General features: G+C 59.9%; 223 protein-coding genes, 4 tRNA genes and 2 pseudogenes (2 of these 229 only partly in view). 130 read left to right on the plus strand and 99 right to left on the minus strand.

Annotated elements, in window-relative coordinates; genetic code table 11:
• Positions 1–573 carry the 3' portion of an ABC transporter substrate-binding protein gene (locus AACZ26_RS03615; protein WP_339619206.1) on the plus strand. It extends 684 nt beyond the left edge of the window, so 573 of the gene's 1,257 nt are visible here — the last part of the coding sequence; its start codon lies off the left edge, out of view; it ends in the stop codon at positions 571–573.
• A gap of 171 nt (positions 574–744) precedes the next feature.
• Positions 745–2,022: an ABC transporter substrate-binding protein gene (locus AACZ26_RS03620; RefSeq protein ID WP_339619208.1), complete on the plus strand. Its 1,278-nt coding sequence runs from the start codon at positions 745–747 to the stop codon at positions 2,020–2,022.
• A 371-nt stretch (positions 2,023–2,393) separates the two neighbouring features.
• Here AACZ26_RS03620 and AACZ26_RS03625 read toward each other — a convergent pair whose 3' ends face one another.
• Genes AACZ26_RS03625 through AACZ26_RS03640 form a run of 4 tightly spaced genes read right to left on the minus strand, consistent with a single transcriptional unit; the run spans position 2,394 to position 6,362 of the window.
• Positions 2,394–3,131: an ABC transporter ATP-binding protein gene (locus AACZ26_RS03625; RefSeq protein WP_339619210.1), complete on the minus strand. Its 738-nt coding sequence runs from the start codon at positions 3,129–3,131 to the stop codon at positions 2,394–2,396.
• Complete coding sequence (locus AACZ26_RS03630) at positions 3,128–4,087, minus strand: ABC transporter ATP-binding protein (protein WP_339620623.1); 960 nt, start codon at positions 4,085–4,087, stop codon at positions 3,128–3,130. The genes AACZ26_RS03625 and AACZ26_RS03630 overlap by 4 nt, the downstream gene beginning before the upstream one ends.
• 4 nt (positions 4,088–4,091) lie before the next feature.
• Positions 4,092–5,072: a branched-chain amino acid ABC transporter permease gene (locus tag AACZ26_RS03635; protein WP_339619212.1), complete on the minus strand. Its 981-nt coding sequence runs from the start codon at positions 5,070–5,072 to the stop codon at positions 4,092–4,094.
• Between the two features lie 9 nt (positions 5,073–5,081).
• Entirely contained in the window at positions 5,082–6,362 is a 1,281-nt protein-coding gene (locus AACZ26_RS03640) for a branched-chain amino acid ABC transporter permease (RefSeq protein ID WP_339619214.1), read from the minus strand.
• 280 nt (positions 6,363–6,642) lie between these two features.
• Between AACZ26_RS03640 and guaB the strand changes: the two genes are divergently transcribed.
• Positions 6,643–8,145: an IMP dehydrogenase gene (gene guaB / locus AACZ26_RS03645; RefSeq protein ID WP_339619216.1), complete on the plus strand. Its 1,503-nt coding sequence runs from the start codon at positions 6,643–6,645 to the stop codon at positions 8,143–8,145.
• On the opposite strand, the gene AACZ26_RS03650 is transcribed toward guaB, so the two are convergent.
• From AACZ26_RS03650 to AACZ26_RS03660, 3 genes are read right to left on the minus strand one after another with little or no spacing between them, the layout of a single operon-like run.
• Positions 8,142–8,960, minus strand: coding sequence for an ABC transporter permease subunit (locus AACZ26_RS03650; protein ID WP_339619218.1), 819 nt, complete (start codon positions 8,958–8,960; stop codon positions 8,142–8,144). The two genes, guaB and AACZ26_RS03650, sit on opposite strands and share 4 nt — an antisense overlap.
• Complete coding sequence (locus tag AACZ26_RS03655) at positions 8,957–9,871, minus strand: ABC transporter ATP-binding protein (protein ID WP_339619219.1); 915 nt, start codon at positions 9,869–9,871, stop codon at positions 8,957–8,959. Before AACZ26_RS03655 ends, AACZ26_RS03650 begins: the two co-directional genes overlap by 4 nt.
• A 50-nt stretch (positions 9,872–9,921) precedes the next feature.
• Positions 9,922–10,578 carry a TetR family transcriptional regulator gene (locus AACZ26_RS03660; protein WP_339619220.1) on the minus strand — a complete coding sequence of 219 codons (657 nt, stop codon included), beginning with the start codon at positions 10,576–10,578 and terminating at the stop codon, positions 9,922–9,924.
• A gap of 81 nt (positions 10,579–10,659) precedes the next feature.
• On the opposite strand from AACZ26_RS03660, the gene AACZ26_RS03665 reads away from it, so the two are divergent.
• From AACZ26_RS03665 to guaA, 5 genes are read left to right on the plus strand one after another with little or no spacing between them, the layout of a single operon-like run.
• Positions 10,660–11,781 carry a GuaB3 family IMP dehydrogenase-related protein gene (locus AACZ26_RS03665; RefSeq protein ID WP_339619222.1) on the plus strand — a complete coding sequence of 374 codons (1,122 nt, stop codon included), beginning with the start codon at positions 10,660–10,662 and terminating at the stop codon, positions 11,779–11,781.
• Positions 11,782–11,834: 53 nt separating this feature from the next.
• Positions 11,835–13,562 (plus strand): glycerol-3-phosphate dehydrogenase/oxidase, encoded by a 1,728-nt coding sequence (locus AACZ26_RS03670; RefSeq protein ID WP_339619223.1) that lies wholly within the window; start codon positions 11,835–11,837, stop codon positions 13,560–13,562.
• Positions 13,559–14,389 carry an SURF1 family cytochrome oxidase biogenesis protein gene (locus AACZ26_RS03675; protein ID WP_339619224.1) on the plus strand — a complete coding sequence of 277 codons (831 nt, stop codon included), beginning with the start codon at positions 13,559–13,561 and terminating at the stop codon, positions 14,387–14,389. Before AACZ26_RS03670 ends, AACZ26_RS03675 begins: the two co-directional genes overlap by 4 nt.
• Positions 14,390–14,393: 4 nt before the next feature.
• The gene (locus AACZ26_RS03680) at positions 14,394–14,852 is read left to right on the plus strand and encodes a DUF3817 domain-containing protein (protein ID WP_339619225.1); all 459 of its coding nucleotides are present in this window, start codon (positions 14,394–14,396) and stop codon (positions 14,850–14,852) included.
• The gene (gene guaA / locus AACZ26_RS03685; RefSeq protein WP_339619227.1) at positions 14,849–16,444 is read left to right on the plus strand and encodes a glutamine-hydrolyzing GMP synthase; all 1,596 of its coding nucleotides are present in this window, start codon (positions 14,849–14,851) and stop codon (positions 16,442–16,444) included. Before AACZ26_RS03680 ends, guaA begins: the two co-directional genes overlap by 4 nt.
• A 143-nt stretch (positions 16,445–16,587) precedes the next feature.
• On the opposite strand, the gene AACZ26_RS03690 is transcribed toward guaA, so the two are convergent.
• The 3 genes from AACZ26_RS03690 to AACZ26_RS03700 all read right to left on the minus strand — a co-directional run bounded on the left by AACZ26_RS03690 (position 16,588) and on the right by AACZ26_RS03700 (position 18,290).
• A complete protein-coding gene (locus AACZ26_RS03690) occupies positions 16,588–17,391 on the minus strand; it encodes a Bax inhibitor-1/YccA family protein (protein ID WP_339619228.1) in 804 nt (267 codons plus the stop codon).
• Positions 17,392–17,470: 79 nt separating this feature from the next.
• A complete protein-coding gene (locus tag AACZ26_RS03695) occupies positions 17,471–17,980 on the minus strand; it encodes a hypothetical protein (protein WP_339619229.1) in 510 nt (169 codons plus the stop codon).
• Positions 17,970–18,290, minus strand: coding sequence for a DUF4190 domain-containing protein (locus AACZ26_RS03700; RefSeq protein WP_339619230.1), 321 nt, complete (start codon positions 18,288–18,290; stop codon positions 17,970–17,972). Before AACZ26_RS03700 ends, AACZ26_RS03695 begins: the two co-directional genes overlap by 11 nt.
• A 45-nt stretch (positions 18,291–18,335) precedes the next feature.
• Between AACZ26_RS03700 and AACZ26_RS03705 the strand changes: the two genes are divergently transcribed.
• From AACZ26_RS03705 to AACZ26_RS03715, 3 genes are read left to right on the plus strand one after another with little or no spacing between them, the layout of a single operon-like run.
• A complete protein-coding gene (locus tag AACZ26_RS03705; protein ID WP_339619231.1) occupies positions 18,336–19,337 on the plus strand; it encodes a glycerophosphodiester phosphodiesterase family protein in 1,002 nt (333 codons plus the stop codon).
• A gap of 12 nt (positions 19,338–19,349) precedes the next feature.
• Complete coding sequence (locus AACZ26_RS03710; protein WP_339619232.1) at positions 19,350–21,755, plus strand: UvrD-helicase domain-containing protein; 2,406 nt, start codon at positions 19,350–19,352, stop codon at positions 21,753–21,755.
• Between the two features lie 52 nt (positions 21,756–21,807).
• Positions 21,808–23,220 carry an RNB domain-containing ribonuclease gene (locus AACZ26_RS03715; RefSeq protein WP_339619233.1) on the plus strand — a complete coding sequence of 471 codons (1,413 nt, stop codon included), beginning with the start codon at positions 21,808–21,810 and terminating at the stop codon, positions 23,218–23,220.
• Between the two features lie 28 nt (positions 23,221–23,248).
• Here AACZ26_RS03715 and AACZ26_RS03720 read toward each other — a convergent pair whose 3' ends face one another.
• Positions 23,249–24,022, minus strand: a complete 774-nt coding sequence (locus AACZ26_RS03720) for an oxygenase MpaB family protein (protein WP_339619234.1) — start codon at positions 24,020–24,022, stop codon at positions 23,249–23,251.
• A gap of 189 nt (positions 24,023–24,211) precedes the next feature.
• Between AACZ26_RS03720 and sucC the strand changes: the two genes are divergently transcribed.
• Positions 24,212–25,381, plus strand: coding sequence for an ADP-forming succinate--CoA ligase subunit beta (sucC, locus tag AACZ26_RS03725; RefSeq protein WP_339619235.1), 1,170 nt, complete (start codon positions 24,212–24,214; stop codon positions 25,379–25,381).
• A gap of 10 nt (positions 25,382–25,391) precedes the next feature.
• Positions 25,392–26,279, plus strand: a complete 888-nt coding sequence (gene sucD, locus AACZ26_RS03730) for a succinate--CoA ligase subunit alpha (RefSeq protein ID WP_339619237.1) — start codon at positions 25,392–25,394, stop codon at positions 26,277–26,279.
• Between the two features lie 106 nt (positions 26,280–26,385).
• On the opposite strand, the gene AACZ26_RS03735 is transcribed toward sucD, so the two are convergent.
• Complete coding sequence (locus AACZ26_RS03735; RefSeq protein WP_339619239.1) at positions 26,386–26,640, minus strand: EamA family transporter; 255 nt, start codon at positions 26,638–26,640, stop codon at positions 26,386–26,388.
• 21 nt (positions 26,641–26,661) lie between these two features.
• On the minus strand, positions 26,662–26,964 hold the full coding sequence (locus tag AACZ26_RS03740) for a hypothetical protein (protein WP_339619241.1): 303 nt from the start codon (positions 26,962–26,964) through the stop codon (positions 26,662–26,664).
• Positions 26,965–27,459: 495 nt separating this feature from the next.
• On the opposite strand from AACZ26_RS03740, the gene AACZ26_RS03745 reads away from it, so the two are divergent.
• From AACZ26_RS03745 to AACZ26_RS03755, 3 genes are all read left to right on the plus strand, one after another.
• Positions 27,460–27,603: a hypothetical protein gene (locus AACZ26_RS03745; RefSeq protein ID WP_339619243.1), complete on the plus strand. Its 144-nt coding sequence runs from the start codon at positions 27,460–27,462 to the stop codon at positions 27,601–27,603.
• Between the two features lie 47 nt (positions 27,604–27,650).
• Positions 27,651–27,800, plus strand: coding sequence for a hypothetical protein (locus AACZ26_RS03750; protein ID WP_339619244.1), 150 nt, complete (start codon positions 27,651–27,653; stop codon positions 27,798–27,800).
• 73 nt (positions 27,801–27,873) lie between these two features.
• The gene (locus AACZ26_RS03755) at positions 27,874–28,422 is read left to right on the plus strand and encodes a hypothetical protein (RefSeq protein ID WP_339619246.1); all 549 of its coding nucleotides are present in this window, start codon (positions 27,874–27,876) and stop codon (positions 28,420–28,422) included.
• A gap of 2,018 nt (positions 28,423–30,440) precedes the next feature.
• On the opposite strand, the gene AACZ26_RS03760 is transcribed toward AACZ26_RS03755, so the two are convergent.
• Complete coding sequence (locus AACZ26_RS03760) at positions 30,441–30,572, minus strand: hypothetical protein (RefSeq protein WP_339619247.1); 132 nt, start codon at positions 30,570–30,572, stop codon at positions 30,441–30,443.
• A gap of 451 nt (positions 30,573–31,023) precedes the next feature.
• Between AACZ26_RS03760 and AACZ26_RS03765 the strand changes: the two are divergent.
• Positions 31,024–31,269, plus strand: a pseudogene (locus AACZ26_RS03765) (succinate--CoA ligase subunit alpha); the annotation flags it as partial.
• A 265-nt stretch (positions 31,270–31,534) separates the two neighbouring features.
• Here AACZ26_RS03765 and AACZ26_RS03770 read toward each other — a convergent pair.
• The 8 genes from AACZ26_RS03770 to AACZ26_RS03805 all read right to left on the minus strand — a co-directional run bounded on the left by AACZ26_RS03770 (position 31,535) and on the right by AACZ26_RS03805 (position 36,822).
• Positions 31,535–32,686: a CU044_5270 family protein gene (locus AACZ26_RS03770; protein ID WP_339619248.1), complete on the minus strand. Its 1,152-nt coding sequence runs from the start codon at positions 32,684–32,686 to the stop codon at positions 31,535–31,537.
• A complete protein-coding gene (locus tag AACZ26_RS03775) occupies positions 32,649–32,849 on the minus strand; it encodes a sigma factor-like helix-turn-helix DNA-binding protein (protein WP_339619249.1) in 201 nt (66 codons plus the stop codon). Before AACZ26_RS03775 ends, AACZ26_RS03770 begins: the two co-directional genes overlap by 38 nt.
• A gap of 9 nt (positions 32,850–32,858) precedes the next feature.
• The gene (locus tag AACZ26_RS03780) at positions 32,859–33,230 is read right to left on the minus strand and encodes a sigma factor (RefSeq protein WP_339619250.1); all 372 of its coding nucleotides are present in this window, start codon (positions 33,228–33,230) and stop codon (positions 32,859–32,861) included.
• 57 nt (positions 33,231–33,287) lie between these two features.
• A complete protein-coding gene (locus AACZ26_RS03785) occupies positions 33,288–34,169 on the minus strand; it encodes an EamA family transporter (protein WP_339619252.1) in 882 nt (293 codons plus the stop codon).
• Positions 34,166–34,885, minus strand: a complete 720-nt coding sequence (locus AACZ26_RS03790; protein WP_339619253.1) for a phenylalanine--tRNA ligase beta subunit-related protein — start codon at positions 34,883–34,885, stop codon at positions 34,166–34,168. Before AACZ26_RS03790 ends, AACZ26_RS03785 begins: the two co-directional genes overlap by 4 nt.
• Complete coding sequence (locus AACZ26_RS03795) at positions 34,878–35,483, minus strand: XRE family transcriptional regulator (protein WP_339619254.1); 606 nt, start codon at positions 35,481–35,483, stop codon at positions 34,878–34,880. The genes AACZ26_RS03790 and AACZ26_RS03795 overlap by 8 nt, the downstream gene beginning before the upstream one ends.
• A gap of 74 nt (positions 35,484–35,557) precedes the next feature.
• Entirely contained in the window at positions 35,558–36,232 is a 675-nt protein-coding gene (locus AACZ26_RS03800) for a DUF4166 domain-containing protein (RefSeq protein WP_339619255.1), read from the minus strand.
• Positions 36,229–36,822, minus strand: a complete 594-nt coding sequence (locus AACZ26_RS03805; RefSeq protein ID WP_339619257.1) for an SRPBCC family protein — start codon at positions 36,820–36,822, stop codon at positions 36,229–36,231. The genes AACZ26_RS03800 and AACZ26_RS03805 overlap by 4 nt, the downstream gene beginning before the upstream one ends.
• 293 nt (positions 36,823–37,115) lie before the next feature.
• On the opposite strand from AACZ26_RS03805, the gene AACZ26_RS03810 reads away from it, so the two are divergent.
• Positions 37,116–40,715, plus strand: coding sequence for a S8 family serine peptidase (locus tag AACZ26_RS03810; protein WP_339619258.1), 3,600 nt, complete (start codon positions 37,116–37,118; stop codon positions 40,713–40,715).
• 77 nt (positions 40,716–40,792) lie between these two features.
• Here the strand turns inward: AACZ26_RS03810 and AACZ26_RS03815 are convergent, their stop codons facing one another.
• Positions 40,793–41,566 carry an IclR family transcriptional regulator gene (locus AACZ26_RS03815; RefSeq protein ID WP_339619259.1) on the minus strand — a complete coding sequence of 258 codons (774 nt, stop codon included), beginning with the start codon at positions 41,564–41,566 and terminating at the stop codon, positions 40,793–40,795.
• Between the two features lie 186 nt (positions 41,567–41,752).
• On the opposite strand from AACZ26_RS03815, the gene dhaK reads away from it, so the two are divergent.
• The 9 genes from dhaK to AACZ26_RS03860 all read left to right on the plus strand — a co-directional run bounded on the left by dhaK (position 41,753) and on the right by AACZ26_RS03860 (position 52,740).
• Positions 41,753–42,751 (plus strand): dihydroxyacetone kinase subunit DhaK, encoded by a 999-nt coding sequence (dhaK, locus tag AACZ26_RS03820; RefSeq protein ID WP_339619260.1) that lies wholly within the window; start codon positions 41,753–41,755, stop codon positions 42,749–42,751.
• 5 nt (positions 42,752–42,756) lie between these two features.
• Positions 42,757–43,398, plus strand: a complete 642-nt coding sequence (gene dhaL, locus AACZ26_RS03825) for a dihydroxyacetone kinase subunit DhaL (RefSeq protein ID WP_339619261.1) — start codon at positions 42,757–42,759, stop codon at positions 43,396–43,398.
• 14 nt (positions 43,399–43,412) lie between these two features.
• Positions 43,413–44,147 carry a dihydroxyacetone kinase phosphoryl donor subunit DhaM gene (gene dhaM / locus AACZ26_RS03830; protein ID WP_339619262.1) on the plus strand — a complete coding sequence of 245 codons (735 nt, stop codon included), beginning with the start codon at positions 43,413–43,415 and terminating at the stop codon, positions 44,145–44,147.
• A gap of 102 nt (positions 44,148–44,249) precedes the next feature.
• On the plus strand, positions 44,250–45,464 hold the full coding sequence (locus AACZ26_RS03835) for a DUF6350 family protein (RefSeq protein ID WP_339619264.1): 1,215 nt from the start codon (positions 44,250–44,252) through the stop codon (positions 45,462–45,464).
• Between the two features lie 9 nt (positions 45,465–45,473).
• Entirely contained in the window at positions 45,474–46,058 is a 585-nt protein-coding gene (gene purN / locus AACZ26_RS03840; RefSeq protein WP_339619266.1) for a phosphoribosylglycinamide formyltransferase, read from the plus strand.
• Between the two features lie 4 nt (positions 46,059–46,062).
• A complete protein-coding gene (purH, locus tag AACZ26_RS03845; RefSeq protein ID WP_339619267.1) occupies positions 46,063–47,664 on the plus strand; it encodes a bifunctional phosphoribosylaminoimidazolecarboxamide formyltransferase/IMP cyclohydrolase in 1,602 nt (533 codons plus the stop codon).
• A 96-nt stretch (positions 47,665–47,760) separates the two neighbouring features.
• Positions 47,761–48,960, plus strand: coding sequence for a dimethylargininase (gene ddaH, locus AACZ26_RS03850; RefSeq protein ID WP_339619268.1), 1,200 nt, complete (start codon positions 47,761–47,763; stop codon positions 48,958–48,960).
• A gap of 271 nt (positions 48,961–49,231) precedes the next feature.
• Positions 49,232–50,938, plus strand: coding sequence for an ABC transporter ATP-binding protein (locus AACZ26_RS03855; protein WP_339620625.1), 1,707 nt, complete (start codon positions 49,232–49,234; stop codon positions 50,936–50,938).
• Positions 50,935–52,740, plus strand: a complete 1,806-nt coding sequence (locus AACZ26_RS03860; RefSeq protein WP_339619269.1) for an ABC transporter ATP-binding protein — start codon at positions 50,935–50,937, stop codon at positions 52,738–52,740. Before AACZ26_RS03855 ends, AACZ26_RS03860 begins: the two co-directional genes overlap by 4 nt.
• A 117-nt stretch (positions 52,741–52,857) precedes the next feature.
• Here the strand turns inward: AACZ26_RS03860 and glpK are convergent, their stop codons facing one another.
• From glpK to AACZ26_RS03880, 4 genes and pseudogenes are all read right to left on the minus strand, one after another.
• A complete protein-coding gene (gene glpK / locus AACZ26_RS03865) occupies positions 52,858–54,372 on the minus strand; it encodes a glycerol kinase GlpK (protein WP_339619271.1) in 1,515 nt (504 codons plus the stop codon).
• A gap of 71 nt (positions 54,373–54,443) precedes the next feature.
• Positions 54,444–55,204, minus strand: a pseudogene (locus AACZ26_RS03870) (MIP/aquaporin family protein).
• A gap of 296 nt (positions 55,205–55,500) precedes the next feature.
• The gene (locus AACZ26_RS03875; protein ID WP_339619273.1) at positions 55,501–55,815 is read right to left on the minus strand and encodes an MGMT family protein; all 315 of its coding nucleotides are present in this window, start codon (positions 55,813–55,815) and stop codon (positions 55,501–55,503) included.
• Positions 55,816–55,874: 59 nt separating this feature from the next.
• Complete coding sequence (locus AACZ26_RS03880; RefSeq protein ID WP_339619274.1) at positions 55,875–56,327, minus strand: GNAT family N-acetyltransferase; 453 nt, start codon at positions 56,325–56,327, stop codon at positions 55,875–55,877.
• Positions 56,328–56,432: 105 nt separating this feature from the next.
• On the opposite strand from AACZ26_RS03880, the gene AACZ26_RS03885 reads away from it, so the two are divergent.
• From AACZ26_RS03885 to AACZ26_RS03910, 6 genes are all read left to right on the plus strand, one after another.
• Entirely contained in the window at positions 56,433–57,647 is a 1,215-nt protein-coding gene (locus AACZ26_RS03885; RefSeq protein ID WP_339619275.1) for an NADP-dependent isocitrate dehydrogenase, read from the plus strand.
• A 222-nt stretch (positions 57,648–57,869) separates the two neighbouring features.
• Positions 57,870–58,721, plus strand: a complete 852-nt coding sequence (locus AACZ26_RS03890) for an NAD-dependent epimerase/dehydratase family protein (protein ID WP_339619276.1) — start codon at positions 57,870–57,872, stop codon at positions 58,719–58,721.
• Between the two features lie 51 nt (positions 58,722–58,772).
• Complete coding sequence (locus AACZ26_RS03895) at positions 58,773–60,125, plus strand: serine/threonine-protein kinase (RefSeq protein ID WP_339619279.1); 1,353 nt, start codon at positions 58,773–58,775, stop codon at positions 60,123–60,125.
• The gene (locus tag AACZ26_RS03900; RefSeq protein WP_339619280.1) at positions 60,122–60,553 is read left to right on the plus strand and encodes a hypothetical protein; all 432 of its coding nucleotides are present in this window, start codon (positions 60,122–60,124) and stop codon (positions 60,551–60,553) included. The genes AACZ26_RS03895 and AACZ26_RS03900 overlap by 4 nt, the downstream gene beginning before the upstream one ends.
• Before the next feature lie 120 nt (positions 60,554–60,673).
• Positions 60,674–61,168 carry a pyridoxamine 5'-phosphate oxidase family protein gene (locus AACZ26_RS03905; RefSeq protein ID WP_339619282.1) on the plus strand — a complete coding sequence of 165 codons (495 nt, stop codon included), beginning with the start codon at positions 60,674–60,676 and terminating at the stop codon, positions 61,166–61,168.
• A gap of 92 nt (positions 61,169–61,260) precedes the next feature.
• A complete protein-coding gene (locus tag AACZ26_RS03910) occupies positions 61,261–63,141 on the plus strand; it encodes a heavy metal translocating P-type ATPase (protein ID WP_339619284.1) in 1,881 nt (626 codons plus the stop codon).
• Here the strand turns inward: AACZ26_RS03910 and AACZ26_RS03915 are convergent.
• The 9 genes from AACZ26_RS03915 to AACZ26_RS03955 form a co-directional block, all read right to left on the minus strand.
• On the minus strand, positions 63,138–64,646 hold the full coding sequence (locus AACZ26_RS03915; protein ID WP_339619286.1) for an oxidoreductase: 1,509 nt from the start codon (positions 64,644–64,646) through the stop codon (positions 63,138–63,140). The genes AACZ26_RS03910 and AACZ26_RS03915 overlap by 4 nt on opposite strands.
• On the minus strand, positions 64,643–65,503 hold the full coding sequence (locus AACZ26_RS03920) for an FAD:protein FMN transferase (protein ID WP_339619288.1): 861 nt from the start codon (positions 65,501–65,503) through the stop codon (positions 64,643–64,645). The genes AACZ26_RS03915 and AACZ26_RS03920 overlap by 4 nt, the downstream gene beginning before the upstream one ends.
• Positions 65,487–65,933 (minus strand): FMN-binding protein, encoded by a 447-nt coding sequence (locus AACZ26_RS03925; protein WP_339619290.1) that lies wholly within the window; start codon positions 65,931–65,933, stop codon positions 65,487–65,489. Before AACZ26_RS03925 ends, AACZ26_RS03920 begins: the two co-directional genes overlap by 17 nt.
• A 92-nt stretch (positions 65,934–66,025) precedes the next feature.
• Entirely contained in the window at positions 66,026–66,445 is a 420-nt protein-coding gene (gene mnhG, locus AACZ26_RS03930; protein WP_339619292.1) for a monovalent cation/H(+) antiporter subunit G, read from the minus strand.
• Positions 66,442–66,708, minus strand: a complete 267-nt coding sequence (locus AACZ26_RS03935; protein ID WP_339619294.1) for a monovalent cation/H+ antiporter complex subunit F — start codon at positions 66,706–66,708, stop codon at positions 66,442–66,444. The genes mnhG and AACZ26_RS03935 overlap by 4 nt, the downstream gene beginning before the upstream one ends.
• Complete coding sequence (locus AACZ26_RS03940; protein WP_339619295.1) at positions 66,705–67,310, minus strand: Na+/H+ antiporter subunit E; 606 nt, start codon at positions 67,308–67,310, stop codon at positions 66,705–66,707. Before AACZ26_RS03940 ends, AACZ26_RS03935 begins: the two co-directional genes overlap by 4 nt.
• Positions 67,307–68,863, minus strand: coding sequence for a Na+/H+ antiporter subunit D (locus AACZ26_RS03945; RefSeq protein ID WP_339619296.1), 1,557 nt, complete (start codon positions 68,861–68,863; stop codon positions 67,307–67,309). Before AACZ26_RS03945 ends, AACZ26_RS03940 begins: the two co-directional genes overlap by 4 nt.
• Entirely contained in the window at positions 68,860–69,384 is a 525-nt protein-coding gene (locus AACZ26_RS03950) for a Na(+)/H(+) antiporter subunit C (RefSeq protein WP_339619297.1), read from the minus strand. The genes AACZ26_RS03945 and AACZ26_RS03950 overlap by 4 nt, the downstream gene beginning before the upstream one ends.
• Entirely contained in the window at positions 69,381–72,293 is a 2,913-nt protein-coding gene (locus AACZ26_RS03955) for a Na+/H+ antiporter subunit A (RefSeq protein WP_339619299.1), read from the minus strand. The genes AACZ26_RS03950 and AACZ26_RS03955 overlap by 4 nt, the downstream gene beginning before the upstream one ends.
• Before the next feature lie 148 nt (positions 72,294–72,441).
• Between AACZ26_RS03955 and AACZ26_RS03960 the strand changes: the two genes are divergently transcribed.
• The 7 genes from AACZ26_RS03960 to AACZ26_RS03990 all read left to right on the plus strand — a co-directional run bounded on the left by AACZ26_RS03960 (position 72,442) and on the right by AACZ26_RS03990 (position 79,300).
• Positions 72,442–73,575, plus strand: coding sequence for an ROK family transcriptional regulator (locus AACZ26_RS03960; protein ID WP_339619300.1), 1,134 nt, complete (start codon positions 72,442–72,444; stop codon positions 73,573–73,575).
• 67 nt (positions 73,576–73,642) lie between these two features.
• Positions 73,643–74,908: an extracellular solute-binding protein gene (locus tag AACZ26_RS03965; RefSeq protein ID WP_339619301.1), complete on the plus strand. Its 1,266-nt coding sequence runs from the start codon at positions 73,643–73,645 to the stop codon at positions 74,906–74,908.
• 150 nt (positions 74,909–75,058) lie between these two features.
• A complete protein-coding gene (locus AACZ26_RS03970) occupies positions 75,059–76,045 on the plus strand; it encodes a sugar ABC transporter permease (protein ID WP_339619302.1) in 987 nt (328 codons plus the stop codon).
• Positions 76,042–76,956, plus strand: coding sequence for a carbohydrate ABC transporter permease (locus AACZ26_RS03975; RefSeq protein WP_339619304.1), 915 nt, complete (start codon positions 76,042–76,044; stop codon positions 76,954–76,956). The genes AACZ26_RS03970 and AACZ26_RS03975 overlap by 4 nt, the downstream gene beginning before the upstream one ends.
• Entirely contained in the window at positions 76,953–77,903 is a 951-nt protein-coding gene (locus tag AACZ26_RS03980; RefSeq protein ID WP_339619305.1) for an ROK family protein, read from the plus strand. The genes AACZ26_RS03975 and AACZ26_RS03980 overlap by 4 nt, the downstream gene beginning before the upstream one ends.
• Positions 77,904–77,914: 11 nt before the next feature.
• On the plus strand, positions 77,915–78,688 hold the full coding sequence (locus AACZ26_RS03985) for a glucosamine-6-phosphate deaminase (RefSeq protein WP_339619306.1): 774 nt from the start codon (positions 77,915–77,917) through the stop codon (positions 78,686–78,688).
• 66 nt (positions 78,689–78,754) lie between these two features.
• A complete protein-coding gene (locus tag AACZ26_RS03990) occupies positions 78,755–79,300 on the plus strand; it encodes a DUF1697 domain-containing protein (protein ID WP_339619307.1) in 546 nt (181 codons plus the stop codon).
• On the opposite strand, the gene purU is transcribed toward AACZ26_RS03990, so the two are convergent.
• Positions 79,301–80,155 (minus strand): formyltetrahydrofolate deformylase, encoded by an 855-nt coding sequence (purU, locus tag AACZ26_RS03995; protein WP_339619308.1) that lies wholly within the window; start codon positions 80,153–80,155, stop codon positions 79,301–79,303. It lies immediately after the preceding gene.
• Between the two features lie 40 nt (positions 80,156–80,195).
• On the opposite strand from purU, the gene AACZ26_RS04000 reads away from it, so the two are divergent.
• On the plus strand, positions 80,196–81,449 hold the full coding sequence (locus tag AACZ26_RS04000) for an MFS transporter (RefSeq protein ID WP_339619309.1): 1,254 nt from the start codon (positions 80,196–80,198) through the stop codon (positions 81,447–81,449).
• On the opposite strand, the gene nagA is transcribed toward AACZ26_RS04000, so the two are convergent.
• Positions 81,385–82,557, minus strand: coding sequence for an N-acetylglucosamine-6-phosphate deacetylase (nagA, locus tag AACZ26_RS04005; RefSeq protein ID WP_339619310.1), 1,173 nt, complete (start codon positions 82,555–82,557; stop codon positions 81,385–81,387). The genes AACZ26_RS04000 and nagA overlap by 65 nt on opposite strands.
• A 10-nt stretch (positions 82,558–82,567) precedes the next feature.
• A complete protein-coding gene (locus tag AACZ26_RS04010) occupies positions 82,568–84,079 on the minus strand; it encodes a beta-N-acetylhexosaminidase (protein ID WP_339619311.1) in 1,512 nt (503 codons plus the stop codon).
• A 127-nt stretch (positions 84,080–84,206) separates the two neighbouring features.
• Between AACZ26_RS04010 and glyA the strand changes: the two genes are divergently transcribed.
• The 3 genes from glyA to AACZ26_RS04025 all read left to right on the plus strand — a co-directional run bounded on the left by glyA (position 84,207) and on the right by AACZ26_RS04025 (position 86,718).
• On the plus strand, positions 84,207–85,490 hold the full coding sequence (glyA, locus tag AACZ26_RS04015) for a serine hydroxymethyltransferase (protein WP_339619312.1): 1,284 nt from the start codon (positions 84,207–84,209) through the stop codon (positions 85,488–85,490).
• A 143-nt stretch (positions 85,491–85,633) separates the two neighbouring features.
• Positions 85,634–86,509 (plus strand): bifunctional methylenetetrahydrofolate dehydrogenase/methenyltetrahydrofolate cyclohydrolase, encoded by an 876-nt coding sequence (locus AACZ26_RS04020; protein ID WP_339619313.1) that lies wholly within the window; start codon positions 85,634–85,636, stop codon positions 86,507–86,509.
• Between the two features lie 2 nt (positions 86,510–86,511).
• Entirely contained in the window at positions 86,512–86,718 is a 207-nt protein-coding gene (locus AACZ26_RS04025; protein WP_339619314.1) for a hypothetical protein, read from the plus strand.
• Between the two features lie 42 nt (positions 86,719–86,760).
• Here the strand turns inward: AACZ26_RS04025 and AACZ26_RS04030 are convergent, their stop codons facing one another.
• On the minus strand, positions 86,761–87,777 hold the full coding sequence (locus AACZ26_RS04030) for a galactokinase family protein (RefSeq protein ID WP_339619315.1): 1,017 nt from the start codon (positions 87,775–87,777) through the stop codon (positions 86,761–86,763).
• Between the two features lie 44 nt (positions 87,778–87,821).
• On the opposite strand from AACZ26_RS04030, the gene AACZ26_RS04035 reads away from it, so the two are divergent.
• The 3 genes from AACZ26_RS04035 to AACZ26_RS04045 are packed head-to-tail and all read left to right on the plus strand — an operon-like array spanning position 87,822 to position 90,394.
• On the plus strand, positions 87,822–88,742 hold the full coding sequence (locus tag AACZ26_RS04035; protein WP_339619316.1) for an aldose 1-epimerase family protein: 921 nt from the start codon (positions 87,822–87,824) through the stop codon (positions 88,740–88,742).
• Positions 88,739–89,812, plus strand: a complete 1,074-nt coding sequence (locus tag AACZ26_RS04040) for a VIT1/CCC1 family protein (RefSeq protein ID WP_339619317.1) — start codon at positions 88,739–88,741, stop codon at positions 89,810–89,812. Before AACZ26_RS04035 ends, AACZ26_RS04040 begins: the two co-directional genes overlap by 4 nt.
• A gap of 15 nt (positions 89,813–89,827) precedes the next feature.
• Positions 89,828–90,394 (plus strand): cysteine hydrolase family protein, encoded by a 567-nt coding sequence (locus AACZ26_RS04045; protein WP_339619318.1) that lies wholly within the window; start codon positions 89,828–89,830, stop codon positions 90,392–90,394.
• Here the strand turns inward: AACZ26_RS04045 and AACZ26_RS04050 are convergent.
• On the minus strand, positions 90,391–90,591 hold the full coding sequence (locus AACZ26_RS04050; protein WP_339619319.1) for a PLDc N-terminal domain-containing protein: 201 nt from the start codon (positions 90,589–90,591) through the stop codon (positions 90,391–90,393). The two genes, AACZ26_RS04045 and AACZ26_RS04050, sit on opposite strands and share 4 nt — an antisense overlap.
• A 189-nt stretch (positions 90,592–90,780) precedes the next feature.
• On the opposite strand from AACZ26_RS04050, the gene AACZ26_RS04055 reads away from it, so the two are divergent.
• Positions 90,781–92,343 carry a stealth family protein gene (locus AACZ26_RS04055; protein WP_339620627.1) on the plus strand — a complete coding sequence of 521 codons (1,563 nt, stop codon included), beginning with the start codon at positions 90,781–90,783 and terminating at the stop codon, positions 92,341–92,343.
• A 9-nt stretch (positions 92,344–92,352) separates the two neighbouring features.
• On the opposite strand, the gene AACZ26_RS04060 is transcribed toward AACZ26_RS04055, so the two are convergent.
• Positions 92,353–93,270 (minus strand): phosphodiesterase, encoded by a 918-nt coding sequence (locus AACZ26_RS04060; protein WP_339619320.1) that lies wholly within the window; start codon positions 93,268–93,270, stop codon positions 92,353–92,355.
• A 152-nt stretch (positions 93,271–93,422) separates the two neighbouring features.
• Complete coding sequence (locus AACZ26_RS04065) at positions 93,423–94,277, minus strand: NAD(P)-dependent oxidoreductase (RefSeq protein WP_339619321.1); 855 nt, start codon at positions 94,275–94,277, stop codon at positions 93,423–93,425.
• Between the two features lie 132 nt (positions 94,278–94,409).
• Here AACZ26_RS04065 and AACZ26_RS04070 point away from each other — a divergent pair, with 132 nt between their 5' ends.
• Positions 94,410–94,751: a transcription initiation protein gene (locus AACZ26_RS04070; protein ID WP_339619322.1), complete on the plus strand. Its 342-nt coding sequence runs from the start codon at positions 94,410–94,412 to the stop codon at positions 94,749–94,751.
• A 29-nt stretch (positions 94,752–94,780) separates the two neighbouring features.
• Here AACZ26_RS04070 and AACZ26_RS04075 read toward each other — a convergent pair whose 3' ends face one another.
• Both AACZ26_RS04075 and AACZ26_RS04080 read right to left on the minus strand, forming a co-directional pair.
• The gene (locus AACZ26_RS04075; RefSeq protein ID WP_339619323.1) at positions 94,781–95,257 is read right to left on the minus strand and encodes a hypothetical protein; all 477 of its coding nucleotides are present in this window, start codon (positions 95,255–95,257) and stop codon (positions 94,781–94,783) included.
• A 75-nt stretch (positions 95,258–95,332) separates the two neighbouring features.
• Positions 95,333–95,405 (minus strand) — tRNA-Lys (locus AACZ26_RS04080).
• Positions 95,406–95,430: 25 nt separating this feature from the next.
• Here AACZ26_RS04080 and AACZ26_RS04085 point away from each other — a divergent pair.
• Positions 95,431–96,060, plus strand: coding sequence for a DNA-directed RNA polymerase subunit beta (locus AACZ26_RS04085; protein ID WP_339619325.1), 630 nt, complete (start codon positions 95,431–95,433; stop codon positions 96,058–96,060).
• A 54-nt stretch (positions 96,061–96,114) separates the two neighbouring features.
• Here the strand turns inward: AACZ26_RS04085 and AACZ26_RS04090 are convergent, their stop codons facing one another.
• From AACZ26_RS04090 to AACZ26_RS04105, 4 genes are read right to left on the minus strand one after another with little or no spacing between them, the layout of a single operon-like run.
• Complete coding sequence (locus AACZ26_RS04090) at positions 96,115–96,921, minus strand: ABC transporter permease (protein WP_339619327.1); 807 nt, start codon at positions 96,919–96,921, stop codon at positions 96,115–96,117.
• Complete coding sequence (locus AACZ26_RS04095; RefSeq protein ID WP_339619329.1) at positions 96,918–97,835, minus strand: ABC transporter permease; 918 nt, start codon at positions 97,833–97,835, stop codon at positions 96,918–96,920. The genes AACZ26_RS04090 and AACZ26_RS04095 overlap by 4 nt, the downstream gene beginning before the upstream one ends.
• 2 nt (positions 97,836–97,837) lie before the next feature.
• Positions 97,838–99,019, minus strand: coding sequence for an ABC transporter ATP-binding protein (locus AACZ26_RS04100; RefSeq protein WP_339619330.1), 1,182 nt, complete (start codon positions 99,017–99,019; stop codon positions 97,838–97,840).
• Positions 99,019–100,164, minus strand: a complete 1,146-nt coding sequence (locus AACZ26_RS04105; protein WP_339619332.1) for a spermidine/putrescine ABC transporter substrate-binding protein — start codon at positions 100,162–100,164, stop codon at positions 99,019–99,021. The genes AACZ26_RS04100 and AACZ26_RS04105 overlap by 1 nt, the downstream gene beginning before the upstream one ends.
• A gap of 653 nt (positions 100,165–100,817) precedes the next feature.
• Between AACZ26_RS04105 and AACZ26_RS04110 the strand changes: the two genes are divergently transcribed.
• Positions 100,818–101,414 (plus strand): sigma-70 family RNA polymerase sigma factor, encoded by a 597-nt coding sequence (locus AACZ26_RS04110; protein ID WP_339619334.1) that lies wholly within the window; start codon positions 100,818–100,820, stop codon positions 101,412–101,414.
• Complete coding sequence (locus AACZ26_RS04115; protein ID WP_339619336.1) at positions 101,411–102,313, plus strand: anti-sigma factor domain-containing protein; 903 nt, start codon at positions 101,411–101,413, stop codon at positions 102,311–102,313. Before AACZ26_RS04110 ends, AACZ26_RS04115 begins: the two co-directional genes overlap by 4 nt.
• Positions 102,314–102,408: 95 nt before the next feature.
• Here the strand turns inward: AACZ26_RS04115 and pstB are convergent, their stop codons facing one another.
• From pstB to AACZ26_RS04155, 8 genes are all read right to left on the minus strand, one after another.
• Entirely contained in the window at positions 102,409–103,188 is a 780-nt protein-coding gene (gene pstB, locus AACZ26_RS04120) for a phosphate ABC transporter ATP-binding protein PstB (RefSeq protein ID WP_339619337.1), read from the minus strand.
• A gap of 19 nt (positions 103,189–103,207) precedes the next feature.
• Positions 103,208–104,290: a phosphate ABC transporter permease PstA gene (pstA, locus tag AACZ26_RS04125; protein WP_339619338.1), complete on the minus strand. Its 1,083-nt coding sequence runs from the start codon at positions 104,288–104,290 to the stop codon at positions 103,208–103,210.
• Positions 104,290–105,234 (minus strand): phosphate ABC transporter permease subunit PstC, encoded by a 945-nt coding sequence (gene pstC / locus AACZ26_RS04130; protein WP_339619339.1) that lies wholly within the window; start codon positions 105,232–105,234, stop codon positions 104,290–104,292. The genes pstA and pstC overlap by 1 nt, the downstream gene beginning before the upstream one ends.
• A 143-nt stretch (positions 105,235–105,377) precedes the next feature.
• Positions 105,378–106,472, minus strand: a complete 1,095-nt coding sequence (locus tag AACZ26_RS04135; RefSeq protein WP_339619341.1) for a phosphate ABC transporter substrate-binding protein PstS — start codon at positions 106,470–106,472, stop codon at positions 105,378–105,380.
• 159 nt (positions 106,473–106,631) lie between these two features.
• Positions 106,632–107,711, minus strand: coding sequence for a phosphate ABC transporter substrate-binding protein PstS (locus AACZ26_RS04140; protein ID WP_339619343.1), 1,080 nt, complete (start codon positions 107,709–107,711; stop codon positions 106,632–106,634).
• Between the two features lie 103 nt (positions 107,712–107,814).
• A complete protein-coding gene (locus tag AACZ26_RS04145; protein WP_339619345.1) occupies positions 107,815–108,753 on the minus strand; it encodes an NUDIX domain-containing protein in 939 nt (312 codons plus the stop codon).
• Positions 108,750–110,930, minus strand: a complete 2,181-nt coding sequence (locus tag AACZ26_RS04150) for an RNA degradosome polyphosphate kinase (RefSeq protein WP_339619346.1) — start codon at positions 110,928–110,930, stop codon at positions 108,750–108,752. Before AACZ26_RS04150 ends, AACZ26_RS04145 begins: the two co-directional genes overlap by 4 nt.
• Positions 110,931–111,007: 77 nt before the next feature.
• Complete coding sequence (locus tag AACZ26_RS04155) at positions 111,008–111,760, minus strand: response regulator transcription factor (RefSeq protein WP_339619348.1); 753 nt, start codon at positions 111,758–111,760, stop codon at positions 111,008–111,010.
• A gap of 93 nt (positions 111,761–111,853) precedes the next feature.
• Between AACZ26_RS04155 and AACZ26_RS04160 the strand changes: the two genes are divergently transcribed.
• From AACZ26_RS04160 to AACZ26_RS04175, 4 genes are all read left to right on the plus strand, one after another.
• Positions 111,854–112,108 (plus strand): hypothetical protein, encoded by a 255-nt coding sequence (locus AACZ26_RS04160; protein WP_339619350.1) that lies wholly within the window; start codon positions 111,854–111,856, stop codon positions 112,106–112,108.
• Positions 112,109–112,264: 156 nt separating this feature from the next.
• Positions 112,265–112,861 carry an FABP family protein gene (locus AACZ26_RS04165; RefSeq protein ID WP_339619351.1) on the plus strand — a complete coding sequence of 199 codons (597 nt, stop codon included), beginning with the start codon at positions 112,265–112,267 and terminating at the stop codon, positions 112,859–112,861.
• Positions 112,851–113,924, plus strand: coding sequence for a folate-binding protein (locus tag AACZ26_RS04170; RefSeq protein ID WP_339619352.1), 1,074 nt, complete (start codon positions 112,851–112,853; stop codon positions 113,922–113,924). The genes AACZ26_RS04165 and AACZ26_RS04170 overlap by 11 nt, the downstream gene beginning before the upstream one ends.
• Positions 113,925–113,959: 35 nt before the next feature.
• Positions 113,960–114,703 (plus strand): phosphoglyceromutase, encoded by a 744-nt coding sequence (locus tag AACZ26_RS04175; RefSeq protein WP_339619353.1) that lies wholly within the window; start codon positions 113,960–113,962, stop codon positions 114,701–114,703.
• Positions 114,704–114,781: 78 nt separating this feature from the next.
• Here AACZ26_RS04175 and phoU read toward each other — a convergent pair whose 3' ends face one another.
• Positions 114,782–115,435: a phosphate signaling complex protein PhoU gene (gene phoU / locus AACZ26_RS04180; RefSeq protein ID WP_339619354.1), complete on the minus strand. Its 654-nt coding sequence runs from the start codon at positions 115,433–115,435 to the stop codon at positions 114,782–114,784.
• A gap of 167 nt (positions 115,436–115,602) precedes the next feature.
• Between phoU and AACZ26_RS04185 the strand changes: the two genes are divergently transcribed.
• Positions 115,603–116,757, plus strand: coding sequence for an ATP-binding protein (locus tag AACZ26_RS04185; protein WP_339619355.1), 1,155 nt, complete (start codon positions 115,603–115,605; stop codon positions 116,755–116,757).
• Positions 116,754–117,434, plus strand: a complete 681-nt coding sequence (locus tag AACZ26_RS04190) for a response regulator transcription factor (protein WP_339619356.1) — start codon at positions 116,754–116,756, stop codon at positions 117,432–117,434. The genes AACZ26_RS04185 and AACZ26_RS04190 overlap by 4 nt, the downstream gene beginning before the upstream one ends.
• Before the next feature lie 100 nt (positions 117,435–117,534).
• On the opposite strand, the gene AACZ26_RS04195 is transcribed toward AACZ26_RS04190, so the two are convergent.
• Positions 117,535–118,041: a hypothetical protein gene (locus AACZ26_RS04195; protein WP_339619357.1), complete on the minus strand. Its 507-nt coding sequence runs from the start codon at positions 118,039–118,041 to the stop codon at positions 117,535–117,537.
• 101 nt (positions 118,042–118,142) lie between these two features.
• On the opposite strand from AACZ26_RS04195, the gene AACZ26_RS04200 reads away from it, so the two are divergent.
• From AACZ26_RS04200 to AACZ26_RS04250, 11 genes are all read left to right on the plus strand, one after another.
• On the plus strand, positions 118,143–118,625 hold the full coding sequence (locus AACZ26_RS04200; RefSeq protein WP_100388339.1) for a CarD family transcriptional regulator: 483 nt from the start codon (positions 118,143–118,145) through the stop codon (positions 118,623–118,625).
• Positions 118,626–118,743: 118 nt separating this feature from the next.
• On the plus strand, positions 118,744–119,949 hold the full coding sequence (gene ispD, locus AACZ26_RS04205) for a 2-C-methyl-D-erythritol 4-phosphate cytidylyltransferase (RefSeq protein ID WP_339619362.1): 1,206 nt from the start codon (positions 118,744–118,746) through the stop codon (positions 119,947–119,949).
• A 344-nt stretch (positions 119,950–120,293) separates the two neighbouring features.
• Positions 120,294–121,001 carry a PTS glucitol/sorbitol transporter subunit IIC gene (locus tag AACZ26_RS04210; RefSeq protein WP_339619364.1) on the plus strand — a complete coding sequence of 236 codons (708 nt, stop codon included), beginning with the start codon at positions 120,294–120,296 and terminating at the stop codon, positions 120,999–121,001.
• A 2-nt stretch (positions 121,002–121,003) separates the two neighbouring features.
• A complete protein-coding gene (locus tag AACZ26_RS04215) occupies positions 121,004–122,059 on the plus strand; it encodes a PTS sorbitol transporter subunit IIB (RefSeq protein WP_339619367.1) in 1,056 nt (351 codons plus the stop codon).
• Positions 122,060–122,104: 45 nt separating this feature from the next.
• The gene (locus AACZ26_RS04220; RefSeq protein ID WP_339619368.1) at positions 122,105–122,479 is read left to right on the plus strand and encodes a PTS glucitol/sorbitol transporter subunit IIA; all 375 of its coding nucleotides are present in this window, start codon (positions 122,105–122,107) and stop codon (positions 122,477–122,479) included.
• Position 122,480: 1 nt separating this feature from the next.
• Positions 122,481–122,882 (plus strand): transcriptional regulator GutM, encoded by a 402-nt coding sequence (locus tag AACZ26_RS04225; RefSeq protein ID WP_339619370.1) that lies wholly within the window; start codon positions 122,481–122,483, stop codon positions 122,880–122,882.
• A gap of 127 nt (positions 122,883–123,009) precedes the next feature.
• Positions 123,010–124,335: an oxidoreductase gene (locus tag AACZ26_RS04230; RefSeq protein WP_339619372.1), complete on the plus strand. Its 1,326-nt coding sequence runs from the start codon at positions 123,010–123,012 to the stop codon at positions 124,333–124,335.
• Between the two features lie 14 nt (positions 124,336–124,349).
• Entirely contained in the window at positions 124,350–125,324 is a 975-nt protein-coding gene (locus AACZ26_RS04235; protein WP_339619374.1) for a thiamine pyrophosphate-dependent dehydrogenase E1 component subunit alpha, read from the plus strand.
• 5 nt (positions 125,325–125,329) lie between these two features.
• Positions 125,330–126,364, plus strand: a complete 1,035-nt coding sequence (locus tag AACZ26_RS04240) for an alpha-ketoacid dehydrogenase subunit beta (protein WP_339619376.1) — start codon at positions 125,330–125,332, stop codon at positions 126,362–126,364.
• Position 126,365: 1 nt separating this feature from the next.
• Positions 126,366–127,625 carry a dihydrolipoamide acetyltransferase family protein gene (locus tag AACZ26_RS04245; RefSeq protein WP_339619378.1) on the plus strand — a complete coding sequence of 420 codons (1,260 nt, stop codon included), beginning with the start codon at positions 126,366–126,368 and terminating at the stop codon, positions 127,623–127,625.
• A 78-nt stretch (positions 127,626–127,703) separates the two neighbouring features.
• Positions 127,704–127,961: an HPr family phosphocarrier protein gene (locus tag AACZ26_RS04250; RefSeq protein ID WP_339619379.1), complete on the plus strand. Its 258-nt coding sequence runs from the start codon at positions 127,704–127,706 to the stop codon at positions 127,959–127,961.
• A 227-nt stretch (positions 127,962–128,188) separates the two neighbouring features.
• On the opposite strand, the gene AACZ26_RS04255 is transcribed toward AACZ26_RS04250, so the two are convergent.
• Positions 128,189–129,628, minus strand: coding sequence for a PTS transporter subunit IIC (locus tag AACZ26_RS04255; protein ID WP_339619380.1), 1,440 nt, complete (start codon positions 129,626–129,628; stop codon positions 128,189–128,191).
• Positions 129,629–129,725: 97 nt separating this feature from the next.
• The gene (locus tag AACZ26_RS04260) at positions 129,726–130,007 is read right to left on the minus strand and encodes a PTS sugar transporter subunit IIB (protein ID WP_339619382.1); all 282 of its coding nucleotides are present in this window, start codon (positions 130,005–130,007) and stop codon (positions 129,726–129,728) included.
• A 123-nt stretch (positions 130,008–130,130) separates the two neighbouring features.
• Here AACZ26_RS04260 and AACZ26_RS04265 point away from each other — a divergent pair, with 123 nt between their 5' ends.
• A complete protein-coding gene (locus AACZ26_RS04265) occupies positions 130,131–130,622 on the plus strand; it encodes a PTS sugar transporter subunit IIA (protein ID WP_339619383.1) in 492 nt (163 codons plus the stop codon).
• Between the two features lie 40 nt (positions 130,623–130,662).
• On the opposite strand, the gene AACZ26_RS04270 is transcribed toward AACZ26_RS04265, so the two are convergent.
• Positions 130,663–131,592 carry a sugar-binding transcriptional regulator gene (locus tag AACZ26_RS04270; RefSeq protein WP_339619385.1) on the minus strand — a complete coding sequence of 310 codons (930 nt, stop codon included), beginning with the start codon at positions 131,590–131,592 and terminating at the stop codon, positions 130,663–130,665.
• Between the two features lie 201 nt (positions 131,593–131,793).
• Between AACZ26_RS04270 and cysS the strand changes: the two genes are divergently transcribed.
• Together cysS and rlmB are read left to right on the plus strand one after the other, a co-directional pair.
• Entirely contained in the window at positions 131,794–133,224 is a 1,431-nt protein-coding gene (gene cysS / locus AACZ26_RS04275) for a cysteine--tRNA ligase (protein WP_339619387.1), read from the plus strand.
• A 31-nt stretch (positions 133,225–133,255) separates the two neighbouring features.
• On the plus strand, positions 133,256–134,293 hold the full coding sequence (gene rlmB / locus AACZ26_RS04280; protein ID WP_339619389.1) for a 23S rRNA (guanosine(2251)-2'-O)-methyltransferase RlmB: 1,038 nt from the start codon (positions 133,256–133,258) through the stop codon (positions 134,291–134,293).
• Positions 134,294–134,380: 87 nt separating this feature from the next.
• Here rlmB and AACZ26_RS04285 read toward each other — a convergent pair whose 3' ends face one another.
• Complete coding sequence (locus tag AACZ26_RS04285; protein ID WP_339619391.1) at positions 134,381–135,562, minus strand: aminotransferase class I/II-fold pyridoxal phosphate-dependent enzyme; 1,182 nt, start codon at positions 135,560–135,562, stop codon at positions 134,381–134,383.
• 100 nt (positions 135,563–135,662) lie between these two features.
• On the opposite strand from AACZ26_RS04285, the gene AACZ26_RS04290 reads away from it, so the two are divergent.
• On the plus strand, positions 135,663–136,145 hold the full coding sequence (locus tag AACZ26_RS04290; RefSeq protein ID WP_339619394.1) for an Lrp/AsnC family transcriptional regulator: 483 nt from the start codon (positions 135,663–135,665) through the stop codon (positions 136,143–136,145).
• A gap of 4 nt (positions 136,146–136,149) precedes the next feature.
• Here the strand turns inward: AACZ26_RS04290 and AACZ26_RS04295 are convergent, their stop codons facing one another.
• Positions 136,150–137,460, minus strand: coding sequence for a DUF4032 domain-containing protein (locus AACZ26_RS04295; RefSeq protein ID WP_339619395.1), 1,311 nt, complete (start codon positions 137,458–137,460; stop codon positions 136,150–136,152).
• 81 nt (positions 137,461–137,541) lie between these two features.
• A complete protein-coding gene (gene ugpC / locus AACZ26_RS04300; protein WP_339619396.1) occupies positions 137,542–138,642 on the minus strand; it encodes a sn-glycerol-3-phosphate ABC transporter ATP-binding protein UgpC in 1,101 nt (366 codons plus the stop codon).
• Positions 138,643–138,832: 190 nt separating this feature from the next.
• On the opposite strand from ugpC, the gene AACZ26_RS04305 reads away from it, so the two are divergent.
• A complete protein-coding gene (locus tag AACZ26_RS04305) occupies positions 138,833–139,810 on the plus strand; it encodes a thioredoxin domain-containing protein (RefSeq protein ID WP_339619397.1) in 978 nt (325 codons plus the stop codon).
• A gap of 77 nt (positions 139,811–139,887) precedes the next feature.
• Here the strand turns inward: AACZ26_RS04305 and AACZ26_RS04310 are convergent, their stop codons facing one another.
• Positions 139,888–141,705: a cytochrome c biogenesis protein DipZ gene (locus AACZ26_RS04310; RefSeq protein ID WP_339619398.1), complete on the minus strand. Its 1,818-nt coding sequence runs from the start codon at positions 141,703–141,705 to the stop codon at positions 139,888–139,890.
• A gap of 279 nt (positions 141,706–141,984) precedes the next feature.
• Between AACZ26_RS04310 and AACZ26_RS04315 the strand changes: the two genes are divergently transcribed.
• The 9 genes from AACZ26_RS04315 to AACZ26_RS04355 all read left to right on the plus strand — a co-directional run bounded on the left by AACZ26_RS04315 (position 141,985) and on the right by AACZ26_RS04355 (position 150,943).
• Positions 141,985–142,632: a fasciclin domain-containing protein gene (locus tag AACZ26_RS04315; protein WP_339619400.1), complete on the plus strand. Its 648-nt coding sequence runs from the start codon at positions 141,985–141,987 to the stop codon at positions 142,630–142,632.
• Positions 142,633–142,791: 159 nt separating this feature from the next.
• Positions 142,792–143,211, plus strand: coding sequence for a DUF1761 domain-containing protein (locus tag AACZ26_RS04320; protein ID WP_339619401.1), 420 nt, complete (start codon positions 142,792–142,794; stop codon positions 143,209–143,211).
• 18 nt (positions 143,212–143,229) lie between these two features.
• Positions 143,230–143,568 (plus strand): YciI family protein, encoded by a 339-nt coding sequence (locus tag AACZ26_RS04325; protein WP_339619402.1) that lies wholly within the window; start codon positions 143,230–143,232, stop codon positions 143,566–143,568.
• A 55-nt stretch (positions 143,569–143,623) separates the two neighbouring features.
• Positions 143,624–144,856, plus strand: coding sequence for a DUF6596 domain-containing protein (locus AACZ26_RS04330; RefSeq protein ID WP_339619403.1), 1,233 nt, complete (start codon positions 143,624–143,626; stop codon positions 144,854–144,856).
• Positions 144,857–145,050: 194 nt separating this feature from the next.
• A complete protein-coding gene (locus AACZ26_RS04335) occupies positions 145,051–146,040 on the plus strand; it encodes a LacI family DNA-binding transcriptional regulator (protein ID WP_339619405.1) in 990 nt (329 codons plus the stop codon).
• Positions 146,037–147,389, plus strand: coding sequence for an ABC transporter substrate-binding protein (locus AACZ26_RS04340; RefSeq protein WP_339619406.1), 1,353 nt, complete (start codon positions 146,037–146,039; stop codon positions 147,387–147,389). Before AACZ26_RS04335 ends, AACZ26_RS04340 begins: the two co-directional genes overlap by 4 nt.
• A 67-nt stretch (positions 147,390–147,456) precedes the next feature.
• On the plus strand, positions 147,457–148,467 hold the full coding sequence (locus AACZ26_RS04345) for a sugar ABC transporter permease (protein WP_339619408.1): 1,011 nt from the start codon (positions 147,457–147,459) through the stop codon (positions 148,465–148,467).
• Positions 148,467–149,369 (plus strand): carbohydrate ABC transporter permease, encoded by a 903-nt coding sequence (locus AACZ26_RS04350; RefSeq protein ID WP_339619410.1) that lies wholly within the window; start codon positions 148,467–148,469, stop codon positions 149,367–149,369. The genes AACZ26_RS04345 and AACZ26_RS04350 overlap by 1 nt, the downstream gene beginning before the upstream one ends.
• The gene (locus AACZ26_RS04355; protein WP_339619412.1) at positions 149,366–150,943 is read left to right on the plus strand and encodes an alpha-amylase family glycosyl hydrolase; all 1,578 of its coding nucleotides are present in this window, start codon (positions 149,366–149,368) and stop codon (positions 150,941–150,943) included. Before AACZ26_RS04350 ends, AACZ26_RS04355 begins: the two co-directional genes overlap by 4 nt.
• A gap of 70 nt (positions 150,944–151,013) precedes the next feature.
• Here AACZ26_RS04355 and AACZ26_RS04360 read toward each other — a convergent pair whose 3' ends face one another.
• Positions 151,014–151,655, minus strand: coding sequence for a YdeI/OmpD-associated family protein (locus AACZ26_RS04360; RefSeq protein WP_339619414.1), 642 nt, complete (start codon positions 151,653–151,655; stop codon positions 151,014–151,016).
• 83 nt (positions 151,656–151,738) lie between these two features.
• On the opposite strand from AACZ26_RS04360, the gene AACZ26_RS04365 reads away from it, so the two are divergent.
• Positions 151,739–152,779: a zinc-binding dehydrogenase gene (locus AACZ26_RS04365; protein WP_339619417.1), complete on the plus strand. Its 1,041-nt coding sequence runs from the start codon at positions 151,739–151,741 to the stop codon at positions 152,777–152,779.
• A gap of 97 nt (positions 152,780–152,876) precedes the next feature.
• Here AACZ26_RS04365 and AACZ26_RS04370 read toward each other — a convergent pair.
• Positions 152,877–152,950 (minus strand) — tRNA-Thr (locus AACZ26_RS04370).
• 36 nt (positions 152,951–152,986) lie between these two features.
• Between AACZ26_RS04370 and AACZ26_RS04375 the strand changes: the two genes are divergently transcribed.
• Positions 152,987–153,958 carry a DMT family transporter gene (locus tag AACZ26_RS04375; protein WP_339619419.1) on the plus strand — a complete coding sequence of 324 codons (972 nt, stop codon included), beginning with the start codon at positions 152,987–152,989 and terminating at the stop codon, positions 153,956–153,958.
• Here AACZ26_RS04375 and msrB read toward each other — a convergent pair.
• Complete coding sequence (msrB, locus tag AACZ26_RS04380; RefSeq protein ID WP_339619420.1) at positions 153,955–154,353, minus strand: peptide-methionine (R)-S-oxide reductase MsrB; 399 nt, start codon at positions 154,351–154,353, stop codon at positions 153,955–153,957. The genes AACZ26_RS04375 and msrB overlap by 4 nt on opposite strands.
• A gap of 53 nt (positions 154,354–154,406) precedes the next feature.
• Here msrB and AACZ26_RS04385 point away from each other — a divergent pair, with 53 nt between their 5' ends.
• Positions 154,407–154,865, plus strand: coding sequence for a GNAT family N-acetyltransferase (locus AACZ26_RS04385; RefSeq protein WP_339619421.1), 459 nt, complete (start codon positions 154,407–154,409; stop codon positions 154,863–154,865).
• Positions 154,865–155,767 carry an HtaA domain-containing protein gene (locus AACZ26_RS04390; RefSeq protein WP_339619422.1) on the plus strand — a complete coding sequence of 301 codons (903 nt, stop codon included), beginning with the start codon at positions 154,865–154,867 and terminating at the stop codon, positions 155,765–155,767. The genes AACZ26_RS04385 and AACZ26_RS04390 overlap by 1 nt, the downstream gene beginning before the upstream one ends.
• A gap of 10 nt (positions 155,768–155,777) precedes the next feature.
• Here the strand turns inward: AACZ26_RS04390 and AACZ26_RS04395 are convergent, their stop codons facing one another.
• Positions 155,778–156,884, minus strand: coding sequence for an ABC transporter substrate-binding protein (locus AACZ26_RS04395; protein ID WP_339619423.1), 1,107 nt, complete (start codon positions 156,882–156,884; stop codon positions 155,778–155,780).
• 134 nt (positions 156,885–157,018) lie between these two features.
• Between AACZ26_RS04395 and AACZ26_RS04400 the strand changes: the two genes are divergently transcribed.
• The 3 genes from AACZ26_RS04400 (at position 157,019) to groL (ending at position 159,832) form a co-directional block, all read left to right on the plus strand.
• Complete coding sequence (locus AACZ26_RS04400) at positions 157,019–157,315, plus strand: DUF3263 domain-containing protein (protein WP_339619425.1); 297 nt, start codon at positions 157,019–157,021, stop codon at positions 157,313–157,315.
• Positions 157,316–157,318: 3 nt separating this feature from the next.
• Complete coding sequence (locus tag AACZ26_RS04405) at positions 157,319–157,915, plus strand: LytR C-terminal domain-containing protein (RefSeq protein ID WP_339619427.1); 597 nt, start codon at positions 157,319–157,321, stop codon at positions 157,913–157,915.
• Between the two features lie 288 nt (positions 157,916–158,203).
• Entirely contained in the window at positions 158,204–159,832 is a 1,629-nt protein-coding gene (gene groL, locus AACZ26_RS04410) for a chaperonin GroEL (protein WP_339619428.1), read from the plus strand.
• 129 nt (positions 159,833–159,961) lie between these two features.
• Here the strand turns inward: groL and AACZ26_RS04415 are convergent, their stop codons facing one another.
• The 9 genes from AACZ26_RS04415 to AACZ26_RS04455 all read right to left on the minus strand — a co-directional run bounded on the left by AACZ26_RS04415 (position 159,962) and on the right by AACZ26_RS04455 (position 168,838).
• The gene (locus AACZ26_RS04415; protein ID WP_339619429.1) at positions 159,962–160,252 is read right to left on the minus strand and encodes a WXG100 family type VII secretion target; all 291 of its coding nucleotides are present in this window, start codon (positions 160,250–160,252) and stop codon (positions 159,962–159,964) included.
• A gap of 39 nt (positions 160,253–160,291) precedes the next feature.
• Positions 160,292–162,013, minus strand: a complete 1,722-nt coding sequence (locus AACZ26_RS04420) for a HAMP domain-containing sensor histidine kinase (RefSeq protein WP_339619431.1) — start codon at positions 162,011–162,013, stop codon at positions 160,292–160,294.
• 93 nt (positions 162,014–162,106) lie between these two features.
• Positions 162,107–162,799, minus strand: a complete 693-nt coding sequence (locus AACZ26_RS04425) for a response regulator transcription factor (protein WP_100388384.1) — start codon at positions 162,797–162,799, stop codon at positions 162,107–162,109.
• 130 nt (positions 162,800–162,929) lie between these two features.
• Complete coding sequence (locus AACZ26_RS04430; RefSeq protein WP_339619433.1) at positions 162,930–163,640, minus strand: hypothetical protein; 711 nt, start codon at positions 163,638–163,640, stop codon at positions 162,930–162,932.
• The gene (locus AACZ26_RS04435; RefSeq protein WP_339619434.1) at positions 163,637–164,575 is read right to left on the minus strand and encodes an ABC transporter ATP-binding protein; all 939 of its coding nucleotides are present in this window, start codon (positions 164,573–164,575) and stop codon (positions 163,637–163,639) included. Before AACZ26_RS04435 ends, AACZ26_RS04430 begins: the two co-directional genes overlap by 4 nt.
• Complete coding sequence (locus AACZ26_RS04440; protein WP_339619436.1) at positions 164,572–164,931, minus strand: GntR family transcriptional regulator; 360 nt, start codon at positions 164,929–164,931, stop codon at positions 164,572–164,574. The genes AACZ26_RS04435 and AACZ26_RS04440 overlap by 4 nt, the downstream gene beginning before the upstream one ends.
• Positions 164,932–165,057: 126 nt before the next feature.
• Positions 165,058–166,704 carry a DNA repair helicase XPB gene (locus AACZ26_RS04445; RefSeq protein WP_339619438.1) on the minus strand — a complete coding sequence of 549 codons (1,647 nt, stop codon included), beginning with the start codon at positions 166,702–166,704 and terminating at the stop codon, positions 165,058–165,060.
• A gap of 24 nt (positions 166,705–166,728) precedes the next feature.
• The gene (locus AACZ26_RS04450) at positions 166,729–168,585 is read right to left on the minus strand and encodes a helicase-associated domain-containing protein (RefSeq protein WP_339619439.1); all 1,857 of its coding nucleotides are present in this window, start codon (positions 168,583–168,585) and stop codon (positions 166,729–166,731) included.
• Positions 168,572–168,838 (minus strand): hypothetical protein, encoded by a 267-nt coding sequence (locus tag AACZ26_RS04455; protein ID WP_339619440.1) that lies wholly within the window; start codon positions 168,836–168,838, stop codon positions 168,572–168,574. Before AACZ26_RS04455 ends, AACZ26_RS04450 begins: the two co-directional genes overlap by 14 nt.
• Before the next feature lie 64 nt (positions 168,839–168,902).
• Here AACZ26_RS04455 and AACZ26_RS04460 point away from each other — a divergent pair, with 64 nt between their 5' ends.
• Both AACZ26_RS04460 and AACZ26_RS04465 read left to right on the plus strand, forming a co-directional pair.
• Entirely contained in the window at positions 168,903–169,286 is a 384-nt protein-coding gene (locus AACZ26_RS04460; protein WP_339619441.1) for a cold shock domain-containing protein, read from the plus strand.
• On the plus strand, positions 169,279–169,947 hold the full coding sequence (locus AACZ26_RS04465) for a DUF3027 domain-containing protein (protein ID WP_339619442.1): 669 nt from the start codon (positions 169,279–169,281) through the stop codon (positions 169,945–169,947). Before AACZ26_RS04460 ends, AACZ26_RS04465 begins: the two co-directional genes overlap by 8 nt.
• Here the strand turns inward: AACZ26_RS04465 and AACZ26_RS04470 are convergent.
• A complete protein-coding gene (locus AACZ26_RS04470) occupies positions 169,944–170,189 on the minus strand; it encodes a DUF2530 domain-containing protein (protein ID WP_339619443.1) in 246 nt (81 codons plus the stop codon). The genes AACZ26_RS04465 and AACZ26_RS04470 overlap by 4 nt on opposite strands.
• 9 nt (positions 170,190–170,198) lie before the next feature.
• Complete coding sequence (gene serC, locus AACZ26_RS04475; protein ID WP_339619444.1) at positions 170,199–171,311, minus strand: phosphoserine transaminase; 1,113 nt, start codon at positions 171,309–171,311, stop codon at positions 170,199–170,201.
• A 40-nt stretch (positions 171,312–171,351) separates the two neighbouring features.
• On the opposite strand from serC, the gene AACZ26_RS04480 reads away from it, so the two are divergent.
• From AACZ26_RS04480 to AACZ26_RS04515, 8 genes are all read left to right on the plus strand, one after another.
• Positions 171,352–172,053 carry a metal-dependent transcriptional regulator gene (locus AACZ26_RS04480; RefSeq protein ID WP_339619445.1) on the plus strand — a complete coding sequence of 234 codons (702 nt, stop codon included), beginning with the start codon at positions 171,352–171,354 and terminating at the stop codon, positions 172,051–172,053.
• A 334-nt stretch (positions 172,054–172,387) separates the two neighbouring features.
• Positions 172,388–172,885, plus strand: coding sequence for an HNH endonuclease (locus AACZ26_RS04485; protein WP_339619446.1), 498 nt, complete (start codon positions 172,388–172,390; stop codon positions 172,883–172,885).
• A gap of 124 nt (positions 172,886–173,009) precedes the next feature.
• The gene (locus tag AACZ26_RS04490; RefSeq protein ID WP_339619447.1) at positions 173,010–174,002 is read left to right on the plus strand and encodes a CHAP domain-containing protein; all 993 of its coding nucleotides are present in this window, start codon (positions 173,010–173,012) and stop codon (positions 174,000–174,002) included.
• Positions 174,003–174,287: 285 nt separating this feature from the next.
• Positions 174,288–174,359 (plus strand) — tRNA-Arg (locus AACZ26_RS04495).
• Between the two features lie 352 nt (positions 174,360–174,711).
• Entirely contained in the window at positions 174,712–174,906 is a 195-nt protein-coding gene (locus AACZ26_RS04500) for a hypothetical protein (protein WP_339619448.1), read from the plus strand.
• Positions 174,907–175,130: 224 nt separating this feature from the next.
• The gene (locus AACZ26_RS04505; protein WP_339619450.1) at positions 175,131–176,522 is read left to right on the plus strand and encodes a hypothetical protein; all 1,392 of its coding nucleotides are present in this window, start codon (positions 175,131–175,133) and stop codon (positions 176,520–176,522) included.
• Between the two features lie 42 nt (positions 176,523–176,564).
• Complete coding sequence (locus AACZ26_RS04510; protein ID WP_339619452.1) at positions 176,565–177,386, plus strand: hypothetical protein; 822 nt, start codon at positions 176,565–176,567, stop codon at positions 177,384–177,386.
• Positions 177,383–178,069 carry a hypothetical protein gene (locus AACZ26_RS04515; RefSeq protein WP_339619454.1) on the plus strand — a complete coding sequence of 229 codons (687 nt, stop codon included), beginning with the start codon at positions 177,383–177,385 and terminating at the stop codon, positions 178,067–178,069. Before AACZ26_RS04510 ends, AACZ26_RS04515 begins: the two co-directional genes overlap by 4 nt.
• On the opposite strand, the gene AACZ26_RS04520 is transcribed toward AACZ26_RS04515, so the two are convergent.
• The 5 genes from AACZ26_RS04520 to AACZ26_RS04540 form a co-directional block, all read right to left on the minus strand.
• Complete coding sequence (locus AACZ26_RS04520; RefSeq protein ID WP_339619456.1) at positions 178,063–178,695, minus strand: hypothetical protein; 633 nt, start codon at positions 178,693–178,695, stop codon at positions 178,063–178,065. The genes AACZ26_RS04515 and AACZ26_RS04520 overlap by 7 nt on opposite strands.
• A gap of 72 nt (positions 178,696–178,767) precedes the next feature.
• A complete protein-coding gene (locus AACZ26_RS04525; protein ID WP_339619457.1) occupies positions 178,768–179,610 on the minus strand; it encodes a hypothetical protein in 843 nt (280 codons plus the stop codon).
• A 115-nt stretch (positions 179,611–179,725) separates the two neighbouring features.
• A complete protein-coding gene (locus AACZ26_RS04530; protein WP_339619458.1) occupies positions 179,726–180,424 on the minus strand; it encodes a CFI-box-CTERM domain-containing protein in 699 nt (232 codons plus the stop codon).
• A gap of 259 nt (positions 180,425–180,683) precedes the next feature.
• The gene (locus tag AACZ26_RS04535) at positions 180,684–181,373 is read right to left on the minus strand and encodes a hypothetical protein (protein ID WP_339619459.1); all 690 of its coding nucleotides are present in this window, start codon (positions 181,371–181,373) and stop codon (positions 180,684–180,686) included.
• Positions 181,366–181,977, minus strand: a complete 612-nt coding sequence (locus tag AACZ26_RS04540) for a hypothetical protein (RefSeq protein ID WP_339619461.1) — start codon at positions 181,975–181,977, stop codon at positions 181,366–181,368. The genes AACZ26_RS04535 and AACZ26_RS04540 overlap by 8 nt, the downstream gene beginning before the upstream one ends.
• Before the next feature lie 574 nt (positions 181,978–182,551).
• On the opposite strand from AACZ26_RS04540, the gene AACZ26_RS04545 reads away from it, so the two are divergent.
• From AACZ26_RS04545 to AACZ26_RS04590, 10 genes are all read left to right on the plus strand, one after another.
• The gene (locus AACZ26_RS04545) at positions 182,552–183,217 is read left to right on the plus strand and encodes a GntR family transcriptional regulator (RefSeq protein WP_339619462.1); all 666 of its coding nucleotides are present in this window, start codon (positions 182,552–182,554) and stop codon (positions 183,215–183,217) included.
• A gap of 72 nt (positions 183,218–183,289) precedes the next feature.
• The gene (locus AACZ26_RS04550; RefSeq protein WP_339619463.1) at positions 183,290–184,069 is read left to right on the plus strand and encodes an MBL fold metallo-hydrolase; all 780 of its coding nucleotides are present in this window, start codon (positions 183,290–183,292) and stop codon (positions 184,067–184,069) included.
• A 10-nt stretch (positions 184,070–184,079) separates the two neighbouring features.
• Entirely contained in the window at positions 184,080–184,865 is a 786-nt protein-coding gene (locus tag AACZ26_RS04555) for an NAD(P)-dependent oxidoreductase (RefSeq protein WP_339619465.1), read from the plus strand.
• Positions 184,862–185,854 (plus strand): phosphoglycerate dehydrogenase, encoded by a 993-nt coding sequence (locus tag AACZ26_RS04560; RefSeq protein WP_339619467.1) that lies wholly within the window; start codon positions 184,862–184,864, stop codon positions 185,852–185,854. Before AACZ26_RS04555 ends, AACZ26_RS04560 begins: the two co-directional genes overlap by 4 nt.
• Positions 185,851–186,657 (plus strand): TIM barrel protein, encoded by an 807-nt coding sequence (locus tag AACZ26_RS04565; RefSeq protein ID WP_339619468.1) that lies wholly within the window; start codon positions 185,851–185,853, stop codon positions 186,655–186,657. The genes AACZ26_RS04560 and AACZ26_RS04565 overlap by 4 nt, the downstream gene beginning before the upstream one ends.
• Positions 186,654–187,322, plus strand: coding sequence for a hypothetical protein (locus AACZ26_RS04570; RefSeq protein WP_339619470.1), 669 nt, complete (start codon positions 186,654–186,656; stop codon positions 187,320–187,322). Before AACZ26_RS04565 ends, AACZ26_RS04570 begins: the two co-directional genes overlap by 4 nt.
• Entirely contained in the window at positions 187,319–188,542 is a 1,224-nt protein-coding gene (otnK, locus tag AACZ26_RS04575; protein ID WP_339619472.1) for a 3-oxo-tetronate kinase, read from the plus strand. Before AACZ26_RS04570 ends, otnK begins: the two co-directional genes overlap by 4 nt.
• Positions 188,535–189,173: a class II aldolase/adducin family protein gene (locus AACZ26_RS04580; protein WP_339619474.1), complete on the plus strand. Its 639-nt coding sequence runs from the start codon at positions 188,535–188,537 to the stop codon at positions 189,171–189,173. The genes otnK and AACZ26_RS04580 overlap by 8 nt, the downstream gene beginning before the upstream one ends.
• The gene (locus AACZ26_RS04585) at positions 189,170–189,844 is read left to right on the plus strand and encodes a substrate-binding domain-containing protein (protein WP_339619476.1); all 675 of its coding nucleotides are present in this window, start codon (positions 189,170–189,172) and stop codon (positions 189,842–189,844) included. The genes AACZ26_RS04580 and AACZ26_RS04585 overlap by 4 nt, the downstream gene beginning before the upstream one ends.
• 50 nt (positions 189,845–189,894) lie before the next feature.
• A complete protein-coding gene (locus AACZ26_RS04590; RefSeq protein ID WP_339619478.1) occupies positions 189,895–190,887 on the plus strand; it encodes a nucleoside hydrolase in 993 nt (330 codons plus the stop codon).
• 60 nt (positions 190,888–190,947) lie between these two features.
• On the opposite strand, the gene AACZ26_RS04595 is transcribed toward AACZ26_RS04590, so the two are convergent.
• From AACZ26_RS04595 to AACZ26_RS04605, 3 genes are all read right to left on the minus strand, one after another.
• Positions 190,948–191,367: a hypothetical protein gene (locus AACZ26_RS04595; RefSeq protein ID WP_339619480.1), complete on the minus strand. Its 420-nt coding sequence runs from the start codon at positions 191,365–191,367 to the stop codon at positions 190,948–190,950.
• A gap of 114 nt (positions 191,368–191,481) precedes the next feature.
• Positions 191,482–192,438 (minus strand): nucleoside hydrolase, encoded by a 957-nt coding sequence (locus tag AACZ26_RS04600; protein WP_339619482.1) that lies wholly within the window; start codon positions 192,436–192,438, stop codon positions 191,482–191,484.
• Positions 192,439–192,527: 89 nt separating this feature from the next.
• Positions 192,528–193,844: an MFS transporter gene (locus AACZ26_RS04605; RefSeq protein ID WP_339619484.1), complete on the minus strand. Its 1,317-nt coding sequence runs from the start codon at positions 193,842–193,844 to the stop codon at positions 192,528–192,530.
• A 578-nt stretch (positions 193,845–194,422) separates the two neighbouring features.
• Between AACZ26_RS04605 and AACZ26_RS04610 the strand changes: the two genes are divergently transcribed.
• The 9 genes from AACZ26_RS04610 (at position 194,423) to AACZ26_RS04650 (ending at position 208,069) form a co-directional block, all read left to right on the plus strand.
• Positions 194,423–200,599 (plus strand): fibronectin type III domain-containing protein, encoded by a 6,177-nt coding sequence (locus tag AACZ26_RS04610; protein WP_339619486.1) that lies wholly within the window; start codon positions 194,423–194,425, stop codon positions 200,597–200,599.
• A 78-nt stretch (positions 200,600–200,677) separates the two neighbouring features.
• Positions 200,678–201,280 (plus strand): glycerol-3-phosphate responsive antiterminator, encoded by a 603-nt coding sequence (locus tag AACZ26_RS04615; protein ID WP_339619488.1) that lies wholly within the window; start codon positions 200,678–200,680, stop codon positions 201,278–201,280.
• 201 nt (positions 201,281–201,481) lie between these two features.
• Positions 201,482–202,264 carry a glycerophosphodiester phosphodiesterase family protein gene (locus AACZ26_RS04620; RefSeq protein ID WP_339619490.1) on the plus strand — a complete coding sequence of 261 codons (783 nt, stop codon included), beginning with the start codon at positions 201,482–201,484 and terminating at the stop codon, positions 202,262–202,264.
• The gene (locus tag AACZ26_RS04625; RefSeq protein ID WP_339619492.1) at positions 202,261–203,016 is read left to right on the plus strand and encodes a glycerophosphodiester phosphodiesterase family protein; all 756 of its coding nucleotides are present in this window, start codon (positions 202,261–202,263) and stop codon (positions 203,014–203,016) included. The genes AACZ26_RS04620 and AACZ26_RS04625 overlap by 4 nt, the downstream gene beginning before the upstream one ends.
• The gene (locus AACZ26_RS04630; RefSeq protein WP_339619494.1) at positions 203,013–203,780 is read left to right on the plus strand and encodes a glycerophosphodiester phosphodiesterase family protein; all 768 of its coding nucleotides are present in this window, start codon (positions 203,013–203,015) and stop codon (positions 203,778–203,780) included. Before AACZ26_RS04625 ends, AACZ26_RS04630 begins: the two co-directional genes overlap by 4 nt.
• Positions 203,777–204,859, plus strand: coding sequence for an ABC transporter ATP-binding protein (locus AACZ26_RS04635; protein ID WP_339619496.1), 1,083 nt, complete (start codon positions 203,777–203,779; stop codon positions 204,857–204,859). Before AACZ26_RS04630 ends, AACZ26_RS04635 begins: the two co-directional genes overlap by 4 nt.
• The gene (locus tag AACZ26_RS04640; protein WP_339619498.1) at positions 204,856–205,737 is read left to right on the plus strand and encodes a sugar ABC transporter permease; all 882 of its coding nucleotides are present in this window, start codon (positions 204,856–204,858) and stop codon (positions 205,735–205,737) included. The genes AACZ26_RS04635 and AACZ26_RS04640 overlap by 4 nt, the downstream gene beginning before the upstream one ends.
• Positions 205,738–205,850: 113 nt before the next feature.
• The gene (locus tag AACZ26_RS04645) at positions 205,851–206,672 is read left to right on the plus strand and encodes a carbohydrate ABC transporter permease (protein ID WP_339619500.1); all 822 of its coding nucleotides are present in this window, start codon (positions 205,851–205,853) and stop codon (positions 206,670–206,672) included.
• A 71-nt stretch (positions 206,673–206,743) separates the two neighbouring features.
• The gene (locus AACZ26_RS04650; RefSeq protein WP_339619502.1) at positions 206,744–208,069 is read left to right on the plus strand and encodes an ABC transporter substrate-binding protein; all 1,326 of its coding nucleotides are present in this window, start codon (positions 206,744–206,746) and stop codon (positions 208,067–208,069) included.
• 146 nt (positions 208,070–208,215) lie between these two features.
• On the opposite strand, the gene AACZ26_RS04655 is transcribed toward AACZ26_RS04650, so the two are convergent.
• Positions 208,216–208,518, minus strand: coding sequence for a hypothetical protein (locus AACZ26_RS04655; RefSeq protein WP_339619503.1), 303 nt, complete (start codon positions 208,516–208,518; stop codon positions 208,216–208,218).
• A gap of 133 nt (positions 208,519–208,651) precedes the next feature.
• Here AACZ26_RS04655 and AACZ26_RS04660 point away from each other — a divergent pair, with 133 nt between their 5' ends.
• On the plus strand, positions 208,652–209,548 hold the full coding sequence (locus tag AACZ26_RS04660; RefSeq protein ID WP_339619504.1) for an SDR family oxidoreductase: 897 nt from the start codon (positions 208,652–208,654) through the stop codon (positions 209,546–209,548).
• A 224-nt stretch (positions 209,549–209,772) separates the two neighbouring features.
• Positions 209,773–210,990, plus strand: a complete 1,218-nt coding sequence (locus AACZ26_RS04665; RefSeq protein WP_339619505.1) for an ammonium transporter — start codon at positions 209,773–209,775, stop codon at positions 210,988–210,990.
• A 139-nt stretch (positions 210,991–211,129) separates the two neighbouring features.
• Here AACZ26_RS04665 and pdxH read toward each other — a convergent pair whose 3' ends face one another.
• Both pdxH and nhaA read right to left on the minus strand, forming a co-directional pair.
• A complete protein-coding gene (pdxH, locus tag AACZ26_RS04670; protein ID WP_339619506.1) occupies positions 211,130–211,771 on the minus strand; it encodes a pyridoxamine 5'-phosphate oxidase in 642 nt (213 codons plus the stop codon).
• Positions 211,772–211,806: 35 nt separating this feature from the next.
• A complete protein-coding gene (nhaA, locus tag AACZ26_RS04675) occupies positions 211,807–213,111 on the minus strand; it encodes a Na+/H+ antiporter NhaA (RefSeq protein ID WP_339619507.1) in 1,305 nt (434 codons plus the stop codon).
• A 213-nt stretch (positions 213,112–213,324) separates the two neighbouring features.
• Between nhaA and AACZ26_RS04680 the strand changes: the two genes are divergently transcribed.
• Positions 213,325–213,606: an iron-sulfur cluster assembly accessory protein gene (locus AACZ26_RS04680; RefSeq protein ID WP_339619508.1), complete on the plus strand. Its 282-nt coding sequence runs from the start codon at positions 213,325–213,327 to the stop codon at positions 213,604–213,606.
• Between the two features lie 47 nt (positions 213,607–213,653).
• Here the strand turns inward: AACZ26_RS04680 and AACZ26_RS04685 are convergent, their stop codons facing one another.
• Entirely contained in the window at positions 213,654–214,952 is a 1,299-nt protein-coding gene (locus tag AACZ26_RS04685) for a hypothetical protein (RefSeq protein WP_339619509.1), read from the minus strand.
• A 262-nt stretch (positions 214,953–215,214) separates the two neighbouring features.
• Here AACZ26_RS04685 and AACZ26_RS04690 point away from each other — a divergent pair, with 262 nt between their 5' ends.
• Both AACZ26_RS04690 and AACZ26_RS04695 read left to right on the plus strand, forming a co-directional pair.
• Complete coding sequence (locus AACZ26_RS04690; RefSeq protein ID WP_339620629.1) at positions 215,215–218,865, plus strand: AAA family ATPase; 3,651 nt, start codon at positions 215,215–215,217, stop codon at positions 218,863–218,865.
• Entirely contained in the window at positions 218,865–219,053 is a 189-nt protein-coding gene (locus tag AACZ26_RS04695; RefSeq protein WP_339619510.1) for a hypothetical protein, read from the plus strand. The genes AACZ26_RS04690 and AACZ26_RS04695 overlap by 1 nt, the downstream gene beginning before the upstream one ends.
• A gap of 52 nt (positions 219,054–219,105) precedes the next feature.
• Here the strand turns inward: AACZ26_RS04695 and mscL are convergent, their stop codons facing one another.
• The 3 genes from mscL to AACZ26_RS04710 are packed head-to-tail and all read right to left on the minus strand — an operon-like array spanning position 219,106 to position 220,527.
• Positions 219,106–219,516: a large conductance mechanosensitive channel protein MscL gene (gene mscL / locus AACZ26_RS04700; protein WP_339619513.1), complete on the minus strand. Its 411-nt coding sequence runs from the start codon at positions 219,514–219,516 to the stop codon at positions 219,106–219,108.
• Positions 219,517–219,554: 38 nt separating this feature from the next.
• Positions 219,555–219,929 carry an FmdB family zinc ribbon protein gene (locus tag AACZ26_RS04705; RefSeq protein ID WP_339619516.1) on the minus strand — a complete coding sequence of 125 codons (375 nt, stop codon included), beginning with the start codon at positions 219,927–219,929 and terminating at the stop codon, positions 219,555–219,557.
• A 7-nt stretch (positions 219,930–219,936) separates the two neighbouring features.
• Positions 219,937–220,527, minus strand: coding sequence for a 5-formyltetrahydrofolate cyclo-ligase (locus AACZ26_RS04710; protein ID WP_339619518.1), 591 nt, complete (start codon positions 220,525–220,527; stop codon positions 219,937–219,939).
• 38 nt (positions 220,528–220,565) lie between these two features.
• Here AACZ26_RS04710 and galU point away from each other — a divergent pair, with 38 nt between their 5' ends.
• The 6 genes from galU to AACZ26_RS04740 all read left to right on the plus strand — a co-directional run bounded on the left by galU (position 220,566) and on the right by AACZ26_RS04740 (position 225,085).
• Positions 220,566–221,456, plus strand: coding sequence for a UTP--glucose-1-phosphate uridylyltransferase GalU (galU, locus tag AACZ26_RS04715; protein ID WP_339619520.1), 891 nt, complete (start codon positions 220,566–220,568; stop codon positions 221,454–221,456).
• A 3-nt stretch (positions 221,457–221,459) separates the two neighbouring features.
• Positions 221,460–222,119, plus strand: a complete 660-nt coding sequence (locus tag AACZ26_RS04720; protein WP_339619522.1) for a GNAT family protein — start codon at positions 221,460–221,462, stop codon at positions 222,117–222,119.
• A 123-nt stretch (positions 222,120–222,242) separates the two neighbouring features.
• Positions 222,243–223,184, plus strand: a complete 942-nt coding sequence (locus AACZ26_RS04725) for a hypothetical protein (protein ID WP_339619523.1) — start codon at positions 222,243–222,245, stop codon at positions 223,182–223,184.
• Between the two features lie 111 nt (positions 223,185–223,295).
• Positions 223,296–223,371 (plus strand) — tRNA-Ala (locus AACZ26_RS04730).
• 121 nt (positions 223,372–223,492) lie between these two features.
• Entirely contained in the window at positions 223,493–223,762 is a 270-nt protein-coding gene (locus AACZ26_RS04735) for a hypothetical protein (RefSeq protein WP_339619524.1), read from the plus strand.
• 945 nt (positions 223,763–224,707) lie between these two features.
• Entirely contained in the window at positions 224,708–225,085 is a 378-nt protein-coding gene (locus AACZ26_RS04740; protein WP_339619525.1) for a hypothetical protein, read from the plus strand.
• Between the two features lie 411 nt (positions 225,086–225,496).
• On the opposite strand, the gene AACZ26_RS04745 is transcribed toward AACZ26_RS04740, so the two are convergent.
• The 3 genes in view from AACZ26_RS04745 to AACZ26_RS04755 are tightly spaced (at most 17 nt apart) and all read right to left on the minus strand, a layout consistent with a single transcriptional unit that may run on beyond the window.
• Positions 225,497–226,303, minus strand: a complete 807-nt coding sequence (locus AACZ26_RS04745; RefSeq protein ID WP_339619527.1) for a hypothetical protein — start codon at positions 226,301–226,303, stop codon at positions 225,497–225,499.
• On the minus strand, positions 226,300–226,605 hold the full coding sequence (locus tag AACZ26_RS04750) for a hypothetical protein (protein WP_339619529.1): 306 nt from the start codon (positions 226,603–226,605) through the stop codon (positions 226,300–226,302). Before AACZ26_RS04750 ends, AACZ26_RS04745 begins: the two co-directional genes overlap by 4 nt.
• Positions 226,606–226,622: 17 nt before the next feature.
• Positions 226,623–226,698, minus strand: partial view of a replication-relaxation family protein gene (locus AACZ26_RS04755; protein ID WP_339619531.1) — the 3' end only. The gene runs 746 nt beyond the window's last position; the window shows 76 of its 822 coding nt (coding positions 747–822); its start codon lies beyond the right edge, outside the window; the stop codon is at positions 226,623–226,625.

Raw genomic sequence — 226,698 nt, forward strand, 5'->3', positions numbered from 1 at the left:
CTCGACGACAAGATCGCGGCAGCCATTGAAGCGAAGCCGGATGCGGTAGCCATCGTTGGTTCGAAGCAGGCGGAAAAGATCGCCAAGGCTTTCATCGCCGCAGGATACTCCGGCGACCAGTTGTTCTTCAGCGGACTTTCCTTGGGCGAGCGAGGTTCCGGATTCGCTGCAGGAAGTTTGACGGGGTCGATCGTGACGCATCCGGGACTGGACATCGCGACGATTTCAGATTTCACCGATCGACTGCTTGAGATCAATCCGAGCCTGAAAGATTTCAGCTACGCCGCTGAGAGCTATGACGCAGTCATCTTGGCCAGCCTCGCCGCTTTGGCTTCACAGAAGATCTCTGGAGAAGGCATCGCGAGCAAGTTGCAAGAGGTTTCTGGTGGTAGTGGAGATGGCGAAGTTGCCGTCAATTTTGCGGATGCCGCGAAGATCGTTCTCGACGGCGGCACCGTAGATTACGACGGTGTTTCGGGCCCAATAACCCTCAGTGACAATGGTGACCCACAGGGCGCCATCATCGGTATTTACCAGTACGGTAGCGACAACGTGTACACCCGGATTAAGTGAGAACGTTACGCGTTTCTCAATAGTCTACGAATGGTAACGATTACCAAGAGCGTTACAAGGCTGTAGTACAGACGTATTGTGCGGATGTGCCGGGTGGGCATAGCTTGACAGTGTGGCGACACGGTAGTGCCACATTTGATTCCTGAACACATTCGAAACGCAAGGAGCAACATGAGCGTATTCGCGAAGGCTACGGCCTCCCCATCGCGGTCCAAGCGGACCCTGTTGAGCGGTCTCGCAATCGTCGGTGCAAGCGCACTCGTACTGGCTGGCTGTGCAACTGACGGAGGGGAAACACCTTCCGGTAACGATGGTGGCGACCTGACGCTGAAACTCGGAACGGCTCTGCCCGTAACCGGTAACCTCGCATTCCTCGGCCCGCCCGAGATCGCTGGTACCGAGTACGCAGCATCGCTGATCAACGAAGCAGATGCCGGTATCACTGTCGACCTCATTCAGGGCGACTCCGGCGACACCGACAACAAGGCATACGAGACTGAAATTCCTCGCCTCCTCGGTGAAGACGTTTCCGCAATTCTTGGTGCAGCATCCTCTGGTGTTTCGCTTCAGTTCATTGACCAGGTTGTTGGCGCTGGAGTAATTCAGTTCTCGCCGGCAAACACCTCGGCCGCGTTCACGGACTACGACGACAAGGGACTGTACTTCCGTACCGCTCCTTCCGACGTTCTCCAGGGTGAGGTTCTTGGTAACTTGATCGCTGCCGATGGTCACGAGACCCTCGGAATGATTGTTCTCAATGACTCCTACGGAACAGGCCTTGCCAAGTTCACGCAGGAAGCATTCGAAGCAGCCGGTGGTGAGGTTGTTTCTCAGCCCACCTACAACACCGGTGACACCACGTTCGATGCTCAGATCTCCGAAGTTCTTGCTTCGGACCCTGACGCCATCGCGCTGATCACCTTCGAAGAAGTGTCGACCATGCTTCCGAGCATCGTCAGCAGCTTCCCCGCCGAAAACCTCTACTTCGTAGACGGTAACCTCGCGAACTTCGGTGACGAATTCGCTGCTGGCACCCTCACCGGTGCCAAGGGAACCCTCCCCGGTCTGAGCGTAGACACGATTGCTGACTTCACGACGGCACTCAATGACTTCTACGTTGGCACCGGACAGCCTGAACTCGGCGAGTTCAGCTACGCAGCAGAGTCCTACGACTCGGTAATCCTCCTTGCTCTCGCATCTCTCGCAGCCGGATCGACCGATCCTGCAGCGATCGCTGAGAAGCTTCAGGAAGTATCGGGTGGTTCGGGCAACGGCGAGAAGTGCACCTCCTTCGCTGACTGTGCTGAGATCATCAACGGTGGAGGCACCGCTGACTACGACGGCATCTCTGGTCCGATTACGTTCAATGAGCTCGGTGACCCCACCGAAGCGCAGATCGGAATCTACCAGTACGGCGAAGACAACACCTACAGCGCGTACAACGGCTAATAATTAGCCCAGTAGCGCTATGAGAAAGGCCCCAACCCTCTTCTAGGGTTGGGGCCTTTTTCGTGCGCCCAGAGCGGTGCTGAAACAATCTCAGGGTTATCTCCATCACACGACTGAACGTGAAACGGCATCAGGTAGCCCTGTGGGCTATTGAGTTGCGCCTGATGTCATCCATAGCTGTACCTGCGCATTACGACCGCTTAGAGGGGCGCTGAGGACCGCTGAGTGGCACCGCACCTCGTGGCACCGTGTCCGTGCGCGGGAGCGATGACGCCGACACACGTATCTGGGCCCGGAGTGACGCACGTGCGGGGACGCGAAAAGGCCCCATCCAGACGAATCCGGATGGGGCCTTGATCGATGCGGAGAAGCTAGGTTCCGAGGGTTCCGAGGTAAAGACCGATCACCTTGGGGTCGTTCAGCAGCTCACGGCCGGTGCCTTCGTAAGCATCGTGGCCCTGGTCGAGAACGTAACCGCGGTCACAGATCTGCAGGCAACGACGAGCGTTCTGTTCCACCATGATTGTGGTCACGCCCGCCTTGTTGATCTCCGATACGCGGATGAATGCCTCGTCTTGCTTGACCGGCGAGAGCCCAGCAGACGGCTCGTCGAGCAACAGAACGTGCGGATCCATCATGAGCGCACGAGACATCGCGACCATTTGACGCTCACCACCCGAAAGCGAACCCGCGCGCTGCTTGAGGCGCGATTTCAACTCGGAGAAGATGCCAGTGACGAACTCGAGGCGCTCGTCATAGATCTTCGGGTTCTGGTACAGGCCCATCTGAAGGTTCTCTTCAATGGTCAAGCTCGGAAACACGTTGTTGTTCTGCGGCACAAAACCAACACCGCGCGAAACGAGCTTGTTTGCTTTGAGCCCTGTGATGTCATCACCGTTGAGGGTGATCGAACCGCCGCGCACCTGCACCTGTCCGAAGATTGCCTTCAGCAGAGTCGACTTGCCGGCACCGTTTGGGCCGATAATTCCGATCAGCTCGCCGGGGTTGGCGACCAGGTTGCAGTCGTTGAGGATGTTTACGCCCGGGAGGTAGCCCGCAGTGAGGTCCTTGACGTGGACTACCGCGTTCTCGGTGGGGATAGCGTTCACTTGCCAGTCTCCTTGCGCTTAGCGATGTTCTCGTCGAGTTCTTTAACCTCGTTGGCGAGATCGATCGCGGCAGTGTTGAGGTCGCCTTCAATGCGGCCAGTGACCACACCAAGGTCGACATCCTGATGCGAACCGAGGTATGCATCGATGACCGCCTGGTCTTTCATAACCTGATCCGGTGGACCCTCAGCGACGACTCGACCTTCGGCCATCACGATTACCCAGTCGGCGATGTGACGCACCATGTGCATGTCGTGCTCGACAAAGAGCACAGTCATGCCCTCTTCTTTGAGATCGAGGATGTGGTCGAGCAGCGACTGGGTCAACGCAGGGTTGACTCCAGCCATCGGCTCATCCAGCATCACCAGCGTCGGCTGGCTCATGAGGGCGCGAGCCATTTCGAGCAACTTGCGCTGACCACCGGAGAGGCTGGCTGCAAAGTCGGATGACTTGGCGTCGAGCTTGAACTTCTTGAGCAGAACAATTGCTCGCTCTTCGATCTCGGCTTCTTGCTTGCGCCAGAGGCTCGGGATCATGCCGCGGAAGATGTTCTCCCCGATCTGATCCTTCGCGCCGAGTTTCATGTTCTCAAGCACCGTCAAAAGCCCGAGAGCCTTCGTGAGCTGGAACGTACGAACTTGGCCAAGTCGAGCAACCTTGTGCGCGCCCATGCCGGCGAGAGAGTGGCCGTCAAACGTCCACTTTCCTTCGTCAGGCTTATCGAAGCCGGTCAAGAGGTTGAACAGGGTCGTCTTACCAGCACCGTTGGGACCGATCAACGCAGTAATCGCATTGCGGGGGATCTCGACGTGATCAACGTTGACAGCCGTCAGGCCGCCGAAAGTGCGGCGGATGCCATCAGCGATGATGATCGGATCAACCTTGGCGACGCCAGGAACGATGTCCCCCTTGTGGAGCCCGGTTGTTTTTGCGCGTTCCACCGGCGCGGCCGGCATGTCGTTACTTGACAAAGGTCAGCTCCTTCTTGTTGCCGAGGATGCCCTGTGGTCGGTAGATCACGAGCAGCATCAGCGCCACACCCACAAGGATGAAACGCACCGTCTGCGACTGCGTCGTGGTCATGAACGGTAGGACGCCGATGTTGACCAGAGCAGGAAGCAGGTTGCTCAAGAGAGTTTGAACGCCCCAGAAGATCACGGAACCGATGATTGGTCCGAAGATCGTCGCGGCTCCACCGAGCAGTAGTGCGGTGTAGACGAAGAACGTCAGTGACGTTACGTAGACACCGGGGTTGACGGAGGCGGGAAGGGCGTAAATGATTCCGCCCATCGCACCGAAGACGCCACCGAGCATGAGCGACTGCAGCTTGTACGAGAACACGTTCTTGCCGAGAGCGCGCACTGCGTCTTCGTCTTCACGGATTCCCTTGATCACACGACCCCACGGGCTGCGCATGACAGCCCAGAGGATGAAGGCGGCAAGCGCGAGAATGGTGATTCCGAAGATTCGAACCCACCATCCGTTGGCGTTGTACTCCCACGGACCGAAGCCATAAGTGCCATCCGGAATGGGATTGAATGCGCGGAAGCTCGTGTGGTATCCGCTGAGTCCGTCGGCAGAACCGGTGTATTCGTCGAAGGTTGTCGTGAGGAACAACAGACGCACAACTTCAGCGGCCGCAATTGTGACGATCGCCAGATAGTCGCCGCGCAAGCGCAGCGTGGGAATACCGAGGATCAGCGCGAACACGAGCGAGCCGCCGATGCCGACGAGCATGCCACCCCACCACGGGAAACCGAAGGTGAGGATGGAAATCGCGTAACCGTAGGCACCGATCGCCATGAAGGCGGCCATACCCATGTTGAGCAAACCGGTGAAGCCGAAGTGCATGGCAAGACCGAGCGCTGCGAGGGCGTATCCGATCGTTGCCGGTGCAATCAGTGATGACCCGGTGTTGGAGAGAATTTGCAGAATATCCATGAGCGGCCCCTAACCTATTCTCTCTTTGCGACCCAGGATGCCCTGAGGTCTAAACAGCAGGATCACGATAAGCACGACGAGCGCACCCACATATTTGAGATCCGATGGGATGAAGAGGCTTGAGGTCTCGACGAGGATTCCGACGATGATCGAGCCGACTAGCGCACCGAATGCTGTTCCCAGTCCACCGAGGGTGACCGCGGCGAAGACGAGGAGCAGAATCTGTGCGCCCATATCCCAGCGGATGCCCGGACGGAAGTAAGCCCACAGCACGCCCGCGAGGCCAGCCATCGCGGCGGCAAGGATCCAGACGACGCGTACGACTTGGTCAACGTCAATACCGGATGCAGCAGCAAGAGACGGGTTGTCTGAAACTGCTCGTGTTGCTTTACCGACCTTTGTCTTGACCAACCACCACGCGAAGATGCAGATCACGACGATGCTGATGATCATGCTGATCATGTTGGTCTGGCTGAGAGATACCGATCCGAAAAGCGGAATGTCGGGGGAGTCAGAGCCGGGCAATTGCTCGGTTCCACCACCACGGAAGTACTGGAACGTGTAGCGCAGCGCGAGCGAAAGACCGATCGATACGATCATGAGCTGAACGACGCCGACGCCTTTCTTTCGCAGCGGTTTCCAAAGCCCGGCATCGAGAGACCACCCGAAGCCGGCGCTGAGGAGTACGGCAAGGGGTATCGCAATCCAAATGGGCCAACCGAGGTCGACCGACACTATGAGTGCCATCACCGCACCGAAGGTCACCATTTCTGCGTGAGCAAAGTTGGAGAGACCTGTGGTTCCGTAGACGAGGGAGATGCCGATGGCAGCAAGGCCGAGCATCAGCCCGAAGTTCACGCCGTTGACAATGCGCTCGACGAACTGGTCGAAGAAGCTCGTGACGTTGCGTTCACCACGACCGATAAAGAAGTTCATGACGGTCGAGCCACTCGGGCCGATCATCGCCTCTTTAACGTTCGGGGTGTCATCCTCGCCGGTTTCATCAATCACTGCGATGCCGTCGGGCAGTGTTGATTCGTCGAGGGTGACGCTGAATTCGTCTCCTTCGGGCACGCCGACTTTCCAGCGGCCCTCAGCATCCGTGGCTACTTCAACCTCATAGCCGCCACCAGAGACGGTGAGAAGTACACCCTCGAGAGGCTCGCTATTGAGCTTGACGTTGCCAATGATGCTGTTGTCGTATTCGTCGACGTTAACCTCGTCGGCCATGGCAGGCATGGCCATCAGAGAGAAGGCGGCAGAAAGAGCAACTATGAGTGCAACAAGCACTCCTCGTCTATTTTTCCGTCGCGTGCGGCGATAATCCGCTGTGTTCACAGGACCTCCAGGAAGGGACCCAGCCGGACTCAAGAATCCCGCGGGTTCTGATGTGTCGACGGCATTGACGACACCGGCCGATTGCGGTCCGACATACAAATGCTTGTCGGGTACAAAGCGGTGAAGCCATTATGCGGGGGAATGTTCTAGTGGGAAACCCGTTAATATTGATTGGCCGGAGATTTAACACAAGATCGCCGGTTTCACGCTCCCGCCGTAAGGAAGATTTAACATGGAACAGCCCGACCCCTTCGGCTTCGTCGGCCTCACTTATGACGACGTCATGCTGTTGCCCGGCCACACCGACGTAATTCCGAGCGATGCTGACACCAGTTCACGTCTTACCCGCAGAATCCGGGTATTTTCGCCCCTCATCTCGTCGGCGATGGACACTGTTACTGAGGCGCGAATGGCCATCGCGATGGCCCGCAACGGAGGTCTTGGGGTGCTTCACCGCAACCTCTCTATTGACGATCAAGCTGCCTATGTCGACAAGGTCAAGCGCAGTGAATCCGGCATGATTACCAATCCGGTAACAACTACGCAACAGGCGACTGTTGCCGAGGTTGATGCCCTGTGTGGCCAGTTCCGCGTCTCGGGTCTTCCCGTTATCGAAGAAGACGGAATACTCGTCGGAATCATCACCAACCGCGATATGCGATTCATCGAGCCAGACGAGATGGAATCCGTGCTCGTGCGTGACGTCATGACGCCGACGCCTCTTGTGACCGCCCCGGTGGGAATCGACCGCGATGGTGCTATCGCCATCTTGAACAAGCACAAGATCGAGAAGCTGCCTCTCGTTGACGAGGCTGGCAAGCTCAGCGGACTCATCACGGTCAAAGACTTTGAAAAGACTGATCAGTACCCCAACGCCACTAAAGATGAAGAAGGTCGACTGCGCGTGGGAGCGGCAATTGGGTTCTTCGGTGATGCGTGGGAGCGTGCGGAGCGTTTGCGCGATGCCGGTGTTGACCTCATCGTCGTCGACACAGCCAACGGCGAGTCCGCTGGTGTTATCGATATCGTCCGCCGTCTGAAGGCTGACTCGTCATTCGATGCGATTGACATCATTGGCGGCAACGTTGCCACTCGCGCAGGAGCCCAAGCCCTCATCGATGCCGGAGTGGATGCCGTCAAGGTCGGTGTCGGTCCTGGCTCGATTTGCACGACTCGTGTTGTAGCGGGTGTCGGAGTGCCCCAAGTTACTGCTGTCTATGAAGCGTCACTCGCGGCACGGGAGGCCGGCATCCCTGTCATCGCTGATGGTGGGCTGCAGTACTCCGGCGATATCGCTAAGGCCCTCGTTGCCGGTGCTGAAACCGTGATGCTGGGTTCGCTGCTTGCGGGAACAGACGAGAGCCCGGGTGATCTCATCTTCCTCAACGGAAAGCAGTTCAAGAGCTACCGCGGAATGGGTTCTCTTGGTGCAATGCAGACCCGCGGCAAGAAGACCTCGTATTCCCGCGACCGTTACTTTCAGGCCGATGTTCCCTCAGATGACCAGCTCATCCCCGAGGGTATTGAAGGGCAAGTGCCCTACCGTGGCCCTGTATCCACCGTCATGTACCAACTCCTTGGTGGCCTCCGTCAGTCGATGTTCTACACGGGAGCTCGCACGATTCAAGAGCTTCAGCAGAAGGGCAAGTTTGTGCGCATCACTGCTGCGGGCTTGAAAGAGTCGCACCCGCACGACATCCAGATGGTCGTCGAGGCGCCCAACTACCGCCGCTAGGCCGAGACGTCTCGGCGGTTGAAAACGAGGCCGCCGAGCACGAGCACGACCACGGATGCGCCAAAGATGACCGTGAGGGCGCCCCCATCAGCGCCCTCGCGCAAGGGCGAATTGCCGAACGCCCAGTGGTAGGTCGACACAGTGTGAAGCCACTCAACATCGGCGCTCTGGTTGCCGACCGAGTTCAGAACGTAGCCCAGCAGCGAGATTCCGGCTGCCGCGGCTGACGCGTACGATCGGCGACCGGTGATCGCTCCGACGGCGAGGCCGAAGCTGGCCGAGAGCACTGCCAAACTGAGCAGCGCCAAGCATCCACCGATTACATTGACCGTCTCAAGATCGATTCCCGACGAGTCATTGAGCGCAAGGATCAGCGTGGCGGACAGCGCGGCCAGCCAGACGAGCCGCAGGATCACGCCAAGGCTTCGTTCGATCATGACCTGCACGCGCGAGACGCCGTGCGCGAGGGTCAGTTCGAGTGAACCCGATTCTTCATCGCCCGCTATCGCCGCTGAACTCCAGAGCGTGGCGGTGATTGTGAAGAGGACGAAACCGATGAGGCCTAAGAACGTGGCTTGCACGTAACCCGCACCACTCGACAGGTCTTCGAACCCCAGGGTGCTGGCTAGGCCATCCGGGAGTGACTTGATTACCTCGTCGAAGCCCGCGTTATCGCCGGAGAACGATGAATACAGCGGCACGTAGAGCACGATTGCGCCAACAATTCCGATCGACCATCCGAGCAGTCCCCGCCACGAGTCCGCGAGATTTCGCCGCGTGAGTGGGAGGACGTTTCTACCCGTGCGTTTGCTCATTTGCGTGCCTCTTTCGAGTAGAGATCGATGACCGAGGATTCGAGGTCTTGCTCTTCGACGCGAAGGTCCACGACGTGGAAGGGCGCAATCGCCTTGACGAGGGCATCGATGTGTCCCTCGACGGTGCCCGTGACCTGAATCACATCCCCCTCAGTGATGGTGAGGTTGTCAAGCTGCGGCAGTGCAGCCAAGGCTGAGTGGATGCTCGCGGCCGAGGCATCCGTAAAGTCAACGACAACGCGGCGCACGGCACTCGCCCGCAAACTCGCGACATCGCCTACTTTCACAATCGCACCGTTACGGAGCACTGCGACCTGGTCGGCGGCACTCTGGATCTCGCTGAGCACGTGCGAACTGAGGAAGACTGTTTGGCCGTTGTGTTGGGCCTCGCGAACCATGCTGAGGAACTCTTGCTGCACGAGGGGGTCGAGTCCGCTCGTTGGCTCGTCAAGCACAAGAAGTTTCGGTTCGTGCATGAACGCTTGCACGAGTCCAAGTTTCTGCTTGTTGCCTTTGGAGAGTGTGCGGACGTGGCGGCTGAGGTCGAGCCCGAGGCGTTCAGCGAGTTCATGGATGCGGCCGGTGGCAACGGGACCGCTGATCTCGGCGTAGTGCTTGAGCAATGCTCGCCCCGTGACTCGGCCCTCGAGGAGCAGTTCTCCGGGGAGAAAGCCGATCTCGCGACGCAGTGCTGCACCGCCGCTGATCGGTGAGCGACCGAGCACGGTGGCCTCGCCCGAGGTGGGACGGATGATGTCGAGGAGGAGTCGCATGGTGGTCGTCTTGCCTGCACCGTTGGGGCCAATCATGCCGAAAACGCTGCCGGTTTCGACGGCAAGGTCCATGCTTTCGAGGGCGGTGTGGCGCCCGTAGCGCTTAGTGAGCGCGCGGGTTTCGATAGCGAGAGTCATGTGGGAGGCCGCAGCCTCGTCCTTTCGTGAAGTGAGTCATGGTGCAGTGATTAAGATCCGGTGGCGGTAGCGGTAGCGGTGGCGGTAGCAGCGGCTTGGCGCGTCGCGTCGAGCGCGGAAGTGTCCGTGTAGACACCGTGGGTATAGACCTCGACAGCGGCTTTGCCCATTCGGCTGAGGCTGTCGAGGCTGAGGTGCGCGCTGTTGAGGCTGCGCGCGATGTGGTTGTGAAGCGTGAGCATCGACAGGCTGTGAGTGACGAGCAGGACTGCTCGAGCGTGTTCGTCGTCGCTCGGATGCACGCTTCCGCTGGCTACTCCGTGCGCGAGCATGTCGAGGGAAAGGTCGACGAAGCGGTCGAAGAGATGAGCTCCCGCCTCCGAATCATCAGTGAAGAGGCGTCCTAGGTAGGTGAGCCAAGGTTCGTACGTCTCGAGGTCGGCGTACCACTCGTTGAGGGCTGCGCTCACGTCGCCGTCGCCGACTCCGGCCTTGCGGTGCGAGATTTCGGTGATGATGAAGTCATCGCACGCGGTCTTGAGCTCGCGCATGCTCCCGAAATGGTGGATAACGAGGCCGGCGCTGACGCCCGCGTGCGCTGCGACGGCCCGAGCGCTAGTTGATGCAAAGCCGGTGCGCCCGATGAGGAGTATTGCGGCGTCACGGATACGCGCTTTCGTGGTTGAGTCGTCTGCTCTTGAACGCATGTTTAATAAACTAAACGTACGTTCAATGATTGTCAACGGTGGACAGGTCGCACCCTACCGTCGGCGCGGTAGGCTGGAGTAGTGAATGATTTCGAGATTGGCCGTGCCAAACGCGCTCGCCGCGTGTACTCCTTTGATGACATCGCTATTGTGCCGTCGCGCCGTACGCGTGACCCTCGCGATGTCTCGGTGAGCTGGACAATTGACGCCTACACCTTCGACATTCCTGTGATTGCCGCTCCCATGGACTCCGTGGTGTCGCCAGCAACAGCAATTGCGATGGGCAAGCTCGGCGGTCTCGGAGTGCTCGACCTCGAGGGCCTCTGGACCCGCTACGAAAACCCCGAGCCTGTTCTCGAAGAGATTCGTAGTCTTCCCGCCGATCAGGCCACTGTTCGTATGCAACAGCTGTATGCGGAGCCGATCAAGCCAGAGCTCGTCGCGCAACGCCTCTCTGAAATTCGCGAAGCTGGAGTGCCCGTTGCCGGTGCTCTCAGCCCGCAGCGCACCAAAGAACTTCACCAGACCGTCGTGGATGCCGGAGTCGACTTGTTCGTCATCCGTGGCACGACCGTCAGCGCAGAGCACGTTTCTAAGACGAGCGAACCCCTCAACTTGAAAGAGTTCATCTATGAGCTCGATGTCCCCGTGATCGTCGGAGGCGCTGCAACCTACACGGCAGCACTCCACCTCATGCGCACGGGAGCAGCTGGAGTGCTCGTCGGCTTCGGGGGCGGCGCTGCAAGCACCACGCGCACGAGTCTCGGCATTCATGCTCCGATGGCTACAGCCGTTGCTGATGTTGCTGGCGCTCGTCGTGACTACATGGATGAGTCGGGCGGTCGTTACGTTCACGTCATCGCTGATGGCGGGCTCGGCACGAGTGGAGACATCGTCAAGGCGATTGCTGTGGGTGCGGATGCTGTCATGCTCGGCAGCACGCTTGCTCGCGCGACGGATGCTCCTGGTGGCGGCTACCACTGGGGTCAAGAAGCTCACCACTCTGAACTGCCGCGCGGCAATCGTGTTGAGGTGGGGCAGCTTGCACCTCTCGCCGAAATTCTGAATGGTCCTTCGACTCATCCCAATGGCCAGTCGAACCTCATCGGTGCGCTTCGCCGCTCGATGGCGACGACCGGCTACTCCGATCTCAAAGAATTCCAACGGGTCGACGTGGTCGTCGCGCCCTATAACACCCTGTAGGTACAACCGAGCGCTGCGCTCAGGCACAACGCCATACGCTGGAGGAGAAAACAATGGTCAAGCCCCGATCGATTGCCCCAAAAGCACCGCTGAGTGCCGAGCAGCGCGCAGCAGCTATTGCTGCCATGCGAGACACTGAGCTCGACGTTCTTGTGATCGGTGGCGGCATTGTCGGCACCGGTAGTGCTCTGGATGCCGCAACCCGCGGCCTGAACGTCGGCATGGTGGAAGCGCGTGACTGGGCTTCGGGCACCTCGAGTCGTTCATCGAAACTCGTGCACGGCGGCATCCGCTATCTTGAACAGCTCGACTTTCGCTTGGTGCGGGAAGCGCTCAAGGAGCGCGGTTTGCTCTTGCAGCGCCTTGCGCCGCATCTCGTAAAGCCGGTTCGATTCCTCTATCCGGTAACGAAACCGGTCTTCGAGCGCTTATATATCGGTGCGGGAATGTTGCTCTACGACCTTCTGAGCTACACGGGCGGTCGGCCTCCCGGTGTTCCTCATCACCGTCATCTCACTCGCGGCCAGATGCTTCGCGCAGCACCAAGTTTGCGCAGCGATGCATTCCGTGGCGGACTCACCTACTACGACGCCCAAGTCGACGACGCGCGCTATGTGTCGACCCTCGCACGCACGGCGAGTCACTATGGGGCTCACGTGGCAAACCGCGTTCGAGTCGAAGACTTCATCAAGGTGGGGGAGCGCGTCGTCGGTGTATTGGCCCACGATGTGGAGACGGGCGAGCGTTTCGAGATTCGTGCCAAGCAGGTTGTGAACGCGACTGGCGTGTGGACGGACGACACTCAAGCGATGGTCGGAGAGCGCGGCCAGTTCAAGGTGCGCGCGTCGAAGGGCGTGCATCTCGTTGTGCCGCGCGACCGTTTCCAGTCAAAGATCGGGCTACTTCTCCGCACGGAGAAGAGCGTTCTCTTTGTGATTCCGTGGGGTCGACACTGGCTCATCGGCACGACTGATACCGACTGGGATCTCGACAAGGCACATCCAGCAGCAACCGCCGCAGACATTGACTACTTGCTCGAACACGTCAATAAGGTGCTTGCCGTTCCGCTGACGCGGGCCGACGTCGAAGGCGTTTACGCAGGGCTACGGCCGCTGCTCGCCGGCGAATCAGACCAGACTTCCAAACTCAGCCGGGAACACATCGTGGCGCACAGCGTGCCTGGGCTCGTCGTCGTCGCCGGAGGCAAGTGGACGACCTACCGCATCATGGCCAAGGATGCCGTGGATGCCGCCGTCGATGCCCTCGATGGCAAGATTTCTGCGAGCATCACAGAAGATGTCGCGCTGCTCGGTGCTGAAGGGTACAAAGCGGCCTGGAATAAACGGTCTGTCCTTGCGCGCACCTACGGAGTGCACAAGACGCGCGTCGAACACTTGCTCAACCGCTACGGCGTGCTGGCGACCGAGGTGCTCGATCTCGTGCTCGCGACCCCGTCTCTCGCCGAAGCTCTGCCCGGTGCAGACGATTACATTGCGGCCGAGGTTGTGTATGCGGCGAGTGCCGAGGGTGCTCTCCACCTTGATGATGTGTTGGCTCGCCGTACTCGTATATCGATTGAGGCATGGGACCGCGGCGTCTCCGCTGCACCCGTCGCTGCTGAACTTATGGCGGGTGTTTTGGGCTGGGACGCAGCGCGAACCAGCACTGAAGTTGAACGCTACGTTCAGCGCGTTGATGCCGAGTTGGCAAGCCAGTTGGAACCAGACGATGAGTCAGCTGACAGGGTTCGCCTCGAAGCACCAGATATCGTTAGCCAGTGAGTACGAGCCATTCCCCCTTGACCGAGCCGGCGCACGCAACCGAGCCGGCGCACGCAACCGAGCCGGCCACGATGTGGCAGATTGCGCGTCGCCCCCGCTGGATTGGTGCGCTCATACTGTCACTCGCTATCGCCGCCAGTTTTGCGGCTTTGGGGCAGTGGCAGCTCAGTCGAAGCCTTGAGGGTGGCGAGATTACTGAACAACAGAGCGAGGCTCTTGTTCCGCTCGACTCACTGGCCACAGCGCAAGAACCGCTTTCCTACCTCACTACAGGGCGAGCAGTATCCGTCACGGCGCAACTTGTTGCCGGCGACTACGTGATCCTCTCCGGGCGCAACAACGACGCTCAGGGTATGGGGTACTGGGTCGTGGCACACGGGGTTGAGCCGAGCGGTGCAAGTGTGGCCATCGCACTTGGTTGGGCTGCGACTTCGGATGCCGCGGCATCCGCTATCGACCGCTTAGAAGCATCCCCTCCCGCGTCGTCCTTCACCGGGCGACTGTTGCCGACTGAGTCACCTCAACAGTCTGATTTTGAGGAGGGGGAGCGCACTGCTCTCGCGGTCTCGGAACTCGTTAATCTCTGGGCCGAGGTTCCGGCTGGCACCTATGGCGGCTACGTGGTCAGTTTCGAGGCGCCTGCTGATCTTGAGGCGATCGATTCTCCGCCGCCGTCGACCGAAGTCTCGATCAATCTGCTCAACGTGTTCTATGCGGTCGAATGGGTCGTGTTTGCTGGTTTCGCTGTCTTCCTCTGGTACCGCCTCGTGCGGGATGTGTGGGAAGAGGAACGGGAAGCTCCCACCCCTCACCCCGCCGTAGACTAGAACCATGGCTCTCGGTCCCCGGCTCTCAGATATTCCCAACATTCGTCGCACCCTGTCGTTCTACAAGGTGTCGTCGATCATCACAGGTACCTTCCTGCTCGTGCTGTGCCTCATGATGGTGTTTCGCTATGGATTCGGCGGCGACATCGAGCTCAATGGCCCCTCCGCTTTTTTGACGCTGACGCCCAAGGAACTCGTGCAGGGCATCAACGTCTCGACGATCATCCTGATCGTTCACGGTTGGCTCTACGTGTTTTACGTTGCTGCCGATTTCATCCTCTGGCGCTTGACGCGGTATTCGTTCCTGCGTTTCCTCTACATCGCTCTCGGCGGCGTTATCCCTCTTCTGTCGTTCTTCCTCGAACGTCAGGTACCTCGCCTCGTTGAGGCAAAGATCGCGAAACTCGAATCCGCTGCAGCTGCTCACGCGGCCGGCGCTGACTCCGCAAAGGCAACTGCATGACCGACACCACGGCACCGTCCGCAGACACGAACGCTCGTCCCGTTCTCGTCGTCGATTTTGGCGCGCAGTATGCGCAATTGATCGCACGCCGCGTTCGTGAAGCGAACGTGTACAGCGAGATTGTTCCTCACACCATCACCGCCGCAGAGATCGCGGCAAAGAACCCGGCTGGCATTGTGCTGAGTGGTGGGCCTTCGAGTGTCTACGAGCCCGGCTCACCCGACCTCGACCCGGGAATTCTTCAGTTGGGGGTTCCTGTTTTTGGTATTTGCTACGGCTTCCAAGTGATGGCGCGCCAGCTCGGCGGCACTGTCGCGAAGACGGGCCTGCGCGAATATGGCGCCACTGATATGACCGTTCAGGGTGGCGGCGGAAACCTCTTGGGCGATCAGCCATCGGAGCAAACGGTGTGGATGAGTCACGGCGATGCTGTGACGGAAGCTCCTGAAGGTTTTGCGGTGTTGGCGAGCAGCGAAGCGACTCCGGTTGCCGCCTTCTCGAGCGTAGAACGTGGGCTGTACGGAGTGCAGTGGCACCCCGAGGTCAAGCACTCGACGCACGGTCAAGGCCTGCTCGAGAATTTCTTGCATGATGCTGCGGGCATCCCCGCCGATTGGAACAGCGGCAATGTGATCGCTGAGCAGGTTGCACGCATCCGTGAGCAGGTCGGTTCGGCGAAGGTGATTTGCGGTCTCTCCGGTGGAGTCGATTCCGCCGTCGCCGCCGCGATCGTGCACGAAGCCGTTGGCGACCAGCTTGTCTGCATTTTTGTCGACCACGGGCTCTTGCGTCAGGATGAGCGTCGCCAGGTCGAAGAGGACTATGTCGCCTCCACCGGTGTTCGCCTCGTCACCGTCGACGCTGTTGACCAGTTCATGGATGCTCTCGCCGGGGTCACTGACCCCGAAACGAAGCGCAAAATCATCGGGCGCGAATTCATCCGAAGCTTTGAGAACGCAGCTGAAGCGCTCGTGCTTGAAGCACAGGGCGACGGCGAGAAGGTCAAGTTCCTCGTTCAGGGCACCCTGTACCCGGATGTCGTGGAGAGTGGCGGAGGAACAGGCACCGCCAACATCAAGAGCCACCACAACGTCGGTGGGCTCCCCGAAGACCTGCAGTTTGAGCTCGTGGAGCCGCTGCGCACCCTGTTCAAGGATGAAGTGCGCGCGATCGGTCGCGAGTTGGGACTGCCGGAGGTCATTGTTGGCCGCCAGCCATTCCCTGGACCCGGCCTCGGCATCCGCATTATCGGTGAAGTGACGCATGAACGTCTTGAGTTGCTGCGAAAGGCCGATGCGATCGCTCGCGCCGAGCTCACCGCTGCTGGCCTCGATGACACAATTTGGCAGTGCCCTGTTGTGCTCCTCGCTGACGTCCGCTCGGTGGGCGTGCAAGGCGATGGCCGCACCTACGGTCACCCGATCGTGCTGCGTCCGGTCTCATCCGAAGACGCAATGACCGCTGACTGGACACGCCTGCCGTACGACGTGCTCGCCAAGATTTCCAACCGCATCACCAACGAGGTGGATGGGGTGAACCGCGTGGTTCTCGACGTCACGTCGAAGCCGCCAGGAACGATTGAGTGGGAGTAAGACGCTGAAGGTGAAGGCCATTTCTGGCCTTCACGCGTCTTGAGCCGAGGCCGTCTCGGCCGAGGCCGCTAAGCGCTAACAACAAAGCCCCCGCCACCCGGCTGCTGCCGAGGTGACGGGGGCTTTGTCGATGCGCGGTGAAGTTAGTCGCGAAGAATCGCGAAGAAGCGCAGCAACTCGAGGTACAGCCAGATCACGGTGACCATGATGCCGAAAGCACCCTTCCAGCCGTAGGCACGAGGTGCGCCGTTGGCGGCGCCCTTCTGGATGAAGTCGAAGTCGAGCACGAGCGAGTATGCCGCCATGATGACGACAAGCACACCGAGCACGACACCGAAAGGAATTCCGAGGAACGGGATTTCAGCGCTGCGAAGACCGAACGCATCGTCGGTCGCACCGGTGAACATGAGAACCATGTTGACAAGCGAGAAGATGACGTAGCCGACCATCGCGATGAGGAAGACCTTGGTGGCTTTCTTGGAGGCGCGAATCTTGCCGCTGGCGAAGAGTGCCAGCGTGACACCAACCACGATGATCGTGGCGACAACGGCCTGAGTGACTACACCGCCAAAGGCAGTTTCGTAGTAGCGCGAGATACCGCCGACGAAGACTCCTTCGAAGGCGGAGTAGGCGAGGACGAGAGCGCCGGAGGGCTGCTTCTTGAAGATGTTGACGAGAGCCAGCACGAAGCCGACGAGCCCGGCGCCGATCCAGAGCAGGGGCATGTCGGCGATCCAGCCAATTGCTGCACCAACAAGAAGGAGGGCGAATGCTCCGACGGTTTTGGCAATGGTGTCTTCGACGGTCATGACGTCGCCGGAGTCGGGAGCCGACTCGCGGTTGTACATGTCGTTGAGCTGCTGGTTGGATACCTGGTTCGCTACGGCGATTCCGCCGCGCGAGCTAAACGCAGCATCGCGGGAGAAAGCGGGGTTATTGAGTGCCATGATTCCTCTGTTTGGTGTGGCGCCACACGTTAGTGACGCACCACAAAACTACCGGAATTTGCTGAGAAATGCCGGTTTTTCAGCGCCGCTTGGCTGCGCTCTGAGCGATCATTTGAGCGACCCAGGCGGCAGCGATCAGCACTACCGCTGAAATGGTGAGTGCCTGTGGCATAGAGGAATACTCCTGAAAGAACCGCGGCAGAATGATCCCGTTGGCGAGAGGAAGGGCCAGAGCCAGATACGAGACGAGTGGTCGATGTCGCACGATGAGCCAACAGAGCAGCGGAATCACGAGGGTCCACATCGACATGGGACCCGTGAGCATGATCCAGATTTGGCTGACGGCAGGCAGGGCCACGATCATCCGGCGCCACCCTCGGGCGGGCATGATCGACCAGCCCACGACAGTCGACGTTGTGCCGATGAGCAAGATGATGAGGGTGTAGTTGTTGGCGCCCTGCAGATGCATCGCGCCAGCAATGATGAGCACAAGCCCGGAGATATAGCGGTCGGCGTAGCGCCCCCACTTGAGCGGCAGGCGTCGAGTCGGCTCCCAGTCGCGGGCGAGCGAGAAGCGTCTAGTTGCCATTGGTGAGAAGTGAATACAACAGGATGCCCCACACAACCACCCAGATGTAGCCGAGAATTGTTGCGATACGGGCTAGTACCAGGCCGCGCTCGCCCGTCTCCTTGATCTGGCTTATCGCGATATGCCCAAAAATGAGAGCGGGAGCTCCACCGATGGCGGCGAGGATGAGCGCGAGAATCGCGATCGGATTTGTTCGGGGAGTAGCCAATGGTGCCGGGCGCACGTCATCGGCCGAGGTGGGCTCTCCGCAATAAATGCAGAACTTCCACTCCGGCTGCACTGAGGCAGCACACGACGAGCATTCGGGCATGCCCCAATATTAGTGCGGGCAGGTCAAGCGCATATTCTTGACTCAATGAGCATCATCACTCGCCCGCTTGTGATCGGGCACCGCGGGGCAAGCGGGTATCGTCCAGAGCACACTAGAGCTGCCTACGACCTTGCGTTCACGTTGGGGGCGGATGCTGTTGAACCCGACATTGTCGCAACGCGGGATGGCGTGCTGGTGTTGCGGCACGAGAACGAGATTTCGGGCACAACCAATGTTGCCGAGCATCCGGAATTTGCGGCTCGGCGCACCTCGAAGACGATTGACGGCGACGCGATCACAGGCTGGTTCACTGAAGACTTCACGTGGCAAGAACTGTCGACCTTGCGGGCGCGGGAGCGGCTGCCCGCAGTGCGGCAAGCGAGCACGACCCACAATGATGGATCACCGATTCTTCGATTGGTCGACCTGCTCGAGATCGTTGATCAGCATCCAGAAGCGACGCGTCGTCCCTTGAAAATTGTTGCCGAGATCAAACACGCGAGCTACTTCGCCTCGATCGGGCTGCCGCTCGACGAGCTCTTCGCGCGAGACGTGAGCGGGTGGGCGACAGCCGACAACCTGATTATCGAATCGTTTGAGCAGAGTGTGCTGCACAGCATCCGGGATCGTGGAATTCCGGGGCAACTGGTGTTCTTGCTCGAGTCGAGCGGGGCACCGTCTGATTTGATTGCGCGCTTCGGATCGAAAGCGCGCAGCTATGCCGACCACCTCACCGACGCTGGCCTTGCCACGCTCGCGGCTGAAGTCGATGGCATCAGCGTCGATAAGAAAATGCTCATGGTCAAAGATCTCGCGGGAAGCCTCACGGGCACGAACGATCTCGTTGCTCGGGCGCATGCCGCGGGGTTGCTCGTCTTCTGTTGGACTTTGCGTGCCGAGAACAGGTTCTTGCCGAAGAACCTCCGTTCAAGCAAACAACCTGAGCACTACGGCAACTGGATGTCGGAGTTTCGCACCATTATGGATTCCGGTCTCGACGGCGTCTTTGCCGACCAACCCGACCTCGCGGTCACCGCGCGCGGGTAGAGTCGAGGGGCAATGACGACAGCTCTTGACTCCACTGACCCTGGCCGCTCTGATGACGGCAATCCCGTTGGCGATCCCCTGCTCGATGGGCTCAATCCTCGTCAGCGTGAGGCCGTCGAATACCGCGGACCCTCGCTGCTTATTGTGGCCGGTGCAGGGTCTGGCAAAACCAGTGTGCTCACCCGCCGCATCGCTGGCCTGTTGCGCTCGCGCGAAGCGTGGCCGAGCCAGATTCTTGCGATCACCTTCACCAACAAAGCCGCCGCAGAAATGCGCGAGCGAGTGGGGGCGATTGTCGGTGACTCCGCCGAAGGGATGTGGATCTCTACTTTCCACTCCGCGTGTGTTCGTATTCTGCGGCGTGAAGCAGAAGCCTTCGGCTTCTCCAAGAACTTCACCATTTACGACTCGGCCGACAGCAAGGCGCTGCTCAAGCGCATTCTCAAAGAACTCGATGCCGACATGTTCGGTCTCACTGTCAGCAAAGCGGCGAACCGCATTTCGCAGCTCAAGAACGAGCTAACCGACGTCGACGGTTTCGCGCGGGATGCCAACATGAACGACCCGACGGAGAAGAAGTTCCTTGAGGTTTTCCGCCGCTACACGCGCGGACTCAGCGACGCGAACGCTTTCGATTTTGATGACCTTATTGGTCAGACGGTCTACTTGTTCCGGGCGTTCCCCCACATCGCCGCGACGTATCAGCGTCGTTTCAAGCACATCCTGGTTGACGAGTATCAGGACACCAACCACGCACAGTATTCACTCATTCGCGAGCTGACGAAGCCGCCGGCTCCTGAGCAGTTCGAGACCTCGCCCGGCGTGCTCGTGCAGGGCAACACCAACGAGCTCGATGCCGCCTCGCTGACCGTGGTTGGCGACAGCGACCAGTCGATTTATGCGTTCCGTGGGGCCGACATCCGCAATATTGTCGAGTTTGAGCGCGACTTTCCGCGGTCGACCGTGATCTTGCTTGAGCAGAACTACCGCTCGACTCAGACGATTCTGGATGCCGCCAACGCGGTGATCTCTCACAACTTCGATCGCAAAGATAAGAAGCTATTCACGACCGTGGGCGCTGGCGACAAGATCGTCGGCTTCACGGGCTATTCAGGTCATGACGAAGCGCAGTTCGTGGCCGATGAGATTCAGAAGCTGCACGACGAAGGCGTTGCCTACAAAGACATCGCCGTCTTCTATCGCACGAACTCGCAGACTCGCGCGCTTGAAGAGATCTTCATTCGCGCGGCCCTGCCGTACCGAGTGCTCGGCGGCACAAAGTTCTATGAGCGCGCCGAAATCAAGGATGCTTTCGGTTACTTGATTGCGGTCGCTAACCCGGCCGATCCGCTGGCTTTGCGTCGCATCATGAACACCCCGAAGCGCGGAATTGGTCCGGCCACGGAAGCAGCGTTGCAGGCGTGGGCGGATGACCGTGGCATGACCCTGCGCGATGCGATGCGCAACGCCTCCGAGCTCGGCCTTGGCCCCAAGGTGAGGAAAGCGATTGTGGGCTTGGCCGAGGTGCTCGATGAGGTGATGGCGAAGGTGGCGACGAGCAAGCCCGCCGACATTTTGACCGAGCTTCTTGAACGCTCCGGTTACCTTGCTGCGCTGCGTGCCTCTCAAGACCCTCAAGATGAGGCGCGCGCCGAGAACGTCGATGAGCTCGTTGCGGTCACCAAGGAGTTTGGCAAGAACAACCCCGAGGGCACTCTTCTTGACTTTCTCACCGAAGTTTCGTTGGTCGCAGCGGCCGACGATCTCGACGACTCCAGCGGAACAGTGTCGCTCATGACGCTGCACACCGCGAAGGGCCTCGAATATGACTCGGTGTTCCTCACCGGTGTCGAAGAAGATCTTCTGCCGCACCGCATGTCGGCCAACGAACCGGGTGGTCCAGCCGAGGAGCGTCGACTGTTCTACGTGGGCATCACGCGTGCCCGCAAACGACTCTTCCTCTCGCTCGCCATGACTCGCGCCCAGTTTGGTGAAGTGAACGTGGCGATGCCGAGCCGTTACTTGCAAGAAATTCCGACCGAACTCATCGAGTGGAAGCAATCGCCTGGCATGGCCAACTCGCGCGGCGGAACCCAATCTCGAGCGCTCAACGCGCGCCGCGACGGCAGCGGGAGTGGTGGCTCGTGGGCAGGCTCACTGCGGCAAGCGGCCTCCGGCGGTCTGCCTCCGGCACCACCGCGCGCGAAGACCGAGTGGGCCAACGCGGTCACCGCAACGGTGCGCGACAACGGCGACCTCACGCTCGCGGCGGGCGACCGCATCCGGCACACCGATTTTGGTGATGGCACCGTGAACCAAGTGACGGGCGCCGGTCCGAAGAGTATCGCTGACGTTCAGTTCGATACCGCGGGCCGCAAGCGCCTCCTCATCAAGATTGCTCCTATTGAGAAATTGTGATTCCGAAGGGTCACCGCACTCGGGAGCGCCGCATCACGGCGAACCCCGGCTCGTGGTGCCTCGCCTTCGCCCGCTCGATACTGACGACGAGCTAGCGAAAGCACTCGCGGCAGTGCGGGTCGATCTCGACCTGCCGACGGAGTTCAGCGCAGAGGTGGAGGAAGCGGCCGATGCTGCGGTGGCCGCGTTCGAGCCTCCTGAACTCGATCTCACGGGCATCCCTTTCGTCACAATTGATCCCGAGGACGCGACAGACCTCGACCAGGCGCTCTATCTCGAACGCACGGGAGAAACCCTTCGAGTGATGTACGCCATCGCCGAAGTTCCGGCTTTTGTACTCCCGGGGTCCGCGGTTGATGCTGAGGCTCGCAAGCGTGGTCAAACTCTCTACGGTCCCGATGGCCGCGTGCCGCTGCATCCGACGGTCATCAGTGAAGATGCCGCGTCGCTTCTCGCGGGCGCGACTCGACCCGCTTTTGTGTGGACCTTCGATCTGGATGCCGCGGGCGCGGTGATCGCGACAACTCTCGTTCGCGCTCAAGTGCGTAACCGTCGCCAGTACAACTACCTCGAAGTTCAAGAGCTGCTCGACAAGGGCTACGCGGACGAATCCCTCTCGCTGCTGCCTGAGTTCGGGCGCTTGCGCACCGAGCTCGAACGCCAGCGCGGCGGGGCTAGCCTCAATCGCCCCGACGAAGAAGTTTCCGTTGTCGACGGCCACTATGTAATTGAGCGTCGCGCGAACTTGCCCATCGAGGAATACAACGCGCACGTCTCGCTCATGACGGGCATGGAAGCCGCTCGCATCATGCTCGACGGCAAAGTCGGCATTCTGCGCACGATGCCGGCGCCCGACGAGGAGACGCTCGAGCAGTTCCGCCGTCAAGTGGCGAGCCTTGGATGCCCGTGGCCCGAGAACCAGAACTATGGCGAGTACTTGCGCACTCTCGACCACACCGACCCGCGCGCGCTCGCGGCAACTCACGCAGCAACGTCGTTGTTCCGAGGTGCTGGCTACACACCCTTTGACGGTGAGCTGCCCGAAGACACTATTCAAGCGGCTGTTGCAGCGCCCTACGCTCATGCAACAGCTCCGCTGCGTCGACTCGTCGACCGCTTCGTGCTCGTAGCGTGCGAAGCACTTGTTGCCGGTAGAGACGTGCCCAAGTGGGTGCGTGACGCTCTGCCGGAATTGCCGAAAATCATGGGCCGCACGAGTCAACTAGCGTCGCAATTCGAGCGCGCCTCGGTCGATGCCATTGAAGCGGCACTGTTGAGGCCGCGACTGGGTGACGAGTTCGAGGCCGCCGTGGTGTCGCAGCGCGGCGACGGTGGCGTCATCCAGATTGCCGAACCTGTCATTACGGCCCACGTTTCGGGAACTGTGTCGGCGGGAGACACCGTGCGCGTTCGGCTGATTTCCGCAAACATCGCGACAGGATCGATCGAATTCGAGCTCGTCTAGCGGTGGCGGCTGCTCGCGGCTTGCGGCTCTAGCTGCCGTCCGCCAGCGAGCGCCGGAACGCCGCCAGATATCGGCGCTGAGTCGCGAAACGCAGCCACCGAGGCAAGCGGGGGTAGATCGCGCGAGTGATCCGCATGATCCGATCGAAGCGTTTCTGGTGGTGGGGGAGGGCATACGCCTCGCGGAGTTCCGGGCGCAGAAGACCGGCCGTGAGAACTCGAACGAGCGGCATTACTGCGCGCAACCACGAGGGCCCGCCGGTCGGATGAAGCAACTGCTGGGCAACTCCTCGGCTCGCGTCCGTGACGCTCAACGAAGCCACGCTCTCGTTCCAGTAGGCCGCGAACGCCGCACGGTCGGACGGCCACAGCGCACGCGGAACGCCCAGCGCCGTCGCGATCACCGCATAGTCGCTGAGCAGAGCTTCGGCATCGACCTCGCGCAGCGGGCCAAAGACAAGTTCGCGCACCCGCATCGCTGTGTCGTAAAGCGTCGCAGCCACCCACAACTGCAGTTGCGGATCCCGGGCGTCATAACCTTCCGCGCGCACCGGACGATGAGCCGCGCCCACCCGCCGAGCAACCTCGGCAGCCTCAGCCGGTGTGCCATAAACGGTGACGTAGAGGTAGGTGAGGGTGCCGTTCAAACGATCCAAGGGGCGCCGCGCAAAGTCACTGTGCTCAGCGACCGCCTGACCCACTGCAGGGTGCGCGATTTGCAACAGAATGGCCGCGCCGCCGCCCGCTAACAGCGCAACGTCGGCAGAGACATCCGCAATTCTGAGGGGGTCGGATGCGGGCACGCACCCAGTTTAGGAGCGCTGAGCCACAAGATTTCCCGATCTTTCGCTCTCTACAGCCCGCTATCGGAAAACACTCAACGCTAGGCACGGTAAGGTTTTCTATTGGCGTGCGACTCATGGAGCCGACCAATTTGGCACCGATTCGCCGCCTTCCCCACTCACCATTACGCGCGGATTGGAATGAGCAGCGTGGATCTATATGAGTACCAGGCCAGAGACGTATTTGAGTCTTATGGCGTACCAGTACTTGCCGGCCTAATTGCCGACACCCCAGAAGAAGCCAAAGCAGCAGCCGAGAAAATCGGTGGAACCGTTGTCGTCAAGGCCCAGGTCAAGACCGGCGGTCGCGGCAAAGCGGGTGGTGTCAAGGTCGTTCACAACGCCGATGACGCATTCGCCGCAGCCGAGCAGATCCTTGGTCTCGACATCAACGGCCACACGGTCAAGCGAGTAATGATTGCTGCCGGTGCTCGCATCGCGCAGGAGTTCTACTTCTCCGTGTTGCTCGACCGAGCAAACCGCTCCTACCTTTCGCTGTGCAGCGTCGAGGGCGGCGTGGAGATCGAGGTTCTTGCTGTTGAGCGCCCCGAGGCTCTCGCCAAGATCGAGATCAACCCCATGCAGGGTATCGACCTCGCTAAGGCCACCGAGATCGCGAAGGCTGCCAACTTCCCGGCAGAGCTCGTCGACAAGGTTGCTCCCGTCTTCGTGAAGCTCTATGACGTCTACAAGGGCGAAGACGCAACGCTCGTTGAGGTCAACCCACTCGTGCTCACCGAACATGGCCAGATTCTGGCTCTCGATGGCAAGGTATCGCTCGACGAGAACGCCGAGTTCCGTCACCCCAAGCACGCAGAGCTCGAAGACGCTGCTGCCGCTGACCCGCTCGAGGCAAAGGCTAAGGCCAACGACCTCAACTACGTCAAGCTCGATGGTGAAGTTGGTGTCATCGGTAACGGTGCTGGCCTCGTCATGTCGACGCTGGATGTTGTTGCCTACGCTGGCGAAAACCACGGCAACGTGAAACCCGCCAACTTCCTCGACATTGGGGGTGGAGCATCCGCAGAGGTCATGGCCGCCGGACTCGACGTTATTCTCAACGACCCTCAGGTCAAGAGTGTGTTCGTGAATGTCTTCGGTGGAATCACCGCCTGCGACGCTGTTGCCAAGGGAATTGTGGGTGCGCTCGCCGAACTCGGCAGCGCCGCCAACAAGCCACTGGTTGTTCGTCTCGACGGCAACAAGGTCGAGGAGGGTCGCGCGATTCTCGCTGAAGCGAACCACCCCCTCGTGACGCTAGCCGCCACTATGGACGAGGGCGCCGATAAGGCTGCCGAACTCGCCAACGCCGCGAAGTAAGGAACCGAGCATGTCAATTTTCCTCAACAAGGATTCGAAGGTCATCGTTCAGGGCATCACCGGCGGTGAGGGCACCAAGCACACCGCTCTCATGCTCGCGGCGGGCACCCAGGTTGTTGGCGGCGTCAACGCCCGTAAGGCCGGCACCACGGTTCTTCACGGCGATGTCGAGCTGCCCGTGTTCGGCACCGTTGCTGAAGCAATGGAAAAGACGGGAGCGGATGTTTCGATCGCGTTTGTTCCTCCGGCTTTCACCAAGGATGCTGTCATCGAAGCAATCGACGCCGAAATGCCGTTGCTCGTCATCATCACCGAGGGTGTTCCCGTCGGTGACTCGGCCGAGTTCTGGGCGTACGCGCAGAATAAGGGCAACAAGACCCGCATCATCGGGCCGAACTGTCCAGGCATCATCACACCGGGTGAAGCACTCGTTGGCATCACGCCCGCGAACATTACCGGCAAGGGCCCGATCGGTCTCGTCTCCAAGTCGGGAACGCTCACGTACCAAATGATGTACGAACTGCGCGACCTCGGATTCTCGACCGCAATCGGTATCGGTGGCGACCCCATCATCGGCACGACACACATCGACGCTCTTGAAGCGTTCGAGGCGGACCCCGAGACTAAGGCGATCGTCATGATTGGTGAAATCGGTGGAGATGCTGAAGAGCGCGCCGCTGACTACATCAAGGCTCACGTCACGAAGCCCGTTGTGGGTTACGTTGCTGGCTTCACGGCTCCCGAGGGTAAGACCATGGGTCACGCTGGTGCGATCGTTTCTGGCTCTGCCGGAACCGCTCAGGCCAAGAAGGAAGCTCTTGAAGCTGCTGGTGTGAAGGTCGGCAAGACGCCGTCTGAAGCTGCCAAGCTCATGCGCGAAATTCTCGCAACTCTGTAGTCAGTACTTCTCGCTACTCCAAGCGCCGCTCGTCCTCGTGACGAGCGGCGCTTGTCGGTTAAGTGATCCAGAACTGATGCGATCGGGCTACCGCGAACCGCTCGCGCTAGGCGTGCGGCGCGGGATCGAGTTCGGGCGCGGGCGTGCGAGTGCCGCTGCGCTGGGCTCCGGCGCCCGCGAGCACCACGAGGCCGATGCCGATCCACTGCACGAATGAAGGAATCTGGTGTAGCACGATCAGGCCGACGAACACTCCGAAGGCCGGCTCGAGTGCCATGAGTGTTCCGAATGCAGTGTGGGTCATCCGGCGCAGCGCCATCATCTCGAGCCCGAAGGGCAGCACGGGGGAGAGCAGCGCCAAGCCGAGCGCAAGCGGCAGAATTCACAAGTCGAAGTCTGCCAAGACCTGAGGTGCTCCAACGAAGGTTGCCATGATCGAGGCGATGGGAATGGTCATCGACTGGGCCGGTAGAGCACTCACGTATCTATTTACTGCTGCTTTCGCCTCTCCTGTTGCAGCACGCCTCGCCACCTCGGCTGCTTGATCATCATTGAGCGCGCGGCTTCGACCTTTGTAAACGCCGTCTTTCTTGGGAAAGGAGATGCCCTCGTGCTGTCGTTTACGAATGAGTGCTCTTTCCAATTCCGTGAACGCACCCTTTGCGGAGAGCAGGACGGCGGCCATCGAGCTAACGGGTCGCGTGCTGGCCCAAAGTACTGACTTGGATGTAGCCAAACGTCTGAGTCACGGATCCTCGCGCCAATAATGTCAAGGCAACTCTAAGGCCCTGCTGATCGTGTGTCGAGAAAAGGGATTGAGGGCCTAAGATTGACATGTACTTGCTGGGCGAGCGGCGGCTCACCTTGACGCCTGTTTAGGGTGTACCTCAAATAGACGCCACAGCAAGTATCAATCGACGGCGTAGCGCCGCAGTTCCGCCGGTGAGCTGGCGCTCACATTTTTGCCAAAGCGCTCTGCGAGCGATTGTACGGTCGGCTTCACGAAACACAAACGGCATTCTGCCGTCAGCTCCTCCGAAGATTTTTGGCGCGCGGTCGCAAGCTCCCTTATTTCGCGCCAAAATTCTTCGCCCCGCAGCCCTACGGGTTGTGTTGCGCTTCTCCTCCCATCGGCACTAAGTGCCGTTTTGGCAAAAAATATATGGAAGAGAAGAAGAACATGGAAAACATCACAATCATTGCCCAGACTTGCCACGTTGAGCTAGACGGAACAGCCACACCAGGTCACACCATCGCGGCAGCAGATGAATACATCGTGCCGGTCGATCCAGCAGACGAAACCCAGTGCGACAGCTGCCAGTAAAGCCAGAACAAGTTTCGGATCCGGCAGTAGAGAGAGCACCAAGGGACATGCAAGACGACTTCGGCCCCGAGCCGATCAGTGCTGAGGAAGAAAACCTTGAGCTCGCGATCAACACGTTCGAGAAAGAGATCCACGCACACGGAGGTAACGTTCACGCCGCAGCAATCGAAGTATTCCGAATGGTGACCGGCACATGAGGTGGGGAGCAAGTGGCAACAGCGGGGGAGTGCCACTCTGGTACTTCTGGCTGTGATGACGCCAAGTGTCGCGATGGCATCATCTGAAGTCGACGACGGAGATTCAAAGGTGGTGGAGAGCGATCCGCTAAAAGCAGAGGTTAATCGAGAAAAGATGGAGTCAATCCTCCAAGAATTCGAGAAGACCGGGATTGTAGAGGGATCAGGGTCGCCGTCGGAGTGGAAAAACTTCAATGAGGATACTCCACCGGAAGTATTTGAGCTAGCCAACGCCCTCTGGAACGAGTACGGAAACACTAGAGGCTACGGTCCTGTTGAGTGGGTAAAGGAAACAAGAGAGGTGCTTGTCTGGTGGAATGGCTCGTTGCCAGAAGAGGCCATCCGGCTCTTGGCAGAGACTTCCCGGAAAGTTTCATTGCCAGTCCAAGTTCGGCCGATGGTCTACTCCGGAATGGACCTCAACGCAGCAGCACAAGAGATGGCTGAAAGCCTCGCTAAAACCTGGCCCGAGGTTACGTCCGTGACAGCGTTGCATGATGGGACCGGCATTGAAGTCGCTCTTGCAAGCGCTAATGGCGAAGCTCGCAACGTTACTCCACGCGAATCCACTAGCGACCGTTAGGGGCTAGTGCGTCTTTTCCCGTCAATTTTGTATCGACGGGTGAAGTCCAAACTACTAATAATCGAGTCAGTCAGGTGGCACCGTACGCAAGCGGCGGGCGGATCAAAAGAGGGGGCGGCGGTTGTACAAGCGGCTTTAGCGTTCAGATCGGCGAACCTGCCCCTGACGTAGTCAAATCTCAGGGAATGATGTTCGCCAACCATTGCGGTGCATATGGACCCGGAGCCTGGACCACCGTCAGTAACAATTTTTTCGGTAATAAGTCTTCCCAATATGTTGCGCGGTACAAGGACGTTGCGCTTATGGTGAACGACCCCGCTCAGTCGGGCGTCTCAGATAGCCTCCGTTTCTACTACCCGCAAATGTTCTTGGGGGCTTACAATTCCGGGACTCGCTGGATTGTCGTCGACGGTCAGGTCCCGGTTGTTGGAGGAGCCTGGTGCTTTTCCGGATCTTACAGTGGGACCTTCTGTTACAACACGATTACAGACATTAATGTTTACGTGAACTACGGGGGAGGTGCACCGTCTGGTATCGGACCTCTGGTTGAGACAGTGAACTCAGCGAACCTTATTCCTGTCGGCCAAGGAGACAGCGGCGGGCCAGCCTTCAATTTTCAGAGTCCTAATACCAACGGCGTGTATGCAACTGGGATCATATCCGGAATCCGGAATGGAAGCTATGCGTGTTCTGGTCTTCAATATGAAAACAGGCTGTGCTCGGGCACGGCATTAATTTCGCCTATTTACCCAGCGATGTCCGCTATAGATCGAGGAGTAAGACTGATGACAATCACGGACTATTAAAGCTCAAGGACAAATCGGAGTATCGAAGTCCGAGTTGTCGGGGGTGTAGCAATTGATCTCTCCGGCAGGTGTTCGAAAGCTGAAAAAGAGCAAAGCCGCGAGTGAGATAACGAGCGCTACTGTGAATAGCACGGCTATAACAGTTACGGTCTTCATCGCCCCCCCTAGTCGCTCCTAATCATACATCTTCGTAGCCTTCCTTTCTGAGGAAGGCTACGAAGGCATCTGAGCATCACGGCAGGCCATCAAAGGGTCTCAAATGATCTCATGCTGTCCGTCATTATGGTCCGGGTAGAAAGCCACATTCTCATGGAAGGTGAGAGAATTTTCGGTCGGATTCCTACTGCTCCTTCTAGGAGGCGTGCAGCGCCCAGGTTGCCGCTCTTATCCGGGTTGCGAAACCGCGACCGATAAACGACCCGGACTAGTCCAACGATGCGTTCTATCGCGAGCTTGGCGGAAGGTACTCGTAGATCGTTTGAAGACTTGTGCTGAACTCCCGAGCAAGTGGTGCTTTTGTTTCCCCTGCAGCCGCACGCCTCGCGACCTCCGTTGTCTGGTCATCGTTGAGAGTTCTGCTGCGGTCATTGTAAACGCCGACCTTCTTTGCCAGCACCCCGTTGCCTGTTTCATCATCAGATATTTGCTCAGGGAAACTGCAACAATGTTGAACCTGCCATCGCGTGTGCCGAGCCGCTAGTCCGCACGAATCAGCAAGAGGATGTCATTCTCGATGTAGCTCTAATAGGCGCAATAAGAAGCAAAGGCCAACGGCGTAAAGCCGCAGTACCTCAGCGGGGTGACGGCACGATCAGGCTGTAACCTGACCGACCCATAAACGATCGTTCCGGCCGATTTAAGCCGCAAGCGTGATGAGAATCACAGCATTAGCGACGCTGATGAGGATCGATAGCACCGCAGCCACCTCAGGGAGCGTGATGAACTGCCTCGTCCTTCCGTTCGTGGGCTCCTCATCATCGCGGAACTCTCTGACACCAACCAGAAACGATCATTTTTGACCACCAGCACACGAGTGGCCAAAACATGGTCGTATGGGGGGTAAAACTGCGGTTTACGCGATCGCTGCCGAAACCTTGTGTCTTCGACGTTTTTGATTGTCGCTCCGGAACGACTGTTATCGGAAGCGTGCGCGTCTTACCGCACGCTTAGGGTGTCGGGGCTCAAGATGCCACGTCGGCGCTGCTGACGCGTTCACATGTTCAGCCGCTCTTCGTCATCCGTGTCGGTGGCCCAACTCATTTTTTGCCACGCCACTGATCCGCGTCGGCGGATGGCTTTCGTGTGGTCGTAGTCGAAGTTACCCACGGCCGGTGCGCGTGACATCTCTAAAGTCTCACGTCGCTCACAGACCAATCCCCGTTTTGTTCCGGTCTGACTGTGTGCCCCTGTCACGTTTGCGGTTTTCAGCACGCTTGGAGACGCTGTGCTGGCGACAGCATCTCCTGCCCCGACGATGGCGATGTCGGAGCAGGAGAGAGAAGGACGTGCAGGATGCACGATGAAACATGCTCTCTACGAGAGGAGGAGTAACCGATACGGGTAACGATTAGGAGAGAAAGATAATGTAATGCACGCAGGCACTATTGAGTGTGAGGTATTCCTGACGCATGCGCGGAGGGATAGCCAGATGGAAGCGAGGGGTCGCTTCTCAGGGCGTCCGGCAAGCTCTTGACTACGCATTTGGCGGCACCTGCGACTCGCACATGACTGCCTCTGCAGGAGCCGAAGCGGCAGCCGGCTACACCGATGGTGTGATGGAACGCTTCGTGATGGAGGTGGAGACGCCGAAGAGCGTGCCGCTGACTACATCAAGGCTCACGTCACGAAGCCCGTTGTCGGCTACGTCGCAGGTTTCACTGCACCAGAGGGTAAGACCATGGGTCACGCTGGCGCGATCGTTTCCGGCTCAGCCGGAACTGCTCAGGCCAAGCAAGAAGCTCTCGAAGCAGCTGGGGTGAAGGTCGGCAAGACGCCGTCTGAAGCCGCGAAGCTCATGCGCGAAATTCTCGAAACTCTGTAGTTTTCAGACGCTGTAGCAAGTAATTCTTGTTACGCAGAAGCGCCGCCGTCCACTGGACGGCGGCGCTTCTTTCGTTAGCGGACGTGGGCGAGATGGCGCTGCCAGCAACTAGGCATCATTAGACGAGCATTCGCGTTGTTGAGTACCCGAGGGTATTGTCTGCTGCGGTTCGGCGATCATGATGCTCTGGCACGGTGGCAGCTGAATTGCGGCGGGATCGACCGTCATGAGCGCTGGGCCTCACCCGGATCGATACGCTGAGCCATTAGTTGCTGCCTGCCGTCGCGCAACCGAAACTTTCCGGTCGCGGATCAAACACGCAGGTCACACCATCTGGAGTGCCACCGGCAGGGGCAGCGTCAACGACTGCCGTTTCTACGCTTGACCAACTTAAGATGTCGCCCGCTACAACATCCGATTCTGGAATGTCGACTACCGCGACTTCCCGTTCGCCAATCAGCCTGCCCGAGGTGGGATCGATAATGATTTCCACACGCTTCGCATTGTTGGTCTCGACCCGGCCAATCGCTGTTCCCGTCGACCCGTCGAGCGTGGCTTCGTTATCGGTGATGGTGACACCAGGGATCATCGTGGCGGCGCGCAGCAGAGCAGCGCGGAGATCAGCCGGCGCCGTCCCTTGACGAAGGGTGTCGGCGATGAAGACTAGAGCTTCGCCGTCGGGCGACGGTCCAGCCCCCAGCGTCACTCGGTAGATGTAGTTGAGAAGCAGGTAGGGGTCTCGGGGCATGTCATCGAAGCTTCCCCAAGTGCTGTCCTTCGAGCTTCCATAAAATGCACCGTCAGGAGCACGCAACAGTTGCGAGAGCGTGTCCGCGGTGGTTGTGGGGTGACGCCGCTCCGCGAAGACCTCGCCACCGGGGGTTAGTACGTCGACGAGCTGGATCGGATTGCGCACCCACACCCAATCGTCAGTGCGGTCGGCAGGAACATAGAGCTGACTTGACTCGTTTATCCGGTACGTGATGATGGGCCCGTTGTTTTCTTGCCCGTCGGTGATGTGCACGTTTTGGCTGGAAACACGGAGGTATTGCCCCTCACTGAGCGGGGCATCCGAGAACGTGAGAGCTGCGGTTGCGGCGCGCTCCAGAATCGCAGCAGCAGCGGGGTCTGCTCCACCGCGCCAGCCTCCTAGCCCGAGCACGTTCGATGCCACAAGCACGCCGACCAGCGCGAATGCTGCCGCGACGCTGATGCCGGCGAATCCAAAGCGCCGCCGTGCAGCGGAGCTATTTGTGTGAGCAGCCGAGGTCGATATCACGGCTGCTTCTTGCGCAGGTGATTGCGCGTGTGTGGAGTGAAAAGCGCGCTCTAGTTTGTCGAGAGACGGCGCGAGTTGTTCAGCGCCGGGTTCTGCGACGTCATTGCGCAGAGTCCGAAGCAAAGTGAGTTTGTCCATGATGTACCTCCTCCGATAGCGGCTCGGTGCGCAAAATGCGGCGAGCTCGATTCATTCGTGAGCGCACAGTGCCGATCGGGATGTCGAGGCTCTGTGCGATTTGTTTATAGGTGAAATCGCCCCACGCGAAAAGCAGAAGACAATCGCGGTCGGCACTCGACATCCGTCGCAGTCACCGTGCCATTTTCTTCACTTCCCGCTGAGCATCGACGAACTCATCGACGCTGGGGCTGTTGTCGTATTCCGGTTCCGCGGCAGCTCGCTCAAGGCTCTTGAGCGTGCGAGCTTCGGCGATTCGGTGGCGGTGGATGAGATTCGTCGCGATCCCAAAAAGCCAGGGGCGCGCATCCTGACGACCGAGGTCGAAAGCCGTTCGGCGTTCGAACGCGATCAGGAACGTTTCGCTCGTGACATCATCCGCCAAGGACTCCCCAGCACGCCGGGCAACATAGCGATGGAGCGAAGCCGCGTACCGGTGAAATAGTTCACCGAAGGCGGCAGGGTCGCGCAAAGAGCGCTCGATCACGCCGCTGTCGTTGTTCATACTTAGTATTCTTCGCCCGTCTCATTTGGGTTCACGAATAATGATGCGCGGGGGTGATTAGGCATGCGGCGCAGGGTCGAGTTCGGGCGCGGGCGTGCGAGTGCCGCTGCGTTGAGCACCGGCTCCCGCGAGCACGACGAGCCCGATACCAATCCACTGCACGAATGACGGAATCTGGTGCAGCACGATGAGGCCGACGAGCACTCCGAAGGCTGGCTCGAGCGCCATGAGCGTTCCGAACGCCGTGTGGGTCATCCGGCGCAGCGCCAGCATCTCGAGTCCGAACGGTAATACGGGGGAGAGCAGAGCCAAGCCGAGCGCGATGGGCAGTACGCGCCAGTCGAAGTCGGGGATGACCTGAGGTGCTCCCACGAACGTCGCCATGAGGGCGGCGATCGGGATGGTCATCGACAGCGAGCTGATGCCCGTGAAGCGATCGCCGACGTGTTGCGTGAGCAATATGTAGGTGCCCCAGCCCACTCCGGCGAGCAGCGCGAAACCCACGCCAATGAGGTTCGTTTCACCCTCCCACGGTTCGGTGAGCAGGACAACGCCGACCAGCGCCAAGGCCGGCCAGGCAAGCATCCGAGCGCTACCGCTTCGAATGGCGGCGACCGCGAGTGGTCCCAAAAACTCGATAGCCACGGCGGTGCCGAGCGGGATGTGCTCCAATGCCGAAAGGAAGGCGACCGACATGACTGCCGTGGCGACACCCAGCCCGAGAATCGGCGCCACGTCTTTACGACGGATGCGACGCAACTGCGGGCGCGCGATCATCAAGAAGATGATGCCGCCGAATACCAGTCGCAGCCACGCGGTTCCCGCCGCGCCGACTTGCTCGATGAGGCCAACGGAAAAGGCTGAGCTCAGTTGGATCAGCATCATGGCGGCAACCGCCATCGACCACGCGGGAAGCGGTTCGCGCGTGCTCGTGGTCATTGTGCGGTCACTAAGCGCTGCGAGACAGAGACGGCGGGATTGATGGCGGAGAGCGCGGTAACAAGGGCGTCACCAGCAGCGCGCAGGGCGTCATCCGTCATCGGTTCGAGGGCATCGAAAATGAAGAAACCCGTGGTGGTGCCATCGCTGAGGGCCGTGCGGGGGCCTTGACGCCAGTTCCACCGGCGGCACGTCACTCCGGCATCGTCGCGCCACACGACCTCGCCAGCGCTGGGGTGGTCCACGATTGCTTCCCCGTTGGCGAAAGCTTCGAAGGGTTCGTCGCCGAGAGCACGAGCGAGTCGTGCCGGTCCCGCGTAGAGAGCGAGGTCTTCGCCGCCCACTGGCACTTGGTGCAGCACGGAGATGGCGTTGTAGATGTCGGTGAGCGGGTTCACGCGGGGGAGGCCTTCGGCGGCTCGGCGGGTGAGTGCTTCGAGGCTGTTGCGGGTGCGCTGCGGCTTAGCTCCGAATGCCCGGTAGGCCTCGCGCCAGACTGCAACGTGAGGCAGTTCCTCCACAGGCCGATCGGCGAGCAGACTACGGGCGTAAGCTTCAGCTGCGTGGATGAGATCATCGCTGGCCGTGTTGCTGGGCGCAGCATCGAGTCCCTCGATCACGAGAAGTAGCGCACGGTAGTCGGGGCGCAGCTCGAAAACGGCAGGGTCAACGGTGGCGGAGTTCAAGAAAGTCTCGTGAGCTTCAGCGTTAGACATGGGAGGTCTCCGTTCGGGTCGATGTGCCGACGCCTGGTTCCAGTACGGTCAAGACGAATCGTGTGGGCTCGTGGCTTTTGTTGTTGTAGGTGTGGTCTTCGTCGCCGGGGAATGCTAGCGAGTCTTTGGCGCCGAGCACGAAGGTCTCGGTCGCGACAGTCATCATGATTTCGCCTTCGAGCACGTGTAGCAGTTCTTGCGTGCCAGCGCTGTGTGCTTCGCTCGAATGTGAGTCGCCCGGCATTAAAGTCCACTCCCACAACTCGAGGGCTTCGGGGGTGTTGCTGGAGGCCATCAGGATGCCTCGACCGCCGTTCTCGCCCGTCCAGAGGGCAGCGCCAGCACCTGCGCGCGTAAGCTTCGCCTTCTTGGCTGTGGGAGGTTCCACCAAGGCGGGCAGGCTCACGCCGAGGGTTTCGCTCAGGCGGAGCAGGGTGCCCACACTGGGATTTGCCGTGCCTTGCTCGACATTGACGACCATGCGGCGGCTAACCCCTGCGTGTGAGGCAAGTTGATCGAGCGTCCACTTGCGTGATTGGCGCTCGTTCTTCACTCGTGCGCCAATCGTACGCGCAAGACTTTCGATAGGCTCATCCATTGGTGCAGTATAGTGCACTTTCAGTGCACTTTGGTGCCACAAAATTGCAAGAAGCGGCGCATGTCGCTTTTGCCCTACTCGCGAAGCTCGTGCCTAACGGGCTTGAGCCGCTGGGGCGCATCGACGGCGTCGGGAAACTCGCACGTGAAGCGGCCCGAATAACCGAAGAGAAACCCCCAGAAGCGGTTGCGAACTTCGAGGGCAATCACGAACTCTTTGGTCTCATCATCGAAGGATTCGGTGAGGTCAGCGCGGCCACTGAAGAGCATCGGGAAGCGGAACGCGAGTGGGCCCTCATAGAAGCGTTGGGCATCCGACCTTAACTGCAGTGAACCATCCTCGGTCACCGCAAGATCGAGATCGACGGCCAAGTGCTGATGCGTGCCCAAGTAGTCGACAATGCGATCGCCAGCGGTGTTGAGCAACATTGTCGCGTCGAAGCGGGTGGGTTTGCGGCGCACAGAGTATTCGCGCACAAACGTGACCGTCTCGCGACCGAAGGGGTCGCGGTAGGGAAAGTTCTCGATGCGAAAGGGAACGTTTTCGCCGATGTCTGGAGTGAGGATGTTGCGAAACCACCCGATCCACAGAAACGGCACCGTCCACCATGGGCCGCGTTGGATGCTCGACATTGTGCCCGTGCCCACGACCCCGTAGCCCGCCTCGATCCCGACGCCAAAGCGCTTCTGAAGCATCGGGTGCAGGCGATCGAAATCGTCGCCGAGAACGCTCGCAAAGATCGAGGTCACGGAGCCTCCAACGTAGACAGGGTGGCCGGGGCCTCATCCATCGCTCGGCCGTGGCGCGGGGTGCGGCGGCACCGGCGAGCTCGAGGTTGGCCTGGTTTCCAGAAAGCCAGTGGCGAGTGGGGTTCGATGTCGTTTTCGGCCCACAAGCGCAGGCTGTCGAAGCTCCACGCAGTCAGCCAGCCCACCACTGGGCGGATGACGAGACGGTCGAGAAGGTGTCCCCACGCCGGTTCGTAGTCGTAGCCGGTGATGAAGCGCGTGCCGCCGGGGATGGGCACGTAGCGCCAGTATCCACGGCCGTTGCCGAGCGGGGAAAGCCGGTCGCTCGTGGTGAACCTGAGCGCGGACGTGCGAGTGCCATCGGGTCTCGTGATCTCGCCTCGAGTGGTGCCCGTTCCCACGATCGTGTGGAACGGCATCCGGCGTTCGTATCGAAAGCGGTAACCGCCGCCCTCGAGAGCTCCGGCCGGGATGATGCGGCTGAAACGGAGATCCCACCGAGTGTGTGACTCGGTCTCTTGGGTGAGACGCCACACGGTGTCGAGGTCGGCAGTGATATCGATTTCGACGTAGATCGGCGAACGAGTCATGCTTTCCAGTATGGGGTGAGCGCGGCCCTTGTGGGGAGAGTGATTTGAGCGTTGCGCGCGCTCGCCGCAGTCGATAGTCGGCAGGAAATCTGGGCCCACTCGAGCGTCCCCCAAAGAGCGGACAAAACGTCACGTTAAGGTAACGATGGGCATTGGGGTACCCCCTGTAAAGGGGTAGACCGCGCATATAGTGGCTCTTGGTGAGTGCCCGACCACCAGCTTGGAGAACACGCCGAGATCAGCGTGTGCACGTCAATTAGGCAAGTCCCATTCACGGAAGAATAGGAACATTCGTGAGCATTCGAAGAGTCATATCGGTGGTGGCAACGTCAACACTCGTCGCCACTTCCCTGGTTACGGGCGCCGCACTCGGCGCCACAGCTGCACCAGCATCCATTGGTGGCGGCGGCCAAACTGAATTCACTCCGGGGCGCTACATCGTCACGATGGTGGATCAGGCTGCAGCAACCTACGACGGCGGAGTGCGCGGTTTCGACGCGACAACCCCACCAGACGGCGAACAATTGAACCCTCGCCGCCAAGTAGTGCAGGACTACACCGAGTATTTGGAAGAGAAGCAAGACGATGCTGCGGCATCCGTCGGCGCTGAAATTGAGTACTCCTATACGCTCGCGACTAATGGCTTCGCGGCCGACCTGACGGCAGCCCAAGCAGCAGAGCTCTCGGCGAACAAGCTGGTTGCCTCGATTGTTCCGGATGAGCTGAAGAAGATCACAGCAGCGCAGCGGTCAACAGAGTTCCTCGGCCTCGAAGGGGCAGACGGACTGTGGGCATCCATTGGCGGTGCTGAAACTGCGGGTGAAGGAATCGTTGTCGGTGTACTCGACACCGGATTCGCTCCCGAGAACCCCGCCTTCGCTGGTGACGCGCTCGGCGCAACGCCTGGCGCAGCGCCCTACCGCGATGGCGACTCTATTGTTTTCGAAAAGTCAGACGGTCAAACCTTTACCGGCGTGTGCACCGAAGGGGAGCAGTTCGCTGCCGACGACTGCACCACCAAGGTGATCGGTGCCCGTTACTTTGTCGACGGATTCGGTGCAGGCAACCTCGGTGACGCTAGCGTCGGAGAATTTGTCTCGCCTCGTGACGGTGACGGCCACGGGTCGCACACCGCGAGCACCGCAGCCGGAAACCTCGAAGTCGACGCCACTGTCGGAGGCAACGCCCTCGGCTACTTCTCCGGAGTTGCCCCCGCCGCTAAGATCGCTGCCTACAAGGTGTGCTGGAGTGGGCCAGACCCCGCCGTCACCACCGACGACGGCTGTGCATCCACTGACCTTCTGGCTGCAATCGACCAGGCTGTCGCTGACGGTGTCGACGTGATCAACTACTCGATCGGTGGAGGCGCTGCAACGAGCACCGTTTCGCCCACCGACCAGGCCTTCCTCGGTGCTGCTGCTGCCGGCGTTTTCGTCGCAGCCTCCGCCGGAAACGACGGCCCGGGAGCCACGACGCTCGACAACGCTGCACCGTGGATCACCACTGTTGCAGCCAGCACCATCCCGAACTACGAAGCCACAGTCACCCTCGGTGACGGCCAAGAATTCGCTGGTGCATCGATCACCGTTGACCTCGACCCTGCTGCCGAACCGCTGACCGGCGCACTCGTCAACGCTGCGGATGTCGCACTCGAGGGTGCTGTTGATCCCAACCTGTGCCTCGCCGACACTCTCGATCCTGCTCTTGTTGAGGGAAAGATCGTGGTGTGTGAGCGTGGAGTGATCGCTCGCGTCGACAAGTCGGCCGAAGTTGCACGTGCCGGTGGAATTGGTTCCGTTCTCGTGAACGTCACGCCGAGTTCGACCGACCTCGACACTCACGTGATTCCGACCATCCACTTGGATGCTCAGTACCGCGACGCGGTCGTTGCCTATGCAGCGACCGATGGTGCCACGGCAACCTTCACGCCGGGCAACGACACCGCGTACCAGCCACCGACGCCCCAAGTCGCCGGCTTCTCTTCGCGCGGACCTGTTGAAGCTGACGGTAGCGACATCATTAAGCCAGACGTATCGGCCCCCGGTGTAGGTATCCTCGCCGCCAGTGCTAATGCTGAAGGCGCTGCTCCGACGTTCGCGCTTCTCTCGGGCACTTCGATGTCGTCGCCGCACGTTGCTGGTCTTGCCGCGCTTTACCTCGGCGAGCGACCCAACGCGACCCCCGCCGAGATCAAGTCGGCATTCATGACAACCGCGTACGACACCGTAGACGCCGACGGAAACCCCGTCACTGATCCCTTCACGCAGGGTTCCGGTCACGTAGATCCGAGCAAGTTCTTCGAACCTGGACTGCTCTACCTGAACGGCATCGGCGACTGGCTGTCCTACATTGAGGGCGCTGGCTACGACGTGCTCGACCCCTCGGTCGAAGCGATCGATCCCAGCAATCTCAACCTGGCATCCATCGGTATCGGTTCATTGACGGCACCCGAGACGATCACTCGCACCGTGACCTCCACGCAGGCGGGCACGTTCGAGGCATCCATCTCGGTTCCCGGCATCGACGCCACGGTATCGCCTTCCACGCTGACCTTCGGCGCAGCAGGCGAAACTCAGAGCTACGAAGTGACGATTAGCCGAACGGATGCTCCGCTCGACGAGTTCACCACTGGAGCCCTTACGTGGACCAGTGGTGACACCGTTGTGCATAGCCCTGTGGCAGTGCGCCCCGTCACTATTGAGGCACCGGCCACAGCGAGTGGAACCGGAACGTACGGTGCCGTTGACGTTACGGTCACCCCCGGTGGAACCGGGGAGATCCCGCTGAGCTCGACCGGCCTCACCGCTGGCATCTTCTATGAAGACCCCACGGGAACCGAAACCGAGCACTCGGGATCTGGCGTTGCCGGAGATGAGTTCCAGTACGCAGCAACCGTGCCGGAGGGCACGACGTATGCGCGCTTCGACCTCGATTCGATTGATGACACTGCTGACCTCGACCTCATCGTGTATCTGCTCAATGCAGATGGCGCTCCGGTTGCTGGCTGGCAATCCGCCACGGGTGCTGCCGATGAACGAGTGAACCTTGTTGATCCAACACCGGGTAACTACCTCGTGATCGCTTCGGTCTACGCAGCCAACCCTGCCACCGCTTTCGACGTGCGAACCTTCGCCGTCGTTCCCGGTACCGGGGAGCCGCTGGGGCTGGATCCCGCGGTGCTGAACGGTGTGCAAGGTGAAGCAGTCAGCTACACCGCTTCGTGGGAGGGGCTCGCTCCCTTCACGAGCTACCTCGGTCTCGTCAGCTACGGCGACACCGGTGCAACCACCGCGATTGAGGTTGTGACGCAAGAAGATGTTCAGCCGGGAACCCCCGTGAACACCGTACTGCCGAGCATCTCGGGCAAACCACTAGTCGGCAAAAAGCTCACCGCCAACCCCGGCGAGTGGGATGTCGACGGGCTGAAGTTCAGCTACCAGTGGCAGGCCGACGGCACCGACATCGCTGGTGCAGACAAGCGCAAGTACACGGTCACTCCCGCTGACGAGGGCAAGGCGATTACCGTCGTCGTCACCGCCAGCAAGAAAGACCTGCCGAGCGCAAGCGCCACGTCAGAGGCTGTTGTCATCAATTACAGCTCAAGCGTGAAGCTGTCGCTTAGTAAGCACGTCGCCTTCTCGTGGAACACCGTCAACGCCACCATTCGTGTCGCTACCGGCGAGGATGCCGCAGCATCGGGCACGGTGAAGATAACGGTTGACGGCAAGAAGATCGACACCATCACGCTCGACGAATCAGACAACGGGAAGGTGACGGTAAAGCTGCCGAAACTCGATCGCGGTCTGCACCAAGTGCGCGCGCAGTTCACTCCTTCGAGTGACACTGTGACCGGTTCGACGAGCAGCAATGACTGGATCTGGATCATCTTCTAGGCGACACTCGCTGAGAATCTAACCCACGACATGAACGGCTGGTCGCCTCCCCACGGGCGGCCAGCCGTTCATGCTTGTTAGTCGTCGGCAGGTCGGCGCACTACGGGCGGCGGCCAAGAAATGCAGCCGAGCTCGCGCGAAATATTACGAGCAGTCTCCCTGAGCACATTCAGCACGTTGTCTTCTGGTGGCCACTCACTCGATGGCATCACGACGGAGACGGCAGCGATGACACTTCCATAGCGATCAGCAATGGGAGCAGCGAGCGACGATTCGCCGAGAACGGCCTCGTCTTCCTCCGTGGCGATGCCGCGCTCGGCTATCTGCGCAAACTGCAGAATGAGCTTCGAAGGATCGGTGATGGTGTCGCCGGTGAGGCTGCGGAGGGGGCTCTCAAAAAGCTGGTCTGCGGCATCCGCGTTGTAGGTCAGCAAAATCTTGCCGAGGGCGGAGGCGTGCACGGGAATCGCGAGGCCGGTTTCGGGCATTTGTTCGCTGCCGTCCGGCCGATTGTTGTGATGGATGACGATGACTTCATCGAACAGTTCGGCACCGAGGCGGGTGGCGAGCCCGGTTCGCCGCGCGAGTTCTTGAGTCCAGCGCATGGCCCGTGCGCGCACGTCGAGGGTGTCGAGGTAGACGTTGGACAGCTTCAGCAGCGCAGGGCCGAGCATGTAACGCTTGCCGTTGGGCTCTTTCGCAACCAGGCCGTGGGCCTGGAGCGACTTGACGATGCCATGAACGGTCGAGGGTGGCAGTTCAAGGAGGCCGGCAAGTTCAGTGATGCCGAGGTGGCGCGCGCCCTGCAGTGATGACAGCACTTGTGCTGCTCGATCTATGGATTGGATCAACGCCGTTCCTCGTCATTGGGGTGGTTTTCATCATGTCGGTACTGAGTGTTTACCTGCGCACCGTGCGCGCTTGACAAGATGTGATGAAGGTAGCATATTCGACATTACCGAATAGTGTTCGGAAAGTTTGCCCCGCAACACTCACCAACACCTCACTGAGGCACTCAAGGAAGAGAAGGCCACGACATGAAGAAACTGATCAACACCCCCGAGTCAGTACTCGCCGATGCGCTCGCCGGAATCGACGCAGCCCATCCTGAGCTCACGGTCGACCATGTTAATCGTGTGATTTACCGCGGTGAGCCCACTCGCGCTGGCAAGGTCGCGCTGATCTCCGGCGGAGGCTCCGGCCACGAACCACTCCACGGTGGATTCGTCGGCCTCGGGATGCTCGACGCTGCGTGCGCTGGCGAGATCTTCACGTCGCCCACCCCCGACCAGATGCAAGAGGCCACTAAGGTTGCCGATTCCGGGGCCGGGGTGCTGCACATTGTTAAGAACTACACCGGCGACGTCATGAACTTCGAGATGGCCGCTGAAATGGCGGAAGCTGAAACCGGAGTAAAAGTGGCCTCGATCGTCGTCAACGACGACGTTGCGGTTCAAGATTCGCTCTACACGGCAGGTCGCCGCGGAGTTGGCCTCACCGTATTGCTTGAAAAGATCGTGGGAGCCGCGGCTGAAGAAGGTCAAGACCTCGCCGCCGTTACCGCACTGGCGCACCGCGTCAATGACTCTGGGCGCTCCATGGGCATGGCCCTCACGAGTTGCACCGTTCCCGCGGCAGGAAAGCCGACCTTTGACCTGCCAGACGACATGATGGAAATCGGTGTGGGCATCCACGGCGAACCCGGTCGCCACCGCGAGAAGCTGGCGGATGCCGCTTCGATCGCGAAGCAATTGGTCGACCCGATCCTTGCCGACCTGGACTTTGCGGGCGCGCCGGCGATCGTCATGATGAACGGAATGGGCGGAACACCGCAGATCGAGCTGTACATCATGTACAACGAGGTCGCGAAGCTGCTGAAGGCTGCCGGCGTTGAGGTTGCGCGCAACCTCGTCGGTAACTACATCACGAGCCTCGACATGGCCGGCTGCTCGGTCACCATCCTCAAGGCTGATGAAGAAATGTTGAAACTATGGGATGCCCCGGTGAACACCGCAGGGCTCCGTTGGGGAGTCTAAGAACAATGGCCACAAGCACCATCACTCTCGACCAACTGATCGCGTGGCTCTCGCGGTTCCGCGATCTCGTGACCGAGAAGCAGAGCTACCTGACCGAGCTCGATTCGGCCATCGGCGATGCTGACCACGGATCGAACATGACCCGTGGCATGAGCGCCGTCATCGAGAAAATCGGTGCCGCGCCAGCGACTGCCGCCGACGAACTGCTCAAGTCAGTCGGAATGACTCTCGTGACGTCCGTCGGCGGTGCAAGTGGACCGCTATACGGCACCCTTTTCTTGCGGATGGGAGTCAATGCCGGCCCGGTAACCGAACTTGACGGAGCGGCTCTTGGAGCAGCACTGCGCGCTGGGCTTGAGGGCGTTGTGGCGCGAGGCAAGGCCGAAGCGGGTGACAAGACAATGTTTGACGCGATCTCCCCGGCGTTGGAGGCGTGGGACGCGGCCATCGCTGACGGCGCTGACCTCGCGGCTGCGGCATCCGCGGCTCTCGAAGCGGCTGAACAAGGGCGGGACGCCACCGAACCCCTCGTTGCCCGTAAGGGACGCGCAAGCTACTTAGGCGAGCGCAGCGCCGGACACCTCGACCCCGGCGCTACCTCGAGCGCGCTGCTGTTTCAAGCGCTCGCCGAGACCGTAGCGAGCTGAGCATGATTGGCATCGTGGTGGTAAGTCACAGTCCTGCGCTCGCGCGAGCGGCGGTGGATCTTGCTCTCGAAATGGTGGGGGAGACTCCGCCCCCGATTGCGATTGCCGCAGGTGCTGGCGACGGCATCATCGGTACGGATGCCGTGAAGGTTGCCGAGGCAATCGACGAGGTGGCCAGCGGTGAAGGCGTTCTCGTCTTCATGGATCTCGGGTCAGCCGTGCTGAGCGGCACGATGGCCACGGAATTCATGACGACGAGCGATGAAGTGCGGCTCACAGATGCTCCGTTCGTCGAAGGACTTATCGCGGCGATTGTGCTCGCTAATGCAGGCGCGTCGCTCGATGAAGTTGATCGCGAAGCGCGGGCCGCTCTTGGCCCGAAGCGAAGCCAACTCGCTGACGAAGGAGCAGCGTCGACTGCGGAATCCACGGTCGCTCCTGCCGAGTCTGCCGTTGCGGCTTCCGACGCTGTCACCGCTGAGGCGACTCTTGTGAATCCCGATGGTCTGCACTCTCGACCGGCCGCCGCGATCGTTCAAAGGCTCGCGAGTCTCGATGCGAAAGTGACGATTCGAGACATTACGACGGGTAAGGGCCCCGTGGGGGCGAACAGCCTGATCGGCATCATGTCGCTCGGGGCAAAGCAGAACGAGGTTGTCGCATATTCGGCGACCGGCGCTGCTGCGCAACAGGCGATTGACACCCTGCTGGAGATGACGCGCGACGGGTTCGGCGAACTCGCCAGCTAGCAACCCCAGAGTGCTGCCTGATGGATTCTCCACTGGGAGATCTCCGCTTTGCGGTAGGCCGCAGCACTCTTCAGGGGGCGGCGAGGTACTCTCAGCAACGACATGAATCGCCAGCTCACCCTCCTCTTCGCCGCCTTCGAGGCGCTCCTCGTTGTCGCTATTGGGATCGCAATTCCGCTGGTTCCGCTGACGCTGTTGTGGGGCATCCACTACGGTCTCGCAATCGATTGGACAGTGTTCTGGCGCGCTGCCGTTGACATCTGGTTGGTTGGTCACGGCACCGACATCACGGTGGTTCTTGACCCCGCTGTTGCCAGTTCGGTTGGATTGCCCGAAGCTAAAACTCCCGTCACAATCACGATGGCGCTGTTGGGCTTCGCCATGCTCACCCTCTTGTTGGGCATTCGTGCTGGTCGCCGCGTCGCTGAGACACCGCACGTGATCGTCGGCACCTTCGCTTCTCTCGTGACTTTCGGCCTGGCGTCGCTCGTGCTGACGCTGTCAACACTGCACCCGGTTGCGCGCCCCTCGCTCTGGCAGGGCAGCCTTCTGCCCACTCTAGTTTTTGCGCTCGGTCTCCTGATTGGCACTCAAATTGTGTCAGCGAGCAAACCGGTGTCTGGCGGTATTCGACGCTGGATTGCGGGATGGCCGGCTCACGTTCGCACAATCGTGTCGACTTCGCTGCGTGGCGGTGCTATCGCCGCTGCGGGATTGATCACCGTTGCGTCACTCGTGACGACCGCCGCAATCGTGACCTCGTTCGCCGACATCATCACTCTGTATGAGGGCCTGCACACCGAGGTGCTCGGGGGAGTTGCCGTCACTATCGGCCAACTCGCGCTTCTTCCCAACATTGTGGTGTGGGTCGCGTCGTGGTTGATTGGCCCTGGCTTTGCGATTGGCACAGGCTCTGCGGTCTCTCCGCTCGCGACGACGCTGGGGCCGATTCCGGCGATCCCGATTCTGGGCGCGCTCCCCGGAGGGGAGTTTGTGTTTGGGTTCGTTGGCCTGCTCGCCCCGATCGTCGTTGGGTTCTTGGTCGCGGCAGTGCTCGGACCACGAATTGCGGGCGAACTCCGCCGACGGGAGCTCGCTATTGTGGCGGTCGGCATCGGTGCCACAGCCGCAACAATTATTGGGCTTCTCGCCTGGACATCCGCGGGCTCTGCCGGCCCGGGACGCCTCATGGATGTCGGCCCGCAGCCGTGGATAGTCGCAGCGTGGGCCTGTGTGGAGTTTTCTCTCGCGGCGGGGCTCGGGCTACTCGCCTCGGCGCGTCCGGAGCGCGCGGAAGCTGGGTTCACTGACCGCTAGGCTGGCTGAGTGCTCACACTCGTTGTCTTGATTTCTGGGGGCGGGTCTAACCTCGCCGCCCTGCTCGAAGCGGCCGAGAGTCCTGACTTTCCGGCTCGCGTCATTGCTGTAGGCGCTGACCGCCTTGCCGATGGTTTTGATCATGCCGAGAATTACGGCATCCCCACCTTCTCCGTTGCGATGTCAAACTTCGAGAATCGTGACGAGTGGGGCGACGAACTGCTGGAGCAGATTCAGTTCTGGAACGCCGATCTCGTGGTGCTGAGCGGGTTCATGAAGCTCTTGCCGCCTCGTGTTGTTGAGGCTCTTTCGCCCAACATCATCAACACGCATCCCGCGTACCTTCCCGAGTTTCCGGGAGCGCATGCGGTTCGTGATGCTCTTGCCGCCGGGGCGACTCAGACCGGTGCCAGTGTTATCAAGGTCGACAACGGTGTCGATAGCGGCCCGATCATCGTGCAAGAGCGCGTTGCGATCGAGCCAGGGGATACCGAAGACCACCTGCACGCCCGCATCAAGCCGGTCGAGCGGCGCTTGCTCGTGCAGACGATCGAAGACATTGCCACCAATCGCATCAACCTAAAGGAACTCTGAATCCATGAGCGGCCCTAGCCACAACCCTGCCGATTTCCGCGAGCGTAACGTCGTTCCAATCCGCCGTGCGCTTATTTCGGTGAGCGACAAGTCACGCCTGCTCGATCTTGCTGGCTCGCTCGCTGATGCGGGTGTTGAGCTCGTTTCGACCGGTTCCACAGCGAAGACGATTGCTGAAGCGGGCTACGACGTCACCGAGGTGTCAAGCGTTACGGGGTTCCCGGAGTCGCTTGATGGCCGGGTCAAGACCCTGCATCCCGCAGTTCACGCGGGCATCCTCGCTGACTTGCGCCTCGAGTCGCACGAGGCTCAGCTTGCGGATCTCGGCATCAAAGCTTTCGACCTCGTTGTCGTGAACCTGTACCCGTTCGTTGAGACCGTCGCCTCAGGCGCAGCTCCCGCCGACATCGTGGAACAGATCGATATCGGTGGCCCCGCCATGGTGCGCGCCTCTGCCAAGAACCACGCCAACGTCGCAATCGTCACGAGCCCCGACAGCTATGACGAGATCATGGATGCGGCAGCAGGCGAGGGAACGACGTTCGCGCAGCGCTACGCTCTCGCCTCTCAGGCTTTCGCTCATACCGCCGCCTACGACACCGCAGTGTCGCACTGGTTCATGACCGGCGCATTTCTCGGCGAGACGGATGCCGCGGCATCCGCCCCGACGACTCCCGCTCACATTGACGTGGCTGCCGATCAGCTCGCGGTGCTTCGCTATGGCGAGAACGCGCACCAGGAGGCAGCCCTCTACGGTGTTGCTGCCCAGCCCGGAATCGCGCAGGCTACGCAGCTCGGTGGCAAAGAGATGTCCTACAACAACTATGTGGATGCCGACGCCGCATTGCGCGCCGCGTTCGACCACAACACTCCCGCCGTTGCGGTTATCAAACACGCTAACCCGTGCGGAATCGCCACTGCGGCGAGCATCGCCGAAGCTCACGTCTTGGCGCACGCGTGCGACCCAATCTCGGCCTACGGCGGAGTCATCGCAGCCAACGGAATCATCACGAAGGCCGCCGCAGAGTCGATCGCGCCGATCTTCACCGAGGTTGTTGTTGCTCCCGGCTTTGAGCCGGAAGCGCTGGAGATTTTGAAGGCTAAGAAGAACCTTCGCCTGTTGCAGCTGCCCGAAGGCTACGCCCGCGACAGCCGTGAGCTGCGCCAAATCTCAGGCGGAATGCTCGTGCAAGAGCTCGATGCGCATTTCTCTCCCGCCTCCGCATGGACGCTCGCTGCCGGGGACGCCGTGGATGCTGAGACGCTCGCTGACCTCGAGTTTGCGTGGCGAGCAGTGCGCGCTGTGAAGTCGAATGCGATCTTGCTGGCTAACGGCGGGGCGTCCGTTGGCGTTGGTATGGGGCAGGTCAACCGCGTTGACTCATGCCAGCTCGCGATTTCGCGGGCGGGTGACAGGGCCAAGGGTTCTGTTGCGGCGAGCGACGCGTTCTTCCCCTTTGCTGACGGGCTCCAGTTGTTGCTCGACGCGGGTGTTCGCGCGGTCGTTCAGCCCGGCGGTTCCATTCGCGATGAAGAAGTAATTGCGGCGGCGATTGAAGCTGGTGTCACGATGTACTTCACCGGAGAGCGTCACTTCTTCCACTAATAGCGGATGCTTCGCCCTCTGCTGTCGTCGTCCGCGGCGAACCGCTCGAATGTCTTCAAGGCGAATGCATAGAATCCGACAGATAGGTTTGGGCACATGATCAGTGTGAAACGGCGCTTCGGCGCAGCTTTTATTTCAGGACTTGCCGTCGCAGGCACCGTCTACCTCGCAACAGGTTTGGCGTTCTTCACGGCGAACGGTGCCGCGGCAGAGAATCTGCCGACGATCGCCGAGTACTTCTTGCCGATGGCCCTCGTGCTGTTCGTGCTGTACTCCTTGGCTGCCGCCCTGGAAATTAACCGTTTCTGGTACACCGCTGCGGTTACCGGCCTTGTCGTCGGTATTGCGTCTGCCTTCTTCGGTACGGCGCTCGGCATCATCGCGTCGGGAGCCGAATGGAACCCGGAGGCCATGGCATTCATTCTGGCCAGTCTCTTGGGAACGAACCTCATCTTTGTGGTCGCGACCATCGTCGCGGCGGTCACCGTTGGTCGTCGTGTCTGGGCTGCTCTGGCAGTGCCGACGACTCAGCCCACCCAGCTCACCGCTCTCGTGCGCGCGCCATCCTCACGCATGGCCGATGGCGAACTGACGCACCTCGACCGAGTGCCTGTCGACGCCGAACTCGCGGATGCCCAGTGGGAAGGGTATGTCGCAGCGCTCAAGGCCAACGGCTTCGAAACCATCGAGGTACCCGCCGCCGACGAGCTTGCCGACTCGGTCTTCATCGAAGACACCGTTGTGATGTTTGGCGACGTCGCTGTGCTCACGAGCCCGGGCGCCGAGAGCCGCCAGCCTGAGATTGATGCTGTTCGCTCGAGCGTCACTGAGCTGGGCATCGAACTGCACGAGATCACACAGCCAGGCACGCTCGATGGTGGCGACGTTCTCAAGGTGGGTTCAACGGTCTATGTCGGCCGCGGTGGTCGCACGAACGCTGAAGGTATCCGCCAACTCCGGGCTATCGTGACGCCGCTCGGCTACACACTGATCGCTGTGCCGATCGAGAAGGTGCTGCACCTCAAGAGCGGTGTAACGGCACTTCCCGACGGCACGATCATCGGTTACCCCGACCTCGTTGACAATGTTGATCTCTACGACCGATTCTTGGCCGTTCCAGAGGCCGAGGGCGCAGCTGTTGTCGTGCTTTCGGATGATGCTGTGCTCATGTCGTCCTCAGCCCCCCAGACTGCCGCACTCATCGAGAACCTCGGGTATCGCGTTGTCACGGTTGACGTGTCAGAGTTTGAGAAGATGGAGGGCTGCGTTACGTGCCTCTCCGTCCGCATTCGCTGAATTGAGACTCTGTCAAAAAATTTAGCGACAATGATTGCGGTTAGGCCGGGGCAGGCATATTCTAAAAGGCTGTCTGCTCCGCGTCGGTTCGACGAAATGCAGCGGTTCACTGTCGCACGGTAGCGACCAGCAATAATCTCGATCATCGCTTACGGTGATCCCTTTTCGTCAAGGAACCACGTTGTCTCACGAGTCTGCCCAGCCCACGCGTGTCAAAGCGGTCGGCACTTTTGCGGCCATCCGCCGTCTTTATCCCTACGCTAAGCCGGCGATGCCGCATATCTATTTGGGAATGGCCGCCGCGCTAGTGGCGGGAGTCGTGGCGCTGCTCATCCCGCAAGTGCTGCGTTCGCTGGTAGACGGCCCGCTCCAGTCAGGGGACTCGAGCAAGATTTGGCCGGCCTTCGGTATCGTTCTGGGTCTCGGCATTGTCGAAGCGATCATGATTGCGTTGCGTCGCTACTTCGTGCTCACGCCAGGAACACATGTCGAAGCGCGCATGCGCAATACGCTCTACATGACGCTGCAGCATTTGCCCGTGAGTTTCCACGATCGGTGGCCCAGTGGCCAATTGCTGTCGCGAGCCGTCAGCGATTTGAACCTCATCCGCCGCTGGTTGTCCTTCGGTTTGGTGCTGCTCGTCGTGAACGTGCTCACGATCATTGTCGGGCTCATCTTCCTCGTCAACATCTCGTGGGTGCTCGGGGTCATCTTCATCGTGACGTCGATTCCGCTGTGGATCTACGGCTACGTATTCGAAAAGAAGTACTCGATCGTCGCCCGCCGCAGCCAAGACCAGACCGGTGACCTCGCAACCGCCGTCGAGGAGTCGGTTCACGGCATCCGCGTGTTGAAGGCTTTCGGGCGCGGAAAGCACGCCCTCATCGGATTCTCGGCTCAGGCCGAAAGTTTGAGAGGCACCGAGATTGAAAAAGCTCGGGCTATCGCCGGTATCTGGTTGTGGCTGCTGCTCGTTCCCGACGTCATGTTCGCGCTTGGCCTCCTGGGAGGGGTATGGCTTGTCGTGGAAGGCAACATCTCCGCCGGTGACCTTGTCGCCTTCTTCGCGACCGCGACAGTACTGCGCTTCCCCGTGGAATCGATCGGCTTCTTGCTCTCGATGACGTTCGACGCGCGCACGGCAGCCGACCGCTTCTTTGAAGTGATGGATTCCGAGAACCCCATTACTGACCCCGAGAACCCCGAAACGATTACGGAGAGCAAGGGCCAGCTTGAGTTCACTAACGTGCACTACCGCTACCCGGATTCGCCCGCGAACGTTCCTGATCTCGTCAATGGCATCAACCTCAGCATCGAACCGGGCGAAACGATGGCCCTTGTGGGGCTCACGGGTTCAGGAAAATCGACGATCACGGCTCTCACGACGCGTCTCTACGATGTGACGGAAGGGTCGATCAGCATCGACGGAGTCGACATCCGCAACCTCACTCTCGTTGAGTTACGTCGTCATCTGGCCATGGCCTTTGAGGACGCCACGCTCTTTTCATCGAGCGTGCGCGAAAACGTACTCATGGGGCGGCCCGACTCAAACGAAGAAGAATTGCGTGAGGCGCTCAGCATCGCGCAGGCCGACTTCGTTTATGACCTGCCCGCGGGGCTCGACACCCTCGTGGGCGAAGAGGGTTTGAGCCTTTCTGGCGGCCAACGGCAGCGCTTGGCGCTCGCTCGCGCGGTCGCGGCGAAACCTGCCGTTCTCGTGCTCGACGATCCGCTCTCCGCGCTCGACGTTGACACAGAAGCCCTTGTCGAGGCGGCATTGCGCAAGGTGCTGAGTTCCACAACGGCGCTCATCGTCGCCCACCGGCCATCCACTGTGATGCTCGCCGACCGTGTCGCTCTTCTCGAAGATGGCAAGGTCACCGCGGTCGGAAAGCACTCCGATCTGCTGGCCAGCAGCAGCCACTATCGCTATGTCATATCCAGTCTTGAAGAGGAAGAACAGGAGGTCAGCTCATGAGCGTGATGGGAACCTCTGGCGAAGAGCGTAACGACTACACCAAAGAGGAAAGCCGCCAGATTCGCCAGCGTTCGCTGCGACTGCTTGGCTCGTTAATCGCTCCCTTACGTGGCCGCGTAATTCTTACGATGGTCGTCGTTGTCGTGAGCACGGCCGCGCAAGTTGCTGGCCCTGCGCTGATCGCGTTCGGTATTGACCGAGCCTTGCCTGCACTGATTGACGGCAATGCCTTGCCGCTCGGGCTCACGGTAGGCGCCTACCTTCTCACTGGTATTGCGGGTGCCACGATGATTGCCTGGTACACCGTGCTGAGCGCGCGCGTGAGCCAAGCGATTCTCTTTGACCTACGCAAGCGCGTCTTCTTGCACACCCAACGGCTGAGCCTCGAATTCCACGAGAGCTACACCTCGGGCCGCATCATCGCACGCCAAACGAGTGACCTCGATGCAATTCGCGAACTGCTCGACTCGGGCATCAACCAACTCGTTCAGGGCGCGCTCTACATGGGGTTCATCGCCATCGCGATGTTCTCCCTCGACTGGGTGAGCGGCGTCATTCTGTTCTGCGCTCTTGTGCCGCTGGCGTTCTTGACGCGCTGGTTCCAATTGCGCTCGCAACTCCACTTCCGCGAGACGCGCACGACTTCAGCCAAGCTGATCGTGCACTTTGTAGAAACCATGACCGGCATTCGAGCGGTGAAAGCATTCCGCAAAGAGGAGCGCAACAAGGAACAGTTCGGTGGGCTCGTTGAGAATTACCGGGATGCCAACGCCCGTGTCATCCAATTGTTCGGAATCTTTGACCCGGGTCTCGTTCTCATCGGCAACGTTGCTCTCGCCATGATTCTGCTAGTCGGCGGACTGCGGGTCTCGCAGGGTGATCTCGCGATCGGTGCGTTGTTGGGTGCGCTGCTGTACGCGCGTCAGTTCTTCGCTCCGGCGCAAGAGATGGCGATGTTCTACAACTCCTACCAGTCTGCAGCCGCAGCGCTCGAGAAGATCTCGGGAGTGCTCGAAGAGCGCCCGACAGTCGCTGACCCCACGACCCCGATTGACCTGCGTAAGGCCAAGGGAACGGTGTTGTTCGATGGAGTCGAGTTTGCCTACAACTCTGACAAGGTGATTCTGCCGAAGTTTGATCTCGAGTTGTCTGCTGGGCAGACCATCGCGATGGTGGGCACAACGGGCGCGGGAAAGTCGACGCTAGCGAAGCTCATTTCGCGCTTCTACGACCCCAGCCAGGGCGCTGTTTCGCTCGACGGCGTTGACCTGCGCAAGCTGCATCCGAAAGATCTTCGCCGCGCCATTGTGATGGTCACTCAAGAGGCGTACTTGTTCTCGGGCAACGTGGCAGACAACATCGCGCTCGGCAAACCCGACGCCACGCGAGATGAGATTATCGCCGCGGCAAAGGCAGTGGGGGCGCACGAATTCATCGAAGCCCTACCCAACGGCTACGACACCGATGTCAACAAGCGAGGTGGCCGGGTGAGTGCCGGGCAACGACAATTGCTGTCGTTCGCGCGAGCGTTTATTGCTGATCCTGTTGTGCTCATTCTGGATGAGGCGACAGCGTCGCTCGATATCCCGAGCGAGCGACTCGTGCAGGCTGGCCTTCAAACGCTGCTCGCCGATCGCACCGCCGTCATCATTGCGCACCGACTCTCGACGGTCGCGATCGCCGACCGTGTGCTCGTCATGGAGCATGGTCGCGTGATCGAAGATGGCACGCCGCAGGATCTCATTTCAGGCTCCGGAAAGTTCGCCCAACTGCACGCGGCGTGGCGCAACTCCCTCGTGTAGTCCGGCAGTTTTGTTCACGGCGTCGAAATCGATCGACCACCCGTGGGGTAAAACCACAAGAGGCCGGTGTCATGCGCTTTCGCGCACGGCACCGGCCTCTTGTGGAGGGTGGGAAGACTAGTCGACGTCTTCGTCTACCCAATCGAAGGTCTTCGTTACAGCCTTCTTCCAGCTACGGAGCAGTCGTTCGCGCTCGTCTTCGCCCATGCTGGGCTCCCAACGGCTGTCTTCCTGCCAGTTCTTGCGCAGGTCATCGAGGCCATCCCAGAAGCCGACTGCGAGGCCTGCAGCGTAGGCCGCGCCGAGTGCTGTCGTTTCGGCAACAACCGGGCGCACAACGGGTACGCCCAGAATGTCAGCTTGGAACTGCATGAGCAGGTTGTTGGCGATCATTCCACCATCGACCTTGAGCTCAGTGAGGGGGACGCCGGAGTCCGCGTTCACGGCATCGAGAACTTCGCGCGTCTGGAACGCGGTAGCTTCGAGCGCGGCGCGAGCAATGTGTCCCTTGTTGACAAAGCGAGTTAGTCCCACGAGGGCTCCACGAGCATCCGAGCGCCAGTAGGGAGCGAACAGTCCCGAGAACGCCGGCACGAAGTATGCCCCGCCGTTGTCGTCGACGGTCTTCGCGAGAGTTTCGACCTCGGCTGCATCCTTGATGATTCCCAAGTTGTCGCGCAACCACTGGATCAGCGAACCCGTTACAGCGATTGACCCTTCCAGTGCGTAGTGCGCGGGAGCGTCGCCCAGCTTGTAGCCGAGCGTCGTGAGTAACCCGTTCTTGGAGTGAATGATCTCGGTGTCGGTGTTGAAGATCAAGAAGTTACCGGTGCCGTAAGTGTTCTTAGCTTCTCCGGCATCGAACGCAGCCTGGCCGAATGTTGCAGCCTGCTGGTCTCCGAGGATTCCCGCGATGGGAACCTCACGAAGCAAGCTGTTCGATTCAGCCGTTCCATACACTTCAGAAGAACTCTTGATGGCGGGAAGCATGGAAGCAGGAACCCCGAAGACGTCGAGGATGTCCTGACGCCATTCCAGAGTTTCGAGGTCCATGAAGAGCGTGCGGCTGGCATTGGTGACGTCAGTAGCGTGCACTCCACCGTTGATTCCTCCGGTGAGGTTCCACAAGACCCAAGTGTCTGTGGTGCCGAACATCAACTCTCCAGCATCGGCCTTCTCACGAGCGCCCTCGACATTCTCGAGGATCCAAGCAATCTTGGTCCCTGAGAAGTAGGTGGCGAGGGGCAGACCGACGATGCTCTTGAAGCGCTCAACTCCACCGTCCTTGGCGATTCGATCAACGATCGATTGCGTGCGAGTGTCTTGCCACACGATGGCGTTGTAGATCGGCTTGCCGGTAGTGCGATCCCACACAACGGCAGTTTCGCGCTGGTTGGTGATTCCGACTGCGGCGATGTCGTGACGCGTAAGGTTCGCGGTGGAGAGCGCCTTACCGATGACCTCACGAGTGTTCGTCCAGATCTCTTGAGGATCGTGTTCTACCCAGCCGGCCTTCGGGAAGATCTGCTCATGCTCGAGCTGACCCATCGAGATGACCGAACCGGCCTTGTCGAAAATAATGGCGCGGGAACTCGTGGTTCCTTGGTCGATTGCCAAGATGTAGTTACTCATATGACTGTCTCCTTCTTCAGTTCATTAACGGGGGAGCAGACCCAATCGAGGGAGCCTGCGGTCTGCTTCAGCTAGCTGACGATGGGGAGCAGCGGGACCGAAAGCAGTCCGGCAAGAACACCACCGATGATGGGGCCGACGACGGGAACCCAGGAGTAGCTCCAGTCGCTCGAGCCCTTGCCCTTGATAGGAAGAAGGGCGTGAACGATTCTCGGGCCCAGGTCTCGAGCTGGGTTGATGGCGTAGCCGGTGGGACCACCGAGCGAAGCACCGATACCGATAACGAGAAGAGCTACCGGGAGAGCGCCGAGGGCAGCAAGTCCGCCGCCCGGGTCTTGGCGACCGAATCCGATAACGACGAATACCAGAACGAAAGTGCCGATGATCTCAGTTACAAGGTTCCAGCCGTAGCTGCGAATCGCGGGACCGGTGGAGAAGACAGCGAGCTTCGCGCCAGCATCCGGCTCATCGTCAAAGTGCTGCTTGTAGGCAAGCCACGTGAAGACGGCACCGATGATTGCACCGAGCAACTGGGCGGCGATGTACGTGAGCACCGAACCGACGGTCACAGCGACACCGAGACTGAATTCGGTCGCTCCGCTGGCCACAAGCCCGAGCGTGACGGCCGGGTTGATGTGCGCTCCAGAGTTGTACGCGACGATCACACCGGCAAAGACGGCGAGACCCCAACCGAAGTTGACCATGAGGAAGCCGCCGTTGAAGCCCTTGTTTTTAGCGAGGGCTACGTTGGCTACGACACCCGTACCCAAGAGGACCAGGAGGGCAGTATACCCACCAGCTCCGACAGAAATATTGCGCCTAGATTGTCCACATTGACCGTCCTTATCTCCAGTGATGTTGTCTGCGCGACTCTGTTTTACGGCAGTTTCCCAACGATTGAAAAGGTAGTCTCATTCGCTTGCTATTGACAGGGTTTTAGGCTGCACGTTGGTGCACTATTCCCGGGTTGTTCATGTTTTTGGCGTGTGAAACGCATGAAATCCCGCGCTCAAGGGGTCTCGGGGGCAGCAGGCAAACCCGCTCGTTTCGCGCCGCGTGCACGAACGTGCAGTGAACAATCACAACGGGTCAGGGGGCGCGGCGCTATCAGCGAAAGGCCTGTAGGCACTAAAGCGGGCGGTGCCGCGCTAGCCGCAGTTGGACGCGATAACTGCCGTCGGGCATCCATCTCAGTGGCGTGGATTCAGCCTCGTAGTGCACGAGCGCTCGATCCTCGTGAGCGAGGGGTGGATGCCCGCCCGAACGGATGACGCGCCACCACGGCACATCGGAACCGTAGCGGGCCATCACGGTGCCGACAGCGCGCGCTGCTCGCGATCCGATTGTGGCAGCCACCTCGCCGTAGGTCATCACGTGTCCGGGCGGAATCGAGTCGACGACTTCGAGCACGCGGCTCACGAAATCGTCGCTGGGGGCGGGCATGGCAAGCGCTGAATCTGTGGGGAATTGTTGTGGGGAGGAAATGAGTGCCCAGTCACGCTTTAGAGCGTGTACTCGCCGAGCTTCTCGCCGTACTGGGTTTCGCCCACAATTTTAAAGCCAACTTTGAGAAAGAACTGCTCGGGGCCGTCGTCGCCCTCTTCCCAGATTGCGGTGATGCGATCAAAGCCGCGACTGCGAGCTTCTTCGGCGAGAGCCTTTACCGCGAAGCGGCCAATTCCTTGACCCTGCTCATCGCCGGCAACGCTGACGCGCCAGATGCAGCTGCGGAATTCTTCTTGAGAAGCGTTGGGGTCAAAGTTGCCGCGAACAAAGCCAACGACCTTGTCGCCGTCGACGACAACGCGGGGCCACGAGGTCAACGGGTCGATGAAAGCGTCCGCGATTGCGTAGGAGGGTGGAGTGACGAATTGTTCCTGCCCGCGTCGCAGCGAGAGGTTGTTGGCAGCCACGATCGTGCTTGCCGATAATTCTTCAAGTCTTAGCTCACCCATGGATACAGGCTAACCCGCGGTAGACAGATGCGCCAAGGTATCTCGATGTCGAGATACTTAGGAAAAAGAGTAAGCTGGTAGAGGCCACAAACTAAGGAGCAAAGCTTGTCCAAGATCAAGGTAGAAGGCACCGTCGTCGAACTCGACGGCGACGAAATGACGCGCATTATTTGGCAGCGGATCAAGGACACCCTGATCCACCCCTACATCGACGTCAACCTCGAGTACTACGACCTCGGCATCGAAAGCCGTGACGCAACCGACGACCAGATCACCATTGATGCGGCTCACGCCATCCAAAAGCATGGTGTCGGCGTCAAGTGCGCAACCATCACCCCCGACGAAGCCCGCGTTGAAGAATTCGGCCTCAAGAAGATGTGGCGCAGTCCTAACGGCACCATCCGCAACATCCTTGGTGGCGTTATCTTCCGCGAGCCGATCATCATCTCGAACATCCCGCGACTGGTTCCCGGCTGGAACAAGCCGATCATCATCGGCCGTCACGCTTTCGGTGACCAGTACCGCGCTACCGACTTCCTCTTCAAGGGCAAGGGAAAGCTGACCGTAGAGTTCGCTCCCGAAGACGGCTCTGAGCCCATGAAGTTTGAGGTCTACGACGCCCCCAGCGACGGAATCGCTCAGGTCCAGTACAACCTCGATTCCTCCATCGTTGACTTCGCTCGCGCAAGCCTTAACTACGGTCTTTCGCGCAACTACCCCGTGTACCTCTCGACGAAGAACACGATCCTCAAGGCCTACGACGGTCGCTTCAAGGACATCTTCGAAGAGATCTTCCAGACCGAGTTCAAAGAGAAGTTCGACGCCGCAGGCCTCACCTACGAGCACCGCCTCATCGACGACATGGTCGCTTCGGCCATGAAGTGGGAGGGCGGCTACGTCTGGGCCTGCAAGAACTACGACGGCGACGTACAGTCCGACACTGTTGCTCAGGGCTTCGGCTCGCTCGGTCTCATGACTTCCGTTCTGGCAACGCCAGACGGAAAGGTTGTGGAGGCAGAGGCAGCTCACGGCACCGTGACTCGTCACTACCGCCAGCACCAGCAGGGCAAGCCCACCTCCACGAACCCGATCGCATCGATCTACGCGTGGACCCGTGGACTCGCTCACCGTGGTGTGCTCGACAACAACCAGGAACTCGTGGACTTCGCTTCGACTCTGGAAGATGTCGTCATCAAGTCGGTCGAGGCCGGTCACATGACCAAGGACCTCGCGTTGCTCGTCGGACCGGACCAGAAGTGGGAAACCACCGAAGAGTTCCTTGACACTCTCGACAAGAACCTCGCAACGCGCTTGGCGTAACCTGCCCGTCGCGCTAGCGCGACTCGCGTGAGTTGCTGCACCTCACTGAGATCAGCGTGTTCATGAAGAGCCCGGAAGCTTGAGCTTCCGGGCTCTTTCGTTTAACTCTAAGGAAAGGAAAAAACACAGGTCTCTCTGGTTACGCTTGACCTCAGCCGCGACTTCTCCGCCCGCTCGCTCAGGGCTGGAGAGCACCACTCGGTGCGGCGTAAGGAGACAGCAATGACCATTGTTCTAGCAGGATGCGGCGACCTGGGGACCGAGGCCGGGCTTCGATTTGCGGCGTTGGGGCATCCGGTCATGGGATTGCGACGTTCGGTTGAAAAACTGCCCCCGGAGATCACTGGGCAATCAGTTGACCTGTCCGTGCAGGTGCCGACGCTGCCCTCGGACACCAGCGTCGTCATGATTGCGGTGAGCCCGGATGAGCGAACGCCAGATGGCTATCGTGCCACCTATGTCGAGAGCGTGCGCAACATTGCTGACGCGATTCGAGCCGACTGTGCGGTCGCGCCGAGAGTGATCTATATCTCCTCCACCGCGGTCTATGGCATCGAGGATGGTTCTTGGGTCGATGAGTCGACGCCGGCGGACCCGGTCTCGGGCACAGCATCCGTCTTGCGCGAAGCCGAATTGCTGCTGGCCGAGAGCGTCGAGAACTCCACCATTCTGCGACTGGCGGGAATCTACGGCCCCGGTCGCACGCGGCAGATTGACCGCATTCGCGAGGGCAGGGAAGCGATGTCGCCAACGCCGCGGTTCACGAATCTGATTCATCGCGACGATGCCGCAGAAGCTATCGTGCACCTTGCCACCATGAGGACATCACCCGACAGCCTCTACGTCGGAGTGGACAATGAGCCAAGCGATCAACGCGAGATTATCGAATTTTTGGCTCGCAGCATCAGCCGCCCGGTGCCGCCGCTGAGCGCTGACGTAACGAGTGATGCCCGGGGGCACGGCAAGCGCTGCCGCAATGACCTTCTGAGAGCCACGGGCTTCTCGTTCACTTACCCGAGCTACCGCGAAGGTTATACGGCCGTGCTGGCGGGAGCGGGCGTTCGCCATAGCTAGCGTCCCAGAGAACTCGTCTAAACTCTCCCGAGCACAACTAAGGGGGTTCGCGTGCCAACAGTCAAACACTCTCACTCGTCCTCCCCGTCGGATGACGCACTCATCGACACTGTGATTGGCGGCCGTTATCGCATTACGGAGCTGATCGGTCGCGGCGGAATGGCTTCGGTTTATCGTGCCCTCGATGAATCTCTTCCCCGAGAAGTTGCGCTCAAGCTGATGCTGCCAGGAATGGCCGATCCGGATGAGTTCCGCAGACAGCGCAACGAGGTCGAGACTCTTGCGGCACTCAATCATCACGCCTTGGTGACCCTGTTCGACGCGGTAACGGAGCCGACTGAAGTCGCAGATCGCGTGTTTCTTGTCATGGAGTTCGTGGATGGTCCTAACCTGCGTGAAGTGATGACAGCGCCGTTGCCGGCGCAACTGGTCGCGCACCTCGGCGCTGACATTGCCGAAGCGCTCCACTACATGCACGCTCGGGGAATCGTGCACCGGGATGTCAAACCCGCCAATATCCTGCTGGCGAGTTCAGAACTTCCCGACCGCCAGTTTCATTCCAAGCTTGCAGACTTCGGGATCGCTCGACTTGTTGACGGCGCCAAAATGACGTCGACGGGAACCATCATCGGCAGCGCGAGTTACCTCAGCCCCGAGCAAGCGCGCGGTGGTGAAGCGTTGGGGCCATCCGATGTGTATTCGCTCGGTCTCGTTTTGCTCGAAGCGCTAACGGGCAAAGACGCCTTTCCGGGAACCGCAATCGAGACGATCGCTGCACGACTGAACACTTCGCCTCAGGTCTCGGATGCTCTCAGCCCGGAATGGCGAGACGTGCTGGTTAGCATGACGGCTCTGGATGCTGAGCGACGTCCGCTTCCGATGGACGTCGCGGTTGCACTGCGGGCGCTTGCCTACTCAATGGAGGGCGTGCACACGATCGAAGTGGTGCCGACCCGATCGCTCGTTCCGCCTCAAGGCGAAGCAGCTGAGGCAGCAGAGTTCGAAACCGTGGAGCTCGCAGCCACAGAGCTCGCTACTGCAGGGCTCGCAGCTACCAAGGCCTATACCCGCGTCGATACTCAAGCGACAGAGGCCTGGGCCGTGCCGGCAGCTTCGCCCGACTCAGGGGCTTCGCGATCAACCTCACCGGCAGCGACCTCGTCTACCACGGCGTCGTCTACCATGGCGTCGCCGAGACGAAAGCTCAGGCTCAAGCGCGACAGCGTCACGAAGCTCAGCGTCGTGGTGGCAATCGTTCTCGTGCTCACTGTGGGAACGGTCGCCTGGTCGACCATCCAGAATCAGTCGGCCGCCCAATCAGAGACTGAGTCCCCTGAATATCCGGCGGTGCCTGGCCCACTCGGAACACACCTCGAACAGCTTCAAGAGAGCGTGGAGCCATGAACCTCAAAACACTAGGACTTCCGAGGAGTATCGTCGCGGCCGGTGCGGCACTCGTGCTCGCGTTGTCGCTGAATGCTTGTGCGCCGAGCTCGTCTGAGTTCGACACTGATGCAGCATCGCTGTTGCAATCATCGGTGGCGGACGTGACTGATGCCGCAGCAGCGGGTGACCCGGCTGCTGCGTTGGTGGCGCTCGATGTGCTCCAAGAGCAATTGAATGAAAACACCTCGACCGGTGCCATAGGGGCTGAGCGGAGTGCTCGAATTCAAGCGTCTCTCGATCTTGTGCGCGCTGACCTTACGGCGGCACTGCCTGAACCGACACCGACTGCAGATCCGGCAAATGGCAACGACAAAGACGACAAGGGCGGCAACGAAGACAAAGGCAACAAAGGCAACAAAGACGACAAGGGCAACAAAAACGACTAGGTTTCGCTACCGCCCCGCGCTCTCATTCAACCTTCGGCTAGTACTCGGGTGGCGTAGAGACTCGCTGCCTACCGTCGAAGGGCAGCACAACTGCGCAACCGTCGACGAATTGGAGATACCATGTCATCTCAGACCCAAGCAACAGCAGACCAGCTCGACACCATCCGGTCCATCATGAAGAGCACTCGAATCGCGATGCTGACCACGGTCGAAGCTGGCGGCGCTCTGCACAGTCACCCGATGACAGTGCAGGAAGCGGACTTCAACGGAGACTGCTGGTTCCTTGCCTCCGAGAATGCGGATGCTGTGCAGCAGCTTGAAGCACACCCGCACGTCAATGTTTCTTATTCTGGCTCCTCGCAGTGGCTCTCACTCGCAGGTTCGGCTGAGGTCGTTCGCGATCAGGCCAAGAAGACGGAACTCTGGAACACGTTTACCGATGTGTGGTTCGAGGACGGCGAGACCGATCCTTCGGTTGTTCTCATCCACGTCACGGGAGAGTCGGCACAGTACTGGGAGAGCCCGGGCAAGGTCGCAACCCTCGTCGGGGTGCTCGCCGCAAAGGTTTCGGGGGATGAGCCGCAGACTGGCTCATCCGAGTCGGTCGCAGTCTAGAGGTCATCTGAGGAGGGCTGCCCTCAGCCCTCACTGCCAAGGGCAGGCTGTGCTCGCTAGCCGGATGCGGCGAATGGGAGTATAACGAGGGCATGCCAACTATTCGCGCGGCAGTGCGCCGCTACCCGCTCGTCGCGCTCACTGCCGTGGTTGGCGTGGTGGGACTCGCGCTTAATTGGACTCCAGCTGCCGGCATCGTTCCGTGGCTGCTTTCTCTCTACGCACTCGTGATTGCTGCTCGCGAGGCAGTTCTCATGGTCCGAAAGTTCCTGCGGGGGCAGTTTGGTCTCGACGTGCTTGCGGTCACGGCGATCGTCGCGACAGCCGTTGTCGGCGAGTATTGGGCGAGCCTCGTCATCGTGCTGATGCTCACGGGCGGGGAAGCGCTCGAAGACTTTGCGGCGGGGCGGGCCAAGCGAGAACTGAACGCGCTGCTGAACCGGGTGCCTCAGACAGCACACCAGGTGACCGAGTCAGGCGACATCATCGACATTCCTGCCACTGAGGTCGAGGTGGGCGACCGACTCGTCGTTCGCCCCTCGGAGATTGTGCCAGTGGATGCTGTGCTCGTGTCTGCCACCACTTCCGTCGATGAGTCATCGTTGACGGGCGAGAGCATGCCGGTCGAGAAGGCCGAAGGCGATCCGCTCTTGAGCGGATCGGTGAATGGGCCAGAAGCTGTCACGGTGCAGGCGAGCGCACGAGCATCCGACAGCCAGTATCAGCGAATCGTCGAACTCGTCACCGAAGCGACGCAAAGCAAAGCGCCGATCGTGCGTCTTGCCGATCGGTACGCCGTGCCCTTTACTCTCGTATCGATTGCCTTGGGTGCGATCGCGTGGTGGGTTTCGGGCGACCCCGTTCGATTCGCCGAAGTTCTCGTAGTGGCGACGCCGTGCCCGCTTCTGATCGCTGCCCCCGTTGCCTTCATGGCGGGGATGTCTAGTGCGTCGACCTATGGCGTCGTGGTCAAAAATGCCGGAACGCTTGAGGTTCTGTCCCGGGCAAAAACGGTTGTCTTTGACAAGACTGGCACCCTCACGAGCGGACATCCTGTTGTCGTAGAGGTACGTCCGACTGGCAGGCTAAGCGCCGACGAACTGCTCGCACTGGTAGCCGCGGCCGAGCAGTATTCTTCGCACGTGCTTGCGGCATCCCTTGTCGACGCCGCAAAGGAGCGGGGGCTCGCTCTAGCGGAGGTTGTGGATGCCCGTGAGGTCGCCACGCACGGAGTGCAGGCTCATATCGGGTCGAGGGTTGTGACCGTCGGAAAACCAGCGTTTGTTGCAGAGCACGCTCCGGGGCTCACGCGTCTGGAATTGCAAAGTGGTGAAGCGGCGGTCTATATCGGAATCGATCAGGAGTATGCCGGGGCGATCATTCTGCGCGATGCCGTGCGGCCGGAAGCGGCGCGTACTCTGACCGAACTGCGGGCGCTGGGCATCCAGAACACCTTGATGCTCACCGGCGATGTAGAGCAAACGGCGCGCAAGGTCGCCGACGAACTGCAGATCAGTGAACTGCATGCCGAGTGCTTGCCGCACGACAAAGTGCGCATCGTGCAGGCCACGACTCCTCGACCCGTCGTCATGGTGGGCGACGGCGTGAATGATGCTCCCGTGCTCGGCGCCGCCGATGTGGGAATCGCCATGGGAGCGAAAGGGTCGACTGCCGCGAGTGAGTCCGCCGACGTCGTGCTTCTCGTCGATGACCTCTACCGGGTCGTGTCGGCAATCAAAGTCAGCCAGCGCACGGTGCACATCGCGCTGCAGAGCATCTGGATCGGTATTGCCATCAGCATCGGCCTCATGCTGTTCGCCATGACAGGGGCGCTGCCGGCTGTGGTCGGAGCGGGGCTGCAAGAGGTTGTGGATCTGGTGACGATTCTCAACGCCTTGCGGGCGCTCGGACGTGGGCGTGAGATCCCTACCACCCGAACAGCGACGAGTAAGAGCGTGACGTCAGCTCGCTAATACCCCGAGAAGTAGTCGGTGTGGATGCGCTTGGCACCGTTCGTGCGGAGCGCTGACTTGAGGTCGTTAACGAGCGCCGGTGGCCCCGAGAGGTACACGCGACGATCGCGCAAGTCGGGGATGTGTTGAGAGAGTGCGTCGCCGCTCATTCGGCCCTCGCCACCGCGCACCCAGCCCTGAGGGAGGCTTGCAGCTGATTGCGGCCCAAACACGATTACGCGGGTATCGGTTTCGCTGATCGGTTCACTAAACGGCAGCGGTTCTGAGCTTGAGGTCGCGTACACAAGCACGATGTCTCGGCCCTCGGCTTCACGATGGGCGTGGGCAATGTGGCTTGCAAAGGGAGTGACACCGATGCCGCCAGCGACGAAAAGGAGAGGCTCGTCAGTGTTACGTGGCAACACAAAGTCACCCCAAATGCCGGTGGCGTTGACTTGAGAACCGCGCGGAAGCGATAAGAGAGCGGCTTTGAAACTGCTCGATTTTTCTGGCGCTGTAAAGGTCACAGAAATCATGCCGCCGGCATCGGGCGCTGACGAAATGGTGAAGTACCGACGGACGCCACGGAAATCTGCCTTGGCGTGCGGGATCGAGAGCTCGATGTACTGACCGGCACGGAACGAGATAGAGCGGTGCGGGGCGAAGGTGAGTTCCCACGTTCCCGGGACGAGCTCGACTTTCTCGACCAGTGACATCCGAATCGTGCGGCGCTGAGTGAACGCGAAGGCGATGAGGTTTCCTATGAGCAGCGCCAGGAGCGGGTCGCTGAAGACAGGGCCGATCGAGAACGGAATCGCAAAGAGTAGCGCGACGAGCACGGCGAGACTCAGGCGTTGCCAGCGCCGCGGCGGCAAGGTGAGCGGTTCGCTGAGCATGAAACCGACGAAGAAGATCATTTGCGATGAGGCGAACGTGAAGCTGAGCGCCTCGGCAAGATCGCCACCGTTAGCGAGGGTAAGAGCGATGCGGATGCTCGCAGCCACGACAACAAAAGTGAGCCCGAGGTCAAGGCGCTGGGTGCGGTACAGAACCAGAAAAGCGGCCACGACAATGATGGGCTGCAGCCAGGGCGTTCCGATCCACCAGGTGGGAAAACCGAGCGGAACGAAGATGAAAACGTAGGCCCCGATGGCGGCTGGATTGAAGATATGGCGCCCGCGGAATGCAAGCAGATACTTGGATGCCGCGGCGACGGTCGACGCGAGTGCGATGGCGAGCAGGCCATCCAATTGCATGCTCGGAGCCATGATGAAGAAGACGAGAAACCCGGTGATAACCGACGATTCGAGGTGCGCGCGCTGCCGAACGATTCGAGCGCCGAGCCAACTCGCGCCACAACTAAACGCGACAGCGACAGGCAGGCTCGCGAGCAACGCGAAGGGATCGGGTGAGATCAGATCGAAAAACGCAAGAGCTATCGAGGCCACCGCGAGAGCGGCGAGGCTGCCGAGCACAAGCTTGTACATGGCGATTGCGCCGAGGGATCTGTCAAGCCAGCGTTTCATAGGAATATTTCTCCGGTGAGATCCGGCGAGTACTCTACCCGGCCGGTTGAATGCATCCGTACCCACTCAAAATTGAACTCTACGGCGAGAGCGGCGGGCTCGGCAAAGAAAAGTGCTGTCGCGAGTCCGTCAGCTTCGAGAGCCGTAGGAGCTATCGCCCACGTCGCGATAATGCGCTCGGTGGGCAGACCGCTGCGCGCATCCAGAATGTGGTGGAGCCCCGCCCACGCCCGACGATTCGGGGCTGAAGCGCAAACAGCCTGGTTGCTGACGCTCACGACACCAATCGCTTTGCTCGTGTCGAGCGGATGCTCCAAAGCGACTCGCAATGTGTCGTTGCCTCGATGCAGAATATCTCCGCTCGCGTCCACGGTTGCGGCACTGACTCCGTGCTCGGCCAACACCTCGGCCACGAGATCGACGAGATAACCCTTGCCGGCGGCGCCGACGTCGAGCACGGCGGGCGTCAGGGTCGTGAGCTCGCTGCCGTTCCAGCTGATGGCTTCGTGCCACTCAGGCACGCGACTGCGTTTAGTGGCGGGCTGCAGTGAATAGGTGCGGTCGTAGCCGAGCTCTTCCAATGCTCGGCCCACGAGCGGGCTCATGCTGCCAGACGTGGCGTCGTAGAGGCGGCGGTAAAGCTCAAACAGTGGGGGAGCATCCGCCGGAAACGTGTAAGTGCCTGGCGTGCGGGAGATCTCGCTCACGAGCGAGTCGTCGCGAAACCGAGAATAGGTGCGGTCGAACAGTTCGATTCGGTGCGCGATGGCAGCTTCTACATCAGAGCCGAGGGGCTCTGCGGTGTCTATCTGCCACGGCGCACCGATGGCGTCAAACTGATTACTCGGCGAGAGCATCTGCTTTGATCGCGTCGACGGCCTTGTTGAAGCCGCCGCTCGTGAGTGATGATCCGGCTACTTTGTCGACGGAAAGCTCGTCGATGTTTTTGCCGACGACTTCTGAAGCGATTCCGCCGATGAACTCGCCTTGAAACTGTTTGGTGTTGGGGTTATCGCCGTGGCCAACAACCTCAACGTCAGTGACAACGTTGCTTTCGAGCGTGAGGGTGACATCCACTTGTTCGGCACCGTTGGGCGACGTGTAGTCGCCCGACTCGGTGTACGTGTCGTCGGTGTAGTCGGCACCGGTGACGGCATCGGGTGCGTTGACGTCGGCCGAGCCGCTGTCAGATCCGGTGCTCGGTGATGAACACGCGGATAGTGCACCCACGAGGGTGACACCAGCGAAGAGGGCTACGACGGTTTTGTTATCGGTGAGGCTGCGCATGGGGCTCCCAGAGATTGGCGAGTGTTCAGTATGCCCGAGCTAGCCTGATGAGTAGCTGGAATGGTGAAGGATGATGGGAGTCGGTCTCGCCGTTATTCGTTGCGGACGTCCCGTGCTTCTGCGCTTTCGTCGTTTCCGAGTAAGACTTCGGCGTCATCGAGCTCAGGCGCCTGACCGATCGCTTCCTCGAGTTCGTCGACGAGGAGGGAGTCGGCAGCAATGATTCCGCCGCGGTAGCCAGCACGACCAATCATGTGCGCTGAGACGGGAGCCGTGAGCATCTGGAATATGAGGAGAAAGACAAGCACAAGAATCGTCGAGAGCTTGCGATCCTGCAGAGCAATCGCGAGCAAGATGAACGCCAGCCCGAGAATTTGAGGCTTCGTGGTGGCGTGAAGTCGCGCGATTGCATCCGGGAACCGAAGGAGACCGACCCCCGCCGCGACGGAGAGGAAGGCACCGAGGAAGAGAAATACTCCGGTGAGGATGTCCACGATTGTGTCGAAGGTCATGAGTGCTTGTTTCGTGAGACGTAGCGTGCCACAACTACCGAGCCGAGGAACGCTGTGGTGGCCAAGACGAGCATCGCCGACAAGCTTCGCGTATGAGAGTTATAGACCATCTCGGCGCTCAGCGCGCAGATGATCGTGGTGAGCAACATGTCGGAGGCGATCATGCGGTCGAGAATCGAAGGACCGCGGATGACGCGGTACAGCGCCATTATCGCCGCAGCCGTCAGCATCACCCCGATGACGATGAATACCCATGCGGTCACGATGTGGCCTCCGTACTTTCGATGCGCGCGAGGTCTTCCTTCGAACCGATCGCGCGAACAATCCGGGATTCAATCACGAGCACTTTGCGGCGCATCGCTTCGATGTCGGCCGCTGTTGTCGTGTCGAAGCTGTGGAAATAGAGGATCGAGCGCTCGCGATCCACTTCTACGACGATGGATCCTGGCACGAGAGACATCGCGATTGCGTCAAGGGTCATGACGAAATCGGAGCGCGTTCGCAGCTGGATCCCGATGACCGAGGAGAGGGGGATCGGCCGAGGGCTCAGCGCTTGAAAGGCCACGGTAAACGATGCGACAGCGACGTCGACGGCAAAGTGCACCAAGAAGACGGCCAAGTACAAGACGTTGAGGCGGCCAGAGATGTCAGCAGGGGGCAGGTACAGAACGCGGGTGACGGCGATGGCAACAATGATGCCAGTGAGGATGCTCACCCAGGTGAGCTGGCCCCACAGCACCATCCACAGCACAACGAGCCCCACTAGGAGCGGCAGTTGCTGCCAAATTCGACCGCGTACCTCTGTGCGGGAGGCGGCGCTCGCAGTCTGCGAATCGCTAGTCACCGTGCTCGTGGAGTCGCTCATTCGAAACCTCCAGGGAAGACGGTCGTGACGTAGTAACCGGGGCCATCGATATTTTCGCCAGCGTTCGCGCTCAGGTCGAAGAGTGGGGTGGCGAAGACTGTCAGCCCGACGCTCACTGCGACCATCGCAACCGTGGAGGCCACCATGATCCGAGGCGTCGTGCGCACGGATTCGACCTCGGCGGAGGCGCCTTCTTCCGCGATCATCGGAAGCGGGTTCTCGTAGTTGGCGACCTCATCAGCATCGCGCCAGAAGATCATGCTCCACGCGCGGGCGAGGGCGTACAGCGTCAGGAGGGAGACGAGGGCACCGCAGCCTATAAGTACCCACGCGAGAACGGAACCATTATTTGCTCCCGCTTCGAACAGTGCCAACTTGCCGAGGAATCCGGAGAAGGGGGGAATGCCACCAAGGCTCAGCATCGGGATAAAGAACAGCACCGCGATCATAGGGCTTGTCTTCAGCATCCCACCTAGCTTGTTGATGCCGGTGGTTCCACCCTGTCGCTCGACGAGCCCGGTGGCGAGGAACAGCGTCGTCTGAACCGTAATGTGATGAACGATGTAGTAGGTTGCCGCTGCGAGTCCGGCGGCAGTATCGATTCCGATTCCAAAGAGCATGTAGCCGATGTGGCTCACGAGCGTGAATGACAAGAGCCGCTTGATGTCTGATTGGGCGACAGCACCCAAGATTCCGGCGACCATCGTGAGCCCCGCAACGATCAGAAGAACCGTATTGAGTTGCCCATCCGGGAAGATGATCATTTCGGTGCGGATGATCGCGTACACGCCGACTTTGGTGAGCAGTCCCGCAAATACAGCAGTAACCGGAGCCGGTGCCATCGGATAGGAATCGGGAAGCCAGAATGACAGCGGGAATACCGCCGCTTTGATGCCGAAAGCGATGAGCAACATCACGTGCAGAATTAGCTGGATGTCGGCGGGCAGTTCAGCAAGCCGCACGGTGAGCTGGGCAATGTTGACGGTGCCCGTCGCGCCGTAGATCATCGCGATTGCAGCGAGGAAGATGACCGAGGAGACCAAACTGACGACGATGTAGACGGTGCCCGCTCGGATACGCGGAGCCGTGCCTCCGACAGTGATCAGCACGTAACTGGCGACGAGCAGAATCTCGAAACTGACGTAGAGGTTGAAGAGGTCCCCCGCGACGAAAGCGTTGAACACTCCGGTCGCCAGAATGAGGTACGTCGGATAGTAAATCGACACGGGGGTTTCGCGGTCACCGTCGGCGAGCCCTTGACCGGCTGAGAACACAAGAACGGCGAGCAGCACAGCAGCCGACACGACGAGCATCAACGCCGAAAGCCGATCGACAACGAGCACAATTCCGAAGGGGGCCTGCCAGCCACCTATATTCACTGCGATCGCGCCGTTTGTGCCGACCGCGATTAAGAGCGCGACCCCGATCACAAGAACCGCGCTGAGCACGCTGACTGCGATGAAGGTTTGCACTCGTGGATGCTTGGCCTGAGTGAGTGCAGCGGCGGCGCCGAGGAGCGGTAAGAGAACGACGAGGGTTGTCAGCGCGCTCATGATCCGCCCTCCTTGTCGTTCCGCTGGGCGCGAGAGCGTTCGGCGGCTAGGCTCTCTTGTTCCTCGCGCTGCTCTTGTTCGGTGAGGTCGACCGCGGTGGAAATAGCGGCGGCCGCTCGAGTACCGAACTCTGTGTCGTCGCCGGGAACCACACGATCCATCGTTACCGAACTGCTGCGGCTGCCGAGAGCGACGTCTTCGGAATCGTCATAAACAACGTCGGCATTTGCGAGTCGCCACGAGCGGTAGATGAGGGCGAGCAAGAATGCCGATACTCCGAACGTGATGACGATGGCGGTAAGGATAAATGCCTGCGGTAATGGGTCGGCCGTGGCATCCTCTTCGCCATAAAACGCCGCGGCACCAGAGGGGCCAGAGACGATGAGGATGAGCAAGTTGGTGGCGTTTCCGAGAAGCAAGAAGCCCAACAAGACGCGCGTCATGCTGCGCTCAAGCAGCAAATAGACGCCAACCGAGTAGAGAATCACCATGATGATGACGAGCGTGAGGGAGGCGTTCATATGGTGCTTCCGCTCTCTAGGGATTCAGAGGACTCTTCGCGTTGACGGTCGATTTCAGCCCCGAGGCTGCGCAGCACATCCAGCACCATGCCTATGACGACGAGATACACACCAATGTCGAAAAGTGTGGAGGTGGAGAACTCAATGGGGCCAAGCATCGGGACCGTCGTCTCGAAGAATGTTGAGGTGAGAGCATCCGCCCCGAGGAGCAAAGGAACGGTTGCCGTTGCCGCCGCGAGCACGAGACCGACTCCAAGAATCTGGCCAGCGCCGAAGGGGGCGGCTGCGCCGAGTTCGTAGCGCCCACCGGCCAAGTAGCGGCCAGCGAGAGCGAGTCCGGCCACGAGTCCCGCAGCGAACCCGCCTCCGGGGAGGTTATGCCCGGCGAACAGTAAGTAGAGCGACAGCACGATGAGGGGGTGGAAGAGAAGGCGGATGACGACCTCGAGCAGAATTGAACGATTCTCGGGCGCAAGTTTGCGGCCAGCGAGTAGCCACGCGTTGCGGGTCGAGGGGTCTCGAACGCCCGGGACATACTCGGGGGAGACGATTTCGCGGGACGGCTTGAGGCGGGCGCGGATGTCTCCGCGAGCACGTTTTTCGGAGACCCGAGGGAGGTTGTCAGTGCGGCTCCGCAAAAATACCAAGCTGGCGACACCAGTCGCGGCCGCGACAATAACCGAGAGTTCACCGAGGGTGTCCCAACCGCGGATGTCGACGAGAACGACGTTGACAACATTTCTGCCGTGACCAATGTCATAGGCCAACTGGGGGAGTGCCTCAGAGATGGGAGCCGCAGTACGGGCGCCGAGCGCAACGATCGCAACAACGCCCATGAGCAAGCCGACCGCGATTCCCACCGCAGCGCGCAGCAACCGTCGTGAAGTGCCGTCTTCTTGCCCCAAGCGGGCGGGGAGTCTGCGCAGAACCAACACGAAAGCAATTAAGGTGACTGTTTCGACCAGCACTTGAGTAAGGGCGATATCGGGGGCACCGTGGAAAGCGAAGAGTGCCGCCATGCCGTAGCCCACTATTCCCACAAGCACCGCTGCCGGGAATCGTTTCTTCGCCGCAACCACTGCCAGCGCTGCGATGATCATGACGAGCCCAATCGCGAGCTGGCCGGCACTATCGAAGAGGGAAATGGAGTCGGGCCAGGTTCGGTTCAAGGCGAGCGTGGTGCCCACCGCGCCAACCATAACGAGCAGGATGACCGTGAGGTAGAACGGCAGTGAGCCGCGCTGAGTTGTTGCTGTCACGCGTAGGGCGAGGCGGTCGAGCATCCGAAGCGTTGATCGGTACAGCTGGTTGGAATCGACGAGCGATGGCACCCGTGACTGGGCAGCGAAAACCCTTGCGCGCGCCCAGAACAGTCCGAGACCACCCAGCAGAGTGAATGCCGAGATGAAGAACGCTGTATCGAAGCCATGCCAGAGTTTGAGCGAGTACTCGTAACCTTCGGATTCGAAGAGCGTGGAGTACCGAGCCAGAACTGTTCCGACGGCGCCGAAAAATGGTGCCAAGACGAGTCCGCTGACGGCGAGGATGCCGGGAGAGGAGAGGAACCACACGTTCTCGTGTAGCGGGCGCACGGTTTCAACGTCTCGCTTGCTGGCGAATGCTCCCCAGAGGAACCGCGCGGTATAGGCCACCGTGAGCGTTGACCCTACGGCGACACCGACGACGGCAATCCACCCCAGAGCTGAACCGGAGCTCGCGCTCTCCACGAAGCCCGCCAGTACGGCCTCCTTTGCCACGAATCCCGCGGTCAATGGAACGCCGGCCATCGAGGCAGCCGCGAGGAACGCGATAGTGGCGAGGAATGGCGCTTCTCGGCCAAGGCCGCTGAGTTTTGTGAGATCGCGAGTTCCGACCCGGTGATCGATGAGCCCGACGACGAGGAACAGGGCAGCTTTAAACAGCGCGTGGGCGAGAAGCAGAGCGACCCCCGCGAGGGCTGCCGTGCGAGTGCCGAAGCTGACAACCGTCAGTAGAAACCCGAGTTGGCTCACGGTGCCGTAGGCAAGCAAAAGTTTGAGGTCGACTTGCGTGAGCGCGCGCCATCCGCCCACCAGCATTGTGAGCACTCCGAGGCCGAGCAGTAGCGGTTGCCAGCCCGGGGTTTCAGCGAAGCCGGGCGCGAGACGGGCGATGAGGTAGATGCCGGCTTGCACCATTGCGGCGGCGTGCAGGTAGGCGCTGACCGGTGTGGGGGCTGCCATCGCCGCGGGAAGCCAGAACTGGAACGGGATGATCGCCGACTTGCTGAGGGCACCGACGAGGATCAGCATGATTGCGATCGTGACGGGGGTGCCTTCGGGGGCGAGTTCGATAAGTCGCGAGAGGCTCGCGGTCTCGGTCCGCTCGGCGAGCATGACGATTCCCACGAGCATGGCGAGGCCGCCGGCGGTGGTCACGATGAGGGCTTGCATCGCGGCAGCACGGCTCGCGAGTCGACCTGTGTTGTGCCCGATAAGCAAGAACGAGAAGACCGTGGTGGCCTCCCACAGGATGAAGAGCAGGTAGACGTTGTCGGCGATCACGAGGCCGTACATAGTGCCGGTGAAGGCGAGAAATACGGCGGCGAAGCGGCCAAGGCCCTCTTCTGAATCAGCGAAGTACTTGATGCAGTAGAGCATCACTAGGGTGCCCACTCCGGTGACGACGAGGCTCATAAGCCACGACAACGCATCCATTCGGAAGCTGAAGTCGAGTTGCAATTGGGAGATCCACGGAATGTTCTCCGCGGCAGGCGTGCCGGAAAGCACAGCGGGTGTTTGCAGCACCGTGTAGACGAATGCCGCCGCGGGAATAAGCGCCGTAATGAAGAACACGCGGGCGCCAATTCTGCGCGTGAGTGCAGGGATCACGAGCGAGAAGATCGCGAACGCACAGAGAAGAGCAATCACGGGGCTCTCCTCTGCGATCGGGGAACGGAACCTAGCGAAGACAGTCTATCTGACCGTTATCTGTGATCTTGGGGTGAGGATTGCGGTAACAATTTCGTCGCGAGGGTTGCAAATCTTTAGTTCGTAAAGTTTACTAACAATCATGACGATGGGGTTCACGAACGGAAAAGCACTTCGACCGACGGCGAAGGTGCTGCCTGAACACGCACGCAACCACAACCGTTCCCTCGTGCTGCAAACTCTCTACCGCCAAGGGGAACTAAGCCGAGCAGACATTGCTCGTGAAACCGGACTCACTCGCGTCACGATTTCAGATCTCGTCGCAGAACTGATCGTTGACGGACTCATCGTTGAAATCGGCCACCGCGAAGGCAGCCGCCCCGGCAAACCCGCGACAATGCTCGAACTCAATGCGGAAGCCTTCGACATCATCGGCATCGACCTCAGCGACTACAGCATGTTTCGTGGTGCCGTCATGGATCTCCACGGCGGCATTCGTCACCGCCACGACATCCCGCTGGCCGAAAGCACCGGGGCGGATGCCACGGCAAAGGTCATTTCGCTGATTGACGCTCTCGTGGCTACCGTCAGCCGCCCTGTGCTGGGTATCGGTGTTGGTTCACCCGGTGTTGTGGATCTTGCCGGAGTCGTCTTAAGCGCCCCCAACCTGGGCTGGACTGATCTTCCGCTCCAGAGCATGTTGGCCGAACGCTTTGACCACCCGGTCGTCGTAGCGAACGACGCCAATGTTGCTGCCCTCGCCGAGCACAGCTTCGGTGGTGCCGCGAGCGACATGATGCTCGTCAAGGTGGGGCACGGTGTTGGTGCGGGGCTTTTGCTCGGTGGCATTCCCCTCTTCGGCAGCACGTTCGCCGCGGGAGAGATCGGCCATGTTGTGGTCGGTACCGATGGCGGTATGGAGTGCGTCTGCGGCAAGATCGGTTGCTTGGAAACCTGGCTGGCAACACCGCGCTTAGACACCGCGCTCGCTGCGGCATCCGGTGATGATGCACGAAACACAGTTTTGGCAGAAGCAGGGCAACGCCTCGGCATCGCTCTCGCTCCCGTCGTTGGCGCGCTCAATCTCTCAGAGATTGTGCTGAGCGGGCCAACCTCCCTGCTTGAGGGTGCGCTTCACAGCGCCACCGTCGAGACACTCCGCAATCGAACGATGGCCAAGTTCCATGGCGATCTGACCGTGCGGATGACAGCGCTCGGAGAGGACATTGTCATGCGCGGCGCAGCCGTCATGGTTCTTTCCGCGCAACTCGGAGTCTCCTAGCGAAACTCCACGCACTACGAGGTGTCCAGCTATCCGCTGACACTATCGCCCTAGGAAAGGAAACACATTGAGGAAACTCAGCATCGCGGCGCTCGGCGTCGTGGCAGCGCTGGCTCTCGCGAGTTGTTCAGCGGGTGACAGCGACAGCGGTGAGGCAGCAACCGGTGATCTGCGCGTGTGGTTGGTGGGAACGGACACTCCCCAGGAGGCTCGCGACTACCTGATCGACACGTTTGAAGCAGAGAACCCCGGTTCGACCCTCACGATCGAGGAACAAGCGTGGGGCGGTCTCGTTGACCTTCTCACGACCAACCTCTCCGGTAGCGACAGCCCCGACATCGTCGAGGTCGGCAACACTCAGGCAGCAGCTTTCACGTCGGCGGGCGCATTCCTCGACTTGACTGATGACTACACCGCTCTCGGTGGAGACGACTTGCTTCCCGGTTTCGTTGAGGCTGGCTCGTACGATGGCAAGTTCTACGCGGCACCTCTCTATTCGGGTTCGCGACTTGTCTTCTACAAGAAGGATGCTCTGGCCGCAGCGGGACTGGAAGTTCCGACAACTCTCGACGAGTACATCAGCAACGGTGAGGCTCTTGCAGAGGCCAACCCGGGCGCATCCGGAATTTGGTGGCCTGGTCAAGACTGGTACAACGCTCTCCCCTTCATCTGGGAGAACGGTGGCGAGGTCGCGACATTTGAAGATGGCGCGTGGAAGGCTCAGTTCTCGAGTGCAGAATCAATCGCCGGTCTTGAGCAGGTTCAAGAGGTCATGACGAATGCTTCGCGTGCCCCGAAGGACGCGAACGAGACCAACCCTCAGGTCGGCTACTGCGAAGGAACCACCCTTCAGTTGTCAGCACCAAGCTGGGTGAAGTGGTCAATTTTGGCCCCGCTCGACGCTGAAACTCCCGGTTGCCCCGATGAAGAAGCCAACCTCGGCGTCTATGCCATGCCCGGTATGGATGGCGGAGCCGCCCAGGTCTTCGCCGGTGGATCGAACATTGCGGTCTCGGCTAACTCGGCTCACCCCGAGCTTGCTAAGAAGGCTCTCGCCATCATTCTGAGCGACGAGTTCCAGTCGATCTACGGTGCTAACGGTCTTGTTCCCGCCAAGCTCTCGCTCGCTGACACTCTAGGAACCGACGAGGTTGCCGTCGCAATTTCTGAGGCTGCCGGTGCCGCACGCTTGACCCCGGCTTCTCCCAAGTGGGCTGACGTTGAAGCATCCGGTGCACTCACCGACTTCTTCGTTCAGATTGCGCAGGGTGGAGACGTGAGCTCGCTCGCGAAGGATCTCGACGCGAAGATCGACAGCATTCTCAACGGCTAGCCAACGGCTAGCCAACGGTGCCGGAGACGGCACTGCTTCTAGAAACAGGGTGCTCGGCTCGGTCGCGCATGACCGGGTCGAGCACCCATTTCGTTGCCATCGCCCTAGGAAAAGGTTCGAGGCACAGTCCAATATTAACCGGGAGCCGTCATGTCACCGAACCCCACACTCGACGTTGCGCCAAGCGACGTTGATGGTGACCGCCTCATTGCACCTTCGCAACCAGGCAGTCAGCGCGCGGTAAAGAAACCGCGCGCACAATTTACGCCCTATTCTTTGCTGATTCCTGCGGTCGCCGTGCTGACCGCGGTCATTGGCTGGCCTCTCATCCAGCTTGTGATTATGTCGTTTCAGGAGTTTGGCCGCGCTCAAGTTTTTGGCGCGCCGGCACCATTCATCGGCTTCAGTAACTACATCGAAGTTCTCACTGATGAGTCGTTCTGGCTCGTCATGTTCCGCAGTTTCGCCTTCGCGGCGGTGTGCGTGGTCACCACGATGGTGCTTGGAACCCTTATTGCGCTGCTGATGACCGCGCTCGGCAAAGTCATGCGGCTTGTGCTCTCGGTGGGGCTGTTGCTGGCGTGGGCGATGCCCGCGCTGACCGCCACGATCGTGTGGGGGTGGATGTTCGACACCGGGTACGGCGTCGTCAACTTCGCTCTGACGCGGTGGTTCGGCCTTGACTACATCGGTCACTCGTGGCTTATTGAGCCGCTCAGTTTCTTCTTCGTTGCCGCACTCATTGTGATTTGGGGCGCTGTGCCCTTTGTCGCTTTCACGGTCTACGCGGGCTTGACTCAGGTTCCCGATGAAGTGATTGAAGCGTCGCAATTGGATGGCGCGGGGCCCGTGCAGCGCTTCAGGCTGATCATTTTCCCGTACCTGCGTTCCATCTTCCTGGTGGTTTTCATCCTGCAGGTCATTTGGGATCTCCGCGTTTTTACTCAGATTTTCGCGCTGCAGGGAATCGGCGGCATTAAGGATCAGACGTCGACGCTCGGCGTTTACATTTACCAAAACTCGCTGGGTACGGGGGAGTACGGAACGGGTGGCGCGATTGCTGTCATTACCGTGATCGTCATCACCGCTATTTCGTTCTACTACGTTCGCCAGAGCATCAAGGAGGAAGAGCTGTGACTTCGACTACAGCCACGCGCCCGACTAGCGCGGCCGCGACCCGCACACCGCTGCCGGCCAGACGCGGTTCTGTTTCTCGCCGCGTCAAGAAGATTGCATTGGCGGCCATCGCCCTCGTCGTGACGGTGTTCTCGATCTTTCCGGTGTACTGGATGGTGCAGACGTCGTTCCAGCCGAACAACGAGATTCTCGGCTCTGAGGTCAATTTTTGGCCGCAGAACTTCACGTTGCGCAACTACGAGACGGTGTTGTTCGACGCCACTCGTTCGCAGTTCATGCCGGCGCTGGGTAACTCAATTGTTGTCACGGTGTCGACGGTGATCATCGCTCTCGTGTTCGCGTTCTTGGCATCTCTCGCGGTAACCCGTTTTCGCTTCAAGTCGCGCAAGGGCTTCATTCTGACGATTCTGATTGTTCAGATGATTCCTGCCGAAGCGATGATCGTCTCCACCTACCGGGTGCTCGACAGTTGGTCGTTGTTGAACACGATCATGGGTCTCACGATTGTGTATGTCGCTACGGTGTTGCCGTTTACCATTTGGACTCTGCGGGGCTTTGTGAATGGCGTTCCGGTTGAGCTTGAGGAAGCCGCAATGATTGATGGCCTGTCGCGCTCGGGAGCGTTCTGGAAGATCACCCTGCCACTTCTCGCGCCAGGACTGGTAGCGACAGGTGTCTTCGGATTCATTCAGGCCTGGAACGAGTTCTTGCTCGCTCTTGTCGTGAACTCTCGCCCAGAAATGATGACTCTTCCCGTGTGGTTACGCACCTTCCAAATTGCGAACGGCACTACCAACTGGGCCGCGATCATGGCAGGGTCGACGCTCATGGCGATCCCCGTCATCATTTTCTTCCTGATCGTTCAGGGGCGCATGACGAGCGGTCTCGTCTCCGGGGCGGTGAAGGGGTGAGCCCTCGCTATACGGTCGGTGTCGATATCGGCGGTACCAAAACGGATGCCGTTGCGATCGATGAATTCGGCGAGATTGCGGCTCAGGTTCGCATTCGTTCGGGCATCGGGCCCGAGGCGCTGCTGGCATCCACTGTGGAGGCGCTCGATGCCTTGGCTGAGCGCAGCGGAGTCGCGACAGCGGACTTCGCGAGTATCGGCATCGGTATTCCGGGAACGGTTGTCGACGGTCGGGTGTCGCATGCTCTGAACCTTGCGATCGATGGACTCGATCTGGGGGCTGAGCTGAATGCTCGACTCGGCCGAAGCGTCAGCATCGACAACGATGTGAACGCTGCCGCGATGGGAGCGTTTCATCTTCTCGACAACGATCCCACTCATTCGATGGCGTTCCTTAACCTCGGCACGGGGCTGGCTGCCGGTCTCGTTCTTGGTGGCGCACTGTGGCGAGGAGCTCATGGCGCTGCCGGAGAAATCGGACACATCCCTCTTGATCCGGCCGGACTTGAGTGTCATTGCGGTCAACGCGGCTGCCTAGAAACGGTGGCGTCGGGTTCCGGTGTTGCGCGCATGTGGCCTACGTCAAGCGATCAGCCAACGACTGCACTGTTTGAGGCTGCGGCATCCGGCGATCCTGTGGCCGTTGAGGTGCGCACGCGTCTCGTCGAGAATGTCGCTGCCGCGGTGCGGTTGCTGGTGCTGACGATCGATGTTGACTCGGTCGTGTTGGGCGGCGGCGTGAGTACCCTGAGCGACCTGTTGAGCGATGTGCGAAAGGTTCTTGCCCAGTGGGAGAACTCGTCTGCGTTCTTGTCGTCGATCGGTTTGAGCGGCCGAGTGCACGGGGTTCCTGCGGGATTCCCAGCGGCGGCGGTTGGCGCTGCCATGGTGAGCACGAAGCCGACGTCGGTGAGCGGTGCGACCGACTTGAGCGACTCGAAACTGTAGGGGAGTGTTCCGTGGCTGAAGTGGTGATCGTTGATTCGAAAGAGGCTGCGGGGCAGGTGGCAGCTGACCTCATTGAGGCGCTCGTGCGCCAGACTCCGGATGCCGTCCTCGGTCTAGCAACCGGATCAACGCCCTTAACAACCTGGGCTGCGCTCGCGGCTCGCGCCCTCGATCTGAGCGCCGTTCGGGGGTTTGCTCTCGATGAGTATGTTGGATTGCCTGCTGGGCATCCCGAAAGCTACCGCTCAGTTATCACGCGCGAAGTCGTTGAACCGCTCGGGTTGACTCCCGAACTCGTGCAGGTGCCGGCGGAGAGCGGCCCGATTGAGACGGCTGGCGCTGATTACGAGCGGGCGATTGTGGCTGCCGGAGGGGTCGATCTGCAGATTTTGGGGATCGGTTCGACGGGGCATATTGCATTTAACGAGCCGGGGTCGTCCCTTGCATCCCTCACGCGGGTGAAGACGTTGACCCAGCAAACGCGGCTCGATAATGCTCGCTTCTTCGCTTCGGCTGAGGAGGTTCCGACCCACTGCATCACGCAGGGGCTTGGCACAATTCAGCGCGCACGCCACTTGGTGCTTCTCGCGTTCGGGGAGAAGAAAGCGGCGGCGCTCGCGGGAGCGGTGGAGGGTCCGGTGACGGCGAGCCTGCCGGGGTCGGCAATTCAGTTGCACTCGACCGTCACCGTGATTGTGGATGAGGCTGCGGCATCCGAGCTGAAGTTTGCCGACTACTACCGCTACTCCTGGGAGAATCGCCTCGACTGGGAGAGGTTGCACTAGTCACCGCTCTCAGCGGGTTCTGGCGTGCTCGCGAGATCTGTCGGTGCTCCGTGCCATCGTTAGTTCATGACGAACTTTGTGGCGTTGCTTCGTGGGATCAACGTGGGCGGCTCGAATGTGATCAGCATGGCGGCGCTGAAAGAGTGCTTCACCGAGGCCGGATTCGCTGACGTGCGCACCTATATTCAGAGCGGCAACGTCGTGTTCGCCTCAGACTCAACGAGCAGTGCCGAACTTGAAGTCGAAATTGAGCGGATGCTGCGCGAGCGCTTGGGCGCAGACATCCTCGCGGTCGTTCGTTCCCGCGACGAGTTCGCGGCGACTGTTGCCGCGGCCCCGAGCGATCACGGTTCAGCGGAGCTGCTGAGCGACGTGCTGTTTCTCAAGCGGCCCTTGACGGCGACCGAGGCGCTGATGCAACTGCCCGAACTCACTCCGCAAGTGGACTCTGTATCAGCAGGGCCCGACGCGCTCTACTTTTCGCGCACGGTCGTCGACTCGGCGAGATCGCGCGTCGACCGCCTGCGCGCTAATCGCCTCTCGAAGCGGATGACGGTGCGCAATTGGCGCACGACGCTCAGGCTGCGCGACCTGCTCGAGCAGGAACGCTGACTAGCGGAAGATGATCGTGCGCGCCCCATCGAGCAGCACGCGGTCTTCGGCGAACCACTTCACGGCTTGCGTGAGGGTGCGGCTTTCTTCGTCTTGACCGATCGAGACGAGTTCGCTTGAGGTGCTGGCGTGGTCGACGCGCACCACGTTTTGTTCAATGATGGGGCCCTCGTCGAGGTCGCTCGTCACGAAGTGGGCGGTAGCGCCGATGAGCTTCACGCCGCGAGCGTGAGCTTGCTTGTAGGGGTTCGCGCCCTTGAAGCCGGGCAAGAAGGAGTGGTGGATGTTGATGATCTTGCCGCTCAACTGTTCGCACAGTTCGGGCGAGAGAATCTGCATATAGCGGGCGAGCACGACGAGCTCAATATCGTGCTGTTCGACAACCTCGAGAATGCGGTCTTCGAAAGCCAACTTCTGGCCGGGTGTCGTGACAGCGTGGGACTCGAAGGGCACTTCATAGAACTCCGCGAGCGAGCCCAGATCGGGGTGGTTGCTCATGATGAGCGGCATCTCGATCGGCAGTTGGCCAGCACGCTGGCGGTAGAGGAGGTCGTTGACGCAGTGTCCGGCCTTGGAGGCCAACACGAGGGTGCGCAGCGGGCGCCCCACCACGTCGAGTTGCCATTCCATCGCGTACCGCTCAGTCACGGGGGCGAGGGCCTGCTCGAAATCGTGGCGCGCAGCATCCGATTCCACTTGAAGCCGCATGAAGAAACGGCCGGTGTCGCCGCTGGAGAACTGCTGCGATTCGGTGATGTTGCCGCCGGCCTCAACGATGGCGCCGCTGATGGCATGAACGATGCCGGGCTTGTCGTCACAAGTGAGCGTTACGATCCAATGCGTTGAGGTGGTCACTGAATTAGCGTACCGGTGCTGAGGGTAGGCTTAGTCAAATATGAGCACGCCACGCATTTCTTCGTCATCTTCTCCTCAGGCTTTTCCGTGGGCGGGTCTATTCACTCTCTCGGCGCTGATCTTCACGTCGGTGACGAGTGAATGGTTGCCCACCGGATTGCTGCCTGAGATCGCCGCCGAGCTTTCGGTGTCGGAGTCGCAGGTCGGCCTGCTCATCACGATCTTCGCGGCCACCGTTGTCATTTCGACGGCCCCGCTTGCGGCCCTCACTCGCAACCAGCCGCGCAAGAAGCTCGTCATTATTGTGCTGCTCGTGTTCGTGGTCGGTAACTTGCTCGCCGCTGTTGCGCCCAACTATGCAGTGCTGGTCGTCGCCCGCATTATCGGTGGACTTTCGCACGGACTATTCTGGGCTGTCGTCGGCGCCTACTCGGCCCACCTTGTTCCGCCGCATCAGGTCGGGCGAGCGGTCGCCGTGACGAGCGCCGGTGCAACAACCGCGTTCGTGCTCGGCGTTCCCGTCGGAACGGCACTCGGCCACGCTCTCGGCTGGAGACTCGCCTTCGTCGTGATTGCGATCATCATTCTTGCGCTCACAATTATGGTCGTGCGCATCCTGCCCGCCGTGAATCACCAGCAGCCCCTCGCCACCGGTGAGATCTCGATTCCGCTGCGCAAAGACCGCTCCGTTCCCGGCGTTATCTACGTCTGCATCCTCGTTGCGCTCGTGATGCTCGGGCACAACCTCTTCTATACCTACATCGCGCCCTACCTCATCGGACCCGCAGGAATAGATGCCGGCGCTGTTGCCGGAGTGCTGTTGATCTTCGGTGCCGCAGGGGCGCTCGGTCTTGCTCTCGCCGGTCTGCTTGTCGACCGCTTCCCGCGCAGCATCATCCCCGTGACCGTGGGACTCGTCGCGATCTGTGCAGCGCTGCTCGGCCTGTACCCCGACGTTCCCGCCGTCATGTTCACGGTCGTTGCCGTCTGGGGAATGGCCTTCGGTGGTGTTCCCGCCATGATGCAAACGCGACTCTTGCAATTGGCCTCGCCTCGCATGCGTGACGTGGGCTCCGCCTACCTCACCACGTCATTCAACATCGGCATCGGCGGTGGTGCGCTCTTCGGCGGCATCCTGCTCGACCAGTACGGCATCCTGGCGCTCCCGATGGTTGACGCCGCTATTCTCGCCGCCGCCCTCGTCTTTGCTGTCGTCGGTGGCGAATTGCTCAGGCGTCGGGATGGTCGTGCTGCGGCAGTTCGCGACCAGCAGCCCACACCGCCTGCACCCTAAAGTCGGCATCGAGAAGCACGGCGTCGGCGGCATATCCGGGAGCAAGCGAGCCCAGATCGCCAGCGCGCCCAATCGCGCGGGCAGGAATAGCGGTAGCCGCGGCGACAGCCTGGGGCACGCTCAATCCCACCTCGGTGACAGCGCGGCGCACCGCGGCATCCATCGTCAGCGTCGACCCGGCGATCGCCCCGTTGTCGCTCAAGCGGGCGACGCCGTCAGTGACGGTGACATCGAGCGAACCCAAGAGGTACTGCCCGTCATGGGCGCACGCGGCAGCCATCGCGTCAGTGACGAGCGCGACGCGGCCGGGAGCTGATGCGAACAGCATGGCAACGACATCCGGATGCACGTGCACGCCGTCATTGATGACCTCAAGAATCACAGACTCACGACTGATCGCCGCGGCGATGGGGCCTGGCTCGCGATGGTGGATGCCGTGCATAGCGTTGAAGGTGTGAGTGAGCAGTCGCGCCCCGGCGTCGATCGCCGCGAGAGTCTGGTCATAGTCGGCCGAGGTGTGGCCGATGGCCACCGTGACTCCTGCTGCGCTCAACTGCTCAATCGCGGCCAGTGCGCCATCGAGTTCGGGGGCAATCGTAATTTGTCGCAGCGTGCCGTTGGCCGCCGCCAGAAGGTCGTCGATTTCGGCGGTTGTGGGATTGCGGAGAACTGCGGGGCTGTGGGCGCCTTTGAACGACTGGTGAAGGAACGGCCCTTCGAGGTGGCTTCCGAGCACGAGCGGGTCGCTTGCTGCGAGTTCCGCGATCGTCGAGAGGCTGTCAACGAGACTGGCGTGATCGCCGCTCACGAGAGAGATCACTGAGCGAGTGGTACCGCTCGCGCGGTGAGCACTGAGCGCGGTGCGGATAGCGTCGGCGCCATTGTCGAACGCCGCGCCATTGCCACCGTGGCAATGAATGTCGACGAAACCCGGTGTCAGGTAATGGCCTGCGGCATCCGTCACCGTCGTTTCGGCTGTCGCGAAAGCTCGCCATTCATCGCCGGTTCCCGTCGCGCGGATCGTATCGTTCTGCCACGCCACCCACCCGTTACTCAGTACGGCATCGGCGGTGACGAGTTGGGCTGAATGGATGACGCGGTCGTTCACGGGTTCCTGCTCACTTGGGGTCCGCTGGGGCGGGCCAGTTCACGTCAGAGACGCGGTTGTAGTTGATGTGTGCGGCATCGAGTCGCGGCGACCAGTCTGCCAGACGCTGGGTGAACCCGGCCCAATCGTGTCCCTCGCGCGGCGACCACGCGATTTCGGCGGCGGCGACGATGCGCGGAAACGCCATGTAGTCGAGGTCGCGCAGGTTGTCGATCGTTTCGGTCCACACGGGGGCTTCGATGCCAAGAATGTGGTCGTCAGTCACGCCAACCACGATCGCTGCCGGATCCCAGTGGTAGGCATCGTGGAGCGTCGTTGGGCCATCAGCCCATTCAAGACCGAGAGCCTCCTCGGAGGCGTACTTCATGTCGAGGTAAATGGCGTCGGCAGGGGACATGATCATGCGCCCGCCCTGCTCGATGAACGAAGCGACGCGCTTGTCGGCATCGTCGCGTGGCGTGACAAAGCTCCAGTACTGACCGATCGTGCCCTCGGGAAGATCGCGGCTTCGACCCATCTCGTGCCAACCGATGAGGGTCTTGCCGTGGCTCGCGGCGATCCGAGTCGCGCGCCTAATGAACTCGAGATAGTCCTCGTCGCTCGTGGCGAGAGACTCGTCCCCGCCGAGATGAAGATAGGGGCCGGGCGTGAGTTCGCTGACTTCGCGAAACACGTCATCCAAGAGTTGATAGGTCACTTCTTTGTCGATGCTGAGCGAGCTGAAGCCGACTTCGATGCCCGTGTAGGGGGCGGGCGCAGCACCGTCGGCGTTCAATTCGGGGTACGCCGCCAACGCCGCGTTCGTGTGGCCAGGCACATCGATCTCGGGAACAACCGTGATGAAGCGGGATGCCGCATACTCCACAATCTCCGTGTAGTCGGCTTTGCTGTAGAAACCACCGCTACCGCCACCCACTGCCGTCGTCGCGCCCAGCGCCGTGAGATCGGGCCACGAGTCGATGTGTAGGCGCCAGCCCTGATCATCGGTGAGGTGGAGGTGCAGCACGTTGAGCTTGAGCAGCGCCATTCGGTCGAGGTAACGCTTCACGTCGGCGACGGCAAAGAAGTGGCGGGCGACGTCGAGCATGGCGCCGCGATACACGAAGCGGGGGTAGTCGCTGATCTCCGCGCCGGGTATGAGCCAAGGGCCAGCCTGCACTGTCGTGGCCTCGATTGCGGTGGGGAGGAGTTGGCGCAAAGACTGCACTGCCGTGAAGAGGTGAGCTGCGTCATCCGCTCGTAGTTCTACGCGGCTTTCGTCGACAGTGAGGAGGTAGCCGGGGCTGGGCAGGGCTGTCGTGCCGATCGTGAGGGCGATCGTGTTGGGGGTGCCGGCGTCTGCGTTATCGGACTCGTCGATCGAGAGAGCGAATCCGGTAGCGGGGCGAAGGGCTTTCGCGAGGTGGTCAGCCACGCTCAGCGCGGTTCCTGTGGCGTGGATGCGCGTGCTCTCGGTGAGCTCGAAGTGACCGTTCTGGGGGCTGTAGTGAACGGGGGCGGGCATCACGGGGTGGGTCGTCATTGAATTCCGATCGGCAATAGGTTTGTCAGGGTTCCTAACTAACTGCGGTCAATTCTCGCAGGTTCTCGCGAGGTTGACCAGCACCCGGTAGATTTAACCCATCCACCCCGTCGCAAGGAGCTCATCTGTGTCATCATTCCTTTCGCCTCTCTCAGAGGTAGATCCCGAGATCGCTGCCGTTCTTGGTCAAGAACTCGAACGCCAGCGCAACACTCTCGAGATGATCGCCAGCGAGAACTTCGTTCCGCGCGCTGTTCTTGAGGCGCAGGGGTCGGTTCTCACCAACAAGTACGCCGAAGGCTACCCGGGGCGCCGCTACTACGGCGGTTGCGAATTTGTGGATGTTGCCGAGAAGCTCGCGATCGAGCGCGCGAAGAGCCTCTTCGGTTCCGCGTACGCCAACGTTCAGCCTCATTCGGGTGCGTCGGCCAACGCTGCCGTGCTGTCGGCTATCGCTCAGCCCGGAGACCGCATCCTCGGTCTCTCCCTCGACCACGGTGGACACCTCACGCACGGAATGCGTTTGAACTTCTCGGGCAAGCTCTACGAAGCTCACGCCTACGGAGTCAACGAAGAGACCGGCCTTCTTGACATGGCGGATGTCCGTGCCAAGGCTCTTGAGGTCAAGCCGCACGTCATCATCGCAGGCTGGTCCGCCTACAGCCGCCAGCTCGATTTCGCTGAGTTCCGCGCGATTGCCGATGAGGTTGGAGCAGTTCTCTGGGTCGACATGGCGCACTTCGCCGGACTCGTTGCTGCCGGTCTGCACCCCTCGCCCGTTCCCTTTGCGGATGTCGTTTCCTCTACCGTTCACAAGACGATCGGTGGTCCTCGCTCGGGCTTCATCCTCACCAACAACGTTGACATCGCGAAGAAGATCAACTCCAACGTGTTCCCCGGTCAGCAGGGTGGACCCCTCATGCACGTGATCGCCGCCAAGGCGACCGCATTCATGCTTGCAGCATCCGACGACTTCAAAGACCGTCAAGAGCGCACCCTTCGCGGCGCGAAGCTTCTCGCTGAGCGTCTCGTTCAAGACGACATGACATCGCTGGGTGTCGACGTTCTCACCGGTGGCACCGACGTGCACCTCGTGCTCGTTGATCTGCGCAAGTCAGAAATCAACGGTCAAGAAGCCGAAGACTTGCTTCACGCCGTGGGCATTACCGTGAACCGCAACTCGGTTCCCGCCGACCCGCGCCCGCCAATGACGACCTCTGGATTGCGCATCGGTACGCCGGCACTCGCCACTCGTGGTTTCGGCGACGCCGAGTTCACTGAAGTTGCTGACATCATCGCCGAGGCCCTCAAGCCCAGTGCCGACACCGAAGCCCTCAGCGCTCGCGTTCGCGCGCTCGCCGACGCCTTCCCGCTCTACGAAGGTCTCGAAAGCCCCGGCAGCTGGGCCTAAACAGCTCGCAGCCTGGCTGTTACAGCCTGATCTCAAAGAGCCCGCCTCCCTCTGAACACGGAGGCGGGCTCTTTAGCGTTTAATAGACGTGGCAGTTGTGTAAGTGGCCGATCAGCGCATGGGCCCGATTCGAACGGAAAACGATGACCGCAGTAAAGCTCGATGGTGTTGCCACGGCCACCGCCGTAAAGAACGAACTGCGCGTGCGCGTGGATGCCCTCAAGGCCCGCGGCATCACTCCGGGGCTCGGCACCCTTCTCGTGGGGGACGACCCCGGATCCCGTTCCTATGTCGCAGGCAAGCACCGCGACTGTGCCGAAGTGGGCATTGAGTCGATCCGTGTCGATCTGCCGGCCACGGCATCCGCTGACGATGTTCGGGATGCGATTGTTGCGCTCAACGAGAACCCTGCCGTCACCGGTTACATCATTCAGCTGCCGCTGCCCGCCGGTCTCGATGAGAATGCGATGCTCGAGCTCATGGACCCCGCGAAGGATGCTGATGGTCTGCACCCCACCAACCTCGGTCGCCTCGTACTCGGCGTGGGCACGAAGCTCGATTCTCCGCTGCCGTGCACTCCGGCCGGGATTGTCGAAATGCTCGAACGTTACGACGTTCCCATTGCGGGCAAGCACGTTGTAGTTGTCGGTCGCGGCCTCACGGTCGGTCGCCCGATCGGTTTGCTCCTGACCAACAAGGGACTGGATGCCACGGTCACCCTCACGCATTCCCGCACGACTCAGCTCGAAACCCACGTTCGCCAGGCGGATATCGTGGTTGCCGCCGTGGGGTCCGCCGCTCTCATCCGCCCCGAGTGGATCAAGCCCGGCGCCGCTGTGCTCGACGTCGGAATCACGCGCGTTATCGATGAAGAAACCGGCAAGGGGCGTCTCGTCGGAGACGTCGACCCCGCTGTAGCCGAGATCGCCGGTTACCTCTCACCGATGCCCGGCGGTGTTGGCCCCATGACCCGCGCGATGCTCGTCAAGAACGTCGTAGACGCTGCCGAGCGGCTCTAGCGGTGACAGAAGACACCTCGGCCGCTGAGCCGAAGCCGGCCCCAGCGCAATCGACGACGGCCTCCAAGTTGCAGCAGGTTTCACGGCCGCAAGGAGTGCAGCGCACGCCACGCAAGCGGCGCTTCCCGTGGCCACGAATCTGGGTCTGGGCTGCCGTAGTTGTGGGTATTGCTTTCGCGGCTGCCCTCGTGCTCAAGCTCGCCGGCTAGCTGAACCCGCTCCGCCCGCCGCCGAGCAAAGACACGCTCCGCTTAGCGGTCGCGCAACGCTCCCATCGAGGGAGACACGGCCGTGACGGTCGGCTGCCCCCACGCGTGCTCGGCGAAGGCACCATCGAGGGCTACTCGCACGCGGGATGCCGTGTCGGTATCGACGAGAGCCACGGCGACTCCGCTGAAGGGGCGGCCGAGCATCCGTGCGCCTAAAGCACCAGCAGCCAAAGCTGTTTCGACGGCGAGATCGACCTCGGTGGTCGAGATGCCGTAGTCATCACGCAGGCTCGCGTGCGATGCATCGAGCAGGGCACCGAGCAGTCGCGGAGTTTCATCGCGAATAGCGAGAGCCGCATCACGCACCCGCTGATTCTCGGTGACGGTGTGCAGCGTGCGACGCACTTCGTCGTCAGCGATGGCAGTGTCGAGTGCGTCGGCGGTGGGCGCGTCGGTGTCAATGACAAGAAGTTCGAGCCCGGCAGTCTGCCAGTCGAGGGGGAGCGGCTCTGGTCGGGATTCGCCCTCAAGGCGCACGAGGGCGTGGTCGTCGAGCGCGAAGACGCTCGCGGCAACGTCGGGGTGCTCGTCGAGTTGTGCCGTGTGTCCTGAGAGGTTCCAGAGATCGCTCAGCGCCAACGCCAGAGCTGCCTCGAGTGCAGCCGATGACCCTAAGCCCGCGCCAACCGGCACGGTGGTGTCGATGAAGACATCAACGCCGCCAAGCGACGCCGCGTCATCCGATGCCGCCAACACTTCTCGCACAATCCCTAGAGCGATCCGGCTCCAGCCCTGCACCTCGGTGGAGGCCAACTCGTCGAGCTCAATTGTGACGAGCTCATCCACGAGAGCGCTCGCGATACGCACGGTGCGGTCGGAGCGAGCGGATGCGGCAAGCACCGTTCGACGGTTGATTGCTATCGCCAGTTCGGCATCCGACTCCGGGTTATCGGCGGTGCCCAGCAGCGTGAGTCGGCCGGGTGCCGACCAGACGCCGCTGGCGGGGTGACCGAACACGGCCTCGAAGTCGTAGAGAACGTCATCGCGAATATCTGACATGGGTGCTTTCTGTGTCGTGGTGTGAGCGCCGGTAAGCTGTTGCGGTGAGCGCGCCTACAGGAACCCAGTACATCATCACTCGCACCACTGATCAGGGCGAAGCGCGAGCGACCATCACTGAGCTTGCTGCATCACTGCGAGAGTTCAGCATCGGCGGTGTCGATCTAGTGGAGTCTTACGCTGAGTCGGCGATGCCTCCGTTCGCCGACGGAATCGTATTAGCGCCCTGGCCGAATCGTGTCGAAGACGGCACGTGGATGCTCGACGGAGAGCCGCAGCATCTCGACGTGACCGAGCGCGACCGCAACAATGCCATCCATGGCTTGCTGCGCAACACCGGCTACAGCCTCATCGAACACACGGCTAGCGCCGTCACCCTCGGCGCCACGATCTTTCCCCAGCACGGCTATCCCTTCCACGTGCACACCACGGTGCGCTACGAACTCGTCGAAGGCGGTTTGCGCGTCAGCCACACCGCCACGAACCTGTCGGATGCCGCAGCCCCCTACGCACTCGGAACCCACCCCTTCTTCAAGGTCGGTGACACTCCCGTTGCGCAGCTGACCCTCACGATGACTGCCGCCACTCGCTTCGAATCGAATGAGCGCCTCATCCCCACGGGCGAAGTTGCTGTTGCCGGCACCGAATTCGACCTGAGTGCTGGTCGCTCCGTGGGCGAGCTCGACTTCGACACTGCCTTCGGTGGTGTCGAGGTCATTGACGGTGTTGCTGCGCGACTCACCGCTCCCGATGGGCGAGAAGTTCGCGTCACCGTCGACGAGAACTTCACTTTCATACAGATCTTTACACCGCGCAATTTTCCGACTCTTGCCGGCATCGGCCAAGTCGTTGCAATCGAACCCATGACAGCCGCTCCCAACGCGTTCAACACTGGTCGCGGACTGCGCTGGATTGAACCCGGAGCCGAATTCTCGGCTGCGTGGGGAGTCGAATACTCCGAATGAACAGGACAGACATGACGCAAGCGCCGAAAGCCCGCGATGTTCGACGGTGGCGACGCTATCTTGCCGCTGAACGAGCCGAAGCGGCCGTGTACCGGGATCTGGCATCCCGTCGCACGGGCGAAGAGCGCGAGATTCTGCTGGAGCTTGCCACTGCCGAAAAACGGCATGAAGATCACTGGTTGACTCTTCTGGGGGATCAGGCTGGTCGCCCGCTTTCGACTGACCCGCGAACCCGGATGCTCGGCTTCTTAGCTCGTCGCTTCGGATCCGTTTTCGTTCTCGCGCTTGCCCAGCGTGCCGAGTCACGCTCGCCCTATCTGGATGACGCAGACGCGACTGACACGATGGCCGCCGACGAAGCGGTGCACGAGGAGGTTGTGCGCGCGCTCGCTACTCGCGGGCGTCAACGCCTCTCGGGAACGTTCCGCGCCGCAGTGTTCGGAGCGAACGATGGGCTCGTCTCCAACCTCGCGCTCGTACTCGGCATGAGCGCAGCGGGTCTTCCCAACGCCGTCGTTCTCCTCAGCGGTGTTGCCGGATTGCTCGCTGGCGCGCTGTCGATGGCGGCCGGCGAATACGTGTCTGTGCGTTCCCAGCTCGAACTTGAGCGAGCGGCTGCCCACGGCCCTGTCGCCACCGAATCGGTGCCCCACCTCGACGTCGACGAAAACGAACTCGCCCTGGTCTATCGCGCTCGCGGAATGAGTGCCCACGAAGCCGAACTGCACGCCGCTGAAGTGCTTGCTGGACGCAGAACAGAGGCTGCGACGGTGACTCCCGAACACAACCCCATCGGTTCGGCGATCGGCGCAGCCGCTTCCAGTTTCGGGTTCTTCGCTTCAGGCGCTGTGATTCCTGTACTGCCCTACTTGCTGGGCGCTCAGGGCCTCTCGGCCGTCGTGATCGCTGCAGTACTCGTGGGCCTTGCCTTGCTCGCCACCGGATCCGTTGTTGGTTTGCTGTCAGGCGCTTCGCCACTAAAGCGTGCGCTGCGCCAACTCGCAATCGGTTACGGCGCTGCTGCAGCCACCTACCTCTTAGGGCTACTATTCGGGGTAAGCGTCGCCTAACGCTCGGAGGTCGTTATGAGTTCAGCGCTTATCGTCATCGACGTGCAGCAGGGCTTTGATGACGCGCACTACTGGGGGCCGCGCAACAATCCGTCCTGCGAATCCAACATTGGCCTATTGATCGGTCATTGGCGTCGCGAAGGTTGGCCCATTGTCTATGTGCAGCACGATTCTCTCGACCCCACGTCGCCGTTGCATCTAGATTCGCCGGGCAATGCGTTTAAGAGCGTGATCTCGGGTACGCCAAACCTGCTCGTGAGAAAGACCGTCAACTCGGCTTTTCATGGCAGCCCCGATCTCGATAGCTGGCTTCGCGCATCCGATATTGATTCGATCGTCATCTGCGGAATCACCACCAATCACTGCTGCGAAACTACCGCGAGGGTCGGTAGCAACCTCGGCTACGCGGTGCAGTTTGTGCTGGATGCGACCCACACCTTCGACCGCATCGGCCCCTATTGGGACGAAGTTACGGCAGAAGAACTCTCGCGCATCACGGGAGTAAACCTCCACGACGAGTTCGCCCAAATCGTGAAGACTCGCGAACTCGTGGGTGGCGGTTTCGACGGAGTGGTGCTCTAGAGCAGAGCCGAGTTGCGCCCGATCGCGAACCAGATCAGCGAGCCGATAAACGGAGCAACCAGAATCACAATAAGCCAGAGCAACTTGGTGTTCGTGGGCATTGTTGAGTTGAACACTTGCATGAGGGCAACGACGATGAGAGTGAAATAGGCCGCAATCGCGACGATGCCGATGATCCACCACGGGAAATCAAACATGCCAAGCTCCTTACGTCGTGATTGCGCTTTCCACCCTAGCGAGAGTGACTCAGCAATCAAGCAGTTTGGTCGCCGCTGACTCGTGGGTCGTCTAAAACCTCAGTGGTTCGGGTTATCCTCAAAGGAGCTAACGGCACGCCGATTTTCGGTCGCTGGGCACCTCAGCCAAGCTTTAACGACGGGGCCCCCTTGATTGATCATGTTTCTTCTCCCGCAGTAGTCAACCGCGACGATGTCGTGCTGCATGATGGGCTGCTTGCTCTCACCAACAACACGCTGACGCCGCGCGAAGCCGTGCGGGAAGATTTGCTGTTCGTGCGCCGAGTGCTTGATGCCGCCGAGATCCCATTCCTCTTGGTGCGCGGTGAGGATGAGACTCCCGTGTTGGCGATCGACATGAAGAATCGTAAAGCGCTGCGACTGGCGCTCATTGCTGCGTGCCAGAACGAGCCCTTCTATGTGAAGCCCGCGCGCATCAAAGCCAATGGCACACGAGTTGCTTCTGACGAACGTGACACCCCCGTGTTGGTAGCGGATGGCGTGCTCACTCCAGTCATCAAGGCCAAAGCTTTTGTGATCTTCCGCCCGCGCGTCGAGCCGGCCGGTCGCTTGCGCTTCGATGAGCCCTTCGGTGTGCGCATCGAGCTCTGGGAGTACATGCGCAACGAGGTCGTCGCTCCTAACCCGAACGCGTTGATGCGTCGCTGGTTGCCGAGCAACGAAGCCATCAACGACACCGTCGAGTTGCACGGCGAAGACTGGCCAACTCTTCGCGGAATGTTTGACCGGCTTGCCCACGACATCCCCTTCGAGATCGACCTGGTGTTTTCGTGGGTCGACGGTGCTGAGGTGGAGTGGCAAAAGGCGCGTGCTGCGCGCATGGCGAACTTTGTGGTCGGTGAGGGCGACGACTCTGAGGCTCGTTTTCGACAGCTTGACGAGTTGAAGTACGCGTTGCGTTCGGTGCACCAGTACGCCCCCTGGATTCGCAACATATATATCGCCACAGACTCGCCTCGCCCCAAGTGGCTGGCGGAGCACCCGCGAGTCACCCTGATGCGCAGTGAAGACTTCTTTGAGCGTCACGACGACCTGCCCACACACAACTCTCACGCGGTCGAAAGCCAACTGCATAACATCCCCGGCATCAGTGAACACTTCCTGTATTCGAACGACGACATGTTCTTTGGTCGCCACGTCAGCCCGTCGATGTTCTTCTCGCCCGGCGGCATCTCCAAGTTCATTGAGGCACGAACACGCATCGGAATGGGCGAAAGCAGTGTGCAACGCTCCGGCTTCGAGAATGCCGCCCGCGTCAACCGCCGCCTGCTGCAGCAAAAGTTTGGCGCCACAATCACTCGCCACCTGGAGCATGCCGCAACTCCGCTGCGTGTCTCGGTGATGCGCGAACTTGAGGCAGAGTTTCCCGAAGACTTCGCCCGCACGAGTGCAAGCGCATTCCGGCAGGCAACCGACATTTCAGTCACCAATTCGCTGTACCACTACTTCGCTTTGCTGAGCGGAAAAGCGATCGTGCAGACAGAAGCCAAAGTTAAGTATGTCGACACGACATCCATTGAGGGGCTGCGCAAGATGCGCTCGCTACTGCGCAAGCGCTCGAGTGACTTCTTCTGCCTGAACGACGGCAGCTTTCCGGAGATCTCCGCAGAAGATCGAGCCGCTGCGGTGCGCTCATTCCTCGACGAGTACTACCCGATTCCGGCCCCGTGGGAGCTGCCTGAAGCGGAGTAGGGTGTCGCTTTAGGCCGAGACGGTGGCAGGCGCGACGTGCGCGTTGACTGCCGGTTCAATCGTGATGTTCGCTCTTTCGAGGATCGTAGCGGTTTCTTCGGCAGTCACGTACGAGAGGCTGCCGTAGTTGCCCAAGGGAACAACGGAATGCATGACGGTGTCGTCGTACACGTGCACGAGGTTGAAGGATTGTGCGCCATCACGGCCACGCGTGCCGCCTGCAGGCACATTGAGGTCTTGGGTGTAACACGTGGCTGAGGCGACCGACACAGGAATGCCCGCGAATGTGGCCGTCGTCGAGTAGTGCAAGTGGCCAGCAATGATGCTGCGGATGTCGCTACCGCGGATCACCGCAGCAAGCTCTCGTTGGGCACGCAATTCGACGGTGACGGCGAGATCCAACACTGTCGGAACGGGCGGGTGGTGCATCGCCAGAATGGTGCCATGAGGAGCTGGAGTGGCTAGCACGTTGTGCAGCCACAGCAGTTGGTCATCCGTTACTTGGCCGTAGTGGTGGCCGACAACCGTGGAATCGAGGGAGATGATGCGCAGCCCGTTGACGTCAATCACACGGTCAATCGGGTCGGTCGTGGCGACATCGTCGAGGAGGGAAGCTCTGAAGGTGGCGCGATCGTCATGGTTACCCATTACCCAAATGACTTGGGCCCCGAGGCGTTCAGCTGCAGGTTCAACGATGTCACGCAGGGCACGGTAGGCCTCCGCTTCGCCCTTGTCGGCAAGATCGCCCGTGAAGACAATTGCTTCAGGCCGCGAACCGGATGCTTCAAGTTCAGCGAACAGCTGCCGAAGCTTAGCTTCACTGTCGAGGATGTCGTACAGTCGCCCATCGCCCGCCAAAAAATGCGTGTCACTCAAATGCAACACGAAGTGGTCGGGTCGAGGGTATTGCGACACGTAGCCGGTCATAGATCTAGTCCAACACTTGAACATGGATGCGAGGTGAACATCCTGCGGCAAGTTGCTCTGCGGCACAAGTAGAACGGCGCGCCGCCCCGCGCGTTGTGGCCCGGTTGGGGGGTGGGGAGCCGTTGCGGGACACCGATTTCGCGCCCCTTGGGCTAGTCCCGCCAGCTGTGCTGCGGCACCCAGCCGAGCAGACGCTCGGCCTTGGCCGTTGAGGTCAGTGAGGTGTTGACGCCGAGCTCGCCGCGGATCTCGACGTCGGGGAATACTTCGGCGACGAGTTCTGCGTTGGGGCGGGTCATGACGGTATCGCCCGCGAAGATATTGAAAACGTCGTAACCGGGGCGCGAGGTTTCCAGTGCCAAACGGATGGCGTTGGCTCCGTCGCGGGCGTCAATGTAGCCCCACAGGTTCCAGGACCGCTGCCGGGCATCCGCATCGAAGCTGGGGAATTTCTCGTAGTCGTCAGGATTCATGACGTTGGAGAAGCGCAGCGCGGTGATGCTGAGTGACGGATCCCAGCGCACAAACTTTTGTGCCATCTGCTCTTCGAGGTGCTTGACCATCGAATAGGTCGACTCTGGACGAGTGTCGTACTCCTCATCGAGCGGAATGTAGGGCGGGGGAGTTTCGAACGGCAAACCGAGCACTGTCTCACTCGACGCATAGGCAATCGTTTTGATGCCGAGCCGTTTGCACGCCTGGAACACGTTGAACGTCGCGTTCATGTTGTTGTGGAAGGTGGCCGCATCAGACCACAGTCCGGGCGCGGGGATCGCGCCGAGGTGGGCAACGGCATCCACGCCGTCATGACGGTCGTTGATGCCAGCGAGAGCATCAATCACCTGGCCGTAGTCGGTCAGATCAACGTGGGTGAACTCGTTGCGATCGGAGCCAGCCATATCGAGCACCGTCACCGTGTGGCCAGCGGCGCGCAGACCCGCAACAGTCGCGCGACCAAGTTTGCCGTTGCCGCCAGTGACAGCGATGCGAAGGGGAATGGATGACATGGCGGGCTCCTTAGTGTGGCTCTGGCGCGAATTTTGACCTTAGCCAAAAGAAACTCTAGCTTCCCCTTTCGGGAGCGCCCCGAGCGGCGTACGCTCGGCTCACGCCATCAGGAAGACCATTCAAGGAGCGCAATGACGAAGTTTCTGATCTCTTTTCCCAGTGAGGCAATGATCGTCTCTGATGAAGACTTGCCTCAGGTGGCGAACGACGCGAGGGCAGTCATCAAAGAGGCACAAGATGCCGGTGTCTATGTTTTCGGAGGTGGTATTAACGAGGATGTCGCAGCGGTCAGCGTCTCTGGCGGTGGCGACGTGAGCGCTGAGCTTTACCCGCAGTCGAAAGACCTCAAGGGAGGATTCACGGTGCTCGAATTGGAAAGCCGGGACGACGCCGTCGTGTGGGCGGCGAAAATTGCGACCGCCTGCCGGTGCGCTCAAGAACTGCGCGAGTTTCAATACGACCCGATGTCGTGAGCGAGGTTGTTTCGATTCTTGGTTGAGATTTACACTCGCGGCGGGAACTCCGCGAGTTCCGACGCCCACGTTGTAACCGCGCGCTGAAGGTCACTCGGCGAGAGTGTGAGATCCATAAAGAATTCCATGTCGCTCGTCACGCTCGGAGGCTGTGACTCAAGCCAGAGGAATACCCGCAGCACGACGGCAGAGGGGTCGAAGCTCACGAGGCTGAACCCGAGGTTAGGCTCGACGAAGTCCTGCGTGGGCAGAAGTGCGTTGTGCCCGCTGAGCTCCATCGGCTCAATGAGTCCGTTCGCGGCGCGCGCAAGCCACGTGCCTAGGCTGCGGGCCTCCTCTACGAGCAAGCAGGGCTCGAGAAAATTCCAGTCCTCGGTTCCGCATCGCGCACGCCCGTCGATGAGCAGCCAGTTGGCGTCGTAAGGATCAACACGCACATCCTCGAACTGGTACGCCATCGGCTCGATGCTGAGATAGTTCGTGCCCTCGGCATCCCATAACTCCATGCTCAGGAGCCTAATCGCGACACACTCGTGAGAGTGCCGAAGAATCGCAAGCGACTTCGAAGGCGAAGAAAAATGTGGGCCCGCCGGGACTCGAACCCGGGACCCGCGGATTAAAAGTCCGATGCTCTACCAACTGAGCTACAGGCCCTACATGTTAAGCGTACCGTGATCTTATGGTCGAAAATTTCCATAAGCCCACGCAGTACTCGACAGATAAGTTTGACACATTTGAGGGCGGAGAAGATCCCGCTCAAATAATGCGCGCAGCCCACGATACAGCCCATGCGCTCCTTGAGGGTGCACGAAACTCGGATGACCCTGCCGTGCTCGACAGAATCATTGCCTACACCGATAAAAACGGTATCGATTCGCTCGCAGAGCTGTGGTCGCGATCGAGTGCTGGCAGCCTGCCTGGCGCACTCTGGCGCATCTATTTGCTGCGTGCCGTCATCCAGCAGGATGCGGTAGGCACGAGCCTTCTCTTTCAGCGCGGGATTGAAATTTTGCCCACGATTGATGCTGCCGTGACGGGCGCCATCAATCCGACGGGGCCTGAGGAGATCAAGGGCCTTGCCGATCAGATCTTGCGGGGGCTCTTTCGGGGTGACTTTGGTGTCGCTCTTGATCGGGCTGCATCGTTTAGTCGAATCCTTTCCTCCGGCGCAGGGAGTGTTGCCGATGACCAAGAGCTGCTCAATCCGGAGCGAGCGACTGAGCTCACGACCCGCGCTTCTCGCTATTCGCTCATCGGTGAAGATCTCACCCTCTGCGCGAAGCGTTTTCGCGCGGGCGCGCTCGACTGAACCGCTTTCGCGCTCAGTGCCGGGGAATCAGTCGCAGCCGAGTGCTCAGGCGCCCTACTGAACCTTCGCGAGTCGTTTGGCGCGAGCCACCGTCGACACCTGCACGGTGACGACAACGACAAGGGCCACGATGAACACGGCGGAGGCGAGCACATTTGCTTCAGCGGGAATGCCTCGCGCTGCCGAAACCCAGATGTATTTCGGGAACGTGTTGACAGAGCCGGAGTTGAAGTTAGTGATGATGAAGTCATCAAACGACAGCGCGAACGACAGCAGGGCGGCGGCGAGAATACCTGGCAACAGCAGGGGGAAGGTGATTCGCAAGAACACTTGGAATGCCGACCCGTACAGGTCGCGACCTGCCTCCTCTAGTGCGGGGTCCAAGCCCGCGACACGGGCTTTCACGGTTACGACGACAAAGCTGATGCAAAACATGGTGTGCGCGAGGATGATCGTCAGCATGTCTTTGGGAACGCCGATCGACAAAAACTGTGCGGCCAATCCTGCACCGAGAACGACCTCGGGGGTTGCCATCGGCAGAAAGAGCAGCAGGCTGGTCTGCGAACGGAACCTGAACTTGTAGCGCACGATCGCGATCGCGATCATGGTGCCCAGGGTTGTTGCGATGACCGTCGCGACTACGCCGATGAAGATGCTGTTTCCGAACGCTTCGCACACGGCACCACTTTGCACGTTGCACACGTTGAGCCACTTATCGAAGGTGAATCCGCGCCATGTGATGTTGGTTTTGAGGGAGTCGTTGAAGCTGTAGACAAAGGTGTAGCCGATAGGGATCATCAAGATCAGTAGCGCTAGTGCGCTATAGATGGGCAAGATCCAGTCGCTGAGTGAACGTTTCATAGAAGTTCTTCCGTTCCGGACTTCTTCACGTAAAAGCCAACCATCACGAGGATCACTGACATCAGGATGATCGAGAGTGCGGCACCTGCGGGAAAGTTCTGAAGCACCAAGAAGTTCGCCTCGATGACATTTCCAATCATCTGAGTGCTCGTTCCACCGAGGAACTCGCGGCTTGCGTTGATGTAGTCACCAGCGGCCGGGATGAATGTCAGTAGGGTTCCCGCGACAATACCGGGCATCGACAGCGGCACGGTCACTTTCCGGAAGACGTGGAACGGGCTCGCGTAGAGGTCGCTTCCTGCTTCGAGGTAGCGCACATCGAGCCGCTCAAGCGTCGTATACAGCGGCAGGGTCATAAAGGGGATGAAGTTATACGTCAGACCGAAGATCACCGAAAAGGCTGTGCCGGTGATGTGAGCGTCGGGGGCCAGAATCGATACTGCTTTGAGCGAGGTAACTAGAAATGATTCGTCGGAGAACAGTTGCTTCCAGGCGAGGGTGCGAAGGAGGAAGCTGATAAAGAACGGCGCGATAACGAGCACGAGCATGAGGCTCTGCAGTAGCGGCCAACGCCGTGCTTTCACACCGATGAAGTAGGCCAACGGGTAGCTGATGATCAGCGCAAAAAAGGTCGCAGCGAGGGCATAGCCGAATGACCGCATGATGTGCGGCCAATACGTAGAGATGACGTCTGTGTAGTTCTGCCAGCGAAACGCGTAGCTGAATTCACCAATGTCACCGAATTCGGCTGGCGTTTTGAACGACGTGATCAACAGGGAGATGAGAGGCGTCAAGAAGAACAGCACCAGATAGAGAATTCCAGGAAGCAGCAGGAGAAGCGCTACCCGGCTTGTCTTTCGAACCGACTCAGCTGGTGCGGGCGCCGTCGACGATGAGAACGCGGCGAAGGCCATTTCTACGCATCCTCGAGACGCCGTTGTGCGGCGATAGTGCGAGTGTCAAGGTCGGGAGAAAAGCGTGGTGCCTCTGCCGGGTCATCCTCAAGCCCAAATCCGTGGCTGGTGGCCCAGCTGAGCCACACTTCGTCCCCATCGCGCACGTGGGATTCAAGGGCAATGTTCTGGGCGAACACGATGAGCTGTCCGACACCGGGCACGTGCACCAAGTACTGGGTGCTCACCCCGCTGAATGAGACATCAACAACTCGACCGGGACCCATCACGCTCGTAGCGGCATCCCGTTTGGGCTTAGCAGTATGGAGAGTCAACTTCTCTGGTCGGATACCCACAGTTATGTTGCCGGTGGCGCGCTGGGCCCGGGCGCGAGGAACCGTGACTTTCTGGCCCGCGATGTCCACCGAGATTGCTGAACTGGTTGTGTTCACGACGGGGCCAGTGAAGAGGTTCGATTGGCCGAGAAAGTTGGCGACGAAGGCAGTCTTCGGCAATTCGTAGAGTTCTTGAGGGGCACCCATTTGCTCGATGCGGCCCTTGTTCATGACGGCGATTGTGTCGGCCATAGTCATGGCTTCTTCTTGATCGTGAGTCACATGCAAAAAGGTAAGACCGACATCTTCTTGGATTGATTTGAGTTCGAGCTGCATTTGGCGCCGCAGTTTGAGGTCGAGTGCCCCGAGCGGTTCATCGAGCAACAGCAGGGCGGGTCGGTTCACAATTGCTCGCGCTAGAGCCACGCGCTGCTGCTGCCCGCCGGAAAGCTGCTGGGGGCGACGGTTTGCGAGGTGGTCGAGCTCAACGAGACGAAGCACTTCGTGAGCCTTGTCGAGCGGGGCGGCCATCTTGCGGCGACGGAGACCGAAAGCGACGTTCTCTAACACCGTCATATGGGGGAACAGGGCGTAGCTCTGAAAAACGGTGTTGACCGGGCGCTGGAAGGACTTCTGATTGGTGACCTCTTTTCCGCCAATCAGAATCTGCCCAGAAGTCGGCGACTCGAGACCAGCGACCAATCTCAGCGTTGTTGTCTTGCCGCAGCCAGACGGACCAAGAAGTGCGAAAAATGACCCTGCCGGAATCGTCAGGTCGAGTTCTTCGATCGCGGTGAACCCGGGGAAACGTTTGTGAATCCCCACCAGTTCCAGATCTGCGCCGCTCTCGGCGAACGTCCCATCTGTCATTATGCAGAACCGAGCAAGACACTCTGGAACGCAGTGTTGAACGCTTGTTCTTCAGAGTTATCGAGTCCACGGAAAACGTACGACCGCGAGAGCATGTCGTCGTCGGGAAAGATAAGAGTATTGCTGGCTAATTCGGGGTCAATCGCCGCTGCCGCCTCTTTGGCGCCCGCAACCGGAGTGATGTAGTTGACGTAGGCGGCGACCTCGGCGGCGACGGCCGGGTCGTAGTAGTAGTTGATCAGTTCTTCAGCGTTCGACTTTGACGGGCTGCCGATGGGAACCATGAAATTGTCGTTCCAAATCGTTCCGCCGGCCTCAGGAACGATGAAGTCCCACTTGTCGCCGTTCTCGGCATTCAACTGAACGATGTCGCCAGACCACACAATCGCCGCGAGAGTATCGCCGTTCACGAGATCCTCTTTATAGGAGTTTCCCTTGATGTTGCGAATCTGGCCGTCGGAAACCTGCTTGGAGAATTCGTCGATCGCGGCATTGAACTCGTCCGCGCCCCACTTGCCAGAAATGTCGACGCCTTGATCGAGCATGATGAGACCCATAGTGTCGCGCATCTCAGACAGCACTCCTACGCGACCCTTAAGGTCGGGGTTCCACAAATCCTGTACCGAGGCGAGGCCGCTGGGCAACTGCTCTTTGTTCCAGGCGATCCCGGCGAAGCCACCCTGATACGGGATGCTCATCTGGCGGCCGGGATCGAAATCGACATCCTTGAGCGCGGGCAGAAGATTGGCGATGTTGGGAATATTGCCATGGTCGAGTTTCTGGATGTATCCGAAGCGGATGAGTCGTGCCACGATCCAGTCGGTGAGGCACACGAGGTCGGCGCCAATGTCTTGACCGAGCGAAAGCTGATCCTTGACCTTGGCATAGTACGTGTTGTTGTCGTCGACCGCTTCTGTGTATTCGACGCTGATCCCGGTTTCGGCTTCAAAAGCATCGATCGTCGGGTAGTTTCCTGCATCGTCGACATCGACGTAGAGCGCCCAGTTGTCCCAGCGAACCGACTTGTTGGTGCCGCTCTCATCGGCTGCGGGGGTCGGTGCCTCACCGCCGCCCGGGGAGCAGGCGGCGAGGGCAAGGCCTGTTGCGCCCGCGGCGGCACCCGTAAGCAAGGTACGCCGAGTCATCGCTGACCTTTGTGCCTGGCGAACAAGTTCGCGAATCATGGGGTCGGTGGGTAGCGGCTTCGACGTCATCGGACTCTCCTGGCAATTGCGAAATTCACGTAGATAGCCCCGCATCATTTTGGGGTGTTTGATGATTGCACAAATGCGCGGTGAAATCGTTAAAAGAGGGCGAAAAAGTCAGCGTTGCAATCAAATCTTCACGAAATCCGCACAGTTACGAAACACGAGCGCTCGCCGCGAGTGCGTGCTGAACGACGCATGGCGTGAAGCAATCCGAGAGACGGTCGCCTACTGTGAGCGGACACTCAGGTGGCTTTTTGCTACACTTTTCGATGCCGGGCCACAGTAACCCCGGGCTCCAATATTAGCCGCTTCGAGCGGCCCTGCGTCGTGAGGCGTTCTCTGTGGTCCGGCTTTTTAGCGCCCTTAAACGCTCAATCTGGAGCCGTTTCTGCTGCCGTTTCCTGTGCCGCTCGGGTCGGCCCGATCGCTTCCCTCCGTCACCAAACCATTGCGATGAGTGCACCGAACTACTCACCAGTGAAAGCAACTGACGAAATCCATTGTCAGCACCGCATCCACTGACTGATTATTCTCTGCTGAACCATTCGATTTGCGAGGAAGGGGCACAGGAACCTGCCATGCTTGACCTTATGTCTCGTGAAGCTGATGTCGGCGCAACGCCTGAAGAACCGGGCGTGCCTGCCACGAGCCCGCAAGACTTGCTTGAGCGTGTCGCCACTGGCGATCAGGCCGCATTTAGCGAACTGTACGACCAGTTAGCTCCCCGAGTCTTCGGACTCGTGAAGAGGCTCCTGCGTGACCATTCGCAGTCCGAAGAAGTGATGCAAGAGATCTTTTTAGAGATCTGGCAAACCGCAACCCGTTTCGATGCGAATAAGGGTGCAGCGGTGAGTTGGATTCTCACGATGGCACACCGCAGAACTGTTGACCGTGTGCGCGCATCACAGTCGTCCCGCGACCGTGACGTTCGCATCGGCATCCGTGATCACAACCCGGACTACGATCACGTTTCAGAAACCATAGAAGTCCGACTCGAACACGAAAGGGTAGAGAAGGCCATGTCCCGACTGACTGAACTCCAGCGCCAAGCTGTCTCCCTTGCGTATTACGGCGGCTATAGCCACAGTGAGGTGGCGACCATGCTTAAGGTTCCTGTCGGCACTGTCAAAACCCGACTACGTGATGGAATGATCCGCTTACGCGACGAAATGGGGGTGGCATCATGAACGACCGCAACGACGACCTCGCAGCACAGTCTGGCGCCTACGCTCTCAACGCGTTAAGCCCCGAAGAGCGCGAGGCTTTCGAGAAGCACTTGGCTGCTTCTGCAGAGACGCGCACCGAGACCACCGAACTCTCCGACACGGCAGTGGCACTCGGAATGGCGATTGATCCGGTCACTCCGCCTCCTGCCCTCAAGGCCAACCTCATGGCAATGATTGCGCAAACACCGCAGTTGCCGCGTGAAGCAGACGTTGCTGTGGCGGCTAAGGATGCTTCGAGCAGTGTGGATGCCGCATCCGCGCCGCTCTCAAACGTCACGCCGCTTGCTGCCTCGGTTGCGCCCGCTGCTGACGCCTCGGCTCAGCAGTCGAGCACCTCGTTGCCTGCCCCGGCGACTCCCGCGGAGACCAAGGCTCAAGCCCGCTGGTTCACGCGTCCGGCTACTGCTTTGGCGGCTGTCGCCGCGGCAGTGGCGCTCATCGTTGCCGGTGGCGTGGTTGCCGATTCCATCGGTCGTACGTCTATGGAGCAGTCGACGTTTGCCGCTCAGCAGGCTGACCAGCTTGCGGCGATCAATGCCGCCAGCGACTCGCAGCGTCTTGTCTCGACGGTCGCGGGGGGAGCCACGGCTACCTTCGTGTGGTCGGGAGAGCTTGCATCATCCGCTGTGATCGTCGATGGTCTTGAGGCTTTGCCTGCTGATCAGGTCTACGAGCTGTGGTACATCGATGAGTCGGGCGCTCGCCCGGCTGGGCTGATGAACGCTGCTGAGGATGGACCAACCTGGCGCGTGCTTGATGGCGAAATGGCTGCCGGCGATCTGGTGGGTGTCACGATTGAACCCAAGGGTGGCTCTGATGCACCGACCACTGATCCGATTGTGGTTTTCGAAAGCGCGTAACGCCGTCTGACGTATCCAATGAGAAAGCCCCCGGCCGATAAGGCGCGGGGGCTTTTTCGTGCCGCTGGATAGCGGCAGCGAGCTCGAGCGGTTCGCTATCCGAACTTGCCGGAGACGTAGTCTTCGGTTGCTTGAACGCTGGGGTTCGAGAAGATGGTGGTGGTGTCGTCGTATTCGATGAGCTTGCCCGGCGCGCCGGTGCCTGCGATGTTGAAGAACGCGGTGCGGTCGGAGACGCGCGAGGCCTGCTGCATGTTGTGGGTCACGATCACGATCGTGTACTCCTGCTTGAGTTCCTCGATGAGGTCTTCGATCGCGAGGGTGGAGATGGGGTCGAGGGCGGAGCATGGCTCATCCATCAGCACGACGTCTGGTTTTACGGCGATAGCGCGCGCGATGCAGAGTCGCTGTTGCTGGCCGCCGGAGAGGCCCGATCCGGGCTTGTCGAGGCGGTCCTTGACCTCTTTCCAGAGGTTGGCGCCGACGAGGGAGGCTTCAACGAGGTCATCCGCGTCGTTCTTGCTGATGCGGCTGTTGTTGAGCTTCACGCCGGCAAGAACGTTGTCACGGATCGACATTGTGGGGAACGGGTTGGGGCGCTGGAACACCATGCCCACTTGGCGGCGAACGTTCACGGGGTCAACGCCGGGGCCGTAGAGGTTGTTGCCGTCGATGAGTACTTCACCTTCGACGTAGGCGCCGGGGATGACCTCGTGCATGCGGTTAAGCGTGCGGAGGAAGGTCGACTTGCCGCAACCAGACGGGCCGATGAAGGCTGTTACCGTGCGGGGCTCAATCGTGAGCGATACACCCTCTACAGCGCGAAACTTGCTGTAGTAGACGTTGAGATCATTGACTTCAATGCGCTTAGACACGAATTAGGGTTTCCTTCGGTTATCGACCGGTCTTGGGGGCGAAGATTCTGGCGATGATGCGTGCCAGGAGGTTGAGGGCCATCACGATCAGGATGAGGGTGAGCGCTCCGGCCCACGCCCGATCGATATAGGCCTGAGCATCGGTGCCCTGAGAGATGTAGGAGCTGTACACAAACACGGGCAGGCTCTGCATGCGGTCGCTGAACAGCGAGTAGTTGAAGTTGTTGGTGAAGCCAGCAGCAACGAGCAGTGGCGCGGTTTCGCCGATGACGCGAGCGATGGAGAGCATTACACCGGTCGTGATTCCTGCGATGGATGTCGGCAGCACAATCTTCAGGATAGTCAGCCACTTGGGCACGCCGAGCGCAAACGCGGCCTCGCGTAGTTCGTTGGGCACGAGTCGCAGCATTTCTTCGCTTGAGCGAACAACCACGGGGATCATGAGCACCGACAGGGCGATGGCGCCGGCGATTCCGACGCGCACGCCGGGGCCGAAGAACAGCACGATGAGGGAGTAGGCGAAGAGGCCGGCGACGATCGAGGGGATGCCTGTCATGACATCCACGAAGAAGGTGATGGCTTGGGCGAGGCGGCCGCGACCGTATTCGACGAGGTAGATCGATGTCATGAGACCAATCGGCACCGAGATGATGGTGGCCGCGAGTGTCATTTGTAGCGTGCCGATGATGGCGTGGGCTGCACCGCCACCTTCACCGACGACGTTGCGCAGAGAGAGGGTGAAGAAGTCGATGTCGAAGCGAGCTGCACCGTTGATAACGACGGTGTAGAGGAGCGAGATTAGCGGCAGAAGGGCGACGATGAAGGCGAGCGTCACGAGGGTCGTCACGAGGCGATCTGTAGCGCGACGGTGGCCTTCAACGAGGCGTGAGACGGTCACGAGCACGACGCCGTAGAGAACGACTCCGAAGAGTATCGCGGCAACGATGTTGAAATCGCCCGCGGGTTGTCCTGCCTGAATAAACAGGAAGATGATGATGAAGGTGGCGAGGCTGCTGATCAGGATGAGCAGGGGAGCCCAGCGGGGCAGTTGCCCGGCGGCGTACGCGTTCTGGATAGGGCGCGCTGGTGTGGTGGTAGTCATCAGTTCGCTCCCGAGAATTCCTTGCGGCGGTTGACGATGTAGCGCGCGATCGTGTTGACGATCAACGTGATGGCGAAGAGGATGAGGCCGGTTGCAATCAGCACATTGACGTTGAGGCCATAGGCCTCCGGGAAGCTAAGGGCAATGTTGGCGGCGATCGTGGAGGGGTTTATGGAACTGATCACGTCGAACGTAATTACGTTGGAGGCAGAGAGCACCATGGCGACGGCCATAGTTTCGCCGAGTGCACGGCCGAGGCCGAGCATCGCACCGGAGACAATGCCGGCGCGGCCGAAGGGAAGCACAGCTGTCTTAATCATTTCCCAGCGGGTGGCTCCGAGAGCCAAGGCGGCCTCTTCGTGAAGCACTGGAGTCTGGAGGAAAACTTCGCGACAGATTGCGGTGATGATCGGAAGGATCATGACGGCCAGCACGATCGAAGCGGTGAGGATGGTGCGGCCGGTTCCCGAAGCAGGGCCTGCGAAGAGCGGGATCCATCCGAAGTTCTCAACGAGCCAGGCGTAGAAGGGCTGCACTCCGACGGCGAGAACGTTGCCACCCCAGAGGCCGAAAACGACCGAGGGAACCGCAGCGAGTAGGTCGATGATGTAGCCGAGTGTTGCGGCAAGTGGGCGCGGCGCATAGTGCGAGATGAAGAGCGCAATTCCAATGGCGATCGGTACGGCCATCAGGAGGGCCAAGCCAGCCGACCACAGTGTTCCAAATACGAGCGGGCCAACGTAGGCCCAGAAGTTTGTTCCTTCGAGGAGAGTGGTCTTCTCCGGATCTGCGGTGATTCCGGGAACACCCTGCAAGACGAGGAAGGCGGCAACGGCTGCGAGAATCGCGAGTATGAGGGCGCCGGCGGTGAGGGCTGTGCCTGAGAAGAGGCGGTCTCCTGGGCGCTGCTTCGCGCGGATACGGGGGGCCGCAGTCGAGGTCATGTGTCGAGTATCCCTTATCCCTGGCTTGGCTTGGTGCGTTGTGTCTGGATCATGCTGTTCTCTGGACTGTGTGTGTGCGGCCCAGAGGAAAGTCTGCCCGACCCCGCTGCTGGTAGCAACGGGGCCGAGGCAGACTCACGGTGTTACTTGATGGCGTCTACTGCAGCCTGAGCCTTCTCGTAGAACGAGGAGGAGATGGGGGCGGAGCCAGCAGCTTCTGCAGCCGTGCTCTGACCCTCGGGGCTGATGACGTAGGAGAGGTAGCCCTTGACCAAGTCAACGCCGTCGCTCGATACGTACTCGTTGCAGGCGATCAGGTAGCTGAGGAGAACGACCGGGTATACACCCGATTCAGCAGATGTGCGGTCGATGTTCACTGCGAAGTCCGTCTCGCCTCGGCCCTCGGCGAGAGGCGACGCATCAACGATTGCTGCGGCAGCTTCGGGGGAGTACGGAACGTACTCGTCGCCGACCTTGACGGCGACGGTTCCGAGGTCTCCGGCACGCGATGCGTCGGCGTAACCGATGGTTCCGGTTCCGTTGGTGACGGCGTCAACGAGACCCGAGGTCTGAGGAGCACCCTCGCCACCGAACTCGGTGGGCCAGGTTTCGATCGATCCGACGGTCCAGACCGAGGGCGCAGCAGCCGACAGGTAGTCGGTGAAGTTCGCGGTGGTTCCTGAGTCATCCGCGCGGTGAACAGCGGTGATGGCCAAGTCAGGAAGCTCTACGCCATCGTTTTGCGACGTGATCGCTTCATCGTTCCAGTTGGTGATCTGGCCGGAGAAAATGCCAGCGATTGCAGCAGCGTCGAGGTTGAGCGAGTCAATTCCGTCGAGGTTGAAGATGATCGCGATAGGGGAGATGTAGGCAGGGATCTCGAGGATGCCGGTGCCGGGAACGCAGGGAGCGAAGTTGTCTTCGGCAATTTCCTCGTCCTTGAATGCGCGGTCAGAGCCAGCGAACTGGCTTCCGCCACCGATGAACGTGTCGCGTCCACCACCGGAGCCGATGGGATCGTATTCGACTGAGACGTTCTCGTTTGCCATCTGGAATCCAGCAACCCAGGCCTCTTGGGCTGACTGCTGCGAGGAAGCGCCGGCGCCCACGAGGGTTCCGGTGAGGTCTGATGCGGTTCCTTCTTCGGTGCCGCTGTCTGTTCCAGCTGCACATGAGGAGAGGAGGATGGTGCCTGCGATAGCAATGGCACCGATGGTGCCAAGACGCTTGAAGTTCACAGTTTTCCCTTCGGGATGTTGATTACAGGTTTCAGGCCGGTGCGACCTAAACAGAAAACCTAGGCAGCGCAGGTAGCCAGCTTGACCCGGTTAGGTAAACGGCAGGTAAACGCCGAATCAACGCGAAAGAGTTCCGCCCCGGTTTCGCGGGGAAGTGAGCTATTTGATTGCTGCGACAGCAGCGCGAGCCTTCTCGTACAGAGAAGCCGAAATGGGGGCAGAACCGGCGGACGCGGCCGCAGCCTGTTGTCCTTCGGGGCTGATGACGTAGTCGAGGTAGCCGCGGAGAACATCCACTCGCTCGTTCGAGGCGTACTCGTTGCAGGCGATCAGATAGCTGATGAGAACAACCGGGTAAACGCCGCTGGCGGTGGACGCGCGGTCGATGTCAACGGCAAAGTCGGTCTCACCTCGTCCTTCACCAAAGGGCGAGACATCAATGATCGCGGCGGCGGCTTCTGGCGAGTAGGCGACGTATTCCTCGCCGACTTTGACCGCGACAGCTCCGAGCTCGCCGACGCGCGAGGCGTCAGCGTAGCCGATGGTTCCGGTTCCGTTGCTCACCGCATCCACGACCCCGGATGTTTGCGGCGCAGCTTCTCCGCCGAAGTCAAGAGGCCATTTCTCGATCGAGCCGACAGTCCACACCGAGGGGGCTGCTGCTGCCAGGTAGTCAGTGAAGTTGGCTGTCGTGCCCGAGTCGTCTGCGCGGTGCACGGCCGTGATAGTGAGGTTAGGAAGATCGGCCGTGGGGTTTTGGGCAACGATTGCCGCGTCATCCCACTGGTCAATTTCGCCGCTAAAAATGCCAGCGATGGTAGCGGCATCGAGATTGAGTGATTCGACGCCATCGAGGTTGAAAATGATCGCGATGGGCGAGATGTAGGCCGGGATTTCAAGGATTCCGGTATCGGGCACGCACGAGACGAAGTCGGCATCCGCAATCTCGTCGACCTTGAACGCGCGATCGGATGCTGCGAACATCGAGCCACCGCCGATGAAGGTGTCTCGTCCTCCACCGGAACCGATGGGGTCGAACTCGACCGTTGCAGCAACATTCGCCAGCTGGAACCCGCGAACCCACGCCTCTTGCGCCGCTTGCTGTGACGAGGCTCCAGCGCCGATGATGGTGCCGGAGGGACCCGAGACGTTACCGCCCGGAGCAGGAACGCATCCGGTGAGTGCGAGTGCGCTCGCCATCGCGATAGCGGTGACGGTGCCGAGACGGGTGAACTTCACAGGAATCCTTTCGAGAAACTGACGTGCACGTCATTCTCTCGTGAATTCAGCAAGATTTCATCGCCCGGTAACCGCGGCCAGCGTGAGCCGCGCACAATCGTCGTCAGGACTGGTGTGTTTCCACCGCTACAAGGCGCAGTTTTTTCGTGTCGCGCGCGAAATGCAGCACAGAAAAGTCGCCAGTGCTGAGCATGGCGGCGGCACGAAGATTGCTGTCCGGCGTCGTATGGGAGGCTTCGGCGAGAGCGCCCACGATCTGCGGAAGCACGGGGCCGTGACTGCACATCACCGTGGTTTGTTGCTTTTTCAGTCGTTTCGCGACGAGAGCGGTAACCGCATCGCCATTGCTTCGGTAGGCGTCTTGACTGAGGTCGTCTGTGGGTTTGATCTCAATCGCGGTGCGCTGCGACAGCGGTGTAATTGTTGCGACGCAACGCGCGGCGGTGCTACTCAGGATGCGGTCGGGAGCGAATGCGGCAATGCTGCCCGCGATCGTGGCGGCTTGATCTGCTCCGCGGTGCAGGAGCGGGCGAGTGGCATCCGGTCCGTCCCAGGTTTCTCCGGGCACTGCTTTGCCGTGACGCACTGCGATCATCGCGAAAGTGCGGGCGTTGCCTGCCTCATAGAGTGCGGCGAAGCGGTCGAGCACATCGACGTCGTGGGTGTAACTGACTTTCTTGCGGGCCTTAGAGAGCGACAGCCATTCCAGCGACGAGATTTCGCCGTTGGGGGTGAATTTGGCGAGTTCCAGAATGTGATCGTTCACTTCTGCCGACCAATAGTAGACATACTTGTCGCGCCCATTGCCGAGCGTGTAGTGCACGTTGCCAAGCGGAACGCCGAGGTCAACACTCAAGCCAGTCTCTTCGAAGATTTCGCGCACGGCAGTCTCTGGCAACAACTCACCGGGATCAAGCTTGCCCTTGGGCAGCGAAACGTCTTTGTGCACCGTGCGATGCACGAGCAGCACTCGTGGCTTGCCGTCGACGACGCGCCAGCACACAATCCCCGCGGCGAGGACTGGTGCGGTCGCAGCGGTCACCGGCGAGCTCCGCCTCGTTTGCGCTGTGTGATTCTCTTCATAAGAACATTCTGTAGGTCGTTGAGGGGTTCTCCGTCGTCCGAATGGCCGTGGCGCACCCAATTGCCCTCAGAATCCAGCCACCACGACGCAGTGCTGGCATCGACGGCGAGGTCGAAAATGTACTCAAGTTCCTCGATGTGTTCTGGTTCGACAATGCGCACGAGGGCCTCAACTCGGCGGTCAAGGTTGCGGTGCATCATGTCAGAACTGCCGATGAACACTTGCGGATCACCGTTGTTGTGGAATGAGAAAACCCGCGAGTGCTCGAGGTAACGGCCGAGAACCGAGCGCACACGAATGTTCTCGCTCAGCCCAGGCACTCCCGCCCGCAACGAGCAGATTCCGCGCACCACGATGTCGATGGGAACCCCGGCATTGTTGGCCCGGTAGAGAGCGTCAATGATCGCCTCATCCACCATCGAGTTCAATTTGATGCGGATGCCCGAGGGCAGGCCAGCGCGTGCATTCTTAGCTTCGGCCTCAATCTGCTTGACAAGCCCCTTGCGCAAATGGCGCGGAGCCACGAGCAATCGCTTGAACTTCTTCTCGATGGCATAGCCGGAGAGCTCGTTGAAGAGCCGGGTGAGGTCCTTGCCGACTTGGTCGTCGGCGGTGAGCAGCCCCAAGTCTTCATAAAGCCTGCTGGTTTTCGGGTTGTAGTTTCCCGTGCCGATGTGGGCGTAGTGGCGCAGCTTGCCCTCTTCTTGACGCACGACAAGGGCGAGCTTGCAGTGCGTCTTGAGCCCGACAAGGCCGTACACGACATGCACTCCCGCCTTTTCGAGTTTGCGAGCCCAGGAGATGTTCGCGGTCTCATCGAAACGGGCCTTGATTTCGACGAGAGCGAGTACAGCTTTTCCTGCTTCAGCCGCGTCAATGAGCGCCTCGACGATGGGGCTGTCACCGCTCGTGCGATACAGGGTTTGCTTGATGGCCAACACATCGGGGTCAGCGGCGGCTTGTTCGAGAAAAGCCTGCACGCTCGTGGAGAACGATTCGTAGGGGTGATGGAGCAGGATGTCTTTACGGGCGATTGCGCGGAAAATGTCCGCCCGCTCGTTGCCTTCCGTTGGCATAAGGCTTGGGCTCGTGATCGGCACATGGCGCGAGTACTTGAGGGCCGGGCGGTCGATTCGAGTGAGTTGGAACAGCCCGCTGAGGTTCAGCGGAGCCGGAAGGCGATACACCTCTTGCTCGGTGATCTTGAGTTCCCGCACGAGCAGGCCGAGGGTCACGTCATCCATGTCGTCGGTGATCTCAAGACGGATGGGCGGCCCAAAGCGTCGATTCAGAATCTGCTTCTCGAGCGACTTGATGAGGTTCTCTGACTCATCTTCGTCGACGTTCACGTCTTCGTTTCGCGTCACCCGGAACTCGTGGTGCGCCAGAATTTCCATGCCGGGAAAGAGGGCGTCGAGATGATTCGAAATGAGATCTTCGAGAGGGATGTAGCGCAATTGGTCACTGCCGTCATCCGGCAATTGCACAAACCGCGGCAAGACGCTCGGCACCTTGAGTCGCGCAAACTCTTCCTTGTGCGTCTTGGGGTTACGCACTCGAATCGAGAGGTTGAGTGAGAGCCCAGAAATGTAGGGGAACGGATGCGCGGGGTCGACCGCCAAGGGCATCAGCACGGGAAAAATCTGGGTCGAGAAGATTTCGTCTACGCGCTCGCGATCTTCAGGGCCAAGGTCAGACCACGACTCAATATGGATGCCTTCAGCATCGAGCGCTGGCTTGACGCTGTTACGGAACTCAGCGGCGTGACGCTCTTGCAGCGCGTGAGCTGCAGCGCTCAATTCTTCGAGTACTTCGGCGGGGGCCCGGCCCGTGTTCGTGGGCACGGCAAGGCCCGTGTCGATGCGGCGCTTGAGGCCGGCAACGCGCACCATGAAGAACTCATCGAGGTTGCTGGCAAAGATCGCCAAGAAGTTAGCGCGCTCCAGCAGGGGCAAGGACTCATCTTCAGCAAGCTCGAGCACTCGCTGGTTGAACGCGAGCCAGCTCAGTTCACGGTCGAGGTAGCGGTCATAAATCAGCGTGCCATCGTCAACGCTTGATGACTCGTCGATGTCGTATTCATCGAGTGAGTCGGTAGCGGAACTGGGGTCGGCTATCGCGCTGTCGTTGTCCATCTGATCATCCTGCCACTGAGTGATGAACAACTGATTAACTCCGCCCACGATTGGGCAAAAGTCGTGACGAGTGTGCCTTAGACCGCGATGCTGGCCGACAGCGATTCAACCTCGGCGTCGGCGCTCGCCGTAGTGCTGGCCGGGGTGGCTTGAGCGGGAGGAGTTTTCTCTGGCTCTTCAGCGATGTTGAAGCAGTAGCCGACGTTGCGAACCGTTCCGATGAGGGATTCGAGGTCGCCGAGTTTGGCACGCAAACGTCGCACGTGAACGTCCACTGTGCGGGTGCCGCCGAAGTAGTCGTAGCCCCACACTTCGCTCAAGAGCTGTTCACGAGTGAAGACGTGCCCAGGGTGCGACGCCAAGAAGCGAAGCAACTCAAATTCTTTGAAGGTGAGGTCGAGTGATCGATCGCGAGCTTTTGCGGAATAGCTTGCTTCGTCAATGACGATTCCGGATGCTCGAATCTTCGATGCCGAACTCTCTCCTTCTCGGCGCGCCATCGCCAAGCGGATGCGAGCATCAATTTCGGCTGGTCCCGCGCCAACAACGAGGAGATCATCGACGTGCCACTGGTGATTGACGGCCGCGAGGCCACCATCGGTGACAATCGCGAAGAGCGGAACCGAAATCCCGCCGGAATGGAGAACGCCGCACACCCCTTTGGCTGCTGCAAGATTTGTCGTCGCGTCGACCATGATGAGGTCAGTGGTGGGGGCGGCAACAAGAGTTGCGGGCGCGGCAACGACTACCTCCACCGTATGGCTGAGCAAACCCAGGGAGGGTAATGGTTCAGCGTCGGGCGCAGAGCTAAGCATCAAGATGTGTGCCATATGGCCTCCCCACTGCGTGAAAAGGATTCTACCGTGCGCCGCCGCGCTCTCGTGACGGCCCCGAGTTCGGCCGGTTCTCGGTACGATGAAGGCATGACTTGGCAAAAATGGAGCGTTGTGCCCGTGTGGCTGTTGAGTCTTGTTGGCGTACTGATCATTGCTTCTGTCGCCGAGCCAGAGTCGCGAGTCACGTGGTTGGCCATTGTTCTCGCGGCCTGCGTCATCCTGACGTTCATCGTTCAACTGCTTATTCATCGCAAAGATGGATTTGTCGCCCGAGCGACCGCCAGCATGGTCGGTGCCCTCGTTGTTGTGGCAGCAGCCACGGCCATTTTCGCTTTCATTTAGTGCTGCTGGGCTGCACAGGGATAGGATTAGTACATGCTTCTCGCACTTGAGCTCTTCTTCGTTGGCCTTCTCGGCCTCGCGACGCTGTCTATCGGCTACGTGTCGGTTGTTGTGGTCTACAACCTCTTTCGCGGCCAGCGCTAGCCGCACGCCCTCGTGATTGAGCTCGACGCCTCCGGGCCAGCCGAACTTGCGCCACTGTCGTGGCTCGTTGGCCTCTGGGAGGGTACGGGCATCGTCGACTACAAGATTGGCGACGGCACGCGCAGCGTCGAGTTTGGCCAGCGCATTAGCTTCACACACGACGGACTTCCGCACCTCAACTACAACTCGTACACGTGGTTGCTCGATGATGAGCGCACTCCGCACGTGACAGAGACCGGGTATTGGCGCCTTCGCCGCCCCGCCACGGATGGCGATCCGGGTCCAGGACTGCTTCCGGCACTTGGCGAGCGGCCATTTGGCTCCGCCGAAGAAGTCGAGAACCTTCGCACGCCCAACGGTGGCTTCGAGATTGAGGTTTCTCTCGTGCATCCGGGTGGCATTAACGAGTTCTATATTGGCGAAGTGGCGGGGCCGCGCATTGATCTCGCCACCGACGCCGTCATGCGCACGCAGAGCGCGAAAGAGTACACGGCGGCTACCCGCATGTACGGACTTGTGGATGCCCACCTGCTGTGGGCCTGGGATATCGCGGCCCTCGGTCAAGACTTGCGCACTCACGCTTCAGGGCGGCTCGCTCGTGTCGAGTAGTTCCTTCGCCGACCGTCCCGGTGCGATAGGCGATCCTCCCGAGCACTACGGAAACCCGTTCGGTGAACAGCGCTCTCTCTCTGAGGGACGCTCGATCGGCGAGCTCGCCGACAGCGCCGTCATCACGATCACGGGACCCGACCGCCTCACGTGGCTCGATTCCCTCACCACGCAGTCCCTCAAGGGTCTCGCCCCGGGAGACAGCGCCGAAACTCTCTTGCTCAACCCCAATGGTCGAGTCGAACATGCCATGCGTCTTATCGATGACGGCGAAACCCTGTGGCTGCTCATCGATGGGGCACAGCGCGAATCGCTCGTAGCATGGCTCAATCGCATGCGCTTCATGCTCCGCGTCGAGATTGTCGATCGCAGCGAAGATTTCATTACTGTCGGCAGCTTTGGGGACGCCCTCGAGGTTCCTGCCGCCAGGTCTCACGACGTCCCGCTCGTCTGGACCGACCCGTGGGCGACAGTTGTTCGCGGCGGTCACCAGTACTCCACGGCGGCGGCTCACCCCGCGGCTGACTGGAGCTATCGCGAAACCCTCGTCGCTACCGCTACCGATCTTTCGGCCTTCGACGCCGCCGGCTCGCTCGCCTTCGAGGCCCTCAGGATCGCCGCCTGGCGACCTCGATTCAGCTCCGAAGTCGATGACCGCACGATTCCCCACGAACTTGACTGGATGCGCTCCGCAGTGCACCTCAACAAGGGGTGCTACCGCGGGCAAGAGACTGTCGCGAAGGTGCATAACCTCGGGCATCCGCCTCGTCGCCTCGTCATGCTGCACCTTGACGGCTCGGAGGGGGCACTGCCCGAAGTGGGTGCCGAAGTTCGCCTCGGCGAGAAAACTGTCGGCTCTGTTACGGCATCAGCGCGTCACTTCGAGCTTGGACCTATTGCACTTGCCGTGATCAAACGGGGAGTGGATGCTGCGCAAACGTTGGCTGTCACCTCCGACGTTGGCGAGATCGCCGCAGCGCAAGAGGTCATTGTGCCCACTGACGCCGGGGCCGAAGCAAACGTGCCGCGACTGCCGCGTCTCGGAGCCGTTACTCGCGGCTAGCAGCGGCATCCAATCATTCTCGGTACTCTTGAGATATGACTCACACCCTGATTTTGTTGCGCCACGGCAACTCCGAATGGAACCAAAAGAATCTCTTCACCGGTTGGGTGGATGTCGGGCTCACCGAGCAAGGTCGCGGCGAGGCCGCACGTGCTGGCGAGCTGATCGCCGCCTTCGACAAGCAGCCTGACGTTCTTTACACGTCGCTGTTGAAGCGCGCGATTCACACGGCAAACATTGCCCTCGAGGTTGCTGACCTCGACTGGCTGCCCGTTAAGCGTTCGTGGCGACTCAACGAACGTCACTATGGCGCGCTGCAAGGCAAAGACAAAGCGCAGACTCTTGAAGAGTTTGGCGAAGAGAAGTTCATGACTTGGCGCCGCAGCTTCGATGTGCCGCCGCCCGAGCTCGCCGACGACGCTGAATACAGCCAGGCGCACGAGCGTCGCTATGTCGGTATCGACGGCGAGGTTCCTCGCACCGAAAGCCTCAAGATCGTCATCGATCGCATGCTTCCGTATTGGGAATCCGACATCACGAAGGATCTCGCGGCAGGCAAGACTGTGCTCGTTACCGCCCACGGCAACTCGCTGCGCGCGCTCGTCAAGCACCTCGATGGCATCTCAGATGACGACATCGCTAGCCTCAACATCCCCACGGGTATCCCACTCGTGTACGAGCTTGACGACAACTTCATGCCGATCAAGCCCGCCTACTACCTCGACCCAGAGGCTGCTGCGGCTGGTGCCGCGGCTGTAGCTTCGCAGGGCAAGAAGTAACCTCCGGCTTACACACGCATAACGCACAAAGCCCCGACGAGAGTGAATCTCGTCGGGGCTTTGTCACGCAGTGACGCTCTAGTCGTCGGCGGGTACCCAATCGCCCGTAGCAAGGTATTGAACCTTCTTGGCGATCGAGACCGCGTGGTCTGCGAAACGCTCGTGGTAGCGCGACGCCAGAGTGGCATCCACGGTGTCCACCGCAGCGCCCTTCCAGGTCTCGCCGAGCACCTTGTCGAACACGCTGAGGTGCAGCGCGTCGATCTTGTCATCGTCGTTGCGAATCTCTTCGGCAACGCGCACATCTTCATGCTTGAGCAGCTCAACCAGCTTCTTGGCGACCGCGACGTCGAGGGCTCCGAGCTCCGCGAAGGTTCCTCGCAGAGACTTGGGCACCACCTTGTCGGGGAAGCGGTAGCGAGCTAGCTGGGCGATGTGCTCAGCCATGTCGCCCATGCGCTCGAGCGATGCGCTGATGCGCAACGCACTCACGACAATTCTCAAGTCGCGGGCGACTGGTTGTTGACGAGCGAGGATGTTGATCGCAAGCTCGTCAAGTTCAGCCGCTGCAGCATCAATCTCATCGTCATCAGCGATCACCGTTTCGGCGAGCGAGACATCCGACTCATTAAATGCTTTTGTGGCGTTCTCTATTGAGACCGCCACCAAGCTGGCAATTTCGACGAGGCGGTCTTGCACCTCGCGCAGTTCTTGTTGAAATACTTCGCGCACGCTATCTACGTCCCTTCGATACGGGCATGACGAAGCCCGCACGGCTTAGGCCACCCTGCCCGCGTTAGGTTAACAACAGGTGTTGGCGGCCTGAACTTTATCTGAAGTGAGCACTCGTCGCGAACTCGCGGCAAGCGAACGCTTCAGATGTAACTAATCTAGTCGTTATGGACTCTGCGTGGCTCGTGCCTGCCGCCCTCGCTTTTGGCGTATTTCTCGGCGGTGGTATGTCCTTCATCATTTACGCAGCAGCCAAGCGCGGCCAACGAGCCGCTCACGTGGTCTCTTCAGCGGTTCCCGACGGCGTCGATCAGGTCATCGATGCGCTGGAATCCGCAGGTATCGTGCTCGATCCCTCGAACAACATCATGAAGGCTTCGACGGGTGCGTTGACCTACGGCCTCGTGTGGAATCACGCCCTCGTTCATCCCGAACTTGTCGAATTTGTCGACCAAGTGCGGCGAACTGGCGAACCCATTGCGCAAGAAGTGCATCTGTCGCGTGGCCCTTTTGGCGACGCCAACATTTATCTTTTTGTTCGCGTAGCTCGTCTCGGCACGCGCTATGTTTTGCTGTTGGCCGAAGATCGCACCGAGTCATACCGCCTTGACGAGGTGCGCAGAGACTTCGTCGCTAACATCAGCCATGAGCTCAAAACCCCGATTGGTGCGGTCGGCCTGCTCGCTGAAGCCCTCGTGAGTGCCTCAGATGAACCGGATCAGGTGAAGCGATTCGCTAAGCGCCTCACCAAGGAGTCTCACCGCCTCGCTCGCATCACCCAGGAGATCATCGAGCTCTCGCGATTGCAGTCGGCCGATGGGCTTGCTGAGGCTGCTCTCGTGGACATCGACAACGTCGTCTCGGTCGCTATTGACCAAAACCGCGCAGTCGCTGAGTTCAACAAGGTCACTCTCGCTAGTGGTGGGCTGACTGGGTTGGAAGTGTTTGGAGATGAGAAACTGCTCGTGCTTGCCCTCGATAACCTCATTTCCAACGCCGTGCAGTACTCACCCGAAAACACGAGAGTAGGTATCGGAGTGCGGTACCGTGACGGGGCCATCGAGGTCGCCGTCACCGACCAGGGTGTCGGGATTCCCGAAGACGAGCTTGACCGGGTTTTTGAGCGCTTCTATCGCAGTGACCCGGCGCGCAGCAGGCACACTGGCGGTAGCGGGCTTGGACTCAGTATCGCGAAGCATGTCGTCCAAAACCACGGTGGCGACATTCGCGTGTGGTCCCAGCTCGGCAGTGGCTCCACCTTCACGATTCGACTGCCCGAAATCGATCCCGATGTAACCAACGCAACAGGAGACAAACAATGACCCGCATTTTGATCGTCGAAGATGAGCCGTCGTTGAGCGAGCCGCTCGCATTCCTCCTAGAACGAGAAGGCTACGAAACGACGATCGCCGAAGACGGCCTCGCGGCTCTTACTGAATTCGACCGCAACGGTGCAGATCTCATCCTGCTCGACCTCATGCTCCCCGGCCTCTCGGGCACCGAAGTGTGCCGCGAGATCCGCACCCGTTCGAGCGTGCCCATCATCATGCTCACCGCGAAAGACAGCGAAGTGGACATCGTGGTCGGCCTCGAGCTTGGCGCGGATGACTATGTCACTAAGCCTTATTCCACGCGGGAGCTGTTGGCGCGCATCCGTGCTGTTACGCGTCGTCGCGCAGAAGATATCGATGAGACAGATTCTGTGTTGGAAGCCGGGGGAGTGCGCATGGATGTTGAGCGTCACACTGTCTCGGTAGATGGCGTCGATGTCACCATGCCGCTCAAAGAGTTTGAATTGCTCGAACTTTTGCTGCGCAACGGTGGCCGCGTGCTGACTCGAGGTCAGCTGATAGATCGCGTGTGGGGTGCTGACTACTTCGGCGATACTAAGACGCTCGACGTGCACATCAAACGCATCCGCTCGAAGATTGAGAAGACGCCATCGCAGCCGACTCTTCTCGTGACGGTGCGCGGGCTGGGCTATCGATTCGAAGATTAGAAGAGCGCTGGCGCACTTGGACTAGGTCGAAGTGCGTCGGATTCTGCTGGCCTCTCTACCTGAACGGGTAAGCGCGCCGAACTGGCGGAGAGCCTTAGTGCTACTGGAGCGCGCTAGCCGGCGCGAGATCTGAGTAGATGGGGTCGTCGCCCGAAATTACGGGAACGAGCAACTCCTCACCGCTCTGGTTGCCGAACTGAAAGTAGATCGGGAACAACTGGCCGGCACGGATGTCGGCATCGTCGATGACGATCATGTCGCCGTCAACCGTGGTGCCGTAGTGCTTGACCTCGTTGGACGAAACGGGCTTGGAGATGTCGATGCGCTCGCCGTCGGCCGACTCGTATTGCATACGAAGGCTGCCACTTGAAGAGCTTGTGTTGATGACCGTGACCATGAGGCTGACAGCGGATTGGTCGTCGTTGCTGATGGCAAGAACGTTGCGCACCTTGACGTCGCCAACTTCGGCACCGATGCCGTCGCTGGGGTCGTAGTGGTTCAGTGTCGCCGTTGGCGTGATGAACGAACAACCGGCGGTGCCCACGAGGAGGGCTCCGGCGATGAGGGCGGAGGCTGCGGCGCGCGCGGCGCGAGTGCGTACTGTCACACATCCATACTATAGATAGCCGCGCGGAGTGGTTTACTTAGGCAACCCTTACCATGTGTTTACTGTGATAAACTGGGTTTTCTTCGAGAGGACCACTATTCATGTTGTTTGAGGTCGGCGAGACAGTCGTTTATCCCCATCACGGTGCTGCAACCATCACCGAGGTGAAGAAGCGCACCATCAAGGGCGAAGAGAAAATCTATCTTAAGCTCAACGTAACCCAGGGCGATCTCACCATCGAAGTACCCGCTGAGAATGTTGATCTCGTGGGTGTCCGCGACGTTATCGGTCGTGAGGGGCTCGACGCAGTGTTCGAGGTGCTTCGTGCACCGTTCACCGAAGAGCCCACCAACTGGTCGCGTCGCTACAAGGCCAACCTGGAGAAGCTGGCTTCTGGCGATGTCATCAAGGTCTCTGAAGTCGTTCGCGATCTGTGGCGTCGTGACCAAGACCGCGGTCTTTCCGCTGGGGAGAAGCGCATGCTTGCGAAAGCGCGTCAGATTCTTATTTCTGAGCTAGCTCTAGCCGAGAAGACAGACGAAGACAAAGCGTCGCTGGTTCTCGACGAGGTTCTTGCGTCTTAACCGCACTATCTGCACGTTGCTGAATGAATTCACAGGAGTGAGTGGGTAGGCTGGTTCGCTACGTCTTTTTGGCGGAGGAGTATTTCCTCGCCCATCGATTTGGAGATACCCGCCTCACATGAGCCAACAGAATAATCCCCGCGTCGCCGTGATCCTTCTCGGCGCCGGAAACGGCACACGCCTCGGTCGCAACGAGCCAAAAGCTTTCGTGCACCTCGCTGGTCGCCCTACGCTAAGCCGTGCTCTCGAATCTGTCTTCGCGATGGCCGAGCCCACTCAGGTGATCATTACGGTCCCGATGTCCTACGGTCCCATTGCGAAGCAACTCGCGCGCTCTGTTCCTGGCGGTCGCGATCGAGAGCCCACGATCATCGTGGGCGGTTCCACGCGTCAAGAGTCGGTGGCCGAGGCTCTCAAGTTTCTGGAGCCGAGCATCGACGTTGTGCTGGTTCACGACGCTGCTCGCCCGCTTACTCCGAGCCTCGTGTTTGATTCAGTCGCATCCGAAGTTCGCACCTCCAATGCAGGTGTAGTTCCGGGACTTCCCGTAGCTGACACGATTAAGCGCACCGATGAAAACGGTCAGATCGTAGAGACGGTAGATCGCTCTGTGCTGATGGCGGTTCAAACTCCGCAGGGCTTCCCGCGGGAGCAGCTTGTTGCTGCGCACAAGGCTGCGAAAGAAGAGCACACCGACGATTCTGCTCTCGTTGCTGATGCTGGCTATCCCGTCTCAGTCATTGCTGGCGATCCGCTTGCCTTCAAGATTACGACCGCGTGGGAGTTGCGTCGCGCTGAGCAACTGTTCACCGAATCTGCGGCCACGAGCATCCGCGTGGGCACGGGCACAGATGTGCACGCCTATGACGAGACGAAGCAGTTGTGGCTCGCCGGTCTGCACTGGCCCAATGAGATCGGCCTTCGCGGCCACAGCGATGGCGATGTTGTCGCCCACGCGATCTGCGATGCAATCCTCTCCGCTGCCAAGCTCGGCGATCTGGGCAGTGTCTTCGGCACGAGCGACCCCAAGTTTGAAGATGCTCATGGTGATGTGTTCTTGCGAGAAACCGTCTACCTGGTGCGCGATGCGGGCTTCGAAGTGGGCAACGTGTCCGTGCAACTTATCGGCAACCACCCGATGGTGTCACGTCGTCGCGTGGAGGCTGAAGAGTTCTTGAGCGGAATCATCGGAGCCTCAGTAAGCATCGCTGGCACGACCTCCGATGCGCTCGGTTTCACGGGCCGCGGCGAAGGCATGGCAGCCATTGCTACCGCTCTAGTTCACGCCCGCACGGTAGCCGAAGCTTCCCACACGCGGGACTAGACCTTCTTCGGCGTGCAACGAGCTCGGGCTCGTTGTCTCGTCGTTGCGCCAGGAAGCTCCCCGTGGTCGCCTTCTCCCCGGGCGAGACTGCGCGAAATACGGCTGTTGTGGCCTCGCGCCGGCGGTACTCATAAGCCTCAACTGAACCTGAGTACTAATTTCTTTTGCTGCGGCCTTGGTTGAATCCTTGCTGTGCTGCTATACCTGTTATTACACGACTGTGAGTTCTATGCTCACAAATGTGCAAATGCAGTAACAGGGTCGATGGGGACACACACCTCACGTCTAAGCCACCGGCCCTGACAGGCGCCGACAACGAAGTTGCGGCTGGAGAAAGGTGTGAGATGCAATCTGTTCTGGACACGATAATTTGGGCGGCTGATTCGCCGCCGGTACCGGCCAGCGACAATCCGTTCATTCAGGCCCTTACGTGGGGTGCTACGCACTTCATCGGTCTCTTCAACGCATCGGGTGAAGCGCTCGTTGGCCTCGCAACCGGCATTCTGCCTACGCTGATCGTGCTGCTCACATTCATGTACGCGATTACCACCTGGGTGGGCGAAGCGCGCATGACCCGTGCGGTGCAGTGGTCAGCTCGCTGGGCTATCACGCGCTACACGCTTATGCCCATCATCGCGGTCATCGTCTTGACGAACCCGATGGCGTACTCCTTCGGCATCTATCTACCCGAACGACAGAAGCCGGCGTTCTACGACTCTGCAGTGTCGTTCGTGCACCCCGTAACCGCTTTCTTCCCGCACGCAAACGCTGGAGAGATCTTTGTATGGGCTGGTGTTTCGGCTGGCGTGCTCTCCATCGCCCCCGAAAAGTACCCGCTGCTCGCACTGCTTTACTTCGGAACCGGAATCGTCGTCATCTTCATTCGCGGCGTTGTCACTGAGTGGATCACCAAGTTGCTTATTCGTCGTCAGGGCCTCACCGCCATCTTCGACGAGTACGACCGCGAATTCGCCCGCGCAAGCGAGCGTTTCATCGAGGCAAAGTCGACCAAGAAAACCGGATCCTCGGTTGCCACTGAAGGGACGGTGTAATCGTGACTGAGAACACCTACAACAAAGTATTTGTCAAGCCAGGCAACGGTGGATGGGGCAAGGGCCTGCTGCTCGAGCCCAGCGAAACCAAGAACGTCGTTCTCTCCGTCACCGGTGGAGGAATCCACCCGGTAGCGGCACGAATTGCGGAGCTCACCGGAGCAGAAGCGGTCGACGGATTCACCAACAGCATTCCCGAAGAGCGCGTTGTCGCCGTCGTGATCAACTGTGGTGGAACTGCGCGCATCGGCGTCTACCCCAAGAAGCGCATGATGACCGTCGACGTCTTCCCGGGAGAACCGTCTGGTCCCCTCGCGAAGTACATCACCGACGACGTCTTCGTTTCCGCCGTCGGAACGGACAACGTTGAGCTTGCTGGAGGAGAGCATGCCTTCGCGAGTCATGCGGCAGAAGCATCCGCTGCATCCGAATCTGCAATCGGTAGTCCCGCTCCTTCTGGAGCTTTCGGCACGAGCAACGTTCAGCACTTCACCGCTGAGACGACTACCGGTGGCGGTTTCATCGGTTTCTTCTCGAACATTGCAACTCGCTTCGGTTCGGTAGTCGGAAACATCATCAACACGTTGCTGTCGTCTGGTCGCCAGACTGTCCAGCTCGTGCTGCAGACGATCCTGCCCTTCATGGCCTACGTGAGCCTCCTGATCGGTTTCGTCACCTACTCGGGACTGTCGGACCTCATTGCGCAAGCTGTGACGCCGCTGGCCTCGAACCCGATCGGGCTGATCCTGCTTGGCGTGATTACGGGACTGCCGTTCCTGTCGCCCATCCTCGGGCCGGGCGCGGCTATCGCACAGGTCGTCGGTGTACTTATGGGTACACAGATCGCCGCTGGCGCACTGCCGGTGCAGTATGCACTGCCGACGCTGTTTGCCATCAACGGTCAAGTTGGTTGTGACTTCGTGCCGGTGGGTCTTGCCCTCGGAGAGGCCAAGCCGGAGACGGTTGCAGTGGGCGTGCCCGCTGTACTCTTCTCTCGCCTGATCACGTCACCGCTGGCAGTCTTGATCGCGTGGGGCGCAAGCTTCGCACTGGTCTAACCAGCACATCCACCACACGTAACAGCAGAGAAAAGCGAGACAGCAATGACTACCTATTACCGCAGCCAGGTCACGTCCATCGGAACGGACGCCACCGAAATGTTCGACGGAGGAGTGGTGATCTTCTTCGGAGAACCCTGCCCTGCCGAACTGGCTGAGGTAAGCGTTGTTCATACTGTCGACCACCACCACCCGCAGCGTGATCCCCAGCCGGGCGACGTGCTGCGGGTGGGGGGCTCTGAAGTCACCATTACGGAGGTAGGCGAGATCGCAGCCAACAACCTCCGCACGCTTGGCCACTTCGTGGTCTACAGCGACCCAGAAGACAGCCAGAAGATTCTCCCCGGCGCTATTCACGCGAAGGGCACGCTCACTTTGCCTTCCGCCGGCGTCACCATTGAGCTCATCGAAGGTAGTTGACATGGATACCGGCTTCGCACTACTGCTGATCGCAGCGCTCGTTCTGAGCGTTGTGTTCAGCCTCCTCCAGCAGCGCACGTACTCGCGTGCCACCAAGCGCCTCGGAACAAGTTTCATCGGCGTAAAAGACCACTTCTTGGTCTCGGGCCGCGGCAAGCACTTTCTGCGCGGCGCGATTGTTCTCCTCGTTATTGACGCTTCAACGACACGCATTGTGGCTGCAGAGGCCATGGTTGGCAGCACTGTGCTCGCGCGCTTCAAGCCGCGCCCCGAGCTAATCGGTGACCTCGACACCGCCACGCTGCGAACGAAAGAAAAGATGATGACCGCGGCCGTGGACTATGCGACCAAGCAGTACTGGGTCACTTATAAGCGCAACGTCGCGGCGGCAGCCCGCAAGTAGCGGCATTGCTCGTTCGGGTGTTCCGGCATCCGACATTGCATCGTCGTACTCGGCGGGGCATACTTAATACACATACTTGATCAACAAGCGCACATAAGTGCATAAACGTGGTTTCAAAGGGGTAGTCATGGGTTACACAAACAAACTGCTCGCGCGTCAGCGTGAGGTCGGTCGTCCCGTTCGCATCGGACTGGTTGGCGCAGGCCAGATGGGCTCCGGCTTCATTGCCCAGATCGCTCGCCAGAAAGGCGTCGACATCACCGCCGTCGCAGACATCGCAATCGACCGTGCCGTCAGTGCCCTCACCAACGCCGGTATCACCGACGTCGACCAGTCAGCAGACCTCGAGGCGCTCGCTGCCACGATCGAAGCGGGCGGCCATGTTGTCGTCAACGACGCTCTAGCCCTCCCTAAGCTACCCATTGACATGGTCATCGAGTGCTCGGGAGTTCCCGAGATCGCAGCCAAGGTTGCTTTGGCCTCGCTTCTCGGCGGCAAAGACGTCGCCCTCATGACCGTGGAAGCCGATGTCACCGTCGGTTTGCTCTTGGCTCGCATCGCCGCCCAGACCGGCAACATCTACACCGTGTGCCGCGGCGACGAACCCGTTGAATGCCTCAAGCTCGTAGAGTACGTCGAAGACATCGGTCTCGACGTCGTACTGGCCGGTAAGGGCAAGAACAACCCCCTCAACGAAACTGCTACCCCCTCGAGCCTCGAAGCAGAAGCAAAGACCAAGGGAATGAACCCTCGGATGCTGTGCAGCTTCGTCGATGGAACCAAGACAATGATCGAAATGGCTGCCCTCGCTAACGCGGCAGACCTCGAACTCACCAAGCGTTCGATGCACGGACCGGCTGCTACCGTGCCGACTCTGCAAGACATTTTCAAGCCCATCGAAGACGGCGGAATCCTTGACCGCACCGGAGTGGTTGACTACGCCACCGGCCCAGTCGCTCCTGGAGTGTTCGTTGTTGCCAAAGCAACCGACCCCGTTGTGCACGAGGAACTCAGCTACCTCAAGCTCGGTGAAGGCCCCTACTTCGCGTTCTACCGTCCTTACCACCTGGCAAGCGTCGAAGCAGTGCTCTCGATCGGCGAAGTCATCATCGACCGCCAGCCTTCACTCGCTCCTATCGCTTGGAATGCGGATGTCTCCGCCATGGCCAAGCGCGACCTCAAAGTTGGCGAGAAAATCGACGGCATCGGTGGCGAGCACGTCTACGGCGATGCTGTTCCGGCAGCCGAAGCAAAAGCGGGGCGCGAATTGCCCATCGGTCTTGCATCAGCTGGCACGCTCATCCGCGATGTCGCCAAGGGCACCGCGGTGACCTACGACGACGTTCAACTCGACGAAACCAAAACCATCGTGATCCTGCGCAAACTTCAGGATGCACTTCTCGCCGACGGCCAGTTGCAGGTTCCTGCGCTCGCGTCGCTGCTCTCCGCTTAAGAAAGGCGATACCTATGAATACGCAGATCGTTGCGGACCGCGAACTCGCGGCATCCAGCCTCGCCACCATGTGGAAGATCCGCCGCTTTGAAGAAGCAGTGGAAGACCTGTACGGCCGTGGGCTCATGCACGGCACCATGCACCTCTCGATCGGCCAAGAGGCTGTACCGACCGGCGCTTGTCTCGCCCTCAACAAGGACGACTACATCACCTCGACGCACCGTGGCCACGGCCACTGCATCGCCAAGGGCGCCGACATGGAGCGCATGATGGCCGAGCTTCTCGCTAAGGAGACCGGCTACTGCCGCGGCCGTGGTGGCTCGATGCACATTGCGGATACCGCAACGGGAAACCTCGGCGCTAACGGCATCGTTGCCGGTGGCGTTCCTATCGCAACCGGTGCAGCGCTCTCGGCCAAGATGCGTGGCACCAAGCAAGTCGCTGTCAGTTTCCACGGTGACGGCGCAATGGGTGAAGGGGCCTGGCACGAAGGCGTTGTGCTTGCCGCAATGTGGCAACTCCCCGTCGTTTTCCTGTGCGAGAACAACCTCTATGGCATGTCGATGTCGTCGGAGAAGGCTTTCAACTTGGAACAGCTTTCCGACCGCGCAAAGGGCTACGGCATCCCCGGTGTCACCGTTGACGGTAACGATGTTCAAGCCGTCTATGACGCCACGAAGGAAGCGGTTGACCGCGCTCGTGCCGGCGGCGGACCCACTTTCATCGAAGCGAAGACGTACCGCTGGCGCGGACACTCGAAGTCAGACAAGAACCTGTACCGCACGCGCGACGAGATCGACGAATGGCGCGGCAAGGACCCGATTCCGCTGTTCGAAGCTCAAGCTCTTGCCGCCGGTGGCCTCACGCAGGCGGACATCGATGCCGTTCGCGACAACGTGCGCACCGAGCTGCGCAGCGCAGTTCAGCGTGCCAACGCCGCGCCGGACGCCACCGCTGACGACCTTCTTTCCGCCGTCTACGCAAGGTAACGACTATGACTATTGAGACGACCGCGGCTCAGACCGCAGCGCCCGCAACGGGCGAAACCGTGACCATGACCTACTCCGAAGCTATTCGGGATGCCCTGCGCATCGCGATGGCTAAGGATCCAGCAGTCTTCATCATGGGCGAAGACGTCGGAACCTACGGCGGCGCCTTCGGCGTCACCGGCGAGCTCATCAACGAGATCGGGCCCGACCGCGTTCGCGACACGACCATTAGCGAGCTCGGCATCATGGGTGCCGGGGTGGGTGCCGCGATGACCGGTATGCGCCCGATCGTAGAAATCCAGTTCTCGGACTTCACCGCTCAAGCAATGGACCAGATCGCCAACCAGGCAGCGAAGATTCACTTCATGCTTGGTGGAGCCGTCAACGTGCCCATGGTCATCCGCGCCCCCGGTGGTTCGGGAACGGGAGCTGCAGCACAGCACTCGCAGAGCCTCGAAGCCTGGTTCGTTCACATCCCCGGCCTCAAGGTCGTGATGCCAGCAACGGCGGATGATGCCAAGGGCCTGCTGCTCTCGGCGATCGACGACCCCAACCCGGTCATGGTCATCGAACACAAGCTGCTCTACAAGACTTCGGGCGAGGTTCGCACGGGAGACGTGCGCACGCCGCTGGGTGTTGCCGCGGTTCCTCGCGAGGGCAAGGATCTGACGATCATTGCTACCGGTGTTGAAGTGAGCCGTGCGCTCGAAGCCGCTGAAATTCTTGCTGCTGACGGCATCGAGGCAACCGTGGTTGACCCGCGCACCCTCAAGCCGCTCGACAGCGACACGATCTTGCGCACCGTCAAGGCAACCGGCCGCGTTCTGCTCGTGCAGGAAGCTGTGCGCACCCTCGGCTTCATGTCCGAAGTGTCCGCGATTATTTCTGAATCGGATGCTTTCGCCTACCTCCGTGCGCCGATCAAGCGTCTTGCTGGCCTCGACATCCCGATCCCGTACGCTCCGAAGCTTGAGCGCGCTTCGGTTCCTCAGGTAGAGGACATTGTCGCGGCGGCCACCGACCTCGTTCGGAAGTGGTGACATGTCTGAGCTGCCTCTGACAATGCCCAAGATGTCCATGACCATGGAAGAGGGCACCATGGTCGCGTGGCTCAAGCAGGTCGGCGACCCGGTGCGTTCCGGCGAGCCCATTTGCGAAGTCGCGACCGACAAGGTCGACATGGAAGTGGAGTCGCCCTTCGACGGTGTACTCGCTCGCATCATTGCTCAGCCCGACGAGGTTTATGCAGTCGGCGACACGATCGCGTTTATTACAACCGAGGCCGACGACCTGCTTGGTGGACTCTTCGACGAGCCCGCTGCTGAAGCTCCTACGGCTGCCCCGGCTGCTGCTGAAGAAGCACCCGTCGCTGCGCCCGCACCCATCGAGACCGGGTGGATCCCGGCTGTTCCTGCCGCCCGCGGTGCCGCAGCCGAGCACGGAGTCGATCTCGCCTCCGTCACTCCGACCGGTCCAGACAACACCGTGCGCCTTTCGGATGTCGAAGCTGCTGCAGCAGGCACCTCACGTGCGCCTGTCGCCCAGGCTCCTAGCGCTGCCCCAGCGGCCCCCGCGGCTGCCGCTCCGGCTGCTCCGGCTGCTGCACCCGTTCCAGCCGCTGCACCCGCTAAGACCGTTGACCCGGTTGAAGCTCGACGCCTCCGCACCCGCAAGCAAGTGGCCAAGGTAATGTCGGCATCCGCTCTCGTTCCGCAGTTCACCGCTTACGTTGACCTTGACCTGTCAGCTCTGGCTGCCGTGCGCAAAACTACGCTCGGCGGCGCAAGCTGGACCGCACTTTTTGTGCGGGCTCAAGCGATCGCTCTGGCAGAGAATGCTGCGCTCAATGGCACGTGGACTGATGAGGGAGTCGTTGCCAACGAACACATCGGAATCGCTCTTGCGATCGACTCGCCTTCGGGGCTCATCGCTCCGGTGCTGAAGAACTCGCACGAGGGAACGCTCGCCGAACTGGTCGCCGAGATCGCTATGGTCGTCGACGAGACGCGCAACGGCACACTGCCTCCGGCACGCCTCGGCGGCGGAACCAGCGTATTCTCGAATCTGGGCGGATTCGGCGTCGAATCGTTCAACGCACTGTTGACCCCACCGCAGTCGACGGCTTTGTCGTCGGGCGCCGTCAAACCACGCATGCGCGTGTTTGACGACGAAACCTTCGGTGTGCGGTTGAGCTGCACAATCGGCCTCACCGTCGATCACCGTGTAGCGGATGGTGCGGATGCCGCGCGCATGCTCGCGACCATCACGAACCTCGTCGCGACCCCGGAGCGTTTGCTCTAGAGTCGTTACCCGCTCGCGGGTTCTTCCCAGCTGCGCACATCACAGGCGCACTCCACCACGTCTCGAAACAGGTACACAATGTCAGAACGCACAGCAACAATCGTTTCTCCCTCGGGTCTTCACGCTCGCCCGGCCGCGCTCTTCACGCAGGCCGTCAGCAAGAGTGGTTTCAAGATCACCGTCGCGAAGGGGGACAAAGCGGTCAACGCCGCGAGCATCCTCGCCGTGATCTCGCTCGGCGTCTCTCAGGGTGAGACGGTCACGCTTTCATCAGACGACGAGGGTGCTGACAGCGTGCTTGATGAACTCGTCGAGCTGCTCGCGACAGTCGAATAGCAACTAACACAGAAGGCCCGCACCACATGGTGCGGGCCTTCTGTGCGTTAAGGCGTTGCCTCTTCCGGTCTTTTGGCGCTGTCTGCGGGGCTTGGACGCCTACTGGCGGGCTGAGAACAGCATCCGGCTCTACGGTTTGCCGGAGCGCTCATTGGTCGCGGCTAGACGCACAGAAGCCCCGTTCCTTCCTGGGGGAGCGGGGCTTCTGGCGGCGAAGCTAGAGCTGTTTAGGCCTTAGCTGCTTCTTCGTCGGACGCTTCTGCTGCGGCATCCGCTTCGACCTGGGCGCGGACGATGTCGCGCTTCTTCTCGAGGCGGCTCACCCAGAAGGCGAATCCGAGGGCGATGACGCCCAATACTGCAATGGTCCAGCCTCCGAGGTTAGCTACCCCGAAGAACAGGCCGGTGAGTGGGTTTGCTCCGTCAACGAGCGACGAGATGAGCTGTGAGCCCTGGTTGTCGCTGAAGCCGGATGCTTCGGCGATGGCGGTGAACTGCGGCGCCGTCGCGGTCGCGATGAAGAGGCCGATTCCGATGACGATAGCTCCACCGATAACCGAGCGCACGATGTTGCCGCGGAAGATCGGAACCATCATGGCCACGATGAACGGCAGCGTTGCGAGGTCGACGAGCGGGAGCACCTGGTTGCCGGCCGGAGCGAGCGCAATAGCAATCAGAACGGTGACGGGAACCAATACCAGTGACGTGGCGAGCACAGCGGGCTGGCCGACTGCAATTGCGGTGTCGAGACCGATGTAGAACTTGCGGCCGGGGAAGCGCTTCTGCACGAATTCGCGAGCGGAGTCGGAGACGGGGATGAGGCCTTCCATGAGGATCGACACCATGCGTGGCAGGAGCAGCAGCACGGCAGCGAGGCTGATGGCGAGCACGAGAATCGCGATCGAGTCTTCACGGGGGTTGTCGAAGCCGAAGCCAGCCAAGCCGATGATGATTCCGAGCACCAGACCGAGAATCATCGATTCACCGAAGACCCCGAAGCGTTTTTCAATTGTCTGCGGGTCAGCCTTCAAGTTGCGGAAGCCGGGGATGCGGTCGAACACCCAGTTGAAGGGGATCGCGAACAGGATGTACGGCGCGCTGGTTCCGTGGGGGAACGAGATATCGGGGAAGTTGAAGTACTTCTGGATCATTGGCGCAGAGAGATCGGCAAGGGCGAGAACGATCACCATGTGCACGGCGGCCGCGGCGATTCCGATCCAGAAGTTGTCCGTCACCGCTCCCACGAGCGCTCCCACGAGGGCAAAGTGCCAGAAGTTCCACAGGTCGATGTTGAACGTGCGGGTGAGGCCCGACCACAACAGCAACATGTTGACCAGGATGCCGACAGGAATAATCACCGCCCCGATCGTCGATCCGAAGGCGATCGCCGCGCTGGCGGGCCATCCGACGTCAAGAATCGTGAGATTCACGCCGAGGTTGGTGGCGAGAGCTTGAGCGGCGGGCCCCACAGTGCTGGCCATGAGGCCGATCACGAGGTTGATGCCGATGAAGCCGATGCCAATCAGCACACCGGCGCGGAGTGCTTGACTGAATTTTTGACCAAGGATCATGCCAAAGATGGTGATCAGGATGGGCAAAGTTACTGAGGCTCCGAGAGCCGTGAGGTAGCTAGTGATATTTGTCAGAATATCTTCGATGATGTTCAACGCTGAACGTCCAATTCTCTAGGTTTGTCGAGGATGGCTAATGAGCGCACGGCAATAATGTCCGGGCGCCCGGGCAAAGCGATAGTGGGTTGTGCGGTTACGCGAACTGCTGCTCGATTTCGGCGTAGACCTTGTCGAGTCCCATTCCGGTGAGGAAGGGGAGTCCTGCGATAACGGGGATACCGACCGAGTCGGGCACTTGGGTCGTGGCGACGATGAAATCTGCGTCGAGGTTACCGCGCAGAGTGTCGGCTACTTTGCCCTGCGTAATTTTGGCGTCGAGTCCTTTAGATTCGCAAAATGCACGAATTTTCGAGACGACCACGGTGGATGTTGCGACTCCAGTGCCGCAGATCACGAGGATGCGTTGTGTGGCCATGTTCATACTCCAATGTATTCGCGGGGCAATAGCTGTGTCACAATTATGCACGTTTGATCTACAAATGTGTAAAACTTGTTTCATTTTTGACTAAGACTCAACGCCAACGGAGGATGAGGGTTTATGAGCGACACTTCGAGCACAGCAGCGGTTGTTCCCCGCGCCGATCTGAGCATTGTTGGACTGGTGGCAGAATCCAGCGCCGACGTGCTCTCAGCGTTTGCAGCACAGGCACTCTCGGTTGGCGCCGTTCACCCCACCTATGAAGCCGCGCTGCTTGAGCGAGAGAGCGCATTCCCCACCGGTCTACCCACGATCATTCCGGTGGCTATCCCACACGCAGATGTTGAGCACGCAATTGAGTCCGGACTGGGGATTGCAACTCTCGCGAAACCCGTCGAATTCGGCGAGATGGGGGGAGCGGACACCACCGTTTCTGCCCACGTTGCCGTGCTCATTCTCGTGACAGAGCCGCACGCGCAAACAGAAATGCTCACCCAGCTCATCGGCGTCTTTCAGCTCGATGGATGGCACGATAAGTTGAGCGCTGCCACAACTCCAGAACAGCTCGCCGAGAACTTCGCTGAACTTCTTAAATCAGCCGGTCAGCAGTAGCTAGCTCACGCCTCTACCGATGGGGTGTGCGATCAGGGTGTTACTGGCGTTGATCGAGCAGTGCTAGCGCTAGTTCTGAATCGACTACGAGCACATCGAAAAGACCACCATTGAGAGCGGCGTGAGTGCCTTCCATCTTGTGCGCGCCGGCGGCGACGCCCACAACGGTAGGGATGCTCCCGAGTTCATCGAGGTCAATTGCGATTACGCGGTCGTTGACGACTGACTCCACGAGCTTTCCGTCACGGTCGAAGAATCGCGTGCAGCAGTCTCCGACGGCTCCGGATGCTGCAAACTCAGCCCGTTCGCTGTGACTCAGGCTCATCGACTCGATGATGGCTCCGGATGCCCCGGTGCCCACGTTTCCCACCCCGACAATCGCGATTTTGGCGCGGCGGGATGCGTTGAGCACGCCCGTAATTGAAGGCTCGCGCAAGAACGCCTCGCGAGATTCGAGCGATTCGACGACAGCGGGTGCGTACAAGCGACGGTGCTGCGCTCCCAGTTTGGTAGCGAGAAGGCGTACAAGAACATTTCCATCCCGGGCAGAGTCAACGATCGAAAGCCCACCCACGAGGGGAAGCACTTCGATCTTCTCGTGGGAAGCATCATCCGGAATCTCGTCGACGACCGCTTGGACGCTCGAGCCCCACGAGAGAGCGACACCGCCTTCACGCGGCAGATTGTCGAGAAGCCACTGGGCGCCGAGCGCGCCTACGCGGGATAACTGGTTGCCTGCGCCAGTGCTGGGCGCTACGCGGCATTCGCGGAGTCCGTAGCGAGCAACTAGCTGGGCTTCGAGATCCTGGGCACGCCCGAAGGGGTCGTTGATGCGGATTTCGACGATGCCGTTCTTGCGAGCATCGGCGAGAACGCGAGACACGTTGGAACGAGAGACGCCAATTTCTTTAGCGACTTCTGCTTGTGACTGGCCCTCGAGATAGTAGAGAGTGGCTGCCTTCACAAGCATGGCTTGGTTGCGCGGACTGGGTATTGCTCCATCCCTCTCTCATGCGTCATTGCGGATTTGCACTGATTCTATCCGGGTATACACACTCGTGCGCGTAACTTCCAGCGTTTACAGGGAATCCAGCCTGTCGTGTTTGCGCTCACGGTCAGCATGCTGAGGTTCCGCCGTGTAATACACAGCAGCGGTCGCTAAACTTGCTTAGTGACTATTCGCCTGTATGACACCCGTAGTGCCAGCCTCGTCGACCTCGAACCCCGTGAGCCGGGCAAGGTGGGAATCTACGTCTGCGGCCCTACCGTGCAGGCAGCACCCCATATCGGTCACCTCCGCTCGGCGCTCGTCTACGACATTTGGCGCCGGTGGCTCACTTATCGTGGCCTTGACGTCACCCTCGTGCGCAATGTCACTGACATCGACGACAAGATTTTGGCTCGATCGGCGGATGCTGCAGCCGAGGGCTCTTCGGAGCAGTGGTGGGCTCTGGCATACAGAGTCGAGCTGGAATTTACCGCTGGCTACAACGCGCTCGGCATCCTGCCACCCAGTTATGAGCCGCGTGCGACCGCCAATATTTCCGAAATGCGCGACCTCATCACGACGCTTATTGAACGCGGTCACGCCTATGCTGCCGCGGATGACTCGGGTGACGTGTACTTCGATACCCAGTCGTGGCCCTCCTACGGCGAACTCACGCGTCAGAAACTTGACGATATGGTTGCCGCGGCTGACGCTGACCCGCGCTCCAAGCGTGATCCCCGCGACTTCGCTCTCTGGAAGGGCAGCAAGCCGAGCGAGCCCGCGTCGGCGGCATGGTCGTCACCGTGGGGTGATGGTCGCCCGGGATGGCACATTGAGTGCTCGGCCATGTCTCGCCGCTATTTGGGTGGTGCATTCGACATTCACGGTGGTGGACTCGACTTGCGATTCCCGCACCACGAAAACGAACTTGCCCAGTCGAGTGCTCTCGGCGATGACTTTGCTCGACACTGGGTGCACAACGGCATGGTCAATGTGAACGGCCACAAGATGTCAAAGTCACTCGGCAATTCGGTGTTAGTCCGCGATCTTTTGGACGCTGCTCGTCCGATCGTGGTGCGCTATCTCTTAGGTGCCGCACATTACCGCTCCACAATCGACTACACTGACACGTCGCTTGCAGAAGCCGAGGCCGCCTTCGAGCGCCTTGAGGTGTTCATTGAGCGAGCGTCGCGCCGACTGCGTGACACTCGCTTCGATACTGCGAACACCAACGAGGTGCCCGAGGCATTCGGCGAAGCGATGGATGACGACCTTGCGGTGCCGCAAGCGCTCGCGGTAGTGCACGAGACGATTCGTTCGGGCAATGCTGCCCTCGACGATGGGGATCTTGCAGCGGTCGCAACCGCGCGTTCGCAAGTGATCGCTATGGCACAGGTTTTGGGTATTAACCCACTTGATCCACGATGGGGTTCTGATCGTTCAGAACCAGCTGTTGCTGCACTGTCAGCACTGGTTGACAAGCTCATTGAGGATCGCAATACGGCCCGCGCGGCGAAAGACTTCGCTGTAGCAGACCGAATCCGTGATGAACTATCAGCGGCGGGCATCACTCTAGAAGATGACTCGACCGGATCGCATTGGAGCTTGCCGTGACTGATCGGCGCTTCCGACAGGAGCAACACTCGTGAAAAACCCAGGTAACAAACCCCGCGCAGGAGCGGTACGCAAGGGCCGTAAGGGCCCTCAGGTCGGCTCGGGAGGCCAGGGACGTCAGGCTCTCGAAGGTCGCAAACCCACCCCTAAGGCGGAAGATCGCCCGTACCATCCCGCAGGCAAGCGCAAGGCTGCTGCCGAGCGCTATGAGGCGGCAGGTGGAACCCGTCGTACCGGTGGCAAGTCGTCCGGCGCACCTCAGCAGTCGTCGAACCGTGGCGGTCAGTCACGCGTCGCTAAGTCTGCGGATGAGTCGGAGATGGTCACTGGCCGCAACTCCGTTCTTGAGGCCCTGCGCGCCAAGATTCCTGCCCACACTCTCTACATGGCAACGCGTATCGAGTTCGATGACCGTGTCAAAGAGATCCTCAAGCTCGCGACCGCGCGTGGCATTGCCGTTCTCGAAGTAATGCGTCCAGAGCTCGACCGCCTCGCCGGGTTCGACTCCGTGCACCAGGGCGTCGCGCTCAAGGTTCCCCCTTACGAGTACGCGCATCCGATGGAGCTTCTTGAGAAGATTGAGTCGCGCGGCCAGGTTCCGCTGCTCGTCGCTCTCGATGGCATCACCGACCCGCGAAACCTTGGCGCTATTGTGCGTTCGGTTGCCGCGTTTGGTGGCCAAGGTGTCATCGTGCCGCAGCGTCGTTCGGTCGGTATGACGGCATCCGCGTGGAAGACTTCTGCCGGTGCTGCTGCTCGCACGCCTGTCGCGATGGCAAACAACCTCACGCAGATGATCAAGGAATACAAGAAGCGCGGCGTTTTCGTCCTTGGTCTCGATGGTGATGGCGACCTGTCGCTTCCGTCGTTACCGCTGGCCAAAGAGCCAGTGCTGATCGTCGTCGGCAGCGAAGGCAAGGGTCTCTCACGACTCGTTACCGAGAACTGCGACGCGATTGTCTCGATTCCCATTAGTGCGTCAACAGAGTCGCTCAACGCCGGCATCGCGGCGAGCGTCACCCTGTACGAAATCTCAAAGTTGCGCGCCGCTGCCCGCAAAAAGAAGTAGCGCTGGCTCAGGGGATTCCTGAGTTGGATGCACGAAGAGCCGCTGTTCCTTGAGGAACAGCGGCTCTTTACGTTAGTGCGGCTAGAGCTAGCTGCTGACAGCGTCGAGCGCTGCAGTGATGTCGTTCATCAGATCATCAACGTGCTCGAGGCCAACGGAGAGTCGAACAATTCCCGCTCCGGGCTTCGCTTCGGAGGCAACCGGGCGATGAGTGAGCGATGCTGGATGCTGCACAAGAGTATCGATGCCGCCGAGCGACACCGCATGGGTGATGAGTTTTACCGACTCGGTGAATTGCGCCGCGGCGTCGTAACCGCCAGCGAGATCGAGCGCGATGAGTGACCCGGCACCCGCTGATTGTGTACCGATGAGGCCAGCGGGGTCTTGGCCGGGAAGACCGGGGTAGAGCACGCGAGCGAGCGCGAGATGGCCGTCGAGTCGGCGAGCGAGCTCACCGGCTGTTTCTTGCTGGGCGCGAACGCGCAGGGGAAGGGTGCGCAGACCGCGGTGGAGCAAGTAGGCCGCGAAGGGGTGAAGAACTCCACCGGTCAGCGCGCGAACGTTGCGGAGGGCCTTTGCGTGCTCTTCGCTCGTTGCGATGACGCCGCCCATGACATCCCCGTGGCCGCCCAAGTACTTTGTGGCGCTGTGGAGCACCATGGTGGCGCCGAGTTCGATCGGGCGCTGCAGCACGGGGGTGGCGAACGTGTTATCGACGAGAACGGGCACTGAGCCGGCTGCCGCAACGACCTTCTTGATGTCGACGAGTTCAAGAGTGGGGTTGGCGGGGGACTCGATGATGACGAGGCCGGTGTTTGGCTGGATGGCATCGGCAATCGAGTCGGCGTCGGCCCACGTGACCGTCGTGCCGAGCAAGCCGTTGTCGAGAACGTGGTCGGTTCCGCCGTAAAGGGGGCGAACGCCGACGACGTGGGGGCGACCCGCGGAGGCGATGGAGATCAGTACGGCAGAGAGAGCCGCCATTCCACTGGCATAAGCGACGGCTGCTTCGGCACCTTCGAGGGCGGCCAAGCCGTCTTCAAAGCGGGCAACGCCAGGCTGCCAGAGCCGTTGGTACACGGCAGAGTGACCGTCGATGATGGGGTTTCCTGTGGCGAGATTTTCGTAGGAGTCACCGCCGACTTCAACATTGGGCAGCGGGTTTGTTGTCGAGAGGTCGATCGAGGGTACGTGTTGACCAGATTCCTGCACGCCCTCCATTCCTGCATGAACAGCAAGGGTTTCCAAGTGGATATCGTGAGGCAGCATGACTTGATAACAACAGAAAGTGCGCCTCTAATCAACTCCAGTTGCAGGTTCTTTACGAAATACGGCATATTTCGCATAAGCTGCGACAAAGGAGACGGCCGTGACAGAAACCAACAGCTTGCCCATTGACTCAGTCGACCGTGCGATTTTGAGGAGCTTGGCCGCTAACGCCCGACGTTCCGGCGCCGCGCTTGCCGCCGATGCTGGCGTCTCAGAATCAACTGTTTCACAGCGGCTCCGTCGACTCCATGACGACGGCTACCTGCGCGGCTTTCATGCCGATATCGATGTCGCCACGCTGGGAATGAGCGTGCAAGCGCTCATCTCAATCAAGCTCGTGAAGCATGTGCGTGAAGATGTGGATGCGTTCCGCAGCGCAGCACCTCGCTGGCCAGGGGTACTAGCGTTTTTCCACACGGGCGGCGGAGACGACTACCTGCTGCACGTTGCGGCTCGGAGCGCGGCAGAACTCAGAGACTTCATGCTCACCTACTTGGCCAGTCATCCTGCTGTTGCGCACACCGAAACGAATCTCGTGTTCGAGCACGTGACGGGTCGCGGCCTCGAACAGTTGCTCTCCTAGCGAGCTAAACCTTCAGCCGCCAGTCTTCGCCATCGTCGTCACCGTCAGGATCAGCTTCGCCCTCACCGGGCAAGTTGATAGGCATCGTGAACGCGCCGGTGGGCGGATTGATCATCGTCGCCTCGTCGCGACGGAACTGCAGCACGTTTTCGACATAGCTGCCCACTGCTTCGGCGAGAGGGATGTCATGCCCAGACTCTTGGGCGAGCTGACGCCGGTGGTCGAGCAACTGATGGAACGCTTCTGCAGGCTCGAGCTTGCCGCGCAGTTCCTTCGGAATTGCCCTGATGACCGGCTCAAACACGCGGGCTGCCCACTCGTGAGCCAGCATCTCTTCGTCCATGTCTTGTTTGTCGAAGGCCGCCCGGTATGAATCCATGTCATTGAGCAAGCGACGTGCTTGGTTCTCTTGAGCATCGAGCCCGGTGAGGCGCAAGAGGCGACGAGAGTGGTGTCCGGCATCCACCACTTTGGGCTGAATGCGCACTCGGGTGCCCGAGTCTTCTGTCTTAATGGCGAGTTCTTCGATATCGAACCCGAGGGCGTTGAGTCGTTCAACGCGCTGATTGATGCGCCAGCGCTCCGAGTGGTCGAAGCGTTCTGAGCCCGTGAGCTCTTTCCAGAGCGTGCGGTACTGCGCAACGATTCCGTTGCTGATCTCGACGGGATCGATGTCCTCTTCGAGGCGACCGCCGGCTTGGAGATCGAGCAATTCGCCCGCGATATTGACCCGGCCGATCTCGAGGTCGTTCTCGCGCTGACCATTCGAGAGACGGTCGTAGAGTTGGCCGGTCTCGGCATCCACCAAATAAGCGGCAAAGGCGCCAGCATCGCGGCGGAATAGGGTATTCGAGAGCGAGACATCGCCCCAGAAGAAGCCGACAATGTGGAGGCGCACGAGCAGCACGGCGAGTGCATCTACCAAACGGCGTGCAGTTTCGGGGCGCAAACTTTGCGAATACACGGCGCGGTAGGGGAGAGAGAACTTGAGGTGCCGGGTAACCAAGACCGACTTGAGTTCTTCACCATCGATGGCAGTGCGGTTCGTCACGATTGCGAGCGGATCCACGCAGGGCACGTCGAGCTTTTGCAGCGTGCGCAGCATCTCGTATTCGCGCTTTGCGAGTTCGCTCGAGGTTTCTTTGATCGCAACAACAAATCCACTGAGATTCGCGAAGCGCACGAGGTGGCGCGAAATACCTTTGGGCAGAGTCGCGATGGCATCGTCTGGCCAGGATTCAAGCGGCAACGACCAAGGGAGGTCAAGAAGTGCCGGATCAGCGGTCGCGGCGGTGATGTTGACAGAACCAGTCATTCAGGTGTCCTTGAAAAAGAACGAGCCCGCCGAACATCCGAACAGGGTTCGACGTCGACGGGCTCGATCGTAAAGCGGAAGTTAGCTTGCCGTTACGGGCTTCTTGGTGAGTCGGAGGCCCGATTCGGTGTCAAACACGTGAACGTGGTTGGGCTCCGGTGTCAAGAACACCTTTTCACCGGCGTTCGGGTGCGAGCGGCCATCGACGCGAGCAACGATGTCGACGCGCTCTCCCTTGATGTCTGCGTGACCGTAGAGGTAACCATCGGCACCAAGCTCTTCAACCAGGTCAACATCAACAGGAAGTCCGCTGCCCGAGGTCGAGACGATAACGTCTTCGGGGCGGATGCCGATGGTGACTGACTTGGCGTCGGTGCCACCCAGAGTCTCAGCGTCTACCGCTACAACGGCGTCACCGAACTGGAGGCCACCGTCGACAATGTCGACGCTGAACAGGTTCATAGCGGGGCTACCAATAAAGCCGGCAACGAACACGTTCTGAGGTGCTTCGTAGAGGTCGCGAGGAGTTCCTACCTGCTGGAGGAGGCCATCCTTCAGGACTGCGATGCGGTCACCCATCGTGAGCGCTTCGGTCTGATCGTGAGTCACGTAGACGGTGGTGACCCCGAGGCGACGCTGCAGGCTAGCGATCTGCGTACGAGTCTGAACGCGAAGCTTCGCGTCCAAGTTCGACAGCGGCTCGTCCATGAGGAAGACCTGAGGCTGGCGAACAATAGCGCGACCCATCGCAACACGCTGACGCTGACCACCGGAAAGAGCCTTGGGCTTGCGGTTGAGGTAGGGCTCGAGGTCGAGCAACTTTGCTGCCTCGAGTACGCGCTCAGCACGCTCTTCTTTGTTGACGCCAGCGATCTTGAGCGCGAAGCCCATGTTCTCGGCGACGGTCATGTGCGGGTAGAGAGCGTAGTTCTGGAAGACCATCGCGATGTCGCGGTCTTTCGGAGGAACATCGGTGACGTCGCGGTCTCCGATGAGGATGCTGCCGTCGTTGACCTCTTCGAGGCCGGCGAGCATGCGGAGGCTCGTGGACTTACCGCAACCCGAGGGCCCGACGAGTACGAGGAATTCGCCGTCTTCGACGTGAAGATTCAGCTTGTCTACAGCGGGGATCGTTGATCCCGGGTAGAGACGGGTTGCGTTGTCAAAAGTTACAGACGCCATTGTTCTATTGTTCTCCTTCACCGGCAGGTACGTGCCGGACGATCCGTTGTGAATGGACAGCGGTCGAAACCGCGTTGCGTCATTATTGCACCTTTTTGGGGGTCAGTTGACCGAGTGGTCCACGCCACGCTGACTCCGAACTTAGGATTCAGTTGGCTAATTCCCAGAGATTCCTCCTAGAATTCGACGGGTGCGCCGTCATTTCTGGGCGCCCGACACAGCGATACTTACGGCAAATGAGGTTCGATTGAGCAACGGCAATTCCGGCGACAGCCGACTCACCAAGAATGAGCGTCGCGAAGCGGCACGAGAAAAAGCTCGAATTCAGCGTGATGAGCAGAAGAAGAAGGATCGCCGTACCAAGCTGTTCCTGCAGGGCGGCGTAGGCCTCGCCCTCGTGGCGATTGTCGCGGTCATCGCCCTCGTGCTGGTGAATTCGAATCAGCCCGCAGGCCCCGGACCGCGAAACTTTGCGAGCGACGGCATTCAGCTCAATCAGGGATTCATCGCGACTCCGACGGATGCTCGTGCGTCGGACGCCGACCCGATCCCCAACCAGCGCGATGAAGAGTCAGGCGTTCTCGACATCCAGATGTACGTTGACTACCTGTGCCCGATCTGCGGTGCTTTCGAGCAGACGAACGCAGATTACATTGAGAGCTTGGTTGAAAACGGTGCGGCAACCCTAGAGATTCACCCGATCACCATCCTTGATCGACTCTCGCAGGGCCAGCGCTACTCTTCTCGTGCAGCGAATGCAGTTGCCTGCGTTGCTGACAGCTCGCCGAACGATTTCTACAAGTACCACAACACTCTGTTGTCCGAGGAAGTGCAGCCGGCAGAAAACACCGCAGGCTTGAGCAACGATGAACTTATCGCCGTGTTGGATGTCGCGGGTGTTGAAGCTACCGACGAAATTGTCGAGTGCATCAACGACGAGACGTTCAAGCCGTGGGTCAAGAACTCCACGGCTCGTGCGCTGTCAGACCCCATCCCGAACACTGATCTCGGCCCTGTTACCGGAACCCCGACTGTTCTCGTCAACGGGCTCAAGTACGAGGGTGCAGTAAACGACCTTGCCGCGTTCCAGGCCTTCGTCATTCAGGCCGCTGGTGACAACTTCAACGAGAACTCAACGCCTACTCCGACTCCCACCCCGGAGCCGTAGACCGCGTTAGCTCGCAACGAAAGGGCCTCCGATCCATATGGATCGGAGGCCCTTTGTGTTGTGCAGAGGAGTGCTGGTTATCCGAAGGTGTAGGAATACGCTTCCACGCCCTCGCTCACGGTCACCTCCAGAGTGCCCTTCTTGATGGCATCGCCCTTGGGGATGATCGAGTAGGAGTTCGGTGTGCCAGACACATCAATCACACGAGTCTTGCCATCGAGCTTCACCGTGACAGTTCCTTCTCCGCCGAGCACCATGCGAACTTCACTCGCGGTGTAGTTCAGCTTGATGCTGCCTTCTCCGTTGCGCGGAGTTGCGTTCTGGAAAGTGAGTTCCCAGTCGCCCTTGAGCGCAAAGCTGTCATCCGCAAGCTTCGACGGGAAGCTGTAGGTGTTGGTGCCCGAGGAGTACTTTTCGTCTCCGCCGTAGTTCACTACCTTGCCGAGGCTGAGGTACGTCTCGGGGGTCGTGGTTCCGGCTTCGGGAGTGTCATCGCTGACCTCGGTTGCTGGCGGCAACTGAACGTCAGGGTTGGCATCCACGAGCAGTTCACGAATGAGCTTCTCGGTGGTCTGGTAGCTACCTTCACCGAACTTGATGTGGCGAACAACGCCCTCAGCATCGACGAGGTAGTGTGCCGGCCAGAAGCGGTTGCGGTAGTTGGTCCAGGTGCTGAGGTTGTTATCGAGAGCAACGGGGTATTCAATCGCGTAGTTCTCGGCGCCAGCCTTGACGTTGGCGGGAACCTTCTCAAAGGCATACTCGGGGGAGTGGACGCCGATGACGTTCAAACCGAGATCCTTGTAGGCGTCGTACCAGCTGTTGATGTGCGGAACCGCACGCTGGCAGTTGATGCAGGAGTAGGCCCAGAAGTCGATCAAAACGACTTCGCCGCGGAGCTCATCCAGAGTGATTTCTTCGTTGTTCTCGGTGTTGAACCACTCTTGGATGCCCTGAATGTCGGGTGCAGTACCGCAGCTCTCGAGCTCGGTTCCTCCGTTGGTGCACTTGTCGAGGTCCTTGTTTTGCTCGTTGACGAGACCGCCGAGGTTGAGCTGTTCTGCGATTTGTTCTGAGTTGCTGAACTGATCCTGCAGTGCGCTCGTGTAGTCAGGAATCAGACGTTGGAGAGCCTGGGGAAGGTTGAAGACGAGGCCAATCGCGAGTGCGATCATCAGGATTCCACCGGTGACACGAATCTTCTGCTGGTGCTTGCGGAAAGTCTTGACGCGCTCAGCGACCCGGCGACCGGCGAGAGCGAACACGAGCAAGGGCAGAGCTGCACCGACGGCGAATGTGACCGTGAGCACGATTGTCTCGGGGCCGATGCGTCCTGTCGAACCGGCAACCGTAATGGCGGCCAAGACTGGTCCAGCACACGGCACGTACACGGCGCCGAGGGCGAGGCCGAGCACGAAGCCACCGCGGTCAGTTCCGACATTCTTTTGCGGAATCCACGAGAACGGCTTCTCCAGAATGTGCTGGAAGGCAGGAATGATTAGTCCAAGACCGATCAGAACCAGAACAATGATTCCGGCCCAGCGAAGGAAGTCTTGCGGGAGGTTCAGTAGAGCCAAGATCAGCGACCCGATGAGAGTGAAGACGCTGAACGCGACAACCAGACCGGCAATCACGAAGTAGGGGCGCCAGGGGGAAACCTTGGGCGCGGCATCCTTCTCCAGGGTTGCTGTCGCGGTTGCCGAATCGCTAATTGCTGCGGCATCGGATGCCGTTGGCATTGTTCGGCGAGCAAAACGACGTTTCTTGGTTTCCTCTTCGCCGCGGGCGCTCATGGCACCACCCGACAAGAAGATCACCGGCAGAACAGGCAAGATACACGGGGATATACCCGTGATGATGCCTCCTAGGAAGCCGATAAGGGCGAGACTGAGCATGGGGTTCCTCCACAGAACTGTGTGACACCCGGGAGCCCGGACGGTTGCTGTCAGTTCGGAACCGTTGGCTGGTTTGGTTGGTCTGTTGTGTGTCGTGGCGAGCGTTCCAGCGACCATTACCTCCTTATAGGCACAAGCCATTCGAAAAACTTTGATGAATTTCCAAACCCTTTTCGGGGGGGGGGGGGGGGGGGGGGGGATCCGAATAGTCCTGTGAAGCCGGCGGAAGTCGACAGACCGGGTCCATCGGGACCATCAACTTTCACCAAGGAGATTCACATGCGACTCGCAAAGCGCAACACATTCGCCGCTCTCACATTCGCTGCTGTGGCAATGGTCGGCCTCGCCGGCTGTTCAGCCGGAACAATGGATGACACCGCAGCGCCCGCTCCTGAAGAGAGCTCGCCGTCAATGGAGATGGACTACACGGCCGACCTCGTAGGCTCCGGCTGCGCAGCATACGCAGACATGGTTCCGGACGGCGGCGGCTCGATCGTCGGAATGGCTCAGGACCCGGTAGCAGTAGCCGCGTCGAACAACCCCCTCCTCACCACGCTCACCGCTGCAGTATCCGGTGGCCTCAACGCAGATGTTGACCTGGTTGACACCCTTAACGGTTCAGAATTCACCGTCTTCGCACCCGTCGACGATGCATTCGCCGCTCTTCCTGCTGAGACGGTAGAGGCACTCATGCAGCCAGAGAACGCTGAACTTCTCACGAGCATCCTGACCTACCACGTTGTTCCTGGCCAGATTCTCCCCGCTGACATCGCTGGTGAGCTCACCACCGTCAACGGCGAAATGGTCACCGTTGCTGGTAGCGGCGACAGCATCACCGTCAACGGCGCCAACGTCATCTGTGGTGGCGTTCACACGGCCAACGCAACCGTTTACCTCATCGATGGTGTGCTCACCCCCGGTGCGTAATTTGTAGCAAAACTCACGGGGATCCGCGCCTAGCGCGGGTCCCCGTTTTTGCGTTTCCCAAAACTTGCCTGAAGTTTTTCAGGGCACGTGTCGATTCGGCACGTGCCCTGCGTCATGTCAGTGAAGGGCAGGAAATTCCGGCCCCGAAAGGACAAGATGATGCTGAACTTTCTGGCAATCGCGGCAGCCACGGTGGCAGGGATGCTCGTGGGATGGGCCTGGTTCTCGCCAGCCCTTCTCGGTAAGCCGTGGGCGGCGCGAGCCGGGATAGATCTGACTGCGAAAACTCCCGGGTGGGCGTATCTTCTGGCGCTTGTGGCTACCGCCATAACGGCAACAGTGCTGGCGCTTGCGGCTGCGATCGCCCACGACCAGTTTGGCGGCTCGTTTTTGGCCGTGACGCTGGCTGTGGCATCCATTGGCTGGCTTGGTTTTACCGCGTCGCGTAATGCGGTCGAGTATCTTTTTGAGAAGAAGTCCCCGACGCTGTTCGCGATCGATATGGGTCATCAACTCGCAGTTCTCATCGTCATGCCCGTTGTCATCGGCCTCTTCGGCCACACTTCACAGATCGGCTAGGGAAACAACATGCAGTACATGATCCTGATTCATTCTGAACCTTTTGACGGCCCAGAACCGGGCACGGACGCCTTCGACGAAATGATGGCGCCGTGGATGGCCTACAACCAGAAACTGATTGATGGCGGCCACTATGTTGCCGCCGATCAGCTTCAGGGTGTCGAGACCGCGACCACGATTCGCCGGGCCTACGGTGCTGGCGACACGATCGTCGATGGACCGTTCGCTGAAACCAAAGAGCACTTCGGCGGCTTCTACATTGTGGAAGCCACAGATCTGGATGAGGCACTTGCGCTCGCTGCCGAGGTTCCGATTCCGGCCGGCTCGCTTGAGGTTCGCCCGGTGGTGCCCTCGTAGCGTGCCGGATAACTCAGAGGCGGTCACCCGCCTGGCGCGTGAGGAGAGTGGGCATGTGCTCGCTCTTCTCACGCACCGCTTCGGCCTCGATGTTGCCGACGATGCGGTGCAGGATGCGCTCGTTGAGGCTCTGAACTGGGCCGTAGTGCCTGGCAACCCCGCAGCCTGGCTCTACACGGTGGCGCGCAATCGCGCGGTCGACCGGGTGCGGCGCGAGGCCGCCGCCGCGCGACGTCTCGCGCGGGCGGCGCCCGATCTCGTGCTGGACGCAGAGCGCACCGGCCTCGGCGGTGAGCACGGCGGCCCCGGCGGCAACGACGAGGAGGTGCCCGACATGATTGACGATGCTCACTATTCGGGCGACGAACACCTGCGGTTGCTTCTGCTCTGCTGCCACCCGGCGCTGAGCCGAGACGCCCAAGTGGCACTGACTCTTCGGCTCGTCGGTGGCTTCACGACAGCCGAGATTGCCGGCGCATTCTTGCTGCCAGAGCAGACCCTCGCGCAGCGGATCGTGCGGGCGAAGCGCAAGATCCGCGACGCGGGCATCCCGCTCAGCATCCCCGAAGACCTCACAGCGAGAGTCGATGCCCTGCTCACCGTGGTGTATTTCATTTTCAACGAGGGTTATCTCTCGAGGGGGAGCGGTGCTGGTGCCCGCCTCGATCTCGTCGAAGAAGCGATTCGTCTCACGATCACCGCGCGCGAAGTGCTCCCCGGTAATCCTGAAGTCGAGGGGCTGCTGGCGTTGGAGCTTTACGCTCGCGCCCGCCACGACACTCGCTTTCGCGGCGACGAACTGGTTGTTCTTGAGCACCAAGATCGCACCCGCTGGGACGGTGAGCTCATCGAACAGGCGAACGGGCTCCTGCGTAGTGCGCTCGCACGCCTGCAGCCGGGGCCGTTCCAAACTCAAGCAGTCATTGCGCGCCACCATGCCACCGCGCGCCACCATGCCACCGCGCGCACGGCCGCCGACACCGATTGGCCGGCTATCGCATCCGCCTACGCGGTGCTGCTGGCCATGACGGGTGGATCGCCCGTGGTAGCTCTCAATCGCGCCGTCGCGGTGTCGATGGCCGACGGTCCGGATGCGGGACTGCGCGTGCTCGCCGAGATCACCGGCCTCGAGAACTATCACCTGTATTGGGCAACTCAAGCGGAGCTGCTGTTGCGTGCGGGCGATGCGGACGCCGCGGCTCACGCCTTTGCCCGAGCGCGCAAACTGGCCAAGAATGCCGCCGAGCAGCAGCATCTCGATCGCCGTATTGCGCAGCTGCGCCCGTAGCTTTCTAGCCACGCTTCTGAATCCTGAGTTGCTCAAATCCGTGTGGCGATGCAGCGTCCCAGTCTCATGCAACGCTGCACACAGCGTTGTTTAGTAAACGTTTGCGTAACGTAGAACTCCTTTCCTAATCTCTTCAGCGTAGGCAACGCAAACGATTACGTACTCCGCTGAGCACGCACCCAAAGGAGGGGCATATGACGACCATCAGAGACGTCGCTCGAGTTGCAGGAGTATCACCGGCCACTGTTTCGCGCGTTGTTAATGGTCTCGTCGGCTACTCGACCGAGACCCAGCAGCGAGTCGAGGAAGCGATCGCTGAGCTCAACTACGAACCCGATACTCTCGCGCGCGGCCTCAAGACGAAACAAACGTCAGTGATCGGGGTTCTAGCGCCGGTGGTCTCGGATGCGCTCGCATCGGAGATCATGAGCGGCGTCGAAGCGGCGGCACGCTTGCACGGTTATTCGGTCATGCTTGGTCGCACCGGCCCAAGCTCGACGTATGCAGCGAGCTATCTCCGCACGTTGCGAACCTACCGCGCCGCAGGTGTGATTCTGATTTCAGCCGCCGTAACCCCAGAGATGCGCCGCGTTCTGGGGTCGAGCGTTCCGATCATGTCAGTGGCGATCAGGGACGGCCAGCGTTTTCCGAGCCTCGCGATCGATGACGAAGTTGCCGCCTACGACGGCACCCGCTTTTTGATCGGACTGGGCCACCGACGCATCGGTTTACTGGCCGGCGATCCGACATCCGTTCTCGTCAACAAGCTGCGAATTCGTGGATATCTCAGAGCGATGACGGAAGCCAAGTTGACCCCCGTACTCGAGTCGGGGAATTCGCTCTACGACTCGGCACCTCCCGCATTAGGTCGGCTACTGAGTCAGGATGCTGGCCTCACTGCGGTCTTTGCTCTGAGCGACGAGATGGCCGCGGCAGTAGTCAATGAAGTGCAGCGGATGGGCCGGAGGGTCCCCGACGACATTTCTGTGTTGGGCTTCGACAACACGCGCACCTCGCAGCACGTGCATCCGGCCCTCAGCACTATTGCGCAACCGCTCGAACGGATGGGGGAGCTGGCTGTTGAACGTCTACTCGCCACCCAAGACCTTTCCGATGGTCCCGCTCCTCGAATCTTGCCCCATCGTCTGATCGAGCGCGGAAGCACCGCAACTTTTACCCGATGACAGTGCACGACCCCACCACCAAGAAAAAGGAGCAAATCATGATGCAACGACGCCGTGATCGACGAGTCCTCGTCGGCTTAGCAGTCGCCGCAACCGCCGCGATCGCCCTCACCGCCTGCGCCGGTACCTCGACAGGGAGCACCCCGGCTGCAGATGACGCACTCGAAGGCCGCGGGCCCATCCAGTACGTCAGTAGCCCTGATGCCTCTGGTGCTGCCCAAGAGACCATCGACGCGTGGAATGCCGATCACCCCGACGAACAAGTCACCTGGGTCGAGCTTCCGTTGGATGCCGATCAGCAGCGCCAGCAGATGGTTCAAAACGCGCAAGTCGAGGGCGACAGCTACTCGGTGTTGAACCTCGATGTTGTATGGACGAGTGAGTTTGCCGCCAATCGGTGGATTACCGCCCTTCCAGAAGACTCGATCCCCTTTGACGAGGAGATTCCCGCAACGGTTGAAGCCGCCAGCTATCGCGGAACCGTTTACGCTGCTCCCTACTACACCGACGGTGCGCTGCTCTATTCGCGAAGCGATCTCTTGACCGCAGCGGGCATCGATGCCGCGCCGCAAACTTGGGCGGAGATGCAAGACGCGTGTGATGCTGTTCTGGCCCTTCCCGAAGCGGCCGACATGTCCTGCTATGCGGGTCAGTTCGACAAAAACGAAGGCCTCACCGTGAACTTCAGCGAGGCGGTCAACTCGGCGGGCGGATCGATGTCTGACGCGGATGGCAACCCTACAGTCGACACCCCAGAAGCTCTTGCCGCGCTCAACTTCTTGGTCGATGGTTTCGAGTCGGGAATGATTCCCCGCGAAGCAATCACCTATCAAGAAGAGCAAGGGCGACAGGCTTTCCAGGAGGGCAACCTCGTATTCCTTCGCAACTGGCCGTACATTTACAAGTCGCTCTCGGCGACCGATGGCTCGTCAAACGTCGCTGGCAAGTTTGATATCAGTGCAATTCCTGGCGAAGACGGCCTAGGTGTTTCGACCTTGGGCGGTCGCAACATCGCGATCTCGAGCTTCGCTGAGAACAAAGCGACCGCTCTGGATTTCATCGAGTTCTTCACCTCACGTGAGCAGCAAGAAGCCCGGCTAGCGCTCAGTTCGCGCGCTCCGGTGTTCTCCGAATTCTTCGAGGATGCAGCAATCACCGAGCAGTACCCGTACCTGCCAACGCTTTTGGCTTCGCTGGATAACGCCCAACCGCGACCAAAGGTTGTTCAGTATGGCGCCACTACGGCCGCAATTCAGGATGAGATCTATGCAGCTCTGAACGGTGACAAGACCGCTGAAGCCGCGCTGGCTGACCTGCAGGAAAAGCTCACTGCAATAACGGCGGGCTAGCTCGCACCATCAGGGCGGTCGCGCACGCGCCGACCGCCCTGAATCGCACTTTACAGAAAGTTTCGCTATGACCTCTTCGACGACGCTTCCGTCGACTGGCAGTCGCAAGCCCATTGCGCGACGCAGCAACGACAGCATTCAGCGTGAAGGCCGAATGGCCTCGCTGCTGCTCTCGCCCACGTTCATCGTGCTCGCGCTCGTGATCATGTATCCGCTGCTCTCCGCTGTTTATCAGTCGCTTTTCAGCGCCAACTCCGGCCTCGATGCGAACGGATTCGTGGTGGAGGGCGAAAGCTTCGTGGGCTTCGGCAACTATGCCGAGATCTTCGCGGGAGCAGAATCGGGGCGCTTCTATAACGCACTGTGGAACACCACCTTCTTCACGTTTGTCACTGTTTCGCTGGAAACTGTGATCGGTGTCGGCTTTGCGGTGGCCATGAACCGGGCCTTCAAGGGCCGGGCATTCCTGCGCGCTGCCATCCTTATTCCGTGGGCTATCCCCACCGCAGTCTCCGGTCTGTTGTGGCGTTGGATTTTCCAATCAAACGGAATTGCCAACGATCTGCTCAACACTCAGATCTTGTGGACAGCGGAGGGCTTCGCGGCCCAAGCTGCGGTCATGATCGCCGAAGTGTGGAAGACCGCACCGTTTATTGGCCTGCTCGTGCTGGCTGGAATGCAGCTCATTCCCGAAGAGGTATATGAGGCTGCGAAGTTGGATGGTGCGAACGCGTGGAAACAGTTTGTTTCGATCACGCTTCCCCTCGTGCGTCCCGCGCTGCTCGTAGCGGTTCTCTTCCGCATGCTCGATTCGCTGCGGATGTTTGACCTCCCGTTCGTGCTCATCGGGCCGAGAAAGAGCTCGGTGGAAACGCTGTCGATTTTGGCGTGGGATGAGTCGAACCAATTGCAGTACGGCACGGCGTCCGCCTTCGCCATCATTCTTCTGGTGTACGTCGCCGTCATTGCTTTCGTTTTCATCCGTCTGCTGGGCGCAGATGTCGCTGGCGACGCTGACGCTAAAGCCACAAAACAGTCCCGCAGAAAAATCTCTCAAGCGCAGAAGGAGACGAGATAGTGACTACCGTCTCTGAACGAGAAGTAATTGCCGCTAGCGGTGCACGAGCCAGGCTGGGCAGCGGGCGCAAGCGGGCCACGGGTCTTGCCGGCATGGTTACCCGCTGGGTGGGTATCGCGATCGTCGCAGTGTATTGCCTTGCCCCGTTTTATTGGATGCTCGTCTCGAGTTTCCGCACCACCAATGACATTTTTGACACCTCGTTGCTGCCGTCTAGGTGGTCACTGGAGAGCTATGCGCAGGTGTTCGATTCGTCGAATGACTTCGGACGTTCACTCCTGAACAGCCTCATCGTCGCGGGGATCACGACAGTGTTCGCGCTTCTTTTGGGCATTTTCGCGGCCTATGCAATTGCGCGGCTCAAGTTCCGCTTCAAATCGGGCATTCTGGCCGTCATCATTGCGACCTCGATGTTTCCGGGGATCGCCGTTGTTGTTCCGCTGCTGCGACTGTTCACGGACATCGGCTGGATCAATACCTATCAGGCGATGATTGTGCCCAGCTTGTCGTTCGCGATTCCGCTCGCAGTGTGGAACCTCACGACGTTCATGAAGCAGCTGCCCAACGATCTCGAGCAGGCCGCAATGATCGACGGATGCACCAAGTGGCAAGCCTTCACGAAAATCTTGCTACCGCTCGCCGCGCCTGGTGTCTTCACGACGGCCATTCTGACGTTCATCCACAGCTGGAATGAATTCATCATCGCGCTCTCGATGGCTAATGACCCGGCGATTCAGACAGCAACAGTTGCCATCTCCAAGTTCACTGGGGCGAGCGACTTTCAGGCACCATTTGGGGCACAGATGGCGGCAGGCGTGATCGTCACTATCCCGCTGATGATTGTGGTGCTCCTCTTTCAGCGTCGCATTGTTGAGGGCTTGACCTCGGGGGCAACCAAGTGAGCGACTGGTGGGATAACGCTGTCATTTACGAGGTCTATCCGCGTTCCTTTGCGGATGCCGACGGCGACGGCATCGGAGATCTTCGGGGAATCATCGATCGGCTTCCCTACTTGGCATCGCTCGGCGTTGAAGGGCTCTGGCTGACGCCTTTTCAACGATCGCCTCAGATAGATCAGGGCTACGACATCAGCGACTACTGCGATGTAGACCCGCTCTTTGGAACCTTGAATGATTTCGATGAGTTGCTCGCTGCCGCGCACGACAAGGGAATGCGGATCCTCGTCGATATTGTGCCGAACCACACCTCGACCGAGAACCCTCTTTTCGAGGCAGCACTCGCCGCCGGACCGGGTTCACCGGAGCGGGACATGTTCGTATTTCGCGAGGGCCGAGGAGATAACTCAGAGCTTCCGCCGAACAACTGGCTTAGTGTCTTCGGCGGCCAAGCATGGCACCGAGCATGCCCTGAGTCCGCTGACGATACGCAGTGGTTCCTCCACTTGTTCTCTGCGGCACAACCTGACTGGAATTGGCACAATCCGGCCGTCGCCGAGTACTTCCACGGGGTCATCCGCTTCTGGTTGGACCGAGGGGTTGACGGCATCCGAGTCGATGTCGCACACGGTTTGTTCAAGGCGGAGGGTTTGCCCGATTCTCCGACGGTGCCGGTGGTGATTGATGGGCTGCGCTCAAACCCCTTGGCTATGGATCAAGAGCCCGTGCATGCCGTTTATCGAGAGTGGCGTCGCATTGCGAACGAATACGACCCGCCGCGACTTCTCGTCGGGGAGGTTAATCTCGAACCAGAGCGTTCGGCACGATACACGCGTCCCGACGAGCTGCATCAGACGTTTGCTTTCGCCTTCGCCAAGCTCGGCTGGGATGCAGCGGAGTGGTCGGCAGTCGGGCGCCAGTTGGAGACCGTTCGGCGCACCGTTGGCTCGGCTCCGAGTTGGGCCCTCGAAAATCACGACATTGTTCGTGCTGCAACACGATTGGGCACTGGCGTCCGTGGTCGTAAACGTGCCCGGGCTGCGCTCGTTGCGCTGCTTGGCCTTCCCGGCACCGTCTACGTCTATCAGGGGCAGGAACTCGGCTTGCCCGAAGTAGATGTTCCGGTAGAAAAGCGCGCCGACCCGATGTGGTTCAACGGTGGAGTGAGTCGGGATGGTGCCCGCGTTCCACTGCCTTGGACAACGCAGGCTTCGGGAACCTACGGTTTCTCTACGGAGAACGGTGTTAGTCCATGGCTCCCGGCTCCCGAAGGGTGGGGCGAGTATGCCGTCGACTCACAAGACGAGTCGGAGGGGTCGATGCTCACGCTCTTCCGTAACGCTACTGAACTGCGGGCCCGTCTGCTGCAGTCAGCGGCATCCGCCGACTCGTTTTCCCTTGAGTGGACGCTGGATGCTGACGGCCGGCTCATGGTGGTGCGTAGCGATGGCGTTCGAGTCGTAGTGGCGATGGGCGAAACCTCCGTGCGGCTGCCTGCTGGTGAGGTTGTGATTAGCTCAGAGCCCGTAGCGGATGGGGTGTTGCCGGTAGATGCTGCCGCTTGGGTGGTGCCGGAGTAAGCCACAGCCGCTCCGGCTGCGTCGTCCGCTCTGGCCGATCCTCGACCCTGGCTGGTGCCGTCGGATTCGGCTACGGCTGTTTGGCCGCGGCCGGGGGCGTCGGCTGCGCATAGTGGTGCTCACCGATCGCGCCCTTCTCCACGACATCCAGGATGCGGGCGGCGCGCACGGCTGGCGTCTTGATGCCGGTGAGCCGCGCATAAATCTGAAAGCGCTCACTGCGGGTGAGGCTGGCGTGAAACTCTGCCGAGGCCGGGTTTGCGTCGAGGGCGGCCTGCAGGTCTGGGGGAGTCGTCATGTTCTTCTGGCTGTAGGCGGCATCCCAGCGTCCGTCTGCCTTGGCGCGCTCGACTTCGGCGAGGCCGCCTGGCCGCATCTGGCCCTCCTCGATGAGGCGAGCAACGTGGTCGCGGTTTACTTGTGACCAAGGGCTGTTCTTGCGGCGCGGGGTGAAGGCTTGCAGCGTGTAGTCGTCGTCGAGGCGTGCCATTTGGCCGTCGATCCATCCGAAGCACAGGGCAACGTCGAGAGCTTCGCTCCAGGTGATACCGGGGGCCTTCGACAGTTTCTTACGGAGCTTGAGGCGCACTCCCTCGGGCGACGGCTCGTTCTCGAGGTAGTCCGTCCACTCGGCGATGGTGACGTCGAGGATGGGTTTGTCGGCGAAGCTGGCCATGGTGAAGTCCTCCTGGAGTGCGTCGCTTTCAAGCATCGCATCATCCACTGACGACTACTCCTGCTCGCTGAACAAAGACTGATTCGTCACTCCGGGTCACACAGGCGTTGAATAGGGTCATGCGAGCTACTTACATTTACGGCGCCGGCGATGTCCGCGTCATCACAGCCCCTGACCCGAAGCTCATCGAGAGCACTGACGCGGTCGTTCGCATCACCCGCGCGTGCGTGTGTGGCAGCGATCTGCACCCGTTCCATTCCATGCCAGCGGATGCGGATGCTCGCCCCATCGGCCACGAATTCATCGGCGTGGTCGAAGAGCTGGGTAAGGATGTCGCCACCCTCAAGGTCGGCGACTTCGTCATCGCCCCCTTTGCCTACTCCGACGGAACCTGCGAGTTCTGCCTCGAAGGGCTGCAGACCTCGTGCATCCACGGTGGGTATTGGGGCAACGGTGGAATCACCGGCGGCCAGGCCGAAGCCGTGCGCGTGCCCTTCGCCGACGGCACCCTCGTGAAGGTTCCCGGCACCGTCGACGAGTCGCAGTACGCCGGACTCCTCACCCTCTCTGACGTCTACGCCACCGGGTGGCACGCGGCCTACAAGGCACGCGTCGCGCCAGGCCAGACCGTCACCGTCATCGGTGACGGAGCTGTCGGCCTCCTCGCTGTGCTCTCCGCAAAGCAAATGGGTGCCGAGCGCATCATCCTCATGGGGCGTCACAAGGCACGCACCGACCTTGGCATCACGTTCGGAGCTACGGATGTCGTAGCCGAGCGAGGCGAAGAAGGCATCGCTCACGTGCGCGAACTCACCGGCGGCACGGGAAGCCACGCGGTTCTTGAAGCTGTCGGCTTCATGCCCGCGTACGAGCAGGCCCTCGGGGTCGTTCGTGCCGGCGGTGTGATCAGTCGTGTAGGTGTTCCCCAGTATGAGGATGCGCCTGTCGGGCGCCGCAGCCTCTTCGGCAAGAACGTGACCCTCACCGGTGGCGTTGCGCCCGCTCGCGCTTACATTGAGCAGCTGCTGCCCGCAGTGCTCGACGGAACCGTCAACCCCGGCCTCGTCTTCGACCAGACAGTGAAGCTCGAGCAGACCCCCGATGGCTACACCGCGATGGATGAGCGCACCGCGCTCAAGGTGATGGTCGACCCGACGTAACACCCGCACGGCATCCTCCGACAGGCGCTGGTTAAACAGCGATGTCGAAGGCCGTTAGGGTTTAAGTAACCCCGACGGCCTTCGACATTCTTTGCTGGGCCTCCTGTCGGATTCGAACCGACGACCCCCGCTTTACAAGAGCGGTGCTCTAGCCAGCTGAGCTAAGGAGGCTTGGGCCAACGTCCTATTTTAGACATGACTACACCTATGCTTCCAACCAAATCGCAAAGTCGTCGCCGCGCACTCGCCGGAATTGTTGCCGCTGTGCTCGCTGGAGGCCTTGTTGCGACTCAAAGTCGGGTCAATGGCGAGCTCGCGGTGGAACTTCACGACTCCACGCTTGCCGCGCTGATTTCTTTCGGATCGGGGCTCGTGATCCTTGCTGCGATCGTCCCATTTGTGCCTAGCGCCCGCAGAGGTTTGCGCTCGCTCCGCACCGAAGTCGGCAGCAAACGGCTGCCGTGGTGGTACCTCACGGGCGGCGCTTTCGGCGCATTCTTTGTGCTCACTCAGGGGCTCGCAGCGACAGCTCTCGGGGTGGCCCTCTTCACCGTTGCGGTCGTCGCGAGCCAGACGATTAGTTCCGCGGTTATCGACCGCGTCGGAATCGGCAGCCTTCAGAAGCGACCCGTCACAGCACTCCGGGTCGCGGCATCCGCACTCGCCGTTGGGGCCGTTATTTTCTCTGGACTAGCAGATCTGCGCCTCGACGGCCCGTTCTTGCTCGTATTTTTGCCACTAGCGGCGGGCTTCGGCATCGGATGGCAACAAGCCATCAACGGTCACGTGCGTCATGTGACCCGGTCGCCTCTCACCGCAACCTTCGTCAACTTCGTTGTCGGCACCTCGGTGCTCGCGGTTGCGGCCGTCGCTTATGGTTTTGCCGGAGGATGGCAGCACGAGTTCCCGACCGATCCCACGCTGTACATTGGGGGAGCGATTGGGGTGGTCTTCATCGCAGTGGCCGCTGTGCTCGTGCCGATCACGGGTGTGCTCTTCTTTGCTCTCGCGTCAATCTCTGGCCAGCTCATCGGCGCGCTCGCGCTCGAAATTTTCTTGCCTACAGACAGCGAAGGGGTGGCACCAACCACCGTAATCGGTGTGGTGCTCACCCTCATCGCCGTAGCGATCGCCTCACTAGCGAGTCAGCGACCGCCCAAGAAACTGTCGAAGAACTAATTCTCCTCGTCGAACTCCAACGACGTCGAGTTCAAGCAAAAACGATCACCGGTTGGCGTCTGGTGGGCATCATCAAAGAGGTGACCCAAGTGCGAGCCACAGGTTGCACAGACAACTTCGGTGCGCACCATTCCGAGTGAGCGGTCTTCGCGCAGTTCAACAGCATCCGGGTTGATCGCTTCATAAAAGCTGGGCCATCCCGAACCAGAATCGAACTTGGTGTCGCTCTTGAAAAGCTCAGCGCTGCAGGCGCCGCAACGGTAAGTGCCGGCACGCTTTTCGTCGAGAAGGGCTCCAGACCACGGGCGATCGGTGCCTGCTTCACGCAGAACCGAGTACTTCAGGCCGAGTTCTTCGCGCCACTCTTCTTCTGTTTTATTCACCTTGTACGTCATAGTGGTCTCCTTAATCGTCAGCGTGCGCTGCCCAGTACATTAAACTCGCAGTTGTGTCTATTGATTCCGTGATCGCCAAGTCTTGGGGCGAATTAACAACAACCGAGCTCTACTCGATCATGAAACTGCGCACAGACGTATTTTTTGTTGAGCAAAAAGTCGACGAAACTGAACTCGACGACCGCGATCAAGAAGCGGCCACCCGACACTACTGGATCGCTGACAACCACGGCGTCGCGGCTTATGTGCGAGTTCTTCACAACGAAACCGCCGAATATCTTGACGGTCATTGCGTCATCGGCCGTGTAGTTGTGCGTGAAGACCGCCGCGGTGAGGGCCTCGCCCAGATCATCATGAAGCGCATTGTCGACGACTACAGCGACCAAGCGATGATGTTGCACGCCCAGCAGTACATTGTGCCGCTCTACACAAAATTCGGATTCGAAGCATTCGGCGACCTCTATGAAGAGGCCACCATCATGCACCAATCGATGTACCGCCCCGCTCAGTAATGCGTCGCCTCAACGTCTGCTTGCTCGGCCCCGCCGCGCTCATCATCACCGCTGTTGCCATCGCGCTGACGCCGATGACGAGCACTGCCGCGGTTCCGGATGCCGCGGGCGCGCGTTCCGCTCCCGCCCAGGTCGCTCCCGCCGAGGGCACTCTCGCCGCCGATTCCGCGATCTGTGATGTAACGGATGCGGCAATCACTTGGGGCGTCAAAGAGTCACTTCGGTCGTACATCAGTGGCACGATCGCGAACGGCGAATGGACGGTGGGCGACGGTGCCACCTACGAGACCCCAAACTTTGGCTGGACGGCAGGCTCCGGCAAACTCGATGCCGGTGAAGGTGCTCTCGCGTTCGACGGAACACTTCGATTCACTGGGCATGATGGCATCCTCGACACGACCCTCAACGGCCTCGAGATAGTTTTTGATGCCAGCACAACCGCAACGATCGTCTTTGACGTTTCAGGCACCACTCAAGAAGGACTCCCCGTGGATGCCGCGGGTGTCGATTTCGCCACGATCGATGTCTCTGCCATCACCGTCGACGACGGCACAGCGCTTCTCGAAGGCGCACCCGTCACCCTTACCGAGGCCGGATCCGATGCGTTCGGAACCTACCCCGCCGGCGAAGAACTTGATCCCATAACCGTCAGTTTTAGCGCGACTCCAGAATGCATGCCCGAACCACGCGTGCGTAACCCGGTGCTCTCCCGCAATCTCGTCGTGATGGCTTCAGTGATCGCGCTCGTCTGGGGTATTGGAGTCGTGTTCTACGTCAGTCGCCGTCGAGGCACCTCACGTCTCCGCGGCACCAAAAACACACCCGGGAATGGCGCAGCAGACTCGACCGACGGTGGTAGCTCAGGCAACAATTTCCCCACGTCAGACAGCAGCGACAAGTAATCGCAGCGGACTACGAGCCTGACATTGGCGCGTAGATGGCCCGAGCGAGAGCATCCAGCACCGTCACAGTGCGGGGACCAAAGCTCAAAATCTCTCCGTCATCCATCTCCACAAAACGCTGATTCTTGCCCGCCTCGGTCAATGCGACCGCGGGGCGCGCTTCGAGTAAACCGCTCACCCCGCCGACGCTCTCAAGGCCACCCGTCATCACCAAAATAAGATCGGGATTCGCCGCGACCATAGCCTCATCCGTCATCGGACGCATGCCCTCGAGGCCGATCTCGGCCGCAACATCCACGCCGCCCAAAGCGCTGATCAACACATCAGAACCCGACTCCTGGCCGAACAAGTAATAGACGCCAGACGTGCCCCTCAAATAGAGAAACATCATCCGCAAGCGTTCGCCCGAGGGAACAATCTCAGCAATCTCAGCGACCTTCGCGTCAATCTCGGCACTCAACTTGGCTCCAAGAGCGTCGCCAGCAGCCGGTGCACCCAGCGCCGCCGCCGTCTGGCGCGCCAACTCCGCGACCCCAGCCACCGACGGTTCAGTGTCAACAAAGACCACCGGGATGCCAGCATCACGCAACTGCACAACCACATCAATCGGGCCGATCGACCCATCTGTCAGCACCAGATCAGGGCGCAACGCCAAAATGGCTTCGCTATTGACCGTGTGAGCGTTCGACGTAATCACCGGCAAATCGGATGCCTCATCAAACGTTGTCGAAATATCCCGAGCCACCAACGACTCAACCAAACCCAGCCCTGCAACAGTCGCCGCAATCGACCCCGAAATATCCATGGCAATAACACGATCCGTTGACGACACCGTCACCGGAACATCGCCAGACAAATCGTGCGACTGCACCGTGACAGGCAACGACTGCACGGGCGCAGCATCCGGAGCCACAATTCCGGATGTCGGAAGCGCAGCCCGCACCAACCCGCTGTAGTCCTTCACATCATCCAATACCGTCAACGCAGACAGGGGAGAGGAAAGATCAGCCGTGACAGTGACCGCCGAAGACTCCGCGACGCTTGACGACGAGCATCCACTCGCCGCAAACGCAACGCCAGACAACACCACAGCAGCAGTGATGAATCGAGTGCGCATGAAAACCAATCAGAGAAGGCGGGTACTAAGGCAATCCTAACCTCGACCGCCGCAAATCGGGCTCAGAAGCCGAGTCGCTCGGCAGCTACCCAATGCCCACGCCCTAGGCTTATCTCCACAGTGGAGGTATAGCCATGTCAGAAAACGAAACCGCATCGCACCCCACTACAGGTCTGTCCGAACGCGACAGCGCCATCCTTGACTTCGAACGACAGTGGACTCGTCACGTCGGAGCAAAAGAAGAAGCAATCAGCTCCCAGTTTCAGGTCTCCAGCGCGCGCTATTATCAAATGCTTAACGCAGTAATCGACACCGCCGCCGCCGTACGCTACGACCCCATGTTGGTCTCGCGACTGCGCCGCACTCGAGACAATCGCAAGCGCGCCGTGCGCACCACCACCAGCCTCCACGACGAAGAATCGACAAACTAAGCAATGGCGAGTTACCCGAAAGATAGATTCGACGAACTTCCCGACGACGTCGAACGGATTGGCGCCCACCGCGGCCCCAAGCGACGCGGGCGCGGCTGGATCGGCCTCGCCTGGGCACTGCTCGCCACCGGAATCCTCGTCTTTGGTGGCCTCTTTGGACTCAGCCAATACCTCGACGACGACCTCGGCATCCCCTTCTTCGCCACCCCCGAAGAACCCATCGTCACCCCCGAACCCGTCGAAACAGTCGCCCCGGTCACCGACCCCACCACCATCGACCCGGAACGTGCAATCACCATCGACGTGCTCAACGGCACCCCCGAAAGTGGACTCCAAACCACTGTCCTCGACGAACTCAAAGCCGCAGGCTGGCCAACCGGCAGCGCCGCCCCCGCCTCAGCGCGAGACATCGAAGACACCTATATCTACTACAGCAACGCAGCCGACGAAGACATAGCCGCCGGACTAGCACTCACCCTCGGCCACGGAGAAATTCGCCTCGTCGAAGCCGACGTCTTCCCCGGCGCCCAAATCACCATAGTCATCGGAACTGACTACCTCGCCCCCGCAACAGAGACCACCGAAGAACCCACCGAATAGCGCGCCACCCTGCGATAAGTAGCGCGCCACGGGGCACACAAAGCAGCGGCAAACGAAACTCGCAGCAGCACGCAACTCAGCCGCGAGCCCACACGCAAACCAACGCGCTCGTAGCGTGCACACCCAGCCAGTCAAACTGCGCCGCGCTGTCTTGCGCTCGCCCCTGTCGAGTGCGCTGAGCTGTCTTGCACTCGCCCCTATCGAGTGCTAATTTTGACCTTGGCACTCGCACAGTTCGAGTGCCAACTTATTCGCTTGTACGACGTCCGGGAGGGACGAGAAACACACATGGCAAAGATCATTGCTTTCAACGAAGAGGCCCGTCGCGGCCTCGAGCGCGGCCTGAACACTCTCGCCGACGCCGTAAAGGTCACCCTCGGCCCACGTGGCCGCAACGTAGTTCTTGAAAAGAAGTGGGGCGCCCCCACCATCACGAACGACGGTGTGTCCATCGCCAAGGAGATCGAACTCGACGACCCGTTCGAGAAGATCGGCGCAGAGCTCGTCAAAGAGGTAGCGAAGAAGACGGATGACGTAGCCGGAGACGGTACGACCACTTCTGTTGTTCTCGCTCAGGCTCTCGTTCGCGAAGGCCTCCGCAACGTTGCTGCCGGTGCAGACCCCATCAGCCTCAAGCGTGGAATCGAAAAGGCAACCAACTCGGTCATCGAGGCACTGGTTGCTAGCGCCAAGGAGATCGAAACCAAGGAAGAGATCGCGGCTACGGCATCCATCTCTGCTGGTGACCCCGAGATCGGCGCACTTATCGCCGAAGCTATCGACAAGGTCGGCAAGGAAGGTGTAGTCACCGTTGAGGAGTCGAACACGTTCGGCACCGAGCTGGAGCTCACCGAAGGTATGCGCTTCGACAAGGGATTCTTGTCGGCATACTTCGTCACAGACCAAGAGCGTCAAGAAGCAGTCTTCGAAGACCCTTACGTTCTCATCGTCAATGGCAAGATCTCGAACATCAAGGATCTCCTGCCCATCGTTGACAAGGTAATCCAGAGCGGCAAGCAGCTTCTCATCATTGCCGAAGACGTCGACGGAGAAGCTCTTGCAACTCTCGTTGTGAACAAGATCCGTGGCATCTTCAAGTCGGTTGCCGTCAAGGCTCCTGGCTTTGGAGACCGTCGCAAGGCTCAGCTCGCTGACATCGCCATCCTCACCGGTGGACAGGTCATCTCCGAAGAGGTCGGCCTCAAGCTCGAAAACGCCACCCTCGAACTCCTCGGTCGCGCCCGCAAGGTCGTTATCACCAAGGACGAGACCACGATCATCGAAGGTGCGGGTGACGAAGAGGCGATCGCAGGTCGCGTCAAGCAGATCCGCGCCGAGATCGACAACACCGACAGCGACTACGACCGTGAGAAGCTCCAGGAGCGCCTCGCAAAGCTCGCCGGTGGTGTTGCGGTAATCAAGGCTGGTGCAGCAACTGAGGTTGAACTCAAGGAGCGCAAGCACCGCATCGAGGACGCAGTCCGCAACGCAAAGGCTGCTGTTGAAGAGGGAATCGTCGCCGGTGGTGGCGTCGCCCTAATTCAGGCCGGCAAGATTGCCTTCGACAGCCAGGCAATGGCTGACCTCGTTGGTGACGAAGCGACCGGTGCAAACATCGTTCGCGTTGCCATCGACGCACCACTCAAGCAGATCGCGCTCAACGCCGGTCTCGAGCCTGGTGTTGTTGCTGACAAGGTTCGCCACCTCACGGTTGGCCACGGCCTCAACGCAGCGACCGGTGAATACGTCGACATGCTCGCTGCGGGAATCAACGACCCGGTCAAGGTAACCCGCTCGGCGCTGCTCAACGCATCGTCGATCGCAGGACTCTTCCTCACGACTGAAGCCGTTGTTGCTGACAAGCCTGAGAAGAACCCTGCACCGATGGGTGACCCGTCGGGTGGCATGGACTTCTAAGTCTCACCGCTTCACACAGCGTTACCGCTGAACACAGAATGGGCGTCTCCTTCGGGAGGCGCCCATTCTTGCGTTAACGTCGTGCTTCGGTGCGCGACCCCGCCGTGCGGCAGGAGCGATGTTCTGGCCCTAGCGAGAGAAGAGCCGCGCGTTTGCGGCTTCGATTTCTGCGTACTGCTGCCCTGCTTGACTGAGCGCTGAATTAATGGCGGCAAGGTTCTCTTCAACCCGCTGCTGAGTCGCCTTCCAGTCGGTAACGACCGTAGAGAAGGCTGCTGCCGCTTGACCCGTCCACGACCCCTGTAGGTTCGTGAGCTGGCCGTGAAGCCCTGCCACCTCGGCTTGAATGCGACTAATTGAGTTCTGAACCGCTCCGGTCGCGCTGAGAACGGCTTCGCTATCTACTTGGTATCGAGTCATAACTCGACGGTAGATCCTGGCGAATAGCCGAATCAGAGGTTATTCGACCTCGGTGCCTTCAGCCTCAACAGGCTGGCTGGGGAGGAGGGGAAGCTCAACGCGGAAGGTCGCGCCCCCGCCAGGGGTCTCAAGCGCCTGCACGGTGCCCTTGTGGGCGCTGACGATAGCTGCCACGATCGCGAGCCCCAGGCCGCTGCCGCCAGTGTCGCGGTTTCGTGAACTATCAGCGCGCCAGAAGCGCTCGAAGACCTTGTTGCGGATCTGCTCAGGGATGCCTTCACCATGGTCGATGACCGACAGCACAGCGACCTGGCGGTCATGGTCAACGCCGACACCGATCTCGACAGGAGTGTCGGTGGTGAAGCGCAATGCATTCGTCACCAAGTTGGTGAGTACCTGACGAATCTTGTTCTCTTCAGCCATTACAACGGCGTTGAGGTCTTGAGGTACGGGGGCGACGGTTTGCGTAATGCGGGCCGCGGCCTTGGCAACAGCGGCAGCTTTCTTGCGTGACGCCAAGCGTGAAAGTCGAGCCCCCGCAGCGGCGATCGGGCCGGTGGCGAGCGCCGCGACGCCACGGGATGGCGTGTTGGATGCCGACTGCGAGCTTTCGGGAAGGGTGATGACCTTGGTGTCGGTGTCTTCATCCTCGTTCAGCTGAGGCGCGACGAACGCAGCTGACTCGATCCGAGGGTGGGTGTTGATGACGGTGACGACGCGGCCCGTGGAGGCACGAGCATCCATCGCGGCATCATTCGCGAGTGGCAAAAGATCGACTTCGGCGAGTTGCAGAGGCTTGGTTTCGTCGATGCGTGCCAGCTCAAGCAGGTCTTCGACCAATCCGCCCATACGAATGGCTTCTTTTTCGATGCGCTCCATTGCCTGAGCGACATCGTCTGGCTTGGTGATGGCGCCCATGCGGTAAAGCTCAGCGTAGCCACGCACAGTCACGAGCGGCGTGCGGAGCTCGTGACTCGCATCACCGACGAAGCGGCGCATTTGATCAATAGTGCGCGCGCGATCGGCGAAGGCGCGATCGATTCGACCCAGCATCGAGTTGAGAGAACGGTTGAGACGCCCGACTTCGGTATTGGGGGTGGAGACAGACAACCGTTGGTCGAAGTCTCCGTCAGCGAAGCGAGCTGCGGTGGCTTCCACTTCGCGAAGGGGCGCAAACGTTGAGGTCACGAGCAAGCGAGTGAGCGCACCGCCCACGATCACGACAGTGAGGCCAAAGAATAGGAAGATTGCGGCGTAGCGAGCAACGATGGCATTGGAATCGCCGAGATCTCGCGCGATGACGATCGTGACGAAGTCGGGTCCTATCGTGCTGAGCGCAGGGTAGGCCACGACCCGCCACTGGCCTCCGATGGAGGTGCTGGGAAGAGTGAACTCGCTTGTTTGGGCGCTCGCTACCGTGAGCGTGATGCCGTCGAGAACGGGGCGTGCGGCATCCTCTTCGCGGCTGTTGCAGCGCATCGTGCCGTCGTGGTTGAGAACGGCGAAATAGAGGTCGTTGGGCAGTCGAGAAACACTGCACTGGGGATCCCGCGTAGTGCCCGTGTATTGGATGCGGCCGTCGAGATCGTCGGCCGCGGCACTAATTTTCTCGTCGGTCTGCTGCAGGAGGTAATCGCGCAGCACGGCGGCTGTGCCAACGCCAGCGACGAGGAGCCCCATGGTCAGCAGAAGCACCGTGACTCCGGTGACCTTCGTGCGAAGCGAGATGCGGCTCCACGCGTCGGGGATGTTCTCCTGCATGATCTGAACGGTACCTTGCGTGGCTGGGAATCGGGAACAAGTATGGCCAGTTCAACGTCACCGCGGTGGGGTCAAACTGGCCATCTCAGGTGGTTACGGTTTTGCGGCCTTAAGCATGTAGCCGAATCCGCGCTTGGTCTGGATGATTGGCTCTTCCGTGTGCTGGTCGAGCTTGCGGCGGAGGTAAGAAATGTAGCTCTCTACGATGCCGGCATCGCCGTTGAAGTCGTACTCCCAGACGTGATCGAGGATTTGAGCCTTCGAGAGCACGCGGTTGGGGTTAAGCATGAGGTAGCGGAGAAGCTTGAACTCGGTGGGGCTGAGTTCAATCTGTTCGCTGCCGATCGATACTTCGTGAGTGTCCTGATCCATCGTGAGGTCACCGGCGCGGATGATCGTCTCTTCGTCATCCTGCATCGTGCGGCGAAGAATCGCCTTGATGCGGGCAACAATTTCGTCGAGGCTGAACGGCTTCGTCACGTAGTCGTCGCCGCCGACGGTGAGGCCCATGATCTTGTCTTCGGTGTCGTCTTTCGCCGTCAAGAAGAGGATGGGGGAGGTGTAGCCAGACGCTCGGAGGCGCTTTGTCACCCCGAATCCGTTCATGTCGGGCAACATTACGTCGAGGATGATCAGGTCGGGTTCTTCTTCAAGAACTGCCGAGATGGTCTGTGCCCCGCTTCCTACCGCACGCACCGCGAATCCTGCGAAGCGCAGGCTCGTGGTGAGCAGGTCGCGAATGTTGGGTTCGTCGTCAACAATCAGAATCTTGGGTCCGTCAGCCATGAACCAAGTATCTGCATGTTTCCTGAATGCTGGCTGACAAGCGTAGGCGTGTCGCGAATCCTCAAATTTCACAAACAACGTGGGCGGCAACAGTGTTGCTTTCGAGACTGAACGATCTCCTGCCGTTCACTTATCGCACGGTCGCGGTGCGCAGAAGCAGCCAACTGCCGATGGACGATGCTGCGATCGCTGCGAACGCGACGATCGCGAGCCACCAGAGCTCGAAGGCAGCCGCAATCTCAACAGCTGACGGCATAGCGATGATGAGCGCCACGATGATCAGGATCGCTACGCCAGTGCCTAAGAATATTGGTCCGCGTGATCCGAATCGGAGCCAGGCTGCTCCGAAGACCCCACCGATGGTGAGCAGAGAGAGCGTTGAGAGAAACACAATGGGCAGCAGGAGAGCGAAATTTCCCGCACCCAGAACATGGATGTCGAAGATATAGAAACCAACGAACCAATGATTGGTTGCAAGCTCAAGAGCGGTCAAGAGTGCAAACGCAACGGTCATGTATGCCGAGGTGACGACAGCCCACGCAAGCGTTCCGGCGACGAATGATCGGCGGGTTGAACCGAGAGTGAGGGCGAAGGGGAACGTTGTGGCAATGGATTGCACTCCCAGATAGACGAGGAATCCGGGTAACGCGTAGGCCATTCCGGGGTTATTTTGCGAACCCTGAATCCACCCTTCAGTGCCAGGAAGGCTACCCGATCGCCAGAATAGTAGCGAAATCAATATAGATACCAGCGCGACCATCGCGGTGATGTAGAGGGGGACAACAAATGTCATCTCGCGCTTATTGAGGTGGAGTTTTGTAGTCGACGCGACGTTACTCATGCTCGCTCAGCTTCTTTCTTTTCGACGGCGTTCCCGGTGTAGGCAAGGGCGTTCTCTCCCCCGAGGGCAGAAGCGAGTTCTTGCAGTGTCGGTTGGCCGATGTGAACTCCGCGCTCGGCGGCGTGTTCGCGCAGCGCTTCATTGACTTCACCAGCGGCCGTGGCTGCTGTCAGCGCCCCTATCGTGTGCGATTCCAGAACCGGATGGTTGACCAGCACAGCCTCGACAGCTCTCGTGGCGCCGCTCACGGTAAATGCGCGTGCAGTCGCATTGTCGGTCTCATCGTCTACCACGATGCGCCCTTTATTCATGATGAGGACTCTGTCGAATAAGGAAGCGGATTCGTCAATGAGGTGCGTGGAGAGCACAACGGTTCGAGGATGTTCGCCGTAGTCACGGAGAAGCACACGGTGGAAAAGTGCTCGCGCCGCGACGTCTAGCCCGAGGTAGGGCTCATCAAGGAGGGTGATCGGTGCGCGAGAGGCGAGCCCGAGCACAATCGCGATCGAGGAGAGTTGGCCGCGAGAGAGTTTCTTTAGCGCAGTTTTGGCCGGAATCTGGAACGCGTCGACTAATTCTGCTGCGACATCCGCGTTCCAATGAGGGGCGAAATCTGGGGCGATCCGCAATACGTGGTGCAGGCGATAGTCGTCTGGATATCGCTGATTGTCCCGAACGTTGATTATGCGAGTCAACGTTGGTGCGTGTTCGAACGGTGCATGACCTAACACGGTGACGTGCCCCTGTGAGGGTCGGTCTTGTCCGGAGAGGATCGACATGATCGTGGTTTTGCCAGCACCGTTGCGCCCTAGCAGCCCCACGATGGAGTTCTGAGGCACGGAAAAGCTGACGTCGTGAAGGGCGGCCACTGATCCAAAATTTCGGGTGACCCGGTGGACCTCGATGGCGGGAGTGGAGAGTGAAGTGGTGTTCATGGGACATCTTTCTGTCTGATCATGTCGGCAAGTTCGTCTCGATCGATTCCGAGAAGTTGAGCTTCCTGGAGTAACGAGCTGAGGTGCTGCTCGCGGAACGCTTTCTTGCGTTCCGCCCTCAATTGTTCGCGGGCGCCTGGCGCCACGAACATTCCAATTCCGCGCTTCTTGTAGAGCACTCCTCGATCGACGAGAAGGTTGATGCCCTTCGAGATCGTGATGGGGCTTATGTGGTAAAAAACCGCGTATTCGTTGGTTGACGGGACGATGCTCTCTTCAGCGAAGGTGCCGTTGATAATGTCCTCTTCAACCCGCTGGGCGAGTTGGAGAAATATGGGGCCAATTCCGGAGAGCATTTCACCACCTAGGTTCTATAGTTAACTATAGAACCTAGGTGGCGACTGAAGGTTTGTCAACAGGCTCGCCAAAACACGCGCATGTTCGACCGTAAACAGCCGTCAACAGGCGCGTTGGCACGTGACCTACGTGAGATCTGCGGCATCCAGAATCGTGTAGCTGTAGCCCTGCTCAGCCAAGAAACGCTGACGGTTTTGCGCGAAATCTTGATCAACGGTGTCTCGTGCAACCAACGTATAGAAGTTGGCGGGGAGACCGCTCTCCTTGGGGCGCAGCAACCGACCGAGGCGCTGGGCTTCCTCTTGACGCGAACCAAACGAGCCGCTGACCTGGATGGCGACGGTCGCTTCAGGCAGATCGATCGAGAAATTCGCGACCTTCGAAACCACCAGAACCTTGGTGATTCCTTCGCGGAACTCTTGGTAGAGGCGTTCTCGCTCGGCAACGGGCGTAGAACCTGTCAGCTGTGGGGCATCCAATTGAGTAGCGAGCGTGTCGATTTGGTCGAGATACTGCCCGATGACGAGGATGCGTTCACCCTCATGCTTCGCAACCAACGACTTCACGACCTTTATCTTGGCCGGCGCGGCCGCGGCGAGACGATATCGCTCATCATCGGCGGATGCCGCGTACTCGAGTCGGTCGCTTTCGGGCAGGTCGACTCGAACCTCGAAGCAACGTGCGGGAGAAATGAACCCTTGGGCCTCAATCTCCTTCCACGGTGCGTCAAAGCGCTTGGGGCCAATGAGCGAGAACACGTCTCCCTCTCGACCGTCTTCCCGCACCAAAGTTGCCGTCAAGCCGAGACGTCGACGCGCTTGCAGATCGGCGGTCAACTTAAAGACAGGGGCGGGCAGCAAGTGAACCTCGTCATAGACGACGAGGCCCCAGTCGAGAGCATCCAGCAAAGCCAAGTGAGCGTATTCGCCTTTACGCTTCGCTGTGAGGATTTGGTAGGTCGCAATCGTGACCGGCAAGATCTCCTTGGTCTGCCCCGAGTACTCACCGACCTCGTCTTCGGTGAGCGTGGTGCGCTTCAAAATTTCGGCACGCCACTGTCGAGCAGAAACCGTATTAGTCACCAAAATCAGGGTGGTGGTCTTGCTTTGCGCCATCGCGCCCAAGCCCACAAGGGTTTTTCCGGCGCCACAGGGGAGAACGACAACGCCTGAACCGTGGTCGAAAAAGTTGTCGATGGCGTGTTGCTGGTACTCCCGCAGGTCCCAGCCCGAGGCATCCAGAGCAATCTCATGCGGAGTACCCGGGGTATAACCTGCGTTGTCTTCGGCGGGCCAACCCAGCTTCAAGAGTTCTTGCTTTAGCTGACCTCGAGCCCAAGCCTGAACTACAAAAGTGTGGTCGCCGCGGCGTTCGAAAAGCAGGCTCGCGACCTTCTTTGCCCGAGTGATCTCTCGCAAAACAGCAGGATCGGTAGCGGTGAGGGTGAGCGCGCCGTCGTCGTCGCGGTCGATGACGAGGCGACCATAGCGGCCGACAGTCTCCGCGATATCGACGCTGACGCTCTGCGGAATCGGGAACTTCGAATACTTCTCGAGCGTCGCCAGCATTGCGGAAGCATCGTGGCCAGCCGCTCGCGCATTCCACAAGCCGAGCCGCGTAATGCGGTAAGTGTGGATGTGTTCCGGGGCACGCTCGAGCTCAGCGAAGACTGCCAAGTCGTGGCGTGCGTCTTCCGCAAGCGGGTGGGCGACCTCGAGTAGCACCGTGCGGTCAGACTGCACGATCAGGGGTCCGTCGGGTGCTGCGTTCATCCGACCTACCTTACGCGCGGTTGCTTAGTGATCGGTGGTTGCTTCCACCTCGAGGATGCTCGTGAGCGGCAGCGTTCGCTCAATATCGGCCGCACGGTCGAGTCCGCGCATCCGGCCAGCGGCAACACTCGACGGTTCGAGCGTGTACTGAACTTCGCGCTTATCAGGCATTCTCACGGTGACGCGCAGCAAAAGTTTGTTGCGGATAGCGACCTCGATCTGCCGTGAAAGCCAAGCCTGGTCCTCGTCGCCAGTGCCTCCGGCCTGACCATTGCGCAGCTTCGTCAGTAGCTGTTCTGGAGCAGCATCGTGGGCTTCTTCTGGCGCGGGGGAACTCACTTGCTCGCGGCGAAGCGACAGTATCGTGCCTTCAGAATCTTCTGCGGCAACGGGGTAGCGTGCATCGCTGAGCGCCCACAACAGTTGTTCAACGCCGAAACGGGAGACGAGCTGGGCACCATCGCGTTTCAACCCGAACGGACCGAAGTTGGGGTCGAGGGCAATCGACTGCAGCATTACAGAATCGGGTGAAGAAACGTAGCTTCCGCTCGTGCCATGCACGCCGACTCGCACCAGACCGTGGCGCGCGGCCGCTTCGCTGAGCAAGTACTCAACAGGCTGTGGAACACCGGTCAGCGAAATCTCGGCCAAGAAACTGCGCATGCCCTCAAGGGTTTCACCGAGAGTCATAGCGTGATGCAGGCTCGACCGTGAAATGCGATACGTGGATGCCAGGGCGCGGGTCTCTACGTCAGCAATCACGCGCAGTCGGGCATCCAATTGTGGTGCCAACGGACCAGGCGAAATAACGGTCAGGTCGGGCTGAACATAGACCTGATGCACTTCGCGCGGAAAAAGTTCAGCCATGACAGCGGCCGCTTCGGCCGGCGTTCGAGTGAGGAGGGCGATACCTGCGCTGCTGGGCAGCTGTTCGGCTGTCACCCCCAGTAGGCGAGCATCTCGGGCATAGCGCCGGAATCGTTCCAGCATGGCGTCGACACCGGCGGGGAACAGCCAGCGCACATACTCTTCGACGCCGCTGCCCCAGAAACTCTGCACGCGGTCAGCGAGAATCGTGCGGATGTTGTCGGGCACGCCCTGATGCCAGGCCTCGGCGAGGTGCACCCAGCGTTCAGCCGCGCCGAGCGACATCCACTGAGCGGCGTCAGGCGTGGGCATCCACTGAGCCTTCGTCGTGGCGATGAGGCCGGCGCGCTCCGCAATATCAACGAGACCGGCGATCTTGTCGAGCGGAACGGACATGGCTACCGCCAACCGCTTGGAGTCGGGCAACGAAACTCCGCCACGGGCCAAGTCGCGCACGGGGCTGGAACGGAGCTGAGTGATGAGCTCAGTCACTTCATTCGTTGTCGAGAACGCATTCTCGGCAGCGATACTGTCGGTGCTCTCGCGCTGGGACGGTTCAACTGAGGTGAGAGTCGAGGGGGCGGGAGTGTCGAGAAGCTCGCCCGTCGTCGGCAGATCGTCGAACGGCCACCCTGCAAGGTGGTCGGTCACACCGTCGGGAGCGCTGTAACGCCCGCCACGGTGAATCAGAAGCGCAAGGGCAACGAGACGGTCAAGTCGTCGTTGAACGGCGATCTCATCCGTGCCGAAGTGTGCGAGGTTAGCCGCAACCTCGTTCGCAGTGAGCGAGGCCGTGTCCGCCACTACGGCAAGAGTGGCCAAGGTGGGACGGTCGAGCGTGCGCAACACGCGTTCAATCGAAGTGGTTTGCTGCAGGGCATCCGCGAGATCAAAAAAATCGCTGACAGAGTTGGCGCGCACCACACGTGAACGCAACAACTCAAGAAGGTGACTGTCGTCTAATGCGCGTAATTGCGCAGCGAGCAGCAGAGCAGCATCGCTAATTGTGGCCATTCCTGTACTCACGTTGGCGGCGGCGCCCATTCAGCACCACAAGAGTGATGATGAACACCACTCCCAAAGGCAAGGCAATTTGAGGCATAGTTATCACAGCGGGCCATACACCGTTATCGAATTCGGTTTGGCCCAGTGCAGTAGCTACGACTACGGCAATGAAGCTAAGCACGGCGAGTGCGATCGAGAAGGCGACGAGGTAGGCGAGCACACGCTCGATACGAAGGTCGCGTTCAGTTGAGTGATTTGTCACAGAGACAAGGATACGCGCCCGTTTACGTTCTAAGCTTGAGTCACGATTACAAAGGAGCATGCCCATGCCTACCGGCAAGGTTAAGTTTTACGACGACGAGAAGGGTTTTGGCTTCATCATGAGCGATGAAGGCCAAGAGGTCTTCTTGCACGCCTCAGCGCTGCCTGCGGGCACGACAGGGGTCAAGGCGGGTACTCGCCTTGAGTTTGGTATCGCTGACGGTAAGAAGGGCGCACAGGCCCTCTCTGTTCGAGTCATGGATGCTCCTGCAAGCATGGCCAAGATCAACCGCAAGCCTGCCGATGACATGGCCGTGATCATTGAAGATCTCGTCAAGCTCATGGACGGCATCGGCTCTGGACTCAAGCGGGGGCGTTACCCTGACAAGGCGCACGGCGCCAAAATTGCTTCAATGCTGCGAAAGGTCGCTGACGAACTCGATGCCTAATAGCCAGTACGAAAAGCTTGCTCGGGGAGCACTTCTCGAGATCACCACCGACGCGGCGATTGGCGCGCTCGTTGGTGAGCAGGTCGAGGGTGATGGCATCGTTTCGGTGCTTTTCGCATCGGCTCTGCCGGGCTACCCGGGCTGGAACTGGACGGTAAGTGTTGCCCACGTCGAGGGCGAAGAGCCCACGATTCTTGAAGCCGAGCTCATGCCGGCCGAAGGCGCGCTGCTCTCACCCGACTGGGTGCCGTGGTCAGAACGACTCGCTGAATATAAAGCTGCCCAAGCGGCCGCTGAAGCTGCGGATGCCGAAAACGCCACCGCTGATGAAGCTGCCGATGATGACGACGACCTCGAAGACGATGAGGACGACGACGACGAAGACGACGACGCGTTCGGCTCCGCCGTTCTGCATGGCGGAGATCTCGACGGTGTAGATATCGACGCATCAGACGACGAGTCGGATGATGACGAAGATGACGACGACATCGACGACGACGACATCGACGAGGACGAAGACGACGACGACGATGATGACGACCTTGACGGCGACTCCGACGACGATGAGCCAGACGACGACTACGACACCGGCGCCTTCCGCGGTGGCGACCACGAAGGTGTGAGCGTCGACGACCTCGACGAGTCAGACGAAGACGACTAGCGAGACTGCTTTCGGCGTCTGACCTGCGTGTAGATCAGCCCGATGAGGCCGAGCACAAGGCCGGCAACAGCAGTCCAGAGCCACCACAGGTTGCCTGCTGCATTGAGCGGCTCGATAAAGAGCAACAACATGGCGAGGCCGACTATCCATAAGACCATGCCGACAAGCATGGCTTTGCGGTCGTCGGTCTTCACCGGCTCAGGGTCGGGCCGGCGCTCCGAGTCTTTCAGCCAGATACGCACGGTTTCAGGCTAGTGGGTATTGGCGACTACGTAGTCGATCGATGAGACCAACTTGCGTACGTCATCCGGTTCAATAGCGACGAATGTTGCAACACGAAGCTGGTTACGGCCGAGCTTGCGGTACGGGTCAGTGTCGACAATGCCATTGGCGCGGAGGGTCTTTGCGATTGCTGCGGCGTCGATGGCGTCATCAAAATCAACCGTGACGACAACCTGCGAGCGGTGATCCGGGTTGGTGACGAATGGAGTTGCGATGTCGCTTGCGGCAGCCCAGTCGTAGAGAACTGACGACGATTCGCGCGTGCGGGCATCCGCCCACTCGAGCCCACCGTTGCTGTTGATCCAGCCGATCTGACTTTCGAGCAGCAGTAGCGTGCTTAGTGCGGGAGTGTTGAGGGTCTGGTTGAGGCGCGAGTTGTCGATCGCATTTTTGAGCGAGAGGAACTCGGGGATGTAGCGGCCCGAAGCAGCGATGCGCTCTACACGCTCGATGGCCGCGGGCGAGAAGAGGGCGAACCACAATCCACCATCCGAGGCAAAGTTCTTTTGTGGGGCGAAGTAGTACACGTCGGCCTGGGCGGCATCGAACTGGATGCCGCCGGCTGCGCTCGTGGCGTCAACAACCGTCAGTACGTTCGTGTCGTTGAAGCGGCGAACCGGAGCCATGACGCCCGTGGAGGTCTCATTGTGCGGGTACGCGAAGACGTCGGCGCCGCTGATGTTGTCGAGTTCGGCGAACGACCCGCCCGGGGCGGAAACGACATGGGGCGATTCAAGGTGGGGTGCCGCGGCAGCTTTCGCGAACTTGGAACCGAACTCTCCAAAGGAAAGGTGGGCGCTGCGTCGCTCGATGAGGGCGAAGGCTGCGGCATCCCAAAACGCGGTTGAGCCGCCATTGCCCATAATGACTTCGTAGCCCTCAGGGGCCTGAAAAAGCTCTCCGAGACCAGTGCGCACGCGGCCTACAAGGTCGCGAACCGGTGCTTGGCGGTGTGAGGTGCCAAGGATGGTGCGCGACGCAGACGCGAGGTGGTCGATCTGTTCTTGGCGCACTTTGGAAGGGCCGCATCCGAATCGTCCGTCGGCGGGAAGGAGGTCGCTGGGAATCGTCAGGCTTGCCATACGTCCGATTCTATTGGCCAGTTCGGGCTAGTCTTGTTTCATGACCGATCTCGTTGACACCACCGAGATGTACCTGCGCACGATTCTTGACCTCGAAGAAGAGAACATCGTGCCCCTGCGGGCTCGCATCTCCGAACGTCTCGGCCACTCTGGGCCGACCGTTTCACAAACTATCGGCCGCATGGAACGTGACGGCTTAGTCGTCGTTGAAGGCGACCGCCACCTCGAATTTACTGAAGAGGGTCGCCGCCGCGCCACGCAAGTGATGCGTAAGCACCGCCTTGCTGAGCGACTGCTTGCCGACGTTATTGGCCTCGATTGGGCGCTCGTTCATGACGAAGCGTGCCGGTGGGAGCACGTCATGAGCGAACAGGTTGAGCGCAAGCTTATTGAGATGCTTGATCACCCCACCGAGTCGCCGTACGGCAACCCCATCCCCGGGCTCGAAGAACTAGGGGGCGTTGCTGCTCCTTCGTTTAGTGCTGGAATGATCAACATTGTTGACCTTGTGGCAGAGAAGAGTGCCCCAGTCGTCGGTCTTATCCGCCGACTCGGCGAGCCCGTGCAATTTGAGCCTGAACTACTTCAGCAGCTCTTTAGTGCCGGCGTGATGCCAGGCAAGTCCGCTACTTTCGCGGCGGCCGACTCTTATGTTGCCGTCACCGTTGAGGGATTCGGCGAGGGACTTGAACTGCCGAACGAGGTAGCCGTGCACATTTTCGTTGAGAAGCCCACCGCATAGTTTCTGCATTCTGTGTTTACCGAGACGTAACCGTCTCGTCATTCGATTGGGCGCGCCCGCGCGCTGACTGTCCGCAAAATTGGGTTAGCCTGTAGCCCTTGGAGTTCACGAATGAACCGGAGAATCGCATGTTAGGTAGGTGCAGCATCCAAACCGTGGATGCGCGTGCCCACTTCTACATACGACACAGCAGTACTGTGCGCGGCAGTTTTAGCGCGCTGAATCACTAGGCATCGTCTTACGACGGTGCCTTTTTGTTTTCTGCCTCCCATTCGCTGAGCCTCAAGAAAGTCGATTGCCTGCAAGCCGTGCAGGCGCTTTCGAGAGGATGACAATGCGCACACTGGTACTGAACGCCGGCTATGAGCCGCTCGCGGTCGTGTCCTTTAAACGAGCGATTGTGCTCGTGATGAATCAGAAAGCGACGATTGTCGCGGCCGATTCAGAGCATCCGGTTTGGGGCTCGACCGGATCGTGGGATCGCCCCTCGGTCATCATTCTGCGGAATTATGTTCGCATTCCGTCGACGCGCAGATTGCCCGTTTCTCGTCGAGGTGTCTTGCGGCGCGATGGCAACCGCTGCGGCTATTGCGGCGGTGCCGCAAACACGATCGACCACGTGATACCTCGCTCGCGCGGGGGAGAAGATTCGTGGGAGAACTTGGTGGCGTGCTGCTTGAAGTGCAACAACATCAAGAGCAATCGCACTCCGGCAGAAATGAACTGGCGGCTGCTTATCAAGCCTCGACCGCCTCGCACAAGTGCATGGATTGTCAGGGGAATTGAAAGGTCACTCCCAGATTGGGAAGAATACTTGGCACCAGCCGCATAACTGTTATGCTGTTGTGATTATTCCCGTGGTTCGAGCTTTGCCCTAGCTTTGCTTCGCACTTTTCTCATCTCTTTAAGGTTCCCGATTGTCTCGTCTGTCCTCTGGTAGCACCGATAGTTTTGGTGTGCCCACAAGCCAGGACGCAGACTCGGCTCCCGTGTACATGTCCCGGCGAGAAGCACGTGCAGCTCGCGATGCTGCAACTGCAGGCAAGCCTCCAGTTGTGACTCCTGATTCAGCGGCGGTTGAGAGAGATGCTGTTTCCCCGCCAGCCCTCGCGACTTCGCAGATTTCTGTTCCACAGATTCCCACTGCTCCAGCGGCCGTTGTCCGTGAGGTTTCTCCCGTTGGTTACGTATCAGCGAACAACACTTCTCCTCGGGGCCACGCTCCGGTCAAAGCCAAGCGCATTCGAAAGAATCCTCTTCGGGCGCTAGCCTCGATGGCCGTAATCGGGGGCCTTTTCGCCGTAGCAGGGCTTCCGGCGTATAGCGCAACGGGCTTGGTTTCTGACGAGGGCGTCATGGTGTCAGACGCATCCGTTTCAGATGCTGCTCCCGCAACTGTGCAGTCGGTAACCGTGAGCGCAGAGCTCGATCTGCCTGAGCTCAAGCGGGATCAGTTCTCGGCGACGTCCCCTGAAGACTTGGAACAGATTCGCCAGCAGGCGGCCGTCGCTTCGGCGAATGCACTTTATGCCTCGTCCGGTGCTCGGGCGCTCGGAGATGACTACCCGTGGCCGACCGCGGGTGACACTTTGTCTCCCCTCAACTACTACTACCGCCAGTGCACCGACTTTGTTGCCTGGCGCCTGAACCGCGATGTTGGTTCATTCGCGGCTCCGTTCCGCTGGGCCTGGGCTGACCTCACCCCCAACGGCGGCGACGCCTACCAATGGAAGTCGGCGTGGGAGGCGCACGGCTGGACCGTGAGTCCCACTCCGGTTGTCGGATCGGTCGCGTGGTTCGGTTGGGACAACCACGTGTCGTACGTCAAGCAAGTTAACGATGACGGCTCGGTTTTGCTCGAAGAGTACAACTACGTGTATCGCTCGTACGGCCAGCGCACACTGCAGCCAAGCGAAGTCGAGGCGTTCCTCTACCCGCCAGGGCAGTAGCCTTCGAGGCGCCGACGTTTTTCTGTCGTCGAGCCGAGGAATTCGAACGACTCGTTCGCGGCATCAGGAGCATGGCGGTGCGGGCGGGAAAACCGGATGCTTTCCATGTGACCCTCACGCGGGCCTGGTTCGATCTCATCGTGCTCGTCGACGATCTGGATGCAGCACGGGAGTTGCTCGATAAATCGCTCATCAGACGCTTCTACTCGGCTGAGCGCATAGCTGCCGGACGTACGCTCGGGCTGAGCGATCTCGGTGCGGGACTCGGCTACACTCGAAACGCCAGCCTCTGTAGCTCAACGGAAGAGCAACTCCGTCCTAAGGAGCAGGTTGGGGGTTCGAATCCCTCCAGGGGCACCTTGTAAAATGCTGATCAGGGCTGTTATTTACCCATAAACTCGCGGATTATGAATCGTGTTTGCCCACAATTGAGCAGGATCGGCCCGATTCTCGGCGGTTTTGCCCATGATTTACCCACATTCCACGAGCGCTTCGGTGATCTTGCGATGCTGGCGAAGACCCATAGCCTGTCCTCGGTTCTGTCTGTCGCAGATTTCGCGATCGTCCCAACAGGGCCGGAAGCCTGGTGCACCCCACCCATGATGAGGACCGTGCGAACCTTCATCGAGCCAGCTTCGACGCCGTTCCGTGTCTTGCTCAGCAAGATCGACATGAGAGTGCCAGGCAGCTAGAAGACGCCGAGTGCCTCGTGGACGAACTCGGGCTGCCTCGGTTCGGACGTGCAATTCGCCGCTACAAGATCCACGCTGACGCACCGACCGAAGGCAAAGTAGTCAACCAATACCCCGAGTTCGCGCAGACCGCGAAGTCTATCGACGACTACCGTGCTGCGGCACTCGAACTGATGTTGATTTGGGCCAACGCTGCCACTGCGAGTAGCTAATAAATCACCTCGCTCAAAGTGTCACCTATCCGTGCAGCAAGCCCCTTTGGGTGAGTCTTCGCTTGATTCTTTCACTAGCCGTTTCCGACTTGAAGAACGAGAGCAGTGTCCTGGTTTCTGAACCTTCTTGAAACTGTTATCGGCTTCTCTCGTTGCTTTCGAGCGGCTGACCCAAGATTGGGTCCAAGTTCCTTAGTACGCTTGCAGTGAAGATAGGAGCTGCGATGGCGAACAAACCGCTAGAAATTGGCGAGTGGCACGCGGGCATCCTTTTTAGTGGTGGCGAAGGCGCTTATGCTCTCGCTGCCGTTCTCTCCTTCGAGAGCAGTCGCGGAGTCCGCCTTGAGATTCCGCATATCGGTCATGGGGCTGATGCTCAGTTCACTGTGGTGCGCGGATGGTTCAGATCGCATACGCCACCAAAGTCTCTTGTCTTCAGTTCAGGCTCACACCGTCTTGCGCTCTTTGGCCTCAGGTGGGGTGGTTACAGCGAGTACGGAAACGTCACCTCAGGGGTCTTGTTTGCGGAGGATGCTGTCGCGGGGACTCGTGTAGGGGATGCGACCGATGACCTCACTCTCACGGAGCTGCAATCACAAATGGATGCTCTCTACGAGTGGACTGCTTTCCGTGCCGCGAACTATGAAACCGTCACTGATGCGGAGGGTTTCGTTCGTCGGATCGAGGCGAGCGTTGAAACTGTTGATGAGCTGTCGTGGAAGCAGGGTGATGCCACGCTGTCCCTCACTACGCGGTGGAGCACTGATAACAGTCGGCCTGGCCTGCACGTTGATGAATGGACTGTTCTTCGTAGCGTCTTCGATGAACCTCGCGGTGTTGAAGACCATATGAAGGAGCACGTCAAAGTTCGGCTGCTTCTGTCGATTCTGTATGGGGCTGAAGTGTCGTTCCGTCGTCACGATGTGGTTGATGAACGCTTCCACCCGCGAACTTTGGGCGGGGAGATTTATTCTAGGTCAGGTCAGCAGCTGTTCACAGCTCGAACCTTCCGAGAGGCCTCACGACCACCCATGACCGAGGAGACACTGAGGAAGGGTGTTGCTGCGTTGCCTCAGATAGGCAAAGTGGGGTTGGAGCTGTGGGGTGCGAAGTTCGATCAATGGAAGAGGTTCATTCACCCTGCTGCGGGCATCCTCAGTCGAGAGCGGGCGTTCTTGGAGGATCGAGTTGTGAGCCTCTCCATGAGCCTTGAAGCAGCAGGTCAGCTCCTCGGTAAAGCTGACGGTGAGGAAGCTACCTATAGGGGAGGTCGCAAGCCTGAGACGATGGCAACTTATGTGTTCCGTTGCGTTGCGTCCCTCGACGTTGATTGGGCGCGAGCTGCTGACTCGCAGGTTGGGATTGCTCGTGCCGTGGCGGACAACTATCGAAAAATTAAGCACTTCGATACAGGGGATGACTTCCCGAACGGGGATGAGACTTTCCTTGTCAGTCAGGTCGCGGCTGTGGTTGTTCGCCTGTTGACAGCCAACCTTGTTGTTCCTGATGGTTCTCTTGCCCAGAATTGGCAGACCATCGTGGAGGATGCCTTCGGTTGGTTTGAGACGCACGCTCTTCGAATCAACGACGATGGCATCTTCGCCATGGTCGAGTAGGGCCATTTCCGTCGATAGCTTTCACCTGCCATAGTCGTGAGCATGGTTACTCTCAGCAACGAATCAATCCTCAGGGGCTTGAGCTACCTCAAGATGCTCAACGAGAGTAACGTCTACCCTGCCATCGGACACATCAACGCATTCGTGAATACGCCTTTGCCTTCCACCGAGATAGAGCGCCATCTCAGCCTTGCCCTTGCGGGATATAACAATCGGAAAGTCGGTGAGTACTTGTTGCGCACGGGAATGGCTGAGGACGAGGAGCGCAACGAGGAGTTGAGCATCACGCCTGTTGGCCTAGCCTTCCTGAGGGGGCTTGAGAAGCTCGAAAGCAGCGGCACCCCGGGGGAATCGGTGCTTGAAGTAGTAGGGCGGCTAGAAGACCCAATTACCTACTCGAAACTACTAACGGAAATAGACAAGCAGGCCGATGCGCTTGTCATTGATCCCTACCTGCCTTCGGGGGACATGCTCACTCTTATCGAGCTTCCAAGCGTGAGGCGTGTTCTGACGAGGGACATCAGTATCAAGGGTCAAAAGCAGGAAGAGCGCAAACGACATCTCGCTATTGCCCTCGGAGCTAGACCTGATGTTGAACTGAGATTTTTGGACAAGGCGATCAAGGAACTTCATGATCGCTACGTCCTTCCCTCTCAGGGAGAGGGCCTCATGATCGGGACATCTCTCGGTGGTACTCAGCTCACCGTAGTGACTCATCTGAGCGCGGACTCCACTGATGTGTTGCGGCAGCACTACGAGAAGGTTTGGGAGCAGGCCACCCCACTCGCGCCGATTGCGCGACTCCACAGTGATCCCGATGCATCAGAGTTTCCCAAGGATGCGGAAGCTTCTGAGAATCGATGACTGAGGTAGCTGACAAGACGCTTTTGCTGTTCTCAACGTTCGCCCACATGCAGTGGCAGGTAGATGAACTCGCTACCCGCTGCACAGGTGTTGATGATGTGATTCGTGATGCTTTCGCGGTGACGGAAAGGTGGGATGCGGATCAGATTGTTCGATCCTTCGAGCGCCGTAACCAACAGTTTCTCCACGAGATGGAGTCGAAGTCTTGGTTCAACTTGGAGAGTTGGCATGCCCTCGTTGTCGCTTCGAAGTTGGATGACCGCACTCGACCTGCATTCTTCGAGTTCTACTCTGAGCGAGAGCTAGGAGCTGATGGCCTTCACGCTCAGTTCGTTGCCACCTATGCGCAGGTGAAACGACTCAGGGACTTCCTTGCTCACAACATGGCGATGAAGGCATTGCCCGATGAGGAGCGTCTAAGTGTGACGTGGTTCCATGACACCGATATGGGTCGTTGGATGGATCAGGATAGGACGCGACTGAATCTGACCTTCATGACCGAGGCCGTCGAAGTGGTGGAGTGGCTTCTTGATGTGGCTACGTGGACGTTTTGGAAGCTCGGCTGGAACGGCAACGCTGAGATTAAGGGATCGAAGGGCATGATCTTCTCTGATTCTTACGTTCCTTCAGCGGTACCGCCTCATGACCTCGGAGTCCCGATCACAGGGACTGAAGATCAGTAGTAGTCATCCGCCATGTCTTTGAGGGTTGGCCCTGCGGAGTAGAGGCCATCTACATAGTCTTCGACCACGGTGAGCATGGTGAACTGATCGTCCAAAAGGGCAGCGAGGTCGGGGAAGTCGGCAAGCTCTTGAACATTGGGGAGCTGACCTGAGTAGCGGAAGGCGGTTCCCGCCTTGTCCGCTTCATGCATCATGATGATGAGCTTCTCCACGTCCTTCGGGAACTCCTGAGGCACGACGAGTGCGGCGTAATGCTTCTTCGCTTCGTTTAGCAACTTGTAGAGGTTGTGGCCGAAGTCTTCCTTGAAGCGGTCTTTTTTGATGGCTGCTTCTAGTTCGGCAGTTTTGCCATCGACGTAGATCATCCGAGTCTTGATGAGCGCCTTGATTGTGTTCTTCAGCTCTAGCTCGAATGCCTGACGGTAGAGAGTGAGGAAGGGCAGCAGGAGAAAGTCGTCTTCAGGGTTACCTGTAAAGGTTTCAGCGAGACGTTTGGCCGAAAAATGGAAAGCCGCCGCATAGTCGCGGTCTGTTTGGAACGGGTATCGAACTACCAGACGGTCGTAGACCTTGTTTGGCACTGAGCTGAGGAGTCGAAGAGGTTTTGCTGCGGGCTTGGCGGTCATGCTCAATTCTCCCATCGTGAGCCAATTGCGGGGGAGGGGACATTGCGGAGCGGCGCAGCCAACGCTCTGCGCTCATCGTTTGCCCTTCATCTGCGTGGTCATGGGTTTGCCTGCTTCCTCGAAAAGCCTAAGTAGCTCCTCTGCATTCTCAACAGCTACGAGTAGGAAACCTGCGGTGAGTGTCATGCGTGAGGTGAGTCTGAAGGTCAGGCCGAGCGCATCTTCATGACCTGTGGGCACACGCTCCAGGAGGGCCGAAATCACATCGCCGTTAGCGTGAGTGGTTCCGCTGCATGCTTTCCACGTTTGTAGCCCCGTCATGACCATACGTTTGCCGTTCATGAATCGGTCGGCCTGAGCGACAACATCTGTGGTGGTGGGGGTCTTGCTGATGTCGTGGTTGCGGTAGTCGCTGAGTTGCTGTTGGAGGGTGACAAGCCTTGCTCTTACATCGTCTCGATTTGGAGGAGCCAAATCAACGGTTGCGAAGACCTTCTCCATGCCTTCGATGTCTTCGTTGTTCTCGTAACTCAGTCGAAGGGACAGCCATGCCTGTTTCTGCTTGGTGCCTGCGTTGAGCATCCATATTCCGTAGGACGTGGCCTCTACAGCGGATCGGATGAGGGCGTAGTGAGCGAGCATCGGTATCTCGTTGGTGGTGTCCACATATTTGATAAGCATGCGGATCGAGTCGAGGCTGACGTTCATGAAGTCACGGAGCTGATAGCTGAACGGCTTGTATGAGGTGAGCTGATCTACCTGTGAGAGCCAACTGCCTGATGCTGGGCGAGGGTGACTTTCCCATTTCGCTATTAGAGGGGTAGCCCGCTGTTTAGCTTCGCTGAGTATGAACTCACCGACCTTCCGTGCACTATCGCTTTCGCGGGTGTCCATTTGGAAGTTCGGATTTGTCATATCTCATCGTCCCATCGACGTGCAATGCAGTTGAGCCATTTTCGACCGAGGGGACATCGGCGCGTCGATCGGCTGCCGTTCGGATCGCTCGCGAGCCTGTGAGCGGATTGTAACTTTAGTCAGCGTCGCGGTATGGGGTGTCAGCGATACCTCGTTCTGCCAGCTTTTGCACCAAGTAGTCGAGCGGCTTGCGTACAGGAATTCGCAAGGACGAGCCGAAGACGCGGACAGCGTGAGGGCTGATCGCGTAATACGTCCGAATGAAAAATCTACCAGCGGTGTTACTGCGGAGGAATTCATCTCGGAAACGTCGCAGGACCCAAACCTCGGGGCAGTCGTAGCTACCGTATACCGCCGTCGCAACGTAACAACCTCCAGACTTCTTTCGTTTTGCAGCAAGTTCCGCCTCGAGGGAATTCTCAAAGTTAGACCGCTGTTCCGAAGTCCATCCGTTCACGATCTTGGCGCCCACGCTAGACCAGCCGCTTTCGTTGCCGATATCTGAAGTGTGGTCCTGTACAATTCGCCAGGCTTGCTCTGCTCCAGTTCGCCGGAATTCCGTAATGGCGTGCGCGCCGGCGGCGTCGTTGATCGAACGCCACAACGCGGAGTTAGGATCTCGGTTGAGCAATTCCGTGATCCACTCATTCAGCATCGTCGCGCCGAGGGCATCCTTCGGTACACCTTCTTTCACCAGAGCGGCCGCCTCGGAATCGAACTGGGACATCTGATTTCCGAGCCATTCCAGGCGCGAGTAGTCGGAGAGGATTCCGAGCACGTTTTCTCGGAGTTCTTGAAGGTCGTCCTGAGCCATCCTTGCTCACTTCTAGTCGGTGTGAGAAACAGCTTGCCACAACCGCGCGATCGGAGGTGTACCAATCTTCTTGAAGCCGCATCTCCGGGTAGTGCTTTTTCGGAGAGGTGCCGTGATGGGGATGGACGAGTAGTCCAACCTCAGCGACGGCACTAAGTAAAAGCGCGAGATTGACCTAGGGAGACCTTCGAACTGCGCGGTTAAACCAGACCCAACAATCGAGCCTAGGGAGAGAGGCCCGCTCCGGGGACTCAGAAACTCAGAGTCGTGGGCGATGTTCCTGTGAGCGCGCGCCGCGGAGTTTTAGTTCACCGACCCATGTTTTCTTTGTCACGGCGATTAGTTTCTGGTCAATTTTCGATAGTGGGATTACGCTGCGGATCAAATCGAATGCCTCACCAATCATGGGCGGCAGTTGCTCGATGCTTACGGTCGACGCCCGCTGGAGGATCTCTGCCGCGACGGTGGGGTCGACATCCTCGAGTTTCAACAGGGCAAGGATCTCGCGCGCATCTTTTTGGCCCTTCTCTGAGAAGTGCCGGTCAAGCAACGCTGCCATCTTGGTCGCGATGTGCGCTTCGAGACGCAGCAGAGTCCATTTCTCGAACGAGAGCTCGTCGGGGTAATCGGCAAGCACTTCCACCTTGAGCCGCAGCTTGCCGCCTAGTTGGGACTCGTAGGGCAGGTAGATATCAAGGTGCACGTTGTCGATCGTGGCTCGAAGCTTTCGCCCTTGGTGATTGTTGCTGGGCGAGAGGTCGGTCATTAGTTGCTCGAGCTTGTGGCGGCTTTCTTGCGAGGTGATGAGGTCAATGTCGAGACTGATCTCGCCGCCGACGCGTATGAACGTTGCCCACCCGCCGATGAGGATGGAAGGTTCGAGGTCGTGACCGAGCCGGTCGACGAGAGCGCGTATAACTCCGTTGTTGTCTTCGTAGAGGCTAGGCACGGGTGCGTTGCTCCCAATCGGCGTCGGTGAACAGTTTCGTTTTCAGCGCGCGCGTGAACTCCGCGGCCTGCCAACCAGGGCTCGCCCACAGGTCTGCGTAGGTCTGCGCGAGGCTGGCATATCCGGATCGCCAAGTACGTGCCGCGACGGGATCCTGGCTGACTATCATGACGTCGTCTCCCGCGGGGAAACCCGCTTGAGAGACGTGCCGGCTTGTGTAGACGATCCGCCGGCCGAGATCCGCGACCGTGTTGCGGCCACCGAGGTAGTGCACGGCGGCGGTGCTACCGCTCAGCGCGTAATCGACCGCGATGTCGTCGAGAAATTCTTGGGCTGCGGGGAGCGTCGTTGACACCATGGCGTCTGCGCGCAGGTTGCGGTGGGCGGCGAAGGCATCCAGTAGCTTTTCCGGCGAGACGACGGTGTAACCGCGACGCGGATTTGCACGCACAGCACCGATGTCGACCAGTCGCCCCAGCGCTTGATGAGTAGTGGATGGTGCAACCGACGCAGCATCGGCAATGTCGCCGATGCTGTTCCAGTCTCGCTGACCATCCAGCGCGGCATCCGCCAAGGTGCGCCAAACTATCTCCACGTTCTTCATTGCCCCATCATCGCAGCTTTTATATAAACATGGAAGACTTTATCCACATTTATATGGATGACTTACGCGCGCCTTGCCCACACTTTGCCCACAACTGTGGGCAAACGACAGGGACCCTCGATGGCTATGCTCACCCTAAAACGCTGAATTCCCGGGTTTTCTGGACATTCGCCTTATTCGCAGAGGGATGTGGCGGGGGTTCGAATCCCTCCAGGGGCACCGCGCTTTTGGCTTCTCGTCAGGTATTCGTTCAGTGCTCAGGTCAAGTGAAATCCGTCTCTGCCCACGTTCAGAATGTTCTGGGGGCAAACTTCAGCCAGATTTGATGGCTTTCATTGCGCTTGGCTCGTCGTCTCAGGACGCCGAAATCGAGCGCTTCGAAGCTCTCCAAGCATCACAAGCAACTGACCATTCTGCTCTCTGAGTCCCTAGCGCGAACACATCAGCTTTGTCTTTCAGGTGACACGCTGCTCTAGCGACACCTCGCCGCTGTGTCGGACCGTTAGTCAAGGGGCCGCAGCGCGCGGACGGTAGGCTCAAACCTGACTGAGAATGTCGACGCAAGGGAGAGCCAATGGCCGAGCGCAAGTCAGTGAGAAAACCGATCGCAGATCAGATGTACGACGTGTTGCTACATCAGTTCATGTCGGGGGAGCGCGGAGCGGGCGAGAGCCTGAACATCGGCGCACTCTCTCGTGAGCTCGATGTCAGCCAGACGCCGCTGCGTGAGGCGCTCGCGCGCTTGGAGTACACGGGCCTTGTTCAGCGGGAAGCGCTTCGCGGGTACCGTGTCGCACCAATGATGACGCGCGCCGAAGTCGAACAGCTGAAGGAAGCGCGCCTTGTGTTGGAGCCCCGTCTCGCCTATTGCGCCGCGTTGCGAACTACTCCTGAGTTCCTCGCCGCGTTGCGTGAGAGCCTGAAGGAGTTCGAGCAGTCGGCGGATGCGGCTGATATGGAGACCGAAGGTTTTGATATGTACTGGCGCTCGGACAACGATTTTCACACGCTTATTGCGGAACAGTCGGGTAATCAGTTCTTGGCCCTCGCGTATGCCGCGCTCAGCGGACAAATTCAGCGCTTCCGTCTCTTTTCTAAGTTTGGTCGCACGGGGGCACGTCAGGCAGCGCCGGAGCACGGTGCGATCTTTGATGCGATCGTGGCGGGTGATGCGGATAGTGCGGCAGAAGCGATGCGCTTGCACGTTCTCGGTGCTACGGAGCGACTTCTGGGGAGCTAAGTCGACGGCAGCGCTCATGGACAAACCGATGAGTATCCAATACTATAGTCAATAGTATTGGAGGGAGATGCGATGAAGCAGATGCAACAGACCGCGGCGCGGTATACCGCGCACCCGCTCGTTGAAGGCTTTCCCGGCAAGACCAGCTCGCACGGCGCCTTTGGCTGGAGCAGCCTCTGGCTCTTGGACGATGGGACACACCGCGTCCTGATCGATGCGGGGCAGCCCGCCTACATTCCCCTGATCCACGAGTCGCTCGAACGTCTGGGCCTGACCGCGGCAGATATTACGGACGTACTGCTGACCCACATGCACTGGGATCACGTTGCGAATTTTACGATGTTCCAGAACGCCGTCACTTGGGTGGGCGAGCAGGAACTAGCGTGGGCGGCAGAGCAGCCGGCAGGAACGAAGTTCATCCCTGACCTGCACGTGCAAGAGCTCATGCGCCGCACCGAGCGCGTCGAACGGATGCGGCCGGGGCAAGAGGTGCTGCCAGGAATCCACGCGATCGCCGCGCCCGGTCACACTCCTCATCATCTGGCATTCTTCACTGAGCGCGCTGAGCAGTCCTACATTTTTGCGGGTGACTCAGTGAAAAACACTCATGAGCTGGCCACCGCGCACGTTGATTCCACCATGGACGAAGACGCGAGCGTTCGCACGATCGATCGCTTGCGTTCGCTTCTAACCGACACGAGCGGGACTTTGCTGCCGGGTCATGATGTCGGCCTCAGCATTGTCGATGGCGAGGTGCAACGCCTGCGAGAACAGCGCGCCCAGATCAGTTTCTTTGCCGATGCACTGAGCCCCGAGGCGGATCGCAGCATCGGCTGCGCCGATGCCGGATGAAAGGACAATCATGACTTCCGTCCTCTATACAGGAGGCGCTGGCCGCATGGGCCGCGTGATTCGAGAAGGACTCGCGGGGAACTATGAACGCGTGGTCCTCTACGTGCGAAGCGAACCGGTCGAACACCTCTTCGCACACGAAGAGGTCGTCGTTGGTGACCTCAGCGATCTGGAAGCCCTGACCGCGGCTGCCCAAGGCATCGACGTGATCGTGCACCTTGGAGCTGTCGCGGACGAAGCGTCATTCGAACGCATCCGCGAAGCCAACATTGACGGCACATACAACGTCTACGAGGCAGCGCGCCGCGCGGGAGTGCGCCGTATCGTGTTTGCCAGTTCTAACCACATCATCGGGTTTCACCCCGCTTCCGAACGTCTCGACGAGAGCGCTTCGATTCGCCCAGACTCCTACTACGGCGTTTCGAAAGCGTTTGGCGAGGCACTGGCGAGTCTGTACTACGACAAGTGGGGAGTGGAATCGGTGTTATTGCGCATCGGAACGTTCCGTCCCGAGCCTGAAGATGTGCGCCAACTTGCGCTGTGGTTGAGCTGGCGAGACGGCATTGAACTGACTCGCTGCGCGATCGAAAACGGTCCTGTGGGCTGCCAGGTTGTTTATGGTGTTTCGGCAAACGACGATGCCTGGTGGGATGCTCAGGCCGGTTGGGCGGCGATCGGATTCACCCCGCAAGACAATGCGGCGGAGCACGCGCAGGACGTCGACTTTGACGTTCCTGCCCCCCAGTATCACGGCGGTGCGTTCACCGCCTCCGAGTACCAAGGAGGAATCTGGTGAGCGAAAACACCACGTCTCACGATGTCATAATCACTACCGCGTTCCTCAAACCGGGCGACGAGGTAGACACATTGCTGCGTGGTGCCGGACTGACGACGCGCCACGAGCCGAACCTTGCTGCCTATTCTGAGGTAGACCGCCGTGCGATCTTGGCCTCTACGCGCGCCATCATCGCGGGAACTCAGCCACTGACAGCGAACGATCTTGCCAGCGCTCCGAATCTGCAGATCGTCGTACGAACGGGTGTCGGGTACGACAGCGTTGACGTCGAAGCAGCAACGATTCAAGGTGTTCCAGTCTGTGTCACGGCGGGCGCTAATCGTCAGGCCGTTGCCGAACACGTTTTCGCCCTCATGCTGGGTGTTGCCCGTCGTGTTCCCGAGAACGTCACCAACCTGCGAGCAGGGACCTGGCAGCAGCTCACGGGCCGCGAGCTCCGTGGCGCGACGTTGGGAGTGTTGGGTCTCGGATCCATCGGCAAGGCCGTGGCCACGATTGCCGCAGGTTTCGGCATGAAGGTCATCGCCTACGACCCGTACTTCGACGAAGAATTCGCTTCAGCACACAATATTGCCCGCGCGGAGCTTGACGACGTTCTATCGCAGGCCGATTTCGTGACGCTGCATCTGTTTCTCGATGACTCGACACGAAACCTCATCAATGCGGAGCGCTTGCGTTCTATGAAGAACGATGCGGTTCTGGTTAACACGGCTCGTGGCGGCATTGTTGATGAAGCGGCCGTTGTCGACGCTGTTCGCGCCGGTGTGATTGGCGGCGCAGCTCTGGACGTTTTCGAGCAGGAACCCTTGCCTGCAGACAGTGCGCTTCTGCACACGCCTGGAATCCTCGCCACCACTCATGTCGCGGGTGCAACTCGTGAAGCTCGTGGCGAGTCTGGTCGCATGGCGGCAGCCAACGTGATCAGCGTTCTCGCTGGGGGCGACGCACAATTCGTCGTGAATCCGGCATACCGAGAAGACGTCGCATGATCATCCAGACATCGGGTGGGCAGCTCCGGCTGGCAGCCAACCTCAAATGGATGTACACCGAGTTGCCCTTCGAAGCACGTTTTGACGCGGCTGCGGCCGCAGGTTTCACGGGGGTCGAATTTGCATCCCCCTACGAATTCCCTGCTGAGCGTGTGCGAGAGTTGCTTGATAACGCGGGCCTTACGCAGGTGCTGATTAACACCCCCGGTGGTCCCGCGGGTTCCGCTACTGCTATGGGAACAGCGTTTGTGCCATCCGCTCAGACCGCTTTCCGTGAGGGTGTCGAGCGCGCACTCCACTATGCAGGGGTCCTCGGCAGCCCTATCGTTCACGTGATGGCTGGCCTTCGGCCCCCGGATGCGGACCCGCAGCTCGCCTTTGCGACATATGTCACCAACATTGGCTGGGCTGCAGCGCAGGCTCGCGCGGCTGGCGTTCACATCGTGCTCGAAGCGATCAACAAGCGCGAGCAGCCAACCTATGGCTTGGCTTCGATGGAGACGGCGGCTGCGGTAGCTGAAGCCGTTGACTCCGGCACGGTGGGTGTGCTGTTCGACGTCTACCACGCACAGGCGGACCGCGGCAACGTTATTGAGCGGTTCGAGCGGCTTGCCCCGCTGGTCAAGCACGTGCAGATTGCGGATAATCCCGGCCGAGGCGAGCCCGGAACGGGGGAGATTGCGTACGAGCAGGTGCTTGCACGGATTGCCGCCAGCGGCTATTCCGGATGGATTGGTTGTGAGTATGGTCCCGTCGGCGACACTGACGAAGGACTCGATTGGATCGAAAGGATTACCCGGTGAACGCCGTGAAAATTGCCCTGATTAGTGCGACACCGCTGGCCATTGCTCCGGCAGCAGCTGCGGTGAGCGCAGCAATTCCGAATAGCACGGTGTGGAATCTTCTTGACGACCGTCTGCTTTCCGATCTGAAGCTACAGGGGGAGATCAACGCACCACTCGCTGCTCGCATGGACGTTCTGATCGAGTCCGCCCTCGCGGGCGGTGCGGACGGGATCTTGCTGACGTGCTCCCAATACGGCGTGCGCGCCGACTACCGTGACCGCGCGACCGACGGCGTTGCCGTGTTTTCCGCCGACGGACCGCTTTTCGAAGACACTGTAGCGCTCTCACCCGCGAGCGTTCTCCTCTTAGCGTCTCTGGAGTCAGCGGCCGAAGACAGCACAGCGCGCCTTAGTGCTGCCTTTACGGCTGCAGGCGCAGCGCCATCCATCCACTCCATCGTGGTGCCCGCCGCGGCTAAACCTCTCGCCGTTGCGGAGCTAGCCGCCCACCTGGGCGGGGCTATTTCTGAGGTGAGCGAGCCCTACGACGTCGTCGTGCTCGCTCAATATTCACTCGCTCCTGCGGCCGAGGCGCTTCGTGACCAGATCACCGTGCCGGTCCTCGACGGTCCGAGTGCTGCCGCTTCGCGCTTGCGTGCTGTGATCGAGGGATCACTACGATGATTGGTGTCATCGCTGATGATGTGACGGGTGCAACTGATGTAGCTGCGGCCCTCAGCCGCGAGGGCCTGCGAACGCTGCTTACCCTTAGCGCAGAAACCCCCGTCACGGGAGATGCTGACGCGATCGTGACTGGCCTGAAGACCCGCTCGATCCCGGTGGCTGACGCCGTAGCGACGAGCCTGGCGGCGCTACGCACATTGCAGGATGCTGGCGCCACGCGCTTTTACTTCAAGTACTGCTCGACGTTCGATTCAACGGATGAGGGGAACATCGGGCCCGTCACAGAGGCGCTCGCTCAGGCTCTGGGCGTATCAACGGTCGTGACGACCCCTGCGGCCCCCATCCACGGGCGCACCGTGAATGACGGGAATCTGTACGTCTTTAATGTTCCGTTGCATGAGACCCACATGGCGCACCATCCGGTCACGCCGATGCGTGACTCAAACCTCGTGACGCTGCTCACGCCACAGGTGCAGGGCACTGTCGCGACGCTGCCGCTTTCTGCAGTGCACGGTGGCGCGGCTGTCGCACGCGCCTCGATCACCGCAGCCGAGAGCGCAGGTGTGGCACAGGTGATCGCAGATGCGGTTGACGCTACCGATCTCGACGCAATCGCCGAAGCTATAGACACCGCAGTGCTGACAGCCGGATCTGCCGGTCTCATCGGTGCAATTGCCAGGCGTCAGCTCGCATCCGGTCGCACAATTTCCGCACCGCCCGCCGGACGCACCGCGATCATCGCGGGAAGCTGTTCGCGACGCACTCTTGAGCAGATTGCCGCGTTTCAGGCATCCGGCGGATACTCGCACCACGTCGTTGCAGAACCAGGCCAGACCGCATCGGACCTGGCTGAAGCAGCCTTGACGTGGTGGGATGAACAGCCCGCAGAAAAGTCAGCGTTGATTTACTCGTCAAGTTCGGCCGAAGAACGCAATGACGAACTTCCAGCGGCCGGTGAGCTGTATGAACAAGTGGCAGGGATCGTCGCCCACGGACTGGCGCGCCGTGGTGTTCAACGCATGCTCGTCGCCGGCGGTGAGACCTCGGGTGCAGTGATCCGTGAACTAGGAACCACCGTTGCTGTTGTGGGGGAGGAGGCCGCCGTAGGCGCGCCTTGGATTCATGACGTGACCCATGGCGTGCACCTCGTGCTGAAGTCAGGGAACTTTGGCGACATCGACATGTTCAACTCTGTCGCAGGAAGTGCAAGCCATGACTGACCTACGTAAAACTGTCGAACGAGTCGCACACTCGATCCACAGGCGCGGGCTCACTCACGGTCGTACGGGCAATCTGGCGGTACGCGAAGGAGATCGCATTCTGGTGACGCCGACAGGTGTGAGCCTGGCCGATGTCTCAAGCACCGATCTGTCTGTGCTCGATGGTGAGGGCCGTCATCTCGAAGGTCCTCCACCGACAAAAGAGGCGTTTTTGCACGTTGCCGTGCTTCGGGCTCGACCGTCGGCGCACGCAATCGTGCATACGCACTCGGTGCACGCTGCTGCGCTATCCTGCCTGGCCGATCTTGACCACGATGACGCGTTGCCACCGCTCACCGCGTACTACGGCATGCGCGTCGCGCCACTGCAGGTCCTGCCGTACTTTGCGCCAGGTGATAAGGCTGCGACCCGTGCCGTCCAGCGAGCTGCCACGCGCTCGCACGCACTGTTGTTACGCAACCATGGGCCAGTCATTGCCGGCGTTGACCTCGACTCCGCGTTGGATGCGCTCGAAGAACTCGAACACACCGCGCAGATCTTCTTCCTCACGTCAGGAATGCGCACCGCACCCCTGACGACGCAACACCTCGCTGCCCTGCAGCCTCAGCCCCCTCAGGAGCCCAAAGCATGATCACGCTGTACAGCGGACTCGTCGTTCGACAGCCGCTCGTTGAAGAACTTATTCCAGCGTTTGAAGCCGCTACGGGTGATCGCATCGTGGCAACGTTTGAGCCGACCGCCGTGCTGCTCGACAAGATTGCAGGCGGCGAGCGTCCGGATCTGTTTTTGGGTGTTTCAGCCTCCGCGCATGATCTGGCAGCTCAGGGCATTCTCGAGGAGAAAACCATTTCAGACATCGCAGTCTCAGCCGTCGGGTTCGCGCGGCTGACTGATGCACCGGCGCCTTCTTCAGATACCGAAGAGGCGTTTCTTCAGTATCTTTGCGACTGTAGAGTCGCCTACACGCTCTCTGGCGCCAGCGGTATTCATTTCATGAAAGTGCTTCGCGAACGCAATCTGCTCGACACTATCGACGAGCGTGCCGTGCGCTTCCCCGCAGGACTGACCGCAGAAGCCGTGGTCGACGGTCGTGCAGACGTTGCCATCCAGCAGGTGTCGGAGTTGCGCTCCGTGAGAGGTGCGCACGTAGTGGCTCCGATTCCGCACGCGCTGCAGTCATACGGTCGCTTCGCGATCGGCGTTGGCGTGTCTGCACCTGAATCCGCCCTCGCATTCGCGGCGACGCTTACCGAAGCGCGCGCGCAAGCGGCATTCGCGAGCGTTGGACTCAGCGCACCGTAAAAGCTCACGCTCACAACCTGCTGCGCAGACGCAGCGGAAAGTTAGGAATCATGACGAAGAGAAAAGTGATTATCGACACCGACACGGGTGTAGATGACGCACTGGCAATCATGCTGCTTGCAGCGGAACCCGACGTGGAGATCCTTGCGGTGGTGAGCGTCTTCGGAAACTGCACGGGCGAACGCGCAGCAGACAATGCGCGATACGTGCTCGACACCTGCGGGCGCAGTGACGTTCCCGTCTACCGCGGAAGCGATGTTCCCGTGAAGCAAGAGCTGCGCCTGAACCCTGGCATTCACGGCGAAGACGGGTTCGGGAACACCGGTTTGCGCCCCGCGGTCTCCGTTGCGACCGAGCCCAGCGGCGTTGACGTAGTGCTCGAACTTGTGCGCCAACATCCCGGTGAGATCGACTATCTCGCTATTGGCCCGCAGACGAACCTTGCTCGCGCGTTAGAGAGTGAACCTGATCTGCTGACGAAGCTACGCAGCACCGTGATCGTTGGCACGCTGGGGCCCGCGCTTTACCGCGACACCGAACCGTGGGCTGATCGCCGCTTTAGAGTGTCGCGTGATCCCAACGTGACGTTTGATATCGACGCCGCTGAATCTGTCGCCGCTCACGAGGGCGATGTGACATGGTGCGGCCCCTATGTGACGCGCCAGGCGCTCGTGCCCGAGAACTTCTTCCTCGAGATCGCGGAGTCCACGGGCTACGCACCCGCCAACCTGATCACGAAGATCAGTGCGGACTACGCAGGATTTTACAGCCGCTCATACCCGCAGCCAGGGGACGAGCGCGTCATGGGTATCAACGACAGCATGGCCGTCGCTGCACTCCTGCGACCTGATCTGATCACGGCATCCGTGCAGCGCCCGTTACAGACGTTCCAAGATCCAGCGACGGGGGACCGCTACCTTGCCGGTGTACACCCCGTCGAAGATGAGACGCGACCCCTGCACCGCGTTGTGGTGGACATGAACTTTGACGGCGTTCTGCACATGATCGGTGAAGCCCTGCGCAAACCCCTTCCTTGGCGTTGAGGAGTAACGAGAAGGCCCCCAGAATTCAGCTTGAGTTCAGGGGGCCTTTTCGTTGCGTCTTCAATCGTCGTAGGAGCGAGCGCGTATCCACGGCATAGGCAGGAGCTCGATGGGTTCCGCCGCTGCGACGACACCGTCTCCCGCGTCGATGAGGACGCGTAGATCCTGACCAAACTTCGGAATCAGTTCACGGCACACCCCGCACGGATTGATGACGCGCGGAACATCGTCACCCCCGAGCCCGACAGAAACGATCGTGGTGATGGCTTCGTCGCCGCCAATTTTCGCGTTGGCGACCGCGCTGCTTTCTGCGCACACCTTGACGCGCGGGGTGGCGAGACTCACGCCGAGATATACGGCTCCCGAGATACCGCGTGCAGCGGCGGCAACCCGAACGGCGGCAGGATCGTGCACGCGCGACAGGAGCGCCGTGGCGGCCTCGATGAGTTCCGCGTCTGTAGCACGAAGGTCTTGAGTCATAGTCGTACCTTTCTAAACGTCCGGGAGAAACACAAAGCCTTCGACCGTGTCTAAAATCTACGGCCGAAGGCTCTTTCTGGTGGCTGCGCTCACGGCGTGCAGTCGTCCGTCGCTCTAGTTCTTGCTCCCGAAAGCGGTGACGGATTCGACGAGCGCGTCTGCAACAGCTGCCGCGTCAATGTCTAGCAACACATCAACATTGGGGACTCCGCCCCAGCGGTCAACCATCTGCACGACCGTCTGTCCGCGAGTGTGCTTACCTTCGAGTTCCACATCGACGCGCAGGTGCCGCATCTGGAACCAATCCGGGTTGATGGCGTATGCAACACACGGGACATCGTTCAGGTGCATGCCTTCGACCTTCCACTCGGGCATCTCAGTAGTGTCCTGGTGCCGGTCGGGGTAGCCGATCATTTCGCACAGGGCTCGGCCCATAGGCGAACCCGATGTCCACAGTGTCTCCACTCTTTCGGGGGTGACTGAGAATTTGCGGCATACGTCAAGACCGACCTGTGTGAGCTTGGCGCCAGACTGCACGACGATTTCGGCAGCTTCGGGGTCATTGAAGATGTTTGCGCTGGCAACAGGAGAGGCATTGCCCCACGTGATAGCGGCTCCACCCATGTAAATGATACGGCGCACGTTCTCAGCAAACTTCGGCTCTAACGAGATCGCGAGAGCGACGTTCGTGAGCGGTGCGAGCGCCATGATACTGATCTCGCCCGGGTTCGACATGACGAGCTCGATCATGTTCTGCACTGCCTCGGTCGGGCCATCGGTCCCGGGAGCTGGATCAGGGTACTCCCAGTACCCAACCCCGCTGGGGCGGTGAATGTGCTCGGCGAAGTTTGGCTCACCTACGAGAGGGCGGGGCGCGCCAGCCCAAATCGGCAGGTCGGAGCGACCCGACAGGTGCGTGATCTTACGTGCGTTAGCGGTTGCCTTCTGAACGTTCACGTTCCCGAAGACGGTAGTGAGCGCCTCGACATGGAACTTGTCCGTTGCGAGTGCCCAGAAAAGTGCGCCGGCGTCGTCGATGCCGGGATCAGTGTCGATGATGAATCGTTCCATGGTTCCGTACTTTCTAGGGTGCTTGTATCTGTGGGGAACCTCTGCGCGGTACGGCCGACGTTGCCGACGGCACCGCGCAGAGAGTTGGACTACTTACCGACGAAGATGCCGTTGCGCTTCTTCGCCGCGAGGTACAGAACGACGCTGATTGCGCACAGGGCGGCGATGTATATCGGGAACATCCAGAACGTGCCCTCGCCCTGCAGCCACAGCAAAAGATACGAAGCGGTGCCACCGAACAGTGCAACACCTACGCCGTAGCCGAGGCCGAGGCCCGTGCCGCGAATGTGTTGGGGCAGTAGCGAGTTGGATACCGTGACGAAGATCGTCATGTTGAGAAGCAACACGATTGCGCCGCCGAACATGACCCCTGCGAAAGTTCCGATGCCGGGCTGGGTGTAGAGCAACGACAGGAAGATTGTCGGAATTGCCAGGACGCGAGCAACGACGAAAACCTTCGACATCGCAAAGCGGTCAAGAAACTTACTGAGGAACAGTGCGCCAAGAGTCATGAAGACTCCGAAGCCGGTGGTGATGCCGAAAACGGCGGCCGGGTCTTCCTGGAAAGCAGCACGCGCGAGGTTGGGTAGTCCGGCGATCCACGTGTAGTTATAGGCCTGGATGGCACCGACGATGAAGACAGTCGCCAGAACGCTCAGCCAGTACTTGCGTACGTCGCTCCATACGGAGGGGAGCTGCTTCTTCACAGCCTTCGCTTCGCGTGCGCCGTCGATGTTGAGCGTCTCGGGCAGCGTGGTGCGCAGCCACAATACGATGAGCCCGAAGAGGCCGCCGATGATGAACGGAATGCGCCATCCCCACTCTGCGAGGTTGTCACCCACGAGCAGCTGTGTGAGGAAAAAGATCGACAGTGGTGCGAGCAAGTTTCCGAGGTTGTTGAAAAATCCGAAGAAGCCGGAGACATATCCGGGCCGGTTTGGAACCAATTCGAGCGCGTAGGCGGTGCCGAGGGGCGCCTCAACGCCGGCAGAAAGACCCTGCAGCATACGCATGGCGACGACTATGATCGGCGCAGCGACACCGATGGTCGCATAGCCAGGCAAGACGCCGATGACAAAGCTGCCAAAGGCAACGGCTGTGATGGCGAAGATCATGATCTTGCGGCGGCCGGCTTTGTCGGCGATAGACCCGAAAATGACGCCTCCAATGGGCCGAGCGATGAATCCAACCGCGAAGACGGCCAGTGCATTCAGCGTCGATGCGAGAGCGCTGTCTGCGGGGAAGAAGGCGGCCCCAAGGTACGAAGAGAGCAGCCCGAAGATTGCCCAGTCGTACCATTCGAGGGCGTGGCCCCAGCTGAGGGCGCGAAGGTGCTTACGTTCGGTTTTGCTGGCTTTGCCTGTCAACTGTGTTGACGAGGGCGCCGCGACGTCTTGTACGTGCATGGAGCTCCTTTGCTCAACTCTCCCGGAGGATAGTCCTCTACATCTGCGAACGCCTCGGATCGGGCGGCAGGTCTCACATCACTATAGTATAGCGCGAGCTATTTTGTGCACTCGCCTTCCATCGCAGGGTAGCGACGGCGAAACTTCCCGCAGTTTCGCCCGCAGGAGCCCATTTCTTTCAATTGCATCGGCGACCCGGTTCGGTTTCGTGTCGCCGAAACGATGCCGGCCGTTGCGGGCTCATCGCGGGGATTCCTTGGGTGCAGGCGGAGGTTTTCTTGGCGACCGAGATCGCGCACGCGGTTAGGGCTCCGTGACGCGACATATTTTTGTGCCCCGTTTGCGAATTGTGCCCGTACGGCGAGGATCACTCCGCGCCCCGTTCGGGGCTCATATGTACCCCTGTATTGTAATTCCCGTACCCCATTTGCCAGTTTTGGCACTATAAATGGGGGGCAAAACACCCTCATTCGGGAGTCACGTACGGCGGGTGCGGGCTGCCAAGCTTCATATGACGCCATTGCATCGGTGTCAGTCCGAACCCGACCGGACGAATGTCGGCTGCAATGGGGAAATTGATGAACTTAAGACTGTCGCCGCGCCGTGCTCGTTTCATCGCATTGGCAACATCGGTTGCAGCGCTCGGGGCGCTCGTTGTCGCGGTTCCTCAATCAGCGGTGGGCGGCCCTTCAGTGGTCTCCCAGACGTTCACCTACACGGGTAGCCTCGCCACCTTCACGGTGCCATCGGGAATCTCAGCTCTGACAGTCACTGTTACTGGAGGCCAGGGTGGTAACGGTGGTTCAGACGCGACGCCCGCCCCGCCCGCGGGTGGATACCGTGGTGTCGTCACGGGAACTATCGCAGTAACCCCCAACCAAGTGCTCACTATTGGGGTTGGCAACGGTGGTGCAACCGGCGCCAGTCGAGTTAGCGCAAGCACTGCGCGCGCGGCCGGAGGCGCTAGCCCTATCGCGGGTGAGTTTGCCGGAGGTGCGGGGGGACAAGCGGGTGCAAACGGATCGTCTGGTGCTGGTGGCGCCGGTGGTGCCGCATCCGTCATCAAGGTCGGCGACGATGTCGTAGTCGCCGGCGGCGGTGGTGGAAACGGCGGAAGCGGTCAGTTCGCTCCGACTCAGGGGCGGACCGCGACGGCCACTTACGCCGGGCGCTCAGACAGCACAAGCACGGTGGGCCAAAAGGGTATCAACGCCAACGATGCCTGCCTGCAGACTTCGTGCAGCAACAACGACGGTGGTGGTTCGGGCGGTGGCGGTGGCGGTGCTCAAGGTGGTGCCGCAGGCCAAATCGAATTCGGCGCCGGAACCTCGAACGAATGGTATGGCTTCGGTGGTTCGGTGGGGCAGAACTCGACAGCGTCTCTCTCCGGGCTCAGTTCCTCCTACGAGTACTACTCCACCAACGGTGGTGCCGGATCCGTAGTGATCTCGTACACGACCGGACCCCCGGCAGCTCCGACTGAAGTCCGCGGCACAGCCGGAAATGGTGCCGTCAAGGTTTTCTGGGTGGCACCGGTCGACAGCGGACAGTCCATAATCAGCAACTACCTCGCGCAGTACAGCACCGATGGGGGCGCCACTTGGAGCACCGCAGTTGACCTCGGCACAGCAGAAAATTCAGCGACTGTTAGCGGACTGAGTAACGGCACTGCCTACCGCTTCCGTGTTGCTGCGGTGAACTCAGCAGGCACGGGGAGCTATTCAGATCCTTCGGCGGCAGTAACTCCGCTCAGCCCGCCGACCGCGCCCACCATCACGACAGTTACCGCGCAAGACGGAGCGCTCAAGCTCGCTCTGACACCACCGAGTTCGGGTGCTCCCGTGACGGGATACGACTACCGCGTCGATGATGGTTCGTGGGTCTCAGTAGCATCGCCATCAACCTCGATAACGATCCCAGGACTCATCAACGGAACGACCTACTCGGTTGAGGTTCGGGCCTCAAGTGCCGTAGGTGCCGGTGAAACTTCCGAACCGGCCGACGGTACGCCGTTGGCGGTGCCCGGCGCCCCTACGATTAGCTCGTTGGCGATCGCGGATGGTGCGCTCTCGGTCGCATTCACCCCAGGATTCAGCGGCGGTGGGCCCATTACGTCCTACGAATATCAGCTTGACGAAGGCAGCTGGGTGACCGCTAGCGGTACCTCTAGCCCGATCGTAATCAGCGGCCTCGAGGAAGGAACCGCATATTCCGTTGCTTTGCGCGCTGTGAACTCCGTTGGCGCAGGAGCTTCATCGGAGCCAGCAGCAGCGACCACTCCGGCGCTGCCGGGCGCTCCGATTATCGATGCTGTCACAGCGGGAGATTCTTCTGCTCAAGTGAGCTTTGCGCCGAGCAGCACGGGCGGCTCACCGATCGAGGAATATGAGTACCAGGTCAATTCGTCAGGAGGATGGGTCTCCGTTCCTGGCTCGTCAAGCCCTTTATTGATAACCGGATTGACTAATGGCGAGAGCTACGATGTGCGAATTCGTGCCATCAACGCGGTCGGTACTGGCTCCGCATCTGAGGCAGCGGCAGTTACACCAGCTACCGTGCCAAGTGCTCCAGCGATCGTCGGCGATACTGTTGCCGGAAGCGACGCGACTCTGACCGCTGCGTTCACTGCACCATCCAGCAACGGCGGCTCGGCCATCACCACCTATGAGTACTCAACGGATGCGGGCGCCACGTGGCGCACCAGAACTGACGGAGGCAGCACGGCCAGCCCCGTCATCATCGAAACTCTCTCAAGCGACGGAAGCACCCCGCTGTCGAACGGTGTGACGTATTACGTTGAGTTGCGTGCCGTCAACGCGATCGGTGCGGGAACTGCCTCAGCAGTAGCGAGCGGAATTGCGCAAACTTCGCCTAGTGCGCCGCTGGTTACGAAAGTTGCTGCCTCTAACGGCGCACTCGCTGTTAGCTTCACCGCGGGCTCCAACGGTGGCGCCGCAATCACCTCGTACGAGTACAGCATCAATGAGGGAAGCGACTGGGTTTCCACCGGTACCCTTGGCACCTCGTTTGTCATCAGCGGCCTGAGCAACGGCACAAGCTATCCCGTTCAGGTGAGAGCGGTGAACTCTGTTGGTGCTGGAGAGAGCTCAGCGGCAGTAGCGGGCAAGCCAGTCGGGCTCCCCGGTCAGGCGGCTATTGGCGGAGTTGTTCGAAGCAACCAGACGCTTACGGCATCCGTCAGCCTCACCGACAACGGCGGATCACCGGTCACCGCATGGCAATACTCCACGGATGCTGGAGCAACCTGGTCGACCGCGTCCGGAACCTCGAGCCCGTTGACTCTCACAACGATCTCCTCGGACGGCGCCACGCGTCTCGCTAATGGAACCGGGTATGCACTCCAAGTACGCGCCGTCACAGCCGTGGGAACTGGTCCGGCTTCTCCGACAACAATTGTTGCTCCTGCTTCAGCCCCTGCCGCGCCCTCCATCGCGGTCACCGCGGGCAACACAGTCGTCGGCGTCGTATTTGCTCTCGGCACGGATGGCGGTTCACCGGTAACCCAGCTCGAATACAGCCTCGATGCTGGAGATAACTGGGTGTCAGCCGGAACGCTGTCGAGCCCCGTGACGATCAGCGGACTCACCAACGGTACTGAGTACAACATTCAGCTTCGTGCGGTTAACGCGATTGGTAACGGGACACCCTCCGTGACAGCCCAAGCAACACCACGCACCATTCCTGGTTCGCCCCGCACAGTCGTCGCTGTCTCGAATTCAGCTTCAGCCGACGTCACATGGGCCGCCCCAGCGTTCAATGGTGGGGCGCCCATTACCGGTTACACGGTCTCGGCGTACACAAGCAACACGAGCACGACACCGGTATCGAGCTGCACGACTACAGGCGCAACTCTCTGCTCAATTGCGGGCCTGACAAACGGCACCCAGTACTACGTTGAGGTAACTGCAACGAATGCTGCGGGAACTGGAGCTGAATCAACTCCCCGTGTTCTGGTTACTCCGCTTGCACGTCCCGCGGCTCCCACGCTTAATACCCTGACTGCAGGAGACGGCACTATCTCCGCAGCGTTCAGTGCGGGAAGCGCTGGCGATCGCGCGATTTCTGGCTACCACTACTCCGTCGATGGAGGAACCAGCTGGACGTCGGTGAGCAGCACGAGCAGCCCTATTCTCATCAGCGGACTCACCAACGGCACCACCTACACCGTCGCGGTGCGAGCTGTCAGTGCCGCAGGCGTAGGAGCTTCTTCAAACACCAAGCAGTCAACTCCTTTCACCTATCCTTCCGCGCCGGAGACCTCCACGATTATCGCGAACGGCGGCAACGGGCAGATTGCGGTGAGTTGGGACGCAGCGAACCTCAACGGTGGCAGCTTGCTCAACTACACCGCGACCGCGTTCACAGGTCTCACGAGCGGATCGACCTCCGCGACCTGCACCACCACGGGGTTGAGCTGTGTGATTACGGGACTGACTAACGGCACCACCTACTACGTGTCCTTGCAGACTCAAAACACCGCAAACATGTACAGCGTGCGATCCGCGCCTCGCGTTCCCGCGACCCCGTCACTAGCACCCGGCGTCTCCACGAGTGTCACAGCGACAGCCGGCGACGCTAGTGCGACCGTCGTGTGGGATGCCCCGATGAGCACAGGAGCGAGCGCAATCACCTCGTATGACGTCTGGTGCTCGGTCGATGGCGGTTCGTACGCGAAGTGCGCCACCACCAGCTCGACCTCCGCTACCCTCCTGGAGCTTACGAATGGGGCGAGCTACGCCTTCACGGTGTACGCGAACAACTCGAACGGAACCGGCCCAGTAAGCGCTGCATCGAACTCCGTTACCCCTCTCGCCGCCGGAGCCGCTCCGACCTTCTCGGGAGTGACGTCGACCGGCACCGGGTTCACCGCAACCATTGCTAACTACGATGCAACAGCGAGCTACTCGGCTACCGCAACCAACGGTGCGAACGTCACCGTAAGCGGTTCGGGAATCACAGTAACGGGACTGAGCAACGGCGAAAGTTCACGAGTGACCGTCACCGTGAAGAAATCGACATCAACCGATGCGACTGCGTCGTTCGATGGCGCCTCGCTGCTGTCTGGCGTCAAGCCCACGTTCTCTGATTATGTCGCAACCGCTGTTGGCTTCACTTTCAGCATCTCCAACTACGACGCCGATTCCACGTACACGCTCACGGTCGATAACGGCGCGACAGTTACACGCACCGGCGCCGACGTGACCGTGACCGGACTCACCATTGGTGACAGTGCTTCTGTCACCGCTGTAGTCGACAAGAGTGGAGCGAGCCAAGCATCCGCGATCAACCGTGGTGCTGCCATGGTTTCCGGAACGGCGCCGACCTTCAGCGACCTCGTTTCTACCCGCACCGGTTATGAAGTCACGATCGCAAACTACGACTCCACCCTTGAGTACATCGTCGGAGCAACGGGGGGAGCGACAGTGACTCGGAGTGGCGCAACCGTTACCGTCACAGGACTCGTCGATGGGGCATCCGCTGATCTCACGATCACCGCAACTGAGCCAGGCGTCAGCATCGCCGCAGCAACAACGACGGGTGCCGCGCTCCATACCGGAACCGTCCCAGTATTGAACACGCCCACTCGCACTAATGACGGCTTCACATTCACCGTGAAGAACTTTGACGCGCGCAACACCTACGTGCTCTCGTCGACCAGTGGATCGGTCTCCATGTCCGGAGCAACAGTGACGGTGGCGGGTCTCAAGCCTGGAATTGCCGCAACTGTGACCGTGGTGGCCGAACGAGATGGCTACACCACCCACGATGCCACTCAGCGTGGAGTCTCTATCAATGCCGGTGTCGCGCCGACTCTGTCGAGCGCTGTCGCCATCAACGGCGGCTTCGTGTTTACGATCACGAATTACTCCTCAGCGTTCACCTACGTGTTGTCGACATCAGAAGGCACCATTTCGCGCACCGGCAACCAAGTCACAGTCAGCGGCCTGACTCCGGGCGCAACTGCTATCGCTCAGTTGACAGCGACACAGAGCGGCTACCAGGTGGCCAGTGCCCGCATATCTGGAGCCGCGGTAGTGCCAGCCCCAGTGTTCGAAGAGAGTTCATCGGGCGCAGAGACCAAAGCGCCTACGGGTTCCTCGGGCGCAGTCGTATCAACCGAGGGCAAGTCCACGGCACCAAGCGCGCCGACGATGCTTGCGCCGTTGCGTGAATCACAGGCGGGGAAAGCCGCGGTAACGTCTGGCGGCAGCACTGTCTCCTCGACACTGAGTTCCACGGGGAACACCGTGAAACTCAGCTCATCGAATGGCCTCGTTCTGCGCGTAGCTGCAAAGCAAGACGGTGAGATTATGCCTCTCGCTGCCGACGGAGTCGTAGAAGTCAAGCGCTCCGGCGAGCTGTGGGTAACTGTTTCTGGACTATCCCCGCAATCGACAATGCAGTACTGGAGCTTGGGCAACAAGTCCGAACTTGCACAGTCTCGGGCAGATGCCTCGGGCACAACAGCGACCGGCGTTATGCTCCCCGGCACGTTGAGTGCTGGCGAACACACCCTGGTAGTTACCGGGGTGGACTCCGCTGGCGAGCCGGTGACGATGCAGATCGGAATCCGAGTGCTTGACGCAGAGAACGCCTCGTCAACAACATCACTCATGAGCTCGTGGTGGGTTGGTTGGAGTGCTGCGGGAGTTCTTCTCCTGTTGCTCTCGCTGTTCTTCTGGTTCGTGCTTGCCCGGCGCCGACGTCGCGAAGAAGAAGAGGAAGTTGCCTAGAGTGACAAACGCTCAGCGCCTTGCGTTTACCTGAGGGTTACCGGGCAGTTAAGTTCGTTGCCTAGCATCGACAGCAACATGAGCGAGTTGAGATGGCGCGGCACAGCGACGGGAGAGTTTCCGTTGATTGCTTCCGTGCAAGAACACGCCATGCTTGATGACGCACTGCAGAGCGACGTCGCGCGCATTAACCTGCTCGTCGGTGATATCAATTCCCTTGCGGGAATGGTGTCACGCATCCACAGCGCCGGAAAAAGCGCGCACGTGCACCTCGAGCTCGTTGGCGGCATCAGTCGCGATGGGGCTGCCGTGCAGTTTCTTGCCGAGCACGTCAAAGTAGACGGCGTAATCACGACCAAGAGTGCTGCCGTGGCAGCGGCCCGAAAACTCGGCATTGCGTCGGTGCAGCGCTTCTTTGCCGTTGACACGCACGCTGTCGAGAACGCAATGCGCCAAGTGCATGCAAGTCGTCCTACTGAGGTCGAAGTGATGCCTGGCCTTATGCCGCGGGTAATTCGCGATCTTCGCGCCAGCATCCAACAACCTCTCATCGTCGGCGGACTTATCCGAAACCCCGATGAAATCGATGCCGTGCTTGACTGCGGCGCTGACTATGTTTCTACCGGAAACCCCGCACTGTGGCGGCGTCGACGGTCCCGAATTCACACGCGTGTCGCATAAGCCCGACACTTTCTGAGACGAATAAACCCGTCTCTCGCACAATCCGCACCTCCCACAACTCAATACACACCCCAGGGCAGAGTCACTAGAGAGCACCCGGAGGGTCATCACGATCAACGCGCGCGGCGAATGCTGCGTCGAGCGTCGAACGCGATGACTCCCCGGGTTTTTTTATGCCCGAATCAACTGGAAGAAGTACACATGACTACGACACCGCTCATCCTCGGCCACCGGGGCGCTATGGCTTACGCTCCGGAAAACACTCTCGAGGCGTTCAAACTCTGTGCTGACCAGGGTGCGGATGGCATGGAAATCGATATTCACACGACTCGAGACGGAGTGATTGTCGCCATTCATGACGACACGGTTGATCGCACCTCTAACGGGACAGGGCGAGTCTGCGATCTGGACTTCGCTGAATTGCGCCAACTCGACTTCGGAAGCGGACTACCCGGTGACTTTGCCGGAGCGCACATTCCCACCCTCGAAGAGATTCTCGACCTCGTTGCTCGCCGCGATCTTGTGCTCAACATTGAAGTAAAAGACATTTATGGTCACGATGACGCATACGGGGAGCTTGCCCGTCGCGCCGCGGACGAAGTATTGCGCCGCGATCTCGCTGAGCTCGTGTTCTTCTCTTCGTTCAATCACACGTCTATGGCACAACTTAAGCAGAGCCACACCGCCGTGCGCACGGGTCTGCTACACATGATGCCGCTTCATGAAATTGGAAACTATGCGGCGACAACGAATGCGGATGCCATTCATCCGGCCCAACCCGCAGCGACCCCAGAAACAATGCGGCAAGCCCGCGAAGCGAATCTCACGGTCAACGCGTGGACGCTACCGGCTCCTTTCTCGTCGCTGAGTGAAGTCGAGCAGATTGACGAACTCCTTGCTGTTGGTGTTGATTCGATCATCACCAACACCCCCGATATCGCAGTCGCACGCCGATCAGCGATCTCGGCTGGTCCGCGCGAATGACGCTGATTATTGCTCGACGGGGCGCCGCCGATGTGGCTCCAGCGAACTCTCTCGCGGCGATTGAACAAGGGATCGAACGCGGCGCTGATGGAGTCGAAGTTGAAGTCAGGCTATCCCGCGATGCGGAACTCGTTGTTATTCGTGAGGCGCGTATGCCCTTTGTCGGTCCGGTACCAGTTCCGGTTGAGGACCTGACTCTTGCGGAATTGAAAACCATTGATATCGGTGCTGAGCAGCAGGGCTTTCGTGGAACGCGTATCTCCACCATGGCAGAGATCGTCGATCTCCTTGCGGGATCAGAGGCCCGGCTGGTCATTGATGTCAAGGAGGATCCGCTGCACAGCGAAGGTGCCACCCCAACCGCTATCGCCGTTGCTGAACTCGTGCGTGCCTGCCAGCTTCACGAACGAGCGACCATCACATCCACCAATCATTCATCCATGGCTGCTTTGGCTATCGCGCATCCACAGTTGCAGATTGGACTGCGCCACCTGGTCGCGGTGGAAGCAGCAGCAGAGTACGCGGTGAAACACGGCGCCCGGTCACTGCATCCGATTGGAGTTGGAGCTGCAACCGCCGACGTCAGTGCCGCGGGAGAACAGAACGTTGCCATTATCGCTTCGACACTTGTCGCCGAGTTCTGGCCAATTTCTGAAGAGGAACAACTCAACCAACTCTTCGCTCTTGGCGTGGATGCCGTCGTTACCGATTCCTCCGGGTTGGCACTCGCTCAACGGAAGGCTCACGCATGACGATCCCGAACGCGTCCCGCATCATCGCTCACCGCGGAGCGAGCGCTTATGCCCCCGAAAATACGCTCGCCGCATTTGAACTCGCGGTCGACATGGGCGCCACCAAGATTGAGCTGGATGTCGATGTCACTCGTGATGGCCACTTGGTTGTTATGCATGACCCCCGAGTGGATCGCACCACCGATGGCGTGGGCTGGGTGCGCGATTTCACACTCGCCGAGCTGCGTGCGCTCAAGTGCGATCGCGGTTTCGAGGGCCAGTTTGCGCGGGACGTCACATATGCCCCGACGCTCGCTGAAGTGCTCGCTTTCGCTCGCGAGCGAAATGTCTGGGTGAACATCGAAACTAAAGACTTCACGAGTTCCTTTAGCGCCGTCAATGATCGTGTCGCTGAAGAAGTCGTCGCCCACGATTGGGTCGATGCGACCCTGATTTCTTCGATCAATCACCGTGCGATGGCGGGATTCGTGCGCTCGTACCCGCAGTTCGCCACTGCGATTGCGTTCATCGAGACTTTCGCCGACCTACCGGGCTATGCCCGTCGGTGCGGCGCGACTGTGCTGCATCCGCACTTTTCTCTCATCGATGAGCGCTTCGTTGCAGAAGCGCGTGAGCACGGTCTCGGCATCAATGTGTGGACCGTTGACGACGACGCAACCGCGGACCGCATCCTCGACTTTGACGTCGATGCCATTATGACGAACCGACCCGATGTCGGGGTCGTCGACCACCTCACATCCCACAGCACGGAGGCACACGAATGAGTCAGATTGAATTGCGCAACGTTAGCAAGTCTTACGGAGACAAAGAGATTATCCCGAACCTCGACCTCACGATCGAAGCGGGGAGTTTCTCCGTGTTGGTGGGGCCGTCGGGCTGCGGCAAGTCGACGACGCTCCGCATGATTGCCGGTCTTGAAAAGCAGACCACGGGCACGATCTCGATTGGTGGGCAGGCGGTCGATGACGTAGCTCCCGGGAGACGTGGCGTTGCCATGGTGTTTCAGAACTATGCGATCTACCCGACGATGACCGTTGAGGAGAACATTGAATTCGGGCTGCGTAACAACAAAGTTCCCAAGCTGGAACGCAGGGAACTTGTGCATGAGATCGCTGAAACGGTCGGGCTCACGGCGCACCTGCGCAAGAACCCCGATGCACTTTCTGGCGGTGAGCGGCAACGGGTCGCCCTCGCCCGCGCAATGGTCAAGAAACCAGCAGTCTTTCTGATGGATGAACCGCTCTCCAACCTCGACGCGAAGCTTCGCCAGCACATGCGTATCGAACTCATCGAACTTCATGAACGACTCGGTGCCACCTTCGTCTACGTCACTCACGATCAGATCGAAGCGATGAGTATGGGGACGTCGATTGTGCTCATGGACTCGGGCCGCATCCAGCAGCAGGCTGTACCGACCGAACTATACGCGAAGCCTCACAACGTGTTCACGAGCCGCTTCATCGGCACCCCGCCGATGAACGTGCTGCCCGTAGACTCCTTCGGTGGGGATGTCGCGGCGGATGCCCCGGACGAAGCCCACTGGCTCGGCGTGCGCCCCGAGCGAATTACCTTTGCCGACACGAGCCGTCCCGCCGTTCCGGGCGAAATTGAGCTCCCGGTCACCATCCTCGCGCTCGAGAATCTGGGAGCGGAGCTCGTCTATCGCGTCGCGCTCCCGAACGGTTCTCGCATCGCTATCAAACGCTTTGACGAAATCCCTCGACCGCTCGGTGACGCTCTCGTGCGCGTCGAAACCAACGACATCCACTGGTTTGATGCCCACGAGGAGCGCATCGCTGAGCCAGCACTTCTTGGGTCAGGTCGCGAGGTTGTCTCCGCATGAAAAGCACACTTTTGAGAGATCGGCGGTTTTTGCCGTACGCGCTCATCGCGCCGGCTCTCGTAATCCTCGCCGTCTTCTACCTGTACCCCATCGGATACAACGCCGTGTTGAGCGTATTTTCGTGGGATCTCCGTGGTCCGATGAAATTTGTCGGTCTGGGCAACTTTGTGGAGCTCTTCAGCGACCCCAACTTAGGCAAGGTCATCCAGAACACGCTCGTGTATATGGGGATGGAGGTTTCACTCGTCATGATTTTTGGCCTTATCTTGGCGATTTTCTTGAACCGCCAAGGGTGGCTGAGCGAGTTCTTGCAGGGCGTCAGCTTTGCGCCCAATGTGATCGCACTCGTGTCGGTCTCGCTCATCTTTGTGTGGCTCATGGATACCGATATCGGTCTGTTCAATCAGATTCTTGGGGCCCTCGGGCTAGAACCTGTTGGGTGGCTCTCCGACACGCAAGTGGCCCTGTTCTCGTTGGTGCTCGTCTCGGTGTGGAAGTCGGTGGGCTTGAACGCGCTCATCATACTTTCGGCACTGCAGTCGATTCCGCGTTTCTTGTTTGAAGCGGCTGACCTCGACAATGCCTCAGCCTGGACACGGTTTCGCAGAATCACGATTCCGATGATCTCGCCGACACTGTTCTTTCTTGTTCTCGTCAACGTGATTGGTTCGTTCCAAGCCTTCGACACAATCAACGTGATGACCCAGGGCGGACCTCAAAGCTCAACGAACACGCTCATCTTCAGCGTCTATCGCCAGGGCTTCGAGTACTACCGCGTCGGCTATGCCGCAGCTATTGCTGTCGTGCTGATGGTCCTCGTTGGGCTCATCACCGTTCTCTACTTCCGCGCCTTCCAGAAAAGAGTGCACTACCGATGACAACGACGATTGCTCCTCCCATGCCGCCAACGGCATCCGGGTCCTCCCACGGCATCGCTTCGTCCCCGCAGCCTCCTGCTTCACCTCCGAAGGTAGCCCCCAGGGTTGGTGCGATGCTCTGGAAAGTTGTGCGGATCATCGCCCGCGTTGTCGTGTCGATCCTGATTGTGTTGGTTTTTGCGGGCCCGTTTTACTGGATGGTGCTCACGGCATTTCAAACGGCATCCGAAGCGCTCTCGATCCCTCCACAGTTCTGGGTCGATGCCCTGCGTTGGGACAACTTCGTCGAAGCGTTCGATCGAGTGAACTTCGGCCACTTCGCGCTCAATTCAGCAATCGTGACGGGGGGCACGTTGCTTGGCCAATTCGTGATCATCGTTCCGGCCGCGTATGCGTTCGCTCGGTTCCGCTTCCCGGGGCGCGATGTGCTCTTTGGTGTTGTGCTCGCAACGATGATGATCCCGGGCCAGCTCATCTTTCTTCCGGTTTTCGCGATGTACGCCAAGATGGGGTTGCTCAACACTCACCTCTCCCTGATCCTCCCGTTCGTCGCGAGCGGCTTCGGCATCTTCCTTCTGCGGCAGACCTTTATGCGGGTACCAGACAGTCTTCTCGAAGCGGCACGCCTCGATCATGCGAGCGAGTTCACAATCATCCGTCGCATCATGCTGCCGCTCGCTAAACCGACGATCGTCACCATCGGTCTCATCACGTTCATTGGCACTTGGAATAACTACTTTTTTCCGCTGGTGTGGACCACAACGGATGCCGTCCGGACCCTACCTGTGGCTGTGCCACGCCTTGAAGCGCTCGACGAGATCGCGCCGACCGTCGTGATGGCAGGAAACATGCTGCTCGTCGTTCCTATCCTCATCGTCTTCCTGCTTGCGCGCCGCCACATCATCTCTGCGTTCACCTATACCGGCGTCAAATGATGCTCCCCACTTTTCCCTTCCGTTCGACCGCACTACGCAGCAACACAACCCCCTCAAAGAAAGGCACCACCATGTTCTCCACCCGTACTTCGCGAGGTCGGGCACGCGCCGGCGTACTCGCTTCAATAGCCCTGGGTTCGGTTTTACTCACGGGTTGCACCGCAGCCAATGCGGATGCCGGAACCTACACCTACGAGCCCGGCGAAGAGACCGTCGAGCTCGAGTTCTGGACCGCAGCGGTTGAAGACGTCAACCAAGAACTCGTTGACATGTTCAACGAGAGTCGTGGTGAGGAGCTCAACATTCACGTCACCGCCAACTACCAGGGCGATTACGTGGAAACCGAGCAAAAGGTCAATGCGGCAGCACTGGCCGACACACTCCCGAACATGTTTGTGGATGAGGTCGGCATGACTGACCGTTTCGCTCGCGCCACCACGACGCTCAACCTGGAGCCCTACATGGCCGCCGCAGAAATGGATGATGCAGACTTCCAAATGGGGGAGACCGACAACCTTTATGTTGATGGTGAGATGTATGCCTTCCCTCACATGCGCAGTGTTCCCGTGATGTACGTGAACCAAGACATGATGCGTGAGCTCGGACTCAAAGAGACCGGACCCGAGACGTTCGACGAGTTCGAGGAATACCTTGAGGCGGCTCATGACTACGTGGGTGCCCCCGCGATGATTTTCTGCGACTACGACTTCTGGGTTATGGAAGCGCTCTTCTACTCTTACGGAGGAACCGCGGTCTTGAACGACGATGAAACGGCATCGCTGTATGACACTGACGGCGCTATCAAGACGGTCGAGTGGATCGCAAACCTCGAAGATCGCGACCTCATCAAGGTCACCGGCGCGGCAGACGTGAGCGCGTTCTTCGCGGCAGCCGGTAGCGCTGACACGGCCTTCACCTTCTTGAGCTCGGGCGGCATCCAGTCGATCCTCGGCCTTGCTGCCGGTAACGGAGTGGATGTTGGAGTCTCCTTGATTCCCGCTGGCCAGAACGGCCAGCGTGGCGTCTCGGTTGGAGGGTCGAACATCTACCTCGCTAACACCGGAACTGACCAAGAGAAGGCTGCAGCATTCGAGTTCATGAAGTGGACGAGCGACACCGAGCAGGCTGCGTATTCTTCCTCGCGCACCGGCTACCTTCCTGTTCGTCTCTCCGCACTCGAAACTGATCTCATCAAGGACCTCATGGACACCACGCCCGGCTACGCGGTTGCTGCCGAGCAGATCACTTACGGCAAGCCCCGCCCGATGACGAAGGCCTACAGCGAGCTCGAAGACCTCATGACGGAGCGCATCCACGCGATCTACTTCGACGACCTCGATGTCTCAGAAGCGATGCCGGCACTCGCCGAAGAAGTGAACGAAGTGCTGAACCGCTAGACCTATCGGCGGATGCAACGTGGAGTCACACAGTTGCATTCGCGGATGATTGCGGCGGCTGTGAGCAGACTTTCTGTTCACAGCCGCCGCGTGCTTGGAGAAATTGTGGCACGGAGAGACATTCGCCGCGATGAGGATTGAGTAGCCTACTTGCCCCTAGCGAGTTCAGCCCGACGCTTTTGTTCCGCCGCCCGCTCAAGCCGCTCGATTCGGAGCACATCAACAAGTAGCAGCGCGATAGGGACGACGGATGCGATGCCCAACCACTCTTGGGTGCCACCAGTGGTGACATAGATCACATTGAAGATTACTGCCCAGACGAGCCCGCCAACGAGCCACAGCAACCTCCACCACGGTGTCGTCAATTGACGGATACGCGTTGCGGCGATCGAAGGTTTCGTGGCCCGAGCTGGCTCCTTGGGCGTTGCTGCGGGGGCTGAATCGTCCATGGCCCAACTCTACGTTCTCTTGGTGTGCGCTGAGAGAAGTTGCACTGTTTCATGGCAATGAGGTCTTTCGGCGACTCCAGTTTCTAAGCTGTCAGCGGCGTTATCCCGCCACTACTGGACAGAAAGGGAAACAATGGCACACGACCAGTACACCTTCATCGATCCAACCACTCGCTTCGCTAAAGTTGAACCGCCGAAGCAGCACCAGCCCGAACCAGGACTCGATTCCAAGCTCAACCCTCTCGCTGATCTCGGCGAAGACAGCTACCGCGGCACAGGTCGGCTCACCGGCCGAAAGGCTCTCATCACGGGGGCAGACTCGGGCATCGGGGCGGCGGTCGCGATAGCTTTCGCTCGTGAAGGGGCGGATGTTGCGCTCTCCTATCTGCCGAGTGAACAGAGCGATGCCGAACGCATTGCAGGGCTTGTTCGTGACGCTGGGCAAGAAGCACACCTCCTGCCGGGCGACATTTCGACAGCGGAGGCGAGCCGCACGCTCGTGTCGGACGCAGTAGAAAAACTGGGCGGTCTCGATACGCTCGTCAATAACGCGGGTAAGCAGGTGTTTTGCGAGAAGCTCGAAGATCTTTCGGATGACGCTTTCGATCAGACGATGAAAACAAATGTCTATGCCATGTTTTGGATTACGAAGGCGGCGCTCGAGCACCTTCCCGCAGGGTCCAGCATCATCAATACGACCTCGGTGCAGGCATACAAGCCATCCCCGGTGCTTGTGGACTACGCGACGACGAAGGCGGCAATCAACACCTTCACTAAGGCGACGGCCGCTCAACTGGCCGAGCGTGGCATCCGGGTCAACGCCGTAGCTCCCGGCCCGGTCTGGACTGCGCTGCAAGTTACTGACGGTCAGCCTCAAGAGAAGATCACGAGCTTCGGCCACGACACTCCGCTTGGTCGAGCAGGTCAGCCAGCGGAGATGGCCCCCGCTTACGTATTCCTTGCCTCATCTGAATCTAGCTATGTCGTGGGTGAGACACTCAACGCGAATGGTGGTATCCCCACGCCGTAGCCCAAACTGACAGCCGATTCACCGAAGACCTCTGGTTTCTCGAAACCTACCCGTAACACCCATGCGCCACGTTTAACGCCCCCGAAACATAACTGTGAGTCCGACGAAACGCTAAGACGGGATGCTTTGTCGTGCGGGTCGGTGGGAGTGGAATAACCCGACACTTACCGAAATCCGCCACAGCGACACGTGCGCACCTGGTGCACAAAGCGAAAGAGGTTGAGATGGATACAGTGGTTTGGGTACTCATTAGCACTGCACTCGTGCTGCTTATGACCCCCGGTTTGGCTTTCTTTTACGGTGGACTCGTCAAAGAGAAGTCAGTAGTCAGCATGATGATGATGAGCTTCGGAGCGCTCGGCCTTGTCGCCGTTCTCTGGATCCTCATCGGTGCGAACATGAGCTCGATCGATGGTTCGATTTGGTCGTTCTCAGGTAACCCGTTCAGCAACTTTGGTCAGGAAGGCGTCGCAGGCGTTGACCTCTTGAGCGTTGCGTTCGGCGGAACCTTCGCGATCATCACTACCGCACTGATCTCGGGTGCGATCGCAGATCGCGCACGCTTCGGACCGTGGATGATCTACACCGGTGTGTGGGCAACGCTGGTCTACTTCCCTGTCGCTGCTTGGGTATGGGGCGGAGGCTGGATCCAGAACCTCGGAGACTCCCTCGGCGGACTCCCTGCAGTGATTGACTTCGCTGGTGGTACCGCAGTTCACATCAACGCTGGTGCCGCTGCTCTTGGTCTTGCTCTGGTTCTCGGAAAGCGCGTCGGCTTCAACAAGGACATCACCCAGCCTCACAACGTTCCTCTCGTTCTTATCGGTGCAGCACTGCTGTGGTTCGGTTGGTTCGGGTTCAACGCTGGTGCCGCTGGTACGCCTGATGAGGCTGGACTGATCGTGTTCAACACGCTCGCCGCTCCCGCTGCCGCAATTCTTGGTTGGATCGTAGTTGAGAAGCTCCGCACCGGAAAGGCGACTGCAGTGGGCGCCGTTTCGGGTGTTGTGGCTGGCCTCGTTGCTATCACCCCGGCGTGTGCAAACCTCACGCCAGGGTGGGCATTGCTGCTCGGACTGATCGCCGGTGCTGTATGTGCTCTCGCAATCGAGCTCAAGTTCAACCTTGGTTTCGATGACTCGCTCGACGTTGTGGGACTCCACCTCGTTGCGGGAATCATCGGAACGCTTTACCTCGGCTTGTTCGCAACTGACACCGGACTTTTCGTCGGTGGAGATGCCGGACAGCTGGTTGTTCAAACCATCAGCGTTCTCGCTGTAGCAATCTTCTCCTTCGCGGCCTCCTGGCTCATTGGTACCGCGATTCAGAAGACCATCGGATTCCGCGTTACTTCGGAAGAAGAAATCGCAGGTATCGACCTCGCCGTCCACGGCGAGTCGGGCTACGCAATGTCGTCGCGGGGAACCGTGCCGGCTGAGTAGAGCCTCAACCTCGGGAGGGGCACGACTGTTATCGCAGTCGTGCCCCTCTTTTGGCGTTAACAGCGAAGGCGACCTGTGGATGATGCCCGCAGGGCAGCAACGTTCTTGAAAGGTGCGGGTGGGCAACGTGCCGACAGCGTTAGGGCTGGAGCCGCATCCGATCCCATTGGCCAGACTCAGCACGCACGAACCTCACGCGATCGTGCAAACGCGAGCTGCGACCCTGCCAGAACTCGATGGTGTGGGGAGCGACGACAAAGCCACCCCAGTCGTCTGGGCGGGGCACATCTCCGCCCTCGAACTTGGCCTCTAGCTCCGCTACGCGTTGCTCCAACAGCGCACGGGATGCGATGGGTTGCGATTGTTCGCTGGCATGCGCCGCGATTTGGCTCCCTCGCGGTCGCGTGGCGAAGTAGGCGTCGGAGAGGGCTTCAGCTACCGGGAGAGCCCTGCCTTGCACGAGCACTTGGCGGTGGATCGAATACCAGGGGAACACGAGCGCGGCGGCAGGGTTGGCGAGCAGAGCGCGACCCTTGATGGAACTGTAGTTGGTGAAGAACTCGAAGCCGGCGTCATCGATGGCGCGCAAAAGCACCGTGCGTGAGCTGGGGGAGTTGTCTGTGCTGACCGTGGAGAGCACCATGGCATTGGGCTCATAGACGCTCGAGTCGCTTGCGTTCGACAACCAGAGACGAAACTGTTCGAGAGGGTCGTCGAGCACATCCGAGTCGTTGAGCGGTAGTTGTCCGTAATCGGTGTGTTGGCTCAAGGGGTCGGACACGCTGCATCCTTTCGACCGCACACGGCAGTCTGCTTTCAGTCTTCGTCTTCGATGAGGGAGGTGTTCTTGTCGGGAATGCCGTCTTCGTTCATGTCCCGCTTGCGGGCGAGACGTGAGTCCCAGCGCAAGCTGATCGCGGCGAGAATCGCGGCGAGCGCGGTGCCGATGAGGATGGCGAGCTTTGCGCCGGTGGTGTGCTCGCTGTCGGGGAACGAGAGTTCAGAGATCAGCAGCGACACCGTGAATCCGATGCCGGTGAGGAAACCGATGGGCAGCAGGTCTCGAAGACCGATGGAGTCTGCGAGCCGGAACTTGGTGACCTTGGTGACGAGCGCGGTCGTGCCGAGCACACCAATGATCTTTCCGAGGACGAGACCGACAATGATTGCGGCAACAACCGGTTGAACCAGTACGTCGCTGACGCGTTCTTCGCCGCCGAGCGAAACCCCTGCCGCGAAGAACGCGAACACGGGCAAAGCGATTCCGGATGACGTGGGGCGAACAGCGTCGTCGAAGACGTGGGTGCGGGTCTCTTTCTCTCCGTGCACGAGTTTGGCGGGCACGGTGAAGCCGAGAACTACGCCGGCGATGGTCGCGTGAACGCCGGAGTCGTGCATGAATGCCCAGGCGACGAGAGCGAGGGGTACCAGCAGCCACCAACGCGGCTTACGTGAGCGGACGACGAGGCCGAAGAGAACGATGGCAACGAGCGAGAACAGGAGCGAGAGCAAGTCGATGCTCTCGGTGTAAAAGAGGGCGATGATGATGATCGCGAGCAGGTCATCCACAACAGCCATCGTGAGGAGGAAGGTGCGGAGCGCTCGCGGAAGGCCCCGGCCGAAGATAGCGAGTACCGCAAGAGCGAACGCAATATCGGTGGCGGTGGGGATCGCCCAACCTCCGAGCGCGGTTGAGTCGCCGGAGACGAGAATGATCAGCGTGAAGAGAAGCGCGGGAAAGAGCATCCCGCCGATGGCGGCAAACACGGGCACGGCTGCTTCGCGGGGCTTTCGCAGGCTGCCAGCCACGAGCTCTTGTTTGAGCTCCACGCCCACAACGAAGAAGAAGATCGCGAGCAGGCCATCAGCGGCCCACGTCGCGAGGGAGAGATTCAGATGGAGTGATTCGGGCCCGACCGTGGTTTCGGCCAGCGCGGCGTAGCCGTCACGCCACGGGGAGTTGGCCCAAATCAGGGCGATCGCTGCGGCAACCATCAGCAGGATTCCGCTTGTGGTCTCCATGGTTACCCACCGGCGTACTCGCTTGCGGGGGCTCAGCTTTTTAGCGGATGTGGTCACAAAATTCCAGACGTTGAGGTTCGTCAGCGGGGTCGCCGACACTATCGCCGACCAGACTTCCCGGCACTCCAGACTCAATTCTACCGGTCGTGTGCCTCCACGGGTGCACCACGCTCTGACAGGGGACTGATGCATCCTGACTGTCGCCTCAACCCTCTATGGGAGTTGCCTCACAATCGCCGCTGAGGCTTGCCGACAGCTGCTCACTAAGGAATCGTGGGGGTTTCATTTCGCTGAACCTGGAAGGACGAACATATGCTCACCCTCACCGAAACAGCCACTACCGTCGTCAAGACGATTGTCGAACAAGACCCCAACACCGATGCCGCCGGTCTTCGCATTAACGGCGAGCCTGGTGCCCCTAACCTCACGGTTGCGGTCGTCGCGGCTCCCGAGGCGGGTGACTCCGTCGTTGAAGCTGACGGCGCTCGCGTCTTCCTCGAAGAGAACGCTTCCGTTGCCCTCAGCGACAAGGTGCTCGATGCAAACGTTGGCGAGAACGGCGCAGTGAACTTCGCCGTTATCGATCAGGCCTAGCCAACCCAAAACGTTAGAGGCTGCGGCAGTATCGTCTCCGCTCCTCGCTAGTAACGGGCGAGAGCGTCAGCATCTCGAGCATGAGTAACCGACCGGCGGATAGCGTCTAACGCTTCCACCGGATCTGTCTCGGCTTCAGCGATCATTAGCTGGCGCTCCGCCTCCGCTAGTCGGGTTCGAGCGCGTGCACTCGTGCCGCCCTGCCCAATAAGTTCTCGAACGACCGAGATCTGACTCCGTGCCGCCACCAAGGTTCCTTGGTAGGCGGCACGTGCGTGTTCGAACCGCTGTTGTTGGTTGCGCGCGGTCGCGAGAGCATTATCGAGTTCCGCTGCAGCCTCGTTTACGAGGTTGAGCTGGGCGAACGGGTCTTGGAGAGTCCCGGATGCTGGGGCGGTGCTCTCGAGAACCTGCTCGTTGGCGGCTATTGCGGTCAGAATTCGCGCACCGCTCTGTGGGTCGGGGGCAGAATCTGCCCTGCTACGAGCTTCTGCGATGTCGTCGACAATTGACGCGCGCCGTCGAAGCACCGCATTCTCCGCGTCGCTAAGACGAGCGAGAGCCTCGTCGATGCTCGACAGCGCGCGCTGGGCTTGATGCAGCGAGGTGGCTGCGGTGTGGAGGGTGTCGGTGACAGCGTTAACTCCGGTGGGGCTGATGCTCGCGGCGGCAGCATCCAGAGCATTCTCGGTGTCCGCGAGCGTCGTTTGAGCCTGGGCCAGGTCCCTCTGCGGGGCGGACAAGACTTCACCTGAATATCGAGCGCTCGCGGCCTTGAGGCCTTCTTCAGTGGACGTCAGCTGCTCGCGAATACCGAGAGCCAGCAACCGCAACTGCCGCTCGGTCGTTGCAGCAGCGACTTCGTTTGTGCGGCGCTCGCTGAAGTCATTATCGAATTGCTCAAGAGCCGAGAGCGCTTTCTCGCAGAGAGCTGTTATCTGCAGAGTGAGGCTGCGGCGACGCTGGTCGGCGGTTGCTGGCGCGTCGTCTCGTTGTTGGCCAAGCCGAAAGGCTTCCGTCAATTTTCCGCGGGCATCGGAAACTGCGGTCGCGAAGTCGCGTGCAGCGTCCGCCCCAAACTGCGCAATGGCAAAGCCGAGCTCTAGATCGGCTTCTCGTACTCGGTCGTCCAGAGCGATCAGAAGGCCTGCAGCACGTGACTCCAATTGTGATTGCGCCGCAGTGCCGCGGATACCTCGGTCTCCGCCGCGACGAAACAAGATCACGAAGGCAACCACTCCCACTGCCAGCACCAGCACGACAACCGTGCCGACGGCGATAGCGCTTCCGCGCAAAACTTCGGCGGTGTCTGTTGCGAGGAGAAGAGGTAGCCCGAGGGGGAACATGCACCGTATTCTACGGCCGCCTGCCTCATGAACTGGGGGTGTAGCTGGACCGTGAGTCTTGCGAAACTCGTGCAGGTTGCAGGGTTTCTTGCGGTAATGAGCTTAAGGTGGCGGTGTGTGGCGTGCAGATAGAGTTTCGGATGATTTCTCGGTTGACCCAGATTCGGTCGACCCAGACGTTGACGACTCCGAAAACGAGCACGCTCACGCCCATATTCAAGTAACAGCGCCTCACACGCTGAGTTTTGGTGAGCCGAACATTATGGCCGGAAACGTAGCAGAGCCCACGTGGACGCTATGGCGTTCGCAGCTGTCTGAATTAGGTGGGCAATCGCCGCTCATCCATTTTGTTGATTCGCCCCGCACCCGAGTGGATCTGTCAACCACACATCCGGGTGGACTTGCCCAGTTCATCACAGGCAAGCGCACGTTGCTGTCGAGCTTGATCCGCGATGATGTCGCTTTGCGTTCAGCGAAGACAGCGGCGGGTGCCGTTGCGGCCAAGGGTCTGGAATTGGCCACCGCCCGCGGCATCGATTCCGTTCACCTCGGCATCGGTATCGCGCGCTGGACTCACGATGATGCGGAATACTGCGGACCTGTCCTACTTCGCCCGCTTGCTATTCGCCGCCACGGTCGAGACTTCGAACTCAAACTTCGAGGAACAGCGTTCCTCAACCCTGCTCTGGCTCGTGCTCTCGATGAACAGTTCCAGCTACGGCTCGATGCCGAGTCGTTCGTTGCGCTCACTGACGCCGATGGCACCTTCAAGCCCAACCCCGTTATCGACCGCCTTCGTGGCCTCACTTCACACCTTGAGGCTTTCGCTGTCAGCCCACGGCTGGTCGTCTCGTCGTTCGATGATGTCGCGCACAGCTTGGCCGCTGACGCCACGGATCTGCAACATCCGATCCTCGATGCGCTCGCAGGCAACACTGCCGCCGCGTGGACCATCAAGGAGGGTTACTCTCCTGTACCGGCGCTTTCGGCAGATGAGCGCTCGCCGCAGACAGACAACCTTCTTCTCGATGCGGATGCTGAGCAAGAGAATGTGATTGCTCAGATCGAGGCGGGAAACTCGCTCGTCGTTCGCACGCTGCCGGGAACCGGTGGCACGCAAACCATTGTGAACGCGGTCGGAGCATTGGTTGCTCAAAACAAACGTGTTCTCGTGGTGAGCCCACGACGCGCCTCGTTGCAGTCCATCGCTGATCGCTTTGCCGACATTGGGCTTCCGGGTCTTGCTGTCGCACCGCGCACGCTGCGCCGAGACATCATCCGTTCTATTTCTCGCAGTGAGAAAGCTAGTCGTCCGCAAATCGAAGATGTGGATGATGCGCTGCTTCGTTTGCGCAAGATCATGCTCGACTACCGCGGTTCTATGTCGGTCGCTGACGGGGTGCTTGGGGTCTCGGTTCTCGATTGCGTATCGGAGCTGAGCCGTCTCGCTTTGCTCCCGACTCCGCCATCCACGACGGCACGGTTGTCTCGCGAAGCAGTTGAGAAGCTTGCGAAAGACCGCAGCGCAGCGACGGGCGTGATTATTGCTGCGGCGAAGCTCGGCGAGTTCAAGTACGGCCCGGGTGATTCGCCCTGGTACGGCGCCCAGTTCGCCAATGGTGGTGAGGCTCTTAAAGCCCATCAGGTTGCTCAACGAGTCAATGGCCAGCTTTCTGAACTGTTGGATGTCGCGAACCGTCTCGTCTCAAACACGCGCATGCGGCCTTTCCAGAGCATCGACGAGCTCGGTGTCTATCTACGACTGCTCGTGGATCTTCGCGAAACGCTCGACCGCTTTGTGCCAACGGTGTTCGATCGCGCCATCACGGAGCTTATTGCGGCAACGGCTCCGCGCCGCGACTTCCCCGAGATGACGAGTGCGAACCGTCGTCGTCTCAAGAAGCTCGCGCTGGAGTACGTGCGGCCCGGTGTGCGCGTTCCCGACATGCATGCGGCTCTCCAGCGCATCCAGAAGCAGCGAGTGCTGTGGCACCGCTTCGTCGCCGAAGGGGCGAGCCCGGCTGTTCCTGTCGGCATTGGTGAGGTTCAGCGGTCGTACCAGCAGGTCTCTGAAGATCTTGCTTCTCTCGACATTCCCTTGGGTATTGCTGATTCGCACGTCAATCTCTCGGCGCTTCCGATTCCGTTCTTGATCGAGAAAGTTGCCTCGCTGGCTGCCGAGTCTGATGTGCTCAACAATCTTCAGGAACGCACCGCGCTCATGGGTAGTTTGCGCGATCTCAAGCTCAATCCGCTCATTGAGGATCTTGCCGAGCGTCATGTTCCCGAAGATCAGGTCGCGGCCGAGCTTGAGCTTTCGTGGTGGAAGTCAGCCTTGGATTCGATGCTCGAAATGGATCGTGCTCTCCTCAACGCCAACACCTCGGTTGTTGATCGACTCGAAGCAGATTTCCGCCTCGTCGATGAAGCGCATGCCTCCGCGAACGCCAAACAGCTGTCGTGGCAGATTTCTGAAAACTGGAAGATCGGTCTTGTCGATTGGCCCGATGAGGCGAGTGCCCTCAAGCGGGCACTCGCGAAGGATCGCCTCACGTCATTCGACGTGCAAACCTCGGCACCGCACCTCTCGCGCACCATCGCGCCCGTGTGGCTTGCCTCTCCGTACGAGATCGATTCCGTTGTCGACACCATGCCTTTCGACACCGTAGTTCTCGTGGATTCGGGCGCTGTGACGGTTGCTGAAGCGGCTGGAGCGATCCGTCGCTCGAAGCAAGTTGTTGTTATTGGTGACCCCGTGATCCAGTCACCGACGCCGTTCGAGACTGCTGTTCGCGATGCGACGGGAGACCTGCCGCAACCCGTTGATGACGAGACTCGTGAAGCGCTGGTGGCTGACTCTGCCTTCGCGAGGCTCAGCGCCCTGCTGCCGACTCTCACCCTCACGCGCAGCTACCGCCCCGGTGGCGAAGAGCTCGCAGAACTCGTGAATCGCCGTTTCTACGACGGCCAAATCGAGTCCCTGCCCTGGGCGGGAAGCTTCCTCGGTCACGGCAGCCTCGCCGTCAGCTACGTCGCCGACGGTGTTGGCATGCCCGACCCAGATTCAGGCGCTGTCGAGAGCCCCGACGCCGAAGTGTCTCGAGTCGTCGAGCTTGTTCTCGACCACGCCACGAAGCGACCACAAGAGTCGCTCATGGTCATTACGGCAAGCCCGGTGCATTCCGTGCGCGTCATGCAGGCGGTTTTGGATGCTGTCAGCCGTCGTCGTCCCGAACTGCTCGATGTCATTATCGGCGATCGTGCTGAGCCGTTCGCGGTCACCACGATTGATCAAGCTGTGGCCCAAAGCCGCGACAGGGTTATTTTCTCCATTGGATACGGCCGCACACCGCACGGTCGCGTGCTCTCCGACTTCGGTTCACTGGGTGAGCCCGGGGGAGAGCGCTTGCTCGCCGTCGCGATGACGCGAGCGCGTCGTTCGCTTGAGATCGTCACGTCGTTCCGTTCAGAAGATCTTGATGACGGTCGTATGAAGCACGGTGCTGTTGCTCTGGCTGAGGTACTCGACGAAGTGGATGCCCGCTACGCCGAAGTTCCCGTGCCCGATGACAGCGACCCCATGCTTGTGGACTTGGCGCAGCGCCTCGAGAAGCGCGGTCTGCGAGTTGCTCTTGGTCACCGCGGCAAGCTCGGGCTCGTTGCCTCTCGAGGTGGTCGCTGCGGAACGATCGAGACCGATGCGATGGTCCACGAGTCGAGTCTGCGTGAATCACTTCGCTTGCGGCCCGAGCTTCTGCGTCGTCTGGGGTGGCACTACTTGCGAGTGCACGCTTTCGAGCTTTTTAGCGACCCCGATCAGGTGGCCGACAAGGTGGCCCGGATGCTCGGAGCAGAGCCTGCTCCCACAACCGAGCCCATCACGATCATCCCCGCTAAGCGCCCGGAGCAGTAATGGCTCAGCGCGCAGACGGCGGCGGTTCTGCCGATGCTGAGCCGCGGCAGAAACGTTCGAAGCGGCGTCGCGTGACGACTGCGGCACCGACAGGCTCCGACCCGCATCCACAGGCTGAGCCAGAGCGGCACAGCAATAACGAAAACGACGAGCGGCTCAAGGGCGACAAGCCTCCGCATTGGGGCTAAGCGCGTTGGCCGCTCGTCCGAGAGTTGCTGGAGAGTTATTCTCCGCAGGTCGCTAGCCGTTTTGCTTGGCGAGAAGGTCGCGAATCTGCACAAGCAACTCGGCTTCAGTCGGACCGGCTTCGGGCTCGACGACCACGGGCTTGCGGGCATCCGCGCGCTTCTTGGCGTAGTTCATGGGGGCAACGATGGCGAAGTAGACCACGACAGCAACAAGCAAGAACTGGATTAGTGCGGCGAGTACAGCGCCGAAGTAGAGCACGGCTTCGCCGCCGCTTGTCGTGGGAATCGTCAGCGGAAGCGCGGTAGCGAGCGTTTCGGCGTTGAAGAGCGCACCGATGAGCGGGTTGAAAATGGCAGAAACAATGCTCGTTACGACGGCGCTGAACGCTGTGCCAATAACAACGGCAACAGCAAGATCGATGACATTGCCGCGCAAAATGAAGGTCTTGAACCCGCTTAACATTGGTGCTCCTTGAGTTGGGGGTAGGTCAACTATGACGCTTACGCGGCCGATGGTGAAGAGGATGATGCGGAAGAGCTCGACGAGCCTGAACCCGACGACGAGCCTGAACCCGACGAGGCGCCTGAACCCGACGAGGACGAGCCTGATGATGCCGAATCACTCGAGCCTGAGCCGGTCGCCTTGGTTGGCGACTTCGAGCTCGATGATCCAGAGCTCGAATCAGTCGAACTCGTGGTGGAGCGGGAGTCGTTCCGATAGAAGCCGGAGCCGTTAAACGTCACACCGACTGCAGAGAAAATCTTGCGCAATTTGCCTTGGCACGCTGGGCACACGGTGAGTGAGTCATCGGTGAACGACTGCTGAATGTCGAAAGCGTTGTCGCATTCGACGCAGCGGTAGGAGTAGGTAGGCACGAGATCCTTAGTTGTGCTCGGTGATGGTGACAATTCCCGAAGGGGTAACAATGCCATCCACTGGTTGGTCATGAATTTCTGTGGGCACTTCATCCACAAATTCGTTGTCGAAGATCACGGCATAGACAGGAGGTTTGGTCTCCATGGAGCCAAGAGTCTTGTCGAAGTAGCCACGACCCCACCCCATACGCATTCCGGTACGATCCACCGATGCGGCAGGAACAATAATCAGGTCAACGTCGTTGATGGCAATCGGGCCAAGCACCTCGCTCGTCGGCGCTGGCATGCCAATGAGGTCTTTATCTTCTTCTTCGCCATCGTAGGGTGCCCAGTCGAGCAGTCCATCTGCTCGCGAGATGGGAAGCAACACAGTGATCTCGTTCTCGCAGGCCCACCGCAAATATCCGCGAGTTTCTGGTTCGTCGGTAGTGGAAAGATATGCCGCTACCGAAGTGGAACCGAGGCGCCGTGTGAGTTCGATGAGGTTCGCGGTGACACCGGCATCATATTCTTCCCGCTCTTTGGCGGTGCAGATGCGGCGGCGTTCGCGTAATTCGGCCCGGAGTGCACGTTTATCGTGACTGACGTCGTCGGTCATATAGGCATTCTACGAGACTGTCCCAGTACGCTGTACCTATGGCATCGAAGATTACTAAAGCGGTTATTCCTGCTGCAGGTCTGGGCACCCGATTTTTGCCGGCGACAAAGGCAATGCCGAAAGAGATGTTGCCGGTGGTTGATAAGCCTGCCATCCAATACGTTGTGGAAGAGGCGGTAGACGCTGGACTCACTGATGTGCTGATGATCACGGGGCGAAACAAGAACGCTCTCGAGAATCACTTCGACCGCATGACAGAGCTTGAGGCCACCCTCGAGCTCAAAGGTGACACCGACCGTTTGCAGAAGGTCGAGTACTCCAACGACCTCGCAGACATGCACTACGTGCGCCAGGGTGACCCCCGCGGTCTCGGCCACGCGGTGCTTCGCGCCAAAATGCACGTGGGTGATCAGCCGTTCGCTGTATTGCTCGGTGACGACCTCATCGATGAGCGAGATGTGCTCTTGAGCCGGATGCTCGAAGAACAGATTTCGCGCAACTCCACCGTCATTGCTCTCATGGAAGTCGATCCCGCCCAGAGTCACATGTACGGAATCGCCACGGTTGAAGCAACCGATGACGACGATGTCGTGCGAATCACGGGTCTCGTCGAGAAGCCTCCACAGGGCACCGCTCCGTCGAACCTCGCCATCATCGGCCGTTACGTATTGCGCCCAGAAATCTTCGACATTCTTGAGCGCACTGATCCCGGCAAGGGCGGCGAGATCCAGCTCACGGATGCTCTACTTGAGATGGCTGAGAGCGACATCGCGGGTGGCGTCTATGGTGTCGTGTTCCGTGGCCGCCGCTATGACACCGGTGACCGTCTCGACTACATTAAGGCCATCGTGCAGCTTGCGGTTGAGCGTGATGACTTGGGTCCCGAACTGCGGCCGTGGCTACAGCAGTTCAGCGCAACGCTGGACTAGCGCGTGGCGTACGGCATTCCGACGCTCGGCGAAGGAAACATCACGATTCGCCCGATCAGGGTCCGGGACGCTCGAGCGCTAGAGAAAGAACTCCGGGATAATCGGGGGTGGCTGCGCAAGTGGGAAGCCACGAGTCCTGTAGGGCCTGCGTCATTTGACGTGAAGTCGAGCATCCGCGGGTTGTTGCAGCAGTCGCGAGCGGGCACGGGGCTGCCCTTTGTCATCGAATTCAACGGCGAAGTTGCGGGCCAACTCAATGTGTCATCGATAACGTACGGCTCGCTTGCCTCGGCATCGATCGGCTATTGGGTTTCTGAGCGATTTGCGGGCAAGAGCCTCACCCCCACTGCGGTTGCTTTGGCGACGGACTACTGCTTTTTTCAGCTCGGACTGCACCGCATGGAGATCTGTATCCGCCCAGAGAATCAGCCAAGCTTGCGCGTCGTGGAGAAACTCGGATTCCGCTACGAGCAACTTCGGCGACGCTTCATCCACATTGACGGAGACTGGCGCGATCACTTTTGTTTCGCGCTGACAGTCGAAGAGATACCGCAGGGTGTTCTCCGTCGCTGGCAGTCGGGGCAGGCGCCTGAGCATGATGCCCACATTCCGGCCGAAGACCGACTCACGGCGTCTCGACCCTTAGGCTTTCCGCACCGCTAGGTCATCGACTGCTCCGTAGCGTGCTGATCTAGGCTGACTCCTCGGCGCATACTCTCAGCAAGTTTTGAGATCACTGCCGCGTGCCGAGGGTGTGTCGCGGACGGATGCTCGTACCGTATAGCCATGGAACTTACCAGCATCGGCGGCGGCGTCATGATCGCGCTCGCTGCGGCGCTGTGGTTGGTGTATTTGATCCCCAACTGGTTCAAGAATCGCGAATATTTGGCGACCGAACGCAACGCCGTTCGACTGCAGCAGACGATTCGGGTTCTTGCCCAAACGTCAGAAGTTCCGGATGAGGTTCGTGCTGAGGCCGTAGCGCGGCAGGCCGCCGAACTCGCGAAGGCGCAAGTGAATCTTGGACCGGTCGCTGTAGGCCGTGCCGTCATTCCGCCCACTCGGGAAGAGATGCTCGCCCTCTCTGCTCGTCGGCTCCGCCGCACGCGCGCCTTTACGGGCGTCGTACTGCTAGCCAGCATCGTGGTTGTCAGCGTGAACGTCGTCATGATCTTTACCGCCGGAGCAGCCCTCGCTTCGGGAACGTGGCTTGTGCTCTCCGCTGCCACCATGGCCGGAATCAGCGCCGGCGCGATGCTCTCGCGTCTTGCCGAGCGTTCGCGTGCGCGTCGTCAGGAGGCGGCGCCGACGGCACGCACAGCGGCACCACGCCGGCGCGTGGTGCTCTCCTCAGACGCTCCAGTCACTGACGTCACCTCAAAGGTCAGCTGGACGCCGGTGCCCGTTCCCCAACCGATGTATCTCACTCGCAGCAATGCGCCAGAAGCCGCAGTAGCTGCTGCCCGCCACGCCGGGCAGATCGACAGCGAGCTGCGGGCCGCGGCGGAATCCGCCGAACAGGCCCTGCGCGCAAACACCGCCGCAATGGCAGCGGTGACACGGGAAGCAGAGCTCGCGCGGGAAGCCGCACGGGCACCCGCTGCACCAGCAGAAGCGCCGGCCGCGGCATCCGCGCCCAGTCGCTTCGCCGGTATGGGAATCGTCAACGTCGATGGCAGCGCGCCTGACCTCGACGCGGCGCTCGCTCGTCGTCGTCGCGCGAGCTAGGTCGTATTCAGCCCGGGAGCTTCTTGCGCGTTGTGCTCAGGTCGCAGGCTTGCGCAGTGTCGGGCCGTTCCCGGTGGTGGATGCTCGGTGATATTGTTGTTTCTGCAGTACGGGCCCTTGGCGCAGTTGGTAGCGCGCCTCGTTCGCATCGAGGAGGTCAGGAGTTCAAATCTCCTAGGGTCCACCATAAGAGGCTTACTAGAATCACCGTCGTCATAGATGCCGGTGAGGATAGCGTCAGTAAGCCCACCAAGTTCTGATCCGAAGGGACCGCCGTTATTGGCGGTCCTTTCTTGTTGTGGACCCTCGTGTCGGGCTCGTTCGGCATTGGCATTTGCGGATGCCACAGCGAGCGGCTGACCTGCATTGAAGGCATTCCAACCGCGTTGTGCGGCAAGGAGCTCCCGCAAGGGTTCCTTGATTTCGTCACCGATGACATCGTCCTGGGCAATGTACAGGTTGCTGAATATCGCCTGGTTCAGTTCACGGCGCACTTCGTCGGTCGAGTTCACGTAGAGGTCGCGTGGATCGCGGAGCAGCTCGAGGAACGTCTCGATGTGCGTCTTGCCGACCTTTAGGTCCGAGGTTGTGACGGCGAGTTGCGCTTGAAGCGCCTCGCGATCGCGTGCAATATCTCGAAGCCGATGGCGGATACGTTCCTGAGGGAGTGAACTGTCCGCAGCCAGGTCGAGGAGGTTGTCCTCTTTTGCTTGCAGTGCCGTGAGACGACTCTCTAACTGGGTGCGGCGTAGATGTTCCGCATGTGCTTCGTCGCGAAGTGTCCGCTCAAGCATGTCGCGGACAGCTTGAATGAACTCAGCGCTGAGTTTGACCGACTTGTAATGTTCCTCGACTGCGGCTTCAATATTTTCGACATTGGCAAACGGAGCATCGCAAGTGCCGTCCTGTGTTCCTCGGCAGAAGAAGTACGAGTACTCAGTGCCGCTGCGTGCGACTGTGTGTTGTTGGATTAGGCGGCGGTTGGACTGGCGCTCGAGTCGGCAGTGGCCGCACCAAAGACTTCCCTTGAGGTAGTGCGTATGCACGCGGCGTCGCTCGCTTGCAACACTACGGGAGTCCAGAACTGTCTGAACGTGGTCGAATAGGCTCATCTCGACGAGAGCTTCATGTCGGCCATCGAACGTCTCGTCTTTGTAGGTGATCTTGCCGATGTAGTACCGGTCGCGGAGCATCTGCTGGATCTTTGTATCTGAGATTGGCCCCGCTGGACGCCGTGCGGTGGGTCGAGTAGTCAAGCCGCGTTCGGTTAGTTCGTCGGCAATGTCCTGGTAGGAGTATTTTCCTGTCGCGTACATTTCGAAGGCGAGTTTGACGAACGGCGCACGCTCCTTGTCGATGCTGACGGCGCGAATTTCTCGTCCTTCGAGGCGGTCGATCGTATTCTGGTAGCCGATTGGGGCGCGACCGATCGTGCCACCGCTCTTGGCCTTCTGGCCCATCTTGTAGGCGATGTCAGCGCCGTCTTCGCGCGAGCGGTACTCGTTGAACGCGGACAGGATGCCGTGCATGAGCTGTCCGACTGGAGTGGCGTCGATCTGCTCTGTTGCCGATACCAAGCCGACGCCGCGCTTTTGCAGGTCGGCCATGACGATCGCGTCGTCGGTACGGTTGCGGGCGAAACGCGAAAGCTTGTACACGATGACGAAGTCGACGTCACGGTCGCGTCGGATGCGTTCGAGCATTTGCTGGAAGGCAACTCGCTTAGTCATCTCCGTGGCCGAGCGTCCCGGTTCCACATACTCGGCCACGATGGTCAATCCGAGTTGCTCGGCTTTGCGTTGGCACGAAAGTCGCTGTGCGGGGATCGAGATGCCCTCGGGGTCGTAGTCGGTGTTGACCTGTCCCTTGCTGGAGACGCGGAGGTAGGTGACTGCTCGTGACCCGGGTTCTACGTTCACGCCAGCGAGGGGATTGCTGCTGTCGAGTGTGGGCGGAATCTCGTTCTCTTCGATCTCTATCACCGCTGGGCGCAGCTTGGGCGGAGCAGCAAGAAACGCGGTGGTGTGAGATTCAGGCAGGCTCATGACCGCCCTCCTTTTAGATGAGTGAGAGCAGCATCGAACCGGGGGATTCGAGAGAGCGGTACTGGAGTGTGCGCCCCGGTTTCTATCGGGCTGGGACGCATGCCCGACGCGTGATTCGCCATCGGTTGTGGTCTCCGTTTACTGTCCCATTTTACCTCGAAAGAGCCGGAATAGGTCGGGTGTTGAGTATTCCGCAACAGCACGCGTCTGCCTCCGGAGAACACCTTCTTCGGGCTTGTCGGGGGTCTTGCGCGGTGACAGGCCGTGCTATTTGTAGAAGACATAGACGCGTCCTTCTCTCTCGACAATGTCGTAGACGCCTTCAGCCTCTTCGCGGAGGGCTTCGTAGTCGGGTGTGACCTGCTCGATAAACAGGTGTCGCTGCTCTGCGTAGTCGTGGAGGTCCCGCTCAAGCTCATCGACTTCGGCCAGCTCGCTGACGGCTTCTTCGATGCTCATGTAGGTGCCGATGTAGTTGTCGTGGAAGTCCTGCATGATGTCGCCACTCATGGCGTTGACGTCCGGCAGGTTCAGGAAGGCCTGCAACGCGACGTCTTTGTCGAGCTGCAGCTCGGTGAGCGTCGCCGTCAGCTCCTCGATCGCGGCCCGGTTGTAGCTCGCGGGGACGTGGACGGTCAGATACCAGTCGCCGACCTCGACTCCCGTCGGCACCAGCACTCGTTCGAGCTTCGGCGGCAGATGCTCGTTTTGGAAACGGCGCAGATTTTGATGGCCGTCGCGGTGGATCAGGTGGGTGCCGAGCCAGTCGATCAACTCCTTCACTTCTGGACTGGCGGTATCGCTGCAATAGAGGACGAGGTATTCCTCTCGCAGTTGGTCGTAGCTTCCTTCGCCGGTGCGACCGAACTCGGCTAGGCAAGATTCGCGACCCAACCCGCGTCCCAGGGTGTGGGCGATGCAGCGGGCGGTCGGATCGTCTATCTCGGTGTGCTCGGCTTGGGCCTTGGCGATCCCTTCATTGATGTACTGACTGAACCGGTTAGTCGCCACCTCCAAGCGTCGCCAGTCGATGCCGTCGGGTCCGCGTGCCGGGCGCGATTCGTATTCGCTCATGATCGTGCTCCTGCGGAGAAGAGCACGTAGCGCCCAAGGGCATCGACCCATCCTTCGCGCTCCAGCGGAACGACCAGGTAGTTGAGTTCGCCGAGCATATTCTCGGCATCGATGGTGCCGGTTGCTGCGAAGTGTTCCAAGGCAGTGCCAGAGCCTTCGTGCAGGCTGGCGGCGATGAGCCTAGCGAGGGTGTGGCTGCGCATCTCGGGGTCGAGCGCGAGCCCGAGTTCAATGATCTGCCGGGCGCGTTCGGTTTGATCCGGTGCCGCAGCAGCCGTGGTGGTGATTGTTGGTGAGTTCATATCTTTCCTCCTTTCGGTTAGGTATTGACAGGTGCCGGATATGGGGCGAGTTGACTGTTCATGGACTCCGGCGTGATGATCCAGAACACGTTC

Origin of the sequence: uncultured Salinibacterium sp. (assembly GCF_963974405.1) — a bacterium.
Lineage (GTDB): Bacteria > Actinomycetota > Actinomycetes > Actinomycetales > Microbacteriaceae > Rhodoglobus.

What these genes read in the sequence shown, in the direction of transcription:
- AACZ26_RS03855 (WP_339620625.1), top strand. Translation starts at nt 49,232, where the DNA reads ATGCCGCATATCTATTTGGGAATGGCCGCCGCGCTAGTGGCGGGAGTC.
- groL (WP_339619428.1), top strand. Translation starts at nt 158,204, where the DNA reads ATGGCAAAGATCATTGCTTTCAACGAAGAGGCCCGTCGCGGCCTCGAG.
- otnK (WP_339619472.1), top strand. Translation starts at nt 187,319, where the DNA reads ATGATTGGTGTCATCGCTGATGATGTGACGGGTGCAACTGATGTAGCT.
- AACZ26_RS03940 (WP_339619295.1), bottom strand. Translation starts at nt 67,310, where the DNA reads ATGAGCGACTCCACGAGCACGGTGACTAGCGATTCGCAGACTGCGAGC.
- AACZ26_RS04645 (WP_339619500.1), top strand. Translation starts at nt 205,851, where the DNA reads ATGCTCTGGAAAGTTGTGCGGATCATCGCCCGCGTTGTCGTGTCGATC.
- AACZ26_RS04435 (WP_339619434.1), bottom strand. Translation starts at nt 164,575, where the DNA reads ATGAACACCACTTCACTCTCCACTCCCGCCATCGAGGTCCACCGGGTC.
- AACZ26_RS04460 (WP_339619441.1), top strand. Translation starts at nt 168,903, where the DNA reads ATGCCTACCGGCAAGGTTAAGTTTTACGACGACGAGAAGGGTTTTGGC.
- guaB (WP_339619216.1), top strand. Translation starts at nt 6,643, where the DNA reads ATGGAACAGCCCGACCCCTTCGGCTTCGTCGGCCTCACTTATGACGAC.
- AACZ26_RS04240 (WP_339619376.1), top strand. Translation starts at nt 125,330, where the DNA reads ATGACTATTGAGACGACCGCGGCTCAGACCGCAGCGCCCGCAACGGGC.
- AACZ26_RS04245 (WP_339619378.1), top strand. Translation starts at nt 126,366, where the DNA reads ATGTCTGAGCTGCCTCTGACAATGCCCAAGATGTCCATGACCATGGAA.
- AACZ26_RS04640 (WP_339619498.1), top strand. Translation starts at nt 204,856, where the DNA reads ATGAAAAGCACACTTTTGAGAGATCGGCGGTTTTTGCCGTACGCGCTC.
- AACZ26_RS04000 (WP_339619309.1), top strand. Translation starts at nt 80,196, where the DNA reads ATGAGCACGCCACGCATTTCTTCGTCATCTTCTCCTCAGGCTTTTCCG.
- AACZ26_RS03990 (WP_339619307.1), top strand. Translation starts at nt 78,755, where the DNA reads ATGACGAACTTTGTGGCGTTGCTTCGTGGGATCAACGTGGGCGGCTCG.
- AACZ26_RS04610 (WP_339619486.1), top strand. Translation starts at nt 194,423, where the DNA reads ATGAACTTAAGACTGTCGCCGCGCCGTGCTCGTTTCATCGCATTGGCA.
- AACZ26_RS03680 (WP_339619225.1), top strand. Translation starts at nt 14,394, where the DNA reads ATGGCTCTCGGTCCCCGGCTCTCAGATATTCCCAACATTCGTCGCACC.
- AACZ26_RS04265 (WP_339619383.1), top strand. Translation starts at nt 130,131, where the DNA reads ATGAGCGACACTTCGAGCACAGCAGCGGTTGTTCCCCGCGCCGATCTG.
- AACZ26_RS03690 (WP_339619228.1), bottom strand. Translation starts at nt 17,391, where the DNA reads ATGGCACTCAATAACCCCGCTTTCTCCCGCGATGCTGCGTTTAGCTCG.
- AACZ26_RS04050 (WP_339619319.1), bottom strand. Translation starts at nt 90,591, where the DNA reads ATGTTTGATTTCCCGTGGTGGATCATCGGCATCGTCGCGATTGCGGCC.
- AACZ26_RS04690 (WP_339620629.1), top strand. Translation starts at nt 215,215, where the DNA reads ATGGCCGGAAACGTAGCAGAGCCCACGTGGACGCTATGGCGTTCGCAG.
- AACZ26_RS04665 (WP_339619505.1), top strand. Translation starts at nt 209,773, where the DNA reads ATGGATACAGTGGTTTGGGTACTCATTAGCACTGCACTCGTGCTGCTT.
- purH (WP_339619267.1), top strand. Translation starts at nt 46,063, where the DNA reads ATGAGCGGCCCTAGCCACAACCCTGCCGATTTCCGCGAGCGTAACGTC.
- AACZ26_RS03695 (WP_339619229.1), bottom strand. Translation starts at nt 17,980, where the DNA reads ATGGCAACTAGACGCTTCTCGCTCGCCCGCGACTGGGAGCCGACTCGA.
- AACZ26_RS04340 (WP_339619406.1), top strand. Translation starts at nt 146,037, where the DNA reads ATGACAGTGCACGACCCCACCACCAAGAAAAAGGAGCAAATCATGATG.
- AACZ26_RS04510 (WP_339619452.1), top strand. Translation starts at nt 176,565, where the DNA reads ATGGTTACTCTCAGCAACGAATCAATCCTCAGGGGCTTGAGCTACCTC.
- AACZ26_RS04190 (WP_339619356.1), top strand. Translation starts at nt 116,754, where the DNA reads ATGACCCGCATTTTGATCGTCGAAGATGAGCCGTCGTTGAGCGAGCCG.
- glpK (WP_339619271.1), bottom strand. Translation starts at nt 54,372, where the DNA reads ATGAGTAACTACATCTTGGCAATCGACCAAGGAACCACGAGTTCCCGC.
- ugpC (WP_339619396.1), bottom strand. Translation starts at nt 138,642, where the DNA reads ATGGCGTCTGTAACTTTTGACAACGCAACCCGTCTCTACCCGGGATCA.
- AACZ26_RS04515 (WP_339619454.1), top strand. Translation starts at nt 177,383, where the DNA reads ATGACTGAGGTAGCTGACAAGACGCTTTTGCTGTTCTCAACGTTCGCC.
- AACZ26_RS04485 (WP_339619446.1), top strand. Translation starts at nt 172,388, where the DNA reads ATGCGCACACTGGTACTGAACGCCGGCTATGAGCCGCTCGCGGTCGTG.
- AACZ26_RS03660 (WP_339619220.1), bottom strand. Translation starts at nt 10,578, where the DNA reads ATGCGTTCAAGAGCAGACGACTCAACCACGAAAGCGCGTATCCGTGAC.
- AACZ26_RS03755 (WP_339619246.1), top strand. Translation starts at nt 27,874, where the DNA reads ATGGCATCATCTGAAGTCGACGACGGAGATTCAAAGGTGGTGGAGAGC.
- guaA (WP_339619227.1), top strand. Translation starts at nt 14,849, where the DNA reads ATGACCGACACCACGGCACCGTCCGCAGACACGAACGCTCGTCCCGTT.
- dhaL (WP_339619261.1), top strand. Translation starts at nt 42,757, where the DNA reads ATGGCCACAAGCACCATCACTCTCGACCAACTGATCGCGTGGCTCTCG.
- AACZ26_RS04260 (WP_339619382.1), bottom strand. Translation starts at nt 130,007, where the DNA reads ATGGCCACACAACGCATCCTCGTGATCTGCGGCACTGGAGTCGCAACA.
- AACZ26_RS04045 (WP_339619318.1), top strand. Translation starts at nt 89,828, where the DNA reads ATGAGTTCAGCGCTTATCGTCATCGACGTGCAGCAGGGCTTTGATGAC.
- AACZ26_RS03700 (WP_339619230.1), bottom strand. Translation starts at nt 18,290, where the DNA reads ATGCCCGAATGCTCGTCGTGTGCTGCCTCAGTGCAGCCGGAGTGGAAG.
- AACZ26_RS04375 (WP_339619419.1), top strand. Translation starts at nt 152,987, where the DNA reads ATGCTTCCAACCAAATCGCAAAGTCGTCGCCGCGCACTCGCCGGAATT.
- AACZ26_RS04200 (WP_100388339.1), top strand. Translation starts at nt 118,143, where the DNA reads ATGTTGTTTGAGGTCGGCGAGACAGTCGTTTATCCCCATCACGGTGCT.
- AACZ26_RS04580 (WP_339619474.1), top strand. Translation starts at nt 188,535, where the DNA reads ATGACTGACCTACGTAAAACTGTCGAACGAGTCGCACACTCGATCCAC.
- AACZ26_RS04405 (WP_339619427.1), top strand. Translation starts at nt 157,319, where the DNA reads ATGGCGAGTTACCCGAAAGATAGATTCGACGAACTTCCCGACGACGTC.
- AACZ26_RS03630 (WP_339620623.1), bottom strand. Translation starts at nt 4,087, where the DNA reads ATGCCGGCCGCGCCGGTGGAACGCGCAAAAACAACCGGGCTCCACAAG.
- AACZ26_RS03945 (WP_339619296.1), bottom strand. Translation starts at nt 68,863, where the DNA reads ATGAGCGCGCTGACAACCCTCGTCGTTCTCTTACCGCTCCTCGGCGCC.
- AACZ26_RS03775 (WP_339619249.1), bottom strand. Translation starts at nt 32,849, where the DNA reads ATGTCGAGTGCCGACCGCGATTGTCTTCTGCTTTTCGCGTGGGGCGAT.
- AACZ26_RS03740 (WP_339619241.1), bottom strand. Translation starts at nt 26,964, where the DNA reads ATGGCCGCCGTCCTGCTCTCCGCAAAGGGTGCGTTCACGGAATTGGAA.
- ispD (WP_339619362.1), top strand. Translation starts at nt 118,744, where the DNA reads ATGAGCCAACAGAATAATCCCCGCGTCGCCGTGATCCTTCTCGGCGCC.
- AACZ26_RS04010 (WP_339619311.1), bottom strand. Translation starts at nt 84,079, where the DNA reads ATGACGACCCACCCCGTGATGCCCGCCCCCGTTCACTACAGCCCCCAG.
- AACZ26_RS04685 (WP_339619509.1), bottom strand. Translation starts at nt 214,952, where the DNA reads ATGTTCCCCCTCGGGCTACCTCTTCTCCTCGCAACAGACACCGCCGAA.
- galU (WP_339619520.1), top strand. Translation starts at nt 220,566, where the DNA reads ATGGCATCGAAGATTACTAAAGCGGTTATTCCTGCTGCAGGTCTGGGC.
- AACZ26_RS04270 (WP_339619385.1), bottom strand. Translation starts at nt 131,592, where the DNA reads ATGCTTGTGAAGGCAGCCACTCTCTACTATCTCGAGGGCCAGTCACAA.
- AACZ26_RS04620 (WP_339619490.1), top strand. Translation starts at nt 201,482, where the DNA reads ATGACTACGACACCGCTCATCCTCGGCCACCGGGGCGCTATGGCTTAC.
- AACZ26_RS04540 (WP_339619461.1), bottom strand. Translation starts at nt 181,977, where the DNA reads ATGAAGAACGTGGAGATAGTTTGGCGCACCTTGGCGGATGCCGCGCTG.
- AACZ26_RS04440 (WP_339619436.1), bottom strand. Translation starts at nt 164,931, where the DNA reads ATGCTCTCCGGAATTGGCCCCATATTTCTCCAACTCGCCCAGCGGGTT.
- AACZ26_RS04020 (WP_339619313.1), top strand. Translation starts at nt 85,634, where the DNA reads ATGACCGCAGTAAAGCTCGATGGTGTTGCCACGGCCACCGCCGTAAAG.
- AACZ26_RS04725 (WP_339619523.1), top strand. Translation starts at nt 222,243, where the DNA reads ATGGAACTTACCAGCATCGGCGGCGGCGTCATGATCGCGCTCGCTGCG.
- AACZ26_RS04090 (WP_339619327.1), bottom strand. Translation starts at nt 96,921, where the DNA reads ATGAAACGTTCACTCAGCGACTGGATCTTGCCCATCTATAGCGCACTA.
- AACZ26_RS03770 (WP_339619248.1), bottom strand. Translation starts at nt 32,686, where the DNA reads ATGGACAAACTCACTTTGCTTCGGACTCTGCGCAATGACGTCGCAGAA.
- AACZ26_RS04430 (WP_339619433.1), bottom strand. Translation starts at nt 163,640, where the DNA reads ATGAGTAACGTCGCGTCGACTACAAAACTCCACCTCAATAAGCGCGAG.
- AACZ26_RS04310 (WP_339619398.1), bottom strand. Translation starts at nt 141,705, where the DNA reads ATGCTCAGTCTCGCCCTTATCGGCTTCCTAGGAGGCATCATCACGGGT.
- AACZ26_RS04235 (WP_339619374.1), top strand. Translation starts at nt 124,350, where the DNA reads ATGAATACGCAGATCGTTGCGGACCGCGAACTCGCGGCATCCAGCCTC.
- sucD (WP_339619237.1), top strand. Translation starts at nt 25,392, where the DNA reads ATGTCAATTTTCCTCAACAAGGATTCGAAGGTCATCGTTCAGGGCATC.
- AACZ26_RS04680 (WP_339619508.1), top strand. Translation starts at nt 213,325, where the DNA reads ATGCTCACCCTCACCGAAACAGCCACTACCGTCGTCAAGACGATTGTC.
- AACZ26_RS04320 (WP_339619401.1), top strand. Translation starts at nt 142,792, where the DNA reads ATGCTGAACTTTCTGGCAATCGCGGCAGCCACGGTGGCAGGGATGCTC.
- AACZ26_RS04635 (WP_339619496.1), top strand. Translation starts at nt 203,777, where the DNA reads ATGAGTCAGATTGAATTGCGCAACGTTAGCAAGTCTTACGGAGACAAA.
- AACZ26_RS04210 (WP_339619364.1), top strand. Translation starts at nt 120,294, where the DNA reads ATGCAATCTGTTCTGGACACGATAATTTGGGCGGCTGATTCGCCGCCG.
- AACZ26_RS04745 (WP_339619527.1), bottom strand. Translation starts at nt 226,303, where the DNA reads ATGAGCGAATACGAATCGCGCCCGGCACGCGGACCCGACGGCATCGAC.
- AACZ26_RS03835 (WP_339619264.1), top strand. Translation starts at nt 44,250, where the DNA reads ATGAATCGCCAGCTCACCCTCCTCTTCGCCGCCTTCGAGGCGCTCCTC.
- AACZ26_RS04065 (WP_339619321.1), bottom strand. Translation starts at nt 94,277, where the DNA reads ATGTCATCCATTCCCCTTCGCATCGCTGTCACTGGCGGCAACGGCAAA.
- AACZ26_RS04395 (WP_339619423.1), bottom strand. Translation starts at nt 156,884, where the DNA reads ATGCGCACTCGATTCATCACTGCTGCTGTGGTGTTGTCTGGCGTTGCG.
- AACZ26_RS03905 (WP_339619282.1), top strand. Translation starts at nt 60,674, where the DNA reads ATGTCATCTCAGACCCAAGCAACAGCAGACCAGCTCGACACCATCCGG.
- AACZ26_RS04520 (WP_339619456.1), bottom strand. Translation starts at nt 178,695, where the DNA reads ATGACCGCCAAGCCCGCAGCAAAACCTCTTCGACTCCTCAGCTCAGTG.
- AACZ26_RS03745 (WP_339619243.1), top strand. Translation starts at nt 27,460, where the DNA reads ATGGAAAACATCACAATCATTGCCCAGACTTGCCACGTTGAGCTAGAC.
- AACZ26_RS04590 (WP_339619478.1), top strand. Translation starts at nt 189,895, where the DNA reads ATGACGAAGAGAAAAGTGATTATCGACACCGACACGGGTGTAGATGAC.
- AACZ26_RS04630 (WP_339619494.1), top strand. Translation starts at nt 203,013, where the DNA reads ATGACGATCCCGAACGCGTCCCGCATCATCGCTCACCGCGGAGCGAGC.
- AACZ26_RS04115 (WP_339619336.1), top strand. Translation starts at nt 101,411, where the DNA reads ATGAACGACCGCAACGACGACCTCGCAGCACAGTCTGGCGCCTACGCT.
- AACZ26_RS04230 (WP_339619372.1), top strand. Translation starts at nt 123,010, where the DNA reads ATGGGTTACACAAACAAACTGCTCGCGCGTCAGCGTGAGGTCGGTCGT.
- AACZ26_RS03950 (WP_339619297.1), bottom strand. Translation starts at nt 69,384, where the DNA reads ATGAACGCCTCCCTCACGCTCGTCATCATCATGGTGATTCTCTACTCG.
- AACZ26_RS04070 (WP_339619322.1), top strand. Translation starts at nt 94,410, where the DNA reads ATGACGAAGTTTCTGATCTCTTTTCCCAGTGAGGCAATGATCGTCTCT.
- AACZ26_RS04660 (WP_339619504.1), top strand. Translation starts at nt 208,652, where the DNA reads ATGGCACACGACCAGTACACCTTCATCGATCCAACCACTCGCTTCGCT.
- AACZ26_RS04175 (WP_339619353.1), top strand. Translation starts at nt 113,960, where the DNA reads ATGACTCACACCCTGATTTTGTTGCGCCACGGCAACTCCGAATGGAAC.
- AACZ26_RS03925 (WP_339619290.1), bottom strand. Translation starts at nt 65,933, where the DNA reads ATGCGCAGCCTCACCGATAACAAAACCGTCGTAGCCCTCTTCGCTGGT.
- AACZ26_RS04625 (WP_339619492.1), top strand. Translation starts at nt 202,261, where the DNA reads ATGACGCTGATTATTGCTCGACGGGGCGCCGCCGATGTGGCTCCAGCG.
- AACZ26_RS04085 (WP_339619325.1), top strand. Translation starts at nt 95,431, where the DNA reads ATGGTCGAAAATTTCCATAAGCCCACGCAGTACTCGACAGATAAGTTT.
- AACZ26_RS04075 (WP_339619323.1), bottom strand. Translation starts at nt 95,257, where the DNA reads ATGGAGTTATGGGATGCCGAGGGCACGAACTATCTCAGCATCGAGCCG.
- AACZ26_RS04295 (WP_339619395.1), bottom strand. Translation starts at nt 137,460, where the DNA reads ATGACTGGTTCTGTCAACATCACCGCCGCGACCGCTGATCCGGCACTT.
- AACZ26_RS04505 (WP_339619450.1), top strand. Translation starts at nt 175,131, where the DNA reads ATGGCGAACAAACCGCTAGAAATTGGCGAGTGGCACGCGGGCATCCTT.
- AACZ26_RS04605 (WP_339619484.1), bottom strand. Translation starts at nt 193,844, where the DNA reads ATGCACGTACAAGACGTCGCGGCGCCCTCGTCAACACAGTTGACAGGC.
- AACZ26_RS04450 (WP_339619439.1), bottom strand. Translation starts at nt 168,585, where the DNA reads ATGGCCACAATTAGCGATGCTGCTCTGCTGCTCGCTGCGCAATTACGC.
- AACZ26_RS03750 (WP_339619244.1), top strand. Translation starts at nt 27,651, where the DNA reads ATGCAAGACGACTTCGGCCCCGAGCCGATCAGTGCTGAGGAAGAAAAC.
- AACZ26_RS04345 (WP_339619408.1), top strand. Translation starts at nt 147,457, where the DNA reads ATGACCTCTTCGACGACGCTTCCGTCGACTGGCAGTCGCAAGCCCATT.
- AACZ26_RS03760 (WP_339619247.1), bottom strand. Translation starts at nt 30,572, where the DNA reads ATGTCACGCGCACCGGCCGTGGGTAACTTCGACTACGACCACACGAAA.
- AACZ26_RS04390 (WP_339619422.1), top strand. Translation starts at nt 154,865, where the DNA reads ATGCGTCGCCTCAACGTCTGCTTGCTCGGCCCCGCCGCGCTCATCATC.
- AACZ26_RS04225 (WP_339619370.1), top strand. Translation starts at nt 122,481, where the DNA reads ATGGATACCGGCTTCGCACTACTGCTGATCGCAGCGCTCGTTCTGAGC.
- AACZ26_RS04335 (WP_339619405.1), top strand. Translation starts at nt 145,051, where the DNA reads ATGACGACCATCAGAGACGTCGCTCGAGTTGCAGGAGTATCACCGGCC.
- AACZ26_RS03875 (WP_339619273.1), bottom strand. Translation starts at nt 55,815, where the DNA reads ATGCCCGCCCCCAGCGACGATTTCGTGAGCCGCGTGCTCGAAGTCGTC.
- AACZ26_RS03960 (WP_339619300.1), top strand. Translation starts at nt 72,442, where the DNA reads ATGGGGTTCACGAACGGAAAAGCACTTCGACCGACGGCGAAGGTGCTG.
- AACZ26_RS03670 (WP_339619223.1), top strand. Translation starts at nt 11,835, where the DNA reads ATGGTCAAGCCCCGATCGATTGCCCCAAAAGCACCGCTGAGTGCCGAG.
- AACZ26_RS03890 (WP_339619276.1), top strand. Translation starts at nt 57,870, where the DNA reads ATGACCATTGTTCTAGCAGGATGCGGCGACCTGGGGACCGAGGCCGGG.
- AACZ26_RS04250 (WP_339619379.1), top strand. Translation starts at nt 127,704, where the DNA reads ATGTCAGAACGCACAGCAACAATCGTTTCTCCCTCGGGTCTTCACGCT.
- AACZ26_RS03710 (WP_339619232.1), top strand. Translation starts at nt 19,350, where the DNA reads ATGACGACAGCTCTTGACTCCACTGACCCTGGCCGCTCTGATGACGGC.
- AACZ26_RS03780 (WP_339619250.1), bottom strand. Translation starts at nt 33,230, where the DNA reads ATGAACAACGACAGCGGCGTGATCGAGCGCTCTTTGCGCGACCCTGCC.
- AACZ26_RS04160 (WP_339619350.1), top strand. Translation starts at nt 111,854, where the DNA reads ATGACTTGGCAAAAATGGAGCGTTGTGCCCGTGTGGCTGTTGAGTCTT.
- AACZ26_RS03900 (WP_339619280.1), top strand. Translation starts at nt 60,122, where the DNA reads ATGAACCTCAAAACACTAGGACTTCCGAGGAGTATCGTCGCGGCCGGT.
- AACZ26_RS04060 (WP_339619320.1), bottom strand. Translation starts at nt 93,270, where the DNA reads ATGACCGGCTACGTGTCGCAATACCCTCGACCCGACCACTTCGTGTTG.
- ddaH (WP_339619268.1), top strand. Translation starts at nt 47,761, where the DNA reads ATGATCAGTGTGAAACGGCGCTTCGGCGCAGCTTTTATTTCAGGACTT.
- AACZ26_RS04445 (WP_339619438.1), bottom strand. Translation starts at nt 166,704, where the DNA reads ATGAACGCAGCACCCGACGGACCCCTGATCGTGCAGTCTGACCGCACG.
- AACZ26_RS04425 (WP_100388384.1), bottom strand. Translation starts at nt 162,799, where the DNA reads ATGGCTGACGGACCCAAGATTCTGATTGTTGACGACGAACCCAACATT.
- AACZ26_RS03860 (WP_339619269.1), top strand. Translation starts at nt 50,935, where the DNA reads ATGAGCGTGATGGGAACCTCTGGCGAAGAGCGTAACGACTACACCAAA.
- AACZ26_RS03705 (WP_339619231.1), top strand. Translation starts at nt 18,336, where the DNA reads ATGAGCATCATCACTCGCCCGCTTGTGATCGGGCACCGCGGGGCAAGC.
- AACZ26_RS03920 (WP_339619288.1), bottom strand. Translation starts at nt 65,503, where the DNA reads ATGCTCTCGCCGAGTAATCAGTTTGACGCCATCGGTGCGCCGTGGCAG.
- AACZ26_RS04095 (WP_339619329.1), bottom strand. Translation starts at nt 97,835, where the DNA reads ATGGCCTTCGCCGCGTTCTCATCGTCGACGGCGCCCGCACCAGCTGAG.
- AACZ26_RS04480 (WP_339619445.1), top strand. Translation starts at nt 171,352, where the DNA reads ATGACCGATCTCGTTGACACCACCGAGATGTACCTGCGCACGATTCTT.
- AACZ26_RS03620 (WP_339619208.1), top strand. Translation starts at nt 745, where the DNA reads ATGAGCGTATTCGCGAAGGCTACGGCCTCCCCATCGCGGTCCAAGCGG.
- AACZ26_RS04030 (WP_339619315.1), bottom strand. Translation starts at nt 87,777, where the DNA reads ATGTCAGATATTCGCGATGACGTTCTCTACGACTTCGAGGCCGTGTTC.
- AACZ26_RS03805 (WP_339619257.1), bottom strand. Translation starts at nt 36,822, where the DNA reads ATGACTCGTTCGCCGATCTACGTCGAAATCGATATCACTGCCGACCTC.
- mnhG (WP_339619292.1), bottom strand. Translation starts at nt 66,445, where the DNA reads ATGACCTTCGACACAATCGTGGACATCCTCACCGGAGTATTTCTCTTC.
- AACZ26_RS03790 (WP_339619253.1), bottom strand. Translation starts at nt 34,885, where the DNA reads ATGTCTAACGCTGAAGCTCACGAGACTTTCTTGAACTCCGCCACCGTT.
- AACZ26_RS04530 (WP_339619458.1), bottom strand. Translation starts at nt 180,424, where the DNA reads ATGGCTCAGGACGACCTTCAAGAACTCCGAGAAAACGTGCTCGGAATC.
- AACZ26_RS04400 (WP_339619425.1), top strand. Translation starts at nt 157,019, where the DNA reads ATGTCAGAAAACGAAACCGCATCGCACCCCACTACAGGTCTGTCCGAA.
- AACZ26_RS03915 (WP_339619286.1), bottom strand. Translation starts at nt 64,646, where the DNA reads ATGAAACGCTGGCTTGACAGATCCCTCGGCGCAATCGCCATGTACAAG.
- AACZ26_RS03970 (WP_339619302.1), top strand. Translation starts at nt 75,059, where the DNA reads ATGTCACCGAACCCCACACTCGACGTTGCGCCAAGCGACGTTGATGGT.
- AACZ26_RS04360 (WP_339619414.1), bottom strand. Translation starts at nt 151,655, where the DNA reads ATGCTTGAAAGCGACGCACTCCAGGAGGACTTCACCATGGCCAGCTTC.
- AACZ26_RS04585 (WP_339619476.1), top strand. Translation starts at nt 189,170, where the DNA reads ATGATCACGCTGTACAGCGGACTCGTCGTTCGACAGCCGCTCGTTGAA.
- AACZ26_RS04185 (WP_339619355.1), top strand. Translation starts at nt 115,603, where the DNA reads ATGGACTCTGCGTGGCTCGTGCCTGCCGCCCTCGCTTTTGGCGTATTT.
- AACZ26_RS04550 (WP_339619463.1), top strand. Translation starts at nt 183,290, where the DNA reads ATGAAGCAGATGCAACAGACCGCGGCGCGGTATACCGCGCACCCGCTC.
- AACZ26_RS03880 (WP_339619274.1), bottom strand. Translation starts at nt 56,327, where the DNA reads ATGGGTGAGCTAAGACTTGAAGAATTATCGGCAAGCACGATCGTGGCT.
- AACZ26_RS04600 (WP_339619482.1), bottom strand. Translation starts at nt 192,438, where the DNA reads ATGGAACGATTCATCATCGACACTGATCCCGGCATCGACGACGCCGGC.
- AACZ26_RS04415 (WP_339619429.1), bottom strand. Translation starts at nt 160,252, where the DNA reads ATGACTCGATACCAAGTAGATAGCGAAGCCGTTCTCAGCGCGACCGGA.
- AACZ26_RS03655 (WP_339619219.1), bottom strand. Translation starts at nt 9,871, where the DNA reads ATGACTCTCGCTATCGAAACCCGCGCGCTCACTAAGCGCTACGGGCGC.
- AACZ26_RS04555 (WP_339619465.1), top strand. Translation starts at nt 184,080, where the DNA reads ATGACTTCCGTCCTCTATACAGGAGGCGCTGGCCGCATGGGCCGCGTG.
- AACZ26_RS04315 (WP_339619400.1), top strand. Translation starts at nt 141,985, where the DNA reads ATGCGACTCGCAAAGCGCAACACATTCGCCGCTCTCACATTCGCTGCT.
- msrB (WP_339619420.1), bottom strand. Translation starts at nt 154,353, where the DNA reads ATGACGTACAAGGTGAATAAAACAGAAGAAGAGTGGCGCGAAGAACTC.
- AACZ26_RS04365 (WP_339619417.1), top strand. Translation starts at nt 151,739, where the DNA reads ATGCGAGCTACTTACATTTACGGCGCCGGCGATGTCCGCGTCATCACA.
- AACZ26_RS04750 (WP_339619529.1), bottom strand. Translation starts at nt 226,605, where the DNA reads ATGAACTCACCAACAATCACCACCACGGCTGCTGCGGCACCGGATCAA.
- AACZ26_RS04465 (WP_339619442.1), top strand. Translation starts at nt 169,279, where the DNA reads ATGCCTAATAGCCAGTACGAAAAGCTTGCTCGGGGAGCACTTCTCGAG.
- AACZ26_RS04545 (WP_339619462.1), top strand. Translation starts at nt 182,552, where the DNA reads ATGGCCGAGCGCAAGTCAGTGAGAAAACCGATCGCAGATCAGATGTAC.
- AACZ26_RS03650 (WP_339619218.1), bottom strand. Translation starts at nt 8,960, where the DNA reads ATGAGCAAACGCACGGGTAGAAACGTCCTCCCACTCACGCGGCGAAAT.
- AACZ26_RS04285 (WP_339619391.1), bottom strand. Translation starts at nt 135,562, where the DNA reads ATGCTGCCTCACGATATCCACTTGGAAACCCTTGCTGTTCATGCAGGA.
- AACZ26_RS04420 (WP_339619431.1), bottom strand. Translation starts at nt 162,013, where the DNA reads ATGCAGGAGAACATCCCCGACGCGTGGAGCCGCATCTCGCTTCGCACG.
- AACZ26_RS03785 (WP_339619252.1), bottom strand. Translation starts at nt 34,169, where the DNA reads ATGACCACGAGCACGCGCGAACCGCTTCCCGCGTGGTCGATGGCGGTT.
- dhaK (WP_339619260.1), top strand. Translation starts at nt 41,753, where the DNA reads ATGAAGAAACTGATCAACACCCCCGAGTCAGTACTCGCCGATGCGCTC.
- AACZ26_RS04220 (WP_339619368.1), top strand. Translation starts at nt 122,105, where the DNA reads ATGACTACCTATTACCGCAGCCAGGTCACGTCCATCGGAACGGACGCC.
- pstC (WP_339619339.1), bottom strand. Translation starts at nt 105,234, where the DNA reads ATGACCTCGACTGCGGCCCCCCGTATCCGCGCGAAGCAGCGCCCAGGA.
- AACZ26_RS04325 (WP_339619402.1), top strand. Translation starts at nt 143,230, where the DNA reads ATGATCCTGATTCATTCTGAACCTTTTGACGGCCCAGAACCGGGCACG.
- mscL (WP_339619513.1), bottom strand. Translation starts at nt 219,516, where the DNA reads ATGTTAAGCGGGTTCAAGACCTTCATTTTGCGCGGCAATGTCATCGAT.
- AACZ26_RS04100 (WP_339619330.1), bottom strand. Translation starts at nt 99,019, where the DNA reads ATGACAGATGGGACGTTCGCCGAGAGCGGCGCAGATCTGGAACTGGTG.
- AACZ26_RS04595 (WP_339619480.1), bottom strand. Translation starts at nt 191,367, where the DNA reads ATGACTCAAGACCTTCGTGCTACAGACGCGGAACTCATCGAGGCCGCC.
- AACZ26_RS04565 (WP_339619468.1), top strand. Translation starts at nt 185,851, where the DNA reads ATGATCATCCAGACATCGGGTGGGCAGCTCCGGCTGGCAGCCAACCTC.
- AACZ26_RS04040 (WP_339619317.1), top strand. Translation starts at nt 88,739, where the DNA reads ATGAACAGGACAGACATGACGCAAGCGCCGAAAGCCCGCGATGTTCGA.
- AACZ26_RS03635 (WP_339619212.1), bottom strand. Translation starts at nt 5,072, where the DNA reads ATGGATATTCTGCAAATTCTCTCCAACACCGGGTCATCACTGATTGCA.
- AACZ26_RS04155 (WP_339619348.1), bottom strand. Translation starts at nt 111,760, where the DNA reads ATGGCACACATCTTGATGCTTAGCTCTGCGCCCGACGCTGAACCATTA.
- AACZ26_RS04150 (WP_339619346.1), bottom strand. Translation starts at nt 110,930, where the DNA reads ATGGACAACGACAGCGCGATAGCCGACCCCAGTTCCGCTACCGACTCA.
- AACZ26_RS04615 (WP_339619488.1), top strand. Translation starts at nt 200,678, where the DNA reads ATGAGCGAGTTGAGATGGCGCGGCACAGCGACGGGAGAGTTTCCGTTG.
- serC (WP_339619444.1), bottom strand. Translation starts at nt 171,311, where the DNA reads ATGGCAAGCCTGACGATTCCCAGCGACCTCCTTCCCGCCGACGGACGA.
- pstA (WP_339619338.1), bottom strand. Translation starts at nt 104,290, where the DNA reads ATGACTACCACCACACCAGCGCGCCCTATCCAGAACGCGTACGCCGCC.
- AACZ26_RS04655 (WP_339619503.1), bottom strand. Translation starts at nt 208,518, where the DNA reads ATGGACGATTCAGCCCCCGCAGCAACGCCCAAGGAGCCAGCTCGGGCC.
- AACZ26_RS04525 (WP_339619457.1), bottom strand. Translation starts at nt 179,610, where the DNA reads ATGACAAATCCGAACTTCCAAATGGACACCCGCGAAAGCGATAGTGCA.
- AACZ26_RS03795 (WP_339619254.1), bottom strand. Translation starts at nt 35,483, where the DNA reads ATGGATGAGCCTATCGAAAGTCTTGCGCGTACGATTGGCGCACGAGTG.
- AACZ26_RS04110 (WP_339619334.1), top strand. Translation starts at nt 100,818, where the DNA reads ATGTCTCGTGAAGCTGATGTCGGCGCAACGCCTGAAGAACCGGGCGTG.
- AACZ26_RS04710 (WP_339619518.1), bottom strand. Translation starts at nt 220,527, where the DNA reads ATGACCGACGACGTCAGTCACGATAAACGTGCACTCCGGGCCGAATTA.
- AACZ26_RS03910 (WP_339619284.1), top strand. Translation starts at nt 61,261, where the DNA reads ATGCCAACTATTCGCGCGGCAGTGCGCCGCTACCCGCTCGTCGCGCTC.
- AACZ26_RS04650 (WP_339619502.1), top strand. Translation starts at nt 206,744, where the DNA reads ATGTTCTCCACCCGTACTTCGCGAGGTCGGGCACGCGCCGGCGTACTC.
- AACZ26_RS04695 (WP_339619510.1), top strand. Translation starts at nt 218,865, where the DNA reads ATGGCTCAGCGCGCAGACGGCGGCGGTTCTGCCGATGCTGAGCCGCGG.
- AACZ26_RS04105 (WP_339619332.1), bottom strand. Translation starts at nt 100,164, where the DNA reads ATGACTCGGCGTACCTTGCTTACGGGTGCCGCCGCGGGCGCAACAGGC.